At 44.4% G+C, this 230,686-nt stretch carries 221 protein-coding genes and 1 pseudogene (1 of these 222 cut by a window edge); 105 read left to right on the top strand and 117 right to left on the bottom strand.

The annotated features are described in order from the left end of the window. Nucleotides 1–451 carry the 5' portion of a helix-turn-helix domain-containing protein gene (locus ACHUFM_RS10195; RefSeq protein WP_394182007.1) on the bottom strand. The gene continues 395 nt to the left of window position 1, outside the view, so 451 of the gene's 846 nt are visible here — the first part of the coding sequence; the start codon lies at nucleotides 449–451; the stop codon falls past the left edge of the window. Between the two features lie 113 nt (nucleotides 452–564). Between ACHUFM_RS10195 and ACHUFM_RS10190 the strand changes: the two genes are divergently transcribed. Then, nucleotides 565–1,113 (top strand): peroxiredoxin-like family protein, encoded by a 549-nt coding sequence (locus tag ACHUFM_RS10190; protein WP_394182005.1) that lies wholly within the window; start codon nucleotides 565–567, stop codon nucleotides 1,111–1,113. 67 nt (nucleotides 1,114–1,180) lie between these two features. Here the strand turns inward: ACHUFM_RS10190 and ACHUFM_RS10185 are convergent, their stop codons facing one another. After that, nucleotides 1,181–1,639 (bottom strand): HPP family protein, encoded by a 459-nt coding sequence (locus ACHUFM_RS10185; RefSeq protein ID WP_394182003.1) that lies wholly within the window; start codon nucleotides 1,637–1,639, stop codon nucleotides 1,181–1,183. 93 nt (nucleotides 1,640–1,732) lie between these two features. Here ACHUFM_RS10185 and ACHUFM_RS10180 point away from each other — a divergent pair, with 93 nt between their 5' ends. Further along, nucleotides 1,733–2,293, top strand: a complete 561-nt coding sequence (locus tag ACHUFM_RS10180; protein ID WP_394182001.1) for a TetR/AcrR family transcriptional regulator — start codon at nucleotides 1,733–1,735, stop codon at nucleotides 2,291–2,293. Nucleotides 2,294–2,331: 38 nt separating this feature from the next. Here ACHUFM_RS10180 and ACHUFM_RS10175 read toward each other — a convergent pair whose 3' ends face one another. Both ACHUFM_RS10175 and ACHUFM_RS10170 read right to left on the bottom strand, forming a co-directional pair. After that, complete coding sequence (locus ACHUFM_RS10175) at nucleotides 2,332–2,799, bottom strand: GNAT family N-acetyltransferase (protein WP_063332586.1); 468 nt, start codon at nucleotides 2,797–2,799, stop codon at nucleotides 2,332–2,334. A 132-nt stretch (nucleotides 2,800–2,931) separates the two neighbouring features. Next, a complete protein-coding gene (locus tag ACHUFM_RS10170; protein ID WP_394181999.1) occupies nucleotides 2,932–3,858 on the bottom strand; it encodes a LysR family transcriptional regulator in 927 nt (308 codons plus the stop codon). A 92-nt stretch (nucleotides 3,859–3,950) separates the two neighbouring features. Between ACHUFM_RS10170 and ACHUFM_RS10165 the strand changes: the two genes are divergently transcribed. The 3 genes from ACHUFM_RS10165 (at nucleotide 3,951) to ACHUFM_RS10155 (ending at nucleotide 5,900) form a co-directional block, all read left to right on the top strand. Next, a complete protein-coding gene (locus tag ACHUFM_RS10165) occupies nucleotides 3,951–4,226 on the top strand; it encodes a DUF1330 domain-containing protein (protein ID WP_394181997.1) in 276 nt (91 codons plus the stop codon). An 88-nt stretch (nucleotides 4,227–4,314) separates the two neighbouring features. Beyond that, nucleotides 4,315–4,785, top strand: coding sequence for a DUF2867 domain-containing protein (locus tag ACHUFM_RS10160; RefSeq protein ID WP_394181995.1), 471 nt, complete (start codon nucleotides 4,315–4,317; stop codon nucleotides 4,783–4,785). A 176-nt stretch (nucleotides 4,786–4,961) separates the two neighbouring features. Further along, nucleotides 4,962–5,900, top strand: a complete 939-nt coding sequence (locus ACHUFM_RS10155; protein ID WP_394181993.1) for a homocysteine S-methyltransferase family protein — start codon at nucleotides 4,962–4,964, stop codon at nucleotides 5,898–5,900. Between the two features lie 65 nt (nucleotides 5,901–5,965). On the opposite strand, the gene ACHUFM_RS10150 is transcribed toward ACHUFM_RS10155, so the two are convergent. After that, nucleotides 5,966–6,859 (bottom strand): LysR family transcriptional regulator, encoded by an 894-nt coding sequence (locus ACHUFM_RS10150; protein ID WP_394181991.1) that lies wholly within the window; start codon nucleotides 6,857–6,859, stop codon nucleotides 5,966–5,968. 232 nt (nucleotides 6,860–7,091) lie between these two features. Between ACHUFM_RS10150 and ACHUFM_RS10145 the strand changes: the two genes are divergently transcribed. Then, nucleotides 7,092–9,059, top strand: a complete 1,968-nt coding sequence (locus ACHUFM_RS10145; protein WP_394181989.1) for a ligand-gated channel protein — start codon at nucleotides 7,092–7,094, stop codon at nucleotides 9,057–9,059. A 155-nt stretch (nucleotides 9,060–9,214) separates the two neighbouring features. Here ACHUFM_RS10145 and ACHUFM_RS10140 read toward each other — a convergent pair whose 3' ends face one another. Continuing rightward, on the bottom strand, nucleotides 9,215–10,591 hold the full coding sequence (locus ACHUFM_RS10140; protein ID WP_394181987.1) for a glycine--tRNA ligase: 1,377 nt from the start codon (nucleotides 10,589–10,591) through the stop codon (nucleotides 9,215–9,217). A 237-nt stretch (nucleotides 10,592–10,828) separates the two neighbouring features. Between ACHUFM_RS10140 and ACHUFM_RS10135 the strand changes: the two genes are divergently transcribed. The 3 genes from ACHUFM_RS10135 to ACHUFM_RS10125 all read left to right on the top strand — a co-directional run bounded on the left by ACHUFM_RS10135 (nucleotide 10,829) and on the right by ACHUFM_RS10125 (nucleotide 12,482). Next, nucleotides 10,829–11,278 carry a DUF3429 domain-containing protein gene (locus ACHUFM_RS10135; RefSeq protein WP_394181985.1) on the top strand — a complete coding sequence of 150 codons (450 nt, stop codon included), beginning with the start codon at nucleotides 10,829–10,831 and terminating at the stop codon, nucleotides 11,276–11,278. A gap of 71 nt (nucleotides 11,279–11,349) precedes the next feature. After that, on the top strand, nucleotides 11,350–11,742 hold the full coding sequence (locus tag ACHUFM_RS10130; protein ID WP_394181983.1) for a thiol-disulfide oxidoreductase DCC family protein: 393 nt from the start codon (nucleotides 11,350–11,352) through the stop codon (nucleotides 11,740–11,742). A gap of 14 nt (nucleotides 11,743–11,756) precedes the next feature. Beyond that, nucleotides 11,757–12,482 carry an SDR family NAD(P)-dependent oxidoreductase gene (locus ACHUFM_RS10125; protein ID WP_394181981.1) on the top strand — a complete coding sequence of 242 codons (726 nt, stop codon included), beginning with the start codon at nucleotides 11,757–11,759 and terminating at the stop codon, nucleotides 12,480–12,482. Nucleotides 12,483–12,484: 2 nt separating this feature from the next. On the opposite strand, the gene ACHUFM_RS10120 is transcribed toward ACHUFM_RS10125, so the two are convergent. Continuing rightward, nucleotides 12,485–13,219 carry a DUF1826 domain-containing protein gene (locus ACHUFM_RS10120; RefSeq protein WP_394181979.1) on the bottom strand — a complete coding sequence of 245 codons (735 nt, stop codon included), beginning with the start codon at nucleotides 13,217–13,219 and terminating at the stop codon, nucleotides 12,485–12,487. A gap of 137 nt (nucleotides 13,220–13,356) precedes the next feature. After that, nucleotides 13,357–13,617, bottom strand: a complete 261-nt coding sequence (locus ACHUFM_RS10115; RefSeq protein WP_394181977.1) for a DUF5062 family protein — start codon at nucleotides 13,615–13,617, stop codon at nucleotides 13,357–13,359. Nucleotides 13,618–13,892: 275 nt separating this feature from the next. Here ACHUFM_RS10115 and ACHUFM_RS10110 point away from each other — a divergent pair, with 275 nt between their 5' ends. From ACHUFM_RS10110 to ACHUFM_RS10070, 9 genes are all read left to right on the top strand, one after another. Then, nucleotides 13,893–14,579: a GntR family transcriptional regulator gene (locus ACHUFM_RS10110; RefSeq protein ID WP_394181975.1), complete on the top strand. Its 687-nt coding sequence runs from the start codon at nucleotides 13,893–13,895 to the stop codon at nucleotides 14,577–14,579. Nucleotides 14,580–14,599: 20 nt separating this feature from the next. After that, nucleotides 14,600–15,478, top strand: coding sequence for a methylisocitrate lyase (prpB, locus tag ACHUFM_RS10105; protein WP_394181973.1), 879 nt, complete (start codon nucleotides 14,600–14,602; stop codon nucleotides 15,476–15,478). Between the two features lie 120 nt (nucleotides 15,479–15,598). After that, nucleotides 15,599–16,726 carry a bifunctional 2-methylcitrate synthase/citrate synthase gene (gene prpC / locus ACHUFM_RS10100; protein WP_394181971.1) on the top strand — a complete coding sequence of 376 codons (1,128 nt, stop codon included), beginning with the start codon at nucleotides 15,599–15,601 and terminating at the stop codon, nucleotides 16,724–16,726. 29 nt (nucleotides 16,727–16,755) lie between these two features. Continuing rightward, entirely contained in the window at nucleotides 16,756–18,240 is a 1,485-nt protein-coding gene (gene prpD / locus ACHUFM_RS10095; protein WP_394181969.1) for a 2-methylcitrate dehydratase, read from the top strand. Nucleotides 18,241–18,711: 471 nt separating this feature from the next. After that, nucleotides 18,712–20,730 carry a methyl-accepting chemotaxis protein gene (locus tag ACHUFM_RS10090; RefSeq protein ID WP_394181967.1) on the top strand — a complete coding sequence of 673 codons (2,019 nt, stop codon included), beginning with the start codon at nucleotides 18,712–18,714 and terminating at the stop codon, nucleotides 20,728–20,730. A 53-nt stretch (nucleotides 20,731–20,783) separates the two neighbouring features. Further along, nucleotides 20,784–22,856: a tRNA(Met) cytidine acetyltransferase TmcA domain-containing protein gene (locus ACHUFM_RS10085; RefSeq protein ID WP_394181965.1), complete on the top strand. Its 2,073-nt coding sequence runs from the start codon at nucleotides 20,784–20,786 to the stop codon at nucleotides 22,854–22,856. A gap of 238 nt (nucleotides 22,857–23,094) precedes the next feature. Then, nucleotides 23,095–24,087 (top strand): TRAP transporter substrate-binding protein, encoded by a 993-nt coding sequence (locus tag ACHUFM_RS10080; RefSeq protein ID WP_394181963.1) that lies wholly within the window; start codon nucleotides 23,095–23,097, stop codon nucleotides 24,085–24,087. A 150-nt stretch (nucleotides 24,088–24,237) separates the two neighbouring features. Then, entirely contained in the window at nucleotides 24,238–24,915 is a 678-nt protein-coding gene (locus ACHUFM_RS10075) for a TRAP transporter small permease (protein ID WP_394181961.1), read from the top strand. 15 nt (nucleotides 24,916–24,930) lie between these two features. Next, a complete protein-coding gene (locus ACHUFM_RS10070; RefSeq protein ID WP_063332570.1) occupies nucleotides 24,931–26,544 on the top strand; it encodes a TRAP transporter large permease in 1,614 nt (537 codons plus the stop codon). A 106-nt stretch (nucleotides 26,545–26,650) separates the two neighbouring features. On the opposite strand, the gene kduD is transcribed toward ACHUFM_RS10070, so the two are convergent. From kduD to ACHUFM_RS10015, 11 genes are all read right to left on the bottom strand, one after another. Beyond that, nucleotides 26,651–27,409: a 2-dehydro-3-deoxy-D-gluconate 5-dehydrogenase KduD gene (kduD, locus tag ACHUFM_RS10065; protein WP_394181959.1), complete on the bottom strand. Its 759-nt coding sequence runs from the start codon at nucleotides 27,407–27,409 to the stop codon at nucleotides 26,651–26,653. A 265-nt stretch (nucleotides 27,410–27,674) separates the two neighbouring features. Next, nucleotides 27,675–28,961, bottom strand: a complete 1,287-nt coding sequence (locus tag ACHUFM_RS10060; protein ID WP_394181957.1) for an ABC transporter substrate-binding protein — start codon at nucleotides 28,959–28,961, stop codon at nucleotides 27,675–27,677. Nucleotides 28,962–29,042: 81 nt separating this feature from the next. Beyond that, a complete protein-coding gene (locus ACHUFM_RS10055) occupies nucleotides 29,043–30,182 on the bottom strand; it encodes an ABC transporter ATP-binding protein (protein ID WP_394181955.1) in 1,140 nt (379 codons plus the stop codon). Between the two features lie 9 nt (nucleotides 30,183–30,191). After that, nucleotides 30,192–31,100 (bottom strand): carbohydrate ABC transporter permease, encoded by a 909-nt coding sequence (locus ACHUFM_RS10050; protein WP_463514364.1) that lies wholly within the window; start codon nucleotides 31,098–31,100, stop codon nucleotides 30,192–30,194. Nucleotides 31,101–31,102: 2 nt separating this feature from the next. Next, nucleotides 31,103–31,984 carry a carbohydrate ABC transporter permease gene (locus ACHUFM_RS10045; protein WP_394181953.1) on the bottom strand — a complete coding sequence of 294 codons (882 nt, stop codon included), beginning with the start codon at nucleotides 31,982–31,984 and terminating at the stop codon, nucleotides 31,103–31,105. Nucleotides 31,985–32,263: 279 nt separating this feature from the next. Continuing rightward, a complete protein-coding gene (locus tag ACHUFM_RS10040) occupies nucleotides 32,264–33,844 on the bottom strand; it encodes an aldehyde dehydrogenase (NADP(+)) (RefSeq protein WP_394181951.1) in 1,581 nt (526 codons plus the stop codon). Nucleotides 33,845–33,904: 60 nt separating this feature from the next. Further along, nucleotides 33,905–34,816: a 5-dehydro-4-deoxyglucarate dehydratase gene (gene kdgD / locus ACHUFM_RS10035; RefSeq protein WP_394181949.1), complete on the bottom strand. Its 912-nt coding sequence runs from the start codon at nucleotides 34,814–34,816 to the stop codon at nucleotides 33,905–33,907. 124 nt (nucleotides 34,817–34,940) lie between these two features. Beyond that, nucleotides 34,941–35,741 carry an NAD-dependent epimerase/dehydratase family protein gene (locus ACHUFM_RS10030; RefSeq protein ID WP_394181947.1) on the bottom strand — a complete coding sequence of 267 codons (801 nt, stop codon included), beginning with the start codon at nucleotides 35,739–35,741 and terminating at the stop codon, nucleotides 34,941–34,943. A gap of 10 nt (nucleotides 35,742–35,751) precedes the next feature. Then, a complete protein-coding gene (locus ACHUFM_RS10025) occupies nucleotides 35,752–37,035 on the bottom strand; it encodes a TRAP transporter large permease (protein ID WP_394181945.1) in 1,284 nt (427 codons plus the stop codon). 1 nt (nucleotide 37,036) lies between these two features. Further along, a complete protein-coding gene (locus ACHUFM_RS10020; protein WP_394181943.1) occupies nucleotides 37,037–37,609 on the bottom strand; it encodes a TRAP transporter small permease in 573 nt (190 codons plus the stop codon). Nucleotides 37,610–37,681: 72 nt separating this feature from the next. Further along, complete coding sequence (locus tag ACHUFM_RS10015; RefSeq protein WP_394181941.1) at nucleotides 37,682–38,680, bottom strand: TRAP transporter substrate-binding protein; 999 nt, start codon at nucleotides 38,678–38,680, stop codon at nucleotides 37,682–37,684. A gap of 259 nt (nucleotides 38,681–38,939) precedes the next feature. On the opposite strand from ACHUFM_RS10015, the gene ACHUFM_RS10010 reads away from it, so the two are divergent. The 3 genes from ACHUFM_RS10010 to ACHUFM_RS10000 all read left to right on the top strand — a co-directional run bounded on the left by ACHUFM_RS10010 (nucleotide 38,940) and on the right by ACHUFM_RS10000 (nucleotide 41,753). Further along, complete coding sequence (locus ACHUFM_RS10010) at nucleotides 38,940–39,665, top strand: FadR/GntR family transcriptional regulator (RefSeq protein ID WP_394181939.1); 726 nt, start codon at nucleotides 38,940–38,942, stop codon at nucleotides 39,663–39,665. An 84-nt stretch (nucleotides 39,666–39,749) separates the two neighbouring features. After that, nucleotides 39,750–40,889, top strand: a complete 1,140-nt coding sequence (locus ACHUFM_RS10005; protein WP_394181937.1) for a mandelate racemase/muconate lactonizing enzyme family protein — start codon at nucleotides 39,750–39,752, stop codon at nucleotides 40,887–40,889. A gap of 12 nt (nucleotides 40,890–40,901) precedes the next feature. Further along, complete coding sequence (locus ACHUFM_RS10000) at nucleotides 40,902–41,753, top strand: amidohydrolase family protein (RefSeq protein WP_394181935.1); 852 nt, start codon at nucleotides 40,902–40,904, stop codon at nucleotides 41,751–41,753. A 9-nt stretch (nucleotides 41,754–41,762) separates the two neighbouring features. Here ACHUFM_RS10000 and ACHUFM_RS09995 read toward each other — a convergent pair whose 3' ends face one another. The 6 genes from ACHUFM_RS09995 to ACHUFM_RS09970 all read right to left on the bottom strand — a co-directional run bounded on the left by ACHUFM_RS09995 (nucleotide 41,763) and on the right by ACHUFM_RS09970 (nucleotide 49,047). Further along, complete coding sequence (locus ACHUFM_RS09995; protein WP_394181933.1) at nucleotides 41,763–42,527, bottom strand: GGDEF domain-containing protein; 765 nt, start codon at nucleotides 42,525–42,527, stop codon at nucleotides 41,763–41,765. Nucleotides 42,528–42,790: 263 nt separating this feature from the next. Beyond that, nucleotides 42,791–44,149, bottom strand: coding sequence for a sigma-54-dependent transcriptional regulator (locus ACHUFM_RS09990; RefSeq protein WP_394181931.1), 1,359 nt, complete (start codon nucleotides 44,147–44,149; stop codon nucleotides 42,791–42,793). Further along, on the bottom strand, nucleotides 44,139–46,427 hold the full coding sequence (locus tag ACHUFM_RS09985) for an ATP-binding protein (RefSeq protein ID WP_394181929.1): 2,289 nt from the start codon (nucleotides 46,425–46,427) through the stop codon (nucleotides 44,139–44,141). The genes ACHUFM_RS09990 and ACHUFM_RS09985 overlap by 11 nt, the downstream gene beginning before the upstream one ends. A 24-nt stretch (nucleotides 46,428–46,451) precedes the next feature. Further along, nucleotides 46,452–47,426, bottom strand: coding sequence for an EF-P lysine aminoacylase EpmA (gene epmA, locus ACHUFM_RS09980; RefSeq protein ID WP_394181927.1), 975 nt, complete (start codon nucleotides 47,424–47,426; stop codon nucleotides 46,452–46,454). A 62-nt stretch (nucleotides 47,427–47,488) separates the two neighbouring features. After that, nucleotides 47,489–48,115 (bottom strand): LysE family translocator, encoded by a 627-nt coding sequence (locus ACHUFM_RS09975; protein ID WP_394181925.1) that lies wholly within the window; start codon nucleotides 48,113–48,115, stop codon nucleotides 47,489–47,491. A gap of 50 nt (nucleotides 48,116–48,165) precedes the next feature. Then, the gene (locus ACHUFM_RS09970; RefSeq protein WP_394181924.1) at nucleotides 48,166–49,047 is read right to left on the bottom strand and encodes an EamA family transporter; all 882 of its coding nucleotides are present in this window, start codon (nucleotides 49,045–49,047) and stop codon (nucleotides 48,166–48,168) included. A 155-nt stretch (nucleotides 49,048–49,202) separates the two neighbouring features. Here ACHUFM_RS09970 and ACHUFM_RS09965 point away from each other — a divergent pair, with 155 nt between their 5' ends. Together ACHUFM_RS09965 and ACHUFM_RS09960 are read left to right on the top strand one after the other, a co-directional pair. Then, the gene (locus ACHUFM_RS09965) at nucleotides 49,203–50,618 is read left to right on the top strand and encodes an aminotransferase-like domain-containing protein (protein ID WP_394181922.1); all 1,416 of its coding nucleotides are present in this window, start codon (nucleotides 49,203–49,205) and stop codon (nucleotides 50,616–50,618) included. A 141-nt stretch (nucleotides 50,619–50,759) separates the two neighbouring features. Next, nucleotides 50,760–51,194 (top strand): DoxX family protein, encoded by a 435-nt coding sequence (locus ACHUFM_RS09960; RefSeq protein WP_394181920.1) that lies wholly within the window; start codon nucleotides 50,760–50,762, stop codon nucleotides 51,192–51,194. A 59-nt stretch (nucleotides 51,195–51,253) separates the two neighbouring features. Here the strand turns inward: ACHUFM_RS09960 and ACHUFM_RS09955 are convergent, their stop codons facing one another. After that, nucleotides 51,254–51,919 (bottom strand): FMN-dependent NADH-azoreductase, encoded by a 666-nt coding sequence (locus ACHUFM_RS09955; RefSeq protein WP_394181918.1) that lies wholly within the window; start codon nucleotides 51,917–51,919, stop codon nucleotides 51,254–51,256. Between the two features lie 118 nt (nucleotides 51,920–52,037). On the opposite strand from ACHUFM_RS09955, the gene ACHUFM_RS09950 reads away from it, so the two are divergent. The 3 genes from ACHUFM_RS09950 to ACHUFM_RS09940 all read left to right on the top strand — a co-directional run bounded on the left by ACHUFM_RS09950 (nucleotide 52,038) and on the right by ACHUFM_RS09940 (nucleotide 55,739). Next, nucleotides 52,038–52,952, top strand: coding sequence for a LysR family transcriptional regulator (locus ACHUFM_RS09950; protein WP_394181916.1), 915 nt, complete (start codon nucleotides 52,038–52,040; stop codon nucleotides 52,950–52,952). A 66-nt stretch (nucleotides 52,953–53,018) separates the two neighbouring features. Beyond that, nucleotides 53,019–54,011: an NADP-dependent oxidoreductase gene (locus ACHUFM_RS09945; RefSeq protein WP_394181914.1), complete on the top strand. Its 993-nt coding sequence runs from the start codon at nucleotides 53,019–53,021 to the stop codon at nucleotides 54,009–54,011. 126 nt (nucleotides 54,012–54,137) lie between these two features. Beyond that, on the top strand, nucleotides 54,138–55,739 hold the full coding sequence (locus ACHUFM_RS09940) for a GMC family oxidoreductase (RefSeq protein ID WP_394181912.1): 1,602 nt from the start codon (nucleotides 54,138–54,140) through the stop codon (nucleotides 55,737–55,739). Between the two features lie 69 nt (nucleotides 55,740–55,808). On the opposite strand, the gene efp is transcribed toward ACHUFM_RS09940, so the two are convergent. Beyond that, the gene (gene efp / locus ACHUFM_RS09935; RefSeq protein WP_394181910.1) at nucleotides 55,809–56,384 is read right to left on the bottom strand and encodes an elongation factor P; all 576 of its coding nucleotides are present in this window, start codon (nucleotides 56,382–56,384) and stop codon (nucleotides 55,809–55,811) included. 194 nt (nucleotides 56,385–56,578) lie between these two features. Between efp and epmB the strand changes: the two genes are divergently transcribed. After that, nucleotides 56,579–57,598, top strand: a complete 1,020-nt coding sequence (epmB, locus tag ACHUFM_RS09930; protein WP_394181908.1) for an EF-P beta-lysylation protein EpmB — start codon at nucleotides 56,579–56,581, stop codon at nucleotides 57,596–57,598. On the opposite strand, the gene ACHUFM_RS09925 is transcribed toward epmB, so the two are convergent. After that, a complete protein-coding gene (locus tag ACHUFM_RS09925; protein WP_394181906.1) occupies nucleotides 57,595–58,878 on the bottom strand; it encodes a ribonuclease J in 1,284 nt (427 codons plus the stop codon). The two genes, epmB and ACHUFM_RS09925, sit on opposite strands and share 4 nt — an antisense overlap. Before the next feature lie 227 nt (nucleotides 58,879–59,105). Here ACHUFM_RS09925 and ACHUFM_RS09920 point away from each other — a divergent pair, with 227 nt between their 5' ends. The 3 genes from ACHUFM_RS09920 (at nucleotide 59,106) to ACHUFM_RS09910 (ending at nucleotide 61,658) form a co-directional block, all read left to right on the top strand. Then, on the top strand, nucleotides 59,106–60,014 hold the full coding sequence (locus ACHUFM_RS09920) for a hypothetical protein (protein ID WP_394181904.1): 909 nt from the start codon (nucleotides 59,106–59,108) through the stop codon (nucleotides 60,012–60,014). Between the two features lie 41 nt (nucleotides 60,015–60,055). After that, nucleotides 60,056–60,532 carry a LabA-like NYN domain-containing protein gene (locus tag ACHUFM_RS09915; protein WP_394181902.1) on the top strand — a complete coding sequence of 159 codons (477 nt, stop codon included), beginning with the start codon at nucleotides 60,056–60,058 and terminating at the stop codon, nucleotides 60,530–60,532. 79 nt (nucleotides 60,533–60,611) lie between these two features. Then, nucleotides 60,612–61,658: a GGDEF domain-containing protein gene (locus ACHUFM_RS09910; RefSeq protein ID WP_394181900.1), complete on the top strand. Its 1,047-nt coding sequence runs from the start codon at nucleotides 60,612–60,614 to the stop codon at nucleotides 61,656–61,658. A gap of 4 nt (nucleotides 61,659–61,662) precedes the next feature. Here ACHUFM_RS09910 and ACHUFM_RS09905 read toward each other — a convergent pair whose 3' ends face one another. Next, a complete protein-coding gene (locus ACHUFM_RS09905) occupies nucleotides 61,663–61,887 on the bottom strand; it encodes a VF530 family protein (protein WP_394182020.1) in 225 nt (74 codons plus the stop codon). Between the two features lie 446 nt (nucleotides 61,888–62,333). On the opposite strand from ACHUFM_RS09905, the gene ACHUFM_RS09900 reads away from it, so the two are divergent. Continuing rightward, nucleotides 62,334–62,621, top strand: a complete 288-nt coding sequence (locus tag ACHUFM_RS09900) for an HlyU family transcriptional regulator (RefSeq protein WP_394181898.1) — start codon at nucleotides 62,334–62,336, stop codon at nucleotides 62,619–62,621. A gap of 42 nt (nucleotides 62,622–62,663) precedes the next feature. Then, complete coding sequence (locus ACHUFM_RS09895) at nucleotides 62,664–63,677, top strand: alpha/beta hydrolase (protein WP_394181896.1); 1,014 nt, start codon at nucleotides 62,664–62,666, stop codon at nucleotides 63,675–63,677. A 16-nt stretch (nucleotides 63,678–63,693) separates the two neighbouring features. Here the strand turns inward: ACHUFM_RS09895 and ACHUFM_RS09890 are convergent, their stop codons facing one another. Next, nucleotides 63,694–64,527, bottom strand: coding sequence for an SDR family NAD(P)-dependent oxidoreductase (locus ACHUFM_RS09890; RefSeq protein ID WP_394182018.1), 834 nt, complete (start codon nucleotides 64,525–64,527; stop codon nucleotides 63,694–63,696). A gap of 485 nt (nucleotides 64,528–65,012) precedes the next feature. Here ACHUFM_RS09890 and ACHUFM_RS09885 point away from each other — a divergent pair, with 485 nt between their 5' ends. The 8 genes from ACHUFM_RS09885 to ACHUFM_RS09850 all read left to right on the top strand — a co-directional run bounded on the left by ACHUFM_RS09885 (nucleotide 65,013) and on the right by ACHUFM_RS09850 (nucleotide 72,753). After that, nucleotides 65,013–66,365, top strand: a complete 1,353-nt coding sequence (locus tag ACHUFM_RS09885; protein ID WP_394181894.1) for an amidase family protein — start codon at nucleotides 65,013–65,015, stop codon at nucleotides 66,363–66,365. Then, entirely contained in the window at nucleotides 66,358–67,236 is an 879-nt protein-coding gene (locus ACHUFM_RS09880; protein ID WP_394181892.1) for a polysaccharide deacetylase family protein, read from the top strand. Before ACHUFM_RS09885 ends, ACHUFM_RS09880 begins: the two co-directional genes overlap by 8 nt. A 19-nt stretch (nucleotides 67,237–67,255) precedes the next feature. Next, nucleotides 67,256–68,620, top strand: a complete 1,365-nt coding sequence (locus ACHUFM_RS09875; RefSeq protein ID WP_394181890.1) for an MFS transporter — start codon at nucleotides 67,256–67,258, stop codon at nucleotides 68,618–68,620. A 51-nt stretch (nucleotides 68,621–68,671) separates the two neighbouring features. Continuing rightward, entirely contained in the window at nucleotides 68,672–69,442 is a 771-nt protein-coding gene (locus tag ACHUFM_RS09870) for an SDR family NAD(P)-dependent oxidoreductase (RefSeq protein ID WP_394181888.1), read from the top strand. An 11-nt stretch (nucleotides 69,443–69,453) separates the two neighbouring features. Further along, entirely contained in the window at nucleotides 69,454–70,200 is a 747-nt protein-coding gene (locus tag ACHUFM_RS09865) for an SDR family NAD(P)-dependent oxidoreductase (protein WP_394181886.1), read from the top strand. 63 nt (nucleotides 70,201–70,263) lie between these two features. After that, nucleotides 70,264–70,572 carry a hypothetical protein gene (locus ACHUFM_RS09860; RefSeq protein ID WP_394181885.1) on the top strand — a complete coding sequence of 103 codons (309 nt, stop codon included), beginning with the start codon at nucleotides 70,264–70,266 and terminating at the stop codon, nucleotides 70,570–70,572. After that, the gene (locus ACHUFM_RS09855) at nucleotides 70,569–71,552 is read left to right on the top strand and encodes a CobW family GTP-binding protein (RefSeq protein WP_394181883.1); all 984 of its coding nucleotides are present in this window, start codon (nucleotides 70,569–70,571) and stop codon (nucleotides 71,550–71,552) included. Before ACHUFM_RS09860 ends, ACHUFM_RS09855 begins: the two co-directional genes overlap by 4 nt. Before the next feature lie 19 nt (nucleotides 71,553–71,571). Further along, on the top strand, nucleotides 71,572–72,753 hold the full coding sequence (locus ACHUFM_RS09850) for an ABC transporter substrate-binding protein (RefSeq protein WP_394181881.1): 1,182 nt from the start codon (nucleotides 71,572–71,574) through the stop codon (nucleotides 72,751–72,753). 65 nt (nucleotides 72,754–72,818) lie between these two features. Here ACHUFM_RS09850 and ACHUFM_RS09845 read toward each other — a convergent pair whose 3' ends face one another. The 3 genes from ACHUFM_RS09845 to ACHUFM_RS09835 form a co-directional block, all read right to left on the bottom strand. Continuing rightward, entirely contained in the window at nucleotides 72,819–73,793 is a 975-nt protein-coding gene (locus tag ACHUFM_RS09845) for a GntR family transcriptional regulator (protein ID WP_394181879.1), read from the bottom strand. Between the two features lie 538 nt (nucleotides 73,794–74,331). Beyond that, a complete protein-coding gene (gene fghA, locus ACHUFM_RS09840) occupies nucleotides 74,332–75,162 on the bottom strand; it encodes an S-formylglutathione hydrolase (RefSeq protein WP_394181877.1) in 831 nt (276 codons plus the stop codon). 72 nt (nucleotides 75,163–75,234) lie between these two features. After that, nucleotides 75,235–76,350, bottom strand: a complete 1,116-nt coding sequence (locus ACHUFM_RS09835; protein ID WP_394181875.1) for an S-(hydroxymethyl)glutathione dehydrogenase/class III alcohol dehydrogenase — start codon at nucleotides 76,348–76,350, stop codon at nucleotides 75,235–75,237. Nucleotides 76,351–76,537: 187 nt separating this feature from the next. Between ACHUFM_RS09835 and ACHUFM_RS09830 the strand changes: the two genes are divergently transcribed. Beyond that, nucleotides 76,538–77,443 carry a LysR family transcriptional regulator gene (locus tag ACHUFM_RS09830; RefSeq protein WP_394181873.1) on the top strand — a complete coding sequence of 302 codons (906 nt, stop codon included), beginning with the start codon at nucleotides 76,538–76,540 and terminating at the stop codon, nucleotides 77,441–77,443. A 30-nt stretch (nucleotides 77,444–77,473) separates the two neighbouring features. After that, entirely contained in the window at nucleotides 77,474–77,737 is a 264-nt protein-coding gene (locus ACHUFM_RS09825) for a DUF3820 family protein (protein ID WP_394181871.1), read from the top strand. Here the strand turns inward: ACHUFM_RS09825 and ACHUFM_RS09820 are convergent, their stop codons facing one another. Continuing rightward, a complete protein-coding gene (locus tag ACHUFM_RS09820; protein ID WP_394181869.1) occupies nucleotides 77,738–78,175 on the bottom strand; it encodes a GNAT family N-acetyltransferase in 438 nt (145 codons plus the stop codon). 119 nt (nucleotides 78,176–78,294) lie between these two features. On the opposite strand from ACHUFM_RS09820, the gene ACHUFM_RS09815 reads away from it, so the two are divergent. Then, nucleotides 78,295–78,750, top strand: coding sequence for a GNAT family N-acetyltransferase (locus ACHUFM_RS09815; RefSeq protein ID WP_394181867.1), 456 nt, complete (start codon nucleotides 78,295–78,297; stop codon nucleotides 78,748–78,750). Between the two features lie 115 nt (nucleotides 78,751–78,865). Here the strand turns inward: ACHUFM_RS09815 and ACHUFM_RS09810 are convergent, their stop codons facing one another. From ACHUFM_RS09810 to ACHUFM_RS09790, 5 genes are all read right to left on the bottom strand, one after another. Beyond that, nucleotides 78,866–80,242, bottom strand: coding sequence for a class II fumarate hydratase (locus ACHUFM_RS09810; protein WP_394181865.1), 1,377 nt, complete (start codon nucleotides 80,240–80,242; stop codon nucleotides 78,866–78,868). A 20-nt stretch (nucleotides 80,243–80,262) separates the two neighbouring features. Then, nucleotides 80,263–80,619: a hypothetical protein gene (locus ACHUFM_RS09805; RefSeq protein WP_063332531.1), complete on the bottom strand. Its 357-nt coding sequence runs from the start codon at nucleotides 80,617–80,619 to the stop codon at nucleotides 80,263–80,265. Between the two features lie 192 nt (nucleotides 80,620–80,811). Further along, nucleotides 80,812–81,291, bottom strand: a complete 480-nt coding sequence (locus ACHUFM_RS09800; protein ID WP_394181862.1) for an FKBP-type peptidyl-prolyl cis-trans isomerase — start codon at nucleotides 81,289–81,291, stop codon at nucleotides 80,812–80,814. A 65-nt stretch (nucleotides 81,292–81,356) separates the two neighbouring features. After that, complete coding sequence (locus ACHUFM_RS09795) at nucleotides 81,357–81,947, bottom strand: DUF1439 domain-containing protein (protein WP_394181860.1); 591 nt, start codon at nucleotides 81,945–81,947, stop codon at nucleotides 81,357–81,359. 8 nt (nucleotides 81,948–81,955) lie between these two features. Further along, nucleotides 81,956–82,825, bottom strand: a complete 870-nt coding sequence (locus ACHUFM_RS09790) for a mechanosensitive ion channel family protein (protein WP_394181858.1) — start codon at nucleotides 82,823–82,825, stop codon at nucleotides 81,956–81,958. Between the two features lie 124 nt (nucleotides 82,826–82,949). Between ACHUFM_RS09790 and ACHUFM_RS09785 the strand changes: the two genes are divergently transcribed. Together ACHUFM_RS09785 and ACHUFM_RS09780 are read left to right on the top strand one after the other, a co-directional pair. Continuing rightward, nucleotides 82,950–83,366 carry a YebG family protein gene (locus ACHUFM_RS09785; RefSeq protein WP_394181856.1) on the top strand — a complete coding sequence of 139 codons (417 nt, stop codon included), beginning with the start codon at nucleotides 82,950–82,952 and terminating at the stop codon, nucleotides 83,364–83,366. A gap of 258 nt (nucleotides 83,367–83,624) precedes the next feature. After that, nucleotides 83,625–84,596: an aspartyl/asparaginyl beta-hydroxylase domain-containing protein gene (locus tag ACHUFM_RS09780; RefSeq protein WP_394181854.1), complete on the top strand. Its 972-nt coding sequence runs from the start codon at nucleotides 83,625–83,627 to the stop codon at nucleotides 84,594–84,596. 22 nt (nucleotides 84,597–84,618) lie between these two features. On the opposite strand, the gene ACHUFM_RS09775 is transcribed toward ACHUFM_RS09780, so the two are convergent. The 5 genes from ACHUFM_RS09775 to ACHUFM_RS09755 form a co-directional block, all read right to left on the bottom strand. After that, nucleotides 84,619–85,515: a LysR substrate-binding domain-containing protein gene (locus ACHUFM_RS09775; RefSeq protein WP_394181852.1), complete on the bottom strand. Its 897-nt coding sequence runs from the start codon at nucleotides 85,513–85,515 to the stop codon at nucleotides 84,619–84,621. Nucleotides 85,516–85,597: 82 nt separating this feature from the next. Then, a complete protein-coding gene (locus tag ACHUFM_RS09770) occupies nucleotides 85,598–86,344 on the bottom strand; it encodes an amino acid ABC transporter ATP-binding protein (RefSeq protein ID WP_463514363.1) in 747 nt (248 codons plus the stop codon). Next, nucleotides 86,337–87,287 carry an amino acid ABC transporter permease gene (locus ACHUFM_RS09765; RefSeq protein WP_394181850.1) on the bottom strand — a complete coding sequence of 317 codons (951 nt, stop codon included), beginning with the start codon at nucleotides 87,285–87,287 and terminating at the stop codon, nucleotides 86,337–86,339. The genes ACHUFM_RS09770 and ACHUFM_RS09765 overlap by 8 nt, the downstream gene beginning before the upstream one ends. A gap of 154 nt (nucleotides 87,288–87,441) precedes the next feature. Then, nucleotides 87,442–88,248 carry a transporter substrate-binding domain-containing protein gene (locus ACHUFM_RS09760; RefSeq protein ID WP_394181848.1) on the bottom strand — a complete coding sequence of 269 codons (807 nt, stop codon included), beginning with the start codon at nucleotides 88,246–88,248 and terminating at the stop codon, nucleotides 87,442–87,444. A gap of 184 nt (nucleotides 88,249–88,432) precedes the next feature. Next, nucleotides 88,433–89,635, bottom strand: coding sequence for a cystathionine gamma-synthase family protein (locus ACHUFM_RS09755; protein ID WP_394181846.1), 1,203 nt, complete (start codon nucleotides 89,633–89,635; stop codon nucleotides 88,433–88,435). A 276-nt stretch (nucleotides 89,636–89,911) separates the two neighbouring features. On the opposite strand from ACHUFM_RS09755, the gene ACHUFM_RS09750 reads away from it, so the two are divergent. The 6 genes from ACHUFM_RS09750 (at nucleotide 89,912) to ACHUFM_RS09725 (ending at nucleotide 98,191) form a co-directional block, all read left to right on the top strand. Further along, nucleotides 89,912–90,922 carry a LacI family DNA-binding transcriptional regulator gene (locus ACHUFM_RS09750; protein ID WP_394181844.1) on the top strand — a complete coding sequence of 337 codons (1,011 nt, stop codon included), beginning with the start codon at nucleotides 89,912–89,914 and terminating at the stop codon, nucleotides 90,920–90,922. Nucleotides 90,923–91,028: 106 nt separating this feature from the next. After that, nucleotides 91,029–92,009, top strand: a complete 981-nt coding sequence (locus ACHUFM_RS09745) for a sugar kinase (RefSeq protein WP_394181842.1) — start codon at nucleotides 91,029–91,031, stop codon at nucleotides 92,007–92,009. Continuing rightward, entirely contained in the window at nucleotides 91,984–92,970 is a 987-nt protein-coding gene (locus ACHUFM_RS09740) for a 2-hydroxyacid dehydrogenase (protein ID WP_394181840.1), read from the top strand. Before ACHUFM_RS09745 ends, ACHUFM_RS09740 begins: the two co-directional genes overlap by 26 nt. 159 nt (nucleotides 92,971–93,129) lie before the next feature. Beyond that, nucleotides 93,130–94,722 (top strand): glutamate--cysteine ligase, encoded by a 1,593-nt coding sequence (gene gshA / locus ACHUFM_RS09735; RefSeq protein WP_394181838.1) that lies wholly within the window; start codon nucleotides 93,130–93,132, stop codon nucleotides 94,720–94,722. A 312-nt stretch (nucleotides 94,723–95,034) separates the two neighbouring features. Next, entirely contained in the window at nucleotides 95,035–96,549 is a 1,515-nt protein-coding gene (locus ACHUFM_RS09730) for a bifunctional metallophosphatase/5'-nucleotidase (protein WP_394181836.1), read from the top strand. Nucleotides 96,550–96,568: 19 nt separating this feature from the next. Beyond that, nucleotides 96,569–98,191, top strand: a complete 1,623-nt coding sequence (locus ACHUFM_RS09725; RefSeq protein WP_394181834.1) for a diguanylate cyclase domain-containing protein — start codon at nucleotides 96,569–96,571, stop codon at nucleotides 98,189–98,191. Nucleotides 98,192–98,712: 521 nt separating this feature from the next. Here the strand turns inward: ACHUFM_RS09725 and ACHUFM_RS09720 are convergent. Next, the gene (locus ACHUFM_RS09720; RefSeq protein ID WP_394181832.1) at nucleotides 98,713–99,354 is read right to left on the bottom strand and encodes an FMN-dependent NADH-azoreductase; all 642 of its coding nucleotides are present in this window, start codon (nucleotides 99,352–99,354) and stop codon (nucleotides 98,713–98,715) included. A 115-nt stretch (nucleotides 99,355–99,469) separates the two neighbouring features. Between ACHUFM_RS09720 and ACHUFM_RS09715 the strand changes: the two genes are divergently transcribed. Further along, nucleotides 99,470–100,375 (top strand): LysR substrate-binding domain-containing protein, encoded by a 906-nt coding sequence (locus ACHUFM_RS09715; RefSeq protein ID WP_394181830.1) that lies wholly within the window; start codon nucleotides 99,470–99,472, stop codon nucleotides 100,373–100,375. A gap of 45 nt (nucleotides 100,376–100,420) precedes the next feature. Beyond that, the gene (locus ACHUFM_RS09710) at nucleotides 100,421–100,699 is read left to right on the top strand and encodes an Lrp/AsnC family transcriptional regulator (RefSeq protein ID WP_394181828.1); all 279 of its coding nucleotides are present in this window, start codon (nucleotides 100,421–100,423) and stop codon (nucleotides 100,697–100,699) included. A 183-nt stretch (nucleotides 100,700–100,882) separates the two neighbouring features. Here ACHUFM_RS09710 and ACHUFM_RS09705 read toward each other — a convergent pair whose 3' ends face one another. The 7 genes from ACHUFM_RS09705 to ACHUFM_RS09675 form a co-directional block, all read right to left on the bottom strand. Beyond that, on the bottom strand, nucleotides 100,883–102,100 hold the full coding sequence (locus ACHUFM_RS09705; protein WP_394181826.1) for a M20 family metallopeptidase: 1,218 nt from the start codon (nucleotides 102,098–102,100) through the stop codon (nucleotides 100,883–100,885). 10 nt (nucleotides 102,101–102,110) lie between these two features. Next, nucleotides 102,111–103,526 (bottom strand): M20 family metallopeptidase, encoded by a 1,416-nt coding sequence (locus ACHUFM_RS09700; protein WP_394181824.1) that lies wholly within the window; start codon nucleotides 103,524–103,526, stop codon nucleotides 102,111–102,113. A gap of 119 nt (nucleotides 103,527–103,645) precedes the next feature. Beyond that, complete coding sequence (locus tag ACHUFM_RS09695; RefSeq protein ID WP_394181822.1) at nucleotides 103,646–104,485, bottom strand: ATP-binding cassette domain-containing protein; 840 nt, start codon at nucleotides 104,483–104,485, stop codon at nucleotides 103,646–103,648. Next, nucleotides 104,485–105,486: an ABC transporter ATP-binding protein gene (locus tag ACHUFM_RS09690; RefSeq protein ID WP_394181820.1), complete on the bottom strand. Its 1,002-nt coding sequence runs from the start codon at nucleotides 105,484–105,486 to the stop codon at nucleotides 104,485–104,487. Before ACHUFM_RS09690 ends, ACHUFM_RS09695 begins: the two co-directional genes overlap by 1 nt. 14 nt (nucleotides 105,487–105,500) lie before the next feature. Next, nucleotides 105,501–106,412: an ABC transporter permease gene (locus ACHUFM_RS09685; protein ID WP_394181818.1), complete on the bottom strand. Its 912-nt coding sequence runs from the start codon at nucleotides 106,410–106,412 to the stop codon at nucleotides 105,501–105,503. An 11-nt stretch (nucleotides 106,413–106,423) separates the two neighbouring features. Then, nucleotides 106,424–107,341: an ABC transporter permease gene (locus ACHUFM_RS09680; RefSeq protein ID WP_394181816.1), complete on the bottom strand. Its 918-nt coding sequence runs from the start codon at nucleotides 107,339–107,341 to the stop codon at nucleotides 106,424–106,426. 81 nt (nucleotides 107,342–107,422) lie between these two features. Beyond that, nucleotides 107,423–108,973, bottom strand: coding sequence for an ABC transporter substrate-binding protein (locus ACHUFM_RS09675; RefSeq protein ID WP_394181814.1), 1,551 nt, complete (start codon nucleotides 108,971–108,973; stop codon nucleotides 107,423–107,425). Between the two features lie 197 nt (nucleotides 108,974–109,170). Here ACHUFM_RS09675 and ACHUFM_RS09670 point away from each other — a divergent pair, with 197 nt between their 5' ends. Beyond that, a complete protein-coding gene (locus ACHUFM_RS09670; RefSeq protein WP_394181812.1) occupies nucleotides 109,171–110,106 on the top strand; it encodes a LysR family transcriptional regulator in 936 nt (311 codons plus the stop codon). A 21-nt stretch (nucleotides 110,107–110,127) separates the two neighbouring features. On the opposite strand, the gene ACHUFM_RS09665 is transcribed toward ACHUFM_RS09670, so the two are convergent. The 3 genes from ACHUFM_RS09665 to ACHUFM_RS09655 form a co-directional block, all read right to left on the bottom strand. Further along, complete coding sequence (locus tag ACHUFM_RS09665) at nucleotides 110,128–111,447, bottom strand: D-serine ammonia-lyase (protein WP_394181810.1); 1,320 nt, start codon at nucleotides 111,445–111,447, stop codon at nucleotides 110,128–110,130. 29 nt (nucleotides 111,448–111,476) lie between these two features. Next, on the bottom strand, nucleotides 111,477–112,964 hold the full coding sequence (locus ACHUFM_RS09660; RefSeq protein ID WP_394181808.1) for an amidase: 1,488 nt from the start codon (nucleotides 112,962–112,964) through the stop codon (nucleotides 111,477–111,479). Between the two features lie 557 nt (nucleotides 112,965–113,521). Continuing rightward, on the bottom strand, nucleotides 113,522–114,409 hold the full coding sequence (locus tag ACHUFM_RS09655) for a helix-turn-helix transcriptional regulator (RefSeq protein WP_394181806.1): 888 nt from the start codon (nucleotides 114,407–114,409) through the stop codon (nucleotides 113,522–113,524). A 152-nt stretch (nucleotides 114,410–114,561) separates the two neighbouring features. Between ACHUFM_RS09655 and ACHUFM_RS09650 the strand changes: the two genes are divergently transcribed. Further along, nucleotides 114,562–115,968, top strand: a complete 1,407-nt coding sequence (locus tag ACHUFM_RS09650; protein WP_394181804.1) for an MFS transporter — start codon at nucleotides 114,562–114,564, stop codon at nucleotides 115,966–115,968. Between the two features lie 123 nt (nucleotides 115,969–116,091). Here the strand turns inward: ACHUFM_RS09650 and ACHUFM_RS09645 are convergent, their stop codons facing one another. Then, a complete protein-coding gene (locus ACHUFM_RS09645; RefSeq protein WP_394181802.1) occupies nucleotides 116,092–117,270 on the bottom strand; it encodes a N(5)-(carboxyethyl)ornithine synthase in 1,179 nt (392 codons plus the stop codon). 292 nt (nucleotides 117,271–117,562) lie between these two features. Between ACHUFM_RS09645 and ACHUFM_RS09640 the strand changes: the two genes are divergently transcribed. After that, nucleotides 117,563–118,705: a DNA alkylation repair protein gene (locus ACHUFM_RS09640; protein WP_394181800.1), complete on the top strand. Its 1,143-nt coding sequence runs from the start codon at nucleotides 117,563–117,565 to the stop codon at nucleotides 118,703–118,705. Here ACHUFM_RS09640 and ACHUFM_RS09635 read toward each other — a convergent pair. From ACHUFM_RS09635 to ilvY, 4 genes are all read right to left on the bottom strand, one after another. Further along, nucleotides 118,702–120,060, bottom strand: a complete 1,359-nt coding sequence (locus tag ACHUFM_RS09635) for a GGDEF domain-containing protein (protein WP_394181798.1) — start codon at nucleotides 120,058–120,060, stop codon at nucleotides 118,702–118,704. The two genes, ACHUFM_RS09640 and ACHUFM_RS09635, sit on opposite strands and share 4 nt — an antisense overlap. Before the next feature lie 146 nt (nucleotides 120,061–120,206). Beyond that, the gene (locus ACHUFM_RS09630) at nucleotides 120,207–121,565 is read right to left on the bottom strand and encodes a GGDEF domain-containing protein (protein WP_394181796.1); all 1,359 of its coding nucleotides are present in this window, start codon (nucleotides 121,563–121,565) and stop codon (nucleotides 120,207–120,209) included. A gap of 142 nt (nucleotides 121,566–121,707) precedes the next feature. Next, nucleotides 121,708–122,901 (bottom strand): sugar transporter, encoded by a 1,194-nt coding sequence (locus ACHUFM_RS09625; protein WP_394181794.1) that lies wholly within the window; start codon nucleotides 122,899–122,901, stop codon nucleotides 121,708–121,710. A gap of 143 nt (nucleotides 122,902–123,044) precedes the next feature. Then, nucleotides 123,045–123,938, bottom strand: coding sequence for an HTH-type transcriptional activator IlvY (gene ilvY, locus ACHUFM_RS09620; RefSeq protein ID WP_394181792.1), 894 nt, complete (start codon nucleotides 123,936–123,938; stop codon nucleotides 123,045–123,047). Nucleotides 123,939–124,153: 215 nt separating this feature from the next. On the opposite strand from ilvY, the gene ilvC reads away from it, so the two are divergent. Together ilvC and modF are read left to right on the top strand one after the other, a co-directional pair. Beyond that, nucleotides 124,154–125,626: a ketol-acid reductoisomerase gene (gene ilvC, locus ACHUFM_RS09615; RefSeq protein ID WP_394181790.1), complete on the top strand. Its 1,473-nt coding sequence runs from the start codon at nucleotides 124,154–124,156 to the stop codon at nucleotides 125,624–125,626. A 127-nt stretch (nucleotides 125,627–125,753) separates the two neighbouring features. Continuing rightward, a complete protein-coding gene (modF, locus tag ACHUFM_RS09610) occupies nucleotides 125,754–127,208 on the top strand; it encodes a molybdate ABC transporter ATP-binding protein ModF (RefSeq protein ID WP_394181788.1) in 1,455 nt (484 codons plus the stop codon). Nucleotides 127,209–127,320: 112 nt separating this feature from the next. On the opposite strand, the gene ACHUFM_RS09605 is transcribed toward modF, so the two are convergent. From ACHUFM_RS09605 to thiI, 4 genes are all read right to left on the bottom strand, one after another. Beyond that, entirely contained in the window at nucleotides 127,321–127,863 is a 543-nt protein-coding gene (locus tag ACHUFM_RS09605) for a hypothetical protein (protein ID WP_394181786.1), read from the bottom strand. 48 nt (nucleotides 127,864–127,911) lie between these two features. Further along, entirely contained in the window at nucleotides 127,912–128,223 is a 312-nt protein-coding gene (locus ACHUFM_RS09600; RefSeq protein ID WP_463514357.1) for a type II toxin-antitoxin system RelE family toxin, read from the bottom strand. Then, the gene (locus tag ACHUFM_RS09595; RefSeq protein ID WP_394181784.1) at nucleotides 128,186–128,434 is read right to left on the bottom strand and encodes a type II toxin-antitoxin system Phd/YefM family antitoxin; all 249 of its coding nucleotides are present in this window, start codon (nucleotides 128,432–128,434) and stop codon (nucleotides 128,186–128,188) included. The genes ACHUFM_RS09600 and ACHUFM_RS09595 overlap by 38 nt, the downstream gene beginning before the upstream one ends. A gap of 287 nt (nucleotides 128,435–128,721) precedes the next feature. After that, nucleotides 128,722–130,173 (bottom strand): tRNA uracil 4-sulfurtransferase ThiI, encoded by a 1,452-nt coding sequence (gene thiI, locus ACHUFM_RS09590; RefSeq protein WP_394181782.1) that lies wholly within the window; start codon nucleotides 130,171–130,173, stop codon nucleotides 128,722–128,724. A gap of 332 nt (nucleotides 130,174–130,505) precedes the next feature. Between thiI and glnA the strand changes: the two genes are divergently transcribed. From glnA to tsaC, 5 genes are all read left to right on the top strand, one after another. Beyond that, entirely contained in the window at nucleotides 130,506–131,912 is a 1,407-nt protein-coding gene (glnA, locus tag ACHUFM_RS09585; protein ID WP_394181780.1) for a glutamate--ammonia ligase, read from the top strand. Between the two features lie 206 nt (nucleotides 131,913–132,118). Next, nucleotides 132,119–133,204, top strand: a complete 1,086-nt coding sequence (gene glnL, locus ACHUFM_RS09580) for a nitrogen regulation protein NR(II) (protein ID WP_113873714.1) — start codon at nucleotides 132,119–132,121, stop codon at nucleotides 133,202–133,204. Further along, nucleotides 133,201–134,634, top strand: coding sequence for a nitrogen regulation protein NR(I) (ntrC, locus tag ACHUFM_RS09575; RefSeq protein WP_013797468.1), 1,434 nt, complete (start codon nucleotides 133,201–133,203; stop codon nucleotides 134,632–134,634). The genes glnL and ntrC overlap by 4 nt, the downstream gene beginning before the upstream one ends. 145 nt (nucleotides 134,635–134,779) lie before the next feature. Beyond that, on the top strand, nucleotides 134,780–135,160 hold the full coding sequence (locus ACHUFM_RS09570) for a DUF3461 family protein (protein WP_394181777.1): 381 nt from the start codon (nucleotides 134,780–134,782) through the stop codon (nucleotides 135,158–135,160). Between the two features lie 121 nt (nucleotides 135,161–135,281). Continuing rightward, nucleotides 135,282–135,839, top strand: coding sequence for an L-threonylcarbamoyladenylate synthase type 1 TsaC (gene tsaC, locus ACHUFM_RS09565; RefSeq protein WP_394181775.1), 558 nt, complete (start codon nucleotides 135,282–135,284; stop codon nucleotides 135,837–135,839). 108 nt (nucleotides 135,840–135,947) lie between these two features. Here the strand turns inward: tsaC and ACHUFM_RS09560 are convergent, their stop codons facing one another. From ACHUFM_RS09560 to amaB, 12 genes are all read right to left on the bottom strand, one after another. Beyond that, the gene (locus tag ACHUFM_RS09560) at nucleotides 135,948–136,661 is read right to left on the bottom strand and encodes an ABC transporter ATP-binding protein (RefSeq protein WP_113873348.1); all 714 of its coding nucleotides are present in this window, start codon (nucleotides 136,659–136,661) and stop codon (nucleotides 135,948–135,950) included. Further along, the gene (locus ACHUFM_RS09555) at nucleotides 136,658–137,539 is read right to left on the bottom strand and encodes an ABC transporter ATP-binding protein (RefSeq protein ID WP_394181773.1); all 882 of its coding nucleotides are present in this window, start codon (nucleotides 137,537–137,539) and stop codon (nucleotides 136,658–136,660) included. The genes ACHUFM_RS09560 and ACHUFM_RS09555 overlap by 4 nt, the downstream gene beginning before the upstream one ends. Then, nucleotides 137,536–138,816 (bottom strand): high-affinity branched-chain amino acid ABC transporter permease LivM, encoded by a 1,281-nt coding sequence (gene livM / locus ACHUFM_RS09550; protein WP_394181771.1) that lies wholly within the window; start codon nucleotides 138,814–138,816, stop codon nucleotides 137,536–137,538. The genes ACHUFM_RS09555 and livM overlap by 4 nt, the downstream gene beginning before the upstream one ends. Next, the gene (locus ACHUFM_RS09545; RefSeq protein ID WP_394181769.1) at nucleotides 138,816–139,727 is read right to left on the bottom strand and encodes an ABC transporter permease subunit; all 912 of its coding nucleotides are present in this window, start codon (nucleotides 139,725–139,727) and stop codon (nucleotides 138,816–138,818) included. Before ACHUFM_RS09545 ends, livM begins: the two co-directional genes overlap by 1 nt. Before the next feature lie 81 nt (nucleotides 139,728–139,808). Next, nucleotides 139,809–140,924, bottom strand: a complete 1,116-nt coding sequence (locus tag ACHUFM_RS09540; RefSeq protein ID WP_394181767.1) for a branched-chain amino acid ABC transporter substrate-binding protein — start codon at nucleotides 140,922–140,924, stop codon at nucleotides 139,809–139,811. A gap of 448 nt (nucleotides 140,925–141,372) precedes the next feature. Then, entirely contained in the window at nucleotides 141,373–142,473 is a 1,101-nt protein-coding gene (locus ACHUFM_RS09535; RefSeq protein ID WP_394181765.1) for a divergent polysaccharide deacetylase family protein, read from the bottom strand. Between the two features lie 29 nt (nucleotides 142,474–142,502). Beyond that, entirely contained in the window at nucleotides 142,503–143,774 is a 1,272-nt protein-coding gene (locus ACHUFM_RS09530; protein WP_394181763.1) for a S41 family peptidase, read from the bottom strand. A 22-nt stretch (nucleotides 143,775–143,796) separates the two neighbouring features. Further along, nucleotides 143,797–144,933: a murein hydrolase activator EnvC family protein gene (locus ACHUFM_RS09525; RefSeq protein ID WP_394181761.1), complete on the bottom strand. Its 1,137-nt coding sequence runs from the start codon at nucleotides 144,931–144,933 to the stop codon at nucleotides 143,797–143,799. Between the two features lie 7 nt (nucleotides 144,934–144,940). Then, nucleotides 144,941–146,470 carry a 2,3-bisphosphoglycerate-independent phosphoglycerate mutase gene (gene gpmI / locus ACHUFM_RS09520; RefSeq protein WP_394181759.1) on the bottom strand — a complete coding sequence of 510 codons (1,530 nt, stop codon included), beginning with the start codon at nucleotides 146,468–146,470 and terminating at the stop codon, nucleotides 144,941–144,943. A gap of 91 nt (nucleotides 146,471–146,561) precedes the next feature. Beyond that, the gene (locus tag ACHUFM_RS09515) at nucleotides 146,562–147,470 is read right to left on the bottom strand and encodes a LysR substrate-binding domain-containing protein (protein WP_394181757.1); all 909 of its coding nucleotides are present in this window, start codon (nucleotides 147,468–147,470) and stop codon (nucleotides 146,562–146,564) included. Nucleotides 147,471–147,598: 128 nt separating this feature from the next. Beyond that, entirely contained in the window at nucleotides 147,599–148,870 is a 1,272-nt protein-coding gene (locus ACHUFM_RS09510) for an NAD(P)/FAD-dependent oxidoreductase (RefSeq protein WP_394181756.1), read from the bottom strand. 30 nt (nucleotides 148,871–148,900) lie between these two features. Beyond that, the gene (amaB, locus tag ACHUFM_RS09505) at nucleotides 148,901–150,445 is read right to left on the bottom strand and encodes an L-piperidine-6-carboxylate dehydrogenase (RefSeq protein ID WP_394181754.1); all 1,545 of its coding nucleotides are present in this window, start codon (nucleotides 150,443–150,445) and stop codon (nucleotides 148,901–148,903) included. A 162-nt stretch (nucleotides 150,446–150,607) separates the two neighbouring features. Between amaB and ACHUFM_RS09500 the strand changes: the two genes are divergently transcribed. From ACHUFM_RS09500 to ACHUFM_RS09465, 8 genes are all read left to right on the top strand, one after another. Further along, entirely contained in the window at nucleotides 150,608–151,483 is an 876-nt protein-coding gene (locus ACHUFM_RS09500; protein WP_394181752.1) for a LysR family transcriptional regulator, read from the top strand. 122 nt (nucleotides 151,484–151,605) lie between these two features. Beyond that, on the top strand, nucleotides 151,606–152,409 hold the full coding sequence (locus ACHUFM_RS09495; protein WP_394181751.1) for a DUF1338 domain-containing protein: 804 nt from the start codon (nucleotides 151,606–151,608) through the stop codon (nucleotides 152,407–152,409). Between the two features lie 176 nt (nucleotides 152,410–152,585). Then, nucleotides 152,586–153,005 carry a rhodanese-like domain-containing protein gene (locus tag ACHUFM_RS09490; protein ID WP_394181749.1) on the top strand — a complete coding sequence of 140 codons (420 nt, stop codon included), beginning with the start codon at nucleotides 152,586–152,588 and terminating at the stop codon, nucleotides 153,003–153,005. A 9-nt stretch (nucleotides 153,006–153,014) separates the two neighbouring features. Then, nucleotides 153,015–153,269, top strand: a complete 255-nt coding sequence (gene grxC, locus ACHUFM_RS09485; protein WP_394181747.1) for a glutaredoxin 3 — start codon at nucleotides 153,015–153,017, stop codon at nucleotides 153,267–153,269. A gap of 70 nt (nucleotides 153,270–153,339) precedes the next feature. Then, nucleotides 153,340–153,813, top strand: a complete 474-nt coding sequence (secB, locus tag ACHUFM_RS09480) for a protein-export chaperone SecB (protein ID WP_394181745.1) — start codon at nucleotides 153,340–153,342, stop codon at nucleotides 153,811–153,813. A 246-nt stretch (nucleotides 153,814–154,059) separates the two neighbouring features. After that, nucleotides 154,060–155,733, top strand: a complete 1,674-nt coding sequence (locus ACHUFM_RS09475) for a COG3014 family protein (RefSeq protein WP_394181743.1) — start codon at nucleotides 154,060–154,062, stop codon at nucleotides 155,731–155,733. Between the two features lie 64 nt (nucleotides 155,734–155,797). Continuing rightward, nucleotides 155,798–156,427: a penicillin-binding protein activator LpoB gene (locus tag ACHUFM_RS09470; protein ID WP_394181741.1), complete on the top strand. Its 630-nt coding sequence runs from the start codon at nucleotides 155,798–155,800 to the stop codon at nucleotides 156,425–156,427. Then, the gene (locus ACHUFM_RS09465) at nucleotides 156,427–157,446 is read left to right on the top strand and encodes an LPP20 family lipoprotein (protein WP_394181739.1); all 1,020 of its coding nucleotides are present in this window, start codon (nucleotides 156,427–156,429) and stop codon (nucleotides 157,444–157,446) included. The genes ACHUFM_RS09470 and ACHUFM_RS09465 overlap by 1 nt, the downstream gene beginning before the upstream one ends. A gap of 91 nt (nucleotides 157,447–157,537) precedes the next feature. Here ACHUFM_RS09465 and pobA read toward each other — a convergent pair whose 3' ends face one another. Continuing rightward, entirely contained in the window at nucleotides 157,538–158,734 is a 1,197-nt protein-coding gene (gene pobA / locus ACHUFM_RS09460; RefSeq protein WP_394181737.1) for a 4-hydroxybenzoate 3-monooxygenase, read from the bottom strand. 263 nt (nucleotides 158,735–158,997) lie between these two features. Between pobA and ACHUFM_RS09455 the strand changes: the two genes are divergently transcribed. From ACHUFM_RS09455 to ACHUFM_RS09440, 4 genes are all read left to right on the top strand, one after another. Further along, the gene (locus ACHUFM_RS09455) at nucleotides 158,998–159,891 is read left to right on the top strand and encodes a helix-turn-helix domain-containing protein (RefSeq protein WP_394181735.1); all 894 of its coding nucleotides are present in this window, start codon (nucleotides 158,998–159,000) and stop codon (nucleotides 159,889–159,891) included. Nucleotides 159,892–159,998: 107 nt separating this feature from the next. Next, nucleotides 159,999–160,181: an RSP_7527 family protein gene (locus tag ACHUFM_RS09450; RefSeq protein ID WP_113873329.1), complete on the top strand. Its 183-nt coding sequence runs from the start codon at nucleotides 159,999–160,001 to the stop codon at nucleotides 160,179–160,181. Between the two features lie 216 nt (nucleotides 160,182–160,397). Continuing rightward, nucleotides 160,398–162,167 carry a GGDEF domain-containing protein gene (locus ACHUFM_RS09445; RefSeq protein ID WP_394181733.1) on the top strand — a complete coding sequence of 590 codons (1,770 nt, stop codon included), beginning with the start codon at nucleotides 160,398–160,400 and terminating at the stop codon, nucleotides 162,165–162,167. A gap of 87 nt (nucleotides 162,168–162,254) precedes the next feature. Then, a complete protein-coding gene (locus tag ACHUFM_RS09440) occupies nucleotides 162,255–163,064 on the top strand; it encodes a UDP-2,3-diacylglucosamine diphosphatase (protein WP_394181731.1) in 810 nt (269 codons plus the stop codon). A gap of 46 nt (nucleotides 163,065–163,110) precedes the next feature. Here ACHUFM_RS09440 and ACHUFM_RS09435 read toward each other — a convergent pair whose 3' ends face one another. Together ACHUFM_RS09435 and ACHUFM_RS09430 are read right to left on the bottom strand one after the other, a co-directional pair. Continuing rightward, nucleotides 163,111–163,773 (bottom strand): 3'-5' exonuclease, encoded by a 663-nt coding sequence (locus tag ACHUFM_RS09435; protein WP_394181729.1) that lies wholly within the window; start codon nucleotides 163,771–163,773, stop codon nucleotides 163,111–163,113. Then, on the bottom strand, nucleotides 163,773–165,638 hold the full coding sequence (locus ACHUFM_RS09430) for a DUF294 nucleotidyltransferase-like domain-containing protein (protein ID WP_394181727.1): 1,866 nt from the start codon (nucleotides 165,636–165,638) through the stop codon (nucleotides 163,773–163,775). The genes ACHUFM_RS09435 and ACHUFM_RS09430 overlap by 1 nt, the downstream gene beginning before the upstream one ends. Before the next feature lie 283 nt (nucleotides 165,639–165,921). Between ACHUFM_RS09430 and ACHUFM_RS09425 the strand changes: the two genes are divergently transcribed. From ACHUFM_RS09425 to fecE, 10 genes are all read left to right on the top strand, one after another. Continuing rightward, on the top strand, nucleotides 165,922–166,938 hold the full coding sequence (locus ACHUFM_RS09425) for a TRAP transporter substrate-binding protein (protein ID WP_063332479.1): 1,017 nt from the start codon (nucleotides 165,922–165,924) through the stop codon (nucleotides 166,936–166,938). Nucleotides 166,939–167,020: 82 nt separating this feature from the next. Further along, entirely contained in the window at nucleotides 167,021–167,578 is a 558-nt protein-coding gene (locus ACHUFM_RS09420; protein ID WP_394181725.1) for a TRAP transporter small permease subunit, read from the top strand. After that, on the top strand, nucleotides 167,571–168,887 hold the full coding sequence (locus ACHUFM_RS09415; protein ID WP_394181723.1) for a TRAP transporter large permease: 1,317 nt from the start codon (nucleotides 167,571–167,573) through the stop codon (nucleotides 168,885–168,887). Before ACHUFM_RS09420 ends, ACHUFM_RS09415 begins: the two co-directional genes overlap by 8 nt. A 78-nt stretch (nucleotides 168,888–168,965) precedes the next feature. Continuing rightward, a complete protein-coding gene (locus ACHUFM_RS09410; protein ID WP_394181721.1) occupies nucleotides 168,966–169,469 on the top strand; it encodes a gluconokinase in 504 nt (167 codons plus the stop codon). A 78-nt stretch (nucleotides 169,470–169,547) separates the two neighbouring features. Then, nucleotides 169,548–170,543: a gluconate operon transcriptional repressor GntR gene (gene gntR, locus ACHUFM_RS09405; RefSeq protein ID WP_394181719.1), complete on the top strand. Its 996-nt coding sequence runs from the start codon at nucleotides 169,548–169,550 to the stop codon at nucleotides 170,541–170,543. Between the two features lie 118 nt (nucleotides 170,544–170,661). Further along, nucleotides 170,662–171,549: a Fe(3+) dicitrate ABC transporter substrate-binding protein gene (locus ACHUFM_RS09400; RefSeq protein ID WP_394181717.1), complete on the top strand. Its 888-nt coding sequence runs from the start codon at nucleotides 170,662–170,664 to the stop codon at nucleotides 171,547–171,549. A 54-nt stretch (nucleotides 171,550–171,603) separates the two neighbouring features. Continuing rightward, entirely contained in the window at nucleotides 171,604–172,551 is a 948-nt protein-coding gene (locus ACHUFM_RS09395) for an iron chelate uptake ABC transporter family permease subunit (RefSeq protein WP_394181715.1), read from the top strand. Further along, on the top strand, nucleotides 172,548–172,718 hold the full coding sequence (locus ACHUFM_RS09390) for an iron chelate uptake ABC transporter family permease subunit (RefSeq protein WP_394181713.1): 171 nt from the start codon (nucleotides 172,548–172,550) through the stop codon (nucleotides 172,716–172,718). The genes ACHUFM_RS09395 and ACHUFM_RS09390 overlap by 4 nt, the downstream gene beginning before the upstream one ends. Beyond that, nucleotides 172,715–173,677, top strand: coding sequence for a Fe(3+) dicitrate ABC transporter permease subunit FecD (gene fecD, locus ACHUFM_RS09385; protein ID WP_394181711.1), 963 nt, complete (start codon nucleotides 172,715–172,717; stop codon nucleotides 173,675–173,677). The genes ACHUFM_RS09390 and fecD overlap by 4 nt, the downstream gene beginning before the upstream one ends. 3 nt (nucleotides 173,678–173,680) lie before the next feature. Beyond that, nucleotides 173,681–174,448, top strand: a complete 768-nt coding sequence (gene fecE / locus ACHUFM_RS09380; RefSeq protein ID WP_394181709.1) for a Fe(3+) dicitrate ABC transporter ATP-binding protein FecE — start codon at nucleotides 173,681–173,683, stop codon at nucleotides 174,446–174,448. A 6-nt stretch (nucleotides 174,449–174,454) separates the two neighbouring features. On the opposite strand, the gene ACHUFM_RS09375 is transcribed toward fecE, so the two are convergent. Further along, nucleotides 174,455–175,030, bottom strand: coding sequence for a cysteine hydrolase family protein (locus ACHUFM_RS09375; protein WP_394181707.1), 576 nt, complete (start codon nucleotides 175,028–175,030; stop codon nucleotides 174,455–174,457). Between the two features lie 5 nt (nucleotides 175,031–175,035). After that, nucleotides 175,036–175,374, bottom strand: a complete 339-nt coding sequence (locus ACHUFM_RS09370; protein ID WP_394181705.1) for a hypothetical protein — start codon at nucleotides 175,372–175,374, stop codon at nucleotides 175,036–175,038. Between the two features lie 182 nt (nucleotides 175,375–175,556). Between ACHUFM_RS09370 and ACHUFM_RS09365 the strand changes: the two genes are divergently transcribed. Further along, nucleotides 175,557–176,147, top strand: a complete 591-nt coding sequence (locus tag ACHUFM_RS09365) for a LysE family translocator (protein WP_394181703.1) — start codon at nucleotides 175,557–175,559, stop codon at nucleotides 176,145–176,147. A 21-nt stretch (nucleotides 176,148–176,168) separates the two neighbouring features. Here the strand turns inward: ACHUFM_RS09365 and ACHUFM_RS09360 are convergent, their stop codons facing one another. From ACHUFM_RS09360 to ACHUFM_RS09325, 8 genes are all read right to left on the bottom strand, one after another. Further along, nucleotides 176,169–176,993 (bottom strand): AraC family transcriptional regulator, encoded by an 825-nt coding sequence (locus ACHUFM_RS09360; RefSeq protein WP_394181701.1) that lies wholly within the window; start codon nucleotides 176,991–176,993, stop codon nucleotides 176,169–176,171. Nucleotides 176,994–177,017: 24 nt separating this feature from the next. Beyond that, nucleotides 177,018–177,866 (bottom strand): diaminopimelate epimerase, encoded by an 849-nt coding sequence (gene dapF, locus ACHUFM_RS09355; protein WP_394181699.1) that lies wholly within the window; start codon nucleotides 177,864–177,866, stop codon nucleotides 177,018–177,020. Between the two features lie 21 nt (nucleotides 177,867–177,887). Continuing rightward, nucleotides 177,888–178,538 carry a GDSL-type esterase/lipase family protein gene (locus ACHUFM_RS09350; protein ID WP_394181697.1) on the bottom strand — a complete coding sequence of 217 codons (651 nt, stop codon included), beginning with the start codon at nucleotides 178,536–178,538 and terminating at the stop codon, nucleotides 177,888–177,890. A 59-nt stretch (nucleotides 178,539–178,597) separates the two neighbouring features. Beyond that, complete coding sequence (gene dhiA, locus ACHUFM_RS09345) at nucleotides 178,598–179,128, bottom strand: type II toxin-antitoxin system antitoxin DhiA (protein ID WP_394181695.1); 531 nt, start codon at nucleotides 179,126–179,128, stop codon at nucleotides 178,598–178,600. Further along, nucleotides 179,122–179,391, bottom strand: a complete 270-nt coding sequence (dhiT, locus tag ACHUFM_RS09340; RefSeq protein WP_394181693.1) for a type II toxin-antitoxin system toxin DhiT — start codon at nucleotides 179,389–179,391, stop codon at nucleotides 179,122–179,124. Before dhiT ends, dhiA begins: the two co-directional genes overlap by 7 nt. A gap of 143 nt (nucleotides 179,392–179,534) precedes the next feature. Next, nucleotides 179,535–180,197, bottom strand: coding sequence for an anthranilate synthase component II (locus ACHUFM_RS09335; RefSeq protein ID WP_394181691.1), 663 nt, complete (start codon nucleotides 180,195–180,197; stop codon nucleotides 179,535–179,537). Beyond that, nucleotides 180,194–181,597, bottom strand: a complete 1,404-nt coding sequence (locus tag ACHUFM_RS09330; protein ID WP_394181689.1) for an anthranilate synthase component I family protein — start codon at nucleotides 181,595–181,597, stop codon at nucleotides 180,194–180,196. The genes ACHUFM_RS09335 and ACHUFM_RS09330 overlap by 4 nt, the downstream gene beginning before the upstream one ends. Continuing rightward, entirely contained in the window at nucleotides 181,587–181,823 is a 237-nt protein-coding gene (locus ACHUFM_RS09325) for a Trp family transcriptional regulator (RefSeq protein ID WP_113873303.1), read from the bottom strand. The genes ACHUFM_RS09330 and ACHUFM_RS09325 overlap by 11 nt, the downstream gene beginning before the upstream one ends. A gap of 123 nt (nucleotides 181,824–181,946) precedes the next feature. On the opposite strand from ACHUFM_RS09325, the gene ACHUFM_RS09320 reads away from it, so the two are divergent. The 3 genes from ACHUFM_RS09320 to ACHUFM_RS09310 all read left to right on the top strand — a co-directional run bounded on the left by ACHUFM_RS09320 (nucleotide 181,947) and on the right by ACHUFM_RS09310 (nucleotide 183,221). Further along, a complete protein-coding gene (locus ACHUFM_RS09320; RefSeq protein ID WP_394181687.1) occupies nucleotides 181,947–182,270 on the top strand; it encodes a type II toxin-antitoxin system RelE/ParE family toxin in 324 nt (107 codons plus the stop codon). Further along, complete coding sequence (locus ACHUFM_RS09315) at nucleotides 182,267–182,542, top strand: helix-turn-helix domain-containing protein (RefSeq protein ID WP_394181685.1); 276 nt, start codon at nucleotides 182,267–182,269, stop codon at nucleotides 182,540–182,542. Before ACHUFM_RS09320 ends, ACHUFM_RS09315 begins: the two co-directional genes overlap by 4 nt. Nucleotides 182,543–182,837: 295 nt before the next feature. Then, complete coding sequence (locus tag ACHUFM_RS09310; RefSeq protein ID WP_394181683.1) at nucleotides 182,838–183,221, top strand: septal ring lytic transglycosylase RlpA family protein; 384 nt, start codon at nucleotides 182,838–182,840, stop codon at nucleotides 183,219–183,221. 130 nt (nucleotides 183,222–183,351) lie between these two features. Here ACHUFM_RS09310 and ACHUFM_RS09305 read toward each other — a convergent pair whose 3' ends face one another. Then, nucleotides 183,352–185,382: a hypothetical protein gene (locus tag ACHUFM_RS09305; protein ID WP_063332455.1), complete on the bottom strand. Its 2,031-nt coding sequence runs from the start codon at nucleotides 185,380–185,382 to the stop codon at nucleotides 183,352–183,354. Between the two features lie 372 nt (nucleotides 185,383–185,754). On the opposite strand from ACHUFM_RS09305, the gene ACHUFM_RS09300 reads away from it, so the two are divergent. Beyond that, nucleotides 185,755–186,063, top strand: coding sequence for a hypothetical protein (locus tag ACHUFM_RS09300; RefSeq protein ID WP_394181681.1), 309 nt, complete (start codon nucleotides 185,755–185,757; stop codon nucleotides 186,061–186,063). A gap of 40 nt (nucleotides 186,064–186,103) precedes the next feature. On the opposite strand, the gene ACHUFM_RS09295 is transcribed toward ACHUFM_RS09300, so the two are convergent. Then, nucleotides 186,104–187,621: a Ppx/GppA phosphatase family protein gene (locus ACHUFM_RS09295; RefSeq protein ID WP_394181679.1), complete on the bottom strand. Its 1,518-nt coding sequence runs from the start codon at nucleotides 187,619–187,621 to the stop codon at nucleotides 186,104–186,106. Nucleotides 187,622–188,141: 520 nt separating this feature from the next. Between ACHUFM_RS09295 and rho the strand changes: the two genes are divergently transcribed. Further along, entirely contained in the window at nucleotides 188,142–189,407 is a 1,266-nt protein-coding gene (gene rho / locus ACHUFM_RS09290; protein ID WP_063332452.1) for a transcription termination factor Rho, read from the top strand. A gap of 109 nt (nucleotides 189,408–189,516) precedes the next feature. Then, nucleotides 189,517–190,245, top strand: a complete 729-nt coding sequence (locus ACHUFM_RS09285) for an NAD(P)H-flavin reductase (protein ID WP_394181676.1) — start codon at nucleotides 189,517–189,519, stop codon at nucleotides 190,243–190,245. Nucleotides 190,246–190,339: 94 nt separating this feature from the next. Here ACHUFM_RS09285 and ACHUFM_RS09280 read toward each other — a convergent pair whose 3' ends face one another. Together ACHUFM_RS09280 and mqo are read right to left on the bottom strand one after the other, a co-directional pair. Next, on the bottom strand, nucleotides 190,340–190,603 hold the full coding sequence (locus ACHUFM_RS09280; protein WP_394181674.1) for a hypothetical protein: 264 nt from the start codon (nucleotides 190,601–190,603) through the stop codon (nucleotides 190,340–190,342). A gap of 76 nt (nucleotides 190,604–190,679) precedes the next feature. Next, nucleotides 190,680–192,176, bottom strand: a complete 1,497-nt coding sequence (mqo, locus tag ACHUFM_RS09275) for a malate dehydrogenase (quinone) (RefSeq protein ID WP_394181672.1) — start codon at nucleotides 192,174–192,176, stop codon at nucleotides 190,680–190,682. Between the two features lie 405 nt (nucleotides 192,177–192,581). Here mqo and ACHUFM_RS09270 point away from each other — a divergent pair, with 405 nt between their 5' ends. Further along, nucleotides 192,582–192,983, top strand: a complete 402-nt coding sequence (locus ACHUFM_RS09270) for a CBS domain-containing protein (protein ID WP_394181670.1) — start codon at nucleotides 192,582–192,584, stop codon at nucleotides 192,981–192,983. 19 nt (nucleotides 192,984–193,002) lie between these two features. Here ACHUFM_RS09270 and hslO read toward each other — a convergent pair whose 3' ends face one another. Continuing rightward, entirely contained in the window at nucleotides 193,003–193,878 is an 876-nt protein-coding gene (hslO, locus tag ACHUFM_RS09265) for an Hsp33 family molecular chaperone HslO (RefSeq protein WP_394181668.1), read from the bottom strand. 200 nt (nucleotides 193,879–194,078) lie between these two features. Between hslO and ACHUFM_RS09260 the strand changes: the two genes are divergently transcribed. From ACHUFM_RS09260 to ppk1, 3 genes are all read left to right on the top strand, one after another. Further along, nucleotides 194,079–196,010, top strand: a complete 1,932-nt coding sequence (locus ACHUFM_RS09260) for an ABC-F family ATP-binding cassette domain-containing protein (RefSeq protein ID WP_394181666.1) — start codon at nucleotides 194,079–194,081, stop codon at nucleotides 196,008–196,010. A gap of 130 nt (nucleotides 196,011–196,140) precedes the next feature. Then, nucleotides 196,141–197,130: a porphobilinogen synthase gene (gene hemB, locus ACHUFM_RS09255; RefSeq protein WP_181799783.1), complete on the top strand. Its 990-nt coding sequence runs from the start codon at nucleotides 196,141–196,143 to the stop codon at nucleotides 197,128–197,130. Nucleotides 197,131–197,310: 180 nt separating this feature from the next. Further along, on the top strand, nucleotides 197,311–199,536 hold the full coding sequence (gene ppk1 / locus ACHUFM_RS09250) for a polyphosphate kinase 1 (protein WP_394181664.1): 2,226 nt from the start codon (nucleotides 197,311–197,313) through the stop codon (nucleotides 199,534–199,536). A 72-nt stretch (nucleotides 199,537–199,608) separates the two neighbouring features. On the opposite strand, the gene cdd is transcribed toward ppk1, so the two are convergent. From cdd to radC, 9 genes are all read right to left on the bottom strand, one after another. Then, the gene (gene cdd / locus ACHUFM_RS09245; protein WP_394181662.1) at nucleotides 199,609–200,016 is read right to left on the bottom strand and encodes a cytidine deaminase; all 408 of its coding nucleotides are present in this window, start codon (nucleotides 200,014–200,016) and stop codon (nucleotides 199,609–199,611) included. A 1-nt stretch (nucleotide 200,017) separates the two neighbouring features. Continuing rightward, a complete protein-coding gene (locus ACHUFM_RS09240; RefSeq protein ID WP_113873288.1) occupies nucleotides 200,018–200,986 on the bottom strand; it encodes an ABC transporter permease in 969 nt (322 codons plus the stop codon). A 10-nt stretch (nucleotides 200,987–200,996) separates the two neighbouring features. After that, nucleotides 200,997–202,094, bottom strand: a complete 1,098-nt coding sequence (locus ACHUFM_RS09235) for an ABC transporter permease (protein WP_394181659.1) — start codon at nucleotides 202,092–202,094, stop codon at nucleotides 200,997–200,999. Continuing rightward, nucleotides 202,091–203,647 carry an ABC transporter ATP-binding protein gene (locus ACHUFM_RS09230; protein ID WP_394181657.1) on the bottom strand — a complete coding sequence of 519 codons (1,557 nt, stop codon included), beginning with the start codon at nucleotides 203,645–203,647 and terminating at the stop codon, nucleotides 202,091–202,093. Before ACHUFM_RS09230 ends, ACHUFM_RS09235 begins: the two co-directional genes overlap by 4 nt. A gap of 238 nt (nucleotides 203,648–203,885) precedes the next feature. After that, nucleotides 203,886–204,875, bottom strand: coding sequence for a BMP family lipoprotein (locus ACHUFM_RS09225; protein ID WP_394181655.1), 990 nt, complete (start codon nucleotides 204,873–204,875; stop codon nucleotides 203,886–203,888). Between the two features lie 209 nt (nucleotides 204,876–205,084). Further along, the gene (gene mutM, locus ACHUFM_RS09220; RefSeq protein ID WP_394181653.1) at nucleotides 205,085–205,903 is read right to left on the bottom strand and encodes a bifunctional DNA-formamidopyrimidine glycosylase/DNA-(apurinic or apyrimidinic site) lyase; all 819 of its coding nucleotides are present in this window, start codon (nucleotides 205,901–205,903) and stop codon (nucleotides 205,085–205,087) included. A gap of 110 nt (nucleotides 205,904–206,013) precedes the next feature. Then, the gene (gene rpmG / locus ACHUFM_RS09215; protein ID WP_011978459.1) at nucleotides 206,014–206,184 is read right to left on the bottom strand and encodes a 50S ribosomal protein L33; all 171 of its coding nucleotides are present in this window, start codon (nucleotides 206,182–206,184) and stop codon (nucleotides 206,014–206,016) included. An 11-nt stretch (nucleotides 206,185–206,195) separates the two neighbouring features. Beyond that, entirely contained in the window at nucleotides 206,196–206,432 is a 237-nt protein-coding gene (gene rpmB / locus ACHUFM_RS09210) for a 50S ribosomal protein L28 (protein WP_063332439.1), read from the bottom strand. A 208-nt stretch (nucleotides 206,433–206,640) separates the two neighbouring features. Next, nucleotides 206,641–207,315, bottom strand: a complete 675-nt coding sequence (gene radC / locus ACHUFM_RS09205; protein WP_394181650.1) for a RadC family protein — start codon at nucleotides 207,313–207,315, stop codon at nucleotides 206,641–206,643. Nucleotides 207,316–207,409: 94 nt separating this feature from the next. On the opposite strand from radC, the gene coaBC reads away from it, so the two are divergent. The 4 genes from coaBC (at nucleotide 207,410) to slmA (ending at nucleotide 210,987) form a co-directional block, all read left to right on the top strand. Continuing rightward, nucleotides 207,410–208,639: a bifunctional phosphopantothenoylcysteine decarboxylase/phosphopantothenate--cysteine ligase CoaBC gene (coaBC, locus tag ACHUFM_RS09200; protein WP_394181648.1), complete on the top strand. Its 1,230-nt coding sequence runs from the start codon at nucleotides 207,410–207,412 to the stop codon at nucleotides 208,637–208,639. Between the two features lie 9 nt (nucleotides 208,640–208,648). Further along, nucleotides 208,649–209,107, top strand: coding sequence for a dUTP diphosphatase (gene dut, locus ACHUFM_RS09195; protein WP_063332435.1), 459 nt, complete (start codon nucleotides 208,649–208,651; stop codon nucleotides 209,105–209,107). A 321-nt stretch (nucleotides 209,108–209,428) separates the two neighbouring features. Then, on the top strand, nucleotides 209,429–210,337 hold the full coding sequence (gene argB, locus ACHUFM_RS09190) for an acetylglutamate kinase (protein WP_394181645.1): 909 nt from the start codon (nucleotides 209,429–209,431) through the stop codon (nucleotides 210,335–210,337). A 56-nt stretch (nucleotides 210,338–210,393) separates the two neighbouring features. Beyond that, nucleotides 210,394–210,987 (top strand): nucleoid occlusion factor SlmA, encoded by a 594-nt coding sequence (gene slmA, locus ACHUFM_RS09185; RefSeq protein ID WP_394181643.1) that lies wholly within the window; start codon nucleotides 210,394–210,396, stop codon nucleotides 210,985–210,987. A gap of 35 nt (nucleotides 210,988–211,022) precedes the next feature. Here the strand turns inward: slmA and pyrE are convergent, their stop codons facing one another. Next, on the bottom strand, nucleotides 211,023–211,670 hold the full coding sequence (pyrE, locus tag ACHUFM_RS09180) for an orotate phosphoribosyltransferase (RefSeq protein ID WP_063332432.1): 648 nt from the start codon (nucleotides 211,668–211,670) through the stop codon (nucleotides 211,023–211,025). A gap of 117 nt (nucleotides 211,671–211,787) precedes the next feature. Here pyrE and ACHUFM_RS09175 point away from each other — a divergent pair, with 117 nt between their 5' ends. Further along, nucleotides 211,788–212,564 (top strand): exodeoxyribonuclease III, encoded by a 777-nt coding sequence (locus ACHUFM_RS09175; protein WP_394181641.1) that lies wholly within the window; start codon nucleotides 211,788–211,790, stop codon nucleotides 212,562–212,564. Nucleotides 212,565–212,642: 78 nt separating this feature from the next. Here ACHUFM_RS09175 and ACHUFM_RS09170 read toward each other — a convergent pair whose 3' ends face one another. Then, nucleotides 212,643–213,563 (bottom strand): D-hexose-6-phosphate mutarotase, encoded by a 921-nt coding sequence (locus ACHUFM_RS09170; RefSeq protein ID WP_394181639.1) that lies wholly within the window; start codon nucleotides 213,561–213,563, stop codon nucleotides 212,643–212,645. Nucleotides 213,564–213,792: 229 nt separating this feature from the next. On the opposite strand from ACHUFM_RS09170, the pseudogene ACHUFM_RS09165 reads away from it, so the two are divergent. Next, nucleotides 213,793–214,197: pseudogene (locus ACHUFM_RS09165) on the top strand (ATP-dependent zinc protease family protein); the annotation flags it as partial. Between the two features lie 75 nt (nucleotides 214,198–214,272). Continuing rightward, the gene (gene rimK, locus ACHUFM_RS09160; RefSeq protein ID WP_394182011.1) at nucleotides 214,273–215,175 is read left to right on the top strand and encodes a 30S ribosomal protein S6--L-glutamate ligase; all 903 of its coding nucleotides are present in this window, start codon (nucleotides 214,273–214,275) and stop codon (nucleotides 215,173–215,175) included. An 85-nt stretch (nucleotides 215,176–215,260) separates the two neighbouring features. Here the strand turns inward: rimK and ACHUFM_RS09155 are convergent, their stop codons facing one another. The 3 genes from ACHUFM_RS09155 to ACHUFM_RS09145 all read right to left on the bottom strand — a co-directional run bounded on the left by ACHUFM_RS09155 (nucleotide 215,261) and on the right by ACHUFM_RS09145 (nucleotide 218,102). Further along, nucleotides 215,261–215,728 carry a nitrogen regulation protein NR(II) gene (locus ACHUFM_RS09155; RefSeq protein WP_394181637.1) on the bottom strand — a complete coding sequence of 156 codons (468 nt, stop codon included), beginning with the start codon at nucleotides 215,726–215,728 and terminating at the stop codon, nucleotides 215,261–215,263. Further along, complete coding sequence (locus ACHUFM_RS09150; protein ID WP_394181635.1) at nucleotides 215,725–216,738, bottom strand: response regulator; 1,014 nt, start codon at nucleotides 216,736–216,738, stop codon at nucleotides 215,725–215,727. Before ACHUFM_RS09150 ends, ACHUFM_RS09155 begins: the two co-directional genes overlap by 4 nt. A gap of 179 nt (nucleotides 216,739–216,917) precedes the next feature. Beyond that, nucleotides 216,918–218,102 (bottom strand): GAK system CofD-like protein, encoded by a 1,185-nt coding sequence (locus tag ACHUFM_RS09145; RefSeq protein WP_394181633.1) that lies wholly within the window; start codon nucleotides 218,100–218,102, stop codon nucleotides 216,918–216,920. 131 nt (nucleotides 218,103–218,233) lie between these two features. On the opposite strand from ACHUFM_RS09145, the gene ACHUFM_RS09140 reads away from it, so the two are divergent. Further along, nucleotides 218,234–219,001: an IclR family transcriptional regulator gene (locus ACHUFM_RS09140; protein WP_394181631.1), complete on the top strand. Its 768-nt coding sequence runs from the start codon at nucleotides 218,234–218,236 to the stop codon at nucleotides 218,999–219,001. 24 nt (nucleotides 219,002–219,025) lie between these two features. Further along, the gene (locus ACHUFM_RS09135; protein WP_394181629.1) at nucleotides 219,026–219,934 is read left to right on the top strand and encodes a DUF808 domain-containing protein; all 909 of its coding nucleotides are present in this window, start codon (nucleotides 219,026–219,028) and stop codon (nucleotides 219,932–219,934) included. Nucleotides 219,935–219,998: 64 nt separating this feature from the next. Here the strand turns inward: ACHUFM_RS09135 and ACHUFM_RS09130 are convergent, their stop codons facing one another. The 9 genes from ACHUFM_RS09130 to ACHUFM_RS09090 form a co-directional block, all read right to left on the bottom strand. Then, nucleotides 219,999–220,802 (bottom strand): HAD-IIB family hydrolase, encoded by an 804-nt coding sequence (locus ACHUFM_RS09130; protein WP_394181627.1) that lies wholly within the window; start codon nucleotides 220,800–220,802, stop codon nucleotides 219,999–220,001. Nucleotides 220,803–220,809: 7 nt separating this feature from the next. After that, nucleotides 220,810–221,568 (bottom strand): DeoR/GlpR family DNA-binding transcription regulator, encoded by a 759-nt coding sequence (locus ACHUFM_RS09125; RefSeq protein WP_394181625.1) that lies wholly within the window; start codon nucleotides 221,566–221,568, stop codon nucleotides 220,810–220,812. A gap of 1 nt (nucleotide 221,569) precedes the next feature. Further along, on the bottom strand, nucleotides 221,570–222,325 hold the full coding sequence (locus ACHUFM_RS09120) for a glycerophosphoryl diester phosphodiesterase (RefSeq protein ID WP_394181623.1): 756 nt from the start codon (nucleotides 222,323–222,325) through the stop codon (nucleotides 221,570–221,572). Between the two features lie 6 nt (nucleotides 222,326–222,331). After that, complete coding sequence (gene ugpC, locus ACHUFM_RS09115; RefSeq protein ID WP_394181621.1) at nucleotides 222,332–223,396, bottom strand: sn-glycerol-3-phosphate ABC transporter ATP-binding protein UgpC; 1,065 nt, start codon at nucleotides 223,394–223,396, stop codon at nucleotides 222,332–222,334. Between the two features lie 4 nt (nucleotides 223,397–223,400). Beyond that, nucleotides 223,401–224,249 (bottom strand): sn-glycerol-3-phosphate ABC transporter permease UgpE, encoded by an 849-nt coding sequence (gene ugpE / locus ACHUFM_RS09110; protein WP_063332420.1) that lies wholly within the window; start codon nucleotides 224,247–224,249, stop codon nucleotides 223,401–223,403. Continuing rightward, a complete protein-coding gene (gene ugpA / locus ACHUFM_RS09105; RefSeq protein ID WP_113873268.1) occupies nucleotides 224,249–225,124 on the bottom strand; it encodes a sn-glycerol-3-phosphate ABC transporter permease UgpA in 876 nt (291 codons plus the stop codon). Before ugpA ends, ugpE begins: the two co-directional genes overlap by 1 nt. Nucleotides 225,125–225,207: 83 nt before the next feature. Continuing rightward, complete coding sequence (gene ugpB, locus ACHUFM_RS09100; RefSeq protein WP_394181619.1) at nucleotides 225,208–226,509, bottom strand: sn-glycerol-3-phosphate ABC transporter substrate-binding protein UgpB; 1,302 nt, start codon at nucleotides 226,507–226,509, stop codon at nucleotides 225,208–225,210. Nucleotides 226,510–226,746: 237 nt separating this feature from the next. After that, a complete protein-coding gene (locus ACHUFM_RS09095; RefSeq protein WP_394181617.1) occupies nucleotides 226,747–227,094 on the bottom strand; it encodes an Hpt domain-containing protein in 348 nt (115 codons plus the stop codon). 11 nt (nucleotides 227,095–227,105) lie between these two features. Next, nucleotides 227,106–230,279 (bottom strand): ATP-binding protein, encoded by a 3,174-nt coding sequence (locus ACHUFM_RS09090; RefSeq protein WP_394181615.1) that lies wholly within the window; start codon nucleotides 230,277–230,279, stop codon nucleotides 227,106–227,108. Nucleotides 230,280–230,686 lie beyond the last annotated feature (407 nt).

Below are 230,686 nucleotides of genomic sequence, written 5' to 3'. Positions count from 1 at the left end.
ATAAGGCTTCGGCCAATCGCTCCAACACGACTTGCGAACCACATCTGGCCTGAGTGAATTCTTGTATCAAAATGCAATGCAGAGGTTGGAGTTGCTGTCCTATGGTTTCGCTCTCAGTGACTTTTACCCAATGCAAACCATCATCCAACAAAGGGTTTAAAGCTTTGCTGGCAAAGTCGTATTCGCAGATTAATAGTTGTGAAGCTTGCTTATTTAATGATGCCATTAGGCTAAAGCTCATACCTGATGCGAGCCAAACGCCCTCCCCCTGACAAAGCGCTAATCGCTTGCCATGCGGATCCGTTAAGCGAAGCTCCCCCGACAGACAATAAAGCCAGTAACAAGCCCCGCTTTTCAATGCCAATGGTTGTTCTGAAGGTTGAGCAAACACCCCTGTAACCGCGGTCGTTCTAGGCCGAAAAGCACTTAATACGGAAGACAATCTGTCCATAATACACACTCATTATAAATACGATCTGCAACATTTATGATATTTTAAGACACCCATCGTATCATTCATTCTTCTATGATGTCTCCATTGTTAAATCATCAACAAGAGGATGAATGATGTCTACACTGACCACAAACGTATTGAAACCAAGGCAAGCCACGCCAGAACTCAATCTCGACACGTTACAAGGTAAATGGAGCCTTACCGACCAAACACCAGACTATTTTACGATGGTGGTGGTTTATCGAGGTCTGCATTGCCCAATCTGCAAAACCTATTTGAGAGAACTCAGTCGTTTATTGGAAGACTTTCAAGCCAAAGGTGTGAACGTATTAGCAGTCAGTTCAGATACGAAAGAACGTGCTCAACAAGCTTCAACAGAATGGGACATTGAAAACCTACCCTTAGCGTACGGCTTAACGGCAGAGCAGTCTCAAAATTGGGGATTACATCGCAGTGCAGGCCGAGGTCTCACCAGTATTGGTATTGAAGAGCCAGCAGAGTTTACCGAACCAGGGTTATTCTTAGTGCGTCCAGATGGCACATTATATTGGAGTAACATCAGCACCATGCCGTTTGCTCGCCCGCATTTTAAAGAAGTGCTTGGTGCGATTGATTTTGCCATTAATAAAGATTACCCAGCACGCGGTGAATTGGTGTAATTCTTGTAGAAAAATACAACAATAGCCAGACGCGCAGCTGGCTATTGTTTGTTCCGTCACTCACCAACTAATTCAACTCAGCAGAGAGCCTAGTTTGAGCCTCTCGTACCACCTTCCCTAGTAAAACAATAATGATGCTACCAGCCAATACTGGCGTCAGCAGAAACAGCCAACTTTGTCCTGATAACATGATAAGTATCGGGTTGGCACCAGCTGGCGGATGAGTGGTTTTAGTAAACAGCATGCTTGTCACACCGAGACCACTTGCTAAGGCCAATTGCCAAACACCCACGCCAACGTATTGAACAAAAAAGACACCAATAAAGGCGGTTATCAAGTGCCCGAAAATCACATTTTTGGCTTGCGCCAGCGGGCTTTTAGGCAGACCAAACACCAACACGGCGGTTGCGCCAAAGGGGGCCATCAAAAGTGTTGCATCCCAAACACTATGATCAAAATACGCCAGACACAGGATGCCGGTAAAGGCACCGATACCCGCTAAAAGCGAGGCTAAAAAATGCTTCATTAAATTTCTCCTCATAAGTAGACCGATCTGTCTACTTATGAATGATAGACAAATCGGTCTACCTTTGTCAATATGGCATTAAGGAGACAGATTATGAACACCAAACGTCAGTTACTGATCAATACTGCATTGGAGCTTTTTTACCAACAGGGCATTCATGTTATCGGCATTAATGAGGTTTTAAAGCAATCTGGTGTCGCTAAGAAGACCCTTTATCATCATTTCGACAGCAAAGACGCCTTGATTTTAGCCGCACTGCAACAACGCCATGAGGTGTTTTACCAGTGGTTAGAAAGTAAGCTTAATCAAGCAGACTCGGATGAGAGTATGATAGAAGCACTCTTTTATGCTTTGGAGTCTTGGGTAAGCGGAAAAGAATCCGTTCTTGGGCATTTTCGTGGCTGTTTTTTTGTCAACAGTGCCGTGGAGTTCAGCGCGGCAGATAGCCAAATTGCGCAATACTGCCAGTATCATAAAGCGCAAGTGAAAAAATTAATTGGTCAAGGTTTGCAAAAGCAGTCGATTTATTTACTCGACATGGTTTGCTTATTAAAAGAGGGGTTTATCAGTCAATCTCATGTAAACCAACAGGCGGCAGATGCGCAAGCTTGCATTAACACGGCAAAGCTTGCACTGAAGGCTTCGTCAGAGTGAGATTGGCACCTTATCAGCAAAACAAAACACGCTTCAATTCAAAGAGACTTAACCATAATGTGCTGAGGGCCTGATGGACCACCTTCGTATAAGGTTTGAGTGTCTTTGAAGCCCGCCTTTTCATAACAAGCCTTAGCGGCTATGTTGAGGCAGTTCACGGTTAAAAAAATGCGTTTATATCGAGGGTATGCTTCTTCAAGATGATCATCTAGGGCGCGTAAAGCCTGACCAGCAAAACCTTTACCTTGATAAGCTTGATCAATAAAGAATTTTCTCAACCCAAGGTCATGACTGTCGGCAAAATCATGGGATTGGCTGAACACAGTATCGACTATAAAAAAGCCAACAATGTCTTCTTGATCACAGATGATGTAGGGGCGAACTTGCGCATTGGCCAGCGCCAAACTATCGGTCATTGGTCCCACAAACCTTTGTTGATCTGGCAACACGTTGAGATCAATGACTCGACCCACATGCTTAGTGGTCATCTTTTCAATATGAATCAAAGAGCTATTCCTCTATTTTATATTCCCTTATGTCTTGTTTTATGAGCTCTATTTCTGTCTCTCACAGGTAAAAATATAACGCTATTTAAAGACATCGAAAAGTCAATTTTATGACGAACACTTTGTTATGGGTTAAATCGATGCGGAAGGCTCAAAAGAGGCAATGCCTTTGTTAAAAAAGTGTCGATAAAGCTGATAAAAACGCGTCACGTGAACCGGCTTTTCCCCTTTGTACTGATGCAAAAAATAAAAGTGCCAGCTTCGGCCTCTTAGCTCAGGCAGCACCCTCACTAGATCATCTTTGTTCAGATGCGTTTGCACGAGAAACTCAGGCAGCAAAGCAACTCCCATGTCATTCAATACAGCTTCTAACGCTGTTGTTAGTGTGTTGACCTTAGCACTGTGTGGTACAGCAACGCGCTGCTCATGACGATAGTCATCGGAAAAAATCTGCAATTTCTCACGATGCCAAGCCGTCCCTATGTACTTATGTTCTGACAAATTCTCGATGGACGTCACGGCACCATATTGTTTCAGATAGCGTGGTGAGGCACAGAACACCTCAGAGACTGTACCTATAGATAAGGCACGATAATCGCAATTTTTGATGTCCCCCCCGAAAATGGCGGCATCCAAATTGTGCTCTATCAAGTCTTGCCATTTCTCAGTCACCACCACTTCTGGGGTTAATTTGGGAAACTCCAAACACAGTTGCTTTAAGGCTGGTATGACAATGCCTTTTTCAAAAAAAGGCGGCACAGAGACTTTAAAATGCCCGCTAGGCTGGTCTTTTTCACTGTCCAGTTCCGTCAAAGTTAAACTGATTTGCTCGCTCAATAGTTCGCTGCGTGCCAGTAAGCTCTCGCCTGCCGACGTTAAGACAACGCCTCTGGTATTGCGGATTAACAACTGATGACCGATCGATTCTTCTAGACGCTTGATCTGCTGGCTAATGGCCGATTTGCTCATGCCTAGCTTTTTCGCCGCGGCGGTAAAAGAACGTTTGTTTGCCACTTCGACAAAAATTAACAGCAAGGGAGCCAATTTCACAGTGTTCATATATTTAAACAACACGTTAATTTAATGGGTATTGTCTACTATCTTTTACAAACCTAAGCTGTGTCAACACAATACAGTAAGGAGATAACACCATGCCAAATTATGTCATTGTTGACCTAACCCCATTAAATAAAGAAAAACTCGCAGAATACAGTGCTCTTGCCGCACAAACCTTTACACCCTTCAACGGCCATTTCATAGCCAAAGGTGAAACGGAATTATTAGATGGTGAAAAACCACATCCGATGAAAGCCGTGATTGAGTTTCCGGATAAAGACAGTGCGAGGAATTGGTATCACAGTGATGCTTACCAAGCCCTTATTCCGTTACGGGAACAAGGCATGGAATGCCACTTTCATTTAATTTAACTCGGCGTTTTCTGTTAAGTGAACAAACAAAGCCTCTAGACGGCACCCGTCTAGAGGCTTTACATCAACATATAAAGAGGTAAGCAGAATGATGAAAGTCACTTCAACCGATCTTCCCTTACAAAGTTCACTCTATCAACGAATGGCCGTCACGGACTTCCTTGACTGCTACTCAGTTGAAGCCAATCTTTCACCTCGCCAAGCTGCGAACATCATTACAGATTTTCCTGGGTGGGCTCAATTTCTGGTGAGTATACGCAACCTAGTGACCATACCATTTGGATTGTTAAAAGAAGGTCCTGAAGTGGAAGATAAGGTTGGTTTTTTTCCGGTTGAATCAGACACACCAACGGAGCTGATCGCCGGCTTCAACGACAAGCATTTGGACTTTCGAGTCTCCGTTATGGCATTAGATGGCCGTATTTTCTTAGCGACGTGGGTTCACCCCAATAACCGCTTAGGACAACTGTATTTAAAAACCATTCTGCCCTTTCATATACTGATCGTGCGTAATGCCTTGGCCCGCGTCAAAACAGCGAGCAAAATCCCCACCATTTAGACAACAAAGCAGCGTGCCGCTTTAGAGAACAATCACGATTCCGCTCGATAACATAATATTGCCCCCTAGAACTCATGATGATCTGAATTTTCCTGATCATGACCAAGTTTCATGACTTTTCCTCTGTCTTTATGGTTGAATGGCGCCAATAAAATTTAGACCGATGAAAAACAGTAATGAGCGATTTAACTAAACGAAAATTAACCCTACTCGATGGCGGCATCGGCCGCGAACTGAAGCGCATTGGCGCGCCCTTTTCACAACCGCTGTGGAGCGCACAAGCATTATTAGAAGCGCCTCATTATGTTACCCTAGCACATGAGAACTTTATTCAAGCGGGTGCCGAGATCATCACAGTCAACAGCTATGCCTGTGTGCCGTTTCACCTTGGTGAATCAGGTTATCAACAGCAAGGGGGCGAGCTTGCGCGACAAGCGGCCATCATTGCCAGAGACGTCGCAAACAAAGCGTCTCATCCAGTCCAAGTGGCAGGTTCACTGCCACCACCTCTTGGTTCTTACCGACCAGACTTATTTGAACAACAGCAAGCCTTGGATATTTTAACAACGCTGTTTACGGCACAAGATGAGCATGTGGACTTATGGCTTGCCGAAACCATTGCCAGTATTGAAGAAGCTCATGCTGTTGCTAACGTGCTAAAGGATTCCACAAAACCTTGTTATTACGCCTTCACTTTGAATGATGAACTGGGAGAAACAGCAAGATTGCGTTCTGGGGAATCCGTCTCTGCTGCAATAGACGCTATGCTGACCCAAACAAACCAGACCAAAGCCCTGCAAATAAAAGACAGTGACGGCATTTTCTTTAATTGTTCCGTACCGGAAGTCATGGAACAAGCCATACGCGTTACCACCAGCTTGCTAGAAAAGTACGAGAGCCCCTTAAACATAGGCGCTTACGCTAACAGTTTTGTCCCTATAACACAGGGCCATGAGGCCAATTTAACAACACAAGGGGCTCGTCATCTGTCGCCAGAAGAATACCTTGTCTTCGCAAAAAAGTGGCAGGAACTCGGGGCAAATATCATCGGCGGTTGCTGTGGTATTGAACCCAGCCACATTCAAGCTCTGGCGGAATGGAAAAACAATTTATAAGGCGCGTTGTTTTAAAGATTGCAAACAAAGTAATAAACTGAAAATTAAAATAAGGCTAAATGGCTTTAATAAAAACCTTTAGCCTCCTCCCTCAGATATTGAATCAATGTCTGCATTTTTTTTGGCAAATGTCCGAAAGGGTATTGAAGATGAACAGGTAACGCTTTGCCTTTCCATTCAGGCAAACAAGAGACAAACACCTCAGGATGACGCTTTATATGCTTATCGGCAAAGTAATGAGGCAACAAGCCGACCCCCTTACCCTGAATAATCGCTTCAGCATGTAAAATATATTGATCAACGGTAAGACGTGACTGCGGTAAATCAATCGATATATCACCCTCAGTTTTATGCTCTAAAGTGATATTGTTTTGCTCATTTTTTAGAGTATCAACCCACGCATAATGATTCAGCTCTGTTGGATGGTTTATCATACCCTTGCGTTCCAAATATTTTGAACTGGCATACAAACCTTGGCTTAGACTGCCTATCTGCTCAGATCGCAATTGATCATTAACAGGCTCTCCAACCCACACACATATATCGTTACTTTTTGTTTCTTGGAACAATTGATTGCCAGTACGAACTTCTATATTAACTTGAGGAAACTCATCTAAAAAATCAAACATTAACCCTGAAAACCACCCTCGTACCAAGGTGGTATGCACATATACTATTAATGACCCGCTAATCTCATCTTTTAATTCTTCGACCGCTTTATAACCTTCATCAGCCATTTTAAGTATATTTTTAGCATAAGGTAAAAACTTAATACCGGCTTCATTAGCAAAAAGTCGGTTAGCTTGACGGCGTAATAGCGGCTGACTTAATGCTTGTTCGAGATGACTAATACGGCGACTAAGAGTGGATTTTGATACTCCAAGTTTTTGAGCACTTTCTTTCAAATTTCCTGTTTCCATTACGGAAATAAACGTTCTAACTTCGTTCAGGTCATACATTCATTTTCCCCTAATTAAATCTCTTAAACATCAATAAGAATGACATCTCATTTTCACCCTAGCACTCACGAAGGTGATTCCTTTTTCCCAGTGTTGCAAAAAAGGGAACAGAACGTGCCAACACAGAAAGCTCATATTGATAGATAATACAAATGATAAGCATTCTTAATACCTTTTTAAGACTAAATCATTCTAAATAAGTTCAATCTTAACTGTGGAGATACTGTTCATAATGACCTCTTCGACTCGCCATTATAAACTGACTACCTTAGCCGCTCTAATCAGCACCGCAACGTATTCTGCAACACTATTAGCAGAGGAAAGCACCGTCGACCTAGACAGATTAGTGGTGACGGCTTCGGGACACGAGCAACAGATTACCGATGCGCCAGCTTCCATAACCGTAATCACTCAACAAGAACTTGAAAAGAAAGCCTATCGGGATGTTACCGACGCCTTAAAAGATGTGCCTGGTGTGATGGTAACGGGCGGAGGTTCAACAGAAGAAATATCTATGCGTGGTATGAGTGGAAAATATACCCTAATACTGGTCGATGGAAAACGCCAAGGCTCTCGTGAAACAAGACCAAATAGTGATGGTCCAGGTATCGAACAAGGCTGGACACCGCCATTATCTGTCATTGAACGCATCGAGGTCATTCGCGGCCCCATGTCTTCTTTATATGGCTCTGACGCACTTGGTGGTGTCATCAATATCATCACTAAAAAAGTACAAGATAAGTGGGGCGGCGAACTGTCTTTAAGCACCACAACCCAAGATAACTCGACGTCAGGTGACAGCCAACAAGCAGACTTAACCTTAAGCGGACCTTTAGTAAAAAACAAACTCGGTTTACAACTCTACGGACAGGTTTCACAGCGAGACGAAGATGAAATTGTCGACGGTTATGCTGATCAAGACATTAAAAATGCTACGGCAAAATTGTCATGGGCTGTTTCCGAAAACCAACAATTGACCTTTGAAGCGGGTAAAGAAGAGCAATCCCGTTATCGTAATCCTGGTTATTCTGTTTCTGCTGATGGAAGTGTATCGGAGCAAGATTATGACCGAGAGCACTACGCCATTACGCATTCAGCAAGAGCAAATGATAACAGCATTGAAACCTATTTAATCCATGAAGAAATTGATAACCCTAGTCGTGATATGAATTATCAAAACACGGTACTAAATAACCAAACAGTACTCCCATTCGATTCTCATGTACTTACTCTAGGTGGTCAATATGATTATCAAAAACTAAAAGATGAAGGTAATGAAGCTGGTAATGGTATAGACGAGTTAACACGCTGGAACGCATCACTGTTTGCAGAGGATGAATATTTTATTACTGACAATCTTTCGATTACTGGTGGCTTACGCTACAACGAAGATGAAAACTATGGCTCCAATATATCACCACGTTTGTACAGTAACTGGTCATTCGCTCAAGACTGGACACTAAAAGGTGGAATAAGTACTGGCTACCGTTCACCAGATCTTCGTCAAGGTAGCGAGGGTTGGGGACAAATATCTGGCCGCGGCTCAGCACTTATTTTGGGTAATTCTGATTTAAAACCAGAAGAAAGTACCAGCCATGAAATTGGGCTTTACTGGGATAATCAGCGCAGCACACAAATCAGCACAACGTTATTTCATACAGATTATAAAGATAAAATTACAGAACAGCGTATTTGCGATACTGCAGCTGGAGATTCCAGTTGCTCGTACTCAGGTAACTCTTACACCTTCATCAGTGAACGAACTAATGTAGATCGAGTAGAAATGCAAGGGATTGAATTCACTTTATCTCATGAATTCTCGGACTTTATCAATGTCGTGGGGAACTATACTTATACAGAATCAGAGCAAAAAACGGGTAGTTTTTCTGGCGAACCACTAAACCGTCTGCCAAAACATATGGCCAATGCGACACTTAACTGGGATATAACCCCCAAACTTACTTCTTGGACTCGTATAAACTACCGTGGAGAATCAAGCGAAGGTTTAAACCGTACTTCAATGCAGGAAGCAATTCCTTCCTACACCTTTGTGGATACAGGCATCAGCTATAACATCAATGATGCCATTTCTGTTTATGCTGGTGTGTATAACTTGTTTGATAAAAAAGTAGATATCGACACTTATGACACCGTATTAGATGGTCGTCGCTATAACGCTAAAGTAAAAATGGCTTTCTAGTTTATATTCCTCTTTCTAATTTCCCTTTGTGCTATCTGCACACAAAGACCGCAACGTAACTTGCGGTTTTTTTTTGCTAAAAAATTAAACTTCAGACATTAAAAAACCACGACTCAAACGAGAATCGTGGTTTTTATTTAGATCATCAGCAAAAATTAGTTTTGGTTGATGAAGTAGTTAATCACATACGCAGGAAGATCTGCTGCAGGCACGACGACTTGTTCCATCGTGTCGCGGTCACGAACCGTTACAGGTGCGCCTTCTTTTTCGATTGAGTCAAAGTCAACGGTTACACAAATTGGCGTACCCACTTCATCATGACGACGGTAGCCTTTACCCACGTTACCAGTATTTTCATAAAGAATACGACCCAAGCCTAATTTTTGCAGCTTGTTCTTCAGCTCTTTCGCCAACGCTACAATTTCAGGCTTATTCTTCTTCAGCGGCAAAATAGCGACTTTGATCGGCGCTAGATGCGGTTTGAATTTAAGCACAGTACGAGTCGAACCGTTTTCTAACTCTTCTTCAGTGTAAGCTTCCGTCATCACCGCCAATAAACCACGATCTAGACCCGCTGAAGGCTCGATGCAGAATGGTACTTCCCACTTATTGGCTTCCAAATCACGAACCGCCAATTTCGCAGTAGAGTGTTCGTTCTTCTTCACTTTCGCAGAAAGACCGAACTCGTCTTGTGCTTTGGTGTGCGAACCTAGGTCATAGTCCGTACGGTTTGCCACCCCTTCTAATTCTTCAAAACCATGTGGAAACTTGTACAAGATATCCACAGTCGATTTCGAATAGTGTGCCAAATCATCACCCGTTACGTATTCAAACTGGATGTTCTCTTCTGTTAGACCTTGATCCAACCACCACTGCTTACGAGTTTCTACCCAGAATTCGTGCCATTTTTCATCTTCACCTGGCTTACAGAAAAATTCCAATTCCATTTGTTCGAACTCGCGAACACGGAAGATGAAATTACGTGGTGTAATTTCGTTACGGAAGGATTTACCGATCTGCGCAATCCCAAATGGCAACGCACGTGACGTCGAATCCACCACGTTTTTGAAGTTTGTGAAGATACCTTGTGCCGTTTCAGGGCGCAGGTAAGTGTAAGACTCTTCGTTCACCATAGGGCCGACATTGGTTTTAAACATCAAGTTAAAATCACGAGGCTCTGTGACATCAGAAGAACCACAGTTGTCACACACTTTGATGTCTTTCATGTGGTCAGCACGCATGCGTGATTTACACTCATGACAATCCACCATAGGATCGGTGAACGTGTCTTCATGGCCCGAGTACTTGTAGACGTGTTTGTTTTGGATAATCGCCGCGTCCAAACCTTCTACGTCATCTCGCTCATAAACCATAGAACGCCACCAGGCCGCTTTTAGGTTGTTTTTCAATTCAATACCTAACGGACCGTAATCGTAAGCGCCCTGCATACCACCGTAGATTTCACTGCCTTGGAAAATAAATCCGCGACGTTTACAAAGGGAGACGAGTTCATCCATCGTTTTAGCTGGCATTTCTAAACACACCTTAAGCAATATTCGTTAAATAATAGACACTCAAGCATTAAGCGAGCGTCAAAGAAGAGTAATAGCCGCCCATTGTACTCTTTGACCGTAATTCGCTCAATGCCGATGTAAAGTCGATTAAAGGAATGTAAAATCTTGGTTGTATGAGTTATATAACTGGAAATTGAACGCACAATAGGATAGAAATACACCTTATTTGCACATTTATATCATAAGGCAGTCTTAATGATGCGAACTTCCGCTTCACCTTATACTTTTATCCTAGGCGCGATGGGGCTCATTCCCTTTTTATGTGCGACGTATCTAAGCTGGACCAATCAAACCTTTTTCGATCGCTCGGGCTTATATTTGTTCATTACATATGGCGCTATTATCTTAAGTTTTTTATCTGGTACTTTGTGGGGGCAGTTTGTTCATCGCGAGTCTAGCCCATTAAGCATTTATCTACTTATCTCCAGTAATGTTGTTGCTGTCGCTGCCTGGTTCTCTTTGTTGCTGGACATTCAAGTTTTGTCAATCGCGTTGTTGTTCCTAGGATTCATTAGCACCTTTTGGGGCGAAGCCAGATTCGCCAGACAAAACCATTCTGAAAACTCACCTTATCTGACTATGCGTTTTGTGCTAACGCTGATCGTCTGCGTGTTGCATCTATTGGTTTTTTACCCAAGTTACTAATCTAATTTTCGTTTTCCTGCGTAATAAGTTGTGAGGCCGAAAACAGCGGCCTCCCCCTGCAAGGAGACAAGATGTTAACAATATTCTATGATGGCAAATGCCCTTTATGTGCCGCCGAAATGAAGAGCTTGGCTAAGTTCGACACAAACAGCCAGCTTATTCTAGAAGACTTACACGGCGATGACTTCCAACAACGCTTTCCTCATATAGATCCCATCGCGGCGGACCAAGTGCTACACGGCCAACTTGATGATGGCCGTATCATTAAAGGCTTAGATGTGACTTGTACCGCATGGAAACTGGTTAATAAGCACCCATGGTTGCAATTATTAAGATGGCCAGTGATTCGTTTTTTGGCCGATAAAGCCTATCTATTTTTTGCCCGTTATCGTCACCCTATTTCCGCTTTTATAAGTGGTAAAAAGCGCTGTGAAAGCTGTCACACAGATCGTTGTGATCTTTAAAAAGGAACGTTTCCATGTCAGATTTTCACGCTTTAGTAATCGGTGCCAGCAGTGCAATAGGTCAAGCCATCATCCAAACCTTAGAGCAAGACCCAAGATGCAGCGGCATCACGGCAGTATCTCGATCAGACAATAGTCATCGAAACTCGGACAAAGTCCACTTTGTGGTATGCGATTACCAACAAGAAAGCATTGAACAGGTGTGCCAAGAACTGATGCCTTGGCAAGGCAAAATTCATAAGGTCTTCATCTGTAATGGCATACTGCACGACAAAACGATGCAACCAGAAAGAAAAATAGAGAGTGTGAATGCTGCTCAAATGGCCGCTAGCTTTCAAGCCAACAGCATCACCCCCATGTTGTGGCTAAAATCACTTTTACCTGTTTTAAAAGGCACATCCGCGACGCAAGTGGCGGTTTTTAGTGCTCGTGTTGGCAGCATTTCTGACAATAAAATGGGCGGTTGGTACAGTTATCGCGCCTCCAAAGCGGCGCTGAACATGCTGATTCAAACCTCCGCGGTTGAATACGCCAGACGCGCGAAAAACGTCAAGTTAATCGCTTTTCACCCAGGCACGACGGACACACCTTTATCGCAACCGTTTCAGCGTTCCGTGCCAGAAGGCAAACTTTTTACAACACACTTTGTCGCGCAACAATTGCTCAATTTAATGAATAACATTCCCATGGATAATCAAGCGGCCTATAGGGATTGGAATCATCAACCAGTCGACTGGTAAGGTCATACCATGTCTAAACTGAGAAAAAGGCGTGGCTGTTCATTGCTCGCAGAAGGCGATCTATGCACCATGCCACGGCCTTGTGAAGCCGGCCAATCATCGCCTTTCATCAAGGCAACGTCGCCAACACTTAGGCGATTAATACGACCTTGATTCAATAAACCAGAGTTGTGATCTTTGGCGTCACCGCCTCGCCCTAATCGTTTTCGTAGCACATGAGCTTCGTGTAACCATTCACTGCCTGCTCCGGCATAAGTGGTAATCAAACGACAGGGAATTTTGTCTACATGAAAACGTGGGCACATGGCTTTTGATAATACATCCAAACGTAGTCCGACCTCTTGCTGGTCAAACAGACAAGCAAACATTTCCATCAATAAGGTCACATCTTCAATGAAAACCTGTTTGCCTTTCGACTCTGGCAGAAGTCTCCCTAATAAATTCGCTGCCAGCTGTGGCTTTTGTTGCCCTTTAAAGCAGAAATGCGGCGCCTTGGCCATTAGATTCTGTGCATATTCAAAGGCTTCATCCAAAGGTCGTTGCCATACTGCCATACCAATTTGCCGGTGATAAATATCCCCTAACACTTCTTTATGCGCTGACTTCACCACACTCAAAGACATGGGTTCAGATAAGATGGCAGTTGATTGCTCCTCTTGTTTTTCACCTTGGTCATGAGGAATGCTATTGCTCTCAATCGTCAACTCGGCTTCAGATATTGGAATACAGGCTTGCATGGATAGACTTCCTTTATGAATACATCACAAAAGAAATGTTATATCATAACAAAGTAGAATTAAAGCACTATTAAACTGCCCAACACCGTATCAAGCAACACCGATCTCGGCGTCACTCAACACAATGTACCAAGTCTTTATTGTAATAATGGATCGTCTTTAGGTAGGTTTTTCTGTATCCACAAAGCCAATTTATGCTTCATGTTTGGCAGGTCTTCTTTATCTGCAGGTAAGGCGACGATTAATTTATCCAACACTAGCAGTCGGTAAATTGCTTCTACTTTTTCATTAGCCGACATTGTTGCCGAGAAACCAGCATAACCACGCTTCAGAGCATATTTTTCTCCAACTTGAATGGCTTTTTTGCTCAGCGCGGCCTCATTTTTCATTTTTTTCATTTGGCGTATCCTCTTTTTCTGCTGGTAATGGTGTTGCATCAGATTGTCGACACTTACTGAGTAAGCGGATGAAGTACAACTGTCGACATATAAACACAAAACCCTGTAAAACCAATAGAGTATTGTGAAAAAACCAGCATTTCATCCACAAACAAAGCCCTAAGAGAAAGAGCAAAAACACAATAAAAACCAAATATTGTCGACAATATAGCTTGATAAATGGCAAAAACACGACTATAAAGAAACACATTGTCAACAATTAAGACGTTTTACCTATGAGCCAAATCGTTCCGATAAAGTCTGCCACACTGTCTGAAGACATCGCCCAACAATTGATCAATGCCATTGTGACAGGTGACATTCCCCAGGGAAGCAAGATCTCAGAACCAGAACTGGCGAAACGATATGGCATTTCCCGTGGGCCATTACGTGAAGCCATCGTCAAGTTAGAAGGATTGGGCTTGGTTACGCGCACCGCCAACGTAGGCGCTCGGGTCATTGAACTCAATTTAGCAGACATGCTAGATACGTTTACCATACGCGAGGCATTAGAAGGGATGGCCGCTAGATTAGCCGCCAGTCATATGCCAACAGCAGAAGTAGACAGCTTGTATGCACTGCTCGATAAACATCAAGCTTTCTTAGATGATAATCAAGATGAACATTACGCCCAACAGGGCGGCAATGATGACTTTCACTTACGCATTATACAGGCCAGTGGTAGCCAGAAACTTATCCGTTTATTAAGCCACGAATTGTATGCCGTAATCCGCATGTATCGTCATCACACAGCCGACCAACGTAGCGACCCGCGTCAAGCGTTACGAGAACACAAAGCCATTCTCGATGCGATTGCCAATCAAGAAGGTGATTTAGCCGAACTGCTAATGCGTCGCCATATCAGCCGAGCTTGCCGATTATTACAACAAGCCATGGAGCAATCCACTCACTCAACCCAGTAAACAATAAAAAGGAAAACACCATGAGCCGACTCTCTGCTGGAGCCAAATTTCGACAGGCCGTGACGGACCATTCGCCATTACAAGTAGTGGGCACCGTCAACGCATACTGCGCCATGATGGCTGAACAAACTGGCCACCATGCCATTTACCTTTCTGGAGGCGGTGTCGCTAACGCTTCTTATGGTCTACCGGATTTAGGGATAACGGATTTGCACGACGTTTTGGAAGATGTTCGTCGAATTACCGCGGCCTCAGAGCTGCCATTACTGGTCGACATCGACACCGGATTTGGCGGTGCATTTAACATTGCTCGTACCATAGAGCAAATGGAAAAAGCTGGTGCGGCGGCGGTTCATATTGAAGACCAAGTTCAACAAAAACGCTGTGGTCACAGACCAAACAAAGCCATTGTGAGCCAAGCCGAAATGGTTGATCGCATCAAGGCCTGTGTTGACGCTCGCAGCGATGACAACTTTGTCGTAATGGCGAGAACTGACGCTTTGGCTGTCGAAGGCATGGAGTCTGCCATTGAGCGCGCCATCGCTTGCGTCGAAGCAGGGGCTGACATGATATTCCCGGAAGCCATGTTGACCCTAGAACAGTATCAAGAGTTTGTCAGTGCCGTTAACGTCCCAGTGCTCGCCAACATTACGGAATTTGGTGCTACACCGCTATTTAGCAAGGAACAGCTGGCCAGCGCAGGCGTCGATCTGGTGCTGTACCCACTAAGCGCCTTTCGAGCTATGAATAAAGCCGCGCTGAATGTGTATCAGCATTTATTACAAGATGGTCATCAGCAAGCCGTGATTGATCAAATGCAAACTCGTAACGAACTCTATGAGTTCCTTAACTATCACGATTATGAGGACAAGTTGGACCAACTTTTCGCAGAAAAGTAATGACACTGTTATCACCATTAAAAACAAACCAATAAAAAACAAAACGCTAGACACGATTCTCAGATAACACCGGCTCATTCATGGAATGCAGCTTGGTCAAAATAAAAAAGGAGATAGGCAATGGCAAAGGTACTAACAGGCGCAGGATTAAGAGGTCAAAGCGCTGGTGAAACCGCACTCTGTACTGTCGGTAAAGCGGCGGCAGGGCTCACTTATCGTGGCTATGACATTGATGTATTAGCCGATAAAGCCAGCTTTGAAGAAGTCGCGTATTTATTACTTTATGGCAAGTTACCCAATGCTTCAGAGTTACACGCTTACCAGCAACAATTGATTGCTTTACGGCCCTTACCAGATGCCTTAAAAGCCGTACTTGAGCTGGTCCCGAAAGACGCTCACCCCATGGATGTGATGCGCACAGGTTGCTCGTTTCTGGGTAACCTTGAACCAGAACGGACATTAGAAGAACAGCAAACAACGGCCGATCGTTTAGTCGCTACCCTACCCGCTATGGTGTTGTACTGGTATCGTTTTTCACACGATGGTGTACGCATTGATACTCATAATTCCCATGAGCCCTCTTTGGCGGGACATTTCTTAACCATGCTGCACGATGATACCCCAGCCCCTTTGCACACTCAGGTGATGAATGCGTCGCTGATTCTGTATGCAGAACACGAATTCAATGCCTCAACCTTTACCGCTCGAGTATGTGCTTCTACCTTATCGGATATGCATTCTTGTATTACTGGCGGCATAGGCAGTTTACGAGGCCCCTTACATGGCGGTGCCAATGAAGCCGCGATGGACATGATCGATGATTGGCAAACACCTGATGAAGCGGAAACCGCTTTATTAAAGATGCTCGCTAATAAAGACAAGATCATGGGCTTTGGACACGCCATTTACAGCGAACGCGACCCCCGTAATGACATCATAAAAAAATGGTCAAAACAGTTAAGCGACGCCGTCGGCGACACATACCTTTATGCGGTATCAGAACGCTGTGAAGACGTCATGTGGCGGGAAAAGAAACTCTTCTGTAATGCGGATTTCTTCCACGCCAGCGCGTACCGCTTTATGCAAATCCCGACCAAACTGTTCACCCCAATTTTTGTCTGCTCTCGCGTCACCGGTTGGGCAGCACATGTCATGGAACAAAGAGCCAACAATCGTATTATTCGACCAAGTGCCGACTACACAGGACCTGATCACGCTGAGTGGATCAATCTAGAAGATCGCCCATAAAGAATACATTTTGAAAATAAGGATAAGATATGAGTGCTAACGTCGATTTAAACAATCGCCCAGATTATGACAAAGTGATTCAAGACATCGCTGACTATGTGCTGAACTACCAAGTCAGCAGTCAAGAAGCCCTAGATACGGCTCGTAATTGTCTGATGGACACCTTGGGCTGTGGCTTATTGGCATTACGGTTCCCTGAATGTACTAAGCATCTGGGACCCATTGTACAAGGCACTGTCGTCCCGAATGGTGCCCGTGTGCCAGGCACCTCATTACAACTAGACCCAGTCAAAGCGGCTTGGGACATAGGTTGTATCATTCGCTGGCTAGACTACAACGACACCTGGTTAGCCGCAGAATGGGGACACCCTTCAGACAATTTGGGAGGAATATTAGCAGTCGCAGACTTTATTTCTCAGCAAAAGGCTACGCAAGGAGAAGCCCCTCTTACCATGCGAGAAGTACTGGAAGCCATGGTGATGGCACACGAAATCCAAGGTGTTCTCGCATTAGAAAACTCGTTTAACCGAGTAGGCTTATGTCATGTATTGCTAGTTCGAGTAGCGTCCAGTGCCGTTGTCACAAAAATGATGGGCGGTAACCGTGAACAAATCATGGCAGCCATTTCGCAAGCTTGGGTTGATGGTTCTGCTCTGCGCACTTATCGCCATGCACCAAATGCAGGCTCTCGCAAATCTTGGGCCGCTGGCGATGCCACTTCTCGAGCGGTACGCCTGGCGGACATGTCAATGCGCGGCGAAATGGGCATTCCAAGCGTACTAACGGCCCCGCAATGGGGGTTTTATGATGTATCTTTTAGCAAAACAAACAAAGATCAAGCCATCAAGCCAGTTGAACAAAGACAGTTTTCACTCTCACAAGACTATGATGCCTATGTGATGGAAAACATTCTGTTTAAAATCGCCTTTCCTGCTGAGTTCCACGCTCAAACGGCGGCCGAAGCGGCTGTGACCTTGCACCCTGAAGTAAAAGATCGACTAGCTGACATTGAGAAAATCGTCATTCGCACCCATGAATCAGCCATTCGTATCATTTCCAAGGTAGGGCCACTTGCCAATGCGGCGGATCGTGACCACTGCTTACAGTACATGACAGCGGTACCCTTGGCGTTTGGCAACTTGATCGCTGAACATTATGAAGACGACTTCCATCAGACCAATCCCATTATTGATGAACTCCGAGATAAAATGGAGATTGTTGAAGACCCCCGTTTCAGCGAGGAATACCTTGAAGCGGATAAACGCTCCATTGCGAATGCGATCCAAGTGTTTTTCAAGGACGGCTCACACACAAACGAAGTGGTTGTGGAATACCCTATTGGTCATCGCCGCCGCCGTGCCGAAGGCATTCCCTTACTTGAGCAAAAATTCCAAAACAATTTAGCAACACGCTTCCCTAGCGATCGTTGCCAAACCATTTTCGCCCTTTGCAAGGATCAGCAATCCCTCGAAAGCACGCCAGTAAATCGCTTTATGGATTTATTTGTCATCTGATGTCACAGGCACCCTTTAGATAAGTAAAAGAGAACAAACCCTATTTGTTCTCTTTTACTGTCTTTTTTCTTCTCGCCTTCCCACTTTGTTGCTGGCACCCACAACTATCGTCAACAATTCGGTGTTATCTGTAAAGAACGCCCTTTAAATAATGTCCTTCTCCAGCTCCTCAATCTGCTTTCCAGAAAGCCACTCAATTATTAAAAATGACGCACCTAAAAGTTTAAAACAATTAACAAAATAACTTCTTAATAAAAAATATGAACATAAATTTTGTGTTTATTTTTCAAATAGAAAACAGAAATTAATTTAAACATATAAATAACAGTAACTTAAAAAACAAATAACAATTCTTAATATTACTTATATTAAGAAACATTAAGTAAATATTTGTAAACTTTATACAGGTCTGTATATTTACGTCTTTCTTAGATTGCAATGCACTTTAAACACAATGAGGACGTAACCTGCATGATATCAACCTTTAAAAGAACGTCACTACCTAAACAGCTAGGCATAGGAACACTACTGGCCGTATTAATCTGTTTCACCATTTTGGTGTTGGTCATAGGCCAATTGTTCAATCGTGAGATCAGCGGCATTGTGACTGATCACCAGAAGAAAGAAGTCGAACTGGTCGTTGAACGCCTTAATAGCCGCTACGATACCTTTGTTCGTATCGCAAGTTTTAACCACAATCTGATTAATATGAATCTACAAAACTTGAACGTAACCTCTTCTAACAGTGCGCAAGTTAAGGGCATGGCCCTTCCCAGTCTGCAATTAAATGATAAACAAATAAACGGCAACAGCCAGGTTATTCTAGATATTGCCAACGCCGCAGGAGCAGACATCAGCTTAGTGGTAGCGCAACAAGGTAAATTTTATCGTGCCGCCAGCTCGGATCTAAATTTACCGGTCGAGATCCAGTCCAATTCCAAAGCCACAACAGGCTTGCGCACTGCGAAGCCCTATGTTGGCCGAACCATTATCGGTAACAAAGAATACTTTGCGGCTTACCACCCCCTTCAACATCAAAGCAACGTATTTATTGAGCAACTTTACCCTTTTGATACCATCCTCCAGCCACTGCGTGACTCTCTAAACAAAATGGTGTTTGGTAAAACGGGTTACATTTATGTGGCCGAGGCCAGTAAAGAAAAAGAAGGACTGTTGGTCATTCACCCTTCTGAAGAGGGAAAAACACTCTACCAACTGAGCAGTGAATTGACCGATACTTTCAAAAAGCTATTCCAATCTGAGAAAGGCTTGATTCACTACACCTTAAAAATAACGGACAAAGGAGAAACGCCGCGTCCGTCCAAGGTGGTGTTCCAAGAAGCTTCTAAATGGGGCTGGGTTGTGGCGTTAAAATCTTACGATGACGAATACGCCGAAGTGGTCAATCATGTGCTATTCATTGTTACTATTATTGCTTTCATTGCCGCCCTGATGTTGACCCTAATTTTAATACTTTTTATCCGTAAAGCCTTGTCTCCGTTGAAAGAAATGTCTTCTGCTATGTCTGAATTAGGCCAAGGGAATCTGACGTTCCGATTTCAAAGAAATGCCAGTAAAAACAGTCAGAATGAAATCGACGCTCTGCAAAATGACGCCATCAAAATGCGCGACAATTTAATTAAATTGGTGTCGAACATTCAGACCTCAAGTGAAGCGCTATTGGCATCAACATCCGGTATTACTGAGGCAAACAGCGATTTAGTACAAAGCGCCGATTCTAGCCAAGACGCGAGTGCGCAAGTCAGCTCAGCCATCACTCAAATAGCCACTTCAATCGAAGAAGTGGCGCAAAGCTCTAACCAGGTATCGGAACAATCGGCCAAAGTGTCACACCTGACCACACAAGGTCACCATGCCGTTAAACAAGTTGAAGAAACGGTCAGCATGTTGTCGTCAGCCTTCACGCAAGCCTCCAACACCATCAAAACAGTCGAACATAGCTCGAAAGACATTGGTGAGGTGGTGACAGTCATCAACAACATTGCCGAACAAACCAACCTTTTGGCGCTAAATGCCGCCATTGAAGCAGCCCGAGCAGGGGAGCAAGGACGTGGTTTTGCCGTGGTTGCCGATGAGGTTCGCGTATTAGCACAGCGCACACAAAGTTCAACAGAAGAAATTCGCAATGTGGTTGATCGGCTTCAAAACAATAGTCAGTCGGCCGTGCTAGACATGGAGCAAGGGTCTGAGCAAGTACTCAATAGTATTGAACAAACTCGTGAGGCAGACCAACTTTTAGATGACATTTTAAAGTCCATTCAGGAAGTGGAAATGGGCATAAGTCATGTAGCCGCCGCGACGGAAGAACAAAGTGTCGCATCTACTCAAATTCGTCAGAACGCAGAAGACCTGAAACACGCCGCCATGCAAACTCAAGCCATGGCCAATACTTCACAAGGTCACAGTCAAAACATTGAACAACTGGCCAACACCCTGCAAAAAGACTTATCTAGTTTTACAATAAAATAACGTTGGCGTGTTCCTATAGCCACAGTATCATACTGTGGCTATAGGAGACTTTTATGACCCATTCTGACCATCATCGCCATTGCCTCATTTTAAGAGGAACAAGTCAGCAACTGTTGTCAGAATTCCTACATTTAACTCGGTCTCTCAAGACCCCTCTGATTTGTAGCCAACAAATTGAACAGTACAACCAACTCAATCAAGGCCGGCATCAGACCTGCAACTTCAAACAGGCTCGCCAGCTGCTTGGTAGTACTCAAGAAGCCGTGTTAATTGACTTAACACAAGGCGTTTCCGCCAGCGCTCTAGCCATTCTTGCTGGCACTGTTCGTGGCGGAGGTCTATTCGCCCTTGGACTCCCTAACGGAGACTGGCATGAACACCTCGATCAGGATTTATCTCGTTACATACCTTGGCCATATCAGACAGAACAAGTTCATTCGTATTTTAAAGACTATTTATGGTCACGTTTGCAGGGCGCTTCTAGCCCGTTTAAAGAAAGCGGAGAACAACAAACACCATTAATCGCCTTACCAGTTTGGCCACAAAACATCACACTGACCTCGCAACAGCAAGAGGCCCAGAACCAGCTTCTTAAATTAGAAGCAGATCATTACATCCTCACTGCTGCCCGAGGGCGAGGTAAATCCACCATGCTGGGCGACACGTTGGCGAAACTGTCGCAATCGTCACTCAACCTTGCCTTAGTGGCACCAAATCAAGACGCCATCGGAACCTTAAAAGCACAATTTGAACAAAGCTTAAAACAACGAAAAAGCTCAGCAAAATGGCCTTTTTATGCCGCTGATGCCTTACTTGCAGACCCGCAACATTGGGATGTTTTAATCGTCGATGAAGCCGCTATGTTTCCTATCCCCATGCTTATTGAGTTGGCTAATCGCGCAAAACATTGTGTCTTTAGTACCACAGATTATGGTTATGAAGGGATAGGAAAAGGCTTTGGCATGCGTTTTACTAAGCATTTGAAGCAGCTGAAAAATCGATCCCTAAAGGGCGTGGTTTACCTAAAATTGGAGCAGCCCATTCGATGGGGGAAAAATGACCCACTTGAAACATGGCTAAACAATACCTTTTTCTTAGGCGGCGATATCGCCAACGAGTCACCTTCTGCAACACCAATTGAATCTCTTCAATATCAAGCTTTGTCAGCAAAAGACTGGTTACAACATCCAAGTCAGCTAAGCCAAGCTTTTCAATTGTTGGCCAATGCTCATTACCAAACCTCAGCGGATAATTTACGCTGGATGCTAGACGACCCTTCCCTTTCAATCCACACTCTGAATCATCAACAAGACTTGCTGTCTCTCGCCATTGTGTCCGCTGAAGGCGGCTTACCCGATAGCTTAAATCAAGCGGTAATGGAAGGTAAGCGCCGGCCCAGAGGACACTTAGTCCCACAGTCTTTACTCGCACACGAAGGCCTCGCAGAAGCAGGAAAACTGAATTTTTGGCGCATTAGTCGGATTGCCACTCAACCAAACCAGCATGACCTTGGCTATGGCAGTCAACTGCTTGAAAAAGTCGAACAATCGGCCCCGCCAGAGTGCGATTTTCTGTGCACCAGTTTTGCAGCAACACCAGACGTACTGCATTTTTGGCTAAAAAATGGCTATCGAATTGTGCGCTTGGGAACATCGAAAGATCAGGCTAGTGGCAGCTATTCCATCATGCTGGTGAAACCACTTAACCAGTCAGCGAATACCATAAGCACAGGCTGGCAAACACGCTTTATTGAAAAATTTACCGTAAGTTTAATGTTGCAGTACCATGACCTACCTAGCGATTTGGTGCTGCAAATACTAGCGGTAAGTCATGGCGAGGTTCATTTACCTAGCTTGGCCCAACTCAACTCACAAGAACATAACGAATTATCCTTATTCATAGATCATCACAAACCTTTCGACAGCATACGCCCGGCGTTTTTAAAAGCATGCTATCAACTGGCCATTAATCAGCAGCTTGATGCCAATAATCCGAGCCATCTACTCATGTTAGACGCCGCATTAGGCCGAAACCTGTCCGACAATCAGAAAAAGGCTCAGTTGGGTGGTAAAAAAGCCATTTACCAAACTTTCAAAAGCCTTTTAAAAGTTAAAATAGGCGGTTAACCACCCATTAATGGACACTTCATGTGCCAAGTCTCCCCCACAAACAACACCACACGATTTTAGATAGCCTACACATAAGACTGAAAAATCATTTTATTTCAATGAGTTAAGGGGAAACACAAAGATTTGGCACGAAATGTGTAACCAACTCTGCCTAGCAATATTTTTTTGCGCAGCCCATTTTAGGGCTAAAAAATCCGGCAACAATAATAAATACGCTTTTTGGAGTTTTATAAAAATGAAAAAAATCAGTCTTGCTCTTACTTCTCTTGCCCTTGCGTTTTCGGCAAATACAGCCCTAGCGAACTGTGACGCTGGTGAACGTGTTGTGAAATTCAGCCACGTAACGGGCGGTACAACTCACCCGAAAGTGGTTGCTGCGAATAGTTTTGCAGATCGCGTTAACCAAGAGATGAATGGAAAACTATGTGTTGAAGTCTTCCCTAACTCAACGCTTTTCGGCGATTCAAAAGAGCTTGAAGCTCTGTTGTTAGGTGATGTTCAGCTATTGGCACCTTCTTTATCTAAGTTCGGTTCTTACACTGACAAATACGGCGTGTTCGACCTACCCTTCATTTTTAAAGATATGGATCACGCGATTCGTTTCACAAAAACGCCAGAAGGCAAAAAACTTCTTCTTGAAATGGACGAGTACGCAGGCTTTGTTGGTCTAGGTTACTGGATGTCTGGTATGAAATACTTCTCTGCCAACAAACCACTAATCCAGCCAAGCGATGCGTCTGGTTTGAAATTCCGTGTCCAAACGTCTGACGTTGCTAAGCAAATGATTGCGGCAATGGACGCTTCGCCACAAGCCATGGCTTTCTCTGAAGTGTACGGCGCATTGCAAACAGGTGTTGTCGATGGTCAAGAAAACACTTGGTCTAACATCTACACGAAAAAATTCTACGAAGTTCAAGACAGCATCACAGAAACGAACCATCAGTTGTTGGCTTACTTGTTCATGACGTCTTCTGAATTCCTAGACAGCTTATCTTCTGAAGATCGCGCGCAATTCCTTCAAATTGCTGACGACGTGACTCAAGAGGCTAACTTGTCTGTTAAAGCCAAAGAAGCGGCGAACCGCGCTAACATTCTTAAGGCTGGCGGTAAAATCAATACGTTAACACCGGAACAACTAAACGTTTGGGTTGAGACTATGAAGCCTGTCTGGAAACAATTTGAAAACTACATTGGTAAAGACCTAATTAACGCAGCGGCTGGTGCATAAGTTAGTTCTACCCTGCAGTGAGCTGGCTTTCGAGCCAGCTCTTTGTGGTTTTAATGTGACCCCTGTCTCCTTCTGTTGACCCAATAGTTTCACAATCTTGCCACACACTGCTGTTTTATTGTTTTGCTCCACAAGCCCTAGGAGAACCCCATGGCATATTGGCCACATTTGTATTTACTCTTCTTTATCCTTGTTATTTGGGGATTAGAAAAACGCTTTCCAAAGGTGATGGAAAGAGCAGAAGAAAACCTGCTAATTATCGTTATTTCGTCCATCATGGCCGTGTCTTTTGGTCAAGTTATCGCACGATATGGCTTTAACACTGGCTGGGATGCCGCTCTAGAATTCAACACCGTTGCTTTCTCTTGGTTAATCTTACTAGGCATGAGTTACGGCATAAAAACAGGTCTTCACTTAGGTGTCGACATTGTTCTTAACGCCGTGCCAAGACGAATTGCGAAAGGCCTATCCTTATTTGGTGCAGCTGCCGCCATGCTGTATGGTTTAATCCTATTAGATTCCACTTGGTTAGCCATGCTTGGTGTTGATGTGCGCGGTGGCGCGATTGAATACTGGTCGAAAATGTTCCGTATCGGCATTGGCTCTGAAGAACTTCGTTACCCTGAATTCATTCAAGAAATGTTTGGTGTACGTCCACGCATTCAGCGTTGGATCGTTTTGGTCATTCTTCCAATCAGTTTGGCACTTCTGTCTTATCGCTCTCTACAAGCTTTTATTAATATTGCCCGCGGCAAACGTGACATGTTAATCAGTGGCCATGAGGCACAAGATCTTGTCAAAGAAAACCAAAACATCTTGAAAGACTAGCTCAGGAGCTTAATTGTGGAATCGCTTATTCTATTTTCTATGGTACTAGTCTTGCTGTTTATCGGCTTGCCTGTTGGTATCTCCTTGGGCTTATCGTCCATCTTGTTTATTACCTTTTTCTCACACGACTCTTTGTCGTCTGTTGCCATTTCCTTATTTGGAGCGGGCCAACACTATACCTTGCTGGCCATCCCATTTTTCATCATCGCGTCGTCTTACATGTCGACTGGTGGTGTGGCAAAGCGTCTGATTAACTTCGCTATTGCCAGTGTGGGCCACTTCCGTGGTGGATTGGCCATGGCGTCTGTGTTGGCATGTATGATGTTCGCAGCCTTGTCTGGCTCTTCTCCAGCCACAGTTGTGGCCATCGGTACGATTGCCATTGCAGGTATGACGCAAGTAGGTTACTCCAAAGAGTTTGCTGCTGGCATCATCGCTAACGCTGGTACTTTGGGCATCTTGATTCCGCCCTCTATCGTAATGGTAGTATACGCGGCATCGGTTGATGTTTCGGTTGGTCGTATGTTCTTGGCTGGGGTTATCCCAGGCTTAATGGCCGGCGGCATGTTAATGTTGGCGATCTATGTGGTAGCACGCATCAAAAAACTGCCTGCTGAAGAGTGGAAAGGGTTTGGCAATCTGATCCGTGGTGGTAAAGACGCAGGTTGGGGCTTGTTCCTCGTCGTTATCATCATGGGCGGTATTTACGGCGGTGTATTCACGCCAACGGAAGCTGCTGTGGTCGCCGCTGTCTATTCTATGTTCATTGCCTTGTTTGTTTACCGTGATATGGGACCTTTAAAAGGCAAAACTTGGACCAATGACAATGATGCACCGCACGCTCGCGTAGGTTTCAATGGCCTAGTTTATGGCGTGTCTTTCTTCCTTGTGTGGGAAATCATGTCATTCTTCGCTTTATCAGACAGTGACACCATCACAGGTGGTGATCGTGCCCTTTGGGGATTGATCATGTCTGTGTTGTTGGCGGTCTTCTATGTGTATAAACGCTCCGCCAAACTGGATGAATCCATTGGCGCTTGTTTAGCGGCTGGTCTGCCTATTTGGGGTCGCAACCTAAGCCTAATGCTACGCGGCTTCTTCCCATCGTTGTTTGGCGATGAGTCTCGCAAAGTCATGTTGGAAGGCACCAAAACCACAGTTATGTTGATGTTCATCATCGCCAATGCCTTGTTGTTCGCCCACACCTTGTCGGCTGAACGTATTCCACAAGCCATTACAGAGTGGATGTTGGGCGTTGGTTTCAACTGGTTTACCTTCTTGATCGCAGTCAACATCCTACTGTTGATCGGTGGTCAGTTCATGGAACCATCAGGACTTTTAGTAATCGTTGCACCAGTGGTGTTCCCAATCGCTATGGAACTGGGTGTTGACCCAATTCACTTGGGTATCATCATGGTGGTTAACATGGAAATCGGTATGATTACGCCGCCGATAGGCTTAAACCTGTTCGTTACCTCAGGTATCACTGGCATGAGTTTGGCTCGCGTGGTGAAAGCAGCGATGCCATTCGTATTGGTATTAATGGTGTTCTTGGTATTGGTTACTTACATTCCTGCTCTATCGACTGCCTTACCTTACAGCATCATGGGACCAGAAATCGTTCAGTAATGATTCTAGGAGTGACTTTTAAGAGAGTCTCTCAGACACAAAAAAAGAGCCGCAACCTGAAAGGTGCGGCTCTTTTTTTGTGTCTATATAAAATACAGTTTCTGATTTAACGAGCCAACCATCCACCGTCCACCGCAATAGTGTAGCCATTCACGTAGCGCGATGCATCAGAAGCAAGAAACACGACTGGTCCCGCCATGTCTTCTGGTAACCCCCAACGCCCCGCTGGAATACGTCCTAAGATCTCACTTGAGCGCGCTTCATCAGCACGTAAAGCTTGCGTGTTATTCGTCGACATATAACCCGGTGCGATGGCATTTACATTGATACCATGTTTCGCCCATTCATTAGCAAGCAAACGGGTAACCCCCATCACACCACTTTTCGATGCAGTATAAGACGGCACTCGAATGCCCCCTTGGAAAGACAACATAGAAGCAATATTAATGATGTTGCCAGAACTACCTTGCTTGATCACCTGACGAGCAAAACCTTGTGACATAAAGAACACAGACTTAATGTTCACATCCATCACGTCATCCCAGTCTTTTTCACTGAAATCAATCGCATCATTACGACGTATAATCCCCGCGTTATTTACCAGAATATCCACTTGACCAAAGGCTGAGACGGCCTCTTTAATCACTAAATCTACAGAGTCCACTTTACTCATATCTGCAGTTACACTGTGAAACTTGCGGCCCGTTGCCGCCATGAGCTCAATGGTTTCGGATGGATCATCACGATTAACACCAACAATATCCGCTCCAGCTTTCGCCAACGCCAATGCCATACCTTGCCCTAAGCCTGTATTACATCCAGTAACAATGGCAACCTTGTTACTGAGATCAAACATTTCTTTCATAAAATCACCTAATCAATTTTCACGGCACAGATTAGCCAAACAGTGACAAAGCCGTTCGTTCGTACATTCAGAATAACACAAGAAAATATATTTTTAAATTTAATGAAACAGTTTTTCAAAAAAAACAACAAGCCAATAAAAATTTAACGCATGATTGCAAATTTATTGCCATAAAGATGAAATGAAACGCTTCTTGAAACTCAAACAAACCCTTGTTTGTTTGCTAAATGACCGTGCGACTCTGTCGAATCGCACGGTCGATTGGCTAGCGCATAGCGCGACGCAAGATACGATTACCTTGTTTTATGAAGTCTTCAGCTGCTTCTTCAACAGTAATTTGCCCTTGATCCATTTTTTCGATGAGCTCTTGGAACAAGCTAACAAATTGTGGGTTTTCAAAATAAGCAGAGGTTTGCAATTGCTTTGGTAAGTCGTTAATTTGCGCCAAACCTGCAACAGAAAGGTCAGACTCTTTAATGGTACCATCTAACATCAAAGCACGACGTGCCGCTAAGCTCAAAGGCACACCACGCGCTAAGCCCATGGCTTTATAACCCGCAGGTTCATTGAGAATGAAGTTCAGTAATTTTGCTGCCACTTCTGGTTGATCGCTGTTTTTACCAATAGAGAACATTTGTGCAGGCTTGTAAAACAGACCCGCATCACTGACTCCTTTCATCATTGGGTAGAAACCCAACTCCAATGACATAGGTGGTTTTAAATTATCGTTGTACTTATTAATCGCCGAGTTCCACATGTACAAACCGGCCCATTCACCATTGATCCAAGGCTTATGTTCATAAAGATTGGCCGCACCAAAGCCCGCAATGTATTTACTGCTTGGCGCCACATGGTTTTTCACCATGTCTTCGTAAAGCTTGAAGAACTCCAACATCTGCTCATCGGAATACGCAATGCGCTTGTTGTCTTCATCTATCATTGGGATGCCGTATTTCTGCACCATATAAGAACGGTTCATGGCAATCACATCACGACCTTCTAACACCAATGGGAAGTACTCATCACCCAGTTTTTCTTTGAAGACTGGACCGGCTTTCATGAAGTCATTCCAAGTCACAGGGTAAGGCAATCCAGCTTTATCCCAAACGTCCTTGTTAAAGTAGAAAATACGTGCGGCCATGGAGATTGGAATACCATTCAACTTACCGTTATTGGTACCTGCTGCCAACGCCGCTTCATCAAACTGGCTCAGATCTAGAATGTCGCTGTAGTCACGTAAATCTTTGAAACCATCACCACGACGGGAAAAAATAGGCATCCAGTTCCAGTTAGTCTGCATCAAATCTGGCTCTGTATTACCAGCAATTTGCGTCGTTAAACGCTCTAAGTGGCCACCCCAACCGGTGTATTCCGTTTTGACACTGATGTTTGGGTTCACTTTTTCGAATTCTTTTACGGCCGCATTCGTTGCCGCATGTCGGGAATTCCCTCCCCACCATGACATACGCAGATCTTCTGCATTGACATGGGTGCTGACCATTGAACCAGCAGACGCTAACCCAACTAACATAGCTATTGTTTTTATTTTCATGCTTGCTTTCCTCGTTTTATAACATCATGTTAAAACTTTTTAGCACCGCTCAAGCTAAGCTCTAACGGCGCATAAAAGCTGTTAGAGAGAAATATTTTCCTCGGTTTGCTTATCAAAGATATGGGCATTACTCATTTCAAAATGAAACAATTGCTCCTTACCTTTTGAATTCCAAAGTTGTGCTTCTACGATGTCAGACGGAATGCGCGCGCACATTTCTTTCTTCTCACCGTCTACAGAGAAGTGCACATAAAATTCTGCCCCCATGTTCTCCATACGAATCACAATACCTTTCACTACCTCACCACTAGGCGAGTTGTCATCAGCCAACCTGATGAACTCAGGACGAATACCAAACACTACATCAGAGGTAAATTTATCCGCCACTTTTTGTGCTTTTTCAGTGGGCAAAGTCAGTCCTTGCTCATTCAAAGAAAGGTGATAATCATCTTGATCATTACGCGACAAATCCGCTTCTACCATGTTCATCTCTGGGGCACCAATGAAGCCTGCAACAAATAAGTTTTGCGGGTATTTATACAAATTGGCAGGCGTATCTACTTGCATGATGTGGCCGTCTTTCATGACACAAATGCGATCGCCCATGGTCATGGCTTCGGTCTGATCATGGGTAACATATACACTGGTCGCAGAACGGTTAGTTTTCTTTAGGGTGTTATGCAAATCTGATATACGTACTCGCATGGAGGCTCGTAATTTCGCATCTAGATTAGACAGAGGTTCATCGAACAAGAAAACCTGTGGGCGCTTCACTATGGCTCGACCCACTGCCACACGCTGCGCCTGACCGCCAGACAATTGACGGGGTAAACGATCTAACAAAGGCGTTAATTCCAGCAATTCAGCAGCTTCGTTAACCTGCTTTTCAATATCGTCTTTGCTGACTTTAGCCAGTTTCAAACCAAAACCTAGGTTTTCACGCACACTCATATGTGGATACAGGGCGTAATTTTGGAATACCATGGCAATGCCACGATCTTTTGGTGGTAAGTTATTCACTGTACGATCGCCAATGGTGATGGTGCCACCAGAGATGGACTCCAACCCTGCCAACATACGCAGAGTGGTGGATTTAGCACACCCAGAAGGACCGATCACCACCAAGAACTCTCCGTCTTCAATTTCCAGATTAATCCCATGAACCGCTTTAAAACCGTTCGAGTACACTTTCGTTAAATTTTCTAATACAACTTTAGACATAATAGCTACCTAACCTTTAACACCACCGGACGTAATTCCTTCCACAAAATAGTTTTGTGCGATCAGGAAGACGACAATTGACGGAACGATGGCAATCGATGCCATAGCAAGAATTTCATTCCATTGAGTCCCTTCGGTGACATCAATGGATAATTTCAACGCAAGTGCGATGGGGTATTTTTCAACACTAGAGATGTAGATCAATGGACCGAGGAAATCATTCACGGACCACATAAATTGGAACAAGGCCACGGAAATAATCGCTGGTTTAAGCATAGGCACCACTATGTACCAAAGCAGTTGAAAGGAATTACAACCATCGATCATAGCAGCCTCTTCCATGTCAGTTGGCAACCCTCGTAGGAATTGAATCAACATGAAGACAAAGAAACCTTGCGTCGCAAATGCCATGGGCAAATACAAAGGCATGTAGCTGTCCAACATACCCATTTCACGAAACATCAAATACTGTGGAATCAACAACACAGACGTCGGTAGCAAAATGGTGGCAACCAGAGTAACAAACCAAAACTTCTTAAAGGGAATATCAAAGCGAGCAAAACCATACGCCACAATGACAGACGAAATCACCGTTAAGATCACCTTCGGCACCACGTAATAAAAGGTATTCAGAAAAAAGCGTCCAAAGGTGTATTCGGTCCCCGTATTCCAACCATTAATGAAACCGTCTAAAGAAAACTCATTAGGCCATAAACTCAACGAGCTAAAGATCTCATGGTTGGGTTTGAACGAGGCTGAAAACATCCAAAACAAGGGGTACAGCATCACCAAACCACAGAACAAGAGAATAAAGTAGCGAATACCAGCACCAATTTTCTGTTTGCGCATTTGCACACGTAAAAAACGATCGTTATCGACAACGCTCGTGGTGGATTTATTTATAAATGATTTAGCCATGTTTATTTACCACCCTTATCACCGGAATAGAACACCCAGTATTTAGAAGACTTAAAGGAAATCGCTGTAAAAATAGCCACCGCCACAAACAACACCCATGCCAAAGCACTGCCATAGCCCAAGTCAAAGTATTTAAAGGCGGTTTCATAAATGTACAAAGAGAACAGATAAGTCGACTTCGCAGGGCCTCCGCCGGTAATCACATAAGGTGCCGTAAACTCTTGGAAAGCCTGAGTGGTCTGCATGATGAAGTTAAAGAAAATCACTGGTGTAATGAGAGGTACTGTAATCTTAGTAAACATTTGCCATTTAGACGCCCCATCAATCATGGCCGCTTCATATTGTGATTGGGGCACACTTTGCAAAGCAGCAAGGAAGATCACCATCGCCGAACCAAACTGCCACACCCGCAACAAAGTGACCGAAAACATGGCAAATACTGGCTCACCTAACCAAGAAATTGGCTCCACGCCAAAGATCCCTAAGAAGCTGTTCAATAAGCCGTCGAGAGAAAAAATAGCTCGCCACAACACCGCAATGGCCACACTGCTACCCAAGATAGAAGGAATATAATAAGCCGTACGGAAGAATTTAATACCGCGTAATTTAAAGTTCAGTACGAAGGCGATAAAAAGGGCAAAAGCCAATTTAAGAGGAATCGTCAGGAAAACATAAGCGAAGGTCACGCCCATCGACTTATAGAAAGTATCGTCATCCATCATATAGCGATAATTATCCAAACCGATATATTCCGGCGGATTGATCAGATCATAGTCGGTAAAACTAATGATTAATGACGACAAAAATGGGAAAGCGGTAAAAACCAGCAATCCAATTATGTAGGGGCTGATATAGGCCAAGCCTAACCGTCGATTTTCATACATATTGATCAACTCTATTTTGTTGTTATTGAGGTTGCATTTTCGATAGTAGTGGAGGCATTTCATTTTTTCAATGACTTTAATCACTTTTTTTGAAATGCTTTTTCAAAAAAAGAACAAATACTTTTCAACTGTTTTTGTGCCAATCCTCTATAAGCCTTTCATTACCTAACTTATAGATGTTTTCCGAACTAAAAAGCGAAGCAAAAAAAAGCGAGACCAAAGCCTCGCTAAAGTGACACCTATCCAGACGTCCTCTCTCTTCAATTGAAAGAAACGCTACTAAACTAATTTCAATTTATTGTCGAACAACTGTGGAATCATCAACGGATTATCGTCTTGTACACTGTTTGGTAATAAACTAACGGGGAAATCCTGATAACACACTGGACGCAAGAACCGCTCAATAGCGGCACTGCCCACCGAGGTAGAACGACTGTCTGATGTGGCTGGGAAAGGCCCACCATGTACCATGGCCTGACACACCTCAACCCCAGTTGGGTAGCCGTTACACAACAAACGTCCTGCTTTGCGCTCAAACACGGGTAATAACGCCCTTACCGCATCGCTGTCCGCATTATCCATCTGAATAGTGATGGTCAATTGGCCTTCAAAGTGCTCAGCTAATTGACGATATTCATCAAGGCTCTGACATTTAATGACTAAAGAAGTCGAGCCAAATACCTCCCCTTCCAAACGCTTATCCGCTAAGAAAGTCTTGGCTTGTGTCACAAAAACGTGTGCCTGACACTGGTTTGGTTGCTCTGATGCGGCAGATTGCGCCAACAAAGTCACGCCCTCATGCTCAACCAAGCCGTTCACACCCTCACAGTAGGCTTGATAAATACCCGGACTAAGCATAGTTTGCGTACCTAATGCTTGAGTATCTTCCGCCACCTGTTGCAAAAAATCTTCACAAGCAGGCCCATCCATCACCACCACCAGGCCTGGATTAGTACAAAATTGCCCAGCCCCCATGGCCAACGAGGCCACAAAACCCGACGCCATCGTTTTGGCATCTTGAGCCAGTTTGCTTGGCATCATAAAAACAGGGTTTATGCTGCTCATTTCAGCATAAACCGGAATCGGTTCAGGGCGATTCGCTGCAATATTCATTAAGGCAACACCCCCCGAACGGGAGCCAGTAAACCCCACCGCTTTAATATGAGGATGCGCCACGAGAGCACCACCCACATCGGCACCAGCACCAAACAGCAAAGAAAATACGCCTTCAGGCATTTGACACTTTTTTACCGCTTGCTGAATCGCACGGCCAACCAATTCAGACGTCCCTGGATGAGCGGAATGTGCCTTTACCACCACAGGGCAACCGGCCGCTAATGCAGAGGCTGTATCGCCACCGGCTACTGAAAAAGCTAATGGGAAGTTACTGGCACCAAACACGGCCACAGGACCCAGTGGAATTTTTTGAAAACGCAAATCCGCTCGTGGCAATGGCGCTCTATCAGGCAGCACAGGATCAATGCGCGCATCGAGAAATTTGCCCATGCGAACTACCGAAGCAAACATACGCAATTGCCCCATGGTTCGACCGCGCTCACCTTCAATACGAGCTTTCGGTAAACCGGTTTCCGCCATAGCACGCTCTACAAGTAAATCGCCCAACACTAGAATTTCATCGGCGATGGTTTCTAAGAACGCTGCTCGGCGCTCGTGATCAATAACACGATAGTCATCGAACGCTTGCCAAGCCAATGTAACGGCTCGATCAACATGCTGTTGATCGCCGCCTAGAAACTCCGGCTGTAGATACTCATTAGTCGCTGGGTTCAGCGCGCGAATGGCTTTTTTGTGACCCTGTACTGAACTTTGTCCGATCAGCATATGTCCCGTAATTTGCATTGTCTTCTCCACAAATTCAGTCATTAAAAGAACCCCAGAACAGAAGATCTGAGACTGTGGCTATTTATTCGCTTCGATGAGCGCTTGCAGGCGCGCTTCTTGCTCTTGAGTTGGCATGATCAGTGGCGCACGCACCTCTCCCGCAGGACGGCCAATTAACTTAGCACCAGATTTGATCAAGCTCACCGCGTAGCCTTTTTTCTCATCACGCAGACGACAAAAAGGAATAAAGAAGTCTTTCACAATTGCCTCTACCGTTGCTTTTTCACCTGCTCGCAGCGCTTTGTAGAAACGATTCGCCATGTCTGGCATAAAGTTAAACACCGCAGAAGAATAGGTATTCACACCGATGGCCAAATACGCCTCAGCGAAAATCTCAGCAGTCGGCACACCACCAATGTAGACCAAACGATCACCCACTGTTTTGATGATGTCGTTTAATGTTGCCACATTGCCCACACCATCTTTTAAAGCAATCAAGTTGGGGTTCTGCGCCGCTAATTGCTTCACGCTTTCTGCACTCAAAATGCCATTGGCACGATTGTAGTAAATAAACTGAATAGAGCTGCTTTGCATGATTTGTGTGGCGTATTCCACCACACCGTCTTCTGGGCATTCGGTTAAAAAAGGCGGCATCAACAAAATACCATCGCAACCCGCGTCTTCAGCTGCTTTCACAAAGGCTTTAGCCTCGACGACGCTCCGCCCAGCGCTGGCAATCACCGGCACTCGTCCAGCGACCGTTTCCACCGCAATGCGACAAATCTCTTGATACTCTTCCAGCCCAAGGGAGAAGAACTCCCCAGTTCCACCGGCAATAAATACCGACGATACGCCGTGCTCAATAAACCACTCGATGCGTTGTTTGTAAGTGTCAGTTTGAAACTGTCCCTGCGCATCAAAATCCGTGATAGGGAATGACAGTAAACCATCGCTTAAAGATGAACGAATTTGCTCAATTGGAAGTGCCATATAAGGGTCCTCTTACTATTCAAATACCCAAATTTTGGGCAAACGAAACCCTTACCCATGTTGCAGGGCAAAAATTTCATTATTAGGAAATAAATTTAAAAAAGTGCGTTAGCTAAAGTTACGGTTAATCATCGTCTTCAAAGTGGCCTGCAGTGGCAAAGAACCCTCCTTGAAATAACAATGCGGGATGGTCAAGGTCCATTAATGGGTCTTGTGCCAACACCTCTGTTTCAAATTGTGCCGACGAATCTTTCGGCTGCCACCCCAAGAAATTGGACTTACGGTTATCCCACCAAGACCAAGGGTTATTGGATGCACCATACACCACAGTACAAGCTAAGCGATTAACACTGAACACACGCCTCACTAGATCCGCCATGTCCTCTTCACTTAACCAGGTCGACAACATGCGACGATCAATCGGTTTAGGCAGACAGCTGCCGATGCGCACCAGAGCGGATTCAATACCAAACTTCTCAAAGTAATAGCGTGCTAATAACTCACCAAAGCCTTTCGATACGCCATATAAGCTATCAGGTCGCATTGGACTGCCCGCATCTAGGCGTGTCTCACGAGAATGAAAGCCCACCACATGATTCGAGCTGGCAAAAAAGATACGCGCTACCTGATGTTGACGAGCCGCTTCATAGATATGATAAGTGCCTTTCAAGTTACCATTCAAAATACTCTCAAATGTCCCTTCAATGGACTGTCCACCTAAGTGAATAATGCCATCGCAACCTTTAACTAGGGCTTTTACCGCCTCAAAATCCGCCAAATCACAGGCTTGAAAAGACTCGCCAGGTTGCAAATCGACAATCTCAACCAAATCAGACAACACCAACTCGTCCGCCCAACCTGCCAACGTACGACGCATAGCCTTACCTAACGTACCGGCCGCGCCAGTAAGCAATACTCGCTTCATATGTTTCTCCTTAACTACTGATCCAGTTTGGCAGTGCCATAGAAATAGCAGGCACAAATGTTACCAACATTAAAGCGGCCAAGATGGCCAAATAAAATGGCCAGATACTTTTCACAGCACGTTGAATCGGCACTTCGCCAATGGCACACCCAACAAACAAACAGCCACCAACAGGAGGCGTACACAAACCTAGTCCCAAATTCATCATCAACATAATGCCGAACTGGATTGGATCCATCCCCAAACTTACCGCTACAGGCAAAAAGATTGGCGTACAAATCAGGATCAATGCCGCCATGTCCATGATCATGCCCAACAGCAAGAGGATCAGGTTCATCATCAAAAAGATAATGATCGGATTATCCGAAATCGCCGTTAACCCAGTAGCCAATACTTTCGGCACTTCGTACAATGCCAACATGTAGCCAAAAGCAGACGCGCAACCAACTAAGATCATCACCAGACCAGTAGTACGAACCGAACGAATAACAGCGATCCAAAAATCACGTAAAGTCAATGAACGGTAGACCAAAGCGGTAATCAATACAGCATAAATCGCACCAATCGCACCAGATTCAGTAACGGTAAACACACCTGATAAAGCTCCGCCAACCACAATAATGGCGGTAATCAAACCTGGGAATGACGCTAAGAAAGCAATAAAAATAACCTTCAAACCCGCAAACGGTTCGGTTGGGTAATTATTACGAATCGCCATCCAACGAGCCACACATCCCAGCAAAACACACATCAAGATCCCCGGCACAATACCAGCCATGAAAAGACTCGCAACAGACATACCACCGCCTGCGGCCACCACATACAAGATCATATTGTGGCTTGGCGGAATCATGATACCAGCAATAGAGGATGTCACTGTCACATTGACCGCATAAGCATCGTCATAACCTTTCTCCTTCATCACCGGAATCAACAGAGAGCCAAGCGCCGACACATCCGCCACGGCCGAACCCGAAATGCCACCAAACAACATGCTGGAAAAGACATTAACTTGCCCTAAACCACCGCGCATCCAACCCACTGCTGAAGAGGCCAAGCGGATCAAGCGTGCAGCAATGCCACCGTGCAACATCAACTCACCAGCAAAGATGAAAAAAGGAATCGCTAATAATGAAAAAGTAGACGTACCTGCAACGATACGCTGAAAACCAATCATTAACGGCAAGCCTTCATAGAAAAACGCTGAAATTGCAGCCATACCTAATGCAAACGCAACAGGCACACCAACAAAGGTCAGCAGAGCAAATAAGCCCAGTAAAATCGCTAAGCCCATATTATTTATCTCCCGCTACATCAGAAGAGTGAGAAGCTGCTGACACAGATTGTTTTGAATATAAACTGAGAGCACTGATAATCACTCGATACCCAGCAAACAAGCACATCAACACACCACTGGCAACCACTGGGAAGTAGCGAATACCATCCGGAATCCTCCATTCTAAGATAGGGATACTTAATAGTGGAATGCTTCTGAACCAAGCAAAGTCCACCAGCTCTTTACCGTATAACGCCATGGCATAACCAAAAACGACAATACACACATCAATCAAGATATTAAAAATCTGACCCACTCGTTCAGGCACCAGCATGGAAAGCATGTCGACACTTAAATGAGTGCGTTCATGAATCCCCACTGCTGCGGCCAAAAACGTAATACTAGTGACCAACAACATGGCCATTTGCTCCACCCAAGTTGGCGTGTCGTTTAACACATAACGACCAAATACCAACCAACCAAATGAAGCCACCAACAAAACTAAAAACACACCAGATAAGGCCGTCACTAAAAAAGCAACGCCATCCAGAATGGATTTGATTTTGGGTTGTACAGAAGAAGAGAAAGCCATAGTCACACTCTTTCAAGCAATGTCATCAAAAGGCTAATCTACCACTGGTAGATTAGCCTGAACCGTTATTTATTACTGGGTATTTTGAATTTGCTCAATAAATGGCTTCAAAGATGGATTGTCTTTCACCGCTTTCGCGTAAACCGGTTTCATCGCATCACTAAAGGCTTTTTTATCTTTGATTTCATTAAACTTAACACCAGAAGCCAACACTTTTTTACGGCTTTCTTCATCGCGTTGCGCCCACAATTCACGCTGCAAAACCGAGCTATCACGAGCAGCCTTTTTGACAGCAACCTGGTCTTTTGCAGACAATTCGTTCCACGCTTTCACACTCACACAAACACACTCAGGAATGATTAAGTGTTGAGTTAAAGAATAATAAGGCGCCACTTCATAATGATTACTAGAATCATAAGATGGCCAGTTGTTTTCAGCGCCATCAACTACGCCCGTTTTCAAGGATTGATATACTTCAGAGTAAGCCATTGGCGTAGCATTACCACCCAAAGCTTCCACCATACCAACATACAATTCATTGTTCATGACACGGAATTTCTCACCTTTCACATCCGCTGGCGTCTGAATTGGCTTAGCGGTATTGTAGAAAGAACGTGCACCACCATCATACCAAGCTAACGACATAATGCCTTTTTTCGCCATGGCATTACTTAGCTGATCACCGACTGGGCCATCCATAACACGGTGCATGTGATTTAGGTCTTTGAAAATAAAAGGAAGAGAAACCACATTCACTTCGGGCACAGCATCACCCATTGGCCCCAAGCTAAAACCAGCAAACTGAATAGCACCAACTTGCAGCATCTGAATCGCATCAGACTGACTACCCAGTACCGAGCCATTATAAACTCGACCACTAACACGACCGTCTGTGGCTTTATCCGCTTCTTTGATGAAAGATTCCAATGCATCCGTCACAGGGTACCCCGTATTATGGATGTTCCAGCCTTTCCATTCGGCGTTTGCCGCGGAAGAAAATGCCACTGCCGAGGCGGCCGTCATCAAGGCGAGCGCTTTACCAATTTTTTTTGCGGGAAAACTTATTATCATTGTTATGTCTCCAGTGATTCTTGTCATTTTTCTGCTTGTTTGGATAACCACTTTAGAGCTAAGACCTTAAGATCGCCATCCAACCTTTTTATTTGTAGCATAAGATATTAGGAATAGACAATAATCATAGTATGAATTTTCATGATTTAATTTAAACTTAACGACTTAATGAGTATATTAAGTACTATTCATATTATGTGATAACATATTCAAGCTCTTAAAAAGCAACATCTTTTTGTTTTAGAAAGGCCACTAAACCATGCCAGTAAGCAAAACCATAAAAGCCAGTTTGCCGCAACAAACGGCAGAAAAAATTCGTCAACGCATTGCCTCCATGGATATGAAACCTGGTGACAAATTGCCGACAGAACCTAAGTTGATGAGCGAACTGTCTGTCAGCCGAACCGTGCTACGCGAAGCCATTGCCTGTTTAAAAGCAGAAGGGTTGGTCAAAGCCAAACAAGGGGCAGGTGTATTTGTCTCCGAACCGGAGCAAAAGCTCAGTTCCTTACTACGTAACAGCACACAGACTCTGACCGATACAATAGAGTCTTTAGAACTTAGAACCGCTGTAGAGATAGAAGCAGTAGCCCTTGCTGTAGCTCGTTGTTCGTTAGCACAAGAAGCGGAAATCTATCGCTGTTACGATGCCTATGAACGCAAAGTCCAAAAAGGTGAAAGCGCTGAACAGGAAGATTTCGAATTCCATTTAGCCATTGCCAAGGCTACTAACAACCAACACTTTGTTGATTTTTTAGAAGTCCTTGGACAACGTACTATCCCTCGTGCACGACTAAGAGAAGAAGCTGGCCTGCCCCGCGATCCAGAAATCGATAAGTCCCTCAATCGTGAACACAAAGCGATTTTGGATGCAATTGAAGTACGCGATGCTGAAGCCGCCAAAGAAGCGGTGCGCGTCCACCTTAACAATGGCTGCGAGCGCTACCGTAAATTGATGCGCGACATACAACGAGCAAAATCATAGTATGAATTTATAGATTTGATAAAATAACTTGTGCTATGTTTGCCATCTCTAACAAGAATAAACAGACACACAAGGTCTTGTCCCATGAAAATTACAGAAATCATTACTCATCACCTAAGCCATGAACTTGAACAGCCGTTCGAATCCGCCTCCATGCTGTTTACCTCCAGAGATCACCTACTAGTAGAAATCCATTGTGATAATGGTTTAGTAGGCTGGGGAGAATGTTTAGGCAACCGTATCGTAAACGATGCCTTCATTCAGGCCATGAAGCCTCATCTTATTGGCGAACATGCTCTACACATCGAACCCATCTGGCTCAAACTTTACAACACCTTCCGTGACCAAGGACAACGTGGTGCCACTATCAATGCCATCAGCGGCATTGATATCGCTTTGTGGGATGTAGCGGGGAAATATCACCAATGCCCAACCCACCAGCTACTAGGCGGCGCTTTTCGCAAGAAAATCCCAGTCTACGCCACTGGTGGTTTTCGTTTAGTAGGCCAAGATCGTATAACAAGCTTGTTGGATGAAGTGTCTGGCTATAAGCAAGCGGGTTTCAAGGCGGTAAAGATCAAAATTGGTTTTGGTATCGACCTGGACATCGCCTCGATCAAAGCCGTACGTCAGTGTTTAGGTGACGACATTGAACTTATGATAGACGCCAATCATGGTTATGATCCTATTGATGCTGCACGTGTCGCTAACGCCGTTAAGAATTGCGACATCCTATGGTTCGAAGAGCCCGTTGTACCCGAAGCATTGAGTAGCTATCACAAACTCAGGAGCAACCAATCCATCCCCCTTGCTGGTGGTGAAACCTGGCACACACGTTGGGGGGTTAACGAAGCACTCAAGCAAAACACAGTCGATATTTTACAACCCGACGTATGCGGTGTAGGCGGTTTAAGCGAAGCGAAAAAAATACTCACCTTATGCGACATTTATGGTGTGCGTTGCGTACCTCATGTTTGGGGCACCAGTGTTGCATTGGCAGCAGGACTTCACTTTCACGCCATTATTCCACCGAATCCGCCGTCTTATGGTTGTACACCTGAATCACCGCGCTTTGAATACGATCAAACCCACAACCCTTTCCGATCAAGTATCGTCACCCAACCTTTTGAGCTTAACGATGGCTATTTAACCGTGCCTCAAGGTCATGGATTAGGGATTGAAATATGTCCAGATGAACTGGCTAAATATCGTCCCAAAACATAAGGAATGGCAATCATGGCAAGACAATTAAACGGACAAGCTCCCAATATTGCCCTACCTAAAGGCAGCATAGACACGCACATACACATATACGACGCCCAACACCCTAACTTACCAGGCGGCCCAAACATTCCTAACGATGCTGCGAGTCTTGAAGATTACCAGCAAGTGATGAAATGGTTGGGCATAGATAAGGTTGTGATTACCCAACCTAACGCCTATCAAACAGATAACCAAGTATTGCTCAATGCGGTACAAAGTATGGGGGATAAAGCCCGTGGCATTGTGGTAGTGACGCCCGATACAACGGAAGCTGAACTGGAAAAGTGGCATCAAATGGGCGCACGTGGCGCGCGTATTATGCAGTTAACTCAAGGCGCTGTCAGATTAAAAGATTTGTTATCTGTAAACGATAAAATTGCTTCGTTTGGCTGGAGTTGCATAGTGCAGTTCAATGGTCGTGAAATCTTAGAGCACGCCAGCTTACTGGATAAGATCAAAGGCAATTTTAGTCTGGATCATCATGGTAAGTTTTTGCCCCCAGTCAAAACCAATAGCACCGAATTCAAACACTTACTCAAGCTTCTGGACAAGGGCAACTGTTATTACAAAATAGCCGCTTGTTATGAAAGCTCAGCCAATGGTGGGCCAGACTACGCAGACATAGCCGAGATGACCAAAGCGGCAATGAAACATGCTCCTGAACGCATTATTTGGGCCAGCAATTGGCCCCATGTTTCAGGCACACCAGAGCAAGCACCAAACGACGCAAGGTTGTTAGACTTGGTACAAAGTTGGATACCGGATGAGAGCACGAGACAAGCAATATTTGTCGACAATCCAGTGCGCTTATATTGGCAGGATTAACGCTATTTTTCAGTGACCGACAGTTTGAATTTTATAGCTGTCGCGACCTGCCCTTTTCACTTCATACAAAGCTTTATCGGCGGTCTGGAACGCCAGCTCAAACACTTGCTCACCTTGCCCTTGAAAGGTTGCCACACCAATACTGGTGGTAAAATTTAATGAACCTTGTTCGGTTGCCAAACTGGTGTTACGCACCCTGTCTAAAATTTTTTTCGCAAAGCTAGCCACTTCGGCTTCTGTGGCATTACACAGCAAAACAGCAAATTCATCGCCACCTAAACGAGCCACTACATTTGGATAATGAAAGATGCTTCGCAACGCTTCCGCAAAACACACCAGAGCTCGGTCACCACAGAGATGACCATGCTGGTCATTAATTTGTTTGAAATCATCTAGATCCAGAACAAAAAATGCAGATACGCCAGATTTTTTGAAGCTGGCTTTAGATGATAGAGCAGTCAAACTTTTTTTGTAAAAATAACCACGATTATAAACCAACGTTAGGCTATCGATTGAAGCGAGCTGAGTCATCTCCCGCTCCATTACATCAACACGTAATAGCAAGCCCACCAAATACCAAGATAAAATAGGTGTCGTTAAGCCCGCTATGAGGGTGATCATCATCACATCACGATGCAAATCAAAAGTGAAACCTAACAGCTTCGCAAAAGCAATATCGAACAGTATAGAAATAAGAATGGCAGAAACAGTTAGCGCCAGCACTAAGCCAGTACGTCCTAATGAACGCAGTAAATGTCGGATAATAGGCGTCACTATGCCCCCAAGGCGAATAGATAGATAAAACCAGAAGAACCACAAAATACATCTGTGCCTTCTACCTAAATGAGCGCAATACTTCTTAAATAGGAAACATTGTAATGTACATATAGTTTGACCCGCTCCTACTAAACAGCATCAAACTGAGCGATAGAAAGCATTCACGGTAAGAAGAATTGACATGAATTTCTAAGTTACAAAAAACGATTACATAAGTAAACAATCTCTTAGTGATTTAACATTTCTTTACCTACCGAGGGCTATTGTTTATACAAATCTTTATCCAAATCGTATTTACGCATTTTGTCATACAGGGTTTTCCTCGGTAAACCCAAAGCATCCATGGTGTCTTTGATTGAGCCCTTTTGTCGTATCAACTCCTGCTCTAATAGAGTTTTTTCAAAACGTTCCATTTGCTCAGGTAACGTCATGACCCCTGGGTTATTTTCATTGATGATAATTTGATCAAATTCAAAGGAGCCAGCCTCCCCCATTAAGACATAACGTTCGGCCAAATTCCTTAACTCACGTACATTACCTGGCCAATCATAGCTTAACAAGCTATGCATACGAGCCGCAGACAAGGGCTCAGATTCACGTTTGTACTGCGCCGTCGCAACTAGACAGAAGTGTTGCCACAATAAGGAAATATCATCTTTACGCTCTCGCAAAGGGGGGATGTCTACTCGTACGACATTGAGCCGGTAATACAAATCTTCGCGAAAGCTATCTCCTTCACTTAACTGCTTCAAATCCACTTTTGTCGCCGCGAGAATACGTAAATCCAGATCAATGGCTTTATTCGATCCCAAACGTTCTAAGCGTCTTTCCTCTAACACTCGCAATAGACGAATTTGCATGGACATTGGCATGCTTTCGATTTCATCTAGGAACAAAGTACCGCCATTAGCGTGCTCTAACTTACCAATACGCTGTGTTTTGGCGTCCGTAAACGCGCCTTTTTCGTGTCCAAACAATTCAGACTCCATAATAGAATCCGGCACGGCACCACAGTTAATGGCCACAAAAGGGTGACCACGTCGTGAGCTATGCTCATGAATGTACCTCGCTACCAGCTCTTTTCCGGTTCCCGTTTCACCTTGAATTAAAATATCGGCACCAGTATCCGCTACATGCAACAGGGCTTGGCGCAAGCGATGAATACCTGGTGTGTTGCCAATAATACGTGGTCCGGGCGCATTTTGAGCAGCGAGCTCAAGACGTAAGTTGCGGTTCTCCAGTGTCAAACGGCGTTTTTCACTGGCACGTCGAACCACTTCCACAAAATCCTCGTTGGAAAAAGGCTTTTCAATAAAGTCATACGCACCGTCACGGATCGCACTGACGGCCATGCTGATATCACCGTGCCCCGTTATCAGAATGAAGGGGATTTCGGCATCAATTTTTTTAACGTCTTCGAACAACTCCAAACCATTTTGCCCTGGCAGATTAATATCGCTGACAATCACCCCTGGCCAATCTATTGATAGCTTTTCTGTCACTCCTTGCGTGGCACTGAACTCAGCGACGGCAAAGTCCTCCAGCGCCAAAGTTTGAGAAATGGCCATGCGAACAGCTTGTTCATCGTCAATTAAAATTACCTGATTTTTATCCGTCATGCTGTTCTCTTTCATTAATTTTTTTGGATTGGAAGCGTGACAATGTCACCACAAATTCTGCACCACCTTCAGAGCAGTTGTGAGCCTTTATCTGCCCCCCCATCACCTCAACAATTCGCTGACTGATCGACAAACCTAAGCCCAGGCCAACGCCTGAAGACTTAGAAGTAAAGAAAGGCTCAAATAAATGCTTGATGGCTTCATCCGTTAAACCATCACCCGAGTCTCGCACACAAATGGAAACGGCTTTCGCGTCAGCACTTTGTTCAATACACACTTTTTGTTGGCGTTCGACCGAGTTAGGTTTCGCTTCTTGAATGGCATCTGCCGCATTGGCCAACAAATTGACCAAAACTTGCTCTAGAAACACCATGTCCCCTTGAACAATAAAGCCTTGATCTTCTGGTACTTGTAGTTCAATGCCCACTTCTTTGTAACGTGGAGAAATGATTTTTATCGCCCCCACTATGGCCGTTTGTATCGCAATGGGGCCCTGCTGAACATCGCCTTTGCGAGCAAATACCTTAAAACGAGAAATGATATCACTCATGTGCTGCCCAAGCTGATTTATCTGTTCCAAATTGCTATGAGCTTGTTGATAGTTTTGTCTGTCCAGAAATTTCAATCCATTACCAGCAAAAGCGCGAATCGCCGTTAAAGGCTGGTTTAACTCATGATTCAACCCCGCACTCAACTGCCCAAGCACAGCCAATTTCGCGGTCTGAATCAGCTCTCTTTGTGTATCTTGGTGACCATCCATCTCTTGGCGCAACAACAGGTTAGCCTGCTCCAGTTCAAAAGTACGTTCGCGCACTCGTTTTTCCAGTTCTAACTGAGCTTGCATCACTTCATGCTCATAACGCTTACGCTCCGTCATATCGTGGAAGGTCACCAAATAACTGCGACGATTAGGCAATTTCATTTCACACAAGGTCATTTCAACAGGCACCTGATGCTGAGAATCCCATTGCAACTGCCCTTCCATTGTCACCACTTTTATACCCAGCTCATCGTCTTCACGCCACACACTATCAAGCGCTTGTTGATCATCGGCATGAAACAAGGTCTGTAAGGGCTGACCAATTAAGTCGCTTAGAGATTGCCCGACCAATTTCTCGATCGCTGGATTAAAAGATTCAATGCAATGCTTATCATCCAAAGTCACCAAGCCCGCTTGCGTATTTTGGATCACCTCACGAATATAAGCCTGATTATGACGTGTCATTTCATTAGCGTTATAGCGCTCCAATAGCATGCGGCGACGCAATAAAGCCAAACCAGCCAATAAACCAGTAATGGTTAAACCACCCGCAAAAATAGCGCGCCATAGGGCTATTTCTTCATTGATCAGTTGCAATGGTGATAAAATAGAAATGGTAAAACCTAATAGCTGAATGGGTCGACTCATTTTCAAGTAAGAACGGCGTTCGAGTTCACCATTCAAGGGATTGGTTTCTAGCACATCAACTAAGGTGGCCCTTTCACTCAAAGGTTTCTGGTACGCAATAGGCAATTTTTCAATGGGTCTGTCTTTGTAACGCTGGGACTCGGCAATGCGCTTCAGTTCGCTGTAAGACAAGCCACGCAAAACTTGATACAGCCAACTTGGTCTTGAGCTGCTGAACACTACACCATCTGGATCAAGTAGTAGGAAGTCATAATTTTGATTGGCAAAGCGTTTCTCAAACTGACTGATGTCCACTTTCACCACGGCCACACCTATGATCTCTTCTTCATCAACAACAGGGTAAGAAAAATAATAGCCGCGTCGATTCGAAGTGGTTCCCAAGGCATAATAGCGCCCCGGTTTGCCTTGAATAGCTTGTTGAAAATAGGGTCTGAAGGCGAAATTATTACCAATAAAACTGGCATCACTTTGGTAATTTGACGCCGCGATGGTAAGACCGTCCTTATTCAAAATATAACTGTCGGACGCCTCTGTAATTCGGTTGATCTGCTCAAGTTCGAGATTTAGCTGAGAGATATCGTGATAAAAGCCATCACGCAGGGCTTTTTTGACTCGACCGTTGGTCGCCAACAAGGTCGGCATATGCTGGTATTTGGCAATGGCACTTTCAATCACACTGGCCAATTGCGCTAATTGCTCTTCTGACGTCAGTTGTAAATCTTCAATCTGACGGTGCTTAAGAGCCTCACCACCTTTCCAGATAATGACAATGACCAGCAAAAAAATTGCCAACAAAGACAGTACGATGATTTTTCTCGGTGCCACAGACAGAGCAGCGGCCTCACTCAACGTATCGGATAACTTGCTCACCAAAACCTCATTTACTTAAATCAATTAAGCCCTTTCATGAGCAAATGCCAATACTTCGGCAATGTCCTTCTTATCACAGATTAGCATGAGCAAACGATCAACACCTAACGCCACGCCAGCGCAATCAGGCATTCCTTGCGCTAATGCACTCACCAAACGCTCATCAAACTGACGCTCTGCTGATCCGGCCATCTGTCTTTGCGCTTTATCTTGCGCAAAACGCGCCGCCTGCTCTTGGGCATCGGTCAGTTCATGATAGCCATTGGCCAATTCCATGCCTCGCCAATAAAGCTCAAATCGAGCCGCCACCTGATTGCCATCCGCATCTTGGTGCAATTTTGCCAACGCGGCTTGCGAAGCAGGATAACTGTGAATAAAGCAAGGCTGCTGCTGACCAATGCTAGGCTCAATAACCGTGGCAAAAATCAGCTCTAACAAGGTGTCCCTGTCCTCTTCTTGCAAGCCATATTCATTTACTTGATGTGCGCAACGCTGCAATTCCAAAAGACTGGCGTGCCAAGGATCCAGTCCAGTGAAATCGATGAAAGCTTGCCTGTAACTGAGGGATTCACAAATCACACTTGGTGCAATCAAGGTTTGCAATAACGCCTCAATCTCATCCATCAATTGCCAATGATCAAAGCTGATGCGGTACCATTCCAACATAGTGAATTCAATACTGTGGCGACGGCCCATTTCCTCAGCTCTAAACACCTTACCTAATTGATAAATCGAGCCAGCGCCAGTGCACAGTAAACGCTTCATGGCGAACTCAGGTGAGGTTTGCAAATAATAGGTAAGGTCTTGCCCCATTGAGTGGGTGTTGGCGGTGAGCACCTCAATGTGAGGATCAGAAATACTCGCCAAAGACAAACTCTGAGTATCCACTTCCATCACGTCACGATCAGCAAAGAATTGTCGTATTTTGCCAAATAAGTCCGCGCGCTGACGTAATACAGAAAGTTCGGCACTGGGTTGCCATAATGCGGCATCATACATAGGAAAAGGTCCTAAAAAATAAAGCCCATCATAGCAAAATTATCCCACTAGCCTCAGTCAATTTATGGTGTGATTTTATTGAGTAGCATTTTCACACCTGCCACACCGAAAAACAGGGTAAACAGGCTATCAAATACTCGACTCATTCTAAAATAGAGACGTCGAAAAGTTTCATGAGAAAACAATAAAGCATAGCCAAGAAACAGACACATACTTTGCAAACCAATCATAAAAATGATCGTCAGCAAACCTTGGACTGCTACGCCGCTTGGCACCCCCATGGAATACAAAGCACCAAAGAACAAAATAACCTTAGGATTAGTTAAGTGTATTCCCAAGCCACGTAAATAACTCATTTGCAAAGAGTTTGAAGTCATCTGCTCCAACGTGATTGGCTTAGGACGCACTACCGACTTAAAGGACTTAAACGCCAGAAAAAGTAGGTAAGCAGCGCCAAGGTAACGCAAGATTTCAAATAACCATACATTGGCGTACATCACGGCGGCCATGCCAAAGGCGCCAGAAAAAGACCAAAGAAAAGACCCTGTTAAAACACCAAACGCGGTTGCGATACCATGAGGTCGCCCTGAACTCATAGCCGTACCCGCAATGGCTAAGGTGGCAGGTCCAGGACTTGCCGTTGCCACGAAAGCGGCGATTAAAATCAAACCATAGTGAATGTCCTGCATTGTTTTCTTCCTTTGCTAACTTGACGTTTTAGTATTTTCGCTAACCAACCTCAAACTAGACTGCGTTTTAAACGCAACCCAGTCCATGACATTTGACTGATCAATAAACCAGCAAGAATCAGACCACCCGCCACTATCTGACTGAGAGAAATGACCTCATCGTAAAACCAATACCCACCTAATATGCCAAACACTGGCACCAACAAAGTCATAGGGGCAACACTGGAAATCGCGTATTTCATTATCATTTTATTCCAAAACCAATAGCCCAATAAGGTGGTTGGGTAGGCCTGAAATAAAGCAGAAAACAAGGCCGACTGGTTAAATTCGGTGAGCAAAGTCGTTATTGCATCCATGCCATTTAACATCACAGCAAGCAATATCAAAGGTGCAGGGGCAAACAACATACCCCATACATTAAAGGCAAAAATGTCTCGTGTATTGGCCCACTTCACGATGACACCATTTAGGCTCCAACACGTCGAGGCGAACAATACCAATACCAGTCCAGCCACAGTGATAGCACCACCATCCGCCTGCATTATGATGAATAGGCCAATCAAGGCCAGTCCCGCTCCCAATAACTTGTTGACCGTCAGCCTCTCTTTCAATACAAAATAGCCCACCAACAAGCTGCTCACCACACTCATATCAAGTAACAATGAGGCCATGCCCGCCGATAAACCTAAACGAATCGACAAAGTAGTGAGTCCCCAAACCCCCACGCCAAATGACAGCCCATAAGCAATAAGATAACGCCATTGCACATTCGGACGCTTAATAAAAAACACCAAAGGAAACACTGCAAAGGTAAAACGCAATGCTGTCAGCATAAGAGGATCAATATGATTCACTCCTAATTTAATCACGCTAAAGTTCATCCCCCATAAGGCCATCAAGGCAAACAATAATCCAAAGTCTCTCAGTTTCATTCTCTTCTTCCTTTCTCATTGCAAAGCAATACACGACATCGTTAGTATCACGACCAATGACAAAAGAGTGCAGATTCAATTTTTAATAAAAATAAGAGTACAATTTTGCTACGCTGATACAATTCACTTATCTCAATAAGGAAAAGGATGGCCATATGCCTAAGTTTGAACGTTTGGCAGAACATTTTATTGAGCTCATTAATAGCCATAAACTGCCTGCTGGAGCACGTCTACCCGCCCTTAGAAAAGTCACAAAACAGCATCAAATCAGTATGACCACGGCAACCCGCGCTTATCACTATCTTCAACAAACCGGTTGGATTTATGCTAGACCACAGGCCGGCTATTTCGTTGCTAGTCGCATCAAGGACACCGCCTTTCCTGCCCTTTCTAATCTATTAATGGAACAAAGAGACCCGAAGAAGTATGCCCCCAGTCGTGGCTACAATCCGCACTCTGAATTTTTCAGTCCGCTTGGCACCTCTATGATCGCGCCACAACTCTTGCCCAACACTGGTTTGCAACGCAGCATCAAACGTGTCGCTCATCGTGCCAGCCAGCCGCTTTTTCAATACCCTGATATTCAAGGGGAAACCGTATTGAGAAACGCCTTAACTGAGCATTTACGCGGTTATGGTTTGGCCTTTTCTAGCCACGAGCTGGTGATTACCAATGGCTGTATCGACAGTGTCAAAAAAGCCATCGAAACCCTAACTCGTGAAGGCGACACCATCGCTATTGGCTCTCCCTGTTTCAGTGGACTGTTGGATTTGCTGGCCACCTTATCCAGACAGGTGATAGAAGTACCCATTGGGCAAGCAGGAATAGATTTACCGCAATTTGAGCGATTACTCAAACAAGGTACAGTCAAGGCTTCTCTGTTTAGCACCAACAACATCAACCCCAATGGCATCAGCTTTTCTGATCAGCAAAAACAAGCCTTAGCGGCACTGGCCGCAAAATATCAGATTCCTATGATAGAAGACGATGTCTATTTTGAATTAAGCCATCTAAAAGACGTGCCTTTGCCAGCAAAGTATTGGGATCAACAAGGCTATGTGATTTGGTGCGGGTCTTTTTCAAAGATTTTGGCCGAAGGCATGCGACTAGGCTGGTGTCAGCCTGGCCGCTATTTCACGGAATACATGCGTAAGCACACACTCACCAGTTTTGGCGTGAATGGCTTAGTACAATCCTGCATGGCTGAATTTATCAATACTGGCGAATACCGTCGCCATGTTCACAACATTCGTTATCAAATGGGACAACACATTCACCAATATCAACAAGTCTTAGCCAAAGCGTTACCAGTAAAGGCTAAAATCAGCACACCACAAGGCGGAATGGTGTTATGGATACAAGTGCCTGGGTTGGATGCGGTTCAATTAGAGACGGATGCTCAGCGACTTAATATAGACATTCGCAGCGGCGCTTGCTTTAGTACCCACACTTTTTATACGGATTGTTTTCGTATCAACTGTGGCTGGCCCCTAGAAGCGGAAGCGGACAAGCACAATACTCATCAGCAATTATTAAGCTTATGTGAGTTAGTCAACAGCAAAGTGAGTTAAACAAAGTTCCCCTCTCTGAGGAATGAGTCTTATTGTTGTTCAACTTTTTTGAATCGCTAAATCAAAATACTTCGTTACTTATTCTGTCATAAATTGTATATAGTATTTCTATCGTCCATAAAAAATATCAAGGTAAAAACTATGCAAGCATTCATTCAAAACATTACTCGTACTTCTTCTGGCTGGGCGAGCACCATTCTGCGTATTCCAGTCGGTTTGATTCTAATGGCTCATGGCGCCCAAAAACTGTTTGGCTCATTCGGCGGCTATGGTCTGGAAGGCACAGGTCAGTGGATGGCTTCAATCGGCCTTGAACCTGGCTACTTAATGGCGTTGATGGCCGGCAGCGCAGAATTCTTTGGTGGTTTGGCTTTGGTCATTGGTTTGTTGGTTCGTCCAGCCGGTGTTGCCTTAGCATTTACTATGTTGATCGCCATCTTCTCTGTGCATTTCAGCAATGGCCTTTTCATGGCAAACAACGGCTATGAGTATGCTCTAACTTTGTTAGTTGCCAGCTTATCTTTGGCTTTCAGTGGCGCAGGCTTTTTGTCTGTGGACAAACTGATTAGCAAATAAACGACCTAAGTCAAAAAAATAAAATTCGACTTCTCACATGAGAAGTCGAATTTTTTGCTTTACGGTCTTAATAAATCAGTTACTAGGCTTTCTATTTGTATTCTTGCGTTCGCAATCGAATGTTGATGCCTTACATCTTTAAATTCTTGAAACTCAGAACCTATTTCATAAAAAGACTCTGCCCCTAAATAACGTCCAAGCAGTTCTACATGAGGGCCGAGATGATTCATTTCTTCCCTAACCCCACCGACTTGAAAGCCAAACTCACCCGTTGAAGTTAGTAATACCAACACTTTTCCAAACAACATAGGCTCAATCGGAAAGTCCCCTCTTTTAAGATCGAAGGTAAAGGTATGGTTTAACCGTAAGACCTGATCAAACCAAGCCTTTAGAACAGCAGGCATGCCGTAGTTATGCATGGGCGCGGTTATCAAAATCAAATCAGCCTGTTTTACTTCTTCATAATACAAATCTGACTGCTCAAGCACTCTCTTTTGCCACTCCGAACACCCCCCTTTTTCGGTAAACGCAGCCGCCAGCCAATCCATTGAAATAAACTCAGGCGGATTATTGGCCAAGTCTCGATACACTACCTTTGTTAAATTGTTTTTTTTCATCCATGTTTGTATAAAATGTTGACCTAAAGATTTGGAAATGGATGTATGACTCGAAGATTCACCTTCAGCAAAGCGGACACTAGAGTCAATATGCAGTATATTATTCATTAAAACACCTCTGTTATTTCATAATTTTCAGAGGACAGTTTTCATTCATACATTACATATGACAAACGATTAGATTTTTTCTACAAATAACTTTAATTCATCTATAAAGGACAATCTCGTGTTTCAGAAGTTACCCTCTCTCAAGAGTATTCGAGCTTTTGAAGCGTCTGCACGGCTTGGCAGTTTTAAAGCTGCTGCCGTAGAATTAAATGTCACACCAACAGCCGTCTCTCATCAAATTCGAGCACTTGAAGACGAGCTGAATATCAAGCTTTTTGAACGTAGAACCAGAAAAGTCATTCTAACACCGGAAGGCAAAATACTCGCAAACACCGCGTATCAATCACTACACGGGTTACTAACAAAAATTAATGCCTTAAAGAAATCCCCCAATAATTTGACAGTCAGCACAACAAACTCCTTTGCAGCGAAATGGTTAGTCCCAAATTTAAATCTGTTTCAATCACTTAACCCAGATATCAATATCCAAATACAGGGCGAAGATGAAATAGTCGATATAGAAAATGATCGTCGCATTGATGTCGTTATTCGATATGGAGACTCTTCTGTGCTTTCTCACAAAAGCACATTAAAAAGCCACGCCTTATTTACTGAGTCCTTTTCTCTATATGCCACTCCAAGTTACTGGCAAACATGCCTTGAAGAAAAACCACCAATACAGTTTTTCGCGACTCAATGGAAAAATCCGACATTAGCTCCTCTAGACTTTAATGAGCAGTTACTTAGTACCTTCCCTCGCGCCAAAATCCAGTACTTCAATGATGAAAACTTCACAATACAAGCAGCCTTATCAGGACAAGGTATCGCTTTATTAGGCCAAGTAGCAGCAGAACACTCACTCAAAAACCACTGGCTTATGTGTGGTAAAGAAGATTATTTTTTTCAAATCCAAGGACAGGATTACTATTTAGTCATTCCTCAAAGAGTCGCGCACTTATCTTCAGTCAATGCGTTCAAGAAATGGATGTTAGAAATGGCACAATTAAAATATAACACCACATTCACTCCATAAAAATTGACCATTTAGTCCATTCATTTAAGCTAAACTATTCGGCATATTTATAAAGGAGAATATTACATGTCTTATCGATCAATTAAGCTCGTGAAACGCCCAGAGCTTGAAATCACCGAAGACTTGTTTGACATGGTCACGCAAGCAATACCTCAGCCTTCAGAAGGTGAAGTGTTGGTAAAACTAACACATTTATCACTAGACCCTGCCATGCGTGGCTGGATGAGCCCTGATGAAAACAGCTATATTCCGCCAGTGAAATTAGGCGACACCATGCGCGCTAGCGGTATCGGTGAAGTCGTTGCCTCTGAAAACGATAAATTCCCCGTTGGCAGCCGTGTAATGGGGCTTATGGGCTTGACCGAATATGCACTAAGCAATGGCGACAACCTTAACCAGATCCCGAAAGAATTACCCGCCGAAGCCATTTTATCTGTGATCGCTCTGCCAGGCATCACTGCCTACCACGGTGTATTTGAAGTATTAAAACCGGAAGCAGGTCAGACGCTTATCGTCACCGCAGCGGCAGGTTCAGTTGGTTCTTTGGTAGGACAAATGGCGAAAAATAAAGGCCTGACCGTAATTGGTGTGGCCGGTTCGGATGAAAAGTGCCAGTGGCTAACCAGTGAGCTGGGCTTTGATCACGCCATTAATTATAAAGACGCAGACTTTGTTGAACAGTTACACAATGCCACGCCCAATGGTATTGATCTGTTTTTTGAAAATACCGGTGGCACAGCGCAAGGGCCAATTTTTGATCGCATGAACCCACACGGTCGTATTGCAGTATGTGGTTTGATTGCTGATTATCAGAAAGCTGAGCCGGCTCCAGGACCAAGCTGGGTAGGCATTATCAAGCGTCGATTGACTATCCAAGGCTTCACTATGCCGGATCATTTCCATCGTATTCCAGAATACGGACAAGCATTGGGCGGCATGCTAACAAAAGGGGAGTTGAAATATCGAGCTCACACCTTAAAAGGTTTAGAAAATGCCACCAGCGGTATTAACATGCTGTTTGAAGGCAAAAACCAAGGTAAGTTGATTGTAGAGCTGTAGTATTTTGCTCTCACATGGGAAAGGGAAACCAAAATGGTTTCCCTTTTTTTATTGGTTCTGTCATGAACAAACATAAGGTAACATCAATTCATTAGCGCGATACCAATAACAAAACGAGTGCTTTATATGGATTACATCATCATTGGCGGCGGTGCGGCAGGCTGTTTGTTAGCCGAACGCTTGTCTCAAAACCCGCAATGGCAAGTCACCCTTCTGGAAGCAGGCGGTTCAAATAACCATCCCTTAGTCACCATTCCCGCCGGCATTATTGGTTTAATGCGTAGCCGCAAATTTAATTGGGCATTACGTACCAAAGCCGAACCGGAATTAAACAATCGACAACTATTTTGGCCCAGAGGCAAAGGCTTAGGCGGTAGTTCTGCCATCAATGCCATGTGTTACACCCGCGGCCAAGCCGAAGATTATGATGATTGGCAAAGACAGGGTGTTGAGGGATGGGATTACGCCAGCTTATTACCTCATTTCAAAGCCACTGAGCATTATCATAGAGGCGAAAATACTTGGCATGGAGGCGATGGCGAATTACAAGTACAAGCACTTCGACACCAGCACCCTCTTTCGCAAGCTTTTATCGACGCCTGCCGAGAATACGGTTTACCTCTTAACGCTGATTTCAATGGTGCCAAGCAATTGGGCGCAGGCTTTTACGATGTGATGCAAAATCGAGGTCAACGCTGCAGCGCGGCTCACGCGTTTCTCAATAAAGCTAAGCAAAGAACCAACTTGACCATCATTTCACAAGCACAAGTGGAAAAGATTCAGTTGCAAGATAAAGCCGCCACAGGTGTTTTGTATCGCAAGGACGGCAAATCGCATTTTCTCAAAGCGGATAAAGAAATTCTCTTGTCCGCTGGCGCCATACACAGCCCGCAGATTCTTATGTTATCCGGCATTGGTACGAGTCATGAATTAACCCCTCACGGTATTAAAGTAGAACATGAACTAGCGGGGGTAGGACAAAATTTGCAAGACCATTTAGACATAAGCTTGATTCACTTGGACAAAACCCGCTCCAGTATTTCCTTTCACCCAAGCTTCTTACCACAAGGCATCAAGGCCGTAATTCAATACACTAAGCGTCGCGGTTTATTGGCCTCAAATATGGCGGAAGCAGGTGCCTTTGTTACCACCCAAAAAGACAACCCAAGACCCGATGTACAACTGCATTTTTTGCCTGCTGTGGAAGTGGATCACGGTCTGAATCTGTGGCCCACCACGCGATATTTTGGTTATACCCTGCGAGCATGCTTACTGCGCCCTACCAGTCGTGGTCATATTGGTTTGCATTCTAATTCCCCCTTTGATGCACCTAGAATTGAAGCTAACTATTTATCCACAGCAGAAGACATGCAGGGCATGCTAAGAGCATTCGACTGTGCCAATGAGATTTTACAACAAGCTAAACTAAAAAGGTTTTCCAAACAAACTTGGCGTCCAGCCAAGTCAATCTTAACGGAAGCCGAAAAAATCGACTACATACGACAACACGCAGAAAGCATTTATCACCCAGTTGGCACCTGCAAAATGGGCACAGATGATATGTCGGTTGTCGATGAAAACCTGAAAGTGATCGGCATAGATAAACTCCGAGTGGTTGATGCTTCTATCATGCCCACCTTGGTCAGCGGCAATACCACCGCCCCAACACTGGCAATCGCCAATAAAGCAGCCGAACACATTTTGTCAGGTAAGACAGCAGACAATTAACAAATCGCGGGCATAAAAAAGGGAAGCCGACGCTTCCCTTTCTCTTCGATCCTACTGTGCTAACAAGGCTTATTTGCCCGTCGCGCGCGAAACGTATTCACCACTGCGAGTGTCTACACGAAGCACTTCACCAATATTGATAAACAAAGGCACACGAACCATAGCACCTGTGGTTAAGAAAGCTGGTTTAGAACCTCCGTTCGCCGTATCACCTTTTACACCCGGATCCGTATCAACCACTTCCAATTCAATGAAGTTTGGTGGCGTCACCGCCAGTGGCGCTCCGTTGTATAGAGTGACAACGTATTTTTCTTGTTCCTTCAACCAATTCTTCGTATCGGCAATGGCATTTTCATCTGCTGCGTGTTGCTCAAACGAACCGTCAACCGCCATGAAATGCCAGAACTCACCATCTGTGTAAAGGTATTCCATATCGGTATCCATTACATCAGCTGCTTCCAAAGTATCGCCAGACTTAAAGGTACGTTCCCAAACACGACCGGTTTTCAGGTTACGCAACTTTAAACGGTTAAAGGCTTGACCTTTACCGGGTTTTACGTGTTCGTTATCCAAAACTGCACATGGATCGCCATCAACCATTACTTTTGTGCCGCCGCGCATGTCGCTGGTAGAAATATTTGCCATACATCCTCACCGTATATGTTTAGAGAAAAAGCTCTGACTGGCGTATCATGTCAGTCTAAGATCTCTGCAAACGTTTTTATGTCATTCATTATAAAATAGCGTTTGCAGAGATCTTTATGAGCCAAAGGCCTCATTGGCCGAAATTCGTTGGCGCAATCATAACCTAAATTAACTCAATTTTGCAGATATTTGACGTGATACCAATTCAAACTGAACAGACGCTAACTTGGCCCGAACACCTTACTCAGGCGATTACTTCCTTACCTGAGCTCATTGACCATCTAGGATTACCAAAAGACTTGATTCCCGAAGGCATGGCAGCACACCAAAGTTTTCGTCTGTTAGCGCCTCGTCCTTATTTATCACGCATCGAATACGGCAACCCTGACGACCCTTTGTTAAAGCAAATCCTTCCCAGTCCACGCGAAATGCAGATGGTTCCTGGCTATACGGCAGACCCATTAGACGAAGCGGAGCACACTCCGCAAAAAGCCATTGTACATAAGTACAAACGCCGTCTGCTGGTCATTACCACTGGCACCTGTGCGATAAACTGTCGCTACTGTTTTCGTCGGCATTTTCCTTATGGTGATAACCAATTAGCACAAGCCGAATGGCAAAGTGTGATCGACTACCTAGAAGCTCATCCAGAGGTCAATGAAGTCATTTTAAGCGGTGGTGACCCACTGATGATGAAGGATGCCTTACTGGCGGATAAGCTACTCAAGTTAGAAGACTTACCGCAAATCAAACGCTTACGCATTCACTCTCGTCTTCCTGTGGTCATCCCTGTCCGCATTAGCGATGCCTTGCTCACCCGCTTTTCCAAAAGCCGTTTAGACATTGTTATGGTGTGGCACATTAATCATGCTAATGAAGTTGATCAAGAAGTAATTGAGGCGGCCTTTAAGCTCAAAAAAATAGGCGTCACTTTGTTAAATCAAGGCGTGCTACTTAAAGGCATTAACGATACGGTGCAAGCGCAAGTGGATTTAAGTGAAGCGGTTTTCTCGGCCGGCATTTTGCCTTATTACCTGTTTACACTCGACCCCGTTGCGGGGGCGGCACACTTCGACCTTTCCGTTGAAACGGCCCAGCAACTCATGGGCAAGGTCGCCGCCGAATTACCTGGCTATCTAGTACCAAGGCTCGCCAAAGAAATTCCCGGAAAAACCGCCAAAACGGTGTTTGCGCCCATCTTTGAGTCCAACTAACGCAGTAAGGCAATGCGGCCGGTTTTTACGGCTTGGCGTATCACAGTAACATTCGGCGCAAGTTGATACAGGTCGCCATTTTTTCCAACCAGCTGCCTTGGTACATGACTGGCTTTGGCTACCTCGGCATTGGCCGCTAAGTGCGCCGCCTCCCCATGAACAGGAATGGCGATTTCTGGCTGCACCCAAGAATACAGTTGTCGTAATTCATCCTGATAAGGGTGACCACTCACATGAATCGCCAGATCCGTATCCTGCTGTTGTAAGGTGCGAATGTTTTGGCCTTTAAATTGACTCACCAAACGCATAATGTCGTTTTCATTACCCGGAATCATCATGGCGGAAAACAGCACCAGATCGTCGGCCTCCAGCGTCAAGTCAAAACAGTTATTTGCGGCCAAACGGTTTAAGGTTGCTCGGGGTTCCCCCTGACTGCCGGTCGCCACCGCCAACACCTCTTCACGAGGTAAGTAACCAATGTGCGCGGCGTCAATTAAAGGCAAATCCTCAGGCCAATGACCTGTGGTACGAGCAATGCTGACCATATTCAGTAAAGAGCGGCCGATTAACGCCAAGTAGCGTCCCGTTTCTTGTGCCACTCGCCCGAGCGACACCAAGCGCGCCAGATTACTGCTAAAACAGCCAACGACTACGCGATTTTTTTCACCTTTGATCGCCGCCAACAAACCTTGATAACAGTCGCTTTCAGAAAGGGAATGACCCGCTTGCAGGGCATTGGTTGAATCGCACACCATGGCGAGCATGTTTTGCTTCGCTAACGCACTAAAGCGACTGGCCACAAAGCCTTCTCCAACCACAGGTTGTTTGTCGATTTTCCAATCACCAGTATGAAACACTCGTCCGGCTGGCGTATCAATGGTCACTGAAAAAGCGTCAGGCATGGAGTGGGTTAAGGCCAACCAAGTGACTTGAAATGGACCAATCCGTTTACTCTCACCATCATCGACAATGATGATTGGCACATCTTGTTCTAAACCAACTTGAGCCAATTTACGGCGCAAGACTTCAGCGGTAAAACGCGTCGTGTAGACAGGACATTTAAAACGCCGCCATAAATAAGGTACCGCCCCGACATGATCTTCATGTGCATGAGTAATCACCATACCGGCTAAACGCTCTTTTTGTTCACTGATAAAGCTAGGATCCGCACTAACCACTTCGGATGTCAGTGCATCTTGAGACGATAAAGACTCATTAAAAGACACACCGCAATCTACCATCAACCATTGGCCGTCATGCCCATAAAGATTCATGTTCATACCGATTTCACCTGTGCCACCTAAGGGTAAAAACCATAAATCCTGTGGCGATGGTACTAAATGACGGATATTAACCTCCTCAGTTAATCTAGAATGGTAAGCTATACCTTTCCTATACTACGTACTTTCCGATAAGATCACAGCCTGTCTGGCAACATATCTTGTTGGGATTATGTTGCCGCTAATTCACCTACGCACCACGATGGAAAATACGTTTGAATAATTTCATGTCCAAGATAGCAAAGGCTGTCTCTTTTTTGATTCTCGCGGCCTGCGCCGTCATTTTTGCCCTGTATTTAACTCAAAAATTTGGCGCAGAATATGCCGAAGAAAAAATCCAACAACGCATTACCAACGCAGGGCTGCAAACCCTTATCAAATATGACTCTGTGCACCTTGACCCATTTACGCTCACACCTTCATTAGAAAATGTTCGCTTTGGCCCCAACTCTGCACCTTGGCTTAATTTCGCTCGTATTTCGTTCAACTCTTACTTATTCAAGCAACCCAATTTAGACGTGGATTTTTGGATAAAAGAGACACCGGTTAATCAGCTCTCACGAGAGACGGCGGCCTTATTCCGACAAGCGGGACTCAAACACGTCTTAGGCAAGGGTTCTTTTCAGTCAACTTTGGAGGGTGACACTCTAGAATCTCATCTTAATTTAGACATCAAAGACGCGGGTAAGCTAAATGTCATCAGCCACACACAACTGTCAAAACAGGACCTCTCATTAGTGGATCTTCGTACTGACTGGTTAGCGTCCGTGGCATTAGGCCAGCCCGAAGCCATTTTATATCTCTATGGGGAACAGCTTAGTATTGAACAGCTTAGCATCACCTACCAAGATATGGGATTGCTTCAACATCTTTCTGGTGATTGGCCGCAGCGTTCAAATGAGTGGCGGATCCTCAAACTTAACCAGATAATGGATCAACTAAAACTTGCTCCACAAGGCAGCTCTAACGCTCTGGAACTAGCACGTACACTTGATCAATATTTATTAGAACCAGCAACGCTATCGCTAACGTTTTCACCTAATACTGCGATGAATTTAAAGCAATTGGCTTTGATCGCAGAGCAAAAGATGTTGGCACAACAGGCCAAATTAAAGGTCACCTTGCCAGCTAACTGACAGCGGCTTAACTTACCAATCGAGCCATACAGGAGCTTGCAATGCAAAACGTGACCATCTTAGTCGACGTTCAAAATATTTATTACACCACTCGCCACAGCTTTGGCCGCTCCTTTGATTACAATGCATTTTGGCGAGAAATAACGGCCGATAGAAATGTGGTCAAAGCCATCGCGTATGCCATTGATCGAGGGGATGAAAAACAACGTCAATTTCAAAATATTTTGCGTGCCATAGGTTTTGAAGTGAAGCTAAAACCTTTTATTCAACGCTCAGATGGTTCCGCGAAAGGCGATTGGGACGTTGGCATTACGATTGATGCCCTTGAATACGGTACCCACTCAGATGTGTTAGTACTGGCCTCTGGCGATGGCGATTTTGACTTATTGGCAAAGACTCTGACGGAAAAACATCATACTAGAGTGGAAGTGTATGGTGTTGAAGCACTTACCGCTCAGTCTTTAATCCAAACTGCGACTCACTTCACACCAATAGATAACAATTTGTTACTTAAATAAGTAAAACTCATCTAGTCTTTTGAGAGAGAATATGACGCTCTAACTCGATCGTCCTTATTTTTCTTTGAGATGTAGATAAATGAGCCCTGTTACCAACTCCATATTTAATGCGACTCGCAATACGCTTCACAAATGGCTGAGCTTAAGTACAGGCATCATTCTTCTGTTTTTCTGTCTGCTGAATAATTTCATGTTAGAGCAAAAAAACCTAGGCACCATTCAAATTGTTCTTGCTGCACTTAACTTTTATTTCTTCTGGGTGTCTTACCACAACAAAAGTAAAACATGGCATCGACATATTTTTATCATCACGCTTTGTTGTAGCGCTATCCTAGCCTTTGCTTTTGCTGACTTAAGAGCAGGCTCCATTTATTGGCTTATTTTATTGCCGGCTATTTTCTGTTTACTCGGCGGGGCAAAAGCGGGGCTTTGCTACACGATTTTGGCGTCGTTCCCAACCATCTTCATTATTTATTATCGATCAGACACAGACAGTTTTATCCAATATCGCTCCATTCTCAATTTTGTGCTGGCGTATTTCATGATCTATGGGGTTTGCTATCTCTATGAATTGCAACAGACAAACAACAACCAGTTATTAGCCAAAATGGCGTTTGAGGATCCACTGACTGGTGCTAAAAATCGCCACGCTTTAAAACTCTTCTTCGATCACTTTAATCGCAAAACCCAAAACCTTTACATTGATACGGAATGGGCCACACGACTGCTCGTTGTTGACATTGATTTTTTCAAAACTGTGAATGATAAATATGGTCATGAAGTAGGCGATCAAGTGCTCATCGAATTATCTGAACTACTGCAATTTTATGCCGATAAAGACAATGTGTATCGTATTGGCGGGGAAGAATTCCTCATCATTCTGAAAGACGCCTCGGCCACTCAAGCCTATGATTTTGCTGAGAATATTCGTGTTCGCGTTGAACACAGCGTGTTTCGAGCCAGCAAACATCAAATTAACATTACCGTCAGTATAGGCATCGCCAAATTACAACAAGGCCACTCGTTTAGAAAATTCCTTAAAGCGGCCGACAAAAATCTCTACTCAGCCAAACATAAAGGCCGTAATCTGGTACACCACAGCGACCTAGCGGATGAAATCAATTAATCCGCTAGTAGAACGTGTTGATATAAAGCGCTTCGACCTTATCACGGGCCCAAGGCGTACGACGCAAAAACTTTAAACTCGACTTAACCGAAGGGTCTTTTTTAAAGCAGTTAATGTTCACCAAAAAAGCCAATTCTTCCCATCCGAAGTGTGCCTGAAGATCGGTTACTATTTTCTCTAGTGTCACCCCATGAAGAGGATTGTTGTCTTGTGTCTCTTTCAATTTCATCACCTTGTTTGAATTAAGGAAGGTACGAACAAGTCCACTGACTACGGCAACGTGCTCCTGCATTGCTCTAATCCCCTACATCCATGTAGGGGTCAGCGTGTGGATAACTCTCTTGTATTCGAGGCAAGTTTCGCCGTCCAATATGAACATATTGGCAAGAAGCTTAACAAAGAATAAAGAGAGCTTAGCTAACGCCCTTCGGGTCTTTCAGAGAAACGGCCTCTCTGTGTTAAGAGTGATTGAAAGGTATTAACATTCCTGCTCACTCTTGCCTTGATAGGCCATTTCTCTGATAAGACTGATGTTCAGAAGACTTATTCGCACCTTCCTTAACCAAGAGTATAACGGAATTTCACCTAAGATTGAGACACAACCGACAATCGGTATTTGACTAATGAGACAAATCCCCGAAGAATAACCACCATAACAATTAGGAGAAGAAACCAATGGGTATTTTATCTGGTCTAAAAGGGCTATTTTCAGGCGGTGAAGCGGCGGCAGAAAAAACCGAAGACGCCATCGAATATAATGGCTACCAAATTATTCCCGCGCCAATGAAAGATGGCGGCCAATACCGCGTGGCGGCCACCATCACCATAGGGGAAGGCGAAGAGCAAAAAAGGCATAACTTCATCCGTTCAGACCTAATGGCAAACCGTGATGAATGCATTGAAATCACTATTCGTAAAGCCAAACTGACCATCGATCAGTTAGGCAAAAACCTGTTCAACTAATACTTTGTAACGCATACTCATCAACAAATAAGAGAAGCCCCCATGAGCGCACCATTAGGACAAGCCTGGCGTTTACTGAATCAAGGTGAAGACCAACTGGGCGCGGACTTCTATTACCGAACGTTCGCTTTCGCTGGCCCACAAACACAAGTGCACACCACCTTGATCCATCACTTGGGAAATCAACAGGCTAGCAAAGCCATTTTATATGTGCACGGCTATACTGACTATTTTTTTCAAGCGGGCTTAGCGCAACACTTCGTTGACCAAGGGTACCGTTTTTATGCAGTAGACTTACAAGGCTATGGCCGCTCAATTCGTCCTTCTACTCCGCCTAACTGGTGTGATTCGGTAGAGCAATACAGTCAAGATTTGGACATCGCTTTAGCGACTATGAAACAAGATGGCGTTGAGCAAGTCGTGATTTTGGCTCACTCAACAGGCGGCCTGGTGGTCTCCACCTATCTAGCCCACCCCTATGCTTTACCAGAGCGAGAGAGTCATTACCAAATGCCATTCCCTGACGTAATCGGCTTAATGCTCAACAGTCCTTTTCTGGCCCTGCCATTTCCACCAGCGGTGCTAAATCGCATCAGTTGGCCGATCCGTATCTTGGTATCAGCATTGCCGTTCTCTTATTTGCGCGCTAAAAAAATCACCACTTATGCCAAAACTTTACATCGCCGTTTTGGTGGAGAATGGGATTATCGACTCGACTGGAAACCCGCTGAAGGATTTAATTTATCCTTTCACTGGCTAAAAGAAATTATTCTGGCACAACGCAACTTAGCGCAACAAAGTATCAGTCTTCCGACTCTGTTTTGTCATTCTAAAATCAGCACCATTGGCAAAGACAGCGTGGCCGAAACGCAACAAGGCGATGGCGTCCTGGACGTAGACAGCATGAAACAAGCCGCTGAAAACAGCTTTACCAACCTCACTGAAGCAGTGATTGATAAAGGCTTCCATGATTTGTACTTGTCTCATGAAACGGCTAGAAAAGCATACTTACAGGCGATGGATGATTGGTTGGTACAACTTATCATCACAAAGTAAGCTTCATCAAGACAGATTAGCTGCCTTGGCGACGCATCACCCAATCCAACAAGACAGTTGGCAAAACGCGCTTCATCAAAGCCGCAGCATAAGTCGGTGTTGTCACATAATAGCGCGCTTTCGGATGAGGCGATTCCAACGCATGAATCAGCTTATTTACTACCGCGCTGGCCGACAGAGTTTGTGATGAGGTCGCGCCTTCTTTGCTCAAACGAGCAACGGCTTCTTGATAACCCTGTTGGTGACGACTGGCGGCGATATCAATATTGTCTTTTAACGCTTGCAAAGCATTCGCACGAAAACGACTTTCTATTGGGCCTGGCTCAATCAAACAGACTTTCAATGGGGTGTCATAAAGCTCCATTCGCAAGGTATCCGTAAATCCTTCTAAAGCAAACTTACTCGCGTTATAAGCACCACGAAATGGCGCCGCAACCATGCCCAGTACCGAACTGTTTTGCACGATACGGCCATAACCCTGGGCCAGCATCAGCTTGATCACTCGAGTGGTCAAATCATGCGTACCAAACACATTCGCTTCAAATTGCGCCCGCAGTGCTGCGACTGGCAAATCTTCCACCGCGCCAGGCTGTCCGTAAGCCCCATTATTAAAGAGAGCAAACAAATGTCCGCCAGTGATTTCCAAAGCATCGGCCAAGCCTTTCTCAATCGAATTTGGATCCGCTAAATCCAGCTTCACCACATGCTTAATGCCTTGTGCTTTTAAAGAATTGACATCTTTTTGCTGACGACAACTGGCCACCACCAAAAAATTTTTCTGTTGCAGCATACGCGCGGCTTCCAATCCAATACCGCTGGAACAGCCCGTAATCAAAACAGAATATTGCATGCTATTCATGTTGAATCGCCGCCTTTAACCAAAACATAAGTGAACTAGCATGGTAACAAATGAGTTTTTAAAAACACAACCTAGTAACTTACCTAGCTAGCTTCAATACTTTATTCACCCAATATTAAGACTAAACTAAAAAATCAAAAAGCCACTCAAAAGCAAAGTGATTAAGTAATAAAAAGCTAATACATACCGCCACATTAAACCTACATCACACATTTTAAAACACTCCCTCATGCAAGAATCAGCCAAATAAAATCATTAAGAAGGCCCTTTTTTGGAACAGAAAAGACAAAGAGAGCACCAAAACAATGCACGAAAAATTCAATTTTTTAAAATAATCGAATAAAAAAACTCTTTAAATTCAATGTTTTATTTTTTTTTATTTTTTGTCTTGCAATTCTTTATCAAATTGACCTACATTAAAAATGTACTTTTAATTAAATATACATTTATTAATTATGAAATCATCCAAAATAAAAATGAACATTGACGATTTGCAAGCAGGATTCCGTAAAAGGCAATTTACGCCTTTGGATATTGCTAAATTTGCCTTGGAAAAAGCCAAACAGCATCCAGAAGTGTTTATACAGATATGCGAAGCAGAAGCATTGCTACAAGCTCAGCAATCCACTCAACGCTGGCTAGATAACGCCCCAATAAGTGAGCTAGATGGCATTCCATTTGGCGTAAAAGACTTATTTGATATTGAGGGATATATCACCACTAGAGGTTCAAAACTTTATACAGATCCTGCCAATTCAACGGCTCCTCAGGTTTCAGATTTGATTAAGTTTGGTGCTGTATTAATTGGCAAAACAAATTTGAGTGAGTTTGCTTATTCTGGATTAGGCCTAAACCCACACTTTGGAACTCCTACACAAAAAGTAGAAAACAGAAACTTTATTACTGGTGGGTCATCTTGTGGATCTGCCGCTGCCGTTATGGAAGGGATTGTATCTTTTGCATTGGGCACTGATACGGCCGGTTCTATTCGTATTCCATCATCTTACTGTGGGCTGGTGGGGTTTCGAGCATCAAGTTCACGTTACGACAATTCTGACATTGCCCCCTTATCTCCATCTTTAGACACAACCGGACCTATTTGCGCTGCACTCAAAGACGTTTGTTACATCGATAATCTGCTAAACAAAAATACGACATCGATACCACAAAATACGCAATACAAGCTGGTATTTGACGAGCAGTTCTGTAACCAACTCGCAATGGATGAAGCAACAAAAGACGCTTTCTTTGCTTCCATTGCTGCACTAAAAAAACATGGCATCAAGGTAGAAAACCATAAGATAACCACACTCAACCAAACGCTTGAATTGGTGGATCGTATCGGCTGGCTAGGAAGCATCGAAGCCTATGTCACCTACCAACATCTAATTAAACAGCAGCGATTATCACTCATCGATCCCTTGGTTGCCCAACGATTAAAAAATTCTAACCGTATTGAAGCCGAAGATGTATCTCGCCTGTATCAGCAAAGGGAAACCTTAAAAAGACAACTGGCTAAAGAGTTAAAAAGCAGCACGTTACTGATGCCAACAACACTGACAACAGCTCCGCTGCTATCGGATATTACTCAGTCAGTAGAGTCATTCAATGAACATAACCTTAAAGCACTTCGCATAACCATGATCGGAAGCTACTTAGATTGCCCAGGCATTGCGCTACCTAATGGCTTAAATCCCAACGGTTTACCAACAAGTTTACTGCTTTCGCAGTGCTCTGGTAATGATACTGAGCTCCTTCGTCATGCCATGACGATAGAACCCTTCATTACTTCACTTTTTAACCAAGCAAGAGGAAATAACAATGGCTAAAGAAATCTTATGCGCTATCGGTGTTGATGTTGATGCAGTTGCGGGCTGGCTCGGGTCATACGGAGGAGAAGATTCTCCAGATGACATTTCCCGCGGTTTATTTGCAGGGGAAGTCGGTGCACCACGACTACTCAAACTCTTTAAAGAACAAGAACTAAGAACTACTTGGTTTATTCCAGGCCACTCCGTAGAAACATTTCCAGAGCAAATGAAAGCGGTGGTTCAAGCCGGTCATGAAATTGGTATACATGGCTACAGTCATGAAAATCCAATCGCCATGACACCTGAACAAGAAGAGATTGTATTAGACAAATCCATTGAGCTTATTACCAAGTTGTCTGGTAAACGCCCAACAGGCTATGTCGCTCCATGGTGGGAGTTCAGTAATGTTACAAATGAATTACTCCTTAAAAAAGGCATCAAGTATGACCACAGCTTAATGCATAACGATTTTCACCCCTATTACGTTCGTGTTGGTGATAAGTGGACAAAAATTGACTACAGCAAACACCCTGACGAATGGATGAAACCGCTTGTTCGTGGCGAGGAAACAGACTTGGTTGAAATCCCAGCAAACTGGTATTTGGATGACCTCCCGCCAATGATGTTCGTGAAAAAATCGCCCAACAGCCATGGCTTTGTTAGCCCTCGACATCTTGGAGAAATGTGGCAAGACCAATTTGATTGGGTCTACAGAGAAAACGACTATGCCGCTTTTACCATGACAATTCATCCAGATGTTTCTGGTCGTCCCCAAGTTCTCTTAATGCTTGAGCGCCTAATTAGTCATATGAAGAGTCACGAGGGCGTCCGCTTTGTCACTTTCGACGAGATCGCTGACGACTTCCTAAAACGCAACCCTAGAAAATAATAAAACCGGAGCAGTCACTATGGACACATTAGGAACACAAAAAGAAGAATCCATACAAGAGCACAAAAAAACGCAGTGGATTCCAAATAAGCTCACCCGTAAAGATGTAAAGTTCGCAACTTGGATCGCCTTCATTGCTTGGGTACTCGCCGTATATGACTTCATTCTATTCGGCACCCTCCTTCCTCAGATGGGAAATGAATACGGATGGTCAGAAATAGAACAAGCTAAAATAGCCACTTGGGTTGCTGTTGGTGGCGCCATTGTTGCCTTTGCAATTGGTCCGATTGTAGATCGAATGGGACGGAAGCCTGGACTGATATTCACTGTCGGTGGTGCTGGGCTTTGCTCTTTGTTCACCGCGTTCGGTGCTGGTTTAGGGAAAGGCTCACTAACTGTCATTCGATCGGTGGCCGGCCTAGGTTATGCAGAACAAACGGTCAATGCAACATACCTCACAGAAATGTATGCGGCAGTCGATGACCCTGAACTGCAGAAGAAAAAAGGCTTCATTTATAGCTTGGTACAAGGTGGTTGGCCTATCGGCGCCCTCATCGCAGCAGGTATTACCGCTATTTTACTACCGATAGTCGGTTGGCAAGGTAATTTCATATTTGCGGCAATTCCTTCTTTTATCTTGATCTTTTTTGCACTCAAATTAAAAGAAACACCTCAGTTCCAAGTGCATAAGCGCATCCGTGAATTGCGTGAAGCAGGTGATGATACTTCTGCAAAAAGCCTTGCTATAGAGCACAAAGTTGACTATGCAGAACATGAAAGCGCTGGTATTGCTGCCGCTTTTAAAGGCACCTCTTTGCGCGCTACGTTAGTTCTTGGTGGCGCCGTGCTGCTGAATTGGTTTGCCATTCAAGTCTTTAGTGTCCTTGGTACGACGGTCTTAACACGTGTTCACGGTGTATCATTTGAGAACTCCTTGATCATCTTGGTCGCTTCTAATTTATTAGGTTACCTTGGGTACATGAGCCACGGCTGGCTGGGCGACAAAATAGGTCGTCGAAACACCATCGCAATTGGCTGGGCACTTGGCGGCATTGCCTTTACCGGTATGCTTTATGGACCAAGTAATCAGCTAGCGGTTGTCGCTTTATACGGATTAGGTTTGTTTTTCTTAATAGGCCCATATGCGGCAGCGCTTTTCTTTATTAGTGAAAGCTTTCCAACGTCAATCAGAGCGACAGCGGGTGCCATCGTTAATGCTATGGGACCAATCGGCGCTATTTTTGCCAGCCTTGGTTCGACTGCTGTTTTGAGCAGCGGTGGTGATTGGCAAACATCAGCCTTCCTATTCGGCTCTATACCTTGCTTCTTATCAGGCCTTCTCATTCTTTTTGCACGCCATGTTGATCCAGCAAGCGTGAAATAACTCCCCTTCATCCATGCCACTCTTCGGAGTGGCCTTTTAAAGGACTTTTATATGACAAACAATACAACACAAGTGGCGCTTATTAGTGGTGCTGCCAGTGGCATTGGCCTAGCTCTGACAAAACTGTATTGCGAGCAAGGTATCAAAGTAGTCGCGGGCTATTTTGAGAAAGATCCGCACTCTCCTGAAGCCGCTGCCAAAACACTTGGTGACGCTGCAGAGAATGCCCTATGGCTACCCTTAGACGTGTCCTCAAAAGAATCTGTCCTAGAGTTTGTCAATACCGCGGTCACGCAATACGGAAAAATTAACATTGTCGTCGCAAACGCAGGTCTATTGCGAAGTGCTCCCATCGAAAAAATGAGTGATGAGCAATGGTACGAAATGATAGATGTCGATTTAACGGGTGTTTTTCGCTTGTTTAGAGATGCTAGCCCACATCTGGTCGATGGTGCCAGCTTAGTTGCTATTTCATCTATTGCGGGTGGCGTATACGGCTGGCATGACCATGTTCACTATGCCTCAGCCAAAGCGGGGGTTCCAGGAATTTGCCGAAGTCTTGCCGTCGAGCTAGCCCATAGAAACATTCGCTGTAATGCAGTCATCCCAGGTCTAATTGAAACCCCCCAATCATTAGACAAAGAAAACTCCTTAGGACCAGATGGCCTCGCAAAAGCAGCAAAATCCATCCCGCTTGGCCGCGTTGGTCGTCCCGATGAAGTGGCCAACCTTATCGAATTCTTAACATCTGAAAAATCGTCCTACATCACTGGCCAATCACTGATCGTAGATGGCGGGCTGACGGTTAAATGGCCTGAGTAATGGAGAGTATCATGACATTAGAAAATCAACGTGCAGTGGTTAGTGGTGCAGGCAGCGGCATAGGTAAAGCCATCGCGATTGAATTCGCGAAGGCTGGGGCTAAATTAGTCCTGACGGACATAAACCCAGCGACACTGATTGCGGTAGCAGAATTATGTAAGCAAGAAGGCGCCGAGGTTATTACGGTGATCAGCGACATAAGCTCACCTACTGGTGCTATTGCCGGTGTAAACCGTTGCATCATGGAGTTTGAAGGCATCGATATTTTGGTCAACAATGCTGGTATTTTAACTCAAGCTCCTTGTGAGGACATATCGTTAAAAATGTGGGAGGACATGATCAACATCGATCTACGAAGTGTTTTTTTGGCTTCTCAAGCGGCAATTCCACATATGAAAAAACAGCAACATGGGCGCATCATCAATATTTCGTCTCAATTAGGCATCAAAGGCGGCGCCGAACTTTGTCATTATGTCGCAGCAAAAGCGGGAGTCATTGGCTTAACCAAATCGCTTGCCATTGAATGCGCTTCTCATGGCGTATTGGTCAATGCTATTGCGCCAGGTCCAATTGAAACCCCTCTTGTCGATGGCATCAGCAGTGCATGGAAAGTGGCGAAAGCGAAAGAACTGCCATTAGGACGCTTTGGTAAAGCCGAAGAAATTGCGCCAACGGCATTACTCCTTGCCAGCTCACCGGGTGGAAACCTTTTTGTCGGCCAAACTCTAGGACCTAATTCGGGCGATGTAATGCCCTAACTGTAAACGCTGGGAGGTGCCCTTACACCACCCAGCCTAACTGACTTCTATGGAGTATATTATATGTGCGGGTTATGTGGCATTTTTGCAGAGCCAGACCTTTGGAACCAAGATCCCCATTCAGATACTCATAGTCTTCGACGTAACCGACTCATTCAAATTCAATACTTACAAACTATTTTGTCGCCTAAACGACTAACAATCCGTGACATACATGGTACGAATTATCTACTCGAAGACCTAAAAGGCAATCAAGTGCTCTTTTCAAATTTACATGAGCTGTGGCGCAGTATTGAGTCTTTTATCGGCGAAGCGCTAGACCCACTCGACCCAGACCTTTATAAGCATCTATCCATGGAGTTAGCGAAATGACCACATCCGACGTTAGAATTCCTGTACATATTCTCACTGGTTTTCTCGGCAGTGGCAAAACCACACTGCTAAGAGACTATCTACAACACGATGACACGTCTCAAACGGCACTCATCATCAACGAAGTCGGCGATATTGGAATCGATCATCATTTAACCCAACACTTAGATGGCGGAACCGTGCTTCTAGAAAATGGCTGCTTATGTTGCCAAGTACGAGAAGACCTTAAACAGACACTATTGAACTTGCTATCCAACGACATCAATCACTCTCTTCGCCAAATCATCATAGAAACCACAGGCTTGGCCAATCCCTCCCCTATATTGTCCACTCTCTTTCATGATAATGAGTTGGCCAGCAAGGTACGCAAGGGGAAAATCATCGCGACCATTGATACTCTGGAAAGCGTACAAAACGTCGAAGACATCGCCGAATGGAGTAATCAGGTAAGCAGTGCAGACACTCTGATTTTTACCAAAGCAGATGAAAGTTCAGAGGAAAATTGCTCTTTGCTAAAAGAAAAATGCCGAACAATTAATCCTTTCGCAGATCATTTTATAAAAGTAGCCTCGGAGAGCACCCTAAGACTCGCCCTAAATACTCCACTCAACTCCATGCTGTTTTTACCTCTTTCAACAAAAGGCACAGAAAAACCAGCCCTAAAAAAAACGACTCACAGCGAAATTCACACACAAGCCATTTTTGTGAAGAGCGTGAACTGGCAACGCTTCTCTATTTGGCTTTCTATGTTGCTCTATCGCTATAATGATCAGATACTTAGAGTCAAAGGCCTACTACTTAATGCAGATACGGGAAACTATGTTTTACTCAATGCAGTCAGAAAAGTGTTAGCGCCACTTGAAATACTCGATAAAGAATCTATAAGTTCCGCTAAGTTAGGACTTGTTTTTATTACCCGAGATATTGATCCAGAAGATATTACTCGTTCCTTTAATGCATTCGAGATATCGCTAAACTAAGATCACGCAGAGAGATATCATGCCGACAGGAAAAACCACGCTTCGAGTTTTAGGAACGTCTGTTACCTTGATCAACAAGATCCGGGAACAGGCACAAAAAGACCTCAACATTGACATTGAATTTATAGTACGCAGTGTGCAAGACGCCCAACGAATCGCCGTGATGCAACCCGAAAGCTATGACATTTACGATCAGTGGTTCCACAATGTCGATTTTGTTTGGCCCGCTCAGTCTATACAACCTATAGACATTGACAAAATAGACCAGTGGGACCTTGTCAACTCGCTCCCTAAAACAGGACGAGTTTTGCCATCACAACCCTTAGCGCAAGGATCAGAACCCTCGGGAAGATTATACGTTCAACATGACGGCTCACTAGACTCAACTCCAAGCAAACAAATTAGTATGCTTCCACTCGCCCACAACGTGGACAGCTTTGCCTATAACGAAGCCTTACTCCCCCCGGAACTTCGGGAACAAGAAGAAAGTTGGCAATGGCTGCTCGCCCCTCAAATGAAAGGAAAGGCGGCTTTTCAAAATGACGCGGCAATGGGAACCATTGATGCTGCCATTGCTATTAACGCATCAGGTTTAGCCGAGTTCAAAGACCCCTCTAATTTGGCTTTAGCAGAAATTGATTTACTTATTCATATCCTAAAAAACAAAAGAGACGCAGGTCAATTCGTTGAATTTTGGAAAGATCACGACCAATCGATTACATTACTTAAATCCAAACGCTCTTATATTCAAAGCATTTGGGCACCAATTTATTACCGCAACCATTGCAACATCGCAGGTTTCAAGATGGCCAGCCCAAAAGAAGGCTATCGGGCATGGTGTGGCGGACTCTCAGTTTCTAAATGCGCAACAGGGCATAAATTAGACGACGTCTATAAATACCTAAACTGGTGGCTCTCTGGTTGGCCAGGTTCTGTCATTGCAAGACAAGGCTATTACATCTCTAATACTGACAGTGTCAAAAACTATTTATCCGAAGAAGAGTGGCAATTTTGGTATGAGGGAAAACCAGCCCTTAAAGACCTAAACGGTATAGATGATCACCCTCTCATACCCAAAGGTAGCAAACGCTCAGGCGGAAGTTATGAACAACGCATGTCAAATATCGCCGTCTGGAACTCCGTCATGGACGAACATAATTATCTAGTACGGAAATGGCGAGAACTTACAAAAAACGAATAATATACAACCCTTGCGCAGCGGGAGGTCAAAACCGTTTTACGCAAGGGCTCATCAATAATAGCGCCCTATACTTTAACCAAATAACGAGGCAGCTCAGGATCAGGTAAAACAGAGACAACTTTTAATCGTTGCAGAGAGCGTTTTTGTGCATTCAGTAAATGCTCCTTTAAACTGTCTGCCGCCGCTTTTATATTGCCTTGCAACAACAACTCTAAGACTAATTTATGCTCTTTTAACGCAGCCACATCCATGGACAAGTTCAAGCTTGAAAAAAACACCTTATTCAACACAACAGAGCTTCGACAATGATTTAGTACATCTAGCAATTTAGCGTTATCAATGTTTTTAAGCAGTACCCCATGAAGAAAATCCTCCACTAATGCGATATCCTCAATAGACATATCTTGCCCATTAAGCATTTCCTCATGTTTAGCAATCATCGTTGAAATAAGTATTTTATCCACGAATGGTGATGACACAATAAGAGCTGAAGGCTCTAAATATGCTCTTATTTCATAATCATCTTTGATTTGTCGCGCGGTAAGCGGCCCAGCCAACCAAGAAGAATAAGGTTCCTTTTCAACTACCCCTCGATCACGTAAACGCAATAAAGCTTCGCGGATCACCATTTTACTGACACCATAGTGTTCAGCGGCATGCCCTTCTTCCACTTTATAATGACCAAACACCATACAAGTGGAGATTTGTTCGAACAAATCCTCAAAAATCTTTTCGCTTAAATTGCGATTATCAACTTCTTGGTCAGACTCCAGCCCTAAATCATTTTTATTGACCGCTCGTCGAATCGGCTCAATATTGCTTGTTTCAGTATTTCCAACAATGAAACCACGTCCATCAAAACGACTAATTTTCCCCTTGTCACTTAATAATGTAAGTGCTTTACGTACAGGCACACGACTTGTGCCAAATAACTCACCTAGCGGACCTTCTAAAAGCACCACTCCTTGGGAAAGTAAGCCAGACTGAATCGCGTCATCCAGAACCTGATAAATTAATTCGTACCGAAGTTTTCCTTTCAAATCAATACTCTCAAAAACGTTTTAAGCATAACTATACTATAGAATAAGGCAACAGCAGAGATACACCTAATGAACCTAATACTCTTAAATTATTTGAAGAAGATTAAACATACTAACTAATATAAATATCATTGCAGGTTTGTTTTAATTTTTAGCTAAGGCTAAATATTTTACTTCTCTAAAGCCAAACAGTCACTTTATGATCCATAAAAAATACTTTACTTTCGATAGGGTAGTGGAAGGGTATTCTTTGGATAGCTCTTTTTCTCCGATACTGTTGTATCAAAAATTGCGCCCTATTCGAACTCACTTTCATTAGCGCTGATCATTACTTATTTTTTGGGATAAAAAAGTTTAATTGGAGCCACAAGCGAATTCAATACTGGCGAAGGAAGTTGGTTCTTATCGGAAGAAAACTGGTATCTACATGAACTCAAGTCGGAACAATTATCTCATGTTACCGACTTAATCACATGTTCTTTATTTAAAGCTAACGTGTAAAATTAGATCTCATAGCATTTTTGAAATACCCAAGTGGTCAATTCAACGCCTTAGCATGATGCTCTAGATGATCATCGATAAAGCTGGCGATGAAAAAGTAGCTGTGATCATAACCTGGCTGACGACGAAGGGTCAGCGGATGACCAGCGGCGTCACATGCCGCTTCTAAAGCTTCAGGTTTCAGCTGTTCAACAAGAAAGTTGTCGGCTTCGCCTTGATCCACCAGCAACGGCAAGCGTTCTTTGGCGTTCGCGATCAATAAACTCGCATCCCATTCCTGCCACGTGCTTTTATCTTCCCCTAAATACCCAGTAAAGGCTTTTTCACCCCACGGACAATCCGTTGGATTGACAATCGGTGCAAACGCGGAGACCGATTGATAATGTCCTGGATTTTTCAATGCGCAAATCAAAGCTCCGTGACCGCCCATGGAATGACCGGAAATAGAACGTTTGTCCGTGACCGGAAAGTTCGCTTCAACCAAATGCGGCAGTTCTTGCACCACGTAGTCGTACATGTGGTAAGTATTCGAATACGGTGCGACCGTCGCATTCAAGTAAAAGCCTGCTGCCGAACCAAAGTCGTAGCTGTCGTGTTCACCGGGGTAATCCGTGCCACGGGGGCTGGTATCAGGGCAAACAATGGCTAACCCCAACTCCGCCGCTTTGCGAAATGCGCCGGCTTTTTGAGTAAAGTTTTCATCGGTACAGGTTAAACCTGATAACCAATACAAAACGGGCACTGATTGATTTTCTGCTTGAGGGGGCAGATAAATCGCAAAAGTCATTTCGCCTTTAACGGACAAACTCTCATGCTTGTAACGCTTTAGCCAACCGCCGAAGCTTTTGGTACTGGATATAAGTTCCATGGTTCTCTCCTCTAAATGCGCACTACCAAGCTTAGGCAATGCGCATTAATAAAATCAGCAATAGCGTCACACTTATTGATCGAACAGAATAACCGTACGAATGCTCTTACCTTCGTGCATTAAGTCAAACGCTTCATTGATCTGCTCAAGTGGCATAGTGTGTGTCACAAATGGATCAATTTCGATCTTGCCATTCATGTAATCCTCTACGTAGCCAGGTAATTGGCTGCGGCCTTTTACACCACCAAAAGCAGAGCCTTTCCAGACTCGACCCGTTACCAATTGGAACGGACGAGTAGAGATTTCTTGTCCGGCCCCCGCCACACCAATGATAATAGATTCGCCCCAACCTTTATGGCAGCACTCAAGTGCAGAACGCATCACTTGTACATTGCCGATACACTCAAACGAGTAATCCACCCCACCGTCTGTCATTTCCACGATGACTTCTTGAATAGACTTGTCGAAATTTTTCGGATTAACACAATCTGTCGCACCAAATTGTTTCGCCATTTCAAACTTAGATTCGTTAATATCGATAGCAATAATGCGAGAGGCTCCTGCCATACGAGCACCTTGGATACAAGACAGACCAATACCACCAAGACCAAAGATCGCAACGGTATCGCCTTTTTCCACTTTCGCTGTGTTGAGAACGGCACCGATACCCGTTGTAATACCACAACCCAATAGGCAAACTTTTTCTAGTGGCGCATCAACGTGGATTTTCGCCAAAGAAATTTCAGGAACCACACTGTACTCAGAAAAAGTTGAGGTACCCATGTAATGGAAAATAGGTTCGCCATTAATGCTGAAACGGCTCGTGCCATCTGGCATTAGGCCTTTACCTTGTGTTTCACGGACCGCTTGGCAAAGGTTGGTTTTGCCAGACTGACAGAATTTACATTCGCCACATTCTGCAGTGTACAGTGGGATAACGTGATCACCCACTTTTAGCGTCGTTACACCTTCGCCTACCGCTTCGACAACACCCGCGCCTTCATGACCTAAGATCGCAGGAAAAATACCTTCAGGATCTTCACCAGACAAAGTAAACGCATCCGTATGACAAACGCCCGTTGCCACCATGCGAACGAGCACTTCGCCTTTTTGCGGATCTTGAACATCCACTTCTTCGATTTTTAACGGTTGGCCTGGTCCCCAAGCAACAGCGGCTTTACATTTCATTGCGTACTCCCAAAATTGGTTTGAATTCGACACTTTCTAAATCAAGTAAGAGGAGTGTAGTCGTAAATCATTGAGACGATAATGCTCTTATTGGCAAATTATTATTGTCATACAGCAACAATAATTTCAAAAGGCCTTCAAATAGTTATAATATAACACTCTATTTGGATCAATTTAGGGCAGCATAATGAAAAATTGGGAAGCAATGGAAGCCTTTGTGGAAGTCGTTCGACAGGGCAGCTTTTCGGCAGCCGCCACCAAACTAAGCGTCTCAGCTTCTCACGTCAGTCGTTTAGTGACCCAACTGGAAGCGGAGCTTGGTTGCACTCTTTTGTTCCGCACCACACGACGCATTCGCTTAAGTGAAGCGGGGGAACTGTATTATCAACATTGTCGTGATCTACCCGCCGCCCTCAGTAGCGCTGAAGAAGTCATTTCTTCATTGAACCAAGCGCCCATAGGGACCTTTAAAATGACCTGTGCAACGACCTTTGGTGAACGATACATAGCGCCAGTGATGAACGATTTTTTAACCACTCACCCTAAAATTGAACTGGACCTACACCTTACTAATCGTGCAGTGGATTTGATTGAAGAGAATTACGATCTGGCCATCCGTATGGGGGCGATGAAAGACTCTAGTCTACTGTCTAGACGACTTTGTGACCGCCAAGAATACTTGTGCGCTTCTCGTGAATACATTAATCAATATGGCATGCCGCACACCTTATCTGAGCTCAGTAAACACAAGTGTTTGATTGGCTCTAAAAATCACTGGTTGTTTCAACAAAATGGCCAACGAAAAGAAGTTAAAATCAGTAGCCAATGGCGTAGCAACTCTGGTTTAGCCCTGTTAGATGCCGTAAAGAAAGGGTTAGGGATTGCTCAGCTGCCTGATTATTACGTGCAAGAAGAATTCGATTCTGGTCGACTTGTACCCTTATTATCGCAATATCAATACCCTTACAGTGGCGTTTGGTTGGTGTACCCAAAAGTCCACCACCCTTCTCCAAAACTAAAAGCCATTTGCGATTATTTAATTCACTGCTTTAAAGATAATGCGCCATTTAAACCAGCGCAGGCCTATGATTAAATAGGCTGCAAAATTGCTTGAGAGTTTGCTATGTTTGCACAAGAAGATCTAATCCAAGTCGCCCGCCAAACCATGCCCTTCGGCAAATATCAGGGACGCACCTTGATCGATCTGCCGGAAGCTTATTTATTATGGTTTGCCCATGAAGGTTGGCCAAATGGCAACCTAGGAACTTGGCTACAGCTTTGCTTAGAGATCAAGATCAACGGTCTGGAAACGTTAGTCGAACCGTTACGTTTGCCCAAACAAACTCAAGCTGACGAACCCAAAGTACGCATTCTCTTTGATGATTAATTAATCCACTTCGCGAACAAAATACAACACCTCGTCCTTTAGCTCTTGGCAGGTAAACCCCGCCTTTTCAGCGACTTTTATAGACGCTAGATTGTCGCTTTTAATTTGCGCGAAAAAAGGTCCTGTCAGAGAATTCAGCATGGCCAGAACCATAGGATAAGCCAAGCCTTTACCTCGCATGTCTGGCGCTATCGTCCAAGACAACAACCAACCCTCTTGTTGACGATCTGCTCGGCAACTACCAATCATATTCTCTTCCACTTGCGCCATCCATAGACGACGATCCTTATCGCGCAGCGACGACTGAAACCAAGAGAGATGGTTGGCTTTAGTGACTTTCTCAGGCGACAAAGACGCTTTTCGAGTCGCCGCATCATTGCGCCATTCCAGCAACAAGTCTGAGTCTTTCATTGTCGCAAGCCGTAATTCAACTAACACAAATATCGTCCTTTTTTCAGTCATTGTTTCTTTACCAAGATGGAGAAAAGGTACAGAATTTGCTTTGCTAACAATACCTTTTTACTCAAGGTTTTTTTTCATTAAGAGCTTCATTTAGTATGGACATTCGATTAGACGATTTAAACGGACCGGAAATCAAGGCGTTATTACAAGAACATTTAGATGACATGCATCAGACCTCACCTGCAGAAAGCGTTCACGCATTGGACTTGTCTGAGTTAAAGCAAGACGACATTCGCGTTTGGACCGTTTGGGAGCAAGATCAACTACTCGGCTGTGGTGCATTAAAAACCCACAATACAGAGGAAGGTGAGATCAAATCCATGCGCACTTCCCATACTGCTCGGAATAAAGGCGTCGCCTCCATTTTATTGCAACACATACTGAATTATGCCCAGCATCAAGGTCTCACCAAGATATGTTTAGAAACAGGTCCACAAGACTTTTTTGCGCCAGCAAGAGCTTTGTATAGGAAGCATGGCTTTGAAGAGTGTGGACCATTTGCAGATTATCGGCTCGATCCTTACAGCACTTTCATGACCAAAACACTGTAACACTCGCTGAGACTAGACTGAGCAAAGAAAAAGCCAGCAAAACTTGCTGGCTTGATTTCATCAATAGTGAATGAAATGACAGGCAAGGGAAAACCTATCGGAACTATTGATAAACTTACAGACCACCATGGGTCAATTTCGCAGGATCGAGTAAAGTGGTGAGCTCTTCTCGTGTTAAATCCGTTTCTTCGTCTGCAACATCGATCACAGGCCGTCCTTCTTGGTAAGCTTTTTTGGCAATTTCTGCCGCTTTCGCATAACCAATAATGGGGTTCAGCGCCGTTACTAAGATTGGATTACGGTGTAAAGCTTCGTTCAGCTTGTCTTCATTTACTGATAGCGTAGCAATGGCATTATCCGCCAACAATTGACCACTGTTCGCCAGCAATTTAATGCTGCTCAACAAATTCTTCGCAATCACAGGCAACATAACATTCAGTTCAAAATTGCCTGATTGCCCACCAATGGTAATGGCCGCATCGTTGCCTATTACCTGTGCAGCCACCATCGCAGTGGCTTCAGGAATCACTGGATTCACTTTGCCCGGCATAATAGAAGAGCCTGGTTGTAAGGCTTGTAAGGTGATTTCTCCTAAACCGGCCAGCGGACCAGAATTCATCCAGCGTAAATCATTGGCGATTTTCATATAGGTTACCGCCACCGCTTTCAACTGACCTGACAAAGCCACAGCCGTGTCTTGCGAACCTATCAATGCAAAGAAGTCCTGACCTGGAGAGAAGGTTTCTTTTGTTAACTTAGACAAGGCTTTCGCAAAGCCTTCGGCAAATTCCGGGTGAGCATTAATGCCTGTCCCCACCGCCGTACCACCTTGCGCTAATTGGCAGGTCTTACTCTTGATATAAGTTAAGTTGTCAATATTGTCTTGCAGCTGAGCTGCCCAAGCATTAAAGGTTTGATCCAAGCGCACAGGCATAGCATCCATCAGGTGTGTACGACCTGTTTTTGTGTAACCCGCTAGACTTTTGCCTTTTTCAACAATGGTGTTTTTTAAATGTTCCAAGGCTGGCAATAGATGTCCTGCCAATTCCAATGTTGCACTCACATGAATCGCACTGGGGATAACATCATTACTGCTTTGACCAAAGTTAACATGATCGTTGGGGTTGATGGTTTCACCATTATATTGGCTTGCCAAAGTCGCAATCACTTCATTGGCGTTCATGTTCGAACTGGTACCAGACCCAGTTTGATAAACATCAACCGGAAAATGCTGCATCAAATCATCCGCATCTAACAGTTCATTACAAGCGTTTTGGATTGCTTGCGCTTGTTTAGGTGTAATGCACTCTAGCGCTTCATTCGCTTGCGCTGCCGCGGCTTTAATTAAAATCAAAGAGCGAATAAAAGCCTCTGGCATGGCTTCATTACTGATTGGAAAGTTGTTGATTGCTCGCTGAGTTTGGGCGCCATAAAGCGCTTTTTCTGGCACTTCCAGTTCGCCCATACTGTCTTTTTCAATGCGTGTTTTCATGCGGTATTAGATTCCTTTGTTTACGACTCAAAAGAAGAGATGAAGTAATGGCTCAACACCCTAAGATTATGCTCCATTTTGAAATAATTTCTCGCATCCTGATAGGTCACGATCAGACGTTTGAGATGAGAAAGAGGCAAGTACACTTTATCCAAACAAGTTTGTCGCCAATGTGGCGCAATATTGGTATCGCACACGGTATCCAACAACACATTAAACACTCTCTGATGCAGCTCAGCCGCATCGGTAATGTTTAAACGCTCCGCATATTCTTCCGTTAAATTCAGATAGTGATACAACACCTCTGGCGAGTCGGCACATTGGCCTGCCTGAATGGTTTGTTCAAGTACAGAAAATGGCACCAAGTAACGACTCATAGCCCTACCCTCCAAACATTATAAATGATAACTATTATCAATAATGTTCGGTGAAGCCATTCCTGTCAAGAAATTGATAACGATTCTTATTATTTTTTAGTAATTAACTCTCGAGTTTTGATTGAGATCATCAAACAGTAGGCATAAAAAAGCCCCTGCTATGAAAACAGAGGCCTTCTCAATTCGGATGTATCAGTGGTGATGACCACCTACCCCATGCGCATGACCGTGAGCGATTTCATCGTTGGTCGCTTCACGAGTATCAATCACTTGAATATTGAAGGTTAAATCTTTGCCTGACAGAGGATGGTTGATATCAACGGTAGCGTGTTTTAGCCCCATTTTTACAATCGTTACCTGACGCACTCCTTTGTCCGTTTGTACGGTTGCCACCATCCCCGGTTTCCAACGCTTAGCACCTTGCAAATGTTTCACTGGCATTTGTTGAGTGTGATTTTCTTTGCGCTCACCATAGCCCTCTGCTGGCGTGACAGTGACTTCGAATTCATCACCTTCTGCTTTTCCTGTCATGGCTTTTTCCAAACCAGGAATAATGTTGCCGTGACCGTGCAGATAAGCAACAGGGTCTTTGCCAGCGGAAGTTTCAATCAGCTCATCACCACTGCGAAGAGTGTAGTGGAACTGAACCACTTGGTTGTCTGCAATCGACATGGGGTGTCCTCATTTCAATAGGTTACTGCGGAATACATCGCGCCATTATAAAATGCTTCATTCAGCTAAAACATAGATAATTCAAGGGAATCATCTTTTATTTCGATGTTCGACACCAGTGAAGCCGCCAATTTTTCGAACGGTGAGTGATCCAAAGTATAAATAGGATGTTGATCAAAATATTGACGCAACACTTGCTCTACTCTGTCCTGCAAAGAACCTAATGCTGTCCGTATGACTCTTTCGTCAAAGCTAGAACCCTTGATTGCTACTTGAGTTAATCTTGGTGCCACTAAAAACAGGTCTTGATCTTGAAGACGAATGCCAGCTTCAAACTCAGGATTCACTTGTGTGGTTAATGAGAAGTTTTGCCCAAACGCCGACACTTCACCAGTTAAGTCACACATCAAAGCGATCGCAATTACGCCACCATCACGCTCAAGAAAGTCAACATTGGCCTGCCTTATGGCCAGATTTAATGCCACGGCTTGCCCTTCAGCCGCCAATTCAAAACGAGTGTCTTGAGCGGTTTCTATTTGCTTTGTCAGATCGTCGTTGATTTTACTTTCGCTAATCCGAAAGCTATTACAAGCCGTCAAGGTTAAGCAAAGTAGCGCCAACAAACTCAGGTTAAGAGACTTTTTTATCAATATCATAATGCTTCCTAGTTCGCCTTCTGCATTAAAAACTCTTGGCGTTTATCAAACCAAAAACGCATAAAGTCTTCCGTTACTTTTTGTTCTATTTCTACCGCTTCATCGGTTGGACAAAACAAGGAAACCGTAAAGATATTATAACCCTCTGGGGTAGTAGTGATGCGCACTCGAGGCTCAGGACCCGAAATATTAATGTCCAAGCGCTTTTCAATTAGGCTGTTGTAACGAATGGCCACTTCGTGAAAATGCTCACTGTATTCTTTAAGCTTAGCCAATATGTGCTCTTTGATTTCGAACAAATTCACTTCATCGGATTGTCTAGAAATAGAGAAACTGTGCGTGACATAACGGCGCATGTAATTCAAATTTTGAACGGTATGAACTAATAAGACGCTATTTGGCACGACGGTTGTTCTTCCAGTATAAGCATAACTTCCGCCTTTTAAATCCACTTCAAATAAGGTTGTAGACAACCAGTCGCTGTCCGTCACTTCGCCTTCGAAATTGGCCACTTTAATCCAATCTCCTACTTGGTATGGGCGAGTACTGGCTCGATAAAACGCCCCCACAATACAGGCAATAAACTCTTTCGTTGCAATCACCAAAGCCACCATAAAGGCCGCAATGGAAATGGCGATATTTTGAAGTTCAGACGACCAAATCAGAATCAGGCCAACAACAAACAGGAAATTAAAGGAGTTGTCCGCAGCATTGATTCGTTGACGCTTTTTATCATGATCAATGTGTTGATTGAGCCGAATTGCTCGTTTGGTATAACGTCGAATCAAATACACCAACAAGATTAATGCCAGGGTAAGCGCTAGCTCTACATGGTCTGTGATAATGGATAAATCCAATTGAGAAAAATCGAAAGGCATAAAGAGTCACTTCTATACGGAAGACGCTACTTTAACAATCATTCCTTGTGACAACAATAAAGTATAGACAAGATAAAAATTTATACTGTATATTTGTACAGTATAAATTTTTGTGAGGTGACTTATGTCCGTCATTATTAAATACGTCGTAGAACGCCATGGAATCGAAAAAATGACCTTTACTTCAAAAGCCGAAGCAGACGCTTACGACAAGCTTCTGGATACCGCTGAAGCCCTAACGCAGATTCTCAGTGATAGCCAGCTCATTGAAAACGACCAACTGCGCGAGTCATTGTCTATGTACTTAGCTGAGCATAAAAACAGTGTCATTAATGCTCTCGGTCCCAAAAAGAAAATCGTAAGTAAGAAGAAATATGATCAGACGTCACAAACAAAACTGACGCTAAACGACACACCGAAAACACCAGGCACCTCATTAGAAGACTTGGTCATAGAGACAGATGAAGAACAGCTTTATCAGGAAGAAGGTGATGCCGATCCATTTTCAGAAGACAGCTTTGATGAAAGCCATGCGGCTTAGTTGATTCATGACGATTTGAACCCGCCCACCTTGTCCTCAGAACCGTAAGTTAGGCAGTCATCTTGGCTGCTTAACTTTCCATACAATGACTTTCCCCACAGATTTTCTGTGCACAAGAACATACAAAATAAGAACTAATTGCCATTCTAATTTATTATATGTGAAGAAAAACATGCACAAACAACAACAATTTATTCACATTCTTTTCAATTTGATAAATAATAACAACTGAAATTATTCATTCTTTAGGATAAAGAAATGCAGTTTGCCGTCATTCTATTCTTCGCAGTGGTCTTCAGTTTATCTTCCATGTATTACATTTACACCTATCGTGGCAACATTCGCTACACTTGCTGGACGGAATATTTACGCAAGGGCTGGCCGATTTTTGCGCCCATGAATTGCTTGTTATATTTGTTTTCTAACAAGCAAGTGAAACAACCTATTATCGATACACTGCAGTTTAAAGAACTAGACGAACTGCGTGATAACTGGGAAGTCATCCGAGATGAAGCGCTAGCTCTCCAGCAACAAGGCGATCTGGAAAATATTAACCAGCCTGGTTCCGATGCTTACTATGACGTAGGGTTTCGCACTTTCCATAAATATGGCTGGCGTAAATTTTATTTGAAGTGGTATGGCTACACGCACACATCAGCGCAAACCATGTGCCCTAAAACAACTGAAATCCTTAGCCGAATAAAGAACATCAATGGTGCTATGTTTGCTTACATGCCAGCCGACTCTGAGTTAACTCGCCACCTCGATCCTGTGGCTTGTTCTTTGCGTTATCATTTGGGCTTGCAAACACCTAATTCAAAAAGCTGCTTTATTAATGTGGATGGCCAAGAATACGCTTGGCAAGATGGCAAAGATTTGTTGTTTGATGAAACCTATTTGCACTTCGTCAAAAACAACACAGAAGAAAGCCGTTTAATTCTAATGTGTGACTTTGATCGTCCGGTAAACATTTTTGGTAGGGTTATCAATTCTTGCTATAAGGTTTTAATGAAAGCCTCTCTTGTCCCCAATACAGCAGAGGACAGAAGTGGTCTAGCGAATAAAATCTTCAAAACAGTTACGCCTATGCTGCAACGTAGTAAGGAATTGAAAAAAACCAACCGAAAAGCTTATAAGTACTTAAAGTACACAGTAAACACCTTGCTATTACTGATGATTTTTGGGGGGATTGCAGGCATCATTGGATTATTCAGTTGGCTGTTTTTCTAACGCAGGAAGACTGATTTTATCTTTAAACAGGTTTACCTCTGTGAGCCTGTTCTAATAACCAATCAAAAAACACTTGTGCTGCGGAAGGTAATGTCGCGCTCGACGCTTTCACTAAATAGAATGACTCACTGGCTTCAATATTTTTCTTAAAAGGAGCAATCAAGCGCCCTTCTGCAATCAAATCTTCAACCATAGACGATCTTGCCAGTGCCACACCTTGCCCCAGTTCCGCCATACGTAGCGTCGAGACTAAGGTATCAAACTGCATGCCTTTGGAAAAATCGACCTTATCTTCCCCCATAATATTAAGCCAATACCCCCAGCCTTCTTCATAGCCAAGTACATGCAATAAAGTATGATGAGCCAAATCCGCTGGCGACGCTAAGCGATTACTCTGCAGCAAACCAGGTGAGCAGACGGGCATCAAGCTATCCCATGTTAGACGCTGCGACAACAAACCTTGCCAGTCACCGTGCCCCCAACGGATTTCCATGTCCTCTTCAGCATCCCATTCCGCCAACCAGATATGGCTCGCATAACGAATGTCTATATGAGGATATAACGCATTGAAGTCGGCTAATTTGGGGGCCAACCAATAGCTAAAAAAGGACAAGCTACCACGCACTTTAACAATACTTTGATTATCTGGAGAGAAAATCTCGCTGGTACCAACAGACAAACGGCTAATGGCGTCTTGCACAACAGGGTAATACGCTCGACCATCTTTGGTCAGGGTCAAGCCACGAGGCAAACGTTGAAAAAGCGCTGTGCCAAGATGACTTTCGAGCAAGCGTATGTGCTGACTAACCGCGCCTTGAGTCAGACACAATTCAGCCGCAGCATGCGTAAAATTAAGATGGCGTGCAGACGCTTCAAAGGTATGTAGCCAATTTAAGGGAGGGAGAGATTTTTGATTCATACTCGGTGCCTAGCAAGTCGCCTTGATCATAAAGAGCAAGGCGACTTTAACCGAAAGCACGGTAGACATAAAGTCTAAGCGCTTATAGCACTTGACCAAGGAAACGCTGTAAGCGTGGGTTATCCGATTCAAAGAAACGCTCTGGCGACTCTTCAAAGACCAACTCCCCATCTTCCATAAAGACGACGCGATCCGCCACTTCACGGGCAAAGCCCATTTCGTGAGTCACAACCACCATGGTCATACCGTCACTGGCAAGACTTTTCATGACATCCAACACTTCCCCAACCATTTCAGGATCAAGGGCACTGGTTGGCTCATCAAACAACATAATTTTTGGCATCATTGCCAGTGCACGAGCAATGGCAACACGTTGCTGCTGACCACCGGACAAGTGCGATGGGTAGTTATTCATACGCTCTGCCAAGCCCACACGTTTCAGTAGTTCACGGCCTTCGCTGTCTGCTTCCTGTTTAGACTTTTTTAATACCTTGATCGGCGACAACATGACATTGCCTAAAGCGGTTTTATGTGGAAATAAGTTGAAAGATTGGAACACCATGCCCACTTCTTCACGAACTTTATTGATGTTGGTTTTCTTGTCAGTCAAGCTAACATCATCAATCAGAATTGTGCCTTTTGAAATGGTTTCCAGCTGGTTCAATGTGCGCAAAAAAGTTGACTTACCGGAACCACTAGGACCAATAATGACCACCACTTCACCGCGCTTAATGTCCAAAGACACCTGTTTCAACGCATGACAGCCATTTGGATAAATTTTGTCGACATTTTCGGCGCGAATAATTCGCTCGTCTACTTGCTTAGTCACTGGCTGACAACCTCTTCTCTAGATATTGAATCGCCCAAGATAACGCACCCGTTAACACTAAGTACAATAGGGCTACCGTAAACCAAACTTCAAAAGGCGCGAAAGTAGAACTCACGACTTCACGACCCGCTTTGGTCAAATCGGTAATCGAAATAACAGACACCAAAGAGGAGTCTTTAATCAAGTTAATGAACTGACCAGCCATCGGTGGCAATGTTCGCTTAAACGCCTGTGGCAAAATAACATTCACCATGGCTTGAACATAGTTCATCCCCAAACTACGAGCCGCTTCCATTTGTCCTGGGTGGATTGATTGAATACCAGAACGAACGATCTCAGCAATATAAGCCCCAGTAAAAACAGAAAGCGCGGCGACACCTGCTGTGAAGCGGTCCAAACTTAATACGGTACCAATAAAGAAATAGAAGATGAAAATCTGTACCAGAAGCGGCGTACCACGAATCAACTCAATATAGGTAATGGCGAGATAACGCAGTACTGGATTATGAGAAATACGAGCCAGACCGGTAAACAAGCCAATAATGACTGCAAAAATCAGTGAAACCACAGACAATTTCAGTGTAATCCATAAGCCCCAGGTAATGGGTCCAATAGTCCAACCGGTTTGCTCAGCGACGGCATCGCCTTCAAACACTAAATCACCATCATAGATCATGGCCTCATCAAAATCCTTGATGATCAAAGGGTCAAGACCAATATCGGATTCAATCGTGATGGTATTGGTTGCATCGTCTACATAAGCCGTGCCATCAAAAGGTGCCCGAATTTCAGTCGGCTCAGTACTCACAATGTATTGGGGAATACGTTCCCAACGCCAAGTGTAATCAATGCTTTTACTGGAGGCGTAAATACCAAAGCCCAATCCAACTAGGATCAGCAAAAATAAGCCTTTCCATAAAAGCAGGTGTGATTTATTTTCCATCGATGAGAGGTTCCCCGTCGTGTTTCCAACTTAAATTAAGAATAGGCATCCAAACCTACTAGGACACTAGCCACCTTAACTAAGGTGAATCGCTAGCTGTTATGAAAACAAAAAGTGGCGCTGTCAGCGCCACTTTTTATAACAGGAGCGGATTTTACTGGATGTTTTTCATCCATGCATCACTTACGAACCATTTGTTGTAAATTTTATCGTAAGTCCCATCGCCTTTGATCTGAGTTAGGTAGTTGTTTAGGAAGTTCATGAAGTCTGGATCACCTTTACGAACGGCCATACCAAGAGGCTCGTAAGTGAAAGGAGTATCTAGGTGAACAACCTTAGACGAGTTTTGAGCGGAGTAAACTGAGTTGTATGGTAGGTCATAAACAAATGCATCCGCATTACCATTAATCACTTCCAAAGCACCCTCAGACTCTGTTTCAAACAGGTTAAGTTTCGCTTTGCTTAGGTATTTCTTCGCCGCGTAATCTGCCGTTGTGCCTAATTTAGTCGCTACTGTGTATTGGCTATTATTCAAATCACGGTATGACTTAACTTTGCCTTCCAGTTTAGGATTCAACAGAATCGTTTGACCAACAATGATGTAGGGGTCAGTAAAGTTAACTTTTAAGTTACGCTCAGCCGTGATAGTCATACCAGAAATGATGATGTCACACTTGCCAGTTAACAGCGCTGGAATAATGCCATCCCAAGCAGTGTTACGTAGGTCTACTTTTACACCCATCGCTTTCGCCATTGATTTTGCGATATCCACGTCAAAGCCAACAATGTTGCCTTTTTTGTCACGCATATCAAAAGGAATGTAACCCGCTTCAAGACACACTTGCAGCTCGCCACGTGTTAGGATTTCATTCAAAGTGGATTTTTCCCAAAGGTTAATGTCTGAAGCAGACGCAACCGTTGCGCTGACCATAGCAGCAAAAGCAATCAGTACTTTTTTCATTGTTTCATGTCCCCAATTTAAATTGTGGGTTAAGAAAGACGACTGACTCGAACTTTCCCAACATTTATTATCATAGTGTTATAACTGGCCGCACATAATACATAAATTCATTAAAACAGTCCTTAGGAAATACGGAATTTCTACTGTATTAAAATGAGCTTGCGTCCTAGTGCTTCAAGCAAGCTTACCTGCAAGAAGCATTCCGAACAAACTCAAATGCCTGCTTAAGATCAAAAATTAAATCTTCAGTCTCTTCAATGCCCACAGAAATTCGCACTAACCCCTCAGAAATCCCCAAAGCCTGACGTTCTTCTAACGTGTTTTCCACATGACTCGTGGTTCTCGCTGGACCATAAATGGTTTCGACGGCCCCCAAGTTACCCGCACAATGCGCGTACTGCAATTGCGGTAGTAAACGTGTCACGATCTCCATACCTCCTGAGAGCACAAAACTAACCATAGCACCAAAACCGTGCATTTGCTCACAAGCAATTTGATGACCCTTGTGATTTGCTAACCCTGGGTAATTCACAGCCTCCACCATCGGCTCAGTCAGCAAAAATTCGGCAATGGCTTGTGCACTTGCTTGCTGCTGACGAATTCGCAAAGCTAACGTTTTGATGCCACGAATAATCAAATAAGCCGAAAATGGGTCCAATGAAGCACCGTTTATTTCACGATAATGTCTGACCTTCACCATCAAGGCTTCTGAACCACAGACCAAGCCGCCCATAGCATCAGCATGACCACTTAAAAACTTGGTCGCACTGTGAATCACAATATCCACCCCCAAAGCCAACGGGTTTTGGTTCAACGGCGTAGCAAAGGTATTATCCGCCATGACAATGGCACCTACCTTTTTAGCCGCTGCGGTTAAACGCTTAATATCGACAATTTTTAACGTCGGGTTGGTGGGGGTTTCCAGATAAAGTACATCGCAGCCTTTGGCAATTTCTGCTTCTATCTGCTCATGACTATGAGTCTCACATAACACCACCTCTACCCCCATACGCGGTAAAAACTCTTCGAATACTTTATTCGTTCCGCCATAGCTGTCTTTGGTGGACACCACACGGCTACCATTTTGTAGAAAGGTATATAGCGCACTACTAATAGCGGCCATGCCAGTACTAAAAGCCACGGCTGACTCCGCTTTTTCCAAGGAGCAAATTTTAGCTTCAAGAGTTTCAACCGTCGGGTTACTCATTCGACTATAAATAAAACCAGGAGCGTCACCTAATGCTACATCATACCAATGATCGATATCTTGATAGCCGTAAGCCGCACTCGCGACAATAGGTGTTTGCGTTGCTCGATATGGATGCCCGTCTTCTTCACCACCCCATACTGCCTTAGTTCCAAGACCTATTTTTCTCTTCTCTGTCACCCTAATCACCTACTAAATTCTGACAAAATTACGCTATTAATAACGCCTACTATAAGTAAGTCATTCGATAAGTAGTAATCATCAAATTCGAGGTTAAGGGTCGATTTTATTAATGGCCGATCTAGTAGTCCCTTAATGGTTATCAAGCTTTCACTCTTGTTGGAACGTTAAGCTACGTTGACCCATAAACCCAAACAAGTGATGACAGAAAAATTGCCTAAAACACCCTGCATACATTAGAGTAAATGCCCTTCTTCATTGTTTTCGAGAACCGCTTTGCAAAAGAAAAAAGGCTTCGCCACCATCTCCGATGTTGCCAAACATGCCAATGTTGGCAAAACCAGTGTGTCACGATATTTAAACGGCGAGCAGAATAAACTATCAGAGCAAATGGTAGATAAAATTGCTAATGCCATCAAAATGCTGGATTACCGCCCGAATCAATCTGCTCGCATGTTAAAAGCAGGACAATCAAAATTGATTGGTCTGTTATTAGCGGATGTAACCAACCCTTATTCCATTGATGTTTTGCAAGGTATTGAAGATGTCTGTCGTCAGCAGGGTTATATGTTGATGGTATGCAACACCAATAATCAGCAGGACCTACAAGCACAATATTTAAGTTTATTGGAAGCTCATCGTGTCGATGGATTAATTATCAACACAGCAGGTATGACCCCCAAACAAGTCACTCATTTTCAAACCCTAAGTTGCCCATTGGTACTGGTAGACAGAATCAATACTTCTCTCGGATATGATTCAGTTGGACTGGATAATCATCAAGCCGCTACTCAAGCCTGTCAGCATCTATTCAGCGAATCTTATGATGCACTATTGGTCATCACAGAATCATTAGAAGTTGAGCCAAGGCAAGCACGAGTGAACGCAATAAGTGACTTTTTTGACCAAAATACAAGACTCCAACACCAAGTGTTTGAAATGGATAAAATGTGTGTTGATTCCATCGCACAAGCCATCACAACATTCACGGCAGCATTTCCTCAACAAAAGAAAGCCATCTTCACCACCAATGGCGTTGCTATGATGAGCACAGCAAAAGCCTTGAAGGTGCTTAATCTACAAATCCGCCGTGACATTGGTTTAATCGGCATTGATGATCCTGAATGGGCGCAACTATTTGAAGGCGGTATCACTGTCATGCGACAGCCTTCTAAAGTCATAGGCCAAACTGCGTGTGAGCGCCTACTAACTCGCATTCAAGGCAGTCAAGAAGCACCACAACACCTAACACTTTCCGCTGAGCTTATCGTTCGAGAATCCACTTAAATAGACGACCAAAAAGCCGACCGAGTTTCACTAAGATTGAAAATGGAACCGGTTCCATTTATAGTCATTCATTCCAATAATAACGATAAACTAAAAGGGGTTTACCATGTCAAATACGCCAAGCTTTGTCACCATAGGGGAAGCCATGACCATGTTTGTGGCGAACACCCCTGGAGAATTGTCACAAGTGACTTCATTTTCCCGATCTCTCGCTGGCGCTGAAGTCAATGTCGCTATTGGTATGGCAAGGCTGGGATTTCATTCGACGTATGTCACTAAAGTCGGTAATGACAGTTTCGGAGACTTTATCAAGCAGTCGGCTCAGCACGAAAAGATTCAGGCCAATTACATTTTAGAGAGTACCACCAATAACACGGGCTTCATGCTTAAATCCAACGTCACGGATGGCAGTGACCCAAAGGTGGAATATTATCGTCGCAACTCGGCGGCTTCGACCTTAAACACCGACGATATTGATAGTGAACTCTTTCATCCGCAACCTCACTTGCATCTTACCGGTGTATCTGTTGCCGTTTCCGAAACACTTCGCGGTGCGGCAAAGAAAGCATTGAAACTGGCCAAAGCACAAGGTTGTCGAGTTTCTTTCGATACCAATTTGCGTCCAGCTTTGTGGCCAGATCAAGCTACCATGATTAAAGAGATCAATGATTTTGCCTTTGCAAGTGACATCGTTTTACCCGGCATTGAAGAAGGAAAGATCCTTGCAGGAAGCGATCAACCTGAAGCAATTGCCGACTTTTACTTGCGTCATGGCAGTCAAGCTGTGGTAGTAAAACTTGGTAGTCAAGGCGCATACTATAAAACCAACAAAGGTGAATTTGGTACGGTGGCTGGGTTCCCTGTCGACACAGTAGTTGATACGGTAGGGGCTGGAGACAGTTTCGCAGTTGGTGTCATTTCCGCTTTATTGGACGGCCAAGATATTGCTCAAGCGGCACGCCGAGGAAATTTGCTAGGCTCTTTAACCGTACAGGTTCGCGGGGACAGTGAAGGCTTACCAACAAGAGACGTACTGAATCAATTAGAAAAGGTGAATAAACATGAAGCCCAAAGTACTGCTCTATAAACCCCTTCCTAATGACGAACGACAGCGTCTTGCAAGGCACTTTGAAGTCATGGCATTCGATGGTTTTCATGGTCATAATGAAGATGAATTCTTGGCCGCTTTACGAGAAGCAGAAGGCATCCTTGGCGGCTCAGGTATCAAACTATCAAAAGAACAACTTGAACAGGCCGTCAATCTTAAAGTAGCTTCCACTATTTCCGTTGGCACAGATCAATATGATTTAAACTATCTTGCACGTCGTAACATCCCTGTGATGCACACTCCTGGCGTACTCAACGAAACCACCGCCGATACTCTGTTTGCTTTGATTATGTGTACTGCCAGACGCGCCGTTGAACTGTCTTGCATGGTAAAAGAAGGTCGCTGGAAACAGACGGTAGGTCCTGAACTTTACGGCACCGATGTACATGGTAAAACGCTGGGCATTATTGGTATGGGACGGATTGGTCAAGCCTTGGCAAAACGCGCACACTTAGGCTTTGACATGAAAATTCAATACACCAATCGTCGTCGTAATCCAGATGCAGAACAGTCCTATCAAGCAAGTTATATGGACATTGACAGCTTACTTGCTAGCTCAGACTTTGTCTGCGTTATGACACCATTAACACTGGAAACAGAAGGTATGATTGGCGCGCGAGAATTTGCTTTGATGAAAACCGACAGCATCTTTATTAATGGTTCAAGAGGCAGGGTTATAGACGAAGCAGCCTTGATACAAGCACTACAGAACCAGCAAATTCGAGCCGCGGGATTGGATGTTTTTCAACAAGAACCTTTGCCTGCCGATTCCCCATTATGCCAATTAGACAATGCTGTGCTCTTTCCACACATAGGCTCTGCCACAGTGGAAACGCGCCATAAAATGATTACTTGTGCTGTCGATAATCTAATCCACGCTATGTCAGGGGATTATTCACAAAACTGTGCGAATGGTCATTTATTAAAAAGCGTAGATTAGCGGCTTATCCGTCATTCATCTATGGTCTTTCTGCTATATATTACAGAGGTCAAGTCTGCAACTTTTGTGCACACTGTTAGGGATAACTTGCCGCATGCAAGCTAGGCCGAGTACAATCTGAAAAATTTTATTTAGCCGTATTTGTAGAAGGAACACTTCTTGACCACCTTAACCAATGCACTACAAGCATTAGCGGATTTTTGCCAGCAGTCTGACTCCTCTACAGCCATCACTTTCCATCGTGGTGTAGAACGAGAAGCGTTACGAGTTGACCGTTCAAGCGGGCGAATTTCCCATAAACCACACCCTAAAAGTCTTGGTTCAGCTTTAACCCATAGCGCCATTACAACAGACTACTCTGAAGCGCTTATGGAGTTCATTACACAAGTGCACCCAAGTGTGGAAGGGGTAACTCAAGAATTAGAAGACATCCACAACCTCGTTAACCACGAATTGAACCAACTAAACGAATCCCTCTGGCCAGCCAGTATGCCTTGTTTTTTAGAGGGTAACGACGATGTACCAATTGCTTATTATGGTGAATCCAATACCGGCAAACTAAAACGAGTTTACCGTGAAGGCCTTTCCAATCGATACGGTCGTATTATGCAATGCATCGCTGGCATGCATTACAACTTCTCCTTTGATGAGAGCTTTTGGTCCTTTCTTGAAACCTATAAAGGCCATACCAATCTCTCAGAAGCCGATAAGCAAAAATTTCAGTCCGATAGCTACTTTGCTTTGATTCGAAACTTTCGACGTCACTCTTGGTTACTTTCACTCTTATTTGGTGCCTCGCCTGCCATTGACGAAAGCTTTTTAAAAGATAAGCCTGACGCTCTTAGCACACTACAAGAGAGAACTTGGTTTGGACCAAAAGCAACCTCATTAAGAATGAGCGACTTAGGCTACCAAAATAAGGCTCAAGCGGATTTATACGTTTGCTATAATGAAGTCGATACTTACATCAGCACCATCAAAAAAGCCTTACAAACGCCTTATCAGAAGTATCAGAACATTGGCTTAAAGGTAGATGGACAATATCGTCAGCTGAATACCAACCTATTGCAGATTGAAAACGAATACTACAGCGACATTCGCCCAAAACGCGTCACCCAACCCGGTGAGCACCCAAGTGCAGCACTTCAATCTCGTGGCGTTGAGTACATCGAAGTGCGTATCATGGACCTAGATCCAAGCTCTCCAATCGGCATGCAAACCGCCACACTCTACTTTCTTGATGTATTTCTGCTGTATTGTATGTTGCGTGGTGATGAACACTTGGATGCACATGAATGCAATAAATTGAGAGAACTGCAGCAACAAATCGCGTCCCATGGACGAGATCTGGACATGGCATTCGACTTTGGTCACGGGGGGGTGAAACTTCGTGACAAAGCTAACACTGTGATCGAAGCCTTATTGCAAGTGGCACAATTTCTTACAAGCCAAACAGGTAACACAGCATATCTAGATGCCGTCCAACAACAAGCAGATAAGCTAAAAGACGAAGCAAAATTACCATCGGCACAAATGCTCAGCCTTTGCGAAAACCACCAAGGCTACCAAAATGCCATGCTGGAACTATCAAAGCAGCAACAAGCTGACTGGTTAACGCGTCCGCTTTCAGCCGAAATAAAACAAGCATTCGCCACTAAAGCGGACGCCTCTATTGAGGAACAACAGGCCATTGAAGCGGCCGATTCGTTGGACTTTGATGACTTCCTAAAAACCTATCTCACACCACAATAATTCGGCTTGGAGCGGAATCAAATCCTCTTAATAATGACAACTTGATTCCGCTATGTGGATTTTGACATAATCACGTTCATCAGCAAGTAATACCCTCTTCCTCCTACCTACTAAGACCTACCAACAAGGAATAGCAAGCGATTATTACAAATTCCTTTCATCGGCAAATAGACAGCTGGATTGAAGCCTAACTCTAAGTTTCTCACCACAGAGAAACTCCTCCTAAAAGCACTTTAATATGCTATAACTTGAAGAGAAGACGATAAAATGACCTCCATCTTGAACCGTGCCCTTAGTTAGAATAAATATTTTATGCGTATCATACAAACAGCTTGGCGACTTATAGAAAACAGACTATTTGCACTATTTGCTTCTTTTTTAATCACCCACAGTGCTTGGGCACACTCTTCGTTTACACTTATATTCGATGCTGAAATGTCAGTTATCAATGATGCAAAACAAGGCACTTATGCGCAATTAGCGACTCTAGTTGAGCAACAAAGACAACAAAAAGACAATGTCTTTTTTATTTTTGGTGGAGAAAGCTTAGGACCTAGTATGTTGTCTTCAATGGATCGAGGATCACATATTATCGACCTATTAAACAGCCTTAGTCCTAATGTCATGGGAGTCTCAAAACGCGAGTTCAGCTACCAAGAAGATGAGCTGACATTACGCTCCTACGAAGCTTCATTTCCTATTGTTTCTAGCAACTTGTATGACCCTCTAACAAATGGCAATCTTGAAGGTCTGAAAACCTACAGTATCCTCCAACAAAATGAGGTTAAACTTGGTTTTTTGTCTATTGTTTCTCCAAATATCACCCAAAAATACCCCACTGACCGAGTACAGATTCTACCTCCTCAGGCGACCGTGAAAAACACAGCTCAAACATTAAGGCAACAAGGGGTAGACTTTATTATTATGCACTACTCCACTTACTCTCCTCAGGTAGATGAATGGCTGAAAAAAGGCATCATTGATCTGGCATTATTCGTTGATCAAAACTTCCATTTGACACCATATTATAATCATCCACACCATCCGCGTAATATAATATTAAGCCAAACTGCTTATGCGCTAATATTAGACATAACACCAGTCAATACTGGGTACAGAGAAGTCCAAATAACCAAACAAGAAATCGATCTGAGAAGTTTAGCATCTAAAGCAGATGTATTGTCTCAAGAGATGGATTATGGGAGTCGATTAAGTACCTTACTATCAAAAACCATTGGCACTACCAGTACGAATATCAACTTGATTAGGCACGACATAAGAACCACAGAAAATGCTTTTGCCAATTTTGTAGCAGATACCTTAAAAGACTTTACAGGGGCGGACATCAGTCTATTAAATAGCGGGACATTACGAGGAAACAAACGCTATCCTGCTGGTAGCCAGCTTTCTATCAAAGACATTCGCAGCATCATGCCTTATCGTAATACCATGGTGTTAATAGAAGCTAAAGGCCAACAAATATTACAAGCCTTAGAACACGGTCTATCTGGTTTAGCCACAACCAGCGGACAATTTCTTCAAGTATCTGGTATACAAGTGATCTATAACAGTAAGCAGCCCATTGGCAACAGATTAGTATCAGTGTCATTCGAAGGAAGACCAATCGAACCGGAATTAACCTATAAATTGGCCACCCTTGATTATCTTAAAAATGGCGGGGACGGATTTGAGATGTTCATTCAGAGCCAGCATTTTGATTACAAAAAACCATCCAGTTTAATCCTATCCGATCTCATATTAGAAAAGGTATATAATGAAAAAATCATTTCCCCCAGAATAGATGGCCGATTACAAGACATACACTAAAAGAAAATAGGAGCCTCATTTGCACTGGCCATTTAAAATAACGTTAAAAAAGCAATTCAGCCTACTCTTACTTGTTGTCATTATGCTGTTTGTTGCCGTCGGCTATGTACTGCAAAAAAAACTTGAAGAAACCCAAAGTATTCTGCACGAACTGTCTAATAACACCCTACCCTCTATGGCAAATGCCAGTGAAACCGCCATTTTATCCACTGAACTGTTTTTAGCGATTGAGCAACTCACCAAGGCCAATAGCCCAGCAGCCCGTCGTATTGCTCAACAAGAAGTCCAAATCAAAATAAACGAAACGGCTGATCAAGCCTATAAAGCTAGAAACAACCCTACAGAAACACTGCAATTAAAAAGCCTACAAGAAGAAGTCAGCCAACTGACACAATTTATTGATCGCAAACTCAATTTAGCAGAACAAATTTCGAACACACTGGACCAATTAATTCATTTTCAAAGCGTTGCCAATCAACATCTACGGCCTAACCATTATAAAAGCGAGGCCCTTACTCTATGGCAGCTCAACTTCAGTAAAAGTATTGGACTAGCCTATCAAAGCGCTCATTTAGAACGCCTTAACGAACTATCATTACTTGAGCAAAAGGCCAATATACTATTAGAAACCTTAGACTCCTATGCCAAGCAATCGCAACCAGATTTGCAATTGTTTTTATTGCAATTTAATGATCAATTACGCCTTGCTCTCGTCTCAGAACAAGGCTTGATTAACCTTCAAAAAAGTTATCTGAAAATTGCGGGGCGTACCCGAGGTCGAGAACATTTTATTCGCAAATTGGTCGAAGACTACACGAATGTAAATGACCAGCTGGCTTTCAATGAAACCGCTAACTTAAAACAAGAGGTTGTGGATTTAACGAAAGATATAGAAAAACAAAAAAGCTGGCTAATAACAGCCTTACTGATTTTCGCCTCTATGATAGGCGCCATATTAGTTCATTACAGAAGAGTCATTTCTCGACTCAAACGATTGACAAACAAGCTTGAAGGCATGGCGACACCCAAAATTGAGCACAATACCCAAGCGGATGAGATAGATGAACTGTTTGAGGCATTTGAACATTTTTCCAATACCATCAAAAGTCAAACCCATCGTTTAGAAGCACTATCATTGACCGACAGTTTAACTAATATTGCCAATCGTCGTGCCTTTGATCAACAACTGCAAATTGATCTAGATACGAATCAAATAACACAAAATTCCCTTTCCATCTTGCTTATCGATATCGATTATTTTAAACAATATAACGATACCTATGGTCACCTTAAAGGCGATGCAGCCTTACAAAAAGTGGCCAGTGTTATACAAGAAACCTTAGGTAATCATGGCCTGGTCGCCCGTTACGGCGGAGAAGAATTCGTTGCTATTCTACCGAACCATGATATGGCGGCGGCTAAAGACAGAGCACATCAAACCATACAAGCCATCGCTACAGCTAATATTGAACATAAGAAAAGCCAAGTTGCAGAGCATCTAAGTATCAGCCTTGGTCTCGTCACCCAGTCACAAGGACAAACGGACAATTCAGACACACTAATGAAACAGGCGGATCAAGCCCTTTATCAATCCAAAGCACAAGGACGCAATCAGGCAACACATTATAATGAGTTAAACTAATGCGCAGCGGTTTGACGACGACAGATCGCTTTTAACAAAAAGACCAAGATCTACGGCATGAGAGTGTTCGCTCTCGGTCATCTAACGGACTAAATAGAAAACTGCCAAACATACCAGAAACACCAAAAGCAAAAGCAAAAGCAAAAGCAAAAGCAAAAGAATCAGCGTCGTAAAATGTTCACACATAAAGCCTATCTGCTGAAGAAAAGGCTCAATACTGTGTAGTATGCTGAAACAAAAACAACATACCTAAAAATATTTAGACATAACAAATTGATTTTCAAAAATTATCACTAAAATGAATACCAAGGTCTCTAGCCAGAGAGTAGCTCATAAATACTATCTCCCTCTCTCTTAATGCTTTTCAACTTACTTGCACTCATCTTCTAGGTGCCAATCATCCCCTGCTCTTACCTACGCTGTTTGAGCTTTGAATGAATCGTTTGAGCTTTTAGTCAAATTCAACATCAAAAAAACAGCATGAAAGTGATAAACTTCCATGCTGTTTTTATAGCCACTAATCAGTTCAGTAGGTTTACTAAAGCGACAATATCTTGCTTTGCTTTTTCGACCGATAAAATGTGACGATCATCCGAAAATTCTTGGTATTCCGAACCAATTTCATAAAACTGATCAACACCCAAGTATTTGGCCAACTCTTTTATGTGCGGGCTAAGATGATTCATCTGTTCGCGTACACCACCAGTACCAAAACCAAACTCACCAGATGAAGTCAGTAAAACTAAGGTTTTGCCTGACAAGATAGGTTCAATCGGAAAATCCCCTCGCGCTAGGTCAAAGGTGAAGGTTTTATTCACTCTCAGCATTTGGTCAAACCACGCCTTCAATACCGCTGGCATACCGTAGTTATACATAGGCGCAGTAATCACAATAACATCCGCTTGAGCTACTTCATCAAAATACGTATCGGACTCAGCTAAAGCTAGTGTCTGCGCTTTGCTTCTATTTTGTTCTGAGGTAAAGGCTGCTGCAATCCAATCTTGGCAAATGAAGGTTGGCGGATGAAGACCAAGGTCGCGATAAACCACTTTGTCTTGATGATTTTTATTCAGCCATGTATCGATAAAACAACATCCAAATGACTTAGAGATCGAGTTGTCAGTACGACGTAAACTGGAGTCGATATGTAGAATAGTTTTCATATTTTATGCCTCTTTCATTAATAGTGAGTAGACATAGTGTGTTCAGCAATCGTTTTAGTGACAAATGGTCTTATTTTTCCTATAAAGTAGTTATTCTCATCCATAGAGTACCTTTATGTTTCAGCAACTCCCTTCTTTAAATGCCATCAAAGCCTTTGAATCCGCAGCTCGATTAAACAGCTTTAAAGACGCCGCCAATGAATTGAATGTGACACCGACAGCCATTTCTCATCAAATCAGAACACTTGAAGACAGCTTAAAAGTAAGATTATTTGAACGAAAAACACGAGCGGTGATCTTAACGAAAGAAGGCGAATTACTGGCAACATCTGCCAATCAATCTCTGCAGGAATTACTCTCAACGATTAATCAATTAAAAGGCTCTCCTCGAACATTAACCATCAGCACGACCAACTCGTTTGCAGCAATGTGGTTAGTCCCAAATATTGTGGGCTTTCAGCAGCAGCATCCTGACATCGACATTCAAATAAGAGCAGAAGAGTCCCTTATAGATATGGAACATGATAGACGTGTCGATATAGCGATTCGTTACGGGGAGCCGTCTAAACAACTTGAAACCAAGGCACTTATTCATCAACCTTTAATTCAAGAGTCAATTGGCTTCTTTGCGACACCTGACTATTGGAAAAGACACAGTCACAATCTGTCTGATGTCGTCTTTTTCTGTACACAATGGAAGAATCCAAACCTACCTGATTTAGGATTAGAAGAAACGATCAAAAACATCGTTGTCGACTCTCAACCAAATATTCGCTATTTTGATGATGAAAACCTAACCGCTCAGGCTGCACTTTCTGGGCAAGGTATCGCTATCATCAGTCAGCTTGCCGTCGAAAACTCGATTAAAAACGGCTGGTTAACCCAAGGCACAGACAAGCTGTCAAAGTCTATCATTGGCTTACACTACTACTTAGTTATCCCTAAGCGGGTGCAAACCAGCCAAGCAGCAATTCATTTTAAAGAATGGTTACAATCGACATTAACCATATTCAGCTCATGATTTAGACTCTAATCGCTTATCTTCTTGTAAAAATATTTACGGCAAGTGCTTTCATCTATTTACCTAAAAGATAGCAACATCACCGTCGGTGACGTTGCTCTTGTGAAACCAGAATTGAGCGGAAATAAGCTGGCCTTGCTGGTGTCGGTAGAAATGGAGCGGAATCGAAAAGATGTGTATGACGCCTTTAAACACGTTATTAGCAAAACCAATGAAGTGAGGCATTGCCACCAAATAACAGGCGGTTATGATTTTATCATGGTCGTTACTGTGCTAAATGTCCAAACTTATAAAAGCGTTGTTGATCGATTGCTTCACATCTAAGCCAACATCCGAAAGTTCCAAAGATTGGTATCGCTGTTAACGGTAAAGTCCTCAACCAAAGTTTAGTTTAGGGAAGAAGCAATCTAGGTTATGACTTCGGTGCGGCACAGACTTGAAGATAGTCATCACAGACATCTAAATCATAAAGGGTTTTGATTAAAACAGGACGTTGCGCATATCATTTTAAGGCAACAGCAAAACACTCTTTGCAACGGCTTGAGTTCGAGGAACAAATGTATCGAGTAAACAGAGCTCCTCCTCGGTATGCATTTTTGCCCCAACAGGCCCCGTACCACACAAAGTTGGAACCCCCATGGTAGAAGTAAAACCGGCGTCAGAACATCCTCCTGTAAACTCTCCTTCAACCGAGAATCCTAAAGATTCTGCCTGTATTTGATAATGCTTAAGTAAAACCTCACTCATGCTCGATTCAAATGGATGAAACGCCGATAATAAACGTACAGACGCCGTAACCCCTTTGATTCTCGGCTGGTCGACAATATCCTGAATGTTATCCATGGCTTCGACCATTTGCGCTTTAGTAATATAACGTAAATCTAAACTGGCACTGGCTTCCGGTGCCACGGTGTTCGAGGACATCCCCCCGTGAATTAAGCCAACATTGGTGGTAACACCAATCTCATAATTGGTTAGCTCATGAAGCTCAGTGACAATCTGTGCTAAAGCCCCAATTGCGCTGGCTCCATCAGCGTGGTTTACACCAGAGTGCGCAGCTTTGCCTTTGACTAAGATTTCAAAACTCGCACCGCCTTTTCGAGCCGACACAACATTACCACTGATGCGACCGGGTTCGGCATTGAATACCGCTTTCGCGCCCTTAACCATCTGCTGAATAACGTGTCGACCTTCTGGTGAGCCAATTTCTTCATCGCCAGTAAATAAGCCAACAACAGGATGAGGCAATTCGGCGATGTCAGAGTTATTCAATAAATACTGCAAACCTCTTAAAACGAAGCAATTCAATACCAAACCGGATTTCATATCTGCTACGCCTGGCCCAAACGCCGTCATGCCGTCACGAGTAAAACCTCGCGTCGCTACCGTTCCTTTGGGAAAAACCGTGTCTCTATGCCCCATAAGATAGATAGCAGGCTGCGAGTCTTTTTTATCAAATCCAGAAGCAATACGTGCTTCCAATACATCGCCAGAGCTAGCAGATTTATGCCATCGACATTCGATACCATCGGCTTCTAACCAAGACGCTATCAGCTTTCCTGCCGCATCAACGCCGTCTTTGTCATAGCTGTTCGAGTCGGTATCGACTAATTCCTGTAGACATTGGATCATCTCGTCTTCTTGTGTTGCCAACCAGTCACAGAGTAAATCCGCATAAGGTGCGAGTGCGCTGTTGCTTACCTTTTTTGCTGTAGATAATATCATTATGCTCTCCTTAACGTTTGGCCTGAATCGATGAGCCTTGTTCGGATAAATCCCAAAAAAGCCCCGTCATTATCTGTAAGGCTTCACGACATACGGGCGCTAGAACGTGTTCATTTGGCGCATGTTGACTGCACGCTGGGTAAGAATGCGGTACCCAAACGGTGGGTAAATTGAGAATATTGGCAAACACATCATTTGGCAGCGAGCCACCTAAATTAGGCAGTAACACAGGTTTCTTACCGGTAGTTTGAGCAAGTGAACCCAACGCCCAATCCACCCAAGGATCTTCAGGATCAAGACGCGTAGCCTCCATGACATGACCACTATCAGTGACTTCAACATCGTTAAAACCATGACGATCAAGGTGGTCACGAATATGTTTTAAAAAGTTTTGGCTGTCGCTTTCTACAACAAAACGCAACTGACAATGAGCGCTAGCGTAACCGGGAATAGCATTTACAGGCATATCTGGATTACCTGTTTTACAGGCCAGCATTTCCAGCGTATTCCAACCAAACACTTGTTCTGCTGGCGTAAGTCCCGGTTCTCCCCACTCAAGATCGATCTCTGGGCTGTTCGCGCCTTCCCCGACAGGAATGCCTTTTAATGCCTCACGAACAGAATCCGGCAGACGTGCTGGCAATAAACCGGAGATTAGAATCTTACCTTTCACATCCACCATAGACGCCCAAGCGTGAGCCAAGCGCGTTCCCGCGTTGCTGAGCAAGCCACCCCAGTTTCCTGAGTGATGAGCGCCTTCACGAAGTTTCACAGTAAGGTCAAAATTAAAACCACCACGAGAGCCAAGGAAGATAGTCGGATGATCTGCACTCAATCGCGGGCCATCTGAGGCAATAAAAAGATCCGCCTTCAATTCTTCTTTATGAATTTCACACAATTCGGCAAGACCCGGAGAGCCCGCTTCTTCACCCATTTCTAAAATAATCTTAACGTTAAAGCCTAACTTTCCGTCTTTGGCAGCCATTACTTTTTTTAGCGCGGCAAGGTTAATCGTATGCTGACCTTTGTTGTCGGCAGACCCTCGACCGTACCAACGATCGCCTTCTTCTTTTAATTCCCAAGGGGATAAGCCTTCTTTCCACTGCTCGTCATAGCCACGAACCACATCACCATGACCATAAGTTAACAATGTCATTTGTGCAGGGTCTTCAATACGCTCTGCTAGCAAAAATGGCCAAGACCCCGGCTGGTCCGCGTCTGTTACTGGGTTCGCAATAATACGAATATCGAACCCTAATTCAGTCAATTCAGGAACAATGATGTCGTCCAAATAAAGACGTAATTTATCAAAACCCTCTAAATTTTGGCTCTCACTTTTAATGCTGACACGTTGTTTTAATACTGCAAAAAACTCACCAGAATCGAAGTAAGACTCAGCGGTTTGTATGGTATTTTGACGGCTCATGCTGCCTCCTAACACAGCTTTTTTATACATAAAAAGCTGATAACACTGAATTTAGAAAACACTAATCCCATCGCCGAAAAGTGTCAGGCAATGAAATGAGTGATAAAGATTAATAATATTTATGATGCCTGAGCGCTGTCCCATGCACTCGAATCTAACACTTCAGGTAAACCCAAAGCGGGTTCTGGCGTCAGTACAGAAGACAATAAAGCCTTGGTATAAGGATGTTGAGCATTCTGGAAAATCTCATCACGGGTACCCTGTTCGACAATTTTTCCTCTGTACATCACAGCAACACGGTCAACTAAATGCTCAACCACACCAAGGTTGTGGCTAATAAAGAGGTAAGTAAGCCCTAACTCTTTTTTTAGATCCATGAGCAAATTCAGAATTTGAGCCTGTACCGATACATCCAATGCGGAAGTCGGTTCATCACATACCAAAATCTTAGGTTTTAAAATCAGAGCACGGGCAATGGCAACACGCTGACGCTGTCCACCAGACAATTGCCCCGGATACTGCTTAAGCAAACGTTCAGGCAAGCCGACCAAATCACAGGTCTCTTTCACTGCTTTTTTCTGGCTGTCGCTGCTTCCCTCTTTATGTAATTGCAATGGCAAACGAATAATTTGCTCAATGGTTTTACGAGGGTTCAAAGACGAATAAGGGTCTTGGAAAATAGGTTGAAGCTGACGCGCCATAGATAAGCGAGATGAAACACTTCTCGCTTTATCGTTGATCAACACATCGCCATCAGTTGGATCTAGCAGCCCTAAAATCATTTTTGCGAGGGTACTTTTGCCACAACCTGATTCACCCACTAGACCTAAGGTTTCACCGGGGCGAATACGCAATGAAATGCCATCAACCGCTTTTAGCAAAGTGGGTTCTTTAAAGGCACCATTCTTCAAATAAAAATGGCGTGAAAGGTTTGATAATTCCAAAGCATAATCTGGCATTACATCGCCTCCTGAAGTGTCGTTGCAGTAATAGGACAACGCACCTGATGAAGTGAAGTTGAATTCGACTCTAATTCCAAAGAAGGAGTTCGTTGGCTACATTCACTGGTTGAAACATGGCAACGGTTAGCAAAAGCACAGCCTTTTAGTTCACCAATTAAACTCGGCACCACGCCCGGAATGGATTCCAAGTGGCTTCCCGGTTCGGTTTTACCCGGAATAGGAATACAGTTTAATAAGCCTCGCGTATAAGGGTGCATTGGATTCGAGAACAACTCTTGGGCTGTGGCGGTTTCGACTATTTGTCCTGCGTACATAACCGCCACGCGGTCGGCAATTCGCGCCACCACACCAAGGTCGTGAGTAATAAAAATAACCGCGGTTCCAAATTCTTGTTGTAACTCACGAATCAATCGTAAAATCTGCGCCTGAATCGTCACATCCAACGCGGTCGTTGGCTCATCCGCAATAATCAGATCAGGTTCACACATGAGCGCCATCGCGATCATAACCCGTTGACGCAAACCACCAGATAGCTGATGTGGATATTGATCCAAGCGTTTCTCTGGCATTGGCACACCAGCGCGAGTTAATAAGTACACAGCCCTTTCTTTAGCTTCTGCACTGCTAACGCCTTTGTGTCGCATGATGGCTTCACAAAGCTGATTGCCTAGCGTGTAAGACGGATTCAATGACGTCATCGGCTCTTGGAAGATCATCGACATACGCATGCCACGGATTTTATTACGCTCTTTCTTCGGCAAAGACAATAAATCCAAACCGTCAAAGTCCAAAATCTCGGCGGTCACATCAGCGCGTTTTGGTAACAAGCCCATAAGCGCCATTGAAGTCATTGACTTACCGCAGCCAGATTCTCCGACAATGCAAAGCATCTCACCTTTATCCACATGCAAGTCAATACCTCGAACCGCACGTAACAAGCCGTTAGCCGTCGGTAAATTCACTTGTAAATTTTTAATGTTTAAAATTCGGTTCATCATACTGTCCTCTGGCCTCAGTTACGTCCTTCCGGTGCGTTCATATCACGCAAACCATCACCCACTAAATTGATCGCCAATACCAAGACCATTAACGTAATACCAGGAATCGCAATCACCCAAGGTTTGAAAAACATATAAGCCTTACCTTCAGAAATCATTAACCCCCAAGATGGCATCGGCGCTTGCACCCCTAAGCCTAAGAAAGACAAGGTTGCTTCTAGCAAAATGGCATGGGCCATCTCTAAGGTCATGACAACAATCAAAGCGCTTAAAATATTAGGCAATAGCTCACGTATTAAGATGTAAGATGTGGAGGCGCCAATTACTTTTGCCGAAGCAATGAACTCAGCATCCCTCAATTGCTGTGTGGTCGAACGAGCCACTACGGCAAAACGATCCCATAACAACAATCCAAGCAGCACCACCACGGTTTCCACCGAACCACCGCCAACCAAGGACGCCATAGCCAAAGCAACAAGCAATACTGGCAACGCTAAACGGGTGGTAATGATGTAACTGATTACCGCATCCACTCGGCCACCAAAGTAGCCCGCTAAAACACCTAACGTGGTACCAATTAGCCCAGAAATAAGCGCCGCCAATAAACCAATACTTAACGAAATTCGTGCTCCGTAAAGTAAGCGACTCAAGTAATCTCGACCCAGTTTATCCGTACCAAAAATGTGATCCCAAGTGCCTTTATCGTGCCAAACGGGGGGAATCATTCGTTGGGAAATGTTTTGCGCAAATGGGTCGTGTGGCGCCAACCAAGGTGCGAACAAGGCCAATAAAACAATGGCACCCAAAATTGTCGAGCCTAATAACAAGCCACGATGACCTAAAACACGATTCATCATGCGGCGCCACTCAGGAACCTCTGGAAGCCCAGAACTCATCACACTCATAGCAGAAGTAGATTCAGACATAATTAGTAACCTCAGCGAACACGCAAACGTGGATCAAGCATGGCGTTGAGCACATCAGCCAATAGCGTTAACAAGATATAAAACACGGCTATAATCAGCACTACTGCCTGCACAACCGGATAATCATTACGAGAAATAGCATCCCATGCCAACTGCCCTAAACCTTTTAAAGAAAATACAGACTCAATCACAATCGAGCCGCCTAGCATAAAGCCCAACTCCACAGCAGCCAGCGCCACTACAGGAATAACAGCATTTCGTAGCGCATGTTTGAATACTACTGAGGTCTCACTCAACCCTTTAGAACGTGCCGTACGAATATAATCAGAATTTAAAACTTCCAACATACCAGTACGAGTCAAACGCATCATGGCTGGCGTTGCGTAATAACCCAATGCAATCGATGGCAAAACAAAGTGCTGCCAAGTGGAACTCCCACCAGCAGGAAGCCAATGTAGATTCACCGCAAAAATTACGATAAGCGTAAGACCAAACCAAAAACTCGGCATTGCTTGACCAATACAAGCAATGGTCAGTGCGAGACGATCCACCCAAGTATCTTGTTTAATGGCCGCAACAACACCAAGAGGAATAGCGATCACTGTAGCCAAGGCCAGAGATATTGCTCCCAATGTCAAAGTCACTGGCATACGCTCGCTAATAAGCGACATTACGGAGTCTTGAAAATAATAAGAACGACCAAAATCCAATTGCAATGCGGACCACAGCCAATCTAAATATTGATATACAATCGGCCTATCAAGACCAAAGTCGATTCGGATTTGTTCTACCTGCTCCGCCGTTGAATCAGGGCCCGCAATAGATATTGCCAAGTCTCCTGAAAAATGAAGCAGCATAAAGCTCACAACCGACACAGTGATCGCAACACTAAACGCCACCAGTAATCGGCGAAAGATAAACACCAACATAAAAAACCCCTTGAATGATCAAATATCGAGTCGATAACCATGTTTACTTCATTCGAAAAGAAACACGGTTATTTGCTCTTCTTATTTCCAGCTGGACTCAACAAAGCGAGGTAATTCATCAGGATAGGCTGTAAAATTCAGATCATTACTAAATGCATAGTTGCTAGAATATGAAAACATTGGAGCCCAATACGCTTCCTCCGAAATTATCTTGATGGCAGCACTGTAGTTCTCTTTTCGAATCACAGGATCAACACTACTATCAGCCACTTCTAACAAGCTAATGACACGTTTGTCACGAGACAAGTCGTCCGCTCCACCTTTAAAGTAAACGCTGATCATTGCTGACGCATCATTCACAGAATAAGAACCCCATGTTTGAAACGCGATTGGCACATTCCCCGAGCGTTGCTCTTTACGAAGCGCGGCATAAGTCAACATGTGCAACTTCACTTTAATACCAACCGCACGTAAATCTCCAAGCATCGCTTCTGCTAAATCCATTTCTCGATAGGCATAAAAATCGGTTTCGAAGCCATCTGGATAACCTGCTTCAGCTAACAAAGCTTTTGCTTTTTCTGGGTTATAGTCGTATTTCTTAGCCGCTGCAGTGTCGCAACCAAACTGGGTTGGGAAACAAGGGGTATAAATTGGACGACTTCCACCACGTACTAGTTCATTCGCTAAACCTTCACGATTAATTGCGTAATTCACCGCTTCGCGGACCAGTTTATTTTGGAAAGGTGAATTCTTTTGTTGCTCGCTTGCTACATCCATGGCCAAATATCCAACACGCATAGTTTCAGAACTGACCACTTCTAGATTCGGCATCATGCGTAATTCATCCGCTTGATCCGATGGCACACGCCATGTCCAATCAATGCCGCCAGTCATCAATTGCGCTAGACGCGCATCTGGGTCGGTAATAACTTGAAATTTGATTTTACTGATAGCAGGCTTTGCAATCGGCCCTCCTTCGAAGTAATTTTCGTTGCGCTCCATTTCAACGCCTTCACCACTTAATACCTTGGTGATCTTATAAGGCCCTGTACCAATTGGCGCTTTTGAATAGCCATCAATACCCATTTGTTGAAAGTATTTTGCTGGATAAATAGGAGTGGGCCCTGAAAGATATTCCAATGCGGCTGGAAAAGGCTGTTTCAACACAACACGCACAGTGAAGTCGTCCACTTTTTCAGCGCGATCTATCCAGTTAACATTTTGCTTCGTTACGACTTTTGCTTCCGGTGTATTTACGTAGTTGAAAGTAAAAACCACATCATCGGCCGTAAAAGCATCACCATTTTGGAATGTCACGCCTTTACGTAGTGTAAGCAAAATATGCGTTGGATCTTCCCATTTCCATGTTGTCGCCAAAAGCGGTTTGTATTCGCTGGTTTTAGGGTCACGGTAAATCAAGGTATCCCATGCTAAGCGGGAAAGGATGATACCTTCCCGTGCATTATTGTGGTATGGGCTGACATTTTCAGGCTCTAAGCTCGCCGCAAAGACCAAAGTATCACTAGCCTTATCTGCAAACACTGGCGCTGCGGCTCCCATTAACGAACCAGCAACAAGAATGCTAAGCAAAGCGCGACGTGGGGCAAAATTTTTATGCGTATTTTTTTTCATCTAATTGTTCCTTTTGCGTCCGATTTAAGAATGAATCATGCGTATTTCATTTAACATTAAGGAAATATTTATATTGCCGCAATTAAAATAAATGCAAAGAATCATTGCCAAAAAAGCATGGGTATGGCGAAATAATAATGATTATAAATACATAATTTTTTCTCGTATAACACACTAATAAAATAGAGTGATCGAATATGAAAGCCTCACTTCGCCTACAAGACACTGCTTTACGTTACTTTTTAGAGGTAGCACGACATGGCTCCATTAGTGAAGCGTCTGTGCACCTAAATGTGGCACCTAGCGCAATAAGCAGACAGATAAATAATCTAGAAGATATTCTCGGTACAACCTTGTTTGAGCGCCGACCTCGAGGAATGGAGTTGAGTACAGCAGGTGAAATGCTCGCCGTTTACGCTCGTAAAAATGCCCTCGAATCTGACCGTGTTGTGGCTGATATCGAAGCACTTGCAGGACTTCATAAAGGAAGAATTAAGCTCGCTTGCTCAGAAGGTTTTGCTATGGACTTTTTGCCCCGCATCATTGCAAATTTTCGAAAAGAATACAGCGGCATTCATTTTCATATTCATGTTAGTACGCCTGGCGAAGTATCGGAAAGAGTGGGTCATGGTGATGCAGACATCGGCATTACATTGACTATAGCACCAGCAAAAGACATTCATGTTGTGTACCGACAACCTTCACCTATCATGCTGCTTGTTCACCCAAACCACCCTCTGGCACAAAAAAAATCCATTACTTTATCGCAATTACAGCCCTATCCAGTTGCACTAGCGGAACCTAACACAACGGTTAGGCAAGTGTTTGACATTTGTTGCAGTAATTTAAATTTATTATTCGATCCCGTTTTAGAATCAAATAATATCGCCGCATTAAACCATTTTGCTCAATTTGAAGGTGCAGTCCATTTTGGAGGAGAAATATCAGGTCGTCACCAAATAGCCAATCAGAACTTAGTCGCGATCCCCATTAGAGACAGAGGAATGAACATACGTAATATTGAAGTACAAACCTTATCAGGGCGAACACTCCCGGCTGCAGTCAAAGTATTTTTAGACTTCCTTGTCGAGAAAATGAAATCCGAAGTAGACTTAAAAAACACTACCCCCTAATCCGTTTACTCTAAAATAAGACTAGAGCAACGCCTGTCCACAGGAATAATAGTTTTGTCTTTCTTCTTCTGGCACCATGTCGCCGCCAGTTGCCCACATAATATGTGTCGCTTGTGACATTTTATCGTTGATTTGGTGAGCCGTTAGGTAATCACACCCTTCGGTTAAAATACGCAGTACGCCACTTGCACCCGCTGCGCCAGAGGGCTCAACTGGAATGTTTTCAGTATCCACCAGCATAGCCAAATGACGATACAGGTTGTCGTCAGAAACGGTATAATCACCACTGAGCAATGCATCCATCATAGGACCAACAAAAGCAGAAGGTCGGCCAACGGCTAAACCATCAGCACAGGTTTGGTTATCTATGCCCAGCTCTTGTACCGAAATACCATTATGCAAGCTCGTTTCCATACCTAAAACCATGCAAGGAGAATGTGTCGGCTCCGCAAAGAAACAATGTACATAATCACCAAACACTTGCTTCAAGCCAAAGGTAATACCTCCTGGCGCGCCGCCGACACCACAAGGCAAGTAGACGAACAAAGGGTGATCGCCATCTACAGCAATATCCTGCTCGACCAACTGCTTTTGCAAGCGTAACGCTGCCACGCTGTAGCCTAAAAACAATGTGGTAGAATCTTCATCATCGATAAAATACGCCGTGTCTTTTTGCATGGTTTCCTGTCGCCCTTGCTCCACCGCCACGCCATAATCAGCAGTATGTTCAATAACATTGACGCCTTTACTTCTCAACAAGGCTTTTTTCCATTCACGGGCATCCGACGACATATGAACCGTGACATCAAAGCCCAATTTAGCGCTCATAATGCCAATGCTTAAACCAAGGTTTCCAGTTGAACCAACGACGATCTGATGCTTTGAAAATAGACTTCGAAAACGCTCTGAATCAAAAACCCGATAATCGTCGCTAGTTTTTAATAAGCCATTTGTTAGCGCCAAACGCTCAGCATGCAACAAGACTTCATAAATGCCACCGCGGGCTTTGATGGAACCAGCAATCGGCAATTGATTGTCACACTTCATCAATAAACGACCCGGGATTTCTAGATTTACCGAATCCGACAAAGCTCGCAGCATAGCAGGAATGGCCTTTAAATCAGATTCGATGATGCCGTTAGTGACAGCTGTTTCTGGAAACACTTGAGCAAGGTAAGGCGCAAAACGCGAGAGTCGATCCGACGCATCGAGCATGTCTGACATTTGCAGAGACAGCTTAGATTGAACTTCATCAAATTGCGCTTTTTTCGGATTGAACCAAGTGATTTCCTGTAATGCAATTAGCGACTGCACAACGGGGGTAGAAATATAGTCGGTCACTCAAATACTCCATGAAAGCTTTCGATAAATTAGAATCCCATAAAACCGTCTGTATTTTTCAACGCTGTCAAACGAGACAACATGGCGATATCAACTCTCGGTCGCGCTAGATCAGGCGTTTTTTCTAACAAGGTTTCTAGCGATTTGGCAAACGCCAAGGTGGATAAATCGTCGCCTCGACGGCCAATGATTTGCAAACCAAACGGCATGTTGTTTTTGTCTCGCCCCACTGGCAGAGTTACAGACGGATGCCCTGTTAAGGTCGATGCGTACGCCATAGAAAGCCAATGATAATAGCTTTGTGTCGGCTTGCCATCAATCTGCTCTGGGTAAAGTTCATGCCAGTCTCGCGGACTGATCGTCGTGGTTGGCGCAAGGATGAAATCATACCCCTCAAAAAACAGCTGCCACGCACGATACATAACGCCTTGTTTGTTTAGAGCGCTCACTACATCCAAAGCGCTGTATGACTCGCCTTCTTCAATATTCATCAAAATATTTGGCCCCATTTGATCTGGGTATTTGTGGGACAAATCACGGTGATGACCAGAAAAGTTAAGCGCTCTTAGCACTGCAAAAATATGATCGGCGTTATCACAGTTAGGATGCGCATTGTCACATTGGGCGAATACAGAACCAAACTTGTCGATTTTTTCTTGGAAGGATTCTTTGATCAAATTTTCCGTCATGGCAAAGCCAAAGTCGTTGGTAAAAGCGACTTTAGCGCTACTCAGATCAAAATCTGGTAAGTGACGATAAGCATCGGCATTGTGTTGCCCAACGCCTTCCACCACAGAAACCCAAGGGTCGCGACGATCAGGACGAATCATTTGCGATAACATCAAGCCAACGTCTTCGACTGAACGCGCCATTGGCCCATTGGTTGGTAGAGGAATTAAGCCAATCGGCCGACTATGACCCGGCACCACACCCGGTGACGGACGAAAGCCAACCACACCACAAAAGGCCGCTGGATTACGCAAGCTGCCGCCAGTATCCGATCCAGTTGCTAATGGCGTCATGCCGCAAGCCAAAGCCACCGCCGAGCCGCCAGAGGATCCGGCCGCCGAACGAGTCACATCAAACGGGTTTGCTGTCACGCCATAAACCGCATTACGGGTATTGCCACCCGCACTCCATTCTGGGTTATTAGCCTTACCCAACGGCAAAGCGCCTGCTTGGCGTAATTGCGCGACCATTGGGTCATCTGATGTAGCCATATTGTCTTTGTAAATAGAGCTACCAAACGTCGTTGGAAATCCCTTCAGATCAACCATGTCTTTCACGCTCAATGGCAAACCATGCAGTACGCCCAAGGGCTCACCTTTATCAATGGCTTTTTGAGCTCGTTTTGCTTGAGCCATTAGATCGTCTGGGTCACAAGCAACAATCGCGTTGACCGCATGATTCACCGCATTCATTCGTGTAATACAACTTTGCGCCAACTCTATAACAGACAATGACTTTTGCGCCATCAAACGACGCGCTTCGGCTGCATTTAGATCACAAGCTTCCATCCATACCTTCTTAGTGAGTGATTCACATCGTAATTAAATTAAAACGATATTAAGCCTCAAAAAAGCATCGAAAAAGCGGAATAATTCGAAGGTACCCATGCATTTTAGGCAAAGCAAGTGACCTCCTTAAAATAATAAAACACTCTCGATAATTTCTTATCCATGCATCTAAACCAATCTATCTCCCATCACTTAATTTCACAGTAAGTACCTTTCAAAGAGCCGCAACCTAGTGTTGACCTGTCCCTCAATGAAAAGCTCTGAAAGACCCGTAAGGCATGGTCTAAAAGCCTGAATTCTTTGTTGAGCACCTCGACAATAAAGCAACTATTTACATTCGGTACTCGCCTCGAATAACAGGCTTTTATCAATATGCTGATGCCTACATGGATGTAGGCTATTAGGGCAATGCAGGAGCGATTGCCGTGACAAGAGGACTTATTCAGATCTTCCCTAAAAACCCTCTACATAATAAAAACATCTTTCAGTTTATTAAACGGGAAGACGTTTTATTCCCCTAACCTACCCGTTAATGCTCTTACGTCACGACTCGATTCTCAATGCTCAGCCAAACACGCCAGTCCCTGTTTCGTGGCATGGTCATCGGGGACATAAATCACAAGTCGCTCACCATCTTTTGGCGCGGACCACAAATTTACCTGATTAAACGTCATGAGGCCTATCCTTGGTATATGAAATTTTTTAGTATGATTTTCAATCTCTAAGATTTCGTATTGATCCCACAAGCGATTAAAATCAGAGGAAGAGACCTGCATCATGTTAAGCCTCTCTTGCCAATTCTTCTCATTCACATGCTTCACCATAGCAGTACGAAAAGCCCCAGCAAGGCATGATAACACCGTCTCTTTATCATCCATGCGCCTCTGCCATTCATCGTTAGTAAAGGCTAAATATAAGCTATTACGCTGATCATCAGGTAAGGCGGCTAAGTCAACCCCCATTAAACGATTAAACGCTTGATTAAATCCTAAAATATCAAAGCGGGCATTTTGTACCACAGCAGGCATGGGGTTGAGTTGATCTAAAATCATTTGATTCGTATGGGACAGTTTTTGACACTCACGCTGATAATCCGCCTCCTTGCTTAATCCTGCTAAAGCAAACAAATGGGTGGTTTCCACGTCACTGCATTGTAAGGCTTTAGCAATGGCAGCTAGGGTAATAGAGGAAGCATTCACCTTTCTGCCCTGCTCCAACCAGGTGTACCAAGTCGTACTCACTTCCGCAAGCATCGCCACTTCTTCACGGCGTAAACCTGGTGTGCGTCGCCGCCCACTGTGCAATACACCAAGCCGAACTGGGTCCAAACTTTCACGGCGACGGCGTAAATATAAACCTAGTTCTTTACGATTATCTTGTGACGAAGACCTTTCTTGAGGATGATCAGCGCTATTCAAATCCAATAAACTTACTAATTCGGTCATGTGGCTTCTCTAAAGTTAAAAGCATGTTCATTAAAACCATTTCACCTCCAAACAAGTAGTTCTAATACTAGGATAACCACTTACTGGTACCTGTTTAACCATTTTTGCATACTGCTGCCAAACCGTCACTTAATCAAGGGAAAACTGTCTTTATGAGAACGGAACCAACAATCCTCAATCGCGCTGGACTCATTATATTAATGGCTGGCCAATTGCTGCCATTGATCGACTTTTCCATCGTCAATGTGGCACTCTCCGCCATCGCACAATCTCTCAATGCCAGTCACCTTCAACTAGAATTAATGGTCGCGGCCTATGGTATTGGCCTTGCGGTTTGCCTAGCCATGGGTAGTCGTTTGGGAGATAACTTTGGCCGTCGTCGATTATTCACTCTGGGGGTCTGGGTATTTGGACTGGCTTCTTTAGCCTGCGGCATTTCTTCTTCCATCAATGGCTTGCTGTTTGCTCGCGTAATACAAGGTGTTGGTGCCGCCATGATATTGCCGCAAATTCTCGCTACGCTACATGTGAACCTATCAGGTAAACGACATTCTTTTGCTATTGGAGCCTATGGTGCGATTGGCGGAATGGCGTTTGTGCTAGGACAAATTCTAGGCGGTTTTTTAGTGTCTGCTAATGTCGCAGGGCTAGGCTGGCGCAGTGTCTTCTTAATCAACATTCCAGTCTGCATTGGTGTACTGCTGTTTGTTAAACACTGTGTGCCAGAAAGTCGCTCAGAGCACCCAGCTACAGTGGATTGGGCTGGCACCTTACTGCTCGCTATAGCACTGCTCTGCTTGCTCATTCCTGTAGCATTAGGGCCAGAATATCATTGGTCATGGCCCTTTATAGTCATGCTATTTTGTGTCGTACCACTTTCATTGGTCTTGTGGAAAGTAGAAAAGCACAAAGAAAACGGCGGTGTTTTTCCCTTAATGCCGCCACGTTTGTTGCGCCTGCCTTCCATACAATTCGGTTTTATTCTCGCGCTAACCATGTTTACCAGTTTCGGCGGCTTTATGTTCGCTGTAGCACTGACGTTACAAGCGGGCTTGGGTCATTCCGCGCTTGAATCTGGCTATGCCTTTGTCGCTATGGGCGTGTCGTATTTTATCGGCTCCCTATGCAGTGCAAAAATTGCCAATCGCCTCGGTAAACTCAACACCCTATTTTTAGGCTGTGTATTGCAGATACCGGCTTTGTTAGCCCTCATTTGGACCTTCTTTCAATTCTGGCCCAACATCAATGCCGCTACCCTAATGCCTGCAACCTTAGTAATGGGCGTCGCCCAGTCCTTTATCGTCAGCAGTTTTTACCGTATCGGTTTATCGGAAATGCCCAGCAAAGATGCAGGGGCGGGAAGTGCCATGCTGACAACAGTACAACAGGCCGCATTTGGTCTCGGCTCAGCCTTGTTTGGCACCATTGTTTATCAGGTTTTTTACCTTACGCAGAGTCATCAAACCGCAGTTATCGCAGCGTTATTTTTGGAGTTAGCCTTATTCTCGATTTTAGCCATATGCGGGCTTGTTTATCGTCGTCGGTTGCACGGTATTTAAATTACCGTGCAACCGAAAACTTAAATTTACTCACTTCCTGAAAAGTGGGTAAATTTAACCGCTATAAAGAAACCTTTACACTGAGTCGCTTAGCAAAACATTTAAACTCTGTATTGGCGTCCTTCAGTCGCGCAAAGGTTCCATCAAACTAGCAAGTGTAGCTAATGAAGCATAAGGAGGAGTTGTTGCTCGATTCTGAAAAGACAAAATTAAGGGGTTTTTAATAATACCTTCGTCTATGTTAATCGCACGACGAATGGTTTCATTTTGTTGCCAGCTATCCCGGCATTCTAAGACGTTTCCCATGTACACAATAAGCGCTGCAGAAATCGAACGAGTGGCACTTTCCCAAAGATAACTTGGGGTATGATCCACTGCGTAATAATCTGTGGTGTTGTACTTAAATATAGGCTCTTTGAAGGACGTTGGCTTAGCAAAGAAAAAGCCCATGCCTTCGTCGCAACTGACATCAATGATTAAACAATTCGGTTTCAACGATACTGCTTCGGATTCGATAATAAAATTGGTCGGATGATCTGTTTCTTGAAAAGTGCCATTGACGATAATATCCGTTTCACTGATCAATTCCGTCAAAGGGCGAATCGTGCCATCGTGTTCAACCACGATCATACGAGCTTCGCCTGCTTTGCCTTCGCGCACTTTCACATAATGGCAATCAAGTACTTCTTCACGTACTTCATGGTCTGGTCGCTGAATACAAATGGTGATATCACGAAATCCGTGGGCTTTAAGCGCATAAATCGCGCCGCGACTTACCGCGCCGAAACTAAAAATAACCACTTTACGCTGGTTACCATAATGTCCATCGATGCCTTTTAACTGCAAGGCATGAATCACCGCACAATAACCAGCCATTTCGTTGTTCTTATAAAAGGTATGACGCCCAACTTGTCCCGTTGACGACCAGACAAACATGTCTTCAAAAGCAATCAGGGTAAGCTTGCGATCCAGCGCCGCCTGAGTAATCTCACGTTGCTGCACACAGTGAACGTAACCCCACAAAATGCCGCCTTCACGTAATTCTTCTAAATCAGCCAAGACAGGTTTGGTAATAATCACAGCACCAATGTCGGCAAGAATTTCGTGACGCGTGGCAATGCCGCCCGTTTGTGCCGCGATCTCGTCATCTGAAACATTAAACGCTGCACCGTAACCTTCTTCAAAAATTAAACGATGACGAAGATACTTAGGAATGCGAGCTAAGTGTTCAGGGTGAATGGGATAACGACGCTCATCTGTTTTTCTAGACGTACCGATCACGCCGAAAGTTAATTGACTCATACTGTTTCCTTAAAAATAAAACGTGTTTGAGTTCATAAACGCGCGATCAAAACGCCGATAAACTGATGTTAATGCTTAGATTAGTTATGTCATCTATTGATGGATAAAAGATATGAAGTGGTCTGAAAGAAAGTCTTAGCGGTAAACGCTAGTCGATAATGACGGGCATGGATCATTGCGGAGACGAACCACTATAGCACTCATTTCGAAAGAAACGATTTTATACTGACAATAACTGACAGAGGCTGGCGATCAGGTTACTCTTTCAACCATCACTCAGGAAGAGAAACACATGGCAGAAGCTTTTAAAAACCACTTCAATATCAGTGTTATCTGCAACATGGCGGAGCACTTTCAGCGTCACTGGCAAGACTTCGACAAACAAGGCTTTATTGATGTCGCCTCTCATCAGCTTGAAGCACTGGAACTAAAAGCGCGCTCACAACAAATCACTGTTACCATGAGTCGTTATTTACCGGATGATTTCAAGCACGCTGGACAGATTTTACTCGCCTCTTTAGCACCTGAATTAAAAGAAGCAGCACCTGAGTCAGAGGAAGAAGCTGCAATTGAGAGTGACGGTATTTCTGGTTGGGCAATTATGCCAATGGGCGATTACGCTGGGATTCATGGCCTTGCACATCATGATCTTTCCATGAGCTTACTGAACGCAATGACGCGTCGTTTTACGTCTGAGTTTAGCATTCGGTTTTTCTTATTGGCCTCTCAAGAGGAAACACTCGACACGCTAAGAAGCTGGCTTAAAGACGACAACAAACATGTGCGACGTTTGATATCCGAAGGCACTCGACCACGCTTACCTTGGGCCATGCAGTTACCGAGCTTTATTCAGAATCCTGCACCAGTGATTGAATTACTTGACGCTCTAAAAGACGATCCAGAAGAATACGTACGCCGTTCCGTAGCAAATAACCTCAATGATATTGCCAAGGATCACCCTGATCTTGTGGCAGATATCGCAAAAAAATGGATGCAAGACGCCGATGCAAATCGTCAAAAGCTGATTCGCCAGGCTTGTCGTACCTTGTTAAAACAAGGCAACCGAAAAGCTCTTGAAGTATTTGGTTATGCCCAGCCAAAGTTGGACCATATTAAGCTGGAGATACATGATGAACAGGTGAAATTGAATGGCAATTTGGAATTTTCACTGTTAGTCGAATCCACCAGCGAGAGTGATCAAAGCTTAATGATCGATTACGTCATTCATCACCAAAAGAAGAATGGTAAAACAACGCCCAAGGTATTTAAGTGGAAGAAAGCCACTTTACTGGCTGGAAAGTGTTTACCAATGAGTAAGAAACACCCTTTCAAAGCCATCACAACTCGAGTGTATTATAACGGCAGACATGAAGTGGAAATCCTTATAAATGGTCAATCAGTCGCTAAAGGCGGTTTCTTTTTATCAACCAACTAGCCGACCATAACGCGATTACGTCCAGCGCCTTTGGCTTCATAAAGTAAAACATCAGCGCGTTTTACAATGCGGCTTTGATCATCAAAATCTTGATAATCCGTCACGCCCAAGCTAATAGTGAATGGCGGCATACCGCTTTTATTGAGTGCTTCGACCTTCTTACGAAGTTGCTCGGCCAACATACTGGCATCCTGCAGACTGGTATCTTTTACCAACACGGCAAACTCTTCGCCACCCACTCGAAATAAGACGTCAATCTCACGTAGACAATTTCGTAATGTATTAGCCAATAATTTAAGTACATTATCGCCAACGTCATGGCCATAGGTATCGTTGATTTTTTTGAAATGATCAACATCTAGCAAAATCAAACTAAAATGATGCCCACGATTCGCAAGCGCCAGTTCGTCTTTAATCAACTCATCCCATTTATGGCGATTAAAAGCGCCGGTCAGCTTATCTCGTGTTGCTAGCTCAATTAGTTGTGCTTCGACTTTATGTCGATTACTCATTTCTTTCGAAAACTGTCTGACTAATGCTTTTAAGTCTGTCTCTAATTCGTCCAGTTCATCTAAGTCTTTATGCTGAGCTGAGGTTTTATCATGCTCGATAACAATTGAACGGTGCAGAGACTCTATCTGCCCACGTAGGGACCAAATTCGTTTACGAAAAGTAATGATGATATATAAGGTTAGATAAGTACCAATACCAAAAGCCGATATACCTAAAACGGCATTCATAACCACAAAATGACGCTCTTGACTTTCAACCGTTGCCGAGACACTAATGGTTAGTTGATTAATTTTTCTGAGTAACGCATCAGTTTGAGTATCCAACTCTTTATCCTGTTGCTCTAGCATTTGCCAAGATGTTGAAAAGCCCTGCTTACCTTGCTCAAAAAAGTCATCTATTAGATGGTCGAATTTTATTCGATGCTGATGTAATAAGTTAATCTGTTGAAGCAACGACTGATGATCGAGCAGTTTAATTCTAACACTACCAAAACCCAGCCCCGTACGAAGTATTTCCGTAGACTTATTTAACTGAGTTGCAAGCTGTGCGCTGAAACTGTCAAATCCTTCTACGCTTTTTTCTTGCATAGATTTATCAGAAAAAAATACATCGCCTTGCTGACGAATACTCTCCATCAATAAATGCTGTTTCAGTTGCAACATTTCGATGTCAGCCATTACTTCAGAAAGCGGTACGTCAATTTCTGCTACTTCTTGCATTTCTTTATAAATACGCTGAGATTGATAAGCCGAATAAAAAATCACGATAAATAAAAATGACAAGAGAATAAACGACAAGCTGCTAATTTTTCGTGTCATAGAGACATTTAACCAATTAAACATAAAGCGCCCAATATCTGTTGTTAGGCCAAGGTAAGAGGTATAGGAACAACTCCATTTAAAAGCTTACTTCAGCAACGAACACAAATACTAGCACATACTAATATGGTAAAAGTTGGGATATGTAACAAGAAAAACACGCGAAAGAGTTAACCAATCATAGTCCGATTACGCCCTGCACCTTTGGCCTCATAAAGTAAGATATCAGCACGTTTTATAATGCGACTTTGATCATCAAAGTCTCGATAGTCGGTTACTCCTAAGCTGATAGTAAATGGTGGAATATCACGTTCGTCTAAGGCTTCCACGTTTTTACGTAACTGTTCAGCCAATACTCCAGCATCTTCGAGATTAGTATCTCGTAGTAATACAACAAATTCCTCACCACCAATCCGGAATAACATATCGGTCTCACGCAGGTGTTTACGTAGAGAATTCACCAATAACTTAAGGACATAATCTCCCATATCATGACCGTATGAATCATTGATCTTCTTAAAATGATCAATGTCTAGCAAGACTAAACTAAAGTGATGTCCGCGATGAGCCAGCACGACTTCATCCTTGATCTGTTCATCCCATTTATGGCGATTAAACACACCTGTCAGTTTGTCTTTTGTCGCTAGCTCCATCAGCTTGCTTTCGACTTCGTCTCGATTATCTTGTTCCAATGAGAAGCGCGCCATCAGAATTTTTAAATCTTTTTCCAACTGATCCAATTCATCAGTACCTTTATTAGGTATCATGTCACCATCCCCTTCAGTAGAAATAGAGCGATGCAAGGACTCAATCTGACCACGTAAGGAGCCTACCTTCCGACGAAAAGATAAAATGGTGTAAAGAGTTAAATAGCCACCGATAGCAAAGGCTGAAACACCCAGAATGGCATTTATGGCCATAAAGTCTCGTTCTTGCTTTTCCACTGTCGCGGCCACTTTCATTGTGAGTCGCTCAATATTTGCAAGCAATTCTTCAGCTTGAGAATCTAATGAATTATGCTTCTTTTCCAGCTCCTCCCAAGATATCGAATAGTGTTCTTCACCTTTTTTCAAAAAACGAGAAAACAAACTTTCAAAGCCGATTCTGTGCCTATGTAATAAACTAATTTGTTGAATCAAGGACTGATGTTCTTCCACACCGATGCGAATAGTACCAAATGACAAACCAGAGTGAAGTATGCTGACACTCTTATCTAACTGTGAAGATAACTGCTGGCTGAACTCGTCAAAACCTTTAACACTTTCGGTCTGTAATACGTCATCCGCAAAAAATGCATCGCCTTGTAGCCGAATGCCTTCCATCAATAAATGTTGTTTAAGCTGTAACATTTCAATATCAGCGATGACTTCAGAGAGAGGAATATCAATCTCGGCGACTTCTTGCATTTCTCTGTAAATTCTTTGTGTTTGATACGTCGAATAAAGAATCACGACAAAAAGGAACGACAAAAGAATGAATGAAAGACTACTGACTTTCCGTGTCATAGAGACATTTAACCAATTAAACATAGAGAGCTCTTATTCAGTCACATAAAGACATACAGAATACAGGCACAATATGTCTATTGCACCTTAACAGCTGTAGACTTAATGCCTTTAAAAGATAGGAAAAATAGTACCAGTCACTCTAAATAGCCATTAAATAGAACACTTATTCAACAGTGGTTTTAATACGCTTTAATAAGGTCAAAATCACTAGAAGAGCACAAAGACCTAAGATAGCCCCGGTGAAACCAACACTACCCAGGCCGACAAGTTGAATGACCTGACCACCAATTAAAGCACCCGCGCCAATACCCAAATTTATAATGCCTGAATACAAAGACATAATAATATCAGCCGCTGTATCATCTACTTTCAACACTCTAATTTGCATACTCAAGCCAATAACCATCAACGACGCGCCCCACAAAAGAACACAAACAATCAGTAAAGAGGCACTGGGGGCAACAAAATACACAATACTCATAGACAGGGATACAATGATAACGCCGGAGAGTAACATCAAGGTATTCGCCCTTTCACCAAAGTAGCTAAACAGTACACTGCCGAAAATCCCTGCCAATCCAAACAGCAATAATACTAATGTGGTGAACTGGCCACTTGCTGAACCTATCTCTTTCAAAAAAGGTTCAATGTAACTGTATGCTGTGTAGTGTGCTGAAAAAATCACAAAGATAAAGACATACATTCCTAACAGAATACGGTTCTTCAAAATTTCAGGTACTTTGCTCAAAGAACCGGAAAACAAACTTGGCAACCTTGGTAACAGGCTAAACAAAACCACAGCAACCACGATCGCAATCGCAGTAATCACGGCAAAAGTCGCTCGCCATCCCAGTAATTGCCCGATGATGCGTCCCACAGGCACACCTAGCACCATGGCCAAGCCCGTTCCGGTGGCTAACACACTGAGCGCAAAGGTTTCTTTACCTGGTGGCGCAACACGAATCGCAATCGAAGCGGTGATTGACCAAAAGATCGCATGCGCAAAAGCAATACCAATCCGACTGACCAGCAAAGCACTATAGTTCCATGCAAAGACAGTTAACAAATGGCTCACGATAAAGAGCACAAAAAGACTTAATAAAAGGGTTTTACGCTCAAAGTTACGTGTCAGTAGCATCATAGGCAAAGACATGACCGCTACAATCCAAGCGTAAATCGTCAGCATCCAACCCACTTGTGCAGGTGCGATGGCGAAGCTGTCAGCGATGTCTGATAACAGGCCGACAGGCACAAACTCAGTGGTATTAAAAATAAACGCACTGAAGCCTAGAATAAAGACACGTAAATATTGGACACGGCGGGAAACCGTCTCCTCTAGTGGGGGAATCGCAGTCATATTAATGTATGAAAAAACCTATCGAAGAGTAAGTGCAAATGAGGCGCACATTGTCCATTTTTTCACCAATAAAGAAATAGGCGAATTATGGATTTTTTCGACAAATGACTATTTAAGATAAATTAAAGAACCATAAGTTTGATTTAAGTACTTCGCTCGGCCATGAGTTCCCAAAATGCAGAAACCATGGGGTTTTTAAGGTTTTTCTGTAGAGTAAACAAACCAATATCATAGGGCGCTAATTCTGGTAGCACCGGCCATATTTTTACTCGATCTTGCAAAGGGCTATTGTCCAATACAATTTTAGGCACCACACCAATCCCGAATCCCAAACTGACCATACTCACAATGGCCTCATTTCCTGCTACTTGAGCATAAATTTTGGGACTAATATTTTGCTGATAAAACCAATCATCAATACGATGACGCGACACCCCAGCTTCAGACAGAATCATGGGGACATTTGCCCATGCCTCAGCAGAATCTGGGGGAGTCATAGGCACACTGGGTAAATGTTGTTCATTTGGCGCAATAAACACTAAGGGAGAAAAGCTAATGCCTTTAAACGCCAAACTGCGTGGCATATTGTTGGGGCGAGCGGCGATGGTCAAATCTTCTTTGCCATCCAAAATACGAGAAATAGCCTCATCTGGGTCGCCAGTATGAAGTTTAATCTCGATGCCAGGGTGCACTTGACGAAAACGATTCAGCAGTTCAAACAAAAAACTGTAACTGGCGGTTACCGAGCAATAAATGCTAATTTCTCCATGCAATTGATCGGAATCGTCTAACAATTCATGGCGAATCAAGCGCCATTGGCTACTCGCCTCACGGGCATACACCAGAAATTTTTTGCCTTCTTGTGTGAGGGTTACAGTACGATTATCTCGTGCAAACAAAGCAACCCCCACCTCGTCTTCAAGCTGACGAATATTACGAGATAAAGCAGAAATACTGATGTGACACTCTTCACTAGCACGACCAAAATGCAGACTTTCAGCCAACGCTAAAAAGTGTTTAATGGCTTTAATATTCAATCTAATTCACACTCTCATACCTTATAGAACCACCATCATAACGCCATGTTGCAAAAAATGGGATGCTGTATTGCAAATATATCAATTTACGAAAAGATATCGATCCATTAAAGTAGCGTTCATCGGTTACCAACTTTTTCAGCCTGGTAACAAACATTTCATATCTGTGTGTCTTCATCACGGATACCAACACAACAATTTAGGAAAAGCTTATCATGGCTAACTATTTCAATACCTTGCCGCTACGCGAGCAATTAGAACAACTAGGCAAATGTCGTTTCATGGACAGCTCTGAATTTGCAGATGGCGTAGACGCGCTGAAAGGCAAAAAGCTTGTTGTTATCGGTTGTGGTGCTCAAGGTCTTAACCAAGGTCTTAATCTACGTGATTCTGGTCTAGACGTGTCTTACGCTTTGCGCCCTGAAGCCATTGCTCAAAAACGTCAGTCATGGAAAAACGCCACTGAGAACGGTTTTGTTGTGGGTACATACGAAGACCTAATCCCAACAGCTGACGTGGTATTGAACCTAACACCTGATAAGCAGCACACGCCTGTTGTGAAAGCGGTTATGCCTCTTATGAAGCAAGGCGCTTGCCTATCTTACTCACACGGTTTCAACATCGTAGAAGAAGGCATGCAAATCCGTGAAGACCTAACCGTTATCATGGTGGCACCTAAGTGCCCAGGTTCTGAAGTACGTGCTGAATACGTTCGTGGTTTCGGTGTTCCAACACTGATCGCCGTTCACGAAGACAACGACCCTAAAGGCGAAGGTCTTGCTCTAGCAAAAGCCTACGCTGTGGGTACTGGCGGTCATAAAGCGGGCGTTTTGATGTCTTCTTTCATCGCAGAAGTAAAATCTGACCTTATGGGTGAGCAAACCATCCTTTGTGGTATGTTGCAAACAGGTTCTATCCTTTGCTTCGACAAAATGGTTGAAGAAGGCATCGATGCAGGTTACGCGTCTCGCCTAATCCAGTACGGTTGGGAAACCATCACAGAAGCATTGAAATACGGCGGCGTGACCAACATGCTAGATCGTCTTTCTAACCCAGCTAAGATCAAAGCATTCGATCTTTCTGAAGAGCTTAAAATCATCATGCGTCCGCTTTACAACAAGCACCAAGATGACATCATCGATGGTACTTTCTCTCGCGTGATGATGGAAGACTGGGCGAACGATGATAAGAACCTACTAGGCTGGCGTGCAGAAACCGCTGAGACAAACTTCGAGAAAACACCAGCGGGTGACGTTGAAATCTCTGAGCAAGAGTTCTTTGACAAAGGTATCTTGATGGTAGCTATGGTTAAAGCTGGTGTTGAACTAGCGTTCGAAACCATGACGGCGGCTGGCATCATCGCAGAATCAGCTTACTACGAGTCTCTACACGAAACGCCACTGATCGCGAACACCATCGCTCGTAAGAAACTTTACGAAATGAACGCGACGATTTCTGATACTGCAGAATACGGTTGTTACCTATACAACCACGCTTGCCTACCGCTATTAGGTGACTTCATGAAAGGCATCAAAACGGATGTGATCGGTAAAGGTCTAGATCTTGAAGATACTGGCGTAGACAATGCTCGCTTGATCGAAGTAAACGCAGCGCTTCGCAGCCACCCAGTGGAAGCCATTGGTGGTGTTCTTCGCGGCCACATGGCGGACATGAAGAAAATCGTATAAGTCGATTATTGCGATCATAACATCGCATATTAACGACACATAACGTCAAAAAGCCGAGATTATTTATAGAAATACATCTCGGCTTTTTTGTGTGTACTTTAACTCATTTAATTTTTGGAAGGCGAATATGGACTCCAACATTCATTTAAACCAGCTCACCGTCGACTTTAATGAAGACTTTGAACTGAATGACATTCATTGGACCATACAAGCTAACCAACATTGGGTAATTACTGGTTCGAATGGCTCAGGAAAGTCAGCCCTCGCCGCCCTACTGGCCGGTATTGGCGACGTTAAACATGGCACCATAACGGGTTTGCCAAAACGCCCTGCCTTGGTTTCTTTTGAAGCACAAGCAGAGCTTATCGCCCGCGAGTTAAAAAAAGACGATGCCGACATCATGGACGTGATTTCAGAAGGGACACCAGTTCACGAAATCCTCTTTGAGAATTGTCAAGATTCCGATTTAGCCAACGACTTGATTCAAAAATTCGGCCTTCAAACGCTACAAGATCGCGCTTTTCGCAAGCTATCAACTGGGGAAACCCGCAAGGTCATGCTGATTCGTGCCCTCTGTAGTCAACCCGATCTACTGATTCTAGATGAGCCATTTGATGGCTTAGATGCTGACACTTTAACGATGCTGCAAAATCACCTTGCGTCCATTGTAGACAGCATACCTATGGTATTGGTATTAAATCGTTTTGATGAAATGCCTGACTTTATCACCCATGTAGCCTATATGGAAAAGTCTCACAACGATGCCGCTATCGATTCTGGTCGTCTAGCATTAACCATTGATAAACAAGATAAAATAGCTTTCGAGGAACTCGCTCAACTGTTCCACCTAAAGACCACCAAGCTAACCATCCCAGACATTGACGCGGCAAACCAACTGCCCGAACTTGATCCAAACCAACCGCTTGTGAAACTAACAGACATCACCATAAAGTACGGTGACACGGTTATTGTCGATAAGCTCAATTGGACGATTGAAAAAGGGCAACATTGGCAGCTTAGCGGCCCAAATGGCAGTGGCAAAACAGGCGTGTTATCTCTGATCACTGGTGATCACCCACAATGTTATGTGAATGATATTTTCGTCTTCGGTTTTCAACGAGGCAACGGTGAAAGCATCTGGCAGATAAAACAGTTTATTGGTTATGTCTCAACATCACTGCAATGGGAATACCGCGTCAGCACCAGTTGTCGAAATGTGATCATTTCAGGGCTTCACGACAGCATCGGTATGTACACTAAACCAAGCGATAAGCAAAAAGCCATCGCGGATCAATGGCTTGCTTTATTAGGCATGAGTGATCGAGCAGATCAGCCATTTAACAAACTCTCTTACGGCGACCAACGTTTGTTACTCATCGCTCGCGCCATGGTCAAACACCCACCCCTACTGATACTGGACGAGCCTTGCCTCGGCCTAGACGACATGAACCGCCAACTGGTCTTAGCCTTAATCGAGAAAATCTGCGCCGGATCAGAAACCACCGTGCTCTACGTCAACCATCATGCGGAAGATCGCATTAATGGCATAGACAATTATTTGGCATTAAAGAAACACAACTAACCTTGCCTTATAAAACCAAAAAGCCAACTCAAGGAGTTGGCTTTGAATTTTGATTCACTAAATGAATATACTATCTCGATGAGGTATACTTTAAAACATATCTTACCTTTTATCACCCTAGAAAATTATTTATTAAATCAGAAAAAGCCCATAAAAAAGTACCAAGCCCTAACATTTTAAACTCCCAACCTCGTAGTTTTTTAGACCATATATCTAACATTTCTTTAAGCCATGCTTTTATAAAAGCATCTTCGCCATATTTATTAAGCCCATCTACGCTATTCATTTTATCTAAAAATTCGAGAGCATCTTTTTCATTAAATCCTGGCTTAATTTTTTCAAGCCTATCTTTTTTCTTATGAATAAATGATGAGGCCCACATTTCAAATAACTTTTCTTTACCAAGAAATTTAACAACTTCCTCAAAACTCATATTACGCAGATCCACATAGAAATCTCTATAAGCCATTGAAATTGCAAGCAATGTAATAACAGCTCCAGCTCTTCCTAAATGAGTAAAATCACCGCATAGGATTGATACTATCAACCCTGTTAGAAACGTTAAAACAGCACAAATAATATAGATAATAAATTGAAGGAAAAAATTGAAAGCAAATGAATTCTCATCAAACGCCCATTTGTTTTCATTTTTCATTAGTCAATCCTTTTTTAAAGATATAATTTAACAATTTTAGCCTAAAAATCAAACTCGCTTCATCGCCTTATTATAAACCTCATTACGCTCCCGTTTTCCTACTGCAAGCACAGTGACAATAACGACATCATCTCGCACTTCGTAGACAAGGCGATAACCTGATTGGCGTAATTTGATTTTGTAAAGATTGTCAGCCCCTGAAAGCTTTGAAGCAGGAACATGTGGATGGTCTAAACGTTCGATCAGTTTTTTCTTAAATTGCTGTTGCAGCGTAGCACCAAGTTTTTGCCACTCTTTCAAGGCGCTCTTTTTGAATTCGAGTTTATAAGTCAGCGATGCTGACTGAGATACTTTCTTCATTAGCGCGTTCCTTCGCGATTGCTACCAGTTCCATATCTTCCAATTTATCCATTAAGGCTTCATAAGCTTCAGCAGGGACACAGTAAAATGCAGGTTCATTGCGATTTAATACCGCAACGGCTTTACCGTGAGCACTTGCAGCAACTTTCATCGGATTGGCTTTAAATTCAGTAATGCTTGCAGCCACGTCGGAAAGGATTCTAGAAGTCATTTAAAAGCACCTTTAATCGACCTAATAATAGGTCATCTTAATTTACAGATGATCATTTATCAAGCAAGACCTTTTTAACAACCTCAACAAGTTCATTTTCCGTGGGAGCTAAAGTGTCTTCTGCAAAGAGGGTATAATAGAGATTTATATTGGTATGTTAACCATCATGCGGAAGATCGCATTAATGGCATAGACAATTATTTGGCATTAAAGAAACACAACTAACCTTGCCTTATAAAACCAAAAAGCCAACTCAAGGAGTTGGCTTTTTCAATAATGGAAACGATTTAAGGAAGGTAAATACCTACGTTGCTATAGCCTTTCCCTAGTAGATAAGACGCATGGATACGGCTCATTACGCCTTTGCCACAGTAGAATAAGTGAGTCTTATCCGCTGGCATATCGGACCAGCCAGATTCCAGCGCAAAGAAAGGAATGGCTTTAACAGGACGTCCACTGACTTTTAATGGCCTTCTTTCTGCCTCATCAGGATGACGAATGTCGATGATGATTTCATCGCCAACCGGCATGCGTACCACAGGTACTTCGCCTTGGTACTGCTTCTCCACATCGTCCATCACATTTTGAATCGACATCACTCGCGCATCTTCCACCGCCTTTTCTAGTACCGCAAAATCGAACTTGCTTTCTTCACGTTCAATGCGATGCATCTTGGCTCGCGTGGTCGGCTTGACTGAAATCACACCGCAAAACTCTGGCATACTAGCGGCAAACGGCGCGGTTCCAATTTCAATCGCTTTATCTATGATTTCTTGCTTGTTAGTCGTAATAAGAGGACGAATTACCAACTCATCGGTTACCTGATCGATGACTTTTAAATTGATTAAAGTTTGACTGGAAACCTGCGCCACACTTTCACCCGTTACCAAGGCTTTGGCCCCAACGCCTGCCATGACTTCTGACGCCGCTCTTAGCATCATACGTTTCAGTACGACACCCATTTCGGAATTATCGACCTTGGTCAGAATCTCGCCAACAACCGCCTCGAAAGGAATGGTAATGAACTTAACATTCAATGAAGATCCGTATTTTTCCCAAATGTAATTCGAGACTTGCTTCACACCAATTTCATGGGCATCACCGCCCAGGTTGAAAAAGCAAAAATGCGTTTTAAGCCCGCGACTCATGGTCAGGTAAGAACTTACGGTTGAATCAAAACCACCAGAGATGAGTGACAAAACAGAATCTTGTGACCCTAATGGGTAACCACCTAGCCCCTCAATACGTTGTTCAATCATCCAAACTCGACCATCGCGAATATCAATTGGGACTAAGACATCTGGATTTTTCAAGCGCACACCCAGCGCACCACTTTTGGCTTTTAGACACCCGCCAATATAACGCTCAGCTTCAACAGAAGAGAAGTCATGCTTACCGACACGTTTTACTCTCACCGCAAACACTGCGTCTTTTAGATCTTCCGCATAGGAAGATAACGCCTCATCGACAATGTTATCCAAGGTCGTCAGAGGGAACTCTCGAACAAACTGGAAGTGAGCTATGCCAGCCACTCGTGAAAGCGCATCCGTAAAATCCTCACGTAACTCATCACGATTAGACAATACTTCGATGAAGTCCCAGTTTCCTGCGACCACCACCTCCGAGTCATATTTCTTTAACACCAACTTGAGATTATGTCTCAACTGTTTGATGAACGCTTTTCTGACAGGACGACTTTTGATGGTAATTTCAGGGAAGAACTTAACGATAAATTTCATAGAGCTTGCGGGTTAAATACCAAGTGGTTAAAAAGAGAGCGCATTATAAAGAAAAGGACAGGGATACGAAAACTTTATATTCGCACCAAAAAGAAACATCAATCAATTTTATGACCCCAATTGGTGCAATATGATCATATCGCGCCCTTTAAGGAGTCACCATTCTGTGCACAAAAAATAACCTATAAGTATATCTGTTTGTTTTTTATGGTTTTTTTCATTCGCACAAACTTCTGGCACAGCTTGTGCTTTATATTGGGGAAATCGTGCTTTGCATTGAAGCACTATCAAACGAAAAGCTATTTTGCTTTAACAACGACTGGAGAATAACTATGTCAGACAAGACCCTTGCCTTGATTGCCGAGCATGACGCGAAGTGGGTTGACCTTCGTTTTACTGATTTTAAAGGTAAAGAACAGCACGTTTCAATTCCGGCTGTTACTGTTGATGAAGAGTTCTTTGAAAATGGTCAGATGTTTGATGGTTCTTCCATCGCTGGCTGGAAAGGCATTAACGAATCAGACATGATCATGATGCCACAGGATGATACGGCTATTATCGATCCTTTCACTGAAGAGCCTACTGTTATTGTTCGTTGTAACATCATCGAACCTTCTACTATGCAGGGCTATGACCGTGACCCACGTTCTGTTGCATTGCGTGCGGAAGAATTCCTAAAATCAACAGGTCTTGGCGACACGGCTTTCTTTGGTCCTGAGCCAGAGTTCTTCGTATTTGACGACGTTCGTTGGAAAGCTGACATGTCAGGCTGTTCTGTAGAAATCAATGCAGAAGAGGCCGCGTGGGCATCTAACTCTAAAATCGAAGGCGGTAACATGGGTCACCGCCCTACCGTTAAAGGCGGTTACTTCCCAGTACCACCTGTAGATTCTCATCACGACCTACGCTCTGCAATGTGTGGCGCGATGGAAACAATGGGTCTAGAAGTAGAAGTTCATCACCATGAAGTAGCAACCGCTGGTCAAAACGAAATCGGTGTTAAATTTAACACTATGGTTAAAAAAGCGGATGAAGTACAAGTGCTTAAGTACTGCGTACACAACGTTGCTCACGCTTACGGCAAAACAGCGACTTTCATGCCTAAACCTATCGTTGGTGACAACGGTTCTGGTATGCACGTTCACCAATCTTTCTGGAAAGATGGCGTTAACCAATTTGCTGGTGACAAATATGCAGGCCTATCTGAAACAGCCCTTTACTACATTGGCGGTATCATTAAGCACGCGAAAGCATTGAATGCGTTTACCAACGCTTCAACTAACTCTTACAAGCGTCTTGTTCCTGGTTTTGAAGCGCCTGTTATGCTGGCTTACTCAGCTCGTAACCGTTCTGCTTCTATCCGTATTCCGTACGTTGCAAGCCCTAAAGGTAAGCGTATTGAAGCACGTTTCCCTGATCCAACCGCTAACCCATACCTAGCTTTTGCCGCTATGTTGATGGCTGGCCTTGACGGTATCAAAAACAAAATTCACCCAGGCGATGCCGCTGACAAAGACCTTTACGATCTTCCAGCAGAAGAAGCATTGGCTATCCCACAAGTGGCTGGCAGCCTAGAAGAAGCGCTTAAGTGTCTAGACGAAGACCGTGAGTTCTTAACTCAAGGTGGCGTATTCTCTGATGACATGATCGATGCTTATATCGACCTGAAAACAGAAGAAGCATTGCGCGTTTCTATGACAACTCACCCTGTAGAATTCGATCTTTACTACAGCGTGTAATCCGTCATAATTTCTGATTCAAAAGCCCCGACACAGATCGGGGCTTTTTTTTTGCACTAGAAAATTCACCCGCCGTCAAATGCACTATAATTGTGCAAACATCCCCTGCATGAAAAATAAAAGACTTGATAAATAAGCGGTTTTGGATTGCCCAATGTTGGTTCGTTTTTTGCAGTTAGATTAAGGTCAGAAAAGAGGCGATGAGTGTGTACAGTTTATTAATAGATCATTTATCCACGGCAGTGGTTGAATTAAACAGCAAATTAGAGATTGAGTACCTTAATCCAGCCGCCGAAATGTTATTAGCGGTCAGTCGTCGTCGCATCTATGGAAATGACTTAAGTGCTGCTTTTCGTGAAGGTGAAGAAAGCATTGAAGCCTTAATGTCAGCCATCGAATCCGGCCACCCTTTTACTAAGCGCGAGGCCGAAATTGAATGCAGCAATGGCAAAAAGTTGTTCTGTGACTACACCGTCACCCCAGTGATGGGCTCTTCTAATTTTACCGAAAGCCTGATCATTGAACTTTACCCAAGAGACAGAATGAAGCGCATCTCGAAAGAAGATGAAATCATTGCCAACCATGAAACCAGTAAAGAATTAGTACGAGGCTTAGCTCACGAAATCAAAAACCCGCTAGGCGGCATTCGCGGCGCAGCGCAATTGATCAGTCGAGCCTTTACAGATGAAGCGTTAAAAGATTACACCCAAGTGATTATCGAGGAATCAGATCGATTACGAGATTTAGTTGACCGTTTACTTGGGCCACGCCAACTACCCAAGAATAAAGAACTGAATATTCACAAAGTCATTGAGCGCGTCAGACAATTGATTTCCGTTGAAACCGATAATCAAATTAAGCTCATTCGAGACTACGATCCAAGTATTCCAGACCTAGTCGGTGACGAATCTCAATTAATACAAGCCTTGCTGAACATTACTCGAAATGCCATGCAAGCCTTAATGGCCGATGACAGCAATCACAACAAAACCATTCAAATCGTGACACGCACTTTACGCCAATTCACTATTGGCTCAAAGCGTCATCGTTTAGTCTGCAAAATCAGCATAATAGATAACGGCCCAGGTATTCCAGACAGCATTCTAAACACTTTATTTTACCCCATGGTCAGTGGCCGTGCCGATGGCACAGGATTAGGCCTTTCTATCGCCCAATCCGTGATTCACCAACATCAAGGCATTGTGGAGTGCAACAGCGAACCACAACGCACAGAATTCAACATATTAATACCCATTGAGACGACAGTCCAAGAGCAGGAGAAACACTTATGACAACTGAAGAAACCGTATGGATTGTTGATGATGACCGCTCCATTCGCTGGGTTTTAGAAAAAACGTTAGAACAAGAAGGCATTCAATGTCGTCTGTTTGATTCCGCTGAAAATCTAGTACACATGATTGACAAAGAGCAGCCCAACGCCATCATCAGTGATATTCGCATGCCAGGAATGGACGGTTTAAAACTGCTTGAAAAGCTGCAAAGTGACTACCCTTATTTGCCTGTCATCATTATGACAGCACACTCAGACTTAGAGAGTGCAGTAGCATCTTACCAAGGCGGTGCATTTGAATATTTGCCAAAGCCATTTGATGTTGAAGAAGCGGTTAGCCTAGTGAAACGCGCCATGCTCCACCATAAAAACGCCATGCCCAGTACAGAAGACATGGAAGAAGAAGTCGAGCAACAAGTCGATAAAGAAATCATTGGTGAAGCCCCTGCGATGCAGGAAGTCTTTCGTGCCATTGGCCGTTTAGCGAACTCTAACATTACCGTACTGATTAACGGCGAATCAGGCACGGGGAAAGAGCTGGTCGCCCAAGCTCTGCACACCCACAGTCCAAGAGCCGCTAATCCTTTTATCGCTTTAAACATGGCCGCCATTCCACATGATTTGATTGAATCAGAACTGTTTGGTCATGAAAAAGGCGCTTTTACCGGAGCAAACACACAGCGACGTGGTCGCTTTGAGCAAGCCAATGGTGGGACATTATTTCTAGATGAAATCGGTGACATGCCGGCTGAAACGCAAACTCGTCTATTACGCGTTCTAGCCGATGGCGAGTTTTACCGTGTCGGTGGCCATACGCCTGTTAAAGTGGATGTGCGTATCATTGCAGCCACACACCAGGACCTCGAAACCTTGGTACAGAAAGGCTCCTTCCGTGAAGATTTATTCCACCGTTTAAATGTTATCCGTGTCCACCTGCCTAAACTGGCTGAGCGTCGCGAAGACATTCCAAAGTTGGCTCGCCACTTCCTGAGTCGCGCCGCTGAAGAACTGTCGGTTGAACCTAAACAGCTAACAAAAGAAACGGAAAACTACCTTACTCAACTAGACTGGCCAGGTAATGTTCGTCAGTTGGAAAACACCTGCCGCTGGTTAATTGTTATGGCATCAGGTCGTGAAGTACTAGTCGAAGACTTGCCACCAGAGTTGTTAACCGCTGTTCCAAATGAGCAACCTTTCTCTTCTTGGGAAGAAGCGTTGAAGAACTGGGTCGACAGCACCTTGGCCACAGGTCAAAAAGGCATCCTTGATCAAGCCGTGCCTAAATTCGAGCGCATTATGATTGAAACGGCACTTGCTCACACTGGTGGCCGCCGTCGCGACGCTTCGTTATTACTTGGCTGGGGGCGCAACACCCTGACTCGTAAAATCAAAGAGCTCAACATAGATCACGCTGAGCAGGACGACGAGTAATTCTTTCCTCCTTCAAACAAGAAGCTAGTCACATCAAGGTGACTGGCTTCTTGTTATCTTCAAGCCAATTTAAACTTGCTTTTCCGGCCACAATCCCATACTAATTAAGGATACGCTTTGTACACTAAAAATAGGGAAAACTCATATGTATCCAACACTTCAGTCAATGGGCATCACCAGCCTTCAAGACATTGAAAAATTCACTCTACGCTATGAAGCTGGCCATGACGTTTTAAAAATCTACTACCGCCGCGAAAAAGGCTCTTTGTTACCTAAGAGTAAAAAATTCAAGTTTGGACGCTCAACCAAAACAGTATTAGCAGATGGCGGCCAACAAACTTACCGTCAAGTACAAGAGCCCTCCCTAGTTGTGCTAAGAGCCATGGAAGAGCTGGAACAAATCGTTGGCAAACAACATGAAAGCAAAGCGTCTAAAGAAGATCTAATCAAAGAACTAGAACACCTTGAAAAAGTCGTTAATAGCAAAATTAACGAAATCAAAGAAAAAATTGATGCCATGTCGTAACACTCAGTTTTCCTCTTAAACTACCCATTGGCTGAGGCTTTAAGTCCAGCCAATACTGGCTCATATCAATCATTATCGCTACAATTCATTTCCTTTCTCCAACGTTTTTTACTGGTCTATCATGAAACTCCTAACCTCCACGACTGAACTTGCCAACCTCCTCCAACAAGGTGGTGTGATTGCCTATCCTACAGAAGCCGTTTGGGGGCTAGGATGCGATCCATTTAATCAAGCGGCAGTGCAGCGAATCTTAACGTTAAAATCTCGACCAGAAGCCAAGGGTTTAATCCTCATTGCTGGCGAACCTTCTCAGCTACAACCATGGATGAAGACCTTGACGGAAGAGGCAGCACAACGCTTAATAAGCACCACCGATCGCCCAACATCATGGGTTGTTCCAGACATTCAAATCACTCCAAGTTGGGTACGTGGTGAGCACCAGAGTGTTGCCATCAGACTGACACAACACCAGCCAGTACAAAGGCTTTGCCGCGCATTTGGTGGTGTCCTGGTATCCACCTCCGCCAACCCAGCAGGGCTTGAACCAGCCATGACAACAGCAGAGGTTAATCATTACTTTGGCGACAAGATCGATGCCATTTACCAAGCACCGCTCGGACAAGCCAATCAACCCTCTCAAGTGAAAGACATAATGACAGGACAGTTGTTTAGAGCCTGAGCATCCATGTTTAATAATGCTGTTGAAAACCCAAACAGTTATTCACACCCATAAAAAAACGACGCCTTGTGCATAACAAGACGTCGTTTTTATTGACACTTATTTGACTCAGTGACCGCCTAAATAAGCTTCTCTTACTTCAGGGTTCACTAACAGCTCATCACCGGTCCCGGACATACGAATCTCACCATTCACCATGACATAACCACGATCAGCTAGCTTCAGAGCATGGTTAGCATTCTGCTCCACTAGGAAAATGGTCATCCCCGTACTAGCAACGTCTTTCAGAATCTCGAAGATCTGCTTCACAATAATGGGGGCCAACCCCAGACTAGGCTCATCCAATAGCAGCAGCTTCGGGCGGCTCATCAAGGCTCGAGCAATCGCTAGCATTTGTTGCTCACCACCAGACATAGTAGAGGCACGTTGATTACGACGCTCTTCTAGACGTGGAAATAAGTCAAACATCTTCCGCATGTCTTCTTCCGCATGGTCCATACCAATTGGGATGGTCCCCATCAGCAGATTTTCTTCCACACTCATCCCTGGGAAGATACGTCGACCTTCTGGCGATTGTGCCAAACCATGCGAAGCCACATAGTGTGATGACTTTTTGGAGATGTCTTCGCCGCGATAAATAATCTCACCAGAGGAAATCCTTGGCTGACCAAATATCGACATCAGCAAAGTCGATTTACCCGCCCCGTTCGCCCCAATTAGCGTAACGATTTCCCCTTCGTTTACTGACAAAGAAACTTTCTTCAGAGCTTGAATTGGACCGTAATGAACATCAACCTCTTTAAATTCCATCAAGCTGCTCATAACGTCACCTCTTCACCTTCTTCTGCTCCCAAGTAAGCCGCGATGACTTTTGGATTCGACTTAATATCCTCAGGACCACCTTTTGCAATGACTTCGCCATGATCCAGTACCACAATGTAATCTGAAATATTCATGACCATGCCCATGTCATGCTCAATCAACAATACCGTCGTATTGTGTTGGTCACGCAAAACACGAATCATCTTAGTTAAGGCTTCTGTCTCAGAAGGGTTAAGGCCCGCTGCAGGCTCATCCAGACAAACGATTTCTGGATTGGTACACATGGCACGCGCAATCTCCAAACGACGTTGCTGCCCATAGGAAAGCTCTCCAGCCAAGCGATTAGCAAACTCTTTCAAATCCACTACGCCAAGCCAATAAAAAGCGCGCTCAAGTGCCTCTTCTTCTGATTTTTTGAACGCCTTGGTATTCAAAATACCGGCGACCAAGCTGCGATTTGCACGCATGTGTTGCGCCACCAACAGGTTTTCAACCACCGACATTTCTTTAAACAAACGAATGTTTTGGAAAGTACGCGACAAACCAGCGCGATTAACCAAGTGTGAACCACCAAACATTTTGTATTTAAGGCGTTTGGCGAAAGCGATCGGATTAATAAAGTCACTCGCTTGGAAAGGTTCGCCCAAGACTTGAATCACACTGGTGGTTTTACCACAAGCATCCAACATAATGTTGCCGCCAGTGGCTTTATAGAAACCAGTCAGACAGTTAAAGACCGTGGTTTTACCCGCACCGTTTGGACCAATTAATGCTGAAACAGAACCACGCTTGATTTCAAAATTCACGTCATTTAACGCTTTAATGCCGCCAAAATGCATGACCAAATTGTCTACTTTTAAGATACTGTCTTGGCTCATTTTACATTCCCCTCACGCTGCTCTACACCAGTACGAGTCATACGCACTAGACCACGAGGTTTCCAAATCATCATTAACACCATCAACATACCGAAAGCAAGCACACGATAGTCAGCAAATTCCCTTAATAATTCAGGTGCAACGGTCAGAACAAAAGCGGCAATGACCACACCCAAGGTCGAGCCCATTCCACCTAATACGACAATGGCGAGAATCAATGCCGACTCAAAGAAAGTAAAGGATGAAGGGTTAACAAAACCTTGGTAGGTAGCAAAGAATACCCCAGCCAGACCACCAGTGGATGCACCGATCATAAACGCTGACAGCTTCACCAACACGTGATTTAAACCCAATGAACGACAGGCAATTTCATCTTCACGCAAGGCTTCCCAAGCACGACCAATGGGCATTTTGGTGAGGCGTTTTTTCACGTACAGAACCCCTAACACCACCAACAACAACACCAAATAAATAAAGATATATTTATAAGCGGAGCTGTAAGGGATACCAAAAAATTCATGGAAAGGCACATGACCTTCACTAGCACGACGCTTAAACTCCATTCCAAAGAAGGTTGGCAAAGGCGCGTTCATACCATTAGGGCCTTGCGTCAGTTCCGTCCAGTTGGTTAACACCAAACGAATGATTTCACCAAAGCCCAGAGTAACAATTGCCAAGTAGTCACCGTGCATACGCAACACAGGAAAACCAAGAATAGCCCCAAATATGGCGGCAATAATGGCGGCAATAGGCAGCATAGACCAAAAGCCTAATCCTAGATGTTCATAGCCCAATGCCAACCCATAGGCACCAATGGCATAAAACCCCACAAAACCCAAATCCAATAGCCCAGCAAGACCAACCACTATGTTCAAGCCAAGACCCAATAAGACATAAATCAGTCCTAAAATCACCACAGTCAAAATATACTTCGAAGCAATAAAGGGCACGAGTAAAGCAATGACAATGGTCAGAGGAATAATCCAACGTAATTTGGATTTATGACCTGGTGGCAATACATGCACACCTTCCTCTTTTGAACTGTGTTTATATAGGAATGCAGCACCTTTAGATGTTTGGAAAAAGACAGAAGCGGCCAAACGACCAGCCATCACTGTCAAAACAATCCACATCAGACGTTCTGGCTCTGCATTAAAGGCATAACCATCAAGCACAATGCCGACAATGGGACCAAAGACGATGAGCGCCAATAACCCTGCAATAACGGCATCTATTACACTTTTTTTGTAATTAATACTTACCACGGCTTGGCTCATTACACCTTCTCCACTTCAGGTTTACCCAACAGGCCACTTGGTCGGAAGATCAAGATAATGACTAGCAAAGAGAAAGAGAAAACGTCTTTATAATCTGAGCTAATCAAGCCAGCAAACAAGGCTTCAGACAGGCCGAGAATGATGCCGCCTAACATAGCGCCAGGCAACGAACCAATGCCGCCTAATACCGCAGCGGTAAAGGCTTTAATACCAATAATAAAACCGACATAGAAATCAAAACCGCCATAATCAAGGGTTACAAGAACACCAGCTAAAGCTGCCATAGTGGCACCAATAACAAATACGGTTGAAATGATCTTATCGGTATCGATGCCCAAGATAGACGCCATTTTAGGGTCTTGTTGAGTAGCACGACACATACGACCTAATTTGGTTTTCTGGATGATATAGGTCAGTACGCCCATACCAACAAAGGAAGCACACAAAATAAACAGCTTCATATAAGTCAGCTGTACAAAGCCATCACCCACGTCAAAACGAATTGCACCAGACAATAACGTTGGCACCCCTTGCTGCTTTGCACCTTGGCTGATTTGTACATAGTTCTGCAAAATCAGCGACATACCGATGGCTGAAATCAAGATAGAAAGACGACTAGAGCCGCGCAAAGGACGATAAGCCACACGCTCGATCACCCAGCCATAAACGCCAGTCACAAAAATCGTAAAAATGAGTGTACCTAGGATAACAACAGGAAAAGACTCAATACCAAAGAAAGAAAGCAATGCAATCGCAATTGCCGTGACGTACGCGGACACCATGTACACATCGCCGTGGGCGAAGTTGATCATACCAATGATCCCATAAACCATGGTGTACCCAATCGCAATAAGCCCATACACGGAGCCAAGGGAAAGCCCGTTAACCAGTTGCTGGAGAATGATATCCATCAAAAACCTCTTGGGAACATAAACAGAAAGGCACATGGGCCAGCGATGTTTAGCCAGCCCATGATTTTAGAGAGCAGTAAATTACATGTCTAGCATGCTGTATTTGCCTTTGTCATCCCACTCATACATCACGTAGTCAGACACCAGCAAGTCACCTTTTTCATCAAAAGATTTGGTTCCCATAACTGTTTCCACTTTATGACCATGTAGCCAGTCAGCCGCTTTAACAGGGTCCAGATCCGCTTGTTTAAGCGCTTCCGCAACCACTTGCATCGCAGCATAGGAATACATCACGTAACCTTCTGGCTCAATACCGTCCGCACGGAATTGATTAACAACGTCTTTACCAGCGGCATAAGAGGTTGGATCAGCACCAAAAGTCATTAAGACACCATCGACATACTTAGGCGAGCCAGCAACTGACACGAATTCGTCCGATACGATACCATCACCAGAGATGAATACCGCTTTTGAACCTTGCTCACGCAATTGGCGAACAAACGGACCTGCTTCAGAGTGCAGGCCACCGAAGTAAACAACATCAGCATCAACGGAGCGGATTTTCGTCACTAGGGCGTTAAAGTCTTTTTCACCACGAGTCAGGCCTTCATACAGCACTTCTTTCACGCCATAAGCATTCAAAGTCGATTTCATGGCATCCGCCAAACCTTTACCGTAAGTGTCTTTGTCATGAATAACAGCGACGTTTTTTGCTCCTAGTGTGTCCACAATATAGCTAGCAGCAACATCACCTTGCTGATCATCACGACCACATACACGGAACACATTTGGCAAGCCTCGATCTGTATAACCAGGGTTAGTAGAGGCAGGCGTTACCTGTAATACACCCGCTTCTTCATAAATGTTAGAAGCTGGGATTGAAGAAGAAGAACAGAAGTGACCAACCACTGCGACGGCTTCATCAGAATCCACCAAGCGGTTAGCAACAGAGACGGCTTGCTTGGGTTCACAAGCATCATCCGCTTTTACCAGTTTAATCATTTCACCATCGATACCGCCAGCGTCGTTAATCGCTTTAGCCGCTGCGGAAGCCCCATTCCATAGCTGAGCACCAAATGCTGCATAAGCCCCTGTATGAGGACCTGCAACGCCGATGACCACGTCCGCATGCGCCAGTGTTACTGACCCTGCGACAGCAAGAGATACCAATGTTTTTCTAATTACCGCATTTGACATAAGAAAAGCCTCTACTCGTTTTGTGTTTTATCGTTATTATCCAAAAGCAAGAAGCGTTCCAATCAATACCAAACCCTAAATCTTGTATTGAAAAAGGAAACTGCCATGCAATTATTCAAAAAATGTGCACTAGAATAAAGCTACACATTAATGTTTGTTTAAAGTTTGGTCAATAGTGGTGCACTGTTATTTCCAATAAAAAGAAAATAATTCACCACATAAAAATACAAGGTAAGAATAATCCACTAAATAAGCGCGAAAAAATAGAATTTATGACTGACGAAAGAGAGCCTTCGCACCGTGTCATGACATGGTATGAAGACGAATAAGAAAGACGATTAGACACTGTATTAAAAAAAACACTTATACAGTACTTATAACTTAGTACAAAGCGCTCGAAAAAAATTGCAAAAAAGTACGATTTTTATATCAAAAAAATCTGATAAGCTTATTTTTTTGCTGTTTCAGAAGTCTTTGATGGTTCAAGCAATTCTGAAAGTGCTACCAAACGCACCCCATCTTGCTGTAAATCGACCAACCTATGCTGTAAATAAGACATAGTTTCTGGGTATGGATGGCCAATGGCCAACGCACGTCCATGGCGACGAGCCAGTTTCAACAAACGAGAAAATTGCTTATCGATGGCTTTTTCCGTACGAATGTTATCCAAAAAAACATCTCGACGAACGGTTCTCAAGCCATACTCTTTTGCCGTTTTCTCCGCCACACTGTCGGGACTGGTTAGACTGTCTATAAAAAACAGGGAGCGCGCTTTTAATACTTCCATCACCCATTTCATGGATTCTGGCTTCGTTGTCAACAAACTGCCCATATGATTATTCGCCCCTTGAATCCCAGGAAGGCCTTCAAGATCTTTAATCAGCACCGCTTTTAATTCTTGCTCAGACATCTTGGCATAAAGTCCCCCCGGCCCAAGCTTTAACTCCCTTTGATTTTCCATCGGTGCATGCAATAACGTTGTACGTAATTGCGCTTGCGCCCGTGTTGCAGTTTGGTGGGCATAAGGTGTTTCAGGCAAAATAGCTAAGGCCACCTCAGTTGGTAACGCTAAAGACGATTCCATACCACGACGGTTGTACCCCAAATCATCGATTAGAATGGCAATCTTAGGAGGTTTAGGATGCTCGTCCACAAATTTTTTTGTGGCCATCAAGTCAGCCTTATCGAAAGACGTTTTATCAGGCTGAGTCAGTGTTGGTGCCGATAAAACATTGGGTACTGTTTCAGGTGAGAGTAAAATTGGCGCTATGATAGGTTGCCAAGTGTGCTCTGAATCAATAATAGGATACGACTGCTCAAGACTTTTTGGCTCAGGCGAAACAGGTAAAACTGGGCCAAGCCACTCTGGCTGTTTCGGCATTTTTTGCTCTGGTAGCGCCAAATACTCACTAAAATCGAAAACCTCTTCCGTTTTAGGAGGCTGCTGCAAAGTAACATAGTTATCCACGGCCCAAGCTGCGGGCAAGAAAAACGCATTACTAAAAATAAAAAATATAAACAAAGACGCCAGTTTAAACCTAGCGTCCATTAGGCGTATTTTCACAGGGTACATCATGATTATTGAATGAGTTTAGGAAGCGTCTTTAACAAGGTCACCGCTTGGAATAATTGAAAATCCGTTTTGGCCAGTTCAGCAATGCCCGTTTCCACATCCGCACTGGTTCGCTCCTCGCCCCCAGTGCCATTACCAAGGTGGCCTTTTAACTCAGCCTCTTTGACAAAAAATTGGCCTTCATCAAAACTTAAACTGGCTTGCGGCACCACTAAATCAGGCTGGATCCCCTGCGCCTGAATAGAGCGACCATTTGGCGTATAATACAAGGCTGTGGTTAATTTCACAGCATCACCATTGGACAGTGGCACAACCGTTTGCACAGACCCTTTGCCAAAAGTTTCCGTGCCTAAAATCACCGCTCGCTGATGATCTTGCAAGGCGCCTGCAACAATCTCCGATGCTGAAGCTGAACCCTCATTGACCAATACCACCAAAGGCACTTTCTCAAATAAGGTCGTGCGACTGCTGGCGACAAATTGAGTTTTGGACATCTCATGACGTCCATCGGTATAAACGATCATACCGGAATTAATAAAGGCATCTACCACACCAACGGCACTTTGCAATACGCCGCCTGGGTTATTTCGTAAATCCAATACCACTCCTCGAACGCTTTTCTCTGCTTTTAATGCTTGGATGGCGTCACTAAACTCATCATCGGTATCACTTTGAAACTGACTGATACGAAAATACGCAATGGCACCTTCTAACCATTTATAGGACACACTGGCATCTTCAACCAAACGCCGCGTCAATTCAAACTGCTGAATCTCGCCATTACGCTCAATGTCTAGACTGACCTCAGTGCCCACCTCTCCTCGCATCAAGGTAATGATATCCTGCATCCCTAAATCCGTAATCAAGGTATTGTTAATACGCACAATCACATCGCCCGGTAAAATCCCTGCCTCAGAGGCAGCGGAACCATCAATTGGCGTGACAACCGTCAGACGTTTGTCTTTCATCTCCACTTCAACACCAATGCCCGCATAATTACCTGACGTCAGCTCATTAAATTCAACCAACTCAGTTTTGGTAAAATACTCAGAATGGGGGTCAAGCCCTGCCGCCATCCCCTTTAAAGCCTTATGAAGTATCTCCTCATCTGACATGACTTCAACATAGCCTTCACGAATGGTTTCGAAGGTTTCAACGAAAGATTGGATTTCCGCTGTGGGTAAAACAGACTCTTGGTTTGCGTCAGCAGCAAAAGCAATGGGCGTAAAACTCGCCAACAAACATACCGACATGCCATAACGCAGAAAATTAACCATATTCATTCCTATAAACTGATCTTTAACCTGACACCCAAGACAGTGGATTCAACGGCGCACCATTGTGTCGTATCGCAAAGAATAAGGCGCTATCAGGGCGGCCACCAGTACTACCAGCCATGGCTACAATATCATTAGCACCAACCCATTCGCCAACTTCTTTTAATAAACTTTGATTATAACCGTACATAGACATATAGCCGTCGCCATGATCCAAAATCAGCAAAAAACCAAAACCACGCATCCAATCTGCGAACACCACTCGACCTTGTGAAATCGCCCGCACCGGCTCACCTTCTTGAGCTTTTAGGGTGACGCCCCCCAAATCAATACCGCCACTCGAAGGCAGTTTCGCCATACGTTTTAATGGGTTAACTAACTGACCACGAAGCGAAGCAAAGGGGATTTCAGGGTCGGGGATCTGAATATCGGCTAACGCTTCTTCCAATTGCTGTAACAAAGCTTGTAGATTTTGCTGGTCTTGCTTCAACTGCTTAGCCCTTTGACCTCCTTTGGCGAGATCACTGTCCAGCTTAGCCAATAAGGTACGTCGCTGAGATTGTTGAGAAAGTAAGCTTTTGCGTTGTGCTTTTAGCTCCACTTCTTCTCGCGCTTGTTGAGCACGATGACTGCGAATGCTTTTTTCGACCAAATTGAGATCATTCACTTCGGTAATAAAACCATTAATCAATGACTGGCGAGCGTTCGAAAAGTAGCGGTTATACTGCACCAATCGCTGTGCATCTTCTGAGTTGTCACCGTTTAAAAAGAGTTTAATACTTTCTTCTTTACCTGAACGATAAACCGCCCTTAATTGGGCGGCTATTTGATCATTCTGTTGTTGGATGCTTAATTGCAAAGACCGTTGTTGAACCCTCAACTCACTCAGCTGTTGTTCGCCTTTTTTTAGACTGTCTTGAATGCTTTGGATTTTCTTCAAGAGCTCTTGAATGTCTTTCTCTTTTCCTTCAAGTTGCTTTTCCACATCCGAACGTTCTGATTTGATTTCTTTCAGCCAGCTATTGAGCTTCTTCAAATCTTTTTGCAAAGCTTGAATCTGCTGTTTCGCTTCCTCTGGCGTCTGTGGTTCGCCTGCCGCCAAGCTGACGCTTGGTAGCAGAAGAAGGCACAATAGAAATGAACGTATAAACCCTATCATTATAGCCTCATGAGCGCGTTAAAAGACTCACGCCTGTCATTTCGCTAGGAATCCCCATGCCCATCATATCCAACAAGGTTGGTGCCAGGTCACACAAAGAGCCAGAGTTAAGACCAACACCTTGAACCGCTGAATACAACACTAGAGGCACTGGCCCATTAGTGTGGGACGTCAAAGGTTGGCTACCATCTTCACTTAGCATTTGCTCAACGTTACCATGATCCGCCGTAATCAAACATTGTCCACCGTTCACGTCTAATGCCGTCATAATTCGACCAAGGCAGGCATCCACTGCTTCCACAGCTTTTACAGCAGCGTCAAAAATACCACTGTGTCCTACCATATCGCCGTTTGCGAAATTACAAATGATGGTGTCGTATTTGCCCGCTTCGATCACTTCCACCAGCTTATCTGTGACTTCTGGCGCACTCATTTCAGGCTGTAAGTCATAGGTTGCGACATTGGGAGATGGAATCAATTCACGCTCTTCACCATCAAACAACGCTTCCTCACCACCATTAAAGAAGAAAGTCACGTGTGCATATTTTTCGGTTTCCGCAATACGTAATTGTTTCTTGCCTTGGTTCGCTAACACTTCACCCAACGTGTTTTTCAACGATTCAGGTGGGAACGCCACATCCGCAGCAATATCAGACGCATATTCTGTAAAGGTCACGAAGGCAGAAAGATTGGGAACCACTTCACGCTCAAAACCATCGAAGCTTGGATCGGTGAAAGCGCGCGTCAATTGACGAGCGCGATCTGGGCGGAAATTAGCAAATACAATGGCATCGCCATCTTCAACCTTAACCTCGTCACCGATTACAGACGCTTTTACAAACTCATCATTTTCGTCTCGCTCATAGGCGGCTTGAACCGCTTGTTCAGCCGTCTCGGCTTGAAACTCGCCTTTACCTAATACGATGGCATCGTAAGCGGTTTGAACTCGCTCCCAACGATTGTCTCGGTCCATGGCATAGTAACGCCCGGTCAAGGTCGCAATTTTACCCACACCCAATTCAACCAACTTACGTTCAAGTTCAGCAACTGGCGTTTGTGCCGAGCGAGGCGGTGTATCGCGACCATCCGTAAAGCCGTGTACGTAAATAGCTTTCGCGCCACGCTTCGCAGCTAACTCACACATGGCCATGATTTGCTCATGATGGCTGTGTACACCACCATCCGATAACAAGCCTAAAATATGAACAGCTTTTCCGGCTGCGACGGCTTTATCTACGGCATTCACCAACGCAGAATTTTCAAAAAACGAACCGTCTTCAATGGCTTTACCGATGCGTGTGAAATTTTGATAAACCACTCGACCCGCACCAAGGTTCATGTGACCCACTTCTGAGTTGCCCATCTGGCCGTCAGGTAAGCCCACGGCTAAACCAGATGTTTTGATCAAAGTATGAGGGTAATTTGCCCAAAGCTTGTCCCAGTTAGGTGTATTTGCTGCTTCAATTGCATTGGATTTAGAGGTTTCACTGTAGCCCCACCCATCAAGGATGAAAAGTGCTGTGGTTTTTTTGTTCATGGTAATCTATCCCGTAAATTGATCATGATTATTATTTGATACTATCACAGGCATGTAATTTTGTTACAGACTGCCCAACCTATTCAGGCCATTAATTTTGTTTATGGTGCTCTAACGTCGCTAAAAGCCAATCACGAAAAACCACCACTTGTTCAAGATCGGCCTTATCAACTGGATACGACAACAGGTACTCATGAGGCGTCACCACAGGTCCACCAAACGGTGCGACCAGCTCACCACTGGCCAGACTTTTCCGCGCTAAAATACAAGGTAAAATAGCCACCCCCATGCTATTCTTCGCGGCTTCCAGAAGCATATGAAAATGCGCAAACGAAGCCCCCGCAAACGAACCACTTTCTAACCCCTGCGATACCATCCAATCTGGCCAAGCATTAATTCTCGACGACAAATGCAAAAATGGAAATTGCGTCACATCCCCTGCTTGCCAAACAGACTTACTCGCGTCCATTCGTTCTAGCAACAGCGGTGAGCACACGGCTAACACGTCTTCTCTCATTAACTGATGAGACACGGCTCTCGGCCAATGATCGCCACCGTAATGCAAAATCACATCCACCGCATCAGGGTCGATTTTAGCCGCATCGTCTAATGAACGAACTTTGATTTGGAATTGTGGGTGAAGGCGCTGAAACTCGGCCAACAATGGCATTAACCAATATGATGCTAAGGTAGGTAAAGCCGATAAGGTTAAAGTGGTTTTTTCGTCTTCACGATGCAACATTCGTAACGAGGCGTTTTCCATTCGATCCAGCAGTGGCACGACTTCTTTATAATAAGCCGCCCCTGTTCCCGTCAGCACCAGTCGCTTATTAAGCCGAATAAAAAGATCGCGAGAAAGAAACTCTTCAAGATTACGAATTTGACGACTGACGGCACTTTGAGTCAAATGCAACTCTTCTGCAGCTTTGGTAAAGCTTAAATGTCTAACCGACGCTTCAAAACACTTCAAAGCCGTAGAGGATGGGATATAACGACGCATGTTAGGCGCTACTCATTCGCTGGAAACATAAGTCAACCACTGTATCCTATAACGCCAAAATTCCCAACCAGTAATCAGCAAATAACGCGTAAAATCGCACCAAAAAGATGCAAACTTTTCAATAACTGCTAACGCAAAACATGTACTTTCTGTCCAAGATGATACGTTTGCGCCCCCAGTTCATAAAAAATTCGTTGAATTTCACGAAATGGAATGTCTTTAAGCTTTGTCATCGGCACGGATAACATTTCTCGTTGCCCCGTTATCCATTGCGCTAACTCCATCCCCATCACAGTACCAGGGCCAATACCTCGTCCACTGTAGCCAGAAATACTCAACAAACCGTCTTTAAGCTGCTGACAATGAGGCAAGTGATCTGCACTGTAGGCAATATTTCCTGTCCAACTGTACTCCCAAGCCAATTCGCCCAGCGACGGAAAAAGCTCTCTGACTCTTTGTGATGCCCAATTTGACAAGACTCGCCCTTCTGCTCCCATGCCGCCAAAAATCAGCCGTCCTCGCAGGTCTAAACGAAAAGAACTCATCACAGTACAAGTGTCCCAAACGCCCTCTTTATTAGGCAACACCTGCGCCAACTGAGAAGAAGTTAATGGCTGGCTCGCTAATTGAGAGTATGCAATGGGGACAAATTTACTCGACTGATTCGCGACACCATGTTGGCAGTAGGCATTCGTGGCTAGAATCACCTTACTGGTAGTGACTTCCCCATGCGGCGTTTTAACTAACCAGTTGCCTTGCGATGACGTCAAACCGGTCACAGGGGAGCACTCAAATAATTTCGCCCCTTCTTTTATAGCGGCTTTGGCCAATCCTCTAACATAAGACAAAGGCTGAATGGTTCCCGCTCGGGGGTCAAACAAAGCTCCGTTAAACTTATCGGAGCCGATGCGCGCTTGAGCGTCTTTTGCGGCCAATAAACTCACAGGTGCACCACGCTGTTTTAACTGAGCAAAGCGACGCTCTAATTGCGCCAAGCCTGCCTGACCAACACCCGCATGCAAAGTGCCGTTACGAGTCGCCTCACACTCAATGCTATATTCCTCAATGAGTTTAAATACAAACTCCGGTGCCACTGCAAGCGCGTCATACATTTGACGCCCAGCCTCCTTGCCAAGCTGCTTATCTAATAAATCCGGTTCTAGCCAAACGCCGGCATTGACCAAGCCCACATTTCGCCCTGAGCCACCGTAACCAAGCTCATCCGCTTCCAGTAATAGCACCGCAATACCTTCTTTGGCCAAATGCAATGCCGTCGATAGCCCAGTAAAACCACCACCAACAATCACCACATCGACCTGATGCGATCCCTCTAAAGCTCTCAACTGAGGTGCATCTGTCGCACTTGCTCGCCACAGGGACTGACAACCGGATCCCATCATTTTTCTACTCCCCACTGAGACGGACCTAACTCATTCAAAGACAATGCCTTGTGCTAACGGCAAGTCACCGCCGTAGTTCACGGTATTGGTTGTACGGCGCATGTAATTTCGCCAAGCATCAGAGCCGGATTCACGACCACCGCCGGTGTCTTTTTCGCCACCAAATGCACCACCGATCTCAGCGCCAGACGTACCAATATTGACGTTCGCGATCCCACAGTCAGACCCCGCTGGCGACATAAAGAATTCGGCTTCACGCATGCTTTCTGTGAAGACTGCAGACGACAAGCCCTGCGGTACTTCATTTTGGATTTCAATGGCATCCGCAAAATCTGTGTACGTTAAAATATATAAAATGGGCGCGAAGGTTTCTTCATGAACAATTGGTGCGTCATGAGCAATTCGGACTATGGCCGGTTTGACATAATAACCACCCTTAGGCACCCCTTCGGTGACACGTTCACCACCACACACAATCTCACCACCTTGTCGCTTTGCCGACTCAAGAGCCGCCTGCATCCGCTGATAACTTCCCCCATCAATTAATGGTCCGACCAACGTACCCTCTGTCAAAGGATTGCCTATCGGCAAAGACGAATAAGATTTCGCCAAGCGAGACACCAAGCCATCTACAATATCGTCATGACAAATCAAACGTCGCAACGTTGTACAACGCTGTCCCGCTGTGCCTGCCGCGGAGAACACAATGGCGCGTAGTGCCAAATCCAAATCCGCTGTGTCTGAGACAATCATGGCATTGTTACCACCTAGTTCGAGCAATGAACGACCTAAACGCGCCGCCACCGTTTGAGCCACCGCTCGCCCCATGGCCGTCGACCCTGTCGCCGACACAAGAGGAAACGTCTCGCTCGCAGCGATGGCTTCGCCAAGATCACGATCGCCAATCATGACAGAGACAGAGGCTTTGGGTAGGTCAGGCATATCCGCCAACACATTCTGCGCAATTTGATACATGGCCAAAGCACAAAGAGGGGCTTTTTCAGAGGGTTTAAGTAAGATTGGATCTCCGCAAACAAGGCCTAACATGGCGTTCCAAGCCCAAACCGCCATCGGAAAATTAAACGCTGTAATCACTGCTACCGGACCCAATGGCTGCCACTGCTCCATCATTCGGTGGCCGGGGCGTTCAGAGACAATAGACAAGCCATGCAGCATACGTGACTGACCGACAGCAAAATCACAGACATCGATCCATTCCTGCACTTCACCCAATGCCTCTGGCATAATTTTGCCCGCTTCCAGTGAAATCACTTGCGCCAATTCGTGTTTGTACTTACGAGCTTCTTCTCCAATACGACGAACCAGTTCACCACGACGCGGCGCAGGAATGATACGCAAGGCTTTAAACGCCGCGTTCAATTCAGTACTCACCTCATCCAATTGATTTGGTGTAGCGTTCAAAAAGCTCGATGAAACGCTTCCATCAATAGGACTATGGGCAGAAAAAGCCGCGCCATGGCCTAATGACATCGTGTTCCCAGTCATCACGCTGTAATAAGTATCACCGTCTTTTAGCTTGTTGATGCCCAAGGTTTCTAAGCAAGTCTGTGACATGTTTCGCCTCTTTTGTAGGTTAATTCGAAAGATGCCTTCACCTTATCCCAGCCAAGATAGAAATGAGAAATATGCTTTTTCTGCTAGTGGTCTAGTTTTTTCCTATAGCATCGCCTAAAACCTATAGGTATATTGAAGATTCAGCTTTTCCTTGAGGTTCTGATGGACATTCGATCTTTGCGCTATTTCATTGCCGTGTACGAAGAAGGCAGCTTAAGTGCTGCCGCTAAACGCTGTTTTGTGGCCCAGCCATCGATTTCAAATACCGTCAACCAATTAGAAGAAGACCTCGGCACCAAGCTCTTTGTCAGGCATTCAAAAGGCGTATCAGCAACGGATAGCGGAACACAACTGTATCCACATGCCTGTAAAATGGTGAATGACATGAGCAGTATGCGTCAGCTTTTTAGCCAGACACCAGCACCACTTACGCTGTCTATCTCTCTGGCACCGTTTTTATCCGGAGCACTGATAAGCCAAGTCATCAAAACCATGCTGGATGAAGTCTCTGGACTGACCTTAAAACTGGTCGACGAATCGGAAAGTGCCGATTTACGATTCACTTGTCATCGTTATACTACGGAAGAAGACGTGTTTTACCCTTTGTGGGAAGACGATTATGTCATCGCCATGCCACTCGACCACTGGTTATCTGACTTCCCTTCCCTGTCTATTAAACAAATCGACAAACAGCCTTTTATTTCTCGCACACCTTGTGACATCTTCGAGTCATGGCACTATCTCATGCAAAAACAAGAGCTTACGACAGATGTCAGGGCACAAGTAAAAACCGAAGAGTACGCTCTGGATCTGGTTGCCGCAGGATTGGGTATTTCACTGATCCCTGAGCATTCATCACGAGGTCGAAAAGACTTATGTCTCAGGCCGTTAAATGACGTCAAGTTGAAGCGTGTGGTTGGCTTAGCGCATCAAAAATCACGAAGCTTTCCGGCGCATTTGATCAACACCATATTGGCGGCGAAACAGCAGCTATTTGTACCGTCTAGAGCAAAAGAAAATGTGCTACGTTCAGAGTAAAACCGCGCACGCTGATTCAGGTCACACAACTTTTCTGCATCATCAAATGCTTTTTTAGCTTTTGTCGAAGCCGTTAATAATGCAGTAGAGTAATGTAAGGACAACTTATTTGGAGTAACGCCATGACCTATCAGGATTTTTTCGCTGCCTTATGGCAAAAATACACACAAGTCACCCCACAAGCGCAGAGCATTCAAACCCTCTTTAAAGGTTATGGCGAGCAAGTGATAAACGATCACGTGGCTTTTCGAACCTTCAACAATTCGCCCATCTCTCTGGAGAAACTTGAGCCACAATTAATCGCTCTTGGTTATCAGGCTTATGGGGCCTTTCGTTTTGAAAATAAACATTTAAAGGCCCGTTGTTACCGCCACACCGACGATTCACAAGCGCCTAAAATTTTTCTTTCAGAATTATTAATAGACGAGCTACCACAAGAATGCCAAGACATCCTGAGTCGATATGTGGCTCAAATACCCTCCGATGCGGTTCAAGATCCCAGTATTTTTTATGCTGGATTATTATGGTCTACCCCCACACAAGCGGACTACCTAACGTTAGTCAAACACAGTGAATACGCCGCTTGGTTAACCACCATGGGATTGCAGGCCAATCACTTTACGGTCAGCATTAATCACCTTTCCACATTCGACAAGATTACGACGGTTAACCAAACGTTAATCGACCAAGGCTATGTACTTAACGACGTTGGCGGTTTAATAAAAGGCTCTCCAGAATCCTACTTAGAACAATCTTCAACCATGGCAGATAAAATCGACTACTTGTTTGCCGATGGACAAAGAAGTCTGATCCCAAGCTGTTTCTATGAGTTTGCAGAGCGTCACGAAATGCCTGATGGCAATCTATTTGACAGCTTCATTGAGGGTAATGCGGATAAGATTTTCGATTCCACCAGTACAAAGTAACCGGATAAAACACGCATTTTTATCCGTGTCGACTCTAAAATAGGCTCGAAATAGCTGAGTGTTTTTCGAGCCTATTCTGCAATCACCCAATTTGCGCCTTTCAAGACTCATGAGAGTATGTACCGATTCATCTTGCCGTGTATAATGCTCGCAGTTTAAACATGGGCTTTACTATTATGATGAATCAACTTATTGAATTTTCGATCAACCACTGGGAAATGGTCGCGGTTTTTTTCGCCATCCTGATTACCTTGATTTTTGTTGAACAAAAAGGCGGTGCTCAAGGCGTAACACCTGCGGTGGCCACCACTTTGATGAATAATGAAGAAGCCGTTGTTGTCGACATTCGTACCGAGAAAGAATTTAACGCTGGTCATATCACTGGCGCAATCAGCATTCCTGCGACGAAAATGAAAGACAACTTACATCGTCTTGAGAAACACAAAGATGCCCCCATTATCTTGGTGTGCAAGTCAGGAATTACGGCTGGCCCTAGCGCTAAAGACCTTAAGAAACAAGGTTATAGCAAGGTTTATAAGATGCAAGGCGGCATTGCTGAATGGCAATCGTCGAACCTGCCATTAGTGAAAGGTTAATGTGAAATTATGGCCACTGTGACTATCTACTCAAGTGATTACTGCCCTTTTTGTGTCCGAGCAAAACAACTTTTAAACACAAAAGACGTGGCGTTTAATGAAATCCGTGTCGACGGCGAGCGTGCTCTACGACAAGAGATGATGGAAAAAAGTGGCCGTCACACCGTTCCACAAATTTGGATTGGTGAACAACACATTGGCGGCTGCGATGATCTTTTCGCCCTTGAACGTGAACAAAAATTAGACATTTTATTGTCTCAATAGAACACGCTCAAAAACACCAGCAACATAAAAACCAAATAACAACGTGAAATGATTTAAACAAGGAACAAGCATGTCTGATACAGCGGCAACTCAAGAAACACAAGAAGCGCAAACACCACAACTGTCTCTACAACGTGTCTTTTTGAAAGACATCTCTTTCGAATCACCTCGCGCACCGATGATTTTCCAAGAAGAGTGGAAACCAGAAGTTGGTCTAGAATTAAACACGAAAAGCCGCCAAGTTGGTGAAAATGTTTACGAAGTAGTGCTCGAAATTACCGTAACAGTGAAAAACAACGGCGAAACAGGCTACCTAGTTCAAGTTCAACAAGGTGGTCTATTTGTGATTTCTGGACTGGATGAGCAACAGTTACACCATGCTCTTGGCGCTTTTTGCCCTGCTACTCTTTTCCCATACGCTCGTGAAAACATCGATGCAATGGTCGTAAAAGGCAGCTTCCCTGCGATCATGCTAGCGCCAATCAACTTTGATGCACTGTATGTGGAAAGCCTACAAAAGCAGCAAGGCGAAACGGCTCAGTAACAAACACATTTGAACTTGATTCAAGTTCGTGTAAAAAAAGGAGGCCATGCGCCTCCTTTTTTTATAGCATAAGAAAACCTTTTACTTATAAGGTCTGATCAATATCTCAAATGGAAGCTGTGATGAGAAAGAAAAAGAAGCCTTGCCCATATTGTCTAAAAGCACGATGGCTATTATTGTATTTAGCTTGTTTCGCTCTGTTTGGACTCCTAGTGGTAAATCAGTTTTTGGCAAAAGGGATGTAGAGTGAACCAGCTGTTAACTTGTTTTGTCTGTTTGATCATCACCACCTTATTATCTGGCTGTGCGACTTACCGAGATGACATAGAAGTTGGATTATCACATGCCAAGCAAGGTGAATGGAAAGCCGCTGAGGACAACCTCACTGACGCCTTGAACAATTCACAAGACCAATTGCTTTACTATATGGAGATAGGCAGTTTAGCGCAAAATCAAGGTGACTTTGAACGCAGTAATGCGCTGCTTGAAAAAGCCGAAAGGTTGAGTGATACCTTCCTCGAAGAAAGCTTATCAAATCGTACTTGGGCACTCATCTCAAACCCACGACAAAGTAATTACCGCGGCTCCGGAGTCGAACGGGTCTACATTAGTTATTTAAAATCGCTTAACTACCTCGCCCTAGCCGAGCAAGCAGAGTCATTAACAAAACAACGACAATTATTAGACTCTGCTTTAGTTGAAGCCCGCCGCATTGACATCAAGCTTAATGAGATCCGTGCTCAAACGCCAAGTTATGAACAACTCGATGCTAAAAAAGACCAGGCTTTTTATGAAAAAGCCATCTCCTGGTTAAGTCGTTTTTACACAGGACGTTTAGATCGAGACAAATTTCTATATCGTGACGATGCTTGGGCACGATATATGGAAGGCTTACAATACGAAATTAGCGACGAGTACGATGATGCTCGTATCAGCTATCAAAAAGCCGCTGAGCTTTATCAAAATGGCTATGCGGAACAATACAATCTACCCGCTGTCACTGCAGAACGCGCTTGGTTAGATACCATCCGTATGATGAAAAAAACAGGCTTCGAGGCCGCGGAAATAGCGCAAACGATCCAAGCCAAATTGTCTCCTGACATGCAGGAAACACTGCAGACCTATCAACCAGACAGTGCGGAACTCGTGGTACTTGAGCACCAAGGCTTTGTGCCCGACAAAAGCGAAATGTCACTCCTTTTATACGCCGAACCTTGGGCATACTCTCTGGTACTAGAACCATTACATGGTGGCGGAAGGATGGAAGACAACGATGCATTTCGTTGGTTTACCATGGTGTATGCTGACATCAACCCGCTGAATATGATTGCCAATTACAAAGCCGGCGGGGCTTGGGGCGCTTTTTCAGGCGTATTCACCAAACGCGTCATCCTTGGTTCAGGAATCTGGCAGCAACTGGAACAATCCAATATTGATACCTTGCTCACACAGCAGAACATTCGAGTTACCGTACCCTACTATCGTCGCTTTACACTCGATCAACATGACACTCACTTAACCGTCTCCAAGCAAATTGAAAAGACTGACAGTTTACGCATGACTTCCTTAGCCGACATCGCTTTTCAAGAACAACTAGCGAATGCCCAAAGGGACATATACGAAAGCATGATTCGTGAGTTCATTCGCAGCTGGCTAGCATTTCGCATCACATCAGAAGTGCAAGACGAAGGCGCGGCTATGTTGCTCAATTTTATTGGTCAAATATCGGTTTTAGCCACATCGGCCGCCGACACTCGAAACTGGTTAACACTACCAGCACAAGTTCGTTTAACCCGAACACCGCTAAAAGCAGGAAAGTACCAACCAACTTATGAAACCAATGGCAAACAATTTTCGCTTGGCGAGACCTCTTTGAAAGCCAACAAAATAAAAGTATGGAATCTACGCAACCCATATTAAATGAATTAAACTAACCAGAGCGGACTCACTCAGCTCCTATTAAGGTGATGTAAGGAAAAAGACTATGAATATTCAACCATTAACATCAGTGACACGGAAAGCCTTCTCTTGTCGCACTGTATTTACCCTATTTATGGCATTGTTACTCACGGCCTGTTCAAGCGGCAGTGTTAAACGTCTTGGTGATAACGAAGAAGTTGCTTTATCAGACCGTTGGAACGACACAGACTCTCGTCTTGTGGCCGAAGAAATGATGACAGATATGCTGACCTTCCCTTGGTTCCGAGATTTCAACTTCAACCAAAAAGGCAATCCAACGGTTATTGTTCAATCCATTCGTAACAAGTCCTCCGAACACATTCCAGTTGATACTTTTATCAATGACATCAAACGCAGTCTCATTCGTTCAGGGAAGGTAGATTTTGTGGTCTCTGGGGCAGAACGTGACGATGTTCGCGGTGAACGAGAAGACCAAGAGCTCAATGCGGCATCTGGAACAGCGGCTGAGTTTGGCCTAGAACAAGGAGCAGGCTTTGCCCTCTCTGGCACCATTAATTCCATTGTGGACTCAAATGGCGAACAACGTGTCAGCTTCTATCAAGTAGACCTCAAACTGATCGACATGACCACTAATCGCGAAGTATGGAATGGTCAAAAGAAAATCAAAAAACTGGCTGACAAAGGTTTCTTTTAATGACGAAACACTCAGTCATACAATGCCTCTTTATGACTGGCTTAGCCGCCAGTCTTTCGGGGTGTTTCAGTAGTTTCAATCAATCGTCTAAAGATGCAGAAACGCTACCAAGCTGGGTCAGCTCGCCACCTCAAAGCCAAACACATCTTTATGGTGTTGGCAGTGCGCCTAAAATAGACAATCTTGCTTTAGCCTTTAGTCAGGCTGAACAAAATGGCAATGCGCAAATTGCTCAACAGCTGACGACTCAAGTCAGTCAAATCAATACGCAAAACACCCAAGTCTCGTCTAGCAACGGCAAAGAGCAAGTATCAAAAGTACAAACGGCTTACACACAAGTGGCCACCGCCCCCATTGAGTTAGAACAAGCCACGAATGAAGAGAGGTACGCTGGCAATCAATATGTGTACGCCTTGCAATCCATTGATCGCTCTCGCATTGTTAGCCGACTCAAAAGTGCCATTCACGATCTTGATTTGAGCATTATCAACAACGCAGAATCGCTCACCACACGACTCGGTGAAGACGCTGCGCCAGCGGATTGGCAAACCTATATGCGATTGATACCCGCTTTTGCACAACGCCAATCTTATGTCGAAGAATTACAACTCTATTCAACAGAGCGCACTTTAGCCGGTCGTGCCAGTGATGAGGTGATCAGCATTGAACAACAACTTAATCAAGCGCTGTTGAGCTACGGTGTTGACCCTTCAAAGACACAGCAAGCCAATGCCCTCGCCAGTGCTTTATCTGAGTTTGGTATGACGCCAAAAAGCCCAGCCTTGTTCCGTTTAGAGAGCAATACCAGCCAACACAGCGAACAGCAATCTGGACGTCATTATGTGTTTGAAGAAGGCAGCCTTGCCTTATTTGGTCCAAATAATGCTCGCTTGGCCTCTTGGACAGTCAGTGCCCGAGGCATTGCTAAAGACGCACAAAGAGCCGCAGATGCCGCCACCACGAATTGGTCGAAACAAGCCATTAGCGCCATGTTCACTTGGCTAACACGTTTAGAATAAAACATTTTACTGGCATAAAAAAACGACTCACTTCGGGAGTCGTTTTTTGTTTTAAGAGCATGTTCAATGCCATCATAGGACTTTCAGCGAATTATTTTAGGTCTTCATAAGGCAAGCCAACGTATTGCATGGCAATGACTCGACGACCTTCTTCTGTATCGGTATAAAAATTCAACTCCGAACTCATGAATCGCTCATGAGTTTCAGCGTCTTTACTGCCTTCATCACTAAAGTCATGCAACATATTGGTCATCCACCAAGAGAAACGCTCACCGTGCCAGACTCTACGTAGACAAATTTCAGAGTATTGATTGATGCACTCTTTATCGCCTTCTTTATACACTCGGGTCATAATTTTATTCAGGGTCGCTACATCCGAGGCCGCTAAGTTCAAACCTTTCGCCCCAGTTGGTGGCACAATGTGCGCCGCGTCGCCGACAAGAAACAAATTACCGTACTGCATAGGCTCACATACAAAAGAACGCAAAGGAGCAATGCTTTTTTCAATGCTTGGGCCCGTCACCAATCTTTCAGCCACATCATCTGGCAAGCGATTCTTAAGTTCCGTCCAAAAATCGTCATCACTCCAATCTTCTACCTTGTCCGTCAGCGGTACTTGAATGTAGTAACGTGAACGAGTCGCTGAGCGCATGCTGGTCATGGCAAAACCTCGATCGGTTTTACAATAGATCAGCTCATCATTCACAGGTGGTGTGTCAGACAAGATACCAAGCCAACCAAATGGATACACGCGCTCAAATTCTTTACGAGATGACTCTGGAATGGTTTGACGAGACACCCCATGGAAGCCATCACAACCTGCGATGTAATCACAATCCAAACGATGCTCTTTGCCATCCTGTTCAAAGGTAACGTAAGGGGTTGCCGATTTCACATCATGCAATACCACATTACTGGATTCATAATAGGTCGTTAAGCCTTTCTCAGCTCGAGCTTCCATCAAGTCGCGAGTCACTTCCGTTTGGCCATACACCATAACCGTATTACCACCGGTAAGCTTTTCTAACTCAATCTGTACGCGCTTATTGTTAAAGGCGAGCTCAACCCCTTTATGAACCTGACCTTCCCGATCCATACGCTCGCCAACACCCGCCTCTCGTAGCAAGTCAGTCATGCCCTGCTCCAATACACCGGCACGAATACGGCCCAATATATACTCGCCAGAAGCACGTTCAATAATAACGTTATCAATACCTTGCTTTGCAAGAAGCTGTCCCAGCAATAGCCCTGAAGGACCTGCCCCAATAATTGCCACTTGAGTTTTCATGCTCTCTCACCTTCATTTATTGTTTTTGTTTGGTGCTGGCTTTTTAGACTCTATACTAAATAACAGCACTATTTGATCTTCATCATAGAAGCCAAGAGGTCTCTTGGTTAGGTGAAAAATGATCAAAAAATTGTACTTTTTGATCAAAGAAGAATAGAGTGAAAATATCTTTTTTATGTAAAAGCCTTATTATTGTTGGCTTTCCATCCTATTTTAAGCAATATAAAATTCAGCTTATAAAAATAAAAATGTAAAAATAGCTTATGAAAAAAAATCAGATTCCACACTTTGGTTTGTATGGAGAGTCCAGTTGGATTAATGATCCAGAGTTTTTCCATATTGAAGACATAGAAGACAGAAGCAGCAATCTCGGCTGGAAAATCAGCCCTCATCGACATGCCCAGCTGTTCCAAATTTTGATCCTAAAGTCAGGACAAGCCAAGGTCCAACTAGACGATCAACAACAAATTTTACTGGGCGCTTGGGCCATCATCGTACCAGCAGGCGTCGTGCACAGCTTCCATTTCGCGCCAGATACCGACGGGCGGGTCATTAGCATCGCGGAGCCGTTACTCGAAGACGCTTACCAGGAAAAAGCTGCAAAATTCATCAAACCATTACTGAGCCAAGCCTGTCATATTAATTTTAATGGCAACCGTAATAGCTTTTCAGAGCTATGGCCATTGATTCAACAACTGGAAAGTGAGTCTTTCTACATTCGAGAAGACCGTGCTTTGATGAGCGAATATCTGATCAAAGCCATTTTGCTCATTCTACATCGCCAACAGCAAAATAACGGTGATGAAAGTTCGACGGAAGTGACTGAAAGTAGCCGCATACAAAGGCTAAAAGAATTAATAGAAAGCCATTTTCGAAAGCACTGGAGCACACAAGATTACGCTCAAGCTCTCAGTACCTCCACCAGCCGTTTAAACCGATTAAGCAAAGCCTCATTTAATAAGAGTGTGCTAGCACTAGCGCATGAAAGACTGCTAATTGAAGCGAAACGCAGCTTAATTTACACCGCTCGCTCAGTGGATGAAATCAGTTATGATTTAGGCTTTAAAGATCCTGGCTATTTCTCTCGTTTTTTTAAACGTGCTACCGGCATGCCACCAGGTAAGTTTCGCGTGTTGAGCAACCAAACCTCTATTTGATGAGTTTTTCTAACCTATTAGCTGAAAATTGATCGTTTGCTGAATAATTGGTCAAATTTTATAATTCGTAGTGTAAAAACAAACTTCAATATTTCAGGAGATACACTATGAAAAACGATTACAAATACGATGCTTTCGGTAACCTAGACGCTGACTTTTATGTAGAAAAAGCTTACGAACTTCGCCGTGCTTACTACGCACAAGCAATCAAAAAAGTGACGTCTCGTGTCAAAGCATTTTTCACTGGTCTAACCATTGCTCGTCCTTTCAAGTCAGCGTCACAACACTAAGTTTTCTGTGTCGCTCGACTAACCTATGTTCCCGATGATCGAAAGGCTAAAATAAGAAATCGATCCGGTAACAGGTTAGTATTTTTTTGTCCCCTATCTCACCTTTTTTATTCATCCTTATTATCGTCTTTATTTCCTCTTTGCCGTTCATTAAATTGTCATAAATGTGACATAAAATTCTCTATTAATTAATCACTAAGATGTATTAGAGAGAAAATGAGTCAAATAGACGAAGCTGCCTTATTGCAAAAAATACTCAACAATGGGTTGATCACACCTTATTTTCAACCTATCTATGATTTGAGTAATGGTGAAATCTATGGTCACGAAGCCCTGTCTCGCGGCCCTAAAAACTCGGCACTATTTTCCCCTGATGCACTCTTTAGCTTAGCGCTAAAAGAAGAGCAACTGCACCGGCTAGAATTATTGTGCCGCGAAAAAGCCATTAGCAAATTCTCTAAACTCAACCTTAAAGGTCGATTATTCTTAAATGTCAGTGCGTCACTATTAGGCTCTCCAGAGCATCAATCAGGCATGACATTAGGCATTCTCAATGACTTAGGGTTAGATCAAAAAGACATCGTGATCGAGTTATCAGAACAACATCCATACGATCACAATGGCTTACCAAGAAGCAGTGTTGAGCATTACCGTAAAATGGGGTTCCAAGTGGCCATCGATGATTTAGGCGTTGGCTACTCAGGCTTGCAGCTGTGGTCTGAATTGCAGCCTGACATCGTCAAAGTGGATAAGCATTTTATTCAAGGCATCGACAAAGATGAAATCAAACGCGAATTTGTGCGTTCAATTCTCACCATAGCACAACGTTTGAATTGCATTTTAATCGCCGAAGGCATCGAAAATCAGCAAGAGCTGGATCAATTAATCGAGATTGGCATCACGTTAGGGCAAGGCTATTTCTTAGGTCGTCCAACCGAGACGCCCGCCTTTAGCACTCACCCTTATTTGGTAAAGCAAGCGCAACGTCGCTCTCAGTTTCAAAATGATCACTCCGAAACAGTACAAATACTGTGTCGTCCTACACCTAGTTTGCAGCAGAACAGCTTGTTAGATGAAGCTTCGCTGCGTTTTAAAAAACACCCAGATTTAATTGCCATTCCCGTGTTAGATCAAAACGATCATCCTGTTGGTGTCATTCGTCGTCACCAGTTACACGAACTGTTTTCGACCCCTTATGGCCGTGCTTTGTATGAACACAAACCTGTGACTAACTTATTAAGTGATGATGTGCTCATTGTAGAAAGCAATGTCAGTTTGGCCAGCGTTTCGACCATGGTCACTAACCAAGAAGCCGATACTCTAAACAACGAAATCATCGTGGTTCGTGAGGGTAAGTTCTTAGGAACAGGGCATTTAAAAGACCTTCTGAAACGCATTACAGAATTGAAAATTCAAAACGCGACTTACTCTAATCCGTTAACATTACTACCAGGCAATGTCCCCATTCATCGAGAAGTCAGCCGTCGCTTAGCCGCCCAAGATGACTTTTATGTCGCTTATTTTGATCTCAATGATTTCAAACCGTTTAATGACTTTTTTGGCTATTCGAAAGGCGATGCCGTCATTCAATTAGTCGGCTCTCTAATCAAGGAGTTAGTCGCCCCGAATAATTTTATCGGCCACATTGGCGGAGACGACTTTGTGGTGATTTTTGGCGATCACGACTGGCAATTACAGTGTCAACATATTCTTGATGCTTTCGCGATTAAGGTAAGAGAGTTTTACACTCAGGAAACCTTAGCGGAAGGAGGCGTTTGGACTAAAAATCGCCATGGTGACACTCGTTTTCATCCTATCCTAAGTCTCGCTATTGGCGTTGTACACCCTACGCATTGTCGCAATCATCACCAAGTAGCCGAACTGGCCGCGCAAGCCAAAAAACAAGCGAAGCAGACAGGCGGTAATCATATTCACTTGCAACCCCGCTTGATCCCAGAAACCAAACAAACCGTTGGTGAATTGTGATCTAACTGTCATAAAGCACTCACAAGTCTGTCATAAAGCCTCTTTAATCTGTTCTTTAACAGGGCAACACCCTTTAAGGAGGCGATTATGCAAACTCGATTTCGATCCGTGTTCATTTCCGATGTACATTTAGGTACCAAAGCGTGTCAGGCGGTTCATTTATTGAACTTCTTACAAAGCATTGAAACGGACACCTTATACTTGGTGGGCGACATCATCGATTTACAGGCCATGCGCCATAAAGCGTATTTTGTTGATGCCCATCATCAAGTGGTGGAACAGGTTTTGGCGATGGCAAAATCCGGTACCAAAGTGATTTACATCCCAGGAAATCACGACGCCTTCTTTCGTCAGTTTGCCGGTCAAACCTTATCTGGCGTAGACATCCAATTGCATGCTCGTCACAACACAGCAGATGGTCGATGCTTTTATGTTAGCCATGGCGACGAGTTTGATCAGATGGTGAAAATTAGCCCTTTGATGTTGGCCATTGGTGACAAAGCTCATGGCTTAATGTTATCGCTTAATCAATCCATTAATGGCGTTCGACGCTTTCTCGGTCTGCCTTACTGGTCCCTTGCTGGCTACCTCAAAAGCCACATAGGCAAGGCCAAAGAGTTCATCGAACGTTTTGAGACTGCTGCGTTGAAGTCCGCGAAAAGTCACAAAGTGGATGGTTACATTTGCGGGCACATTCATTTCGCTTCGTTTCAAATGAAAGAAGGTATTTTGTATTGTAACGACGGTGATTGGGTCGAACATTGTACGGCACTCACCGAGTCCTCTTTCGGTGAACTGAGTCTGTTACATTGGTCAGAAAACCCTAAGCACCTTGGCACAGAACCTAAGCCAGAAGAATGGGATTTAGCGCCAAACTATTCGCGCAATACAGCTTAAAAAACTTAAACAAAGGCACCTTTGTTTTTCCCGTCTGTCGCCTTGTTTAACGGGGCGATAGACGGCTTCGGCCTCCCGCCATCAGACTCAAATCATACAAGCGGCAGTTCTTCCCTTGGTAGGCAATTTGTGCCAATAGCAATTCCGCCGTCGCAAGCGCATCCGTTAAGGCATCATGCCCTTGATACTCTGGCAAGCGGTAGCGTTCTCGACAGTGATTCAAACGAAAACCGCCTTCTTGAATCGGCTGCTGCGCTCGATCCGCTTTGACTTTTTCCAACATCAAGGTGTCGAGCCAAGTTAATCCATAAGATGGAAAAAGATGTTTCTGCCAGGCAGCTTTCAGAAAGCTAATTTCCAACGGTGCATGGTGTACCACCAAAATGCGCCCACGCAGAAAATGCCGTAAATAACGTAATGCACTTTCTTGTTTTTTTCCGTATTGTTGAATATCCGCATCCGTAATCATATGAATACCGACATTTTCACCGACCTCAGCTGTGTCCAAGACCAGATGACGAGCACTGTCTAAATCAATTACCCCTTGTTTAATACAAACCCAACCTAGACTCACAATATGGTCCCGCTTTGCATCCAGCCCAGACGTTTCAATGTCCAGCACCACATACTCCCAATCTGACCAAGCTCGGAGCAAAGATTGCCGTTGTTGTTGCCAATGTTTAACCCGTGATAAAAGACGACACCACATTAACTGTAACCTCGAAGAAACCTCTGTTGAGCAATGTCTTGTACATCGCTAATGATGCTAAAAGTTGTCTTCAAATGTTTTCGCTCTAAAGGGCTTAGTTTCTTCGGATCAAGGTAAGCACTCGCTGTCCCCGACATTTGCCAATGACGACTTTGCGCTTCAAGCCGTAAACCATTCAAATGATCCCATGCGTCCATCAGGTTACGAGCCGTATCCACGCTAATAAGCTGTTCGCGAATGGCCTGTTCTATTCGCTCTAGTGTCGACTCCCGATAAACCTTGCAAGACAACCCATATAAACGGCTTAAATCATTAATCAAAGCCAACCCCTGATGTTTCAAATCCAGTTGATGTTTGTGCTCACCAGAAGACTCCAATAGGAAATGGCGAAAGAAGCCCAATGGCGGTTTTGTGGCAATCGCAGTGCGAGTCAGAGTGGCGAGAAACATACTGTTTTGCGCCACCTCGACCTGCATGCCTTTAATCAATCGTTTTACCGGAGCATCGTCACCAAACACACAGCGAATATCAAAGAAAATACTGGCATGTAACAACGCACTGGGAGCGGCACTTTTAATCCACTGTGCAAATGCTTGCTGCCAACCTTGTTGTGTTTTACGCCACTGAGGATTGCTGGCCATGATGTTGCCAGGGCAAAGACGAATACCACAAGACGCCAAACCTTTGCAGACAAATTCTGATAAATCCGCAAAATAAGCGGCTTCTGTCTCATCCGGTTCTCTCTCCAGCATCAAACCATTGTCTTGGTCACTGCCCAAAGACTGATCCTGACGAGCTTGGGAACCAAACACCAAGAATTGAAAGTCCATGGGTGCCTCGCCCAATGCCATCACAGCCAACTCAATCAGACGCTTGGTCAGATTATCACTGACGGTGGCCAGCACTTTACCAATGTCTGCTGGTTTCATGTCAGTGACAATCAGATTGATGATCAAGGTTGGCCACTGCTGACAAATGCGAGCCAAGCTTTCCACAGACGTTTGTCGATGAATCTGGTTGATAAACAACAGAGGACTCAATTCTTGATGTCGCAATAAGTCCGCTGCGGTCAGCATACCCACCACCTTTCCCGTTTCTTCAACAATCGGCAGGTGGTGTATGTTGCTTTCGCTCATCAGGGTTTGCGCCTGCATGACCAAGGCGTCTGGCGACAGGGTGACTGGGGATTGTGTCATAATGTCAGCCACAACGGCTTGCGCCGAACCTCCCAAGGCTAAAATACGTGACCTCAAATCACGATCTGTGACAATGCCCAGCAAGGACTCCTCTTCAAGGATTAATATAGAGCTCACTCTGGCTTCCGTCATTCGCATGGCAATGGTTTGCACACGTTCACTGGGACTCGCTTGGACTAATTGACGGGTCATAATATGTGAAATTGAGGTTGATAATTGCAGTGCCGGTGAAGCCAACTCACTGTCCCGTCGACGTGACAATTTTCGCCGCCGATGCAGTTGAGTGTGTTCGAAGAAAAGCCCAAATGCATCATTCTGCTTTAACATGTCTTGAAATCGACTCTTATCAAATCGATACACCAAGCTGTCTTCCATCGCGACCACTTTTAAGCCATCAGGATTCTGCGCCATCACACTCGATACACCAAAACATTCACCATCGGCAATTTGATCAACCAAACCATCCTTTGGCGTGCGAATTTCACAGGCACCACGACGGATCAAATGCACGGTGGCCGCCTCCTCTTCCAATACCAGCGTCTGGCCTTGCCGCACATACAACATGGCAACGCCAGAGAGAAGCTGCTTGCGCTCTTGATCACTCAAGCTGGCAAAAGGTGGAGTGGACTCAATAAATTTATGCACTTCAGGAATGTCGATGGCGGCCATATTGATTTCTTCTTATTTTGTGTAAAGCACATTGTGCGCCTTTCTGTTACAGAGCTAAATCCAGTTTAGACCAATGTCTAACAAGATCACTCTAGGTTTTCCGTCTAAACAAAAAAATATTTCCTTAGATATCAAGCATCTCAATACGATATGAGTTTTTTATCCAAAATCGCCTTGACTAAGATAAAAAGTTACCGGTAACATTCACCCGCTAGTTACCGGTAACATTTGTTATTGGTTAACTCTGAATTTCCTAAAAAAATAATCAATGGGAAACCATACTATGAAAAAGCTCAGCACCACTTTGTTAAGCGCCACTCTAGCTTGCGCACTATCCGCACCTAGCTTCGCCGCAGACTATACCTTCAAATTCCAATCTTCTGATCCCGCTGGTGATAAGAACTTTCAAGTTCAAAAAGAATGGGTAAACCGTGTCAAAGAAATGACCGGTGGCCGAGTTGAGATCGACCTTCTTCCTGTTGGCAGTATCTTCAAACATACTGAAACATTAGATGGCATCAAGATGGGCATTCTGGATGGTCAAATCACGGCGACCGAATTTTTCTCAGGCAAAGACCCAGCCTTTGGTTTAATTGGTAACACAGTCGGAGCTTGGTCAAATACTTCGCAATTACTGCAATACATTAACTACGGTGGTGGTTACGAGCTAATGAATGAATTGTACGCACCTTACGGCGTTAAATTCATTGGCGGTTCAACTACTGGTGTTGAATCGTTGGTTTCTCGTGTACCGTTAAATGGTGTTGAAGATCTTAAAGGTCTTAAACTAAGAGCACCTGAAGGTTTGGTTCAGCGCGTCTTTGCCGCTGCTGGTGCCGCACCGGTTAACCTACCTGGTTCTGAAGTGTTTACTGGTTTGAGTAAAGGCGTCATCGACGCCGCGGATTACACCGTTTTCTCAACTAACCAAAAAGCCGGTATGAACGACATTGCCGCTCACCCAGTGCAACCTGGTTTCCACTCTCTACCATTAATCGATATTTCGATGAATAAGAAAAAGTGGGATAAATTACCAGCCGACTTACAAACTATCTTAACCGTTTCGGTTCGCGATTTTGCTCAGGACATGACTACCCAACTGCGCATTGCTGACCAAGCAGCGGTAAAAGCCGCTCAAGCAGATCCAAACATCACCATACATGATTGGTCTGCAGAAGAACGTAAGAAGTTTCGTGCCATTGCTCGAACTCAATGGGAAGAATTTGCCAAGAGTTCAAAAAATGCACAGAAAGTCTATGACTCTATTACGTCTTACCTAGAACAAAACGGTCTTCTATAAGCATTCGGCTGTATTAACTAGTTTGCTTGAAGCCAAACAGGCGTCTTCTTGTTGACGCCTGTTTTCCTATTGGATCAAGATCATGAAAAATCAAACTCCCCCAGACTCACAAGATTCATCAGAGCAGCCTCGCAATGCCCTTGACCGCTTAATTTATAAGCTTGGTAATATGTTGAGTTTGCTCTTTATTTTTACTGTCGCGATTTCCTTTTACGAAGTCCTAATGCGCTATTTATTCAATGCTCCCACGATTTGGGTTCATGAAACCGCATCCTTCCTCGGCGGCTGTTTGTTTGTCTATGGTGGTATTTATGCCCTGTCTACCAACAAGCATGTCCGTGTGGTGCTGATTTACGATTTGGTTTCGGATCGTGTGCGCCGCTGGCTTAATGTTTTCCACCACATTATGGGCATTGTTTTCTCCGGTCTACTCAGTTGGGCGGCTTATCAAATGGTGCAAGATTCTTGGTTTACGCCGTTTGGTGAGATTCGTCTTGAAACCTCTGGCTCGGCCTTTGATCCATCTTTCCCAGCGTTAGTGAAAGGCATGATTTTTGTCACCCTGTGCATCATGTTTATTCAATTTATCTTACATCTGCTACAAGAATTAAACGGCCTAAGGAAACAAGACAATGTTTGATTTATCGGCTTTAGGCATTGGCTACGGCAGCCTGTTAATGCTTGGCTCTATGATTCTTTTACTATTAACGGGCATGCAGCTGGCATTTGTCACCGCATTGGTTGCTTTGGTTTTCGCAATTGGTTGGTTTGGCTTTGGCGCTCTACCACTGATTACGAGCCGTCTTTATGGTTTTGTCGGCAGTTATGTTTTCCTCGCTGTGCCGATGTTTGTGCTCATGGCAGCCCTACTCGACCGGTCAGGTATCGCCCGTGACTTATTTGACGCCATGAAAGTATTTGGGCGTCGTTTGCGCGGCGGTGTGGCCGTACAAACCTTGCTGGTTGCCATTGTCTTGGCCTCCATGTCAGGCGTTATCGGTGGCGAAACCGTATTGCTAGGGATTTTAGCCTTACCCCAAATGCTACGCTTGGGCTACAACCGTAAGTTGGCGATCGGTACCACGTGTGCGGGTGGCGCCCTTGGAACCATGCTACCGCCTAGCATTGTGTTGATTATTTATGGACTAACCGCCAGCGTTTCGATCGGTGACTTGTTTAAAGCCGCCTTCCTACCAGCGTTAATCTTGGCCTTTTTCTACATGGCCTACGTTCTCATCATTTGTCGCTTAAATCCAGAGTACGCGCCTCTGCCAAGTGAAGAAGAACTGGCAGCCGAACAAGACGTTAATTACTTCAAAGCCTTACTCTTTCCATTACTTACTGTGATGACGGTACTGGGCAGTATTTACACTGGTATCGCTTCTGTGACCGAAGCCTCTGCATTAGGTGTGGTAGGGATTATGATCAGCGCGGCAATTCGCGGCGAATTAACCCTAGGCATGTTAAAAGACAGTGCCAAGGCGACCATGAGCACCTGTGGCATGATCATCTGGATCGGCATTGGTGCCACCGCCTTAGTCGGCGTTTACAACCTCATGGGCGGTATTGATTTCGTTGAAGAAACCATTCTCACCTTGAGTGGTGGCAGCGTTATGGGCACCGTCTTGATCATGATGTTAGTACTCTTGGTGCTTGGTATGTTCTTAGACTGGGTCGGTGTCGCCTTACTGACCATGCCAATCTTTGTGCCCATCATCTCCGGCTTGGGTCTAAATCCAATTTGGTTCGGTGTGGTGTTCTGCCTCAATATGCAGGTCTCCTTCCTCTCACCGCCTTTCGGCCCCGCCGCTTTCTATTTGAAATCCGTGGCACCAAAGGACATCAGTTTAGGTGAAATTTTTAGCTCACTTTTGCCTTTTATTGGATTGCAAATCACCGTTCTAGCGCTCGTCATTTTCTTCCCAGAATTGGCGCTTTGGTGGCAATAAACACAAAACCAAAAGTCTGACGAAGCTTATACGAAGACCTCGCCTTGCCAACTAGCAAGGCGATTAAGGAATAACAGAATGACGAAAAGAATTGTTGTATTAGGTGTTTCTGGATCCGGGAAATCCTTAATAGGTAAAGGCCTAGCGGATCAGTTAGGTTACCCTTTTTTTGACGGTGATGATTTTCACAGCCCTGAAAATGTCGCCAAAATGAGTGAAGGCACACCATTAACCGATGACGACCGCAAAGACTGGTTGGCAAGTTTAAACCAACTGCTGCATGAAAACCCTACCGCTGTCATCGCTTGTTCTGGTTTAAAGCCTGACTATCGGACCATATTACGTCGAGGGCTTGATGACGTCGCCATGATTTATTTAAAAGGCGACATCGATACCATTTGGCAACGTCATCAGAAACGTCATGGACATTACTTCAATGGCCGCGGCATGTTGGAAAGCCAGTTTGAGACATTAATTGAACCAACCACAGAAGAAGCCATTGTGATTGATATTTCACAGGAAGCTGAGGTCGTCTTAAAAGAAGCCATGAATGGACTCAAAGGTTATGCTCAAAAGGCATAATTTGAGTGAGTTTTCTTTCTTGCCATGATTTGCTTATGGTAATGTTACTTGTAACAAATCATGGATATGGCCATTAAGATGAAGAATAAACGCCCTACATTACAAGATGTTGCAGACTTAGTCGGTGTGACAAAGATGACGGTAAGCCGTTATTTAAGAACACCTGATTCTGTCTCGGCACCTTTGCAAGAAAAGATCTCAGCGGCGTTAGAAACCCTTGGCTATATTCCCAATCGTGCTCCGGACATTTTATCCAAGTCAAAAAGCCACGCCATTGGTGTGTTGCTGCCTTCTTTGACCAACCAAGTTTTCTCTGAAGTCATAAGAGGCATCGAAAGCGTCTTAGAACCCGCCGGTTATCAGACCATGCTGGCGCACTATGGCTATAGCAAAGAGGCCGAAGAGTCCCGTATTGCGACCTTGCTGTCCTACAGTGTGGATGGGTTAATCATTTCAGAAAGTTACCATACAGATCGCGTACGAAAAATGCTTGCCGTCGCCGGTATTCCTGTCATCGAGATCATGGATTCCGTATCGCCTCCTATTGAGCAAGCCATTGGCATCGACAACCAAGCGGCCGCTTATGCCATGACAGAATGCATGATAAAACGTGGTCGCCAGAAAATTGTCTATTTTGCGGCTCGCATGGACCAAAGGACCTTGCTCAAAATTCGTGGCTATGAAACCGCCATGACGGATCACGGGCTAACGCCTTTGTGCCTAAAAACTCACAGCGCCTCTTCCTTTACCATGGGGGCCAATTTTCTAAAAGAAGCATTAGCCCAACAACCGGATACCGATGGTATTTTCTGCACCAACGATGACTTAGCCATTGGCGCACTCTATGCCTGCCAAAAATCTGGCATTCGTATTCCTGAGGACATTGCCATTGCAGGGTTTCATGGTCACGACATCTCGCGTGCCATGGTGCCGTTATTAGCCACGGTCATCACGCCACGAGAAGACATGGGACGACTGGCCGCCGAACACTTATTATCAAGGCTCCAGGGCAACCCAATTACGCAAGCCGTCATCGAGCTCCCTTTCAAAATTGATATTGGCGAAAGCATTTAACGACCGTCCTCACTTTTTAGCGATGACGGTCTTTCACATAAATCCTTCATGCCTAGGCGACAAAAATTGACTGAGAAGTGTTATTATTAATATATTCTTTAAGCAATTAGGCGAAATCATGAAACGTTGGCTTTCCGTCATCCTGTCTACGTACTTTATTCTCGTTTCCTTTACCGCGACGGCCGTTACTGTAGAGGATAGCAAAGGCCTCTTCACACTGGACTATCAACCCAAACGTATTGTCGTTTTGGAATTCTCGTTCGCGGATGCACTCGCTGCGGTCGGTGTCAGTCCTGTTGGCATTGCCGATGATAAAGAAGCCGATCGCGTTCTCAAAGAAGTGAGAGATGTGATTGGCAGCTGGACATCCGTTGGTACTCGCTCGCAGCCTAGCATGGAAGTCATCGCCTCTTTAAAACCAGATTTAATCATTGCCGATATTAGTCGACACGAAGCCGTGTATGCCGATCTGCAAAAAATTGCTCCGACCTTAATTCTGCCTTCTCGTCGCGAAACCTATGAAGACAGTTTAAAGGCCGCAGCCATCATTGGTAAGGTCATTGGTAAAGACCAAGCCATGCAGGCACGATTACAGCAGCATCGAAAAGCCATGGCGCAATATGCTCAGCAATTACCTAAAAATATTGAAGTGCAATTCGGCGTAGCACGAGATGACGCCTTGTTTTTACACACCAAAGACTCTTATGCTGGTGGCGTCATTCATGCTTTGGGCTTAACCAATGCGGAAAGCGGTCGCGACGATATAGCGTATCGTCAAACTGGTTTGGAACAACTGGTGGCCATCAATCCGGAATACCTCATCATTGGCAATTACGTTACTCCAAGCATCATTGATAAATGGCGCAATGAACCACTATTTTCTGTACTACAAGCGGCGCGTCAAAATCACATTTATCAAGTCAATCCAAATATCTGGTCTCGATGCCGAGGCATTATGGCGGCTGAACGTATGAGCCAGGACTTAGTAGATATACTTGTACCCTAGATGAAATTCTCTTCTTTTACACTCACTAGCCAATGCTTAGCATTGGCCAGTCTTATGCTGTTAATCAGTTGGCTTAGCTTGTTTACTTGGTCTAGCATCGCGATTTCACCTCTCGATGCATTACAAGCCTTATATCAGTTTGATCAAGACAGCATTGCACAACATATAGTACGAGATTTGCGCTTACCCAGAGTGCTGGTTGCCTTGTTGGTCGGTGCCTGTTTAGCCGCCGCTGGGGTCATTATGCAAGGACTCACCCTTAACCCTCTGGCGTCACCTTCGGTGTTAGGCGTTAATGCGGGAGCGGCTCTCGGCATGGCTTTAGTCTCTACGATCACACCTTGGTTTGGTTTACTCGGTACAACAGTGGCGGCCATGATAGGGGGCGGCTTGGCATGGAGCTTAGTGATGCTGCTCGGCAGTGGTTGGCGAACGGGGAACGAACAAGGTCGGCTGGTCCTTGCTGGCGTGGCGATCTCTGCACTGTGTGCCGCCTTAACCAAGGCTCTGGTAATTATCGAGGAAGATCAAGCTTCTGCTGTGATTACTTGGCTGGCCGGCAGCTTAACGGACGCTCGTTGGCAGACGTTTGACGCTTTTTGGCCGGTAGCGATTGTCGGACTATTGGGTGCTAGCCTACTGTCGCCCAGTCTGAACCTGCTGCAATTAGGTGATGATAACGCCCGAAATTTAGGGGTATCCATCGGGCTTGTGAAACTGATCGGGAGCTTTCTCGTGCTCCTGTTGGTTGGCGCTTCTCTTGGTGCCGTCGGTTCAATCAGTTTTGTCGGTTTGCTGGTCCCCCATATGGCCAAACTGCTCATTGGCCAAGATCATCGACGTTTCTTACCCATTGCGATCTTATTGGGCGCCAGCTTAGTCGCTCTTGCAGACACTTTAAGTCGCGCCATTATCTTTCCCATGGAGACGCCCGCTGGTGCCATCCTCGCCTTAATTGGCGCGCCTTTCTTTATTTATCTGGTGAGAAAGAAAACCTTATGAGACTCGTGTCCTGCTTTTTTATTCTCGGCTTCCTGACTCTGATTTTAATCCTCACCAATTTACTCTTCGGCGCAGTCTCTGTGCCATTAGAGACGCCCGCTGGTGCCATCCTCGCCTTAATTGGCGCGCCTTTCTTTATTTATCTGGTGAGAAAGAAAACCTTATGAGACTCGTGTCCTGCTTTTTTATTCTCGGCTTCCTGACTCTGATTTTAATCCTCACCAATTTACTCTTCGGCGCCGTCTCTGTGCCATTAGATTCGATTATCGACGCTTTTTGGGACCATACCAACCCAAACCACTTCACCATTCATGAATACCGATTTCCGCGAATCATCATTGCCCTGTTGGTTGGTGCAATGATGGCGCTGGCCGGGGCATTGGTACAAGGGGTTATTCGCAACCCATTAGCCTCACCAGACATTCTAGGCGTCAGTCATGGTGCCGGATTAGCGGCAGTGATTTACATGACCTTTTTCCCCGATGCCGCCATTGAATGGCTACCTCTTGTTGCCCTATTAGGCAGCTTTTTAGCCGCCATTATTCTATGGCGTTTGTGCGGCCAACATAGCACCACGGTCAAATTAGCCATCACTGGGGTTGCTCTCGCTGCCCTGTATGCCAGCTGTGTGGATTTTCTTATGCTGGTCAAACCCTTGGAGATTAATAACGCTCTATTGTGGCTGACCGGTAGTTTATGGGGGCGTGGTTGGACGCAATTGAGCCTTCTCTTGCCCTGGCTGGTATTAATACCCGCAGCACTTTGGCTCGCCAAACCACTTAATTTGATACACCTTGGCGATGAACACGCCACCAGCTTAGGGACTCATACCAACACCGTTCGCTTAGCCGCCCTAGCAATTGCAGTAGGATTGACGGCGTCTTGCGTCGCCATTTGTGGTCCGATTGGCTTTTTAGGTTTAGTCGCACCTCATTTAACCCGCAAACTGGTCGGCGGTCGCCATCAAGCCTTGCTCCCCGCGACCATGTTGGTTGGGGCAATTTTGCTGTTACTTGCCGATCTGGCAGCCAGAACCATAGATCCACCAATAGAACTCCCCGCCGGCATCATGACCGCTATTATTGGGGCACCGTATTTCTTGTGGTTACTCTTGAGGTCCAAATAATTTATGTCACTTAGCACTCAACAGTTATCGGTTGGCTATCATCAAAAAGCCATTGTGAAACACATTGATCTGGACCTACCAGAAGGCAAAATCATCGCTTTGCTGGGACCAAATGGTTGTGGTAAATCCACGCTGTTAAAAGCCTTAGCGCGTTTATTAACGCCCATGCAAGGTGAGGTTCAATGGCAAGGTAAAGCTTTACATAAAATCCCCTCCAAACAATTGGCCAGACAAATCGCGCTGTTACCGCAAACTCAGCCAATCCCAGAAGCCATTAAAGTCAAAGACTTAGTCGCCTATGGCCGCAGCCCCTACACAGGATTCTGGGGCAGAACCAATCAAGCAGATCAAGAGATTATCCATCAGGTCATGCAAGAAACTGGCATATCCGAACTGGCAGAACAATTGGTGAGCGAGCTGTCCGGTGGTCAACGTCAACGTGTTTGGCTGGCCATGACACTGGCGCAAGATACGCCTTATCTATTACTCGACGAACCAACCACCTATATGGACCTCAACCACCAAGTGGAACTCATGCATTTGTTGCGACGCCTGAATCAGCAAGGTAAAACCATCATTACCGTCTTACACGACATTAACCAAGCGGCCCGTTACTGTGATCATCTAATTGTGATGAAAGAAGGGCAAATCATTCAACAAGGTTTACCCTCCGATGTACTCACCCGAGAACTGTTAAAGTCCGTCTTCTCACTGGAGGCGCAAATTCATCAGGATCCTATCGCGAAGACGCCAATGTGCGTTGTGGAATAAGATCCGTTATCTGCCTATAGACACTTTATCCTGTGGCAATAAAGCAAATGCTTCATCTTGGCTAATGACGGTGGCGTATTCGCCGTGCAGGTTCGCTAAAGACATGGCATGCACTTCATCCGCACTGCGTAGCAGACCAAAAAAGTCTTCTTTTTCAAAGGCAAAACAGGCGTTTTCCACCACATAGACCATAAAGCCCAAGTTACCTGCGGAGCGCACCGTCGACTCTACCGAATTATTCGTACTGACACCCACAATCACTAAGGAGTCTATTTGTTGCTCTGCTAACCAATCAGCAAGCTCGGAATGGATAAAGGCATCTGGCACGCTTTTTTCGATCACTTTTTCATCGTCTAGCGGCTCAAACGCTTCTTGGAACAAAACCCCGTCTTGCTCCGGCCAAAACAAGGAATCAGGCTCAGTCGATAAGTGACGAACATGAATAACAGGCGCTTGGCAGGCTCGCCAATGAGCCAAAAGTTCGGCTATGTTGCGCTCAGCCTGCGGGTTATTACGCTCCCCAGCTTGTGGCCAAGACATGCCTTGCTGCATGTCGATAATCATTAAACCAACGTGATTCATGACATTTACTCCTTCACATTCAACCCTTCCGTCCGCTGACGTTCTAATAGCTCAAGACGCTGGTGCTGCTTGTGTGATCGCCAACCTAAAATCAATAACGCCACCACTAACAGAAACAGCAGATTGGATAAGAAATCGACTTTATCACGTACAGTCGTCACCTCATCACGCAGAGCATTCAACTCTTCCGACGAGGCTTTCGATAATTGCAAAATAGCATTGCTACGTTCAAGCTCAAACACCGTTTGATCGAGACTCGATAACGGTTCATTTATCAACTGCGATTGTGCCATGACAGTCTGCGACAGCATGATAATCACCAACCAAAACACCTGTTTCAACATAATCCATTCCTAACCATTGATCCGCTTGTTAGCACGTGAGCTCTATTTACCTAAAGCGCATTGAGCTTGAGCATACTCTGCTGATTTCGAGATGAAAACCATCAGGTCAATTTTGTTCAATACCCAAAAAGTCGACAGAGACATACTGAGGTTTATTTTACAAACCTTTGAAGGACGTCATTATGACCTTATCTCTTCTCCTCTCCATGTCGCTATTTGCTTTAGCCGCTTCCCTTTCTCCAGGGCCTGTTAACCTAGTATCTCTCAGTTGCAGTGCCCGCCATGGCTTACGTGCTGGGCTTAATTTCATCACAGGTGCGACCCTTGGCTTTATTTTGCTGTTTTTGCTAGTAGGCTTTAGTTTACATCAAGTTCTCGACGCCTTACCGCAGCTCACCAAGATTTTAAAATGGCTGGGAGCTGGCTTTTTATTTTACCTAAGCTTCCAGTTATGGCGTGATCAAGGGGATTTGAGCATACATCAAAGTCAATCTGCGCCTCGCTTCATGACGGGTGCCATTATTCAATGGGTAAACCCCAAAGCTTGGCTCGCTTCGGTTTCCGGCATTGCAGTGTATGTTCCCAATGCAGACACCAACGACATCCTAGTATTCGCTGGGCTTTACTTACCTATATGCTGGCTTTCTTTGGGAGTTTGGGTCGCCATTGGTATGTTGCTCGGGCAGTACTTCCAAAGCCCAGCCAAAATGCGCTGGCTCAACCGTAGTCTTGCGACGCTATTGGCAGGCAGTAGTGTCTATATCTTGATTTAATATCTTTGATTTAAGGCTGCTTCAAGAACGACGATACTGATCTGGTGTGGCGGCGACACGCTGTTTAAACACCCGCTGAAAATGGGCTTGATCATTAAAGCCCACACTGTGAGCAACATTCACAATACTTTGACCTGTTTTCAGTGCTTTCTGACCTAATTGAACGCGACGATTTAAACGATAAGCATGGGGCGTTAAATAGAAGTGGCGTTTAAATGAACGAACCAAATAGCTCGTACTGTAACCAAATTTTTGACTAATTTCGGCGATGGGCGTCTCATCCAAGCAATGTTCGTTCAAATAATTGGCCACGTGATAAAGAGGATTATGTGGCAAACTAGTCGACCTAGACGCCTCGCTTTGATTGAGTCGGCAAAATAGCGAGCACAACCACCTAACCAATGATTGTTGTTTCTCTTTGTGGCTAAGATCATCGCGCATCAATTGGCCACACAGACAGACAAAACCCTCATATAAACGCTCATCTAACAAAGTATCTAAGCAAGTATTTTGCCACTCGCTCTGATCTCTCAATTGATGATCAGATAACATACTAGTCAGCCAATCTTTATCTAGGTGCATCATGTAATAAGCCCAAGGCGAATCTTGTAATGGATTACAAGCATGCACTTCCTCAGGGTTCATCATCACCAAATGCCCTTTTTGCACCGCATGCAGCCGATTCACACATAGAAATTCACTTTGGCCAGCTAAAATAGCACCAATAGACCAAGTTTCATGAGAGTGAGGCGCATAACTCACTAGACGCCCATCAAGGACCTGCCTAAGCTCAACAAAAGGCAAATGTTCATCTCGCCAGAAAATAGGATGGGTAGAAGGTTTCATGACGTTTTCCTCATTTAAATCGACCTAATGAAAGACCTGAGCTAAACATTCCTCATCAATCTCACCATGACAAACAGACGTCACAGAACCGTTCATACTAATGCGAAAATCATGACTGATCTCTATGTCGATTTGACCACCAGGCATCATTACTTCAATACGAGCATCACACAGTCCCAACTTATACGCCACGGCTGCGGCGGCACAACTACTACTGCCTGATGCTAAAGTATAACCTGCACCACGCTCCCAGATTTGGATCGCAATGCGATGTCGATCAATTACCTGCACAAACTGCACATTGGTGCGGTTGGGGAAATTCGGATGGTGTTCAATCAATGGGCCAAACTCTTTCGCTTTGGTTTCAGTCGCTTCGTCCGTCAAGATCACACAATGGGGATTGCCTATGGTCACACCACTGTAGAAATGCTGCATGCCCATCACATTTAATTCTTCCAATAACACCTCTCGAGGGTCACCCCAGATCGGAATGTCTTGGCTATTGAAGGACACCTGCCCCATTTCCACATTGACTCGTTTTCCCTTTTCAAGCACCTGAGCTTTTACCACACCACCTAGGGTTTCAATGGTAAACTCTTGATCCTTCACCAGCCCCAAGTCCCACAATGCTCGACAGAAAATACGCAGACCGTTGCCACTCTTTTCCGCTTCGCTGCCATCTGGGTTAAAAATACGCAAACCAAAATTCGCCACATCCGATTCAAATGGTCCGATTAACACGCCATCTGATGCGACACCATAATGACTATGGCAGATGTTTTTGATTTTCAACACCGCAGGCTCATCTGGAAACTCATCCGGTGACACCACCAAATACACATTCCCCAACGCATGATATTTTCGAAACTTCACTAACTACCTCTAAAATCTGAATTAGGACATGAATCTTTCGATATAAGGTTCCATCGCCTGTGCCCAAACCTCATATTGATGTGCATTAGGATGCAGAAAGTCATCCATCACATTACTGGTTAAATGGCCATTTTGATCCAAGAAATGATGATTCAGATCGACAAAAAAGACGTTTTGATCATCCGCATAGTCTTTAATAAGGTCATTCACTTGCTGATTCAATACTCTCAACTTTTGCGTCGGTCGCGCACTGCGAGGGAAAATGGCCAACAACAGCACTTTGGTATTAGGTAATTTTTCCACAAGCAGGGTTAAAATCGCTTTAATACCTTGAGCGGTTTCCTGAGGGGTATCCATTCGATGTCCCGTGTTGTTTGTACCGATCAAAAGCACCACCAACTTAGGGGAAAGGTCATCCACTTCACCATGCGCTAAACGCCACAACACATGCTCGGTTCGGTCGCCATTAAACCCCAAATTAAGCGCCTTTCTCGGTTGATAATAGGTTTCCCATGTGGCTTTTCCCTCTTTCTCCCAAGCCTGCATAATGGAGTCTCCTAGAAACACCAGATCAACCCTATTCATAGCCGCCTTTTCCTGTAATTTCGCTTGATGTCTTGGCAGCCACCATATCGCTTGTTGCGGCATCATTTGCAATGAGACAGGCGTCATAAACATCTTCCATCTATTGGTGTGTCTAGATATTTTTCATTCATTCTCTTGAATCGCCCCTAATCCGAAACAATGGTCGAGTTTGAAAGCGACTCCCCAACTCGCTCTTTAGCAATTTCAATCACCGCATGGGCGAGTTGTACCAAGGTGGCAAAGTTGGGCTTGGTTTCAGGCTTTAAAGACCGATAAGCACTGGTTCTACTTTTAATACCCGCTCTTGCTATAACGGCACGATGACCAAATAACTCAACATAAGAGCGAATGGCAGCTTGCAAGATATCTGGACGACCTTCTTTCATGGAGTCCCATGACGCCTGTTTAATCACTTCTTCCATTAGCTCTACATCAAGCCGCATAGCAACCTGATAAGCTCCTTTTGTGATGCCTCGTAGTGTCGAGGCAGTCAGTTCATTCCCATTCCAGCTCAAGGCGCCGTCTGAGGTTAAAGCAAAGCGTTTAAAATCTTTCAGGTTAGCAAATGGTGGTTTTGAAAAGTAATCATACAAGTCTACTTCGCCTTCAAATCCGTCACTAAAGGTTAATGCTAAGATGTGATCTTTAGCCCAGTCGACATCAATAATTTTTAACATAAATCCTCCAATTCCCCCAGATTCTGACCCTTCACAGCTTTATTCCACATCTGCATAAATTGCTCTCTATGCATGCTTATGTGAGCTTCAGCACGTTTACGCTGCTTATTAGGCAAATCCCCCTCTAAGCATTCACTTGTTTCTATCGCAATAATCAATTCATAGTCACCATATTTCACGTGTAAATGCGGAAACTTGTGCTGTTGATTATCAAAAAAATATAAGCAAAACGACAACCCTAATAGCGCATCGATCTCAGGCATCCTTACCCCTCGATATTTGTATGTATAAAACCATAGCTCAGTCTCTCAAAAGAGACAAGTGTATTTTTTAGGCAAAAAAAAGCAGCACCCAACAATGAGTACTGCTTTTCTATTACTTCAAGAATCGAGTAATTTCTAACTCATCAAACCTGAAACAGAAAGTTCTTAATCAGGTCTTTACCGCCTTCAGTCGCAAAGGATTCGGGATGGAATTGTATACCTTGAATCGGATACTCTTTGTGGCGCACGCCCATGATCTCAAATTCACCACCTTGACGAATACCATTAAGGTCGGCAAACGCCTCAGCACTTAAACTGCCCACCGCAGCAGTTACCTCTAACACCTCTGGAAAACTTTCTGCCTGCGCAATCAGCGAGTGGTAACGCATGACTTCCAATTGGTCTGGAATATCATGAAAAATGCCTTCGCCATTGTGCTGAATTGGACTGGTTTTACCATGCATAGGCAATGGCGCTTTAACCACCTTGCCGCCAAACACATGACAAATCCCCTGCATGCCTAAGCAAACGCCCATCAAAGGAGTGGTTTTCCCAAACTCTAAGATGACATCCGCACACACACCAAAATAGGCCTTATCGTCTGGTGAACCCGGCCCAGGTGAAATGATGATGCGATCTGGGGCGGCTTGTCGAATGTCCTCTAACGTCACTTCATCATTGCGTTTCACGATAACGTCAAACTGCTCGATACGCCCCTGACTTTGCTCTGTCTGTAACACTTCACCAATAAATTGGTAGAGGTTGTAAGTGAAGGAATCGTAATTGTCTATGATGTAAATTTTCACCCTTTCGCTCCTTCACTGAAACTGTCTAATACTCGCTTGGTTCCGGCAAACTTACGTTGAATTTCTTCATACTCGTCTTCCGCATTGGAATCGTATACATTACCACCACAGGTTTGCACGTAGGCTTTATTGCCATTGGCAAACACGGTACGAATCGGAATCGCAAACATACAATCACCGTTAAAAGAAAACTGACCAACCGCACCACCGTATGGGCCACGACCATCACCTTCTAGATCATCGATGATTTTCATCGCCTCAATTTTAGGCGCACCGGTTAACGTACCAGCCGGGAAGTTGCTGGCTAAAGCAGAAAACATGTCATGCTCTTCCGCCATAATGCCGACAATCTCACTGGAAATATGCTGCACGTGACTGAAACGTTTAATGTCCATTAGAGAGCGTACTTTCACCGTACCAAAACGCGCCACGCGTCCAATGTCATTACGATGCAGATCGACAATCATATTGTGTTCAGCAATTTCTTTCGGATCGTTCAGCAAAGCTCGGGCCAACGCTGTGTCTTCTTTTTCATCCGCACCACGCTTCGCTGTGCCCGCTAATGGGAAGGTCTCCATTTCGTCCTGACGCACTCGGAACAATAATTCAGGGCTGGCACCGATGACTTTCTGCTCAGCAAATTTGATGTAATACATCTGTGGCGAAGGGTTTACCTCGCGCAATTCCTCGTAAAGGTTGATGGTATCGCCTTCCAGCTCGAACCACTTTTTAAAGCCCACTTCACACTGGAAAATCTTACCTTCAATGATGTCCTGCTTGACCTTAGCCACCGCCTCAGCGTGATCCGCTTTGGTCATGGACTCTCCCAATGGTCGCACCACCAAAGGCCCGTTTTCTGGCGTGGTTTCTGCCATCATTTGATTGACCAGATCCACGCGATTGTCTTCATAATAAAAATAGAAAACCTCGCCTGTCATCTTGTCGAGAATCAGCCCGTCGGTGTACAAACCAAAGCGAAACGCATCAAACATTTCACTGGCTTGCAGGTCTAAACTCGGCTCAAAATAATTCATACTATCGTAGCCAATATAGCCTGTCAGACCACCAGCAAAGCCTCGAGACAAGATATTTTGTGGCACGATACTACGCAATAAATAATAAGGATTGTCCGACTCATACGCTTGCGTCGCACCATCTCGCTCTTGAATGAAGAGCTGCTTATCTTCGGCCCACAACAATTTTTCAGGATCAAAGCCAATGATGGAATGACGAGAAATAAAGCTCTCCTCCCCTAAAGACTCCAACATAAAGCAGTTTTCAAAGCGCTTTTCTATTTTTTTAAATAGACCAAAAAAATCGCAATCGGAACTGATGGTCACGTACTTTGGTTTACGCGGTAGCTCGATGCGAGGCGGTTGTTTGTTTTGTTCAGGACTCATTTTCTTTCAATTCCTTCAATGCTCGGGAACCACGCGTCACTGTGGCAATACCAACCCCTAACTGTTTCGCAATATCCCGTTGAGGCACACCTTGCTCCAACAAAGACAAAATTTGTAGACGATGCAACATTTCGTTAATTTCATTCGGCGTCAACAATGCACGCAGACGCTTTTCTAACAAAGCTTGATCATCGACTTGGCTTAAAAATTCAATTAATGGCTGCATAGGCAGGATTTACCATTCATGTATTCACGTACTAGTACAATATAGTTTTATATTTTATTAATCAACAGGTAGAAAATAAATAAAAACGAAGTTATCATTTATGATAACAGTCTGGAGGGAACCATGAACTGGAAAATTGAATTTTATAGTGGCGTTGACGAATCAATTCTCAAGATGCCACCAAGAATACAAGCGCGAATGATCAGGCTCTTAGAGCTAATGGAAAAGCATGGCGCAAACCTTGGGCCGCCTCATACCGAATCGATGGGCGATGGTTTATTTGAAGTACGGGCAAAAGCCCAAGAAGGCATTGGTCGTGGCTTATTTTGCTATTTAAAAGGTCAACGAATAATCCTTTTACATGCCTTTGTAAAAAAATCACAGAAAACACCGAAACGTGAGTTAGAGCTAGCTAAACGCAGACAACAAGAGGTTCAGTCATTATGAGTCTACAAAATCTTAAAACACGAGCTTTGGCGACCCCTGAAGTTCAAGCTGAATATGAAAAACTTGAAAGCGAATTTGCCTTTATAGATCAACTTCTGTCAATGAGAAGCCAAGCGGGTTTAACCCAAGAGCAATTGGCAAAACTCATGAATACGCAAAAAAGCAACATCAGCCGATTAGAACGCGGTAACGCCAACCCAAGCTGGACGACATTACTAAAATACGCTCATGCTTGTGGTTTTGAACTATCACTCAATTCTCATAAGATTTAGTTCCACATGCTCAAGCAAATAAGCTCATCTATCCAAACTAGATTAGTGTCTAGCTTGATAAATCATTGGTTCAAGAGGTCAGATCCCTACACAAAAGTCATTTCAATGACATAGCTCTTTAAGGGATCTGACCATCCCCCTCGACCTTTTACAAACAGCCCATTAGTCAGTTATTTGTTTGCTGAGTGCCTGTTTCTGTCACTTTCCTGAAAAGCTTTTTAAAAGGCCATCCAAATACTGGATTTTAATGGGCTTCACTGCATAGAATCATCGGCTTTTATTTGGGAATTTTTTTATGTTCGCTCGGTTTATGAGTTTGTCTAGTACAGTACTTTTATTGTCTGCTTGTTCCAGCGGGCCAATCAGTCACAAGAATACTGCGGGCTTTTCCGAAGAAGGTGGCGCAAGCTATTATGCAGACAAATATCAGGGTCGAACCACGGCAAGTGGCGAGCCATTTAATCAAAATGCCATGACAGCTGCTCATAAACGCTTACCCTTTGGTACTCGAGTAAGGGTGACCAATTTAGACAATGAGAAAAGTGTCATAGTACGCGTAAACGATCGCGGGCCATTTGTTCGAGGTCGCGTGATTGATCTGAGTAAAGCCGCGTTTCAGCGCATCGCCAACACTCGCGTGGGAGTAGTGGATGTGGAGGTAGAAGTGATTGGGCGCTAATGAATTAGTTCTATGCTTATTGCCAATTATGGGTAGACATTGAATGATTGGGCGCTGTTATTCATAACCATGCGATATAAAAAAACGCCTGCAGGAAAGCCTGCAGGCGTTTTCAATAAGCTCAGAACGCTTAGCCGTTAAGGGTAAGGACGTTAGTCTTACTGATACGGTGACGGTAAATTTCACGCAGATATTTAATGGCGTTTCTGACGTTATCAATGTCCAGACGAATGTCATTAATGGAAACGAACTGCTGCGTATTGTCGATCAGCTCACGGTATTTTTTCTCATACATTGGCTTGATCGCGTACCAGTTGGTATCCAAAATTTTGGCTGGATTTTCGTGACTATTGAAGTATTTATCGACCAGGCTGTCGTCAAAGTCTTCCATTTGAATCATATCAATGATCGCTTGATCCACTTCATCCGTGTAACGGTAGTCATCTTTTGCAAAACAACGCTTCATGTAAGCCACCATCAGCGTTAAGAAGTCATCGCTCAAACATGGGCTCTTAGCAATCAAGGTGGTTAATGATAGATTCGCTGACGCGCCAATCACCAAGGCATAACGTTTAAGCGTGGTGTTTGGACACAAGCGGTTCAAGTGCATTTTCAGGCGGTTTAACGCAGTGAAAGACAGTTTGAAGTCACGAGGCAAAGAAATGATCGACACAATAGACGAACAGTTTTTGAAGAAGTGCAAGTCACTCAATTTGGTGATGTCATAACCACTCTTACGGAAATCTTTAATGGCTTGACGGTAACGATCTGATTCAACAGGCAAGACACTCACCCCTTCAATCGCCGATGTGTCTTCGTTAAAGTGAGGCAATTCAATCGAACGGCAGAACAGGTCATCAATGTCGACCATATCCTGATGAACACCCGGTCCCACTACGCTTTCAGCATAAGCAACGGCCACAGGGCCAGCCAAACTCATAAACAAGTCATTGGCATCCAAACGAATGGTTTCTGAAATATCAATTCCTGCACGACGGAAGTAATCTTCATCATAGTCCGTTGTCACCGCTTGCGCCGTCAGGATGTTGAAGATTTGCTGAGAAATATATTGGTTTGCGTATTTCTCCATCGTATTCACATCAATACTATCGGCATCACCACCATCTTCTTCTTCCGCATAACGCATAATGTCGTTTGAAATTAGCATCATGGAGTTCCAAGGACGAATACGCTCCATCACATCGGCAGGCACTTCGTCTTCTTCACGCTCTTCGTTGTAAGAGAAATTCCACTCTTCCGAGATGTATTTCGTCAACAAACGACCAGCATTAATATGCAAAGCTTCTGAGATTTCCACGTTCTTACCGGAAATATTCGGTAGGATACAAATACCAGAGGTAAAAATAGGCTCAAAGACAAAGCTATGACGCTTATCTACCAATTGCGATTGGTCTGAACGATAGTCAAAGGTTTTGCTTAAGTATGAGAATTGCTGAGCCAAACCAAACTCAGAAGCCATACCTGACCCCGTACCACCGCCCGCACTAAAGATGTAAAAGTACAGGCGAGATTGGTTGGCTTTGATACCACAAGAATCCACCAAGTAAGAATGCAGATGCTTCCAATCTTCGTTACGGAAGGTCGAGGTATCTTTATTTAGAATGATTTTCGCTAGGTACTGACCTAGGATAGGCGCGTTACCGGCACCACCAGCATGCACTTCGGATAAGTCCATGATTTGTAGTTTTTTGTACTCTTCCAAGAACTGCTCACGGCCTTCTTGGTTTGAAAAACGAATCCGTCCTTCAATGTCTTTATCTAAGTCACCCAATAAGACAATCGGTTCAATTAAAAATACCGGCTTGAAGCCATCTTTGCCTTCGATCGGTAAATGCTTGCGAATCCAACGCATCGGACGGAACTCTCGTTCAGTGTCCAACAGCTCTTGGTTTTCTACTTCACGCATGTAGTTTGCACGCGCATCGTAAACCAAAGATGCCACATCCAAAGCAATATTAGAGCCACAACGCCCTAAGCCAATCAGACAGACTGATGGAAAAACCTGATCACTATTTTGTGCGCCTTCTGTCGTCACCGGTGGGTGAATCTGACCGCGAACAACGTCCAAATTTTCTAAGATTTTCTCTAGATTCGGTTCCGTATAATAGAGGTGTTCTATTGGCAGGTTGTCTTGACTCATGTGGCATCCTTTTTTGAAGCAATCTACTTACAACAGGCGATCTGCTTATCGCAACTAAGGCATTAAGAAAACAAACTTTTTGCTCTGTTAAATGCACGTTTTTTTCAATATCTATACTCAAACAATATCATCCTTATATAACAAAGGCACGAACATGATGAGGCAGAACGCAAAATTTTTGTCAGTTATCGTCAATCTTTTGTATAAGCTCTTCAATTAGGCTTATTCCTTTCAAATCACACCGATTCTTTAGAACAGATAACAACACTTACAGCTTGATAACAAAAAATTACACTATTTCAAACAGAAAGTTAATCTTTGTACTAAGCTTATTTACAAAGTTGTGTCTTAGATGGCTATCGAGGTACTACTGTGTCAATTTCATCCATACCATTAAATCGCCTTACCATACCGACGATACAGCCGGCGGTAGAAGTGCGCTCGCAAACATCATCACAACAAGAGCGGGAACCGGCAGTAGACTTATCGGAGCAAGCAAAACAGCTGTTATCGTCATCCCAGTCCCAATTAGATGAGACCAAAGAACACAAACAAGGGAAAGAAGAGGAAGGCAAGGAGTCCGTTCAACTGACTTCCAGCATTGGCCGAATGTCACGAGTCTCAGGCCTACAAAGAGAAGAAGTGGCTGCTTTGTACCGCACCATCGAAAAACTGAATTAGCTAACATCACAACGAAAGATGTTGGCTCTCGCTCTCATGGTTATTCAAACGTCAGAGTGTAGCCGTTAGGCGCCAGTACTTCGGCTTCACGCTGTAAGTTCGCCAAAGTCAAAGGTCGGCTGTCCAACCAATCCGCCAAGAACTCTGCATGCAAACTTTTCTCAGACGCTTTCAATGTAAAAATCGGCATGTCGCCCTCTTTGCGATCATGATGAAGCAAAATAGCCAAGCGCAACAAGATCGAAAGTCGATCCAGATCCTGCTGATCCCCTTTGGTAAAACGATAGCCCAAAGATTGAGTGAACTTACGACGATGGCGCAGGATCAAATTTGCCAGCGCTTGTTGCTCTTGTTGCGAGAAGCCCGGCATATCAGATTCACTAATAATGTAGGCACCATGTTTGTGATAACGGCTGTGCGAAATCCCCACACCAACCTCATGCAACAAACCAGCCCAACGAAGTAAATCCTCACTCGAGATGCTACTCAATCCCCAGTCATCTTTCACCTGAGCTAATGCAGAGAGCGCAGTTTGAGTGACTAATTTCGCTTGCTCGGTATCAATATGGTATTGATTCAGCAGGTAATTAACGGTGCGCTCACGAATGTCCGTTTCCGCGTAACGCCCCATAATGTCATACAACACACCTTCTCTGAGCGCACCATTGGAAAAGTCCATCTGCTTAATATCAAAACATTCAAACACCGCTGTTAATATAGCGATACCCGCAGCGAAGGTACTTTTCCGCTCAGGCTTCAAGCCAACTAGGTCAATATTATCGGCATGCCCAGCTTGAAATAAGGCTTTCTGAATTTGTTTGAGGTTCTTCGGCGTAATACCCTTCTTACCCCAATTATTTTCTTTAACAATATTAAACGCCGCTTTAATGGTACCGGAGGAGCCAATAGAGACATCCCAAGCTTCGTCAAGATAGTCATCCTGAATACTCAGCAACTCAAGACGAGCCGCCGTTACCGCTTTCTGGAAGTTTGATTTGGAGATTACGCCGTCATTAAAGAAACGCTTAGCAAAACTCACACAGCCCATGTGCAAGCTTTCTGTTAAAATAGGTTCCAGCTGTTTGCCGATAATAAACTCGGTACTACCACCACCGATGTCAACCACTAGACGCTTCGATTCACCATGGTCCATGGTGTTGGAGACACCCACATAAATCAATCGGGCCTCTTCTCGTCCTGCGATGATTTCCACTGGATGGCTCATAATGTCCATGGCACTGCCAATAAAGTCATAGCGATTTTTGGCCACGCGCAACGCGTTAGTGCCCACCACTCGCACCGACCCAGGTGGCATATCCTCAATGACTTGGGCAAATTGCGCCAAACACTCTAAACCTCGTTGCTGGGATGCTTCGTCTAGATAGTCATCTACCAGCCCCGCTGCCAACTGCACTTTTTCACCAAACTCGCCAGTGATACGAAGCTGTCCATGAGTAACTTGAGCAATCACCATATGAAAGCTGTTGGAGCCTAAATCAATAGCGGCTATTTTTTCAAAAGGAAAATCATGAGATTGTTGCAAAAAGAGTGACTGCATCCAGTAAACCTTATCTTGCTGAAATCAAAAAGGTGTTGAGTGGAGAGTATATCAGTTAACGAAAGAAGCATTGATGGATCTACTCATAAAAACCATAAGATTGATGGCTTTTTTTACAGCGAACCAAACCTTTTCTAAGAAAATCAAGAGAACAAACGACTATTTTTTCTCTGGAACCGCCTAAAAACCGTATTTTGATCAAAAAATTACCAGAAATTGCTTTTTTCCTAGTTTTCTCTATAGACCTTGCCTTTAAGTCGATCTATAGTATGGATGGTCTTAATGAAGAGCTAAGTAAAAATGGCCTCTGAAAGATTCCAATCAAATTGTTTCGCGCTGTATTGGCTTAGCCCTATCCGGGCCCTTATAAATAGAGCATACTTTAAAAACATTGCTCGTTTCTTTGGTGCCGAGTGGCTGATACATTGTTAGATACTTCCAGACACAGATTAGTCTGGCTTAATAAGAAGCCCTTTTAATCCTGTCAATTTTCCTCAAATGAGCTAATACAAACCCGTTTATGAACCTTACCGAATTAAAACAGAAATCAGTACACGAACTTTTAGAAATCGCATCAGAAATGGGCCTAGACAACATGGCTCGTTCACGCAAACAAGATGTTATTTTCTCCATCCTTAAGCGTCATGCAAAAAGTGGGGAAGACATCTATGGCGATGGTATCCTTGAAATTTTACAAGATGGCTTTGGTTTCCTTCGATCGCCAGATTGTTCCTACCTAGCTGGGCCAGACGATATTTATGTTTCGCCAAGCCAAATACGTCGATTTAATCTTCGTACAGGTGACACCATTGCGGGGAAAATTCGTCCACCGAAAGACGGCGAGCGTTATTTTGCTCTTCTAAAAGTAAACGAAATTAATTTCGACAAGCCAGACAGTGTCCGCAACAAAATCTTATTTGAGAACTTAACCCCTCTCTTTGCTGATGACCGTTTGGCCATGGAAGCGGGTAACGGTTCAACCGAAGACGTTACCTCACGCATCATCGATCTGGTTGCCCCAATGGGTAAAGGCCAACGCGCCTTGGTAGTATCACCACCTAAAGCTGGTAAAACCTTTATGCTACAAAATATTGCGAATTCCATTACTCGCAATAACCCTGAATGTCATTTGATCGTTCTATTGATCGATGAACGCCCAGAGGAAGTAACTGAGATGTCTCGTACCGTTCGCGGTGAAGTGGTCGCCTCTACCTTCGATGAGCCACCCGCACGTCACGTTCAAGTGGCCGAAATGGTTATCGAAAAAGCCAAACGCTTGGTTGAGCATAAGAAAGACGTTGTCATTTTGCTAGACTCCATTACCCGTTTGGCTCGTGCTTACAACACCGTCATTCCTTCTTCAGGTAAAGTCTTAACCGGTGGTGTGGATGCCAATGCCCTTGAACGTCCAAAACGTTTCTTCGGTGCGGCTCGTAACGTTGAAGAAGGTGGCAGTTTAACCATCATCGCAACGGCACTGGTCGATACGGGATCAAAAATGGACGAAGTTATCTTCGAAGAATTTAAAGGTACAGGTAACTCTGAGCTTCACCTAGACCGTAAGATTGCTGAGAAACGAACCTTCCCTGCTATCAACATTCGTCGTTCCGGTACGCGTCGTGAAGACCTACTGACATCCGAAGACGAACTGCAACGCATGTGGATCCTTCGTAAACTACTTAATCCAATGGAAGACATTGCCGCTACTGAGTTCCTCATTGATCGACTTCGAGTCACTAAGACCAATGACGAATTCTTCGAGTCGATGAAAGGCAAGAATAAGTAAGTCGATACACAACTTGAAAAACCACTTTTTATAAGTGGTTTTTTTTCCATTCTAGAAAGCATAACGGACATTTGTCTTTTGGCTGACAAATGCGCGACGGAGTAACAACATGAATGAAGTGACCGCCAAGGTAAAGGCTGTTGAACTGGTTAATAAAGATGTTTATCAAGTCACATTGGAAATGGATTCCTTTTCTTTTATCTCGGGTCAATACGTTATGATCCAGCTACCGACGGGCGAGCAAGTGCCTTATTCCATTGGCAGTGCGCCTGGCGAATTGCCACTTCTGACCCTATACATTCTTGTTAGTGACCCCGACTCCCTTGCTCACAAGGTCGTGGAACATCTTCGCCAATCGTCAGAAGTCAGCTTAAAAGCACCAGGTGGAGACTGCCACCTAGAAAGTGAAGCCCTGAGCCTGAACTCTGAGCACATCTTACTTATTGCCGGCGGTACTGGCTTTGCTCAAGTAAAAAGTCTATTCAGTGACTTAGTTGCACGTCGCTTTCAAGGCAAAATATCTTTTTATTGGGGCGTTAGAACGCCACAAGACACCTTTGCAGAAGCGTGGTTAGAAAGTGCCAAGCAACATGACAACGTCTCTGTGAGTCTTGTGGTTAATGATGGTTCTGATGAGTGGAACGGCCGCACGGGTTGGTTGTATGAAGCCATATTAGCCGATCATCCAGATCTATCAGACAGCGCGGCTTTCATCAGCGGTTCAGTCGGCATGGTCTATGGCACATTAGACCAACTTGAAGCAAAAGGCTTGAAAGAGAATAATTGTTTTTCAGATGTCTTTGCGTATGCCCCAAGACCAGAAAAGCCGCAACTTTAAAATTTACTGCGAAGGCAATAAGAAGTCAGCAAAGCAAAAATAAAAAAGAGAAGTCCAAGACTTCTCTTTTTTATGGCATACAAAGAACGACAGCTTACGCTATCACAGACGTCCAAAGCTGCAAGATTTCTTGCTGATCCGCTTCTGATACGCCTTCGGATTCAAGTGTTTCTTTCAAAGTCCCTTCAAAGGCGAAGTCAAATTCATCCGCGCCCTCTCCTTCTACACTGCTGTGCAACCCCAGCAAGCCTAATAGATAAGCACAATAAAAGAGTTGATCCCCTTCTTCTGCTTGATGCTCTAGTTCGCGCAATTTATCACACAGCTGATCTGCCCGATCGGCAAAGGTTACTGACATAATTTCTCTCTACTTATTTGACGGATACAAAAAAGCTGGGCCACATTCCCAGCTTTTGAATGGCATGAACACCGGCTTATGGCTTTAATTCCAATGTTGACAGGGTACGATCACGGATCGTCAATAACAAGTCCGTATTTTCAACCAATGACTCGCCGTAAGACGGCACCATTTGCTTCATTTTCGCTTGCCATTCACTGTCATTTAAACGATCAGCGAAACAACGCTCAAGAATGCCAATCATGGTATTCACTGTAGTCGATGCACCAGGTGACGCCCCCAGCAGAGCAGCCAAAGAACCGTCTGCTGATGTGATTGCTTCAGTACCGAATTCCAGTTTGCCTGCGCCCTTCTCGTCTTTCTTGATAATCTGAACTCGCTGCCCTGCGTACGCCAACTCCCAATCTTCGTCTTTTGCATCTGGGTAAAATTGACGCAAAGAATTACAACGATCTTTATGAGACTGCATCACCTCACTGATCAAGTAACGAGTCAGGTCCATGTTGTTCTTGCCGACACTCAACATAGGTTTGATGTTGTTGAAGCGAACACTCTTTGGCAGATCCAAGAATGAGCCAGTTTTTAAGAACTTCGTGGTGAAACCTGCAAAAGGCCCGAACAAAATGGCTTTTTTCCCATCAATGATACGAGTGTCTAAATGTGGTACTGACATAGGCGGGGCACCAATTGGAGCCGCACCATATACTTTAGCGTAGTGCTGCTCAACCAACTCTGGTTTATCGCAAACCAGCCATTGACCACTAACAGGAAAACCGCCATAGCCATTGCTTTCTTTGATACCGGACTTTTGCAGCAACGGCAACGCGCCACCACCTGCACCCAAGAAAACAAACTTGGCGTCAATTACTCGCTCTTTACCATTCACGTCTAAAGTGACTTTCCAGCGACCATCTGAACCTTGCTCAAGGTCTGTCACTTCACTCTTCAAGCTAAGTTCAAACTGATCCGTCCCTTCCAGCAACTTACTCATGTTACGAGCAATGGCACCAAAGTTAACATCAGTACCATGCTCAACACGGGTCGCAGCAAGGGGCTCATCTGAACCACGATTTTGCATAATTAATGGCATCCATTGCGCCAAAGTGTCACGGTCTTCCGTGTACTGCATTTCTTTAAACGCCGGATGAGCACTCATGGCTTGATGACGTGCTTTTAGCATTTTCACATTACGCTCACCCCAAACAAAACTTTGATGAGGTACACGGTTAATAAATTCTTTCGGCGCTGGCATTAACCCTTTTTCAACTAGGTAAGACCAGAACTGTAAGCTCACTTCAAAAGCCGCATTAATGCTCACCGCTTTATCAATGTTCACAGAACCATCTGAATTTTCTGAGGTGTAATTTAATTCGCAATACGCGGCATGTCCTGTCCCTGCGTTATTCCAACCATCCGTACTTTCTTTTGCGACACTGTCTAAACGCTCCACCATTAAGATGGACATATTAGGATCAAGTTGTTTTAGCAATACGCCTAGAGTGGTGCTCATAGCACCGCCGCCGACGAGTAAAACGTCTACTAAATTTGAAGTCATAAAATTTCGCCGTGTCATACCCAATTGTAAAGTTGAGACTGATGTAGAAAGGGGGCTTTTGGCCAGCAGCTAGTTATTATTAGAGGAGGTACTGCAATACTTTCTTCTCGGTTCCTCAGAATGCTTTTGTTTGCATTGGCAAGCAGCTAGATTAAAAAACAAACAAGCCAAAAAGGATTCTAAGTGGATAAAAAGTGATTATACGGATTTTGTCACCAATGTCTTGAGACCTTAGTCTAAGTTTGTAGATATATTCACATTTCGAGTAACACGATCTATGACATTTTATTGACTTTAGCGACAAGAAATAGGATTTTTAAGACATTAACAAAAAACCTGCTTCGATTTTGCATCTATAATTAATTCATAATATTCGTTATCACTGCACGAAATTCAATTTTCACTGGCATGGAGACTTAAGCAATGAAAGCCCAAGACATTATGGTGAGCAATGTTATCTGTGTCGACATGGACGAAAGAGTGCCTGTAGTGAAAAACCTGCTCCAGCAACATGGTTTTCACCACCTGCCGGTTACCGAACATGGTCGTCTGGTTGGCATCATCTCGGACCGAGATATATTACGTTTGGTAAGCCCATTCATTGACAGCGTGTCAGAGCAAGCAAGAGACCTAGACACACTGAATCGTGCCGCCCATCAAATCATGACACGTCAGCCAATTCGCGTAAAAGCTGATACTCCGATTACAGAAATTCTAGCTTGGCTCAAAAAAGTGGATATTTCATGCTTCCCCGTCGTCGACGAGGAAGATCATGTGATTGGCATCATCACTTGGCGAGATTTGGTCAACCACGCCAAGTATTGATCATAGAAAAAGCACTCGCTTAGTGCGTTTGTGCCTGATCTCCTAGCATATCGACTAGGTCGGCCTCTTTGAATTCATACTGTTCAGCACAGAATTGACAATCGACCTTAATGGCACTTTGCTCAATCAACAGCTGACGAATTTCTTCCGCCCCTAATGACATCACGGCATCCAACATACGTTGACGAGAGCATGAACAACCAAACTGCATTGGTTTCGAGTCGTACATGCGCACTTCTTCTTCATGATACAAACGATGCAGTAAGGTTTCTGTATCCAATCCCAACAGCTCATCTTCTGATACCGTTGAGGCAAGATGCGTAAAACGGTCCCAAGCATCGGTATCACCCGCTTTGGCTTGTTCTTGCGGCAATCGCTGTAAGAACAAGCCACCACACTGAGAACCATTCGCCGCTAGCCAAACCCGACTTGGTAACTGCTCAGACTGCAAGAAATATTGTTCTAGACATTCTGCCAAAGTATCACCAACCACTTCCACAATGCCTTGATAACGCTGACCATTGCGTGGCTGAATGGTGATTACCAAATACCCACCAGCCAGCAGTTCTTTCAGCGAAAGCGTGTCTGGTACGGTTTGCTCCTCATCCCATTGCACAATGCCGCGCAAGTTTTGGAATTCATCGCATTCCGTCATCAAAGTAGAAAGGAAACCATTCCCTTTGGCTTGCATGGACAAAACACCATCTATCTTGATAATGTCACGCAACAAAGCAATGGCGGCGACAAATTCGCCTAATAGCTTTTCCAATGGTAAAGGGTATTCTTTACGCTGAATGATTTCTTGATACGCACTGTTCAACAACACTCGCTCACCACGCACATTGGTGTGATCAAACGAAAAGCGTTGAATCTCATTCACTGATAAATTATTCACAAAAAGCACCTTCTCAGCTCAAAGCTGATGATAAAATTCATAACATAGATGCGCGCCATTTTACCCTCGCGAAAAGCAATCATCCACTTTAAAACAGTGTAACCACCACCTTTGCTATTTCGTTTCTTATTAGGGCGCTCTAAAATACCCCCACACAGACATTAGTCCTCGTTTTTTGAGGTAAGAGACAGTTCGCTTATATGATTCAATTCACCGAAGTCAGTTTACAACGTGGCACGCAATTCTTATTGGAAGAAGCCGACCTCACCATTTTCGAAGGCCAAAAAGTCGGTCTTATCGGGGCGAATGGCGCCGGTAAATCCTCTCTGTTTGCCATGATCAAAGGCGAGTTACAAGCAGACACAGGTGAAGTCATCCTGCCAGGCCAGCGTCGTATTGCGTTTATGGCGCAAGAAGTTGAGGAAACACAACGCTCAGCACTGGACTATTGTCTTGATGGCGATGACAACCTCAGAAAAATACAAGCGAACATCTTGCAAGCCGAAACCACTGGGGATAATCATGCTCACGCCACTTGGCTCGCGGAGTTTGAGAACGCGCAAGGTTACACGGCAGAATCCCGCGCCGAGACATTATTGCAAGGTCTCGGTTTTAAAATGTCTGACATGCACAAACCTGTATCGGATTTCTCCGGTGGTTGGCGCATTCGATTAAACCTTGCTAAAGCCTTAATGTGTCCTTCTGACGTGTTACTGCTTGATGAGCCGACCAACCACTTAGATTTAGACGCTGTCATGTGGTTAGAAAACTGGTTACGCCAGTACCCAGGCACCCTATTATTGATTTCCCATGACCGAGATTTCATCGACGGTATTTGTAGCCACATTGTGCACCTGTATCAGAAAAAGCTGACGCTTTATAAAGGTAACTATTCTGACTACGAACGCCAACGAGCGGAGCATCTTGCCCAACAGCAAGCCAACTATGAAAAGCAACAAACCAAGCGAGCCCACCTACAACAATATGTGGATCGCTTTCGCTACAAAGCAGACAAAGCCAAACAGGCTCAAAGCCGCTTAAAAATGCTGGAGAAAATGGAATTCATCGGACCTGCGCACATTGATTCCCAGTTCGAATTCAGTATTCCTGTGGCCGAAAAAACCTCTCAACAGCTGATTAACCTGATTCAAGCGAATCTAGGCTATACATCAGAACAACAAGTCCAAACACAACAACTTGGCAATACCAACTTTGCTATACGCGATGGGCAACGCATTGGCTTACTGGGCCCAAATGGCGCGGGTAAATCGACCTTGATCAAATCCATTGTGGGGGAAATTCCGCTTTTATCCGGTGATCGAGTCACAGGCGAAAACCTAGCCATTGGTTATTTCTCACAACACCAACTTAGCGCGCTGGATTTGGAAGCCTCCCCTGTTTTGCACATACAAAGGCTGTCACCCAAAGTGTTAGAAAGCGATATTCGCCGCTACCTAGGCGGTTTTGGCTTTATTGGGGACGACGCGTTGCGTGCTGTAAAAGGCTTTTCTGGCGGAGAGAAAGCCCGTCTGGCCCTGTCGTTAATCGCTTGGACTAAACCCAATTTACTGATTCTCGATGAGCCAACGAACCACTTGGATCTCGAAATGCGCCAGGCCTTAACCGAAGCCTTGCAAGCGTTTCCAGGGGCGATTTTACTGGTTTCACACGATCGTCATTTGTTAAACAGTACGGTGGACGAGTTCTATTTGGTCGCTGACCACCAGATTCAAGCCTTTGATGGTGATCTGGCCGCGTATCATGCTTGGTTACAAGCTCGACAAGCTCAATCGCTAAGAGAAGAAAAAGGTGAGCAGGAAGTCAAAGTAGACAAAGTTGATCGTAAAGAAGAGCGACGAAAAGCCGCAGAACTTCGCGAAAAACTACGACCACTGCGCAAACAAATAGAGCAGCATGAAAAAGCCGTCCAAATGGCGCAAAACAAGCTGGATGCAATCTCTGAGAAAATGGCCGATTCCAGCCTTTATGAAGCGAGTCAAAAAGACAAATTACAAGCCTTACTCAGTGACGAAGCGCAATGGAAAAAGTCATTAGAAGAAAGCGAAGAAGCTTGGTTTGAAGCACAAGAAGAACTCGAAGCAGCGGAAGCAGCGGAAGCAGAACTCCAATAAAGCGCTAACTGAGTAAATAATGGGGTAAAGCCTCTCGAATTGCCTAATCGCAAGGCTTTCCTCATGACGCTGTCTTATTATTGTCACATAACTAACGTACATTCCTACACTGCGAAAAGGAGATATGTGGATGACCTTTCCATACACTCGTATGCGCCGCATGCGTAAACACGATTTTTCTCGTCGTTTGATGCGTGAGCATCGACTCACTGCAGACGATCTGATCTACCCAATGTTTATTATTGAAGGGGAACAAGTTCGCGAAGCGGTCCCTTCCATGCCAAACATTGAGCGTGTCTCTATTGATTTCCTACTAGATGAAGCCAAAGAATTGGTCGAGTTAGGCATCCCTACTGTGGCTTTATTTCCGGTCATCGCAGCGGATAAAAAATCGCTCCTCGCCGAAGAAGCCTATAATCCAGATGGTCTAGTTCAACGAGCAGTTCGTGCACTAAAACAAGCCTTTCCAGAGCTTGGTGTGTTAACGGATGTGGCCCTTGATCCTTATACCACACATGGACAAGATGGCATCATCGACGATGATGGCTATGTCTTGAACGATGTCACCGTTGACACGCTTGTGAAGCAAGCTTTGTCTCATGCTCAGGCGGGGGCTGATGTGGTTGCTCCGTCAGATATGATGGATGGTCGCATTGGTGAAATCCGTGAAGAGTTGGAAACAGAAGGCTTCATTAACACCTTGATCATGGCGTACGCCGCGAAATACGCATCCGCCTACTATGGTCCATTCCGTGATGCGATTGGCTCAAGCGGCAACCTCGGCAAAGGCAACAAGTTCACCTATCAAATTGATCCGGCGAACTCTAATGAAGCCATTCGAGAAGTCATGCTGGATCTAGACGAAGGCGCCGACATGGTCATGGTGAAACCAGGGCTACCGTATTTGGACATCGTTCGTCGTGTTAAAAGTGAATTAGAAGTGCCCACCTTTGCCTATCAGGTCAGTGGTGAGTACGCCATGCACATGGCTGCCTTTGAAAAAGGCTGGCTAGATAAAGACTCGGTGATGATGGAATCACTGCTGGCGTTTAAACGTGCCGGAGCTGACGGCATATTAACCTATTTCGCAAAAGACGCAGCTCGCCTGCTAAAAGGTTAAAGAAGGGAAGAACCGATTCCTATTTTCTTTAATTTCATAAATATTGAAATAAAACCAGAGAATCTGGTGACCAGCAGGCGGCATTGGTGTAATTTGTTTATTGCTGCTTTCAACAATTGAAAGCAGCAAAGACAAGGAATACCAACAACATATAAAGGTATTTGGAGAGAATAGAAGCACATGTCTGAGCAGCCTGTTAACGACGTTGAAAAAAAGGACGTTCCTACCGCATCGCCGATGGAACTGGATGCCGAATTGGTTCTTGAGCCAATTCCAGAGCAACCACAAGACCCGACCAAGATGGCCATTGAGGAACGCTTACCAGAAGAAATTGATCTGGGCGATCCTGAACTGTATTTCAACCGAGAGTTAAGTCACCTGCAATTCAATGCCCGCGTGCTTGAACAGGCCATGGATGAAAACCACCCGATTCTCAATCGTTTGATGTTTTTGTGTATTTTCAGCTCCAATATGGACGAATTCTTCGAAATTCGTGTCGCTGGATTAAAGAGCCAGCTGGAATACAGCCGCGAGAAAAACGGCCCAGATGGCATGCACCCAAAGAAGGTGCTGAATCTAATCAGTGAGCATGCCCACAAATTAGTACGTCGCCAATATCGTATACTCAATGACATCATCTTCCCTAAATTAGCGGAAGAGAATGTGCAATTTATTCGCCGTACCCTCTGGACAGACAAACAATCCAACTGGGTACGTCGCTACTTTAGAGATAATGTACTGCCTATTATCAGCCCGATTGGCTTGGACCCAGCGCACCCTTTTCCTAGGCTGGCGAACAAAACCTTTAACTTTGTGGTTGAGCTAGAAGGACGCGATGCCTTCGGCCGTGAAAACGGACTGGCCATTGTACCTGCACCAAGTTCCTTACCGCGTTTGGTGAAACTGCCTGACGATGTCAGTGAAGGCGGCGACAACATGGTCTTCCTGTCTTCAATTATTCACGCTCACGCTGATCAATTGTTTCCTGGCATGACGGTCAAAGGTTGCTATCAATTCCGACTCACTCGTAACGCCGATTTAGAAGTGGATTCCGATGATATTGGCGTAGATTTGGCGGGTGCGCTTCGAACCGAATTACAAAGTCGCCATTATGGTAGCTCTGTTCGTCTCGAGATTGCAGAAAACTGCCCTGACCATATTGTTAGCTCCCTACTCAAGCAATTTGACCTTGAGCCACAAGATTTATATCAAATTGACGGACCAGTGAACCTAAGTCGTTTAATGGCCGTATTAGAGTTAGTCGATCGTCCTGATTTGATGTACTCTCCTTTCTCTCCTGGCTTACCAAGAAAGCTAGCGAGCGCAGGTGGACTATTTGAAGCAATTCGTCAGCGCGATTATTTATTAATGCACCCGTTCGAGAGTTTTTCGCCTGTTATCGACTTATTAAGCGAAGCTGCGAAAGACCCGAACGTGGTAGCAATACGCCAAACCCTTTATCGAACGGGTGCTCGCTCTCCTATTGCTAACGCTTTAGTCGAAGCAGCTCGAAATGGTAAAGAAGTGACGGTTGTTATTGAGCTACGCGCTCGCTTTGACGAAGCAGAAAACCTAGCCTTGGCCAGTCGACTTCAAGACGCAGGCGCAATTGTGGTCTACGGTGTCGTACGTCATAAAACCCACGCCAAAATGATTTTGATTGTGCGTCGTGAGGGCAACAACCTTACCCGTTATGTGCACCTAGGTACAGGCAACTATCACGCAGGTAACGCTAGGCTGTACACGGATTACAGCTTCATGACGTGTAACAAAGAAATCGGGGATGACGTGCATCGCGTTTTCCAACAGCTCACCGGAATGAGTAAAGAGCTGAAGGTGAAAAAGCTTCTGCACGCCCCTTTCACACTCCGTAATCGTCTGCTGGAAATGATTGATCGTGAAGCAAAAAATGCGCAAAACGGCGATCCATCTCGCATCATTATCAAGGTCAACTCTCTGACCGAACAGATGCTTGTACAGGCCCTATACAAGGCTTCACAGGCAGGTGTTAAGATTGATTTGATTGTGCGTGGTATTTGTACTCTTCGCCCTGGCATTAAAGGCATTTCATCGAATATCCGAGTACGCAGTATTATTGGTCGCTTTTTAGAACATACTCGTGTTTATTACTTCTACAATAATCGTAACCCTGCCGTCTATTTGTCCAGTGCCGATGGTATGGATCGAAACCTCAATAACCGAATTGAAGTCGCGTTCCCATTACAGGATTACAAACAAGTACGTCGTGTGAAAAAAGAGCTGGAATATTACTTAACAGACAATACACAAAGCTGGATTCTGCAAAGTGACGGTTCATACCAATTGTCTAAGCCAAGAAAAGGCGAATATCGCAGCGCACAACGCGCCCTATTGAGCGAACTCGCTGATAGCACACGACAAAGCTAACATTTTTGAGGTCTCACAAAACAAAAAACCAGTTCATGAAGTGAACTGGTTTTTTTTCGTCTTACTGACTGCTTAAACAAGATTTTCTGGCCCGAACGAAAAAGGCAATAACTCATTCATCGTCAAAGACTTGCGAACCCCTTCTGGTCCACAAATGTGAATCATGGTGTCCGCAGAAGAAAATTCGCGAATACGCTGACGACAACCACCGCAAGGTGTCACCAATGCATCCCCTTCCCCCATCACGTAGATTTCTTTAATCTGTGTCTCACCGTCACGAACCATGGCGGCAATGGCGCCAGCTTCCGCACAAGTCCCTTCTGGGTAGGAAGCATTCTCCACATTACAGCCAGAATACAGCTCACCAGATGCCGTCAGAATCGCCGCGCCCACAGTAAAATGAGAGTACGGCACATAGGCTTGGCTCATCGCGGCTTTAGCAAGATCAAACAACTGCCCGCTTTGCTTTACATCCGACATATTAAGCTCGCTCTTTCACGTAGGGTCGACCAATCGCTTTTGGACCTACTGCTTTACCGATAAAACCAGCAAGAAGCAGTACCGTTAAGACATAAGGCAAGACCTCAATAGCCTGAACTGGCACTTCACCAATGCCAGGTAACACCACACCCTGCATGCGAACAGCAACGGCATCTAGGAAACCAAATAGCAAACAAGCAAATAACACTGGGACAGGACGCCATTTACCGAAGATCAAGGCAGCCAGTGCCATGTAACCCTTACCCGCACTCATGTCTTTTAGGAAGCCTGCATTATGCGCTGTCGACAGGTAAGCCCCGGCCAAGCCACACAAGATGCCACAAACAATCAAAGCTCGGTAACGAATGAAGGCAACCGAAATACCAGCAGTATCAACCGCATGTGGGTTTTCACCCACAGCACGTAAACGTAAACCAAAACGGGTTTTATACACCACCCAAAATGTCATCGGCACCATTGCAAACGCTAAATACACCAAAATATTATGGCCACTTAACAATTCGGAATAGATCAAACCAATCACAGGGACATCCGCTAAAGCATCTGCAAATGGCAGGGTAATGGACAGGAAACGCGCGTCACCTGACAAAGTAGGAGTTTGTCCACCCATACCAAACCAGTCCATAGACAAGGTAACCGTCAAACCCGCGACGATCGTATTGATGGCGACACCAGAGACAATGTGATCACCGCGGTGCGTAATACACGCAAAACCGTGGATCATTGCCAGTGAAATGGACGCCATGATACCAAAACATAAACCAATCCAAGCAGAGCCAAAAATAGCCGCGCCTGCTGCAGCCGCAAACGCACTGCCCAAAATTTTACCTTCCAGACCGATATCTACGATGCCTGCACGTTCTGAATACAGACCAGCCAAAGCAGCAAAGATCAGTGGTGTCGACACTCGCATGGTCGCGTCTAACATAAGTATTAATGTTTCAAACATAATGGTTCCCCTACGCTACCGCTCTGCGAATAAAAAAGCCTTCGATACGATCTTTAAACATGTGTTCAAGTGCACCAGAGAAGAGAATCACCAAACCTTGGATCACAACAACGATCTCAGGCGTGATAGTCGGGATTTCAAATGCTAGCTCAGCACCACCTTGGTATAAGGCGCCGAACAGGATCGCCGCTAGCACAATACCAATAGGATGGTTACGCCCCATCAAGGAAACCGCAATACCAGCAAAACCATAACCGGCGGTGAAGTTCAGCAACAGATTGTGGTTTACACCCATGATTTCATTGATACCAACAAAACCTGCTAGGCCACCGGAAATCAACATCGCCCAGATAGTCACTTTGGCGGTATCGATGCCCGCATAACGTGCTGCCGTTGGATTGGTGCCCAAGGTACGCAACTGATAACCCCAGCGAGTGTGCCAGATCAATCCCCAGACAAACACACAACAAATCAAGGCGATAATAAAGGCCAAGTTCAATGGCGAATCACCAATATCAATCCCCAGAGGCGACAAAAGTTCATGTAAGTAAGGTAACCAAGCACTTTCTTCAAACGTTCGGCTATTAGGGGCCATGCGGCCATCTTCTTTTAGCCAGTTTACGATTAGGTAAACCATTAAAGAAGAAGCAATAAAGTTAAACATGATGGTGGTGATCACGATGTGACTACCACGACGCGCTTGCAAATAAGCCGGAATGTAAGCCCATGCAGCACCAAATACTGCGGCACCAATAATCGCCAATGGCGCAATAATATAAAGCGGCATCGTGTGATCGAACGCCAGACACACTAACCCAACCCCTAAACCACCAATATACGCCTGACCTTCACCACCGATATTGAACAAGCCACCTTTAAAGGCGACAGAAACCGCCAAACCAGTAAAAATTAAGTTGGTGGCGTAATACAAGGTGTAACCAATACCTTCGTCATAACCGAACGCACCGTAGACCAAATAGCCAGCCGCCTCAATCGGGTTCTCACCGATTGCTAGAATCACCAAACCAGAAACAATAAAGGCCAATAAAATATTCAAAAAAGGAATCAGCGCAATGTTCACCCAAGCTGGCACTTTTGCTTCACTCATGCTGATACTCCTTGTTCTTCTTTGTTGTAGGCATTAGCCATCATCAGACCAAGGGTTCGTTCATCCGCGTCTTTAGCATCAAGTTCGCCAACGACTGCACCATCAAACATCACTATGATGCGATCACTCAATGCCATAATTTCATCCAATTCTACTGACACAAGCAAAATGGCTTTGCCTGAGTCTCTCAATTTAACAATTTGTTCGTGTATGTTTTCAATCGCGCCAATATCGACGCCTCGAGTCGGTTGACCAATCAACAGCACATCTGGATTTTGCTCCACTTCACGAGCAATAACGATTTTTTGCTGATTACCACCGGAGAAATTTGCAGTTTTTAAATGAGGATTAGGTGGACGTACATCCCAATCCGCCATACGCACCTGACATTCCTCTAACATGGCTTTATGATCCATTAGAATCTTACCGTTATAGGAGGAAGAGTTATGGTAACCAAGGACCGCCGCTTCATAAGCCTCAAAGCCTGTAACAAGCCCCATCTTATGACGATCTTCTGGTACATGGGCCATTTTTAAATCACGCATTTGCGCCGCATCTTTTGGGGATTTAGCGGTAATGCTTTGACCGGCAAACTGTATTTCGCCTGCATTCATCGGCGTGATGCCAGATAAGACATTGAGCAATTCACTCTGACCATTACCCGACACACCAGCAATGCCTAGAATTTCACCCGCACGCAATTCCAAACTGACTTCTTTCAGGCGTTTCACACCTTGGCTGTCAAATTGCGTCAAATTCTTCGCGGAAAGGAAAACGTCACTTGGTTGAGCGTCGTCTTTATTCACCGTTAAACGAACTTTCTTACCGACCATTAACTCAGCCAACTCTTGCGTGTTGGTGTGCTGAGTTTCACGGTGAGCAACCATTTCACCTTGACGCATAACAGAAACGTTATCCGTTGAGGCCATAATCTCACGAAGTTTGTGGGTAATTAACAGTACCGTCACTCCCTGCTCTTTAAGGGATTTCAAAATACGGAATAGATGGTCCGCTTCTTGCGGTGTTAATACCCCAGTTGGCTCATCTAATATCAAGATGCGAGCACCGCGATACAAAGCCTTTAAGATTTCCACACGTTGCTGCAAACCAACCGGAAGTTCTTCAACGATTGCGTCTACATCAATGTCTAAGCTGTACTCTTTCGCTAGGCGTTGAAGCTCATCCCTAGCCGCAGTCAAACCACCTTTTAGTAGAGCACCGCCCTCTGCACCTAAGACAACGTTCTCAAGTACACTAAAATTTTCCACCAACATGAAGTGCTGATGCACCATGCCAATGCCAGCATCAATCGCGTCTTGTGAACTACGAATATCAACTCGTTTGCCGTCTACTTCGATGAACCCAGTATCGGCTTCATAAAAACCATAAATGATACTCATCAAAGTGGATTTACCCGCACCGTTTTCACCAATAATGCCGTGAATGGTACCAGCCGGAACTTGTAAGCAAATGTCTTTGTTGGCCTGAACGGCACCAAAGCGTTTGCTGATATCTCGCAATTCTATTGCGAATGGCACTGTATTATTCGTCATATCAAAAAGTTATTCGTCTGCTTAAATGGAACGCTTAGAGTCTACCTCTAAAGCGAAAACACCTTAGGGTGTTTTGTATTACAAGATCTCTCTTAAATTAAAAAGCCCCTAGTTATCTATATCGTCTACAGATAGGCTCTTTAAATTTCCATTCAGTCGCGTCCTAGCATTATGAATGAAATACTTTACATAAAAAAAACAGTTGCCCGCACCAGCGGACAACTGTTTTCATCGTAACTTAGTAGTTACAAGTGTTGTCTGACATGTAGTCATGAACCTGGATATCTCCGCCGATAATTTTAGCACGGATATCTTGGATTTTAGATTTCATGTCGGCCGTGATTAGGCTCGCGTTGTTATCATCAAGCGCCCAGTCAACACCGCCTTCAGCCAAACCTAGAACCACAACACCTGACTTCCAAGAGCCATCTGCGGCACTCTTGTAAGTATTGTATGCTGCTAGATCAACACGTTTAACCATAGACGTTAGCATAGTGCCTGGTTGCAAATGGTTTTGGTTAGAATCGACACCGATCGCTAATTTACCTTCGTCTTTCGCCGCTTGGTAAACACCGATACCTGTTCCGCCTGCCGCTGCAAAAACAACGTCAGCACCTTTAGAGAACTGACTCTTCGCAAGCTCAGAACCCTTGGTTGGATCATTAAATGCCGCACCAGTAGACCCTGTCATGTTCTGTAGAACCGTTGCATCAGACGTTACGTATTTCACGCCTTGCTCGTAACCACAGCCAAATTTACGGATAAGAGGAATATCCATACCACCAACGAAACCCACTGCATCGGTTTTAGATGCCATGGCGGCTAGCGCACCAACAAGGAAAGAACCTTCGTGCTCTTTAAAAACGATAGACTGAACATTTGGTAGATCAATCACACTGTCGATGATGCTGAAATGAATTTCTGGGAAGTCTTTCGCGACTTTCTCAACAGCAGAAGACATGTTGAAACCAACGGCAACAATAGGAGAGTAACCACGCTTTGCTAAACGACGAAGACCCTGTTCAACCTGAGCTTCGTTCTTTGGCTCAAATTCACGAACTTGTATACCTGTTTCAGACGTGTACTTTTTCACGCCATTGTATACGCCTTCGTTAAAAGACTTATCGAATTTACCCGCTTGGTCGTATACCACAGCTGGATCAGCTGCTTGAGCCATGCTTGCAGAGATGGCCAACGCCGTTACTGACGCAATAAAGACACCTTTCATTCCTATTCCTCTTTTTATGTAATTAATCTAGGCAATACAACCTTGCCTAACTGGTCAAAAATAAACCTATTCAAACAATACCGCAACGAAATATGCACATTTTAATCAAGGTTTTTGCGCAAATTCCGAGAGGCACTCGAAAAACTTCCCTTTGATTGACGAAATCAAACTAATTTACAGCAATTCTTGTGCCTAAATTGAACAAAGAGTCAGGTTTGGCATTTTGCACAATACACCGTACTGCGTTGCGCCTGACGAACTTCCGCTAAAACCTGCTGGCATTGGGTACATGGCAAACCAGCCCGGCCATACACCGCCAGCTCTTGTTTAAAATACCCAGGCTTACCATCCCCACCGACAAAATCTTTCAATGTCGTGCCACCTTGTTTGATCGCATTGGCAAGCACTATTTTAATGCACTCAAGCAATTTCCGCATTCTAACTTTGGAAATATTCCCTGCCATACGCGTTGGACGAATACCCGCCATAAACAGAGCTTCATTCGCATAAATGTTGCCAACGCCAACCACCACCTTACTGTCCATTACGAAGGTTTTAATCGGTACTTTACGGCCTTTGGCTTTGGCATAGAAATAATCCAAATCAAAGGCATTAGACAAAGGTTCGGGGCCAAGATGACTCAATAAGTCATGCTGTAACCAATCTCCAGTAGTCCACAAGATGGCACCAAAACGACGAGGATCTGTATAACGCAACCATTGATTCACACCCGCAATCTGAAAATCTACATGATCATGAAACAAAGGCGGCGTATTTGCTGGTACAAAATACAAGCTACCCGACATGCCTAGATGGATAATCATGGTGCCTTTTGTCGTATGAACACCTATGTATTTACCCCGACGTGATACCTGTACCACTTCCTGACCTAAAATATCTTCGCTTAACTCAGGTGTAATCAACCAGCGTAATTGTGGCTGGCGAATATCTATTTTGGCGATTTTCTGCCCCACTAAATGCGGTTCAATACCGCGCATCGTGGTTTCCACTTCAGGTAATTCAGGCATCACTACCCCCAAGAACAAGACGGATAAAACACTGACCAAACGAACAAAGTATATCTACTAGATACAAAAAAACCGACTCAATGAGTCGGTTTTTTTGAAGAAGTCAAAAATTACTTAATTTTCGCTTCTTTGTACATTACGTGCTTACGTACTACAGGATCAAACTTTTTCATTTCTAGTTTGTCTGGAGTATTACGCTTGTTCTTGTCAGTTGTGTAAAAGTGACCAGTACCAGCGGAAGATACCATGCGAATAAGATCGCGAGCGCCTTTAGAAGCCATGATTCAGATCCTTATACTTTTTCGCCGTTGGCACGAATTTCAGCAAGAACTGATTCAATACCTTTTTTATCGATAATACGCATACCTTTAGAAGATACACGTAAACGGATGTAACGGTTTTCGCCTTCGACCCAAAAACGGTGCCAGTGAAGGTTTGGAAGAAAACGACGTTTAGTACGACGCTTTGAGTGAGAAACGTTGTTACCTGTAACAGGACGCTTCCCAGTAACTTGACATACGCGAGACATAATTAAATACCTTTTGCTATCCAGAAATTATTGGAAGTGTGCTTCACTTCCTCAGGCGGAGCATGGTTCCGAATAAACCAAAAATATCCCGTACCGAGGAATAGCGGCGCGAATTCTCTCACAGCACAGCTCCGCAATCAAATAATTTGTCAAAAAATGATCAGGTTAGTCATAATAGACATATACAGACACAACCCTATGAAAAAAACTACACCAAACCTCTTTCTGCTAATGACACAGGAGAACCATCACCTACCACAAAATGATCCAATAAGCGCACATCAATCAGTTCTAACGCTGATTTAATTCGACTCGTAATACTGATGTCAGCTTGACTCGGCTCTGCTACACCACTGGGGTGATTGTGCGCTATGATGACAGCCGCCGCATTATACTGCAAAGCAGCTTTCACAACCTCCCGTGGATACACAGCAGCAGCATCTATGGTACCTAAGAAGAGCTCTTGGTAACGAATCAACCTGTGTTGGGAATCCAAAAAGAGCACAGCGAAGATTTCTCTTTGCACATGGCGTAACTGTGAGGATAAATAGGCACGAACCTGCTCGGCACTGGAAAATACCGTCTCTCGCATCAATTGCTCTTGCAAATGACGCTTCGACATTTCCAGCACAGCTTGCAGTTGGGTGTATTTCGCGTCCCCTAACCCAAAGCCTTGGCAAAACTCTTCTCGACTGGCTGAAAGCAAAGCGCGTAAACCACCAAAATGCTGCAGCAACTGTCTCGCCATTTCCACAGCACTTAAACCATGAGACCCAGTGCGTAAAAAAATCGCCAGCAACTCAGAGTCGGAAAGTGACGTCGCACCTTGATGGATAAGTTTTTCCCGTGGGCGATCTTGTTCAGGCCAGTGTTTAATACTCATGATCTACTCCTTGATCCATGATAATCTTGTTGTATTCGGCTTCCTGCCTACAAAACTAACCATATAGATCAGTGAACGACTTGAGAAGTTTTTTATGTCAAACCTAGCGGAAAAACGTATTTTATTAGGTATTACTGGCGGCATTGCCGCTTATAAAAGCATTGAATTAATTCGTTTTCTGACGAAAGCTGGTGCGGACGTTCAAGTTGTCTTGACAGATGGTGCCAAAGCCTTCGTAACGGAAATGACGTTGCAGGCCATATCAGGTAAACCGGTAAGAAGCACGTTGCTCGATCCGACAGCTGAAGCCGGTATGGGACACATAGAGCTCGCAAAATGGGCAGATCTAATTGTTATTGCGCCTGCGTCAGCGGACTTTATGGCACGCTATGCACAAGGTATGGCCAATGACTTATTAACCACGCTTTGTTTAGCCACCGAAGCTCCTGTGCTAATTGCTCCAGCAATGAACCAAGCGATGTGGCGCCACCCTGCCACTCAAGCCAATTCAAGGCTATTAACCGAGCGCGGAGTGTTAAGTATTGGACCTGCCGATGGCGCGCAAGCTTGTGGCGACATTGGTCCTGGACGTATGAGTGAGCCTGCAGACATTTTCTCCAATGTGAATGACTATCTAGCGGCGGGTGCCAAACCACAAGATTTAACTGGCCAGCATTGGGTAATTACCGCAGGGCCAACCATGGAAGCCATCGACCCTGTACGTTATATCAGCAACCACAGTTCTGGTAAAATGGGCTATGCACTAGCTCAAGCAGCCCAACGGCGTGGGGCTAAGGTCTCCTTAATTTCTGGACCTGTGGCCATCTCGGCTCCTCAAGGTGTGACGTTAATAAAAGTAAAAAGTGCTGACGACATGTTGGCAGCTTGCCAGCAAGTCATGACGCAAAAAGCCGATGTCTTTATCGGTGCCGCGGCGGTGGCGGATTTCAAAATGAAGTCCCAAAGCAATCAAAAAATGAAGAAGCAAACCAACAGGGATGAACTGCAACTGACCTTAGTGAAAAACCCTGACATTATTGCCACGATTGCCGAACAGAAAGGCGCAAATTGTATGGTTGGCTTTGCCGCTGAGACACAAGACGTGATCGCCTACGCGAAAGACAAACTTGAACGCAAAGGCTTAGATATGATCATTGCCAATGACGTGTCACGCAGTGACATCGGTTTTAATCAGGACGAAAACCAAGTCACCGTGATCACACACGAGAAAACATGGTCACCAGAAAAAGCCAGCAAACAACAACTGGCCATGCAGCTGGTAGAACATATTTACCAACACACTCAATCCTCATCAGCAGATTAAGAGACTCTCATGAAACAAGCTATTCAACTAAAAATCGTTAACGATAAAATTGGTAACGACATTCCATTACCAACCTATGCCACCGAGGGCTCAGCAGGATTAGACTTAAGAGCCTGCCTAGATAAGTCCATCGAATTGGCACCAGGTGAAACCACTTTATTACCGACTGGTCTGTCCATTTATATTCAAGACCCAAATCTGGCGGCGACTATTTTGCCGCGTTCTGGTTTAGGTCATAAACACGGTATCGTGTTAGGTAACCTAGTTGGCCTGATCGATTCAGACTACCAAGGCGAGCTAATGGTGTCTTGTTGGAACCGTGGCAACACCAGCTTTGTGATCGAGCCTGGTGAACGTGTTGCACAGCTTGTTTTACTTCCGGTCGTACAAGCAGAATTTGATATCGTGACAGAATTTGAAGAGACCGAACGCGGCGCTGGCGGTTTCGGTCATACCGGCACAAAATAAAAAACCACATTAAAAGGGTGAGTAAAACTCACCCTTTTTCTCGTGCTGACCAGCCTAGCTCAACCATCTTCAACCCTTGTCCAATTTTTTACTTTCATAAGTCAGTAATTGGTAATTTTCATACATTTTTCTGTAGTTAATCCGCCAAGTTCACGTTATTATTTCAACCCTAAGTGGTTGCTTACACTCGTTATCCGCCTTGTATGTCATCGTTTTAACATAGCGGAGTAATATTTTAATGCTGGATATCTAGCTCTCTTCCAATTTACTGAACTAGATAACAGGCAACCTTTTCGTTTGGCTAACAGGAGTAATTAAAACGTGGCTTTTTCTCGTGAGTCTGCTTTAGATGTTGCTAAGGTTTTGAGCGAATCTCTACCTTACATTCAACGCTTTGCTGGTAAAACATTAGTCATTAAATACGGCGGCAACGCTATGACAGATGAAACACTACAAGCTGGATTTGCTCGAGACATCGTTTTAATGAAAGCCATCGGTATTAATCCAATAGTGGTACACGGTGGTGGCCCACAAATCGGTGATATGCTGGCAAAACTCAACATTGAATCAAAGTTCATCAATGGCATGCGCGTTACCGACACGGCGACAATGGACGTAGTGGAAATGATCCTTGGCGGTCAGGTCAACAAAGAAATCGTTAACCTCATTTGTGAAGCTGGTGGTAAAGCCATTGGAATCACAGGGAAAGACAGCCACTTCATCAAGGCCAAGAAACTTTTTGTGAAGCAACAAGTAGAAGGCGCAAGCGCACCAGAACAAGTGGACATTGGCCATGTTGGTGAAGTCGCCAGTGTCGACACCAAATTCCTCAAGCTGTTTGAAAGCAGCGATTTGATCCCTGTCATTGCGCCTATCGGCGTAGATGAAGAAGGCCATGCCTATAACATCAACGCGGATTTAGTGGCTGGTAAGGTAGCTGAAGCCGTCGGAGCGGAAAAACTGATGTTGCTGACAAACATTTCAGGGGTTCAGGATAAACAAGGCAATGTCTTAACCGGGTTAAGCACGGCACAAGTTGATGCCTTGATTGCTGACGGTACCATCTATGGTGGCATGCTACCAAAGATCAGTTGTGCTTTATCCGCTGTAAATTCCGGTGTGACTAGCGCGCATATTATTGATGGTCGAGTACCTCATGCTACGCTATTAGAAATCTTTACCGACACAGGTGTCGGCACATTGATCTCTAACACCAAAGCAAGTGCTTAATAAGGCTCGCATCATTAAAAAAACATCGACAATAGGTTATTACTGGGTACGAGACCATGAGCAATAAAAAAATCGATCGCCGCACTCAAATCTTGCAAGCACTGGCTCAAATGCTAGAAAGTAGTCCGGGGGCTCGCATCACAACCGCTGCTCTTGCCAGACAAGTTGGCGTTTCAGAGGCTGCGCTTTATCGCCACTTTCCAAGCAAGGCGAAGATGTTTGAAGGCTTGATCGAATTTATTGAAGAATCTCTTTTTTCTCGTATCAACCGTATTATTCAAGAAAAAAGTGACGTAGTGTCTCGGATTGACATGATGATGACGCTGATTCTCGGCTTTGCTCAGCAAAACCCAGGCATGTGTCGATTGCTCACAGCGGACGCGTTGTCTGGTGAGACAGAACGCCTAAGAGTACGTATTGCGCAACTATTTGATCGCATTGAAACACAGCTTAAGCAGATTATTCGTGAAGCAGATTTGAAACAAGGTTTGCGATCGAAAATGGGTGTCGCACCAACGGCGGATTTTTTAATGGCGGTGATCGAAGGCAAAGTACGTCATTATGTACGCAGTGAGTTCAAAACGAAGCCAATGGAAGCTTGGAAAGAACAATGGCCCATATTGGCACAAAATTTGATGCAGAATCGCTAAGACTCAGCCGCGCTGAGCCTTAGCGTGACGCTTACTTAGATTCCGTATTGGTCTCGGTAAGCTTTTACCGCGTCCAAATGCTGGGCAAACTCTGGAGAGTCTTGCTCAGCCAAATACGTCATGATGTCGTTGAGTGACACGATGCTGATAACCGGCATACCAAAGTCTCGTTCAACCTCTTGAATGGCAGACAATTCGCCTTGGCCTCGTTCTTGACGATCCAATGCGATAAGCACACCAGCTGGCGATGCATTCGCTTGTTGGATAATGGCCATGACTTCACGGATAGCGGTTCCTGCGGTAATCACGTCATCAATAATCATGACGCGACCAGCAAGAGCTGCGCCAACGAGAGAGCCGCCTTCACCGTGAGTTTTTGCTTCTTTGCGGTTGAATACGTATGGTGTATCTAGATTATGATGATCATACAGGGCAACGGCTGTTGTCGTAGCCAAGGGAATGCCCTTGTAAGCAGGGCCAAAAAGAACATCAAATGGAACATTTGCTTCCATGAGAGAGGCGGCGTAAAAACGGCCTAACTTCGCTAATGCTTGGCCTGAACTAAATAAGCCAGCATTAAAAAAGTAAGGGCTTACGCGGCCTGATTTAAGTGTAAATTCGCCAAAGCGCAAAACGTTTTGCTCAATAGCGAATTTGATAAAGTCTCTTTGGTAAGGTTTCATACCGGCTCCAGAAAGATAAAAATTCACAACACAGCGTCACCAAGATGGTATAAAAAGCCATGCTAACTTAGGATAGGCGCTAATATAACACACGGCTAGGAATTGTAGGGACCAGAAATGAAGGTCATCAGCCTTAATGTAAACGGTATAAAACAAGCAGCCGATCGCGGCTTTTTTGAATGGATGGTTCGTCAGAACCCGGATGTTGTGTGTCTACAAGACATACAGGTCGATGAACGTAGCTTAAATGACAGCGTTTTCTTTCCACCTGAATACAACACCTATTTCTTTGATTCGATGGAAAACCCTGATCAAGCAGGGGTTGCCATCTACTGTAAGAGTATGCCAAAAGCGATTATGACTGGCATGGGCTTCCCTGAATGTGACTTTGAAGGTCGTTTCATTCAGGCGGATTTTGACAAGGTTAGTATTGGTGCTTTTTTAACACCACACGGATCGAATCACGAAGAAGCCTTACAGGAGCATAAATATCGCTTTATGGAAGGTTTTAAGAATCATTTGATTAAAACCCGTCGTAAGCGTCGCGAATTTATTTTTTGCGGCACAGCGAATGTGGCTCGCTCTCCGATTGACGTCAGCAGTTGGTTTGTTAATCAGCGTAACTCTGGCTTTTTACCAGAGGAGCGCAAATGGATTAATGAAATTTTTAACGAGCTAGAATACATCGATGCTTTCCGTCAGGTGAACAAGCAAGATAAGCAATACACTTGGTGGCCAGACTACGAACGGGCTTGGAAATTAGATGAAGGTGGTCGTTTAGATTATCAAATTGCCACACCTGGCCTAAAAAACGTGATTCAAGGTGGCACCATCTACAAAGGTCAGCGTTTTTCTGATCATGCGCCATTGATTATGGAATACAACTTAGACTAAGCGTTTAAGCGACCACAAAAAACCGCTGCATGCATTTGGCATCCAGCGGTTTTTTAATGGCGACAACAAACAGAAAATCTAGTCTTCCATTAGTGGCTTGTGTTTTACCTTTAACTTCAATTGGTGAATGTCACCTGGTGCAATCACATAAGCATCTGACAAAGCATTACCAGCTTCAACACAAACAAAGCGACGATAGTCCTCTTTGTCCATATCGGCTCGTTTCTTTGCCAATTTACCGCCTGGGTTCCACAGAATCGTGCTACCACTGCCTTCCGTTTGAATAATCAAGCGGCGCTGCAAATCTGGATCATGTATCTCACACTCTTCTGGTGACGACACATACACTCGATCCATATGATTACAAGGCGTCACGACACCTTGCTGCTGATATTCACGCCCCTCATCAAACTTATCAATATAGGTAACTTGATCTAAACCATGTACTTGCGCGGCTTTGTTATCCGCCACATGGAAATAAGTATGCAAGGCCTCACTTACCGGCATGGGCTGATCGGATAGATTTGCCGCAGTAAAGTTAATGCGAAAACCTTTACTAGAGAAACGAAACACCTGACGCAACTCAAAGACATAAGGCCACATTTCTTCAATCAATGGATGGTCTTCCGAAGCAAGACGAATGACAATTTTCACATCGCCGTTTTTAAAGCGCCCTGCTTCAATAAATTCCCAACGGAAATAACGCGCCAATCCGTGCGCAGGAAAATCTTCCTTCTCTTCATTGGCACCGAACCAAGGCCAGCACACTGGCACCCCAAAATGTCGACGCCCAAAACGGCCTTCACCGCCTTTATTTTCCGATTGAAACAAGAGATCAGGTTGACCTGATGGCGTAAAGCTCACCAAGTGCCCGCCCCATAGAGCAATAACGGCGCTAAAGCCGGGTTGATCTATGATGATTTCATCACATTTTTTTAAGCTTGCAGGACGTATTTCTCCGCCTAGCTCTTCCAACTCTTTCATTAGTTGGCCATTCATTTATCACCCCAGTTGCTATTTCTTATACGCACATAGTAACCCCACAAATGACGATTACAATAGTTTGTGTTTATACCGAAAATTCGAACACAAAAATTATTCCAAAAGGAATGAAATAACGCTTAACCTGAAATGCCTTTTAAGCTATAAAGCACGGGGAGAATAGATGGCCATCAAGGCCACTTTAGGCTTCCTGTTTCTTCCCTATTTTCTATAGAGTTAAAAGTTTATGAACCAAATGAACGAAGCCAAAATGGTTGTTGGCAGTGATGAATGGTGCGCCTTTCCGTCACTAAATATTCCTGCCATCAAAGCAAAAGTGGATTCAGGTGCCAAAACCTCATCATTACATGCGGTGAACATTCAAAGCTTTCCCCGTAACGGCGAGCAATGGGTGAGCTTTGAGGTCCATCCACTACAAGACAATCGCAAAACAAAAGTCCACTGTGAAGCCCAGATCATTGACCAACGTTTTATCAAGAGCTCCAACGGAGATAAAGAAAAGCGTCACGTCATTCGTGTACCGATTTCTTTAGGTGAAAAATCCTGGTCAGTAGAAGTCACTCTGACCGATCGCGACAGCATGGGATATCGCATGCTGTTGGGCAGAGAAGCCATGACCGGACGAATTCTAGTCGACCCCGAAGGCCAATGCCTACTAGGAGAACGCTCCCAAGACGTGCTCGCAGATTTATACAAGTCTCCTGACATTCGTACTGGTGGTTTAAAAATCGGTCTATTGGCCAGCAATCCAGACTTATATAGCAATCGTCGTATTATTGAAGCTGCCGAAGCTCGTGGCCATGAGATCCAGTTTTTAAACGTCAAAAACTGCTACATGAAATTGGATGCCACTACTCCAGAGATTCACTACCGAGGTGGCCGAGTATTAAATGATCTAGATGCCGTCATCCCACGCATTCGTCCAAGCATGACATTTTACGCTTGCACCTTACTTCGTCAGTTTGAATCCTTAGGCATTTATTGCCTGAATACTTCTATTGCTATTTCGCAATCAAGAGACAAGCTTCGCTCCCTACAACTGCTACTGGATAACGGTTTAGACATCCCCACAACAGGGTTCGCTAACTCACCATTAGACACTGGTGACTTGATCGATATGGTTGGCGGTGCACCGCTTATCATCAAGCTCTTAGAAGGTACGCAAGGAAAAGGCGTGGTACTGGCTGAAACCCGCAAAGCGGCAGACAGTGTGATTAATGCGTTTAAGAGTTTAAACGCCAATATTCTAGTCCAAGAGTTTATCAAAGAAGCCAGTGGTAAAGACTTACGCTGCTTTGTTATTGATGGTCGAGTCGTGGCGTCCATTCAGCGAGTCGCCGCACCGGGAGAGTTCCGTGCCAATATCCATCAAGGTGGTCATGCTGAGCTGATTAAAATCACACCAGATGAAAAACGCATCGCCATCAAGGCTGCAAAAGCGATGGACTTACGGGTAGCTGGGGTAGATATCATTCGCTCCAATAAAGGTCCATTGCTGTTAGAAGTAAACTCGTCTCCAGGTCTACAGGGCATAGAAACTGCGACGAATGAAGACATTGCAAGCCGAATGATTATGGCGATTGAGAAGCAACTGTTGCACAAGAAATAATCCTAACCAGCCCAGTTAGCCAACAAGGCTAAGTTTATTGCCTGTGCCGTATCATCAAAAAGCCACCTTAAGGTGGCTTTTTTCGTTAGGCTTTGGTTGTACCTTGTCGAATGGCCTCAAAGGCCATCTTATTCGTCGCCACATCGGTGACGTCATATACGACTAAACAAACTTGATTTATCGCACCATCAGGGCCAGAAATAGGACGGATTGCGATATTTTGATACATATAATCCGCAATACTAGTCAGTGGTCGGTAACACTTAAATTTGAATAAGTGGGGGCGCTGTTCCCAAGAAATGTAGATGGGAGTTTTCAAACCAAACACATTATCCAACTTTTGTTGCAGCCAACTCTGCTCAAGGTCAGAGAAGACCGTAAATAAAGATTGCTGCTTAGCAATAGAAGAACTCACGCCACTATGATTCTCCATAAAGCTATTCCACAACTGTATTTTGTATTGTCGATCCAATACCACCAACCCCACGTCAATGTGGTGAAGTAAATCAAACATCCAGTGAAAATCGGCTAAGCCATCAGACTGCATACTCATTCATCCTCCGCCAGAAATGACAACAAGTGCTCTAATGTCGGCACAGAATCTTCTGTGAACAACAACATCAAATCACAATTGATCTGGTAGTTCTCTACTTCATACACAATCTCGACCGCTAAGGTACGTTTCCACGACGCTTTTTTCACATTAATTAAATCCGCAATTCTAACATGCTGACCAAGCAAGGTTGGATGGCCATGGCTAAAATCAATGTTCAACTGTTTACCCACTGCGGCCATGAAAGGCCCGACAAGTACAGAGGACACATCCATTAAGAGTTCCGTTTCATGTTCACGAGAAATCGCATCCGTCATTCCCAGCAAGGTAGCCATGTCAGGAAAACTGGAATCGTTAAAAATCAGCAAAGCTTCAAATGCAATACCAGAGCCCACAAAGCCTTGTGATACGGCAGAGCAACTGTCCTCTTTCACACTGTATTCTAGTGCCATTTGCAGTTCGCCTACTTCCAGAATACTTACTCTAGGCACAGGCAACTTGATAAACACATTGAGCATTTCTGCTAGCACGCTAGCGGCACGTCCCATGGCAATATTAGAGACCTCTTGTAATGTCTCTTGCAGGGTGAAGCTTTCCGCCGCGGTCACCACCTCATTCGGGGTCCCACTCGCTTGAGCGTTGGGCGAGAATAACTCTAGTTCTAACAACAATGTTCGTATGTCTTCTGCGGCAGCGGGCTTTTTATGGAACGCAGCGGCGCCCATCGCTTTCACTCGCTCAATGGCTTTTGGCTGGACGTCACCAGACACCACAATCACCACAGGTGCATTAGCGACGTCTTGAAGCGCTTCCAGAGTTTCATAGCCGTCTTTTACCGGCATATTTAGATCCAAGAATAAGACATCAAACGCATTCGCTGCTATTTGCTCCAGCGCATCCTGACCATTCTCAGCAAATTCAATTTCGACATTCCAGTCATTTGGCAAAACCTTTGCCAGCTGCTTCCTTGCAATTTTTGAATCATCACATATCAGTACCTTTGTACTCATGACAGTTCTCTTGTTATCTAGTATCTCTACTATCGCAGCTAAGGTGATGTTTCGAAAAACACAAAAGTGTTACGTCTCGTAATTTTTTTTATCCCACTTTAATAAAGTGTGCATTTTATTCTCTGCTAAAATGCATTCTCTTCTCACTAAAAAGTAGCATACGTTCTTAAACTTCGCTTTTATACGAGCGACAACAAGGCCTTAGTCACCAGTCTTTCATCGTACTTTTCAGGTTTGTGGGTGATAAGAGGCGTTTTAATCACGGCCACATTAAGTCGGTCGAGTTTATCAAAATCTAATTCGCCATAATCATAGCGATCATCAAGCAATACGTAATCTAATGCAGAATAGTTCGCATGTTCTGGCACATCTTTTATGATGGCTGCAATGAGGCGCTCAACCCGCTCAGTAAGAGACAAACCCAACTGCTCTGGGTCCATTCCTAAATTCGGCACATAAACCTTTGGGTTTGGGTTTCGGCAAATGGCCTGACCAACCCCCTGTGGCGTTAAATTAGCCAATAAGCTGCTGTAGAAGCTACCTGGTGGATAACAAATCAAGTCCGCTGTCTCGATGGCATCTTTCCGATCATCGGCAATCTGACAATTGGTTGGCTGTGGTTGCTTCAATCCTTTATTCAACCACATGCGTTTGATCGGACTGGCAAGCGCGGAGGTTTCTTTGCCCGTTATATTGTGTTGCCCCAACACCACATCACCATTTTCCAACTCAACACCCAGATGCAAATCAGCATCCAGAGTGGTTTTCACTTCCCCAAGCGCTTTGATCAAACGAGAAAACAAGAACACGATTGGATCAAGCTGATGCTGGTTGTTTAAAAAACCGCCCGCCATAATCAGATTTCCAATGCTTGCTCCGCGTAAATCAAACGCTTCATCTATTTCAGCCTGAGTCACAGCCAATTGGGTTTGAATCAAAGCCTTCATCGGGTTTGGTATAGTAACGATTAACTCGTGCTCACCTTTCACCAAGGCATCCAATTGCGCACTTAGCTCAGCCAAGGAGTCCGTATGACTTAAACGATGAGTGAACAAGGCATACACTTCTGGTTGCCCCAAAACGGTTTCATCCGCTAACGCCATCAAACGACTTCGCAAATCCCCTACCGCAGGAATATCAAACGCCGCTCGTAACCTCGCTGAACTACCACCGGAATCAAACGGAGTCACCAAATGTATAGAGTGGTGGGTATATTCTTTAAAGACTCGACTGATTTTATTCAGCGCTGAACCACCACTAAAAAACAACACTTTTGGACCTTGCTCAGGCAAACTCTGATAACGATGCACACGAACAAGATCTGGCATCACCATGCGTCGCCAGATACGTAAAGCATCCGCCATATTAACCACTCCGTCTATTGACTCTTAATCCTACTGAAAACGAAAAAGTGTTTTGAAATATATTCTCTTAACTGACAATGTTAAGATAAAACACATTCTAACCATAACATGTTTTACAGACAGGAAAGATCATGGAAAAAAAACCAACTGGTTCTTCTCTTAGCAAAGCACTCACTATGCTGAATCATGTATGTACCTCTCCTGTCCCATTACGCTTTGCCGAACTGGTTGACCTATCTGAATTACCTAAAGCCACAGCCCATCGCCAACTCAATACCTTGTTAGAACATGGCTTGGTGCGTTTTGATGAACATAAGCAAGCTTATTATCCTGGCTATGGATTGCTGGCTTTAGCCCATCGTACTTGGGCCAACTTAGATATCCGTGATGTGGCCGCCTCACCAATGCGTGATTTATGGTCTTGCACTCAAGAAACCATTCATTTGGCGGTTCTTGATGGTGCCGATGTCATCTACATAGACAAATTAGAAAGCCCTAAAAGCCTTAGGTTGTATTCCGCCGTCGGCAAAAAAGGCCCAGTTTATTGTACTGGTGTCGGCAAAGCCATGTTGGCGTTTTTACCCACACACATACAACAACAGATCATTAGTGAACAAGCCTTTACTCGTCATACTGAGCACACACTCACCACACCAGAAGCGCTGCAAGACAATTTACAACAAATAAAAGACTCGGGTATTTCACTCGACCTTGAAGAGCACGAAATCGGCATCAAGTGTGCTGCGGCTCCTATTTTTAACGCACGTCACGAAGTTGTGGCAGCCTTCAGTGTTACCGCACCAGCGTTTCGAACTCCTGATGATATTTATGAAGAAATGAAAAAAGCGGTAAAATTAGCCGCCGAAGTAATTTCAAAGCATCTCGGGGCATGTGATTAAAGCGAATTTAACAAGGAAATCATCATGGCGGTAACTGGATTATTAGCACTGCTAGATGACATAACGACCCTTCTAGATGATGTGTCTGTCTTATCTAAAGCTGCCGTCAAACAAACGGCAGGCGTGTTAGGCGATGATTTAGTACTCAACGCTGAGAAAGTGTCTGGTGTAAAAGCCGATCGTGAATTGCCCGTGGTTTGGGCTGTCGCCAAAGGTTCCTTTGTCAATAAATTAATTCTGGTACCGTTGGCCCTTGCCATTAGTGCTTTTATCCCTTGGCTGATTCAGCCTTTGTTAATGCTGGGGGGGTTGTATTTGTGTTATGAAGGTGCCGAAAAAGTTTGGCATTTAATCAAAAAAGACCATCAATACAAAGACAAGTTCAGAAGCCACCTTCAAGCAGCGAAAACCCCACAAGAGCTTCTCTCATTAGAGAAAGCCAAAGTGCGCGGCGCCATTCGTACAGATTTTGTACTATCAGCGGAAATCATCGTCATTGCACTTGGCGCTGTTGCCAGCCAACCACTACTAACTCAAAGTCTAGTCGTAAGTTTCATCGCTATTGTTGTCACTATGGGAGTGTATTTTCTTGTTGCCTTGATTGTTCGACTGGACGATATAGGAGTATTTTTAAGTCGGTCCAAACAAATCATTTACCAATCCTTAGGACGCTCTCTTCTAGTCAGCGCACCATACCTGATCAGACTACTCAGTGTTGTCGGGACCATTGCGATGTTTCTTGTCGGTGGTGGGATTTTTATTCACGGCTTACCTGCTTTACATCATGCGGTTGAACTTATCACTCTGCAGGGCATGGATCATTTTTCCCTAGTTCAGGCAGCCGCCAATACTTTACTTAGCTTTATCACAGGTTTACTGATAGGCCTTAGTGCTTTGATTATAATGACGCTTTTTTCCTATTTACGCAGATAAAGCCAACAAAATTCAACACTTGGCCTCTGCGGTAAATAAACCGGTAAAACAGAAGAAAAGTACATTAATTCTCTTTAGCCGTCAGGATAACAGCAGCCAGTTCAGCAAAACCAAGGCCGCCAGGCTGGCTGGTTTGAAACTTTGGATGATGCTGCATTTGCGCTAAATGATGCGCTATATTCGCCACGCCGACACTGAGAGGAAAGCGCGCAAACATACTTTCATCATTCGGCGCATCACCTACATACAACACCTGCTCACGCTGCTGCTGCTCACTCAATTCATATACCTGACTGAGTACACGTTGAGCCATCGAAAACTTGTCATAGCCATCGGAACAAACGTTAATGTGAATCGAGCTGGCACGAGCATTCAGTCCTAACGCTAATAGCGCCTCCAAACAAGCCTCCTTGGAAGCAATGGCCGGTGGGTTCACATCTTGAGCATAATCAATCGCCACATCAGTCAAACGATAGGCCTGATCGCGCGCAAGCTTTAAATCTGGAAACTGACTAAGCACACGCCCCACTTGCACTAAAATATCTTGCTGCTCGGCTCGCATTACGGACTCTTCACGCCAAAAGTCATAAGTCAGGTGTTGTCGTTCATCACGACCAATAAAACACGCACCGCCTTCTGTTATGACACCTTCAACTGGCAAGGCCCTAGCAATCATATCTGACCAGCCAGCACAGCCGCCAGTGACTGGAATCACCTTAATGCCTTGAGTTGCTAGTTCAGCTAAAGACCGTAACGTTTCGACTGGCAACTGCCCTTGCCAAGTCAAGGTGTCGTCAAAGTCCGTTAGAATAAATCGCAAACGCTGACAATCCTGCATTGCCAATTCAGAAAGAGAGTTAATAGACATAGTCACCTTATGAACAAAGTTGTATTTTTACGCCATGCAAAGTGAGTAATTGCCGTTGTTTTTCAGATAATTTATCAGTGAAAACCTGATCAATTGCCGAGAAATTATGCACCCGTGCCATGGCCTTTCGCCCCCATTTATGCTTATCAGCCACCAGCAAACTGTGTCGACTTTGATCTACTAAAACACGACTAACAGCAGCTTCTTCAGGATCAAAGTCCAACACGCCCTGTGCTTCATCTAATCCACCACAACCCAACACACCATAATCAAAATAATATTGTCTTAGACCTGTTAAAGTTTCCTCACCAACCAAATCATAATGACGATGCCTCAGTTTCCCTGCTAACACTCGAACACGGATGTGGGGGTAGTTACCAAAGATACTGGCTACAGTGAGATTGTTGGTAAATATTTGCAGATGCTGATGAGAAACCAAGGCTTTCGCCACATACTCAACCGTTGTCCCTATGCCTAAAAAGACCGACGCACCGTCAGGAATAATTTCAGCGACTCGAGCCGCAATCGTGGCTTTTGACTCACCGTTTAGTAACTGACGATGATCAAAAGGCAAGTTCTCGGTACTTGATAGAGGCGACACACCACCATGGGTACGGCGCACTAGATGACGCTCCGCCAACAAATTAATGTCTTTACGAATGGTTTGGGAAGACACGTTAAATCGTGCCACCATATCTTCCACTAACAAAGCGTCTTCCTGCTGAACCCAATTTAAAATTTGATTCTGTCGGTCACTTAATGCCACATCAAAGCCTTTCATCTTCGACTAAAAACGCAAACTGAGTAGGGTCATCGGTAATCACCGCATCCATCCCCCACTCCCAATGAGACGTCACGGTCTCAGGGTCATTTGGTGTATAACAAAGCAACTTATAGCCCGCAGCTTTCACAGCTTGCGCTTGCTCCTTAGTTAAACAGCTATAGTCACAATTCAAACTATAGGCTTCAATGCTCTGCAATTGTGCCAGCCAATCCTCAGGAATCACTTCGTACAATTGTGCCAAATGTCGCCCATCGGCAATCTCATAGCACAGTTGCAATGCCTGATGATTAAAACTTGAAATAATCAATCTATTATTGTCCTGCCAATGATCGCGTAATACCGCCATCACCGCTGGCACAATATTCTCCACGTCCTCTTCGGCGTGTTTGATTTCCAAATTGAGACCCAATCCCAATGATTGAATGCATTCCAAAGCTTCTAACAAAGTGGGCATTTTTTCATTGATAAACGCCGCTGAAAAATACCCACCCGCATCAAGTTTGGAAACGTCTGCTGGCAGCAATAAACGCGTGTTACCCGTGCCATTTGTGCAACGCTCTAGAGTATCATCGTGAAAGATCACTAAACCACCCTCAGCGATCAGATACACATCAATTTCAACCCAAGTCGCCCCGGCTTCAGCCGCAGCCTTAATGGATGATAAGGTATTCTCCGGTGCCAATAAGGCCGCACCACGATGTCCCATCACCTTCGTATCTAAAACGGTTTCCACTGTCATACTCACTCACAAGCGTTGTTGCGTTACAGCATCAAAAACATGCCAATGATCCAAAGGCGCTTTTAGCCACAGTAACGAGTTGATTTCTGGCCAATGAGGACCGGATAGTCGGACCACCATTGACTCTTGCTTAACGCCCAGATCCACAGTGCCGTGTATTAAGGTTTCAGCGCCTAACGATTCTACCGCTTGAATGCGCAAAGCGAAATCCGCATTTGCTTCATCCACAACTTCTAGGTGCTCAGGGCGGATTCCCCAAATAATGTTCCCTCTATGATCGTGAACCAAAGGTAAAGACAACTGATCCGATAAACAAATGCCTTGCTCATCTAAATTCGCTGGCAACAAATTCATCGAAGGTGAGCCAATAAAGGCAGCGACAAAAGGCGTAGCAGGCTTATTGTACAAATCCATCGGTGTGCCAATTTGCTCAGCTTTACCTTTGTTCAGCACCACCAGTCGATCAGCCAATGTCATGGCTTCGACTTGATCGTGCGTCACATACAAAGTGGTCGTACCTAACTTTCTTTGTAACTGGCGAATCTCGACTCGCATCTGCACTCGCAATTTGGCGTCTAGATTCGATAACGGCTCATCAAACAAAAACACCTTGGGATCTCGCACCATGGCACGCCCCATAGCAACGCGCTGACGTTGACCACCTGATAACTGCTTAGGTTTACGCTCTAACAGCTCTTCCAGACCCAGCATGTTCGCCACAGAGGTGACTTTTTCAGCAATGACTTCTTTACTTTCACCTCGATTCTTCAAGCCATAAGCCATATTGGCATACACTGTCATATGAGGGTAAAGGGCGTAGTTCTGGAACACCATGGCAATGTCACGATCCGCGGGCTCTTTATCATTAACCTTTGCCCCTTTGATCATCAAATCACCTTGAGAAATGGTCTCAAGCCCTGCCACCATTCGCAGTAACGTTGACTTACCACAACCTGACGGACCAACCAGAACAATGAACTCACCTTCTTCTATCGTCAGATCGATACTTGGAATCGCGTGATACCCATTGGGGTAGGTTTTACCAATATTGTTTAATACTACATCTGACATTTTCTTATTTCTCCGCGTCCACTAAGCCTTTCACAAACAATTTCTGCATACCAATCACCACGGCGACTGGCGGAATCATGGCGAGCAGCGTAGTGACCATGACATGGTTCCATTCAATATCCCCCTGATCCACAGCCAACATACGTTTAATACTCATTACCAAGGTATAATAAGCATCGTCTGTGGTGATGATCACAGGCCATAAATATTGATTCCAACCGTAAATAAACATAATGACAAACAAGGCAGCGATGTTGGTACGAGACATCGGCAACAAGATATCGAAAAAGAATCGAATCGGGCCTGCACCATCAATTCGCGCCGCCTCAATCAACTCTCCCGGCATGGTCATAAAGCATTGTCGAAATAAGAAAGTTGCCGTCGCACTGGCAATCAAGGGCAAGATTAACCCTGAATAACTGTTCAACATATCGAGATTCGCCACCACTTCATAAGTCGGTACTATACGTACCTCTACAGGGAGCATCAGGGTAATAAAGATCACCCAAAAACACGCCCCGCGAAAGGGAAAACGAAAGAACACAATGGCATAAGCCGACAATAATGAAATAAACAACTTACCGACGGTAATGCCAAGCGCCATGATGAAAGAGTTCAGCATCATGTACCAAACAGGCACATCCACACCGGAGCTGGCTTCTCCTAAAAACACAGATCGCCAATTCTCTAGCGCTTGATCACCAAACCACAAAGGAATTTCACCGGCACCAAAAGCGGAACTGGGGTGAGTCGATGCCACCAAGGCGACCCAAACAGGCAAGGCGACGACACCAATCCCGAGCAACAATGAAAAATGACTGACGAAGGTAAGCCAAGGACGATTTTCTATCATTAGTATTCCACCTTACGTTCAATGTAACGGAATTGAATCACCGTCATAACGCCAACCAAAAACATCAACACAACAGACTGAGCCGCTGAACTGCCCATGTCTAAACCGATAAAACCATCATTAAAGACTTTGTACACCATGGTGGCTGTGCTCACACCAGGGCCACCTTGAGTGGTCGCGTCAATTACTCCGAAGGTATCAAAAAAGGCGTACACTAGATTAATCACCAACAAAAAGAAGGTCGTCGGTGAAAGCAATGGGAAAACGATGGTCCAAAAGCGTTTAAACGGGCTAGCACCATCAATCGATGCGGCTTCAATTAACGAGCGCGGCACAGCTTGTAAGCCAGCCAAAAAGAACAGAAAGTTATAACTGATTTGCTTCCATGTGGCCGAAATGACCACCAAGGTCATTGCTTGGTCACCGTTTAAGAAATGGTTCCAGTCGACACCAAAGTACTGCAACCAAAGAGCAACCGGCCCCATGCTAGGATCAAATAACAGCCACCAAAGCACACCAGCCAAAGCGGGCGCGACTGCATAAGGCCAAACCAGTAAGGTTTGATAAGTCAGTTTGCCGCGAATGACTCTGTCCGCCATGACGGCTAGCCAAAGCGCGATAGCCAAACCAGAGAAGGCAACGGAGAAACTAAACACTAAAGTGACCCAAATAGACTTGTAATACTGTGGATCATTAAACAGATAGACAAAGTTATCAAAGCCAACAAATTCTCGGCTTAAGCCAAACGCGTCTTCTTGATAGAAAGCTTGTTCAAACGCTTGCTCTGCTGGCCATAAAAAAAAGATAAGAGTAATAACAAGCTGAGGTAAAACCAACAGATAGGGTAATTTTTTATGAGGAAAATACACAGACATTAATACCACGCCTTGCCATAAGTTCAAATACAAAACCCTCGCTCATCAAGAGCGAGGGTCACACCGTAATTAGCTAGCGCTAATTACTTATTGGCTCTTTCAAACTTACGCAGCAACACGTTACCGCGCTTGACCGCTTCGTCTAGTGCAGCCTGAGCAGATTTTTGGCCTGCCCAAACACCTTCTAACTCTTCATTAATGATGTCACGAATTTGTACAAAGTTACCTAAACGTAAACCTTTAGAGTTTGGCGTTGGTGTACCTGAGGTCATCTGCAACACACCTGTTTCTGTACCAACATTTTGAGCATAGAAACCTTGTCCCTTGGTTAGGTCGTAGGCAGCACGAGTAATTGGCAAGTAGCCTGAGAACTGGTGCCAATCTGCTTGAACTTCTGCACGAGACAAGAAGCTTAGGAAAGACGCTACGCCTTTGTATTCTTCTTTTTTATGACCCTGCAGCACCCAAAGAGACGCACCACCAATGATGGTATTTTTCGGCTCAGAGATCGCACTGCCTTGATAAGGAAGCTGTGACACACCAAAATCAAACTTGGCGTTTTTCTTAATACCAGCGTAACCCGCTGAAGAGTTCATGAACATCGCACACTCTTCACTGTAGAATTTTGGTGCAGAATCACTGCGACGACCACCATAACTAAAGATGCCGTTCTGCTGCCATTCACTCATTTTTTCAATATGAGCCACTTGCAATGGACCATTAAATGTCAGTTTCGTATCCAAGCCACCGAAACCGTTTGCTTCACTGGCAAAAGGGGTATTTTGACGAGCGCTGAAATTCTCTAGCTGAACCCAAGACTGCCACGCGGTGGTGAAGCCACATTTAACGCCATTGTCCAACAACTTCTGAGAAACACTTTCCATTTCTTCCCAAGTCGTTGGTGGATTTTGAATGCCAGCCTTAGCAAATAGGTCTTTGTTGTAATACAGAACTGGCGTTGAACTATTGAATGGCATAGACAACATGTTGCCTTCTTGATCAGAGTAGTAACCCGTAACGGCACTTAGAAAACCACTTTGATCGAATGATTGACCAGACTCACGCATTAATTCGTAAACAGGGTAAATGGCCCCTTTTGCGGACATCATGCTGGCCGTACCCACTTCGAATACTTGTACTATGTGTGGTTGTTTTTTAGCACGGAAAGCCGCAATAGCGGACGTCATGGTTTCCGTATAATTTCCTTTATAAACAGGCTTAACGGTATAGGCATCTTGAGAGTCATTAAATGCTTTGGCGATCTCATTTACTTTTTCACCATTCGCACCACCCATTGCATGCCACCATTCAATATCGGTTGCCGCAAAGCCGGAGCTTGCAATAGAGAGTCCAATCACCGCTGACGCCAATTTCAATTTATACATTTCCGTGTTCCTCACAATGAGTTGTTTTTAGAAAAGAAAGAACGACTATAGAAACTAAATATTTCAATTTGATGATAGATAAGTTTCATTTGAAACACAAACACACTCAAATGAAATTGAAAACGAAGATTAAAACCATAAAACAGAGGATAAACAGACGCTTACACCTTGTTTACTATTGATTTGAAAGGTCTTAATAGGAAGAAAATAAGAGGCTAAAAATAGCGAGTGAACAAATTATTTTAGAATTTCGTGTTTTAAAGCCAAAGAGAGACGATCAAATTCGGTATTTAAAGCCGACATTACTGTATTTAATTGAGGTGCTGCTTGGTTGTCGATAATACGCTGCAAATCATTAAGCTTTTCGCAAAACTGGTAACCAGATACCTCTAAACCTGCGCCTCTCAAGCGGTTTGTGACCACCCCTAGATTATGCCAGTCACATTCCATTATATATGTATCTAGCAAGGCTAGCAGACCCGTCGCTTCTTTCAGGAACTCCGCCGCCACGAGTGTCATCAACTCCTCATTACGAGCAAGGCGACTTTCAAAGTCTGAACTATCAAATATGATTACATCCAACATAGTCTTACTACCTAGTCTATTGATTTAAGCCATTTCGTTAGAGCTTCCACTAACTTATTCTGGGATACGGGCTTCGCAATATGGTCATCCATACCGGCAGCAAAGCACTCATCCTGATCCCCCTTCATTGCATTGGCACTTAATGCAATAATAGGGACATTCGCTGCGGTTTTAGCATCGTTAAACTGCCGAATATGACGCGTCGCCTCATAGCCATCCATCACCGGCATTTGACAATCCATCAAGACCAAATCAAACTTGGTTTGCTTAGCTAAACTCACTGCACGCTCACCATTTTCAGCAATCTCTACCTCGACGCCATACAGGTTTAGCAACCCACGCGCGACGATCTGATTTGTCAAATTATCTTCCGCTAACAACACTTTGACATTAAAAACAGGGCGATTATCTGACGTTGAGTTATTGCTATTGGTCGCCATAACTTCTCCTAAAACGGGTGGCTTCAAACTTTCTAGAACATCTAATAACGGCGTGCTAAGTATAGGCTTCATTACAGATGTTGTTATCATTTTATCACTAAAATTAAACTCGGAGCGAGATCGTAATAAAATGGATTGAATCTGCTCTTCTAGACACATTTGCTCCAACTGAGCAATCTCATCAGATGACGCATTTTTAAATGCATTAGAGTCCAATAAAATCAGCTTTTCAAGCCCTTGTTCACTGGCTAACGCATCACTAAAATTAGAAAAAGTAGTCACCTTACAATCTAATGAATCAAGCAAACTGGCCACATAAGAACGCCCTGTATCATTTTCATAAATGAGCGTCACACGGACTTCGTAGCTCACCGTCTGTGGCGTCTCGATTGCATTCACCTGGATTGGGATTTGCACATAAAAACTCGACCCAACTCCTTGCTGCGACTCTAAACGTATTTCCCCCCCCATCGCCACAACAATGTCCTTACTGATGACCAATCCTAAACCTGTTCCACCAAAGCGTCTGGTCGTAGAGCCATCTGCCTGTTTGAAACGCTGAAATAATTGCGATTGCGCATCCTTCGCAATACCAACTCCTGTGTCTTCAACCTTAAATGATAAAACATGATCATCGCCTGCTTGACGGTCAATAGTGACCGTTAAATTCACCTCACCCACCTGGGTAAATTTAACCGCATTGCCTACCAAATTCATCATGACCTGTTTCAGCCTGACACGATCCCCTAACAAGATTAAATTAGGTACCAAGCTCGCAGGTACATTTAATACGATGCCTTTGTCTTGCGCTTTGAGGCTGGCAATATTGGCCACTTCTTCTACTAAAGCATTTAATGAAAATAACGTTCTTTCAATTTCCATAGCCCCAGCTTCAATTTTAGAAAGGTCTAAAATATCATTTATAATATCCAATAAAGATTCAGCACTTTGTTTTGACAGCGTCGCCAATTGAATTTGATCCGCCTGCAATTTACCGTTCAACAACAAGGTTAAACTGCCAATCACACCATTCAATGGCGTACGAATTTCATGGCTCATATTCGCTAAAAACTCACTTTTTGCGCGGTTTGCTTGCTCTGCTTCATCTTTGGCTTTGCTCTGCTTCAATTCAGACAATTTGAGATTATCATTCGCTAATTGCAGATCTTTAGTGCGCCGCCGAACTTTATGCTCAACATCTGCTGCATGACTACTTACAATCAATAAGAACCAGCCAAATAAGCCCGCCACAAATAGACCAAAAGCTAAGACTAACTGGACAATCCAAGGCTGTTTAAAAAAGTAATCTTGACTCACTTGATAGAGTTGCCAAGTTTTCGCACCAACACGAATATCAACTTTTACAGCGTGTTGAAAATCGCCCTGCTCATAAGCCAGCACTAAATCAGAAACGGTTAAACTTGCCTCTCTATTTTTCGCCACTAACACCGATGAACCACTGTGACCAAACTCGTCCACTAAATACAAATCCGTGTTCGGTAAACGACCTTTTTGAACAATGGTGTCTGTTAACGTAGATAAAGCGATGACTGACGCAGCCACACCTAAGAAAGTATCTGTTTGTTGATCAAAAAAAGGTAAAAACAACAAAACCCCTTTCGTATCCTGAACAAGGCGTAAAGGGGACGTAGGGTAAACTTGTTTGCTTTGAATAGCCTGATCCAGAGCAAACTGTCTGTCTGCTTGAGAATAGACGTCATACCCAAGGGCAGCACTATTACGCTCAAGTGGCGAAATAAAGGTCACTACAATGTGACTTTTTCTAGGAATGACTGGGACTAAACGCCCAGTTGGAGACCTTTCTTTCACTCGAAACTCTCGATCCTGATAAAAGCGTTGAATACGCCTTTCAAAGTTCAAAATATCGTCACCCGCAACGGAGAAGTTCAACGAAACCCCAACAATTGAATCATCTCTTTGCATTACTCGGTCAGAAAAAAAGGCAAACTCCTCCGCATTAATTTCTTCACTGCTATCAATAAAAGCCACAAAACTGTAAAGCATATCCACGGCATTTTTAATACGATTTGAAACAGAAACTTCTAACCGTTCTGCGTTGGATTGAAATTCCTTTACTTGCCGATTCCATTCTGCATACCCTCCCCCCCAAGACAAAATAGCGATCATCAACAACACCACGATCAGACCACTCATTAAACGCATTGGACGATCAAAATATTCACCAAACAAAGAAGGTAAAAATACCGCTAACCATGGCACAATAAAGATCACACCAATCATGTCGCCGGCCCACCAAACACCCCAGTTTGTCCAATATTGCGCGTAATCTATAGCCCCAAAAAATAATAATGATGAAACCCCTACACTTGCCCCTATCAAGGTTGACAAGACACCACCCAGAATCACAAAACGCAATGCCTGACGACTACGATGAAACAAACGTGACACATCAACAAAGCGACGCACTAAATAACCACCAACACACGATTGCAATACCGCCCCCATGGCGATACATGCCGGTAACGCCAAAGCAAATTCTTGATGATTTAACCAAGTAGTAGAAACATTGATGAGCCAAGAACCAAGGAAGACACCCAATGGGGCAAATTTTGGAAAAAACACAACAGCAGTAAGTGCTAGCCCAGAGGCCGGCCAAATAATCGTGGAATAACCTGGAGATATAGCAACCGTCAAACCAAGTGCTCCCAACACTGAATATCCCAGCGCTGTCAGCAAAATAATCTTAACGATTTTTGTCATCATAATATCCCTTGTGATCAGTCATCTAAGCATAGACAAGCTGGATCAAGGCATAAGTAAGATATTAGTTATGTTATGTAATAAAGAAGCTTACAAATAGATAGAGATACTCAATCCAAAGTAGCTTAAGTCGCTAACCCCATCTTAATGATCTCAGGGGGCAGATCCCAAGCAGCGTAAGCCACTGACGACGGCAGTGGCGCAAGGCGTTACTGTTTGGGATCATAAATCTTCTACTTCTACCAAGTTGATCTATCGCTACTTTGTTATTTAGTTTGTTTCTTTATCGGAACAAAATAAATTTAACGAAAGAGAGACGCTTATTAAAGCGCCGAGGTAGAAAAACCCTAATGCACGCCACCTTGGCATTGGAGTCGTGCTGACGCGTTGAACTTGCGAAACAGGCGCAA

This window comes from Marinomonas posidonica (genome assembly GCF_043643765.1).
Classification (GTDB): Bacteria; Pseudomonadota; Gammaproteobacteria; order Pseudomonadales; family Marinomonadaceae; genus Marinomonas; species Marinomonas posidonica_A.
Note: the sequence above shows the minus strand (reverse complement) of the source record. Positions and strands in the feature narration are given on the sequence as shown.

Excerpts from the sequence above, each read along its gene's own strand:
- ACHUFM_RS10190 (WP_394182005.1), top strand. The coding sequence starts at position 565 with ATGATGTCTACACTGACCACAAACGTATTGAAACCAAGGCAAGCCACG.
- ACHUFM_RS10185 (WP_394182003.1), bottom strand. The coding sequence starts at position 1,639 with ATGAAGCATTTTTTAGCCTCGCTTTTAGCGGGTATCGGTGCCTTTACC.
- ACHUFM_RS10180 (WP_394182001.1), top strand. The coding sequence starts at position 1,733 with ATGAACACCAAACGTCAGTTACTGATCAATACTGCATTGGAGCTTTTT.
- ACHUFM_RS10170 (WP_394181999.1), bottom strand. The coding sequence starts at position 3,858 with ATGAACACTGTGAAATTGGCTCCCTTGCTGTTAATTTTTGTCGAAGTG.
- ACHUFM_RS10165 (WP_394181997.1), top strand. The coding sequence starts at position 3,951 with ATGCCAAATTATGTCATTGTTGACCTAACCCCATTAAATAAAGAAAAA.
- ACHUFM_RS10160 (WP_394181995.1), top strand. The coding sequence starts at position 4,315 with ATGATGAAAGTCACTTCAACCGATCTTCCCTTACAAAGTTCACTCTAT.
- ACHUFM_RS10155 (WP_394181993.1), top strand. The coding sequence starts at position 4,962 with ATGAGCGATTTAACTAAACGAAAATTAACCCTACTCGATGGCGGCATC.
- ACHUFM_RS10150 (WP_394181991.1), bottom strand. The coding sequence starts at position 6,859 with ATGTATGACCTGAACGAAGTTAGAACGTTTATTTCCGTAATGGAAACA.
- ACHUFM_RS10145 (WP_394181989.1), top strand. The coding sequence starts at position 7,092 with ATGACCTCTTCGACTCGCCATTATAAACTGACTACCTTAGCCGCTCTA.
- ACHUFM_RS10140 (WP_394181987.1), bottom strand. The coding sequence starts at position 10,591 with ATGCCAGCTAAAACGATGGATGAACTCGTCTCCCTTTGTAAACGTCGC.
- ACHUFM_RS10135 (WP_394181985.1), top strand. The coding sequence starts at position 10,829 with ATGATGCGAACTTCCGCTTCACCTTATACTTTTATCCTAGGCGCGATG.
- ACHUFM_RS10130 (WP_394181983.1), top strand. The coding sequence starts at position 11,350 with ATGTTAACAATATTCTATGATGGCAAATGCCCTTTATGTGCCGCCGAA.
- ACHUFM_RS10125 (WP_394181981.1), top strand. The coding sequence starts at position 11,757 with ATGTCAGATTTTCACGCTTTAGTAATCGGTGCCAGCAGTGCAATAGGT.
- ACHUFM_RS10120 (WP_394181979.1), bottom strand. The coding sequence starts at position 13,219 with ATGCAAGCCTGTATTCCAATATCTGAAGCCGAGTTGACGATTGAGAGC.
- ACHUFM_RS10115 (WP_394181977.1), bottom strand. The coding sequence starts at position 13,617 with ATGAAAAAAATGAAAAATGAGGCCGCGCTGAGCAAAAAAGCCATTCAA.
- ACHUFM_RS10110 (WP_394181975.1), top strand. The coding sequence starts at position 13,893 with ATGAGCCAAATCGTTCCGATAAAGTCTGCCACACTGTCTGAAGACATC.
- prpB (WP_394181973.1), top strand. The coding sequence starts at position 14,600 with ATGAGCCGACTCTCTGCTGGAGCCAAATTTCGACAGGCCGTGACGGAC.
- prpC (WP_394181971.1), top strand. The coding sequence starts at position 15,599 with ATGGCAAAGGTACTAACAGGCGCAGGATTAAGAGGTCAAAGCGCTGGT.
- prpD (WP_394181969.1), top strand. The coding sequence starts at position 16,756 with ATGAGTGCTAACGTCGATTTAAACAATCGCCCAGATTATGACAAAGTG.
- ACHUFM_RS10090 (WP_394181967.1), top strand. The coding sequence starts at position 18,712 with ATGATATCAACCTTTAAAAGAACGTCACTACCTAAACAGCTAGGCATA.
- ACHUFM_RS10085 (WP_394181965.1), top strand. The coding sequence starts at position 20,784 with ATGACCCATTCTGACCATCATCGCCATTGCCTCATTTTAAGAGGAACA.
- ACHUFM_RS10080 (WP_394181963.1), top strand. The coding sequence starts at position 23,095 with ATGAAAAAAATCAGTCTTGCTCTTACTTCTCTTGCCCTTGCGTTTTCG.
- ACHUFM_RS10075 (WP_394181961.1), top strand. The coding sequence starts at position 24,238 with ATGGCATATTGGCCACATTTGTATTTACTCTTCTTTATCCTTGTTATT.
- kduD (WP_394181959.1), bottom strand. The coding sequence starts at position 27,409 with ATGAAAGAAATGTTTGATCTCAGTAACAAGGTTGCCATTGTTACTGGA.
- ACHUFM_RS10060 (WP_394181957.1), bottom strand. The coding sequence starts at position 28,961 with ATGAAAATAAAAACAATAGCTATGTTAGTTGGGTTAGCGTCTGCTGGT.
- ACHUFM_RS10055 (WP_394181955.1), bottom strand. The coding sequence starts at position 30,182 with ATGTCTAAAGTTGTATTAGAAAATTTAACGAAAGTGTACTCGAACGGT.
- ACHUFM_RS10050 (WP_463514364.1), bottom strand. The coding sequence starts at position 31,100 with ATGGCTAAATCATTTATAAATAAATCCACCACGAGCGTTGTCGATAAC.
- ACHUFM_RS10045 (WP_394181953.1), bottom strand. The coding sequence starts at position 31,984 with ATGTATGAAAATCGACGGTTAGGCTTGGCCTATATCAGCCCCTACATA.
- ACHUFM_RS10040 (WP_394181951.1), bottom strand. The coding sequence starts at position 33,844 with ATGCAAATTACGGGACATATGCTGATCGGACAAAGTTCAGTACAGGGT.
- kdgD (WP_394181949.1), bottom strand. The coding sequence starts at position 34,816 with ATGGCACTTCCAATTGAGCAAATTCGTTCATCTTTAAGCGATGGTTTA.
- ACHUFM_RS10030 (WP_394181947.1), bottom strand. The coding sequence starts at position 35,741 with ATGAAGCGAGTATTGCTTACTGGCGCGGCCGGTACGTTAGGTAAGGCT.
- ACHUFM_RS10025 (WP_394181945.1), bottom strand. The coding sequence starts at position 37,035 with ATGGGCTTAGCGATTTTACTGGGCTTATTTGCTCTGCTGACCTTTGTT.
- ACHUFM_RS10020 (WP_394181943.1), bottom strand. The coding sequence starts at position 37,609 with ATGGCTTTCTCTTCTTCTGTACAACCCAAAATCAAATCCATTCTGGAT.
- ACHUFM_RS10015 (WP_394181941.1), bottom strand. The coding sequence starts at position 38,680 with ATGATAATAAGTTTTCCCGCAAAAAAAATTGGTAAAGCGCTCGCCTTG.
- ACHUFM_RS10010 (WP_394181939.1), top strand. The coding sequence starts at position 38,940 with ATGCCAGTAAGCAAAACCATAAAAGCCAGTTTGCCGCAACAAACGGCA.
- ACHUFM_RS10005 (WP_394181937.1), top strand. The coding sequence starts at position 39,750 with ATGAAAATTACAGAAATCATTACTCATCACCTAAGCCATGAACTTGAA.
- ACHUFM_RS10000 (WP_394181935.1), top strand. The coding sequence starts at position 40,902 with ATGGCAAGACAATTAAACGGACAAGCTCCCAATATTGCCCTACCTAAA.
- ACHUFM_RS09990 (WP_394181931.1), bottom strand. The coding sequence starts at position 44,149 with ATGACGGATAAAAATCAGGTAATTTTAATTGACGATGAACAAGCTGTT.
- epmA (WP_394181927.1), bottom strand. The coding sequence starts at position 47,426 with ATGTATGATGCCGCATTATGGCAACCCAGTGCCGAACTTTCTGTATTA.
- ACHUFM_RS09975 (WP_394181925.1), bottom strand. The coding sequence starts at position 48,115 with ATGCAGGACATTCACTATGGTTTGATTTTAATCGCCGCTTTCGTGGCA.
- ACHUFM_RS09970 (WP_394181924.1), bottom strand. The coding sequence starts at position 49,047 with ATGAAACTGAGAGACTTTGGATTATTGTTTGCCTTGATGGCCTTATGG.
- ACHUFM_RS09965 (WP_394181922.1), top strand. The coding sequence starts at position 49,203 with ATGCCTAAGTTTGAACGTTTGGCAGAACATTTTATTGAGCTCATTAAT.
- ACHUFM_RS09960 (WP_394181920.1), top strand. The coding sequence starts at position 50,760 with ATGCAAGCATTCATTCAAAACATTACTCGTACTTCTTCTGGCTGGGCG.
- ACHUFM_RS09955 (WP_394181918.1), bottom strand. The coding sequence starts at position 51,919 with ATGAATAATATACTGCATATTGACTCTAGTGTCCGCTTTGCTGAAGGT.
- ACHUFM_RS09945 (WP_394181914.1), top strand. The coding sequence starts at position 53,019 with ATGTCTTATCGATCAATTAAGCTCGTGAAACGCCCAGAGCTTGAAATC.
- ACHUFM_RS09940 (WP_394181912.1), top strand. The coding sequence starts at position 54,138 with ATGGATTACATCATCATTGGCGGCGGTGCGGCAGGCTGTTTGTTAGCC.
- efp (WP_394181910.1), bottom strand. The coding sequence starts at position 56,384 with ATGGCAAATATTTCTACCAGCGACATGCGCGGCGGCACAAAAGTAATG.
- ACHUFM_RS09925 (WP_394181906.1), bottom strand. The coding sequence starts at position 58,878 with ATGAACATGAATCTTTATGGGCATGACGGCCAATGGTTGATGGTAGAT.
- ACHUFM_RS09920 (WP_394181904.1), top strand. The coding sequence starts at position 59,106 with ATGTCCAAGATAGCAAAGGCTGTCTCTTTTTTGATTCTCGCGGCCTGC.
- ACHUFM_RS09915 (WP_394181902.1), top strand. The coding sequence starts at position 60,056 with ATGCAAAACGTGACCATCTTAGTCGACGTTCAAAATATTTATTACACC.
- ACHUFM_RS09910 (WP_394181900.1), top strand. The coding sequence starts at position 60,612 with ATGAGCCCTGTTACCAACTCCATATTTAATGCGACTCGCAATACGCTT.
- ACHUFM_RS09905 (WP_394182020.1), bottom strand. The coding sequence starts at position 61,887 with ATGAAATTGAAAGAGACACAAGACAACAATCCTCTTCATGGGGTGACA.
- ACHUFM_RS09900 (WP_394181898.1), top strand. The coding sequence starts at position 62,334 with ATGGGTATTTTATCTGGTCTAAAAGGGCTATTTTCAGGCGGTGAAGCG.
- ACHUFM_RS09895 (WP_394181896.1), top strand. The coding sequence starts at position 62,664 with ATGAGCGCACCATTAGGACAAGCCTGGCGTTTACTGAATCAAGGTGAA.
- ACHUFM_RS09890 (WP_394182018.1), bottom strand. The coding sequence starts at position 64,527 with ATGCAATATTCTGTTTTGATTACGGGCTGTTCCAGCGGTATTGGATTG.
- ACHUFM_RS09885 (WP_394181894.1), top strand. The coding sequence starts at position 65,013 with ATGAACATTGACGATTTGCAAGCAGGATTCCGTAAAAGGCAATTTACG.
- ACHUFM_RS09880 (WP_394181892.1), top strand. The coding sequence starts at position 66,358 with ATGGCTAAAGAAATCTTATGCGCTATCGGTGTTGATGTTGATGCAGTT.
- ACHUFM_RS09875 (WP_394181890.1), top strand. The coding sequence starts at position 67,256 with ATGGACACATTAGGAACACAAAAAGAAGAATCCATACAAGAGCACAAA.
- ACHUFM_RS09870 (WP_394181888.1), top strand. The coding sequence starts at position 68,672 with ATGACAAACAATACAACACAAGTGGCGCTTATTAGTGGTGCTGCCAGT.
- ACHUFM_RS09865 (WP_394181886.1), top strand. The coding sequence starts at position 69,454 with ATGACATTAGAAAATCAACGTGCAGTGGTTAGTGGTGCAGGCAGCGGC.
- ACHUFM_RS09860 (WP_394181885.1), top strand. The coding sequence starts at position 70,264 with ATGTGCGGGTTATGTGGCATTTTTGCAGAGCCAGACCTTTGGAACCAA.
- ACHUFM_RS09855 (WP_394181883.1), top strand. The coding sequence starts at position 70,569 with ATGACCACATCCGACGTTAGAATTCCTGTACATATTCTCACTGGTTTT.
- ACHUFM_RS09850 (WP_394181881.1), top strand. The coding sequence starts at position 71,572 with ATGCCGACAGGAAAAACCACGCTTCGAGTTTTAGGAACGTCTGTTACC.
- fghA (WP_394181877.1), bottom strand. The coding sequence starts at position 75,162 with ATGGAACTTATATCCAGTACCAAAAGCTTCGGCGGTTGGCTAAAGCGT.
- ACHUFM_RS09835 (WP_394181875.1), bottom strand. The coding sequence starts at position 76,350 with ATGAAATGTAAAGCCGCTGTTGCTTGGGGACCAGGCCAACCGTTAAAA.
- ACHUFM_RS09830 (WP_394181873.1), top strand. The coding sequence starts at position 76,538 with ATGAAAAATTGGGAAGCAATGGAAGCCTTTGTGGAAGTCGTTCGACAG.
- ACHUFM_RS09825 (WP_394181871.1), top strand. The coding sequence starts at position 77,474 with ATGTTTGCACAAGAAGATCTAATCCAAGTCGCCCGCCAAACCATGCCC.
- ACHUFM_RS09815 (WP_394181867.1), top strand. The coding sequence starts at position 78,295 with ATGGACATTCGATTAGACGATTTAAACGGACCGGAAATCAAGGCGTTA.
- ACHUFM_RS09810 (WP_394181865.1), bottom strand. The coding sequence starts at position 80,242 with ATGAAAACACGCATTGAAAAAGACAGTATGGGCGAACTGGAAGTGCCA.
- ACHUFM_RS09805 (WP_063332531.1), bottom strand. The coding sequence starts at position 80,619 with ATGAGTCGTTACTTGGTGCCATTTTCTGTACTTGAACAAACCATTCAG.
- ACHUFM_RS09800 (WP_394181862.1), bottom strand. The coding sequence starts at position 81,291 with ATGTCGATTGCAGACAACCAAGTGGTTCAGTTCCACTACACTCTTCGC.
- ACHUFM_RS09795 (WP_394181860.1), bottom strand. The coding sequence starts at position 81,947 with ATGATATTGATAAAAAAGTCTCTTAACCTGAGTTTGTTGGCGCTACTT.
- ACHUFM_RS09790 (WP_394181858.1), bottom strand. The coding sequence starts at position 82,825 with ATGCCTTTCGATTTTTCTCAATTGGATTTATCCATTATCACAGACCAT.
- ACHUFM_RS09785 (WP_394181856.1), top strand. The coding sequence starts at position 82,950 with ATGTCCGTCATTATTAAATACGTCGTAGAACGCCATGGAATCGAAAAA.
- ACHUFM_RS09780 (WP_394181854.1), top strand. The coding sequence starts at position 83,625 with ATGCAGTTTGCCGTCATTCTATTCTTCGCAGTGGTCTTCAGTTTATCT.
- ACHUFM_RS09775 (WP_394181852.1), bottom strand. The coding sequence starts at position 85,515 with ATGAATCAAAAATCTCTCCCTCCCTTAAATTGGCTACATACCTTTGAA.
- ACHUFM_RS09765 (WP_394181850.1), bottom strand. The coding sequence starts at position 87,287 with ATGGAAAATAAATCACACCTGCTTTTATGGAAAGGCTTATTTTTGCTG.
- ACHUFM_RS09760 (WP_394181848.1), bottom strand. The coding sequence starts at position 88,248 with ATGAAAAAAGTACTGATTGCTTTTGCTGCTATGGTCAGCGCAACGGTT.
- ACHUFM_RS09745 (WP_394181842.1), top strand. The coding sequence starts at position 91,029 with ATGTCAAATACGCCAAGCTTTGTCACCATAGGGGAAGCCATGACCATG.
- ACHUFM_RS09740 (WP_394181840.1), top strand. The coding sequence starts at position 91,984 with ATGAAGCCCAAAGTACTGCTCTATAAACCCCTTCCTAATGACGAACGA.
- ACHUFM_RS09730 (WP_394181836.1), top strand. The coding sequence starts at position 95,035 with ATGCGTATCATACAAACAGCTTGGCGACTTATAGAAAACAGACTATTT.
- ACHUFM_RS09720 (WP_394181832.1), bottom strand. The coding sequence starts at position 99,354 with ATGAAAACTATTCTACATATCGACTCCAGTTTACGTCGTACTGACAAC.
- ACHUFM_RS09715 (WP_394181830.1), top strand. The coding sequence starts at position 99,470 with ATGTTTCAGCAACTCCCTTCTTTAAATGCCATCAAAGCCTTTGAATCC.
- ACHUFM_RS09705 (WP_394181826.1), bottom strand. The coding sequence starts at position 102,100 with ATGATATTATCTACAGCAAAAAAGGTAAGCAACAGCGCACTCGCACCT.
- ACHUFM_RS09700 (WP_394181824.1), bottom strand. The coding sequence starts at position 103,526 with ATGAGCCGTCAAAATACCATACAAACCGCTGAGTCTTACTTCGATTCT.
- ACHUFM_RS09695 (WP_394181822.1), bottom strand. The coding sequence starts at position 104,485 with ATGCCAGATTATGCTTTGGAATTATCAAACCTTTCACGCCATTTTTAT.
- ACHUFM_RS09690 (WP_394181820.1), bottom strand. The coding sequence starts at position 105,486 with ATGATGAACCGAATTTTAAACATTAAAAATTTACAAGTGAATTTACCG.
- ACHUFM_RS09685 (WP_394181818.1), bottom strand. The coding sequence starts at position 106,412 with ATGTCTGAATCTACTTCTGCTATGAGTGTGATGAGTTCTGGGCTTCCA.
- ACHUFM_RS09680 (WP_394181816.1), bottom strand. The coding sequence starts at position 107,341 with ATGTTGGTGTTTATCTTTCGCCGATTACTGGTGGCGTTTAGTGTTGCG.
- ACHUFM_RS09675 (WP_394181814.1), bottom strand. The coding sequence starts at position 108,973 with ATGAAAAAAAATACGCATAAAAATTTTGCCCCACGTCGCGCTTTGCTT.
- ACHUFM_RS09670 (WP_394181812.1), top strand. The coding sequence starts at position 109,171 with ATGAAAGCCTCACTTCGCCTACAAGACACTGCTTTACGTTACTTTTTA.
- ACHUFM_RS09660 (WP_394181808.1), bottom strand. The coding sequence starts at position 112,964 with ATGGAAGCTTGTGATCTAAATGCAGCCGAAGCGCGTCGTTTGATGGCG.
- ACHUFM_RS09655 (WP_394181806.1), bottom strand. The coding sequence starts at position 114,409 with ATGACCGAATTAGTAAGTTTATTGGATTTGAATAGCGCTGATCATCCT.
- ACHUFM_RS09650 (WP_394181804.1), top strand. The coding sequence starts at position 114,562 with ATGAGAACGGAACCAACAATCCTCAATCGCGCTGGACTCATTATATTA.
- ACHUFM_RS09645 (WP_394181802.1), bottom strand. The coding sequence starts at position 117,270 with ATGAGTCAATTAACTTTCGGCGTGATCGGTACGTCTAGAAAAACAGAT.
- ACHUFM_RS09640 (WP_394181800.1), top strand. The coding sequence starts at position 117,563 with ATGGCAGAAGCTTTTAAAAACCACTTCAATATCAGTGTTATCTGCAAC.
- ACHUFM_RS09635 (WP_394181798.1), bottom strand. The coding sequence starts at position 120,060 with ATGTTTAATTGGTTAAATGTCTCTATGACACGAAAAATTAGCAGCTTG.
- ACHUFM_RS09630 (WP_394181796.1), bottom strand. The coding sequence starts at position 121,565 with ATGTTTAATTGGTTAAATGTCTCTATGACACGGAAAGTCAGTAGTCTT.
- ACHUFM_RS09625 (WP_394181794.1), bottom strand. The coding sequence starts at position 122,901 with ATGACTGCGATTCCCCCACTAGAGGAGACGGTTTCCCGCCGTGTCCAA.
- ilvC (WP_394181790.1), top strand. The coding sequence starts at position 124,154 with ATGGCTAACTATTTCAATACCTTGCCGCTACGCGAGCAATTAGAACAA.
- modF (WP_394181788.1), top strand. The coding sequence starts at position 125,754 with ATGGACTCCAACATTCATTTAAACCAGCTCACCGTCGACTTTAATGAA.
- ACHUFM_RS09605 (WP_394181786.1), bottom strand. The coding sequence starts at position 127,863 with ATGAAAAATGAAAACAAATGGGCGTTTGATGAGAATTCATTTGCTTTC.
- ACHUFM_RS09600 (WP_463514357.1), bottom strand. The coding sequence starts at position 128,223 with ATGAAGAAAGTATCTCAGTCAGCATCGCTGACTTATAAACTCGAATTC.
- ACHUFM_RS09595 (WP_394181784.1), bottom strand. The coding sequence starts at position 128,434 with ATGACTTCTAGAATCCTTTCCGACGTGGCTGCAAGCATTACTGAATTT.
- thiI (WP_394181782.1), bottom strand. The coding sequence starts at position 130,173 with ATGAAATTTATCGTTAAGTTCTTCCCTGAAATTACCATCAAAAGTCGT.
- glnA (WP_394181780.1), top strand. The coding sequence starts at position 130,506 with ATGTCAGACAAGACCCTTGCCTTGATTGCCGAGCATGACGCGAAGTGG.
- ntrC (WP_013797468.1), top strand. The coding sequence starts at position 133,201 with ATGACAACTGAAGAAACCGTATGGATTGTTGATGATGACCGCTCCATT.
- ACHUFM_RS09570 (WP_394181777.1), top strand. The coding sequence starts at position 134,780 with ATGTATCCAACACTTCAGTCAATGGGCATCACCAGCCTTCAAGACATT.
- tsaC (WP_394181775.1), top strand. The coding sequence starts at position 135,282 with ATGAAACTCCTAACCTCCACGACTGAACTTGCCAACCTCCTCCAACAA.
- ACHUFM_RS09560 (WP_113873348.1), bottom strand. The coding sequence starts at position 136,661 with ATGAGCAGCTTGATGGAATTTAAAGAGGTTGATGTTCATTACGGTCCA.
- ACHUFM_RS09555 (WP_394181773.1), bottom strand. The coding sequence starts at position 137,539 with ATGAGCCAAGACAGTATCTTAAAAGTAGACAATTTGGTCATGCATTTT.
- livM (WP_394181771.1), bottom strand. The coding sequence starts at position 138,816 with ATGAGCCAAGCCGTGGTAAGTATTAATTACAAAAAAAGTGTAATAGAT.
- ACHUFM_RS09545 (WP_394181769.1), bottom strand. The coding sequence starts at position 139,727 with ATGGATATCATTCTCCAGCAACTGGTTAACGGGCTTTCCCTTGGCTCC.
- ACHUFM_RS09540 (WP_394181767.1), bottom strand. The coding sequence starts at position 140,924 with ATGTCAAATGCGGTAATTAGAAAAACATTGGTATCTCTTGCTGTCGCA.
- ACHUFM_RS09535 (WP_394181765.1), bottom strand. The coding sequence starts at position 142,473 with ATGGACGCTAGGTTTAAACTGGCGTCTTTGTTTATATTTTTTATTTTT.
- ACHUFM_RS09530 (WP_394181763.1), bottom strand. The coding sequence starts at position 143,774 with ATGGTTAATTTTCTGCGTTATGGCATGTCGGTATGTTTGTTGGCGAGT.
- ACHUFM_RS09525 (WP_394181761.1), bottom strand. The coding sequence starts at position 144,933 with ATGATAGGGTTTATACGTTCATTTCTATTGTGCCTTCTTCTGCTACCA.
- gpmI (WP_394181759.1), bottom strand. The coding sequence starts at position 146,470 with ATGAACAAAAAAACCACAGCACTTTTCATCCTTGATGGGTGGGGCTAC.
- ACHUFM_RS09515 (WP_394181757.1), bottom strand. The coding sequence starts at position 147,470 with ATGCGTCGTTATATCCCATCCTCTACGGCTTTGAAGTGTTTTGAAGCG.
- ACHUFM_RS09510 (WP_394181756.1), bottom strand. The coding sequence starts at position 148,870 with ATGATGGGATCCGGTTGTCAGTCCCTGTGGCGAGCAAGTGCGACAGAT.
- amaB (WP_394181754.1), bottom strand. The coding sequence starts at position 150,445 with ATGTCACAGACTTGCTTAGAAACCTTGGGCATCAACAAGCTAAAAGAC.
- ACHUFM_RS09500 (WP_394181752.1), top strand. The coding sequence starts at position 150,608 with ATGGACATTCGATCTTTGCGCTATTTCATTGCCGTGTACGAAGAAGGC.
- ACHUFM_RS09495 (WP_394181751.1), top strand. The coding sequence starts at position 151,606 with ATGACCTATCAGGATTTTTTCGCTGCCTTATGGCAAAAATACACACAA.
- ACHUFM_RS09490 (WP_394181749.1), top strand. The coding sequence starts at position 152,586 with ATGATGAATCAACTTATTGAATTTTCGATCAACCACTGGGAAATGGTC.
- grxC (WP_394181747.1), top strand. The coding sequence starts at position 153,015 with ATGGCCACTGTGACTATCTACTCAAGTGATTACTGCCCTTTTTGTGTC.
- secB (WP_394181745.1), top strand. The coding sequence starts at position 153,340 with ATGTCTGATACAGCGGCAACTCAAGAAACACAAGAAGCGCAAACACCA.
- ACHUFM_RS09470 (WP_394181741.1), top strand. The coding sequence starts at position 155,798 with ATGAATATTCAACCATTAACATCAGTGACACGGAAAGCCTTCTCTTGT.
- ACHUFM_RS09465 (WP_394181739.1), top strand. The coding sequence starts at position 156,427 with ATGACGAAACACTCAGTCATACAATGCCTCTTTATGACTGGCTTAGCC.
- pobA (WP_394181737.1), bottom strand. The coding sequence starts at position 158,734 with ATGAAAACTCAAGTGGCAATTATTGGGGCAGGTCCTTCAGGGCTATTG.
- ACHUFM_RS09455 (WP_394181735.1), top strand. The coding sequence starts at position 158,998 with ATGAAAAAAAATCAGATTCCACACTTTGGTTTGTATGGAGAGTCCAGT.
- ACHUFM_RS09450 (WP_113873329.1), top strand. The coding sequence starts at position 159,999 with ATGAAAAACGATTACAAATACGATGCTTTCGGTAACCTAGACGCTGAC.
- ACHUFM_RS09445 (WP_394181733.1), top strand. The coding sequence starts at position 160,398 with ATGAGTCAAATAGACGAAGCTGCCTTATTGCAAAAAATACTCAACAAT.
- ACHUFM_RS09440 (WP_394181731.1), top strand. The coding sequence starts at position 162,255 with ATGCAAACTCGATTTCGATCCGTGTTCATTTCCGATGTACATTTAGGT.
- ACHUFM_RS09435 (WP_394181729.1), bottom strand. The coding sequence starts at position 163,773 with ATGTGGTGTCGTCTTTTATCACGGGTTAAACATTGGCAACAACAACGG.
- ACHUFM_RS09430 (WP_394181727.1), bottom strand. The coding sequence starts at position 165,638 with ATGGCCGCCATCGACATTCCTGAAGTGCATAAATTTATTGAGTCCACT.
- ACHUFM_RS09425 (WP_063332479.1), top strand. The coding sequence starts at position 165,922 with ATGAAAAAGCTCAGCACCACTTTGTTAAGCGCCACTCTAGCTTGCGCA.
- ACHUFM_RS09420 (WP_394181725.1), top strand. The coding sequence starts at position 167,021 with ATGAAAAATCAAACTCCCCCAGACTCACAAGATTCATCAGAGCAGCCT.
- ACHUFM_RS09415 (WP_394181723.1), top strand. The coding sequence starts at position 167,571 with ATGTTTGATTTATCGGCTTTAGGCATTGGCTACGGCAGCCTGTTAATG.
- ACHUFM_RS09410 (WP_394181721.1), top strand. The coding sequence starts at position 168,966 with ATGACGAAAAGAATTGTTGTATTAGGTGTTTCTGGATCCGGGAAATCC.
- gntR (WP_394181719.1), top strand. The coding sequence starts at position 169,548 with ATGAAGAATAAACGCCCTACATTACAAGATGTTGCAGACTTAGTCGGT.
- ACHUFM_RS09400 (WP_394181717.1), top strand. The coding sequence starts at position 170,662 with ATGAAACGTTGGCTTTCCGTCATCCTGTCTACGTACTTTATTCTCGTT.
- ACHUFM_RS09395 (WP_394181715.1), top strand. The coding sequence starts at position 171,604 with ATGCTGTTAATCAGTTGGCTTAGCTTGTTTACTTGGTCTAGCATCGCG.
- ACHUFM_RS09390 (WP_394181713.1), top strand. The coding sequence starts at position 172,548 with ATGAGACTCGTGTCCTGCTTTTTTATTCTCGGCTTCCTGACTCTGATT.
- fecD (WP_394181711.1), top strand. The coding sequence starts at position 172,715 with ATGAGACTCGTGTCCTGCTTTTTTATTCTCGGCTTCCTGACTCTGATT.
- fecE (WP_394181709.1), top strand. The coding sequence starts at position 173,681 with ATGTCACTTAGCACTCAACAGTTATCGGTTGGCTATCATCAAAAAGCC.
- ACHUFM_RS09375 (WP_394181707.1), bottom strand. The coding sequence starts at position 175,030 with ATGAATCACGTTGGTTTAATGATTATCGACATGCAGCAAGGCATGTCT.
- ACHUFM_RS09370 (WP_394181705.1), bottom strand. The coding sequence starts at position 175,374 with ATGTTGAAACAGGTGTTTTGGTTGGTGATTATCATGCTGTCGCAGACT.
- ACHUFM_RS09365 (WP_394181703.1), top strand. The coding sequence starts at position 175,557 with ATGACCTTATCTCTTCTCCTCTCCATGTCGCTATTTGCTTTAGCCGCT.
- ACHUFM_RS09360 (WP_394181701.1), bottom strand. The coding sequence starts at position 176,993 with ATGAAACCTTCTACCCATCCTATTTTCTGGCGAGATGAACATTTGCCT.
- ACHUFM_RS09350 (WP_394181697.1), bottom strand. The coding sequence starts at position 178,538 with ATGACGCCTGTCTCATTGCAAATGATGCCGCAACAAGCGATATGGTGG.
- dhiA (WP_394181695.1), bottom strand. The coding sequence starts at position 179,128 with ATGTTAAAAATTATTGATGTCGACTGGGCTAAAGATCACATCTTAGCA.
- dhiT (WP_394181693.1), bottom strand. The coding sequence starts at position 179,391 with ATGCCTGAGATCGATGCGCTATTAGGGTTGTCGTTTTGCTTATATTTT.
- ACHUFM_RS09330 (WP_394181689.1), bottom strand. The coding sequence starts at position 181,597 with ATGAGTCCTGAACAAAACAAACAACCGCCTCGCATCGAGCTACCGCGT.
- ACHUFM_RS09325 (WP_113873303.1), bottom strand. The coding sequence starts at position 181,823 with ATGCAGCCATTAATTGAATTTTTAAGCCAAGTCGATGATCAAGCTTTG.
- ACHUFM_RS09320 (WP_394181687.1), top strand. The coding sequence starts at position 181,947 with ATGAACTGGAAAATTGAATTTTATAGTGGCGTTGACGAATCAATTCTC.
- ACHUFM_RS09315 (WP_394181685.1), top strand. The coding sequence starts at position 182,267 with ATGAGTCTACAAAATCTTAAAACACGAGCTTTGGCGACCCCTGAAGTT.
- ACHUFM_RS09310 (WP_394181683.1), top strand. The coding sequence starts at position 182,838 with ATGTTCGCTCGGTTTATGAGTTTGTCTAGTACAGTACTTTTATTGTCT.
- ACHUFM_RS09305 (WP_063332455.1), bottom strand. The coding sequence starts at position 185,382 with ATGAGTCAAGACAACCTGCCAATAGAACACCTCTATTATACGGAACCG.
- ACHUFM_RS09295 (WP_394181679.1), bottom strand. The coding sequence starts at position 187,621 with ATGCAGTCACTCTTTTTGCAACAATCTCATGATTTTCCTTTTGAAAAA.
- rho (WP_063332452.1), top strand. The coding sequence starts at position 188,142 with ATGAACCTTACCGAATTAAAACAGAAATCAGTACACGAACTTTTAGAA.
- ACHUFM_RS09285 (WP_394181676.1), top strand. The coding sequence starts at position 189,517 with ATGAATGAAGTGACCGCCAAGGTAAAGGCTGTTGAACTGGTTAATAAA.
- ACHUFM_RS09280 (WP_394181674.1), bottom strand. The coding sequence starts at position 190,603 with ATGTCAGTAACCTTTGCCGATCGGGCAGATCAGCTGTGTGATAAATTG.
- mqo (WP_394181672.1), bottom strand. The coding sequence starts at position 192,176 with ATGACACGGCGAAATTTTATGACTTCAAATTTAGTAGACGTTTTACTC.
- ACHUFM_RS09270 (WP_394181670.1), top strand. The coding sequence starts at position 192,582 with ATGAAAGCCCAAGACATTATGGTGAGCAATGTTATCTGTGTCGACATG.
- ACHUFM_RS09260 (WP_394181666.1), top strand. The coding sequence starts at position 194,079 with ATGATTCAATTCACCGAAGTCAGTTTACAACGTGGCACGCAATTCTTA.
- hemB (WP_181799783.1), top strand. The coding sequence starts at position 196,141 with ATGACCTTTCCATACACTCGTATGCGCCGCATGCGTAAACACGATTTT.
- ppk1 (WP_394181664.1), top strand. The coding sequence starts at position 197,311 with ATGTCTGAGCAGCCTGTTAACGACGTTGAAAAAAAGGACGTTCCTACC.
- cdd (WP_394181662.1), bottom strand. The coding sequence starts at position 200,016 with ATGTCGGATGTAAAGCAAAGCGGGCAGTTGTTTGATCTTGCTAAAGCC.
- ACHUFM_RS09240 (WP_113873288.1), bottom strand. The coding sequence starts at position 200,986 with ATGTTTGAAACATTAATACTTATGTTAGACGCGACCATGCGAGTGTCG.
- ACHUFM_RS09235 (WP_394181659.1), bottom strand. The coding sequence starts at position 202,094 with ATGAGTGAAGCAAAAGTGCCAGCTTGGGTGAACATTGCGCTGATTCCT.
- ACHUFM_RS09230 (WP_394181657.1), bottom strand. The coding sequence starts at position 203,647 with ATGACGAATAATACAGTGCCATTCGCAATAGAATTGCGAGATATCAGC.
- ACHUFM_RS09225 (WP_394181655.1), bottom strand. The coding sequence starts at position 204,875 with ATGAAAGGTGTCTTTATTGCGTCAGTAACGGCGTTGGCCATCTCTGCA.
- mutM (WP_394181653.1), bottom strand. The coding sequence starts at position 205,903 with ATGCCTGAATTACCTGAAGTGGAAACCACGATGCGCGGTATTGAACCG.
- rpmG (WP_011978459.1), bottom strand. The coding sequence starts at position 206,184 with ATGGCTTCTAAAGGCGCTCGCGATCTTATTCGCATGGTATCTTCCGCT.
- rpmB (WP_063332439.1), bottom strand. The coding sequence starts at position 206,432 with ATGTCTCGCGTATGTCAAGTTACTGGGAAGCGTCCTGTTACAGGTAAC.
- radC (WP_394181650.1), bottom strand. The coding sequence starts at position 207,315 with ATGAGTATTAAACACTGGCCTGAACAAGATCGCCCACGGGAAAAACTT.
- coaBC (WP_394181648.1), top strand. The coding sequence starts at position 207,410 with ATGTCAAACCTAGCGGAAAAACGTATTTTATTAGGTATTACTGGCGGC.
- dut (WP_063332435.1), top strand. The coding sequence starts at position 208,649 with ATGAAACAAGCTATTCAACTAAAAATCGTTAACGATAAAATTGGTAAC.
- slmA (WP_394181643.1), top strand. The coding sequence starts at position 210,394 with ATGAGCAATAAAAAAATCGATCGCCGCACTCAAATCTTGCAAGCACTG.
- pyrE (WP_063332432.1), bottom strand. The coding sequence starts at position 211,670 with ATGAAACCTTACCAAAGAGACTTTATCAAATTCGCTATTGAGCAAAAC.
- ACHUFM_RS09175 (WP_394181641.1), top strand. The coding sequence starts at position 211,788 with ATGAAGGTCATCAGCCTTAATGTAAACGGTATAAAACAAGCAGCCGAT.
- ACHUFM_RS09170 (WP_394181639.1), bottom strand. The coding sequence starts at position 213,563 with ATGAATGGCCAACTAATGAAAGAGTTGGAAGAGCTAGGCGGAGAAATA.
- ACHUFM_RS09155 (WP_394181637.1), bottom strand. The coding sequence starts at position 215,728 with ATGAGTATGCAGTCTGATGGCTTAGCCGATTTTCACTGGATGTTTGAT.
- ACHUFM_RS09150 (WP_394181635.1), bottom strand. The coding sequence starts at position 216,738 with ATGAGTACAAAGGTACTGATATGTGATGATTCAAAAATTGCAAGGAAG.
- ACHUFM_RS09145 (WP_394181633.1), bottom strand. The coding sequence starts at position 218,102 with ATGGCGGATGCTTTACGTATCTGGCGACGCATGGTGATGCCAGATCTT.
- ACHUFM_RS09140 (WP_394181631.1), top strand. The coding sequence starts at position 218,234 with ATGGAAAAAAAACCAACTGGTTCTTCTCTTAGCAAAGCACTCACTATG.
- ACHUFM_RS09135 (WP_394181629.1), top strand. The coding sequence starts at position 219,026 with ATGGCGGTAACTGGATTATTAGCACTGCTAGATGACATAACGACCCTT.
- ACHUFM_RS09130 (WP_394181627.1), bottom strand. The coding sequence starts at position 220,802 with ATGTCTATTAACTCTCTTTCTGAATTGGCAATGCAGGATTGTCAGCGT.
- ACHUFM_RS09120 (WP_394181623.1), bottom strand. The coding sequence starts at position 222,325 with ATGACAGTGGAAACCGTTTTAGATACGAAGGTGATGGGACATCGTGGT.
- ugpC (WP_394181621.1), bottom strand. The coding sequence starts at position 223,396 with ATGTCAGATGTAGTATTAAACAATATTGGTAAAACCTACCCCAATGGG.
- ugpE (WP_063332420.1), bottom strand. The coding sequence starts at position 224,249 with ATGATAGAAAATCGTCCTTGGCTTACCTTCGTCAGTCATTTTTCATTG.
- ugpA (WP_113873268.1), bottom strand. The coding sequence starts at position 225,124 with ATGTCTGTGTATTTTCCTCATAAAAAATTACCCTATCTGTTGGTTTTA.
- ugpB (WP_394181619.1), bottom strand. The coding sequence starts at position 226,509 with ATGTATAAATTGAAATTGGCGTCAGCGGTGATTGGACTCTCTATTGCA.
- ACHUFM_RS09095 (WP_394181617.1), bottom strand. The coding sequence starts at position 227,094 with ATGTTGGATGTAATCATATTTGATAGTTCAGACTTTGAAAGTCGCCTT.
- ACHUFM_RS09090 (WP_394181615.1), bottom strand. The coding sequence starts at position 230,279 with ATGATGACAAAAATCGTTAAGATTATTTTGCTGACAGCGCTGGGATAT.